The sequence below is a fragment of the Marinomonas sp. ABL3_031 genome, assembly GCF_056161265.1.
Window position 1 is genome coordinate 56,935 of sequence record NZ_JBSWYU010000001.1, and the last position, 228,498, is coordinate 285,432.

The 228,498-nt window shown below is 44.6% G+C and carries 226 protein-coding genes, 1 tRNA gene and 2 pseudogenes (2 of these 229 cut by a window edge); 150 read left to right on the forward strand and 79 right to left on the reverse strand.

From position 1 onward, the window contains the following. Positions 1–560: the 5' portion of an N-acetylmuramidase family protein gene (locus tag ACXAH2_RS00300; protein WP_475075720.1), read on the reverse strand. Its footprint begins 331 nt before the window's first position; only the first 560 of its 891 coding nucleotides appear in the window; the start codon lies at positions 558–560; its stop codon lies off the left edge, out of view. 326 nt (positions 561–886) lie between these two features. Between ACXAH2_RS00300 and ACXAH2_RS00305 the strand changes: the two genes are divergently transcribed. From ACXAH2_RS00305 to ACXAH2_RS00325, 5 genes are all read left to right on the forward strand, one after another. Next, entirely contained in the window at positions 887–1,108 is a 222-nt protein-coding gene (locus tag ACXAH2_RS00305) for a hypothetical protein (protein ID WP_475075721.1), read from the forward strand. Between the two features lie 97 nt (positions 1,109–1,205). Beyond that, positions 1,206–1,883, forward strand: a complete 678-nt coding sequence (locus ACXAH2_RS00310) for a MotA/TolQ/ExbB proton channel family protein (protein WP_475075722.1) — start codon at positions 1,206–1,208, stop codon at positions 1,881–1,883. Beyond that, positions 1,873–2,304, forward strand: coding sequence for an ExbD/TolR family protein (locus ACXAH2_RS00315; RefSeq protein ID WP_475075724.1), 432 nt, complete (start codon positions 1,873–1,875; stop codon positions 2,302–2,304). Before ACXAH2_RS00310 ends, ACXAH2_RS00315 begins: the two co-directional genes overlap by 11 nt. Further along, positions 2,301–2,732, forward strand: a complete 432-nt coding sequence (locus ACXAH2_RS00320; RefSeq protein ID WP_475075725.1) for an ExbD/TolR family protein — start codon at positions 2,301–2,303, stop codon at positions 2,730–2,732. The genes ACXAH2_RS00315 and ACXAH2_RS00320 overlap by 4 nt, the downstream gene beginning before the upstream one ends. Then, positions 2,729–3,802 carry an energy transducer TonB gene (locus ACXAH2_RS00325; RefSeq protein ID WP_475075727.1) on the forward strand — a complete coding sequence of 358 codons (1,074 nt, stop codon included), beginning with the start codon at positions 2,729–2,731 and terminating at the stop codon, positions 3,800–3,802. Before ACXAH2_RS00320 ends, ACXAH2_RS00325 begins: the two co-directional genes overlap by 4 nt. 93 nt (positions 3,803–3,895) lie before the next feature. On the opposite strand, the gene mltA is transcribed toward ACXAH2_RS00325, so the two are convergent. After that, positions 3,896–5,035, reverse strand: coding sequence for a murein transglycosylase A (mltA, locus tag ACXAH2_RS00330; RefSeq protein WP_475075728.1), 1,140 nt, complete (start codon positions 5,033–5,035; stop codon positions 3,896–3,898). 122 nt (positions 5,036–5,157) lie between these two features. Next, positions 5,158–5,748 (reverse strand): DNA-J related domain-containing protein, encoded by a 591-nt coding sequence (locus ACXAH2_RS00335; protein WP_475075729.1) that lies wholly within the window; start codon positions 5,746–5,748, stop codon positions 5,158–5,160. A gap of 105 nt (positions 5,749–5,853) precedes the next feature. On the opposite strand from ACXAH2_RS00335, the gene ACXAH2_RS00340 reads away from it, so the two are divergent. The 3 genes from ACXAH2_RS00340 (at position 5,854) to ACXAH2_RS00350 (ending at position 11,227) form a co-directional block, all read left to right on the forward strand. Continuing rightward, on the forward strand, positions 5,854–6,531 hold the full coding sequence (locus ACXAH2_RS00340; protein WP_475075730.1) for a zinc metallopeptidase: 678 nt from the start codon (positions 5,854–5,856) through the stop codon (positions 6,529–6,531). A gap of 182 nt (positions 6,532–6,713) precedes the next feature. Next, a complete protein-coding gene (locus ACXAH2_RS00345; RefSeq protein ID WP_475075732.1) occupies positions 6,714–8,648 on the forward strand; it encodes a bifunctional 2',3'-cyclic-nucleotide 2'-phosphodiesterase/3'-nucleotidase in 1,935 nt (644 codons plus the stop codon). Between the two features lie 395 nt (positions 8,649–9,043). Further along, positions 9,044–11,227, forward strand: coding sequence for a methyl-accepting chemotaxis protein (locus ACXAH2_RS00350; RefSeq protein ID WP_475075733.1), 2,184 nt, complete (start codon positions 9,044–9,046; stop codon positions 11,225–11,227). A 59-nt stretch (positions 11,228–11,286) separates the two neighbouring features. Here ACXAH2_RS00350 and betA read toward each other — a convergent pair whose 3' ends face one another. The 3 genes from betA to ACXAH2_RS00365 form a co-directional block, all read right to left on the reverse strand. Then, positions 11,287–12,954 (reverse strand): choline dehydrogenase, encoded by a 1,668-nt coding sequence (gene betA, locus ACXAH2_RS00355; RefSeq protein WP_475075735.1) that lies wholly within the window; start codon positions 12,952–12,954, stop codon positions 11,287–11,289. Between the two features lie 27 nt (positions 12,955–12,981). Beyond that, on the reverse strand, positions 12,982–14,439 hold the full coding sequence (betB, locus tag ACXAH2_RS00360) for a betaine-aldehyde dehydrogenase (protein WP_475075737.1): 1,458 nt from the start codon (positions 14,437–14,439) through the stop codon (positions 12,982–12,984). 292 nt (positions 14,440–14,731) lie between these two features. Further along, the gene (locus tag ACXAH2_RS00365; protein WP_475075738.1) at positions 14,732–15,037 is read right to left on the reverse strand and encodes an isoamylase early set domain-containing protein; all 306 of its coding nucleotides are present in this window, start codon (positions 15,035–15,037) and stop codon (positions 14,732–14,734) included. Between the two features lie 400 nt (positions 15,038–15,437). On the opposite strand from ACXAH2_RS00365, the gene ACXAH2_RS00370 reads away from it, so the two are divergent. Then, on the forward strand, positions 15,438–15,569 hold the full coding sequence (locus ACXAH2_RS00370) for a hypothetical protein (protein WP_475075739.1): 132 nt from the start codon (positions 15,438–15,440) through the stop codon (positions 15,567–15,569). 1 nt (position 15,570) lies between these two features. On the opposite strand, the gene olsF is transcribed toward ACXAH2_RS00370, so the two are convergent. The 5 genes from olsF to ACXAH2_RS00395 all read right to left on the reverse strand — a co-directional run bounded on the left by olsF (position 15,571) and on the right by ACXAH2_RS00395 (position 19,459). Next, the gene (gene olsF / locus ACXAH2_RS00375) at positions 15,571–17,283 is read right to left on the reverse strand and encodes a bifunctional ornithine lipid synthase OlsF (RefSeq protein WP_475075741.1); all 1,713 of its coding nucleotides are present in this window, start codon (positions 17,281–17,283) and stop codon (positions 15,571–15,573) included. A gap of 187 nt (positions 17,284–17,470) precedes the next feature. Beyond that, positions 17,471–17,665 (reverse strand): hypothetical protein, encoded by a 195-nt coding sequence (locus ACXAH2_RS00380; protein ID WP_475075742.1) that lies wholly within the window; start codon positions 17,663–17,665, stop codon positions 17,471–17,473. Between the two features lie 150 nt (positions 17,666–17,815). Further along, a complete protein-coding gene (locus ACXAH2_RS00385) occupies positions 17,816–17,998 on the reverse strand; it encodes a hypothetical protein (RefSeq protein WP_475075743.1) in 183 nt (60 codons plus the stop codon). 183 nt (positions 17,999–18,181) lie between these two features. Continuing rightward, positions 18,182–18,877, reverse strand: coding sequence for a ChrR family anti-sigma-E factor (locus ACXAH2_RS00390; protein ID WP_475075745.1), 696 nt, complete (start codon positions 18,875–18,877; stop codon positions 18,182–18,184). A gap of 6 nt (positions 18,878–18,883) precedes the next feature. After that, positions 18,884–19,459 carry a sigma-70 family RNA polymerase sigma factor gene (locus ACXAH2_RS00395; protein ID WP_475075747.1) on the reverse strand — a complete coding sequence of 192 codons (576 nt, stop codon included), beginning with the start codon at positions 19,457–19,459 and terminating at the stop codon, positions 18,884–18,886. Between the two features lie 210 nt (positions 19,460–19,669). Here ACXAH2_RS00395 and ACXAH2_RS00400 point away from each other — a divergent pair, with 210 nt between their 5' ends. The 9 genes from ACXAH2_RS00400 to ACXAH2_RS00440 all read left to right on the forward strand — a co-directional run bounded on the left by ACXAH2_RS00400 (position 19,670) and on the right by ACXAH2_RS00440 (position 28,265). Then, the gene (locus ACXAH2_RS00400; protein WP_475075749.1) at positions 19,670–20,110 is read left to right on the forward strand and encodes a nuclear transport factor 2 family protein; all 441 of its coding nucleotides are present in this window, start codon (positions 19,670–19,672) and stop codon (positions 20,108–20,110) included. 19 nt (positions 20,111–20,129) lie between these two features. Next, complete coding sequence (locus ACXAH2_RS00405; RefSeq protein ID WP_475075750.1) at positions 20,130–20,888, forward strand: SDR family NAD(P)-dependent oxidoreductase; 759 nt, start codon at positions 20,130–20,132, stop codon at positions 20,886–20,888. Positions 20,889–20,953: 65 nt separating this feature from the next. Further along, entirely contained in the window at positions 20,954–22,204 is a 1,251-nt protein-coding gene (locus ACXAH2_RS00410) for an NAD(P)/FAD-dependent oxidoreductase (protein WP_475075752.1), read from the forward strand. Further along, the gene (locus ACXAH2_RS00415; RefSeq protein ID WP_475075754.1) at positions 22,204–22,983 is read left to right on the forward strand and encodes a DUF1365 domain-containing protein; all 780 of its coding nucleotides are present in this window, start codon (positions 22,204–22,206) and stop codon (positions 22,981–22,983) included. The genes ACXAH2_RS00410 and ACXAH2_RS00415 overlap by 1 nt, the downstream gene beginning before the upstream one ends. Before the next feature lie 31 nt (positions 22,984–23,014). Continuing rightward, positions 23,015–24,286: a class I SAM-dependent methyltransferase gene (locus ACXAH2_RS00420; RefSeq protein WP_475075756.1), complete on the forward strand. Its 1,272-nt coding sequence runs from the start codon at positions 23,015–23,017 to the stop codon at positions 24,284–24,286. A 4-nt stretch (positions 24,287–24,290) separates the two neighbouring features. Then, complete coding sequence (locus tag ACXAH2_RS00425; RefSeq protein WP_475075758.1) at positions 24,291–24,812, forward strand: DUF2878 domain-containing protein; 522 nt, start codon at positions 24,291–24,293, stop codon at positions 24,810–24,812. A 1-nt stretch (position 24,813) separates the two neighbouring features. Beyond that, on the forward strand, positions 24,814–25,536 hold the full coding sequence (locus tag ACXAH2_RS00430; protein WP_475075760.1) for a hypothetical protein: 723 nt from the start codon (positions 24,814–24,816) through the stop codon (positions 25,534–25,536). 15 nt (positions 25,537–25,551) lie between these two features. Further along, positions 25,552–26,091: a DUF3833 domain-containing protein gene (locus tag ACXAH2_RS00435; RefSeq protein ID WP_475075761.1), complete on the forward strand. Its 540-nt coding sequence runs from the start codon at positions 25,552–25,554 to the stop codon at positions 26,089–26,091. Between the two features lie 200 nt (positions 26,092–26,291). Further along, positions 26,292–28,265 carry a methyl-accepting chemotaxis protein gene (locus ACXAH2_RS00440; protein WP_475075762.1) on the forward strand — a complete coding sequence of 658 codons (1,974 nt, stop codon included), beginning with the start codon at positions 26,292–26,294 and terminating at the stop codon, positions 28,263–28,265. 137 nt (positions 28,266–28,402) lie between these two features. Here ACXAH2_RS00440 and ACXAH2_RS00445 read toward each other — a convergent pair whose 3' ends face one another. Beyond that, positions 28,403–30,139, reverse strand: coding sequence for a methyl-accepting chemotaxis protein (locus ACXAH2_RS00445; RefSeq protein ID WP_475075764.1), 1,737 nt, complete (start codon positions 30,137–30,139; stop codon positions 28,403–28,405). Positions 30,140–30,513: 374 nt separating this feature from the next. On the opposite strand from ACXAH2_RS00445, the gene ACXAH2_RS00450 reads away from it, so the two are divergent. Then, positions 30,514–32,775: a penicillin acylase family protein gene (locus tag ACXAH2_RS00450; protein WP_475075765.1), complete on the forward strand. Its 2,262-nt coding sequence runs from the start codon at positions 30,514–30,516 to the stop codon at positions 32,773–32,775. Positions 32,776–32,843: 68 nt separating this feature from the next. Here ACXAH2_RS00450 and ACXAH2_RS00455 read toward each other — a convergent pair whose 3' ends face one another. The 4 genes from ACXAH2_RS00455 to ACXAH2_RS00470 form a co-directional block, all read right to left on the reverse strand. After that, positions 32,844–34,115 carry a glycosyltransferase gene (locus ACXAH2_RS00455; RefSeq protein ID WP_475075767.1) on the reverse strand — a complete coding sequence of 424 codons (1,272 nt, stop codon included), beginning with the start codon at positions 34,113–34,115 and terminating at the stop codon, positions 32,844–32,846. Positions 34,116–34,243: 128 nt separating this feature from the next. After that, positions 34,244–34,780: a DUF924 family protein gene (locus tag ACXAH2_RS00460; protein ID WP_475075768.1), complete on the reverse strand. Its 537-nt coding sequence runs from the start codon at positions 34,778–34,780 to the stop codon at positions 34,244–34,246. A 25-nt stretch (positions 34,781–34,805) separates the two neighbouring features. Then, on the reverse strand, positions 34,806–36,131 hold the full coding sequence (locus tag ACXAH2_RS00465) for an aspartate aminotransferase family protein (protein ID WP_475075770.1): 1,326 nt from the start codon (positions 36,129–36,131) through the stop codon (positions 34,806–34,808). Continuing rightward, positions 36,128–37,150: a phosphotransferase enzyme family protein gene (locus ACXAH2_RS00470; RefSeq protein WP_475075772.1), complete on the reverse strand. Its 1,023-nt coding sequence runs from the start codon at positions 37,148–37,150 to the stop codon at positions 36,128–36,130. The genes ACXAH2_RS00465 and ACXAH2_RS00470 overlap by 4 nt, the downstream gene beginning before the upstream one ends. A 154-nt stretch (positions 37,151–37,304) precedes the next feature. Here ACXAH2_RS00470 and fabG point away from each other — a divergent pair, with 154 nt between their 5' ends. Then, complete coding sequence (fabG, locus tag ACXAH2_RS00475; RefSeq protein ID WP_475075774.1) at positions 37,305–38,087, forward strand: 3-oxoacyl-ACP reductase FabG; 783 nt, start codon at positions 37,305–37,307, stop codon at positions 38,085–38,087. A gap of 37 nt (positions 38,088–38,124) precedes the next feature. Here fabG and ACXAH2_RS00480 read toward each other — a convergent pair whose 3' ends face one another. Both ACXAH2_RS00480 and ACXAH2_RS00485 read right to left on the reverse strand, forming a co-directional pair. Continuing rightward, the gene (locus ACXAH2_RS00480) at positions 38,125–38,496 is read right to left on the reverse strand and encodes a VOC family protein (protein WP_475075776.1); all 372 of its coding nucleotides are present in this window, start codon (positions 38,494–38,496) and stop codon (positions 38,125–38,127) included. 82 nt (positions 38,497–38,578) lie between these two features. Next, positions 38,579–38,812 (reverse strand): hypothetical protein, encoded by a 234-nt coding sequence (locus tag ACXAH2_RS00485; RefSeq protein ID WP_475075778.1) that lies wholly within the window; start codon positions 38,810–38,812, stop codon positions 38,579–38,581. Positions 38,813–39,043: 231 nt separating this feature from the next. On the opposite strand from ACXAH2_RS00485, the gene ACXAH2_RS00490 reads away from it, so the two are divergent. The 16 genes from ACXAH2_RS00490 (at position 39,044) to ACXAH2_RS00565 (ending at position 55,666) form a co-directional block, all read left to right on the forward strand. Next, positions 39,044–39,628, forward strand: a complete 585-nt coding sequence (locus ACXAH2_RS00490; protein WP_475075780.1) for a hypothetical protein — start codon at positions 39,044–39,046, stop codon at positions 39,626–39,628. 359 nt (positions 39,629–39,987) lie between these two features. Continuing rightward, entirely contained in the window at positions 39,988–41,271 is a 1,284-nt protein-coding gene (gene urtA / locus ACXAH2_RS00495) for an urea ABC transporter substrate-binding protein (protein WP_475075782.1), read from the forward strand. A gap of 130 nt (positions 41,272–41,401) precedes the next feature. Continuing rightward, positions 41,402–42,958, forward strand: coding sequence for an urea ABC transporter permease subunit UrtB (urtB, locus tag ACXAH2_RS00500; RefSeq protein ID WP_475076371.1), 1,557 nt, complete (start codon positions 41,402–41,404; stop codon positions 42,956–42,958). Further along, positions 42,955–44,088 (forward strand): urea ABC transporter permease subunit UrtC, encoded by a 1,134-nt coding sequence (gene urtC / locus ACXAH2_RS00505; protein ID WP_475075784.1) that lies wholly within the window; start codon positions 42,955–42,957, stop codon positions 44,086–44,088. The genes urtB and urtC overlap by 4 nt, the downstream gene beginning before the upstream one ends. Beyond that, complete coding sequence (urtD, locus tag ACXAH2_RS00510) at positions 44,085–44,942, forward strand: urea ABC transporter ATP-binding protein UrtD (protein WP_475075785.1); 858 nt, start codon at positions 44,085–44,087, stop codon at positions 44,940–44,942. Before urtC ends, urtD begins: the two co-directional genes overlap by 4 nt. Positions 44,943–44,946: 4 nt before the next feature. Further along, entirely contained in the window at positions 44,947–45,636 is a 690-nt protein-coding gene (urtE, locus tag ACXAH2_RS00515; protein WP_475075787.1) for an urea ABC transporter ATP-binding subunit UrtE, read from the forward strand. Then, complete coding sequence (locus ACXAH2_RS00520; protein ID WP_475075788.1) at positions 45,633–46,505, forward strand: urease accessory protein UreD; 873 nt, start codon at positions 45,633–45,635, stop codon at positions 46,503–46,505. Before urtE ends, ACXAH2_RS00520 begins: the two co-directional genes overlap by 4 nt. A gap of 19 nt (positions 46,506–46,524) precedes the next feature. Beyond that, positions 46,525–46,827 (forward strand): urease subunit gamma, encoded by a 303-nt coding sequence (locus ACXAH2_RS00525; protein ID WP_113875317.1) that lies wholly within the window; start codon positions 46,525–46,527, stop codon positions 46,825–46,827. A gap of 15 nt (positions 46,828–46,842) precedes the next feature. After that, a complete protein-coding gene (locus ACXAH2_RS00530) occupies positions 46,843–47,166 on the forward strand; it encodes an urease subunit beta (RefSeq protein WP_475075790.1) in 324 nt (107 codons plus the stop codon). Further along, positions 47,166–48,872: an urease subunit alpha gene (gene ureC, locus ACXAH2_RS00535; protein ID WP_475075792.1), complete on the forward strand. Its 1,707-nt coding sequence runs from the start codon at positions 47,166–47,168 to the stop codon at positions 48,870–48,872. Before ACXAH2_RS00530 ends, ureC begins: the two co-directional genes overlap by 1 nt. Before the next feature lie 20 nt (positions 48,873–48,892). Next, on the forward strand, positions 48,893–49,336 hold the full coding sequence (locus ACXAH2_RS00540) for an urease accessory protein UreE (protein ID WP_475075793.1): 444 nt from the start codon (positions 48,893–48,895) through the stop codon (positions 49,334–49,336). Then, positions 49,317–49,994 (forward strand): urease accessory protein UreF, encoded by a 678-nt coding sequence (locus tag ACXAH2_RS00545; RefSeq protein ID WP_475075795.1) that lies wholly within the window; start codon positions 49,317–49,319, stop codon positions 49,992–49,994. Before ACXAH2_RS00540 ends, ACXAH2_RS00545 begins: the two co-directional genes overlap by 20 nt. Positions 49,995–50,076: 82 nt before the next feature. Next, positions 50,077–50,724 (forward strand): urease accessory protein UreG, encoded by a 648-nt coding sequence (gene ureG / locus ACXAH2_RS00550; RefSeq protein ID WP_475075797.1) that lies wholly within the window; start codon positions 50,077–50,079, stop codon positions 50,722–50,724. Between the two features lie 10 nt (positions 50,725–50,734). Beyond that, a complete protein-coding gene (locus ACXAH2_RS00555; RefSeq protein ID WP_475075799.1) occupies positions 50,735–51,322 on the forward strand; it encodes a HupE/UreJ family protein in 588 nt (195 codons plus the stop codon). A gap of 10 nt (positions 51,323–51,332) precedes the next feature. Continuing rightward, a complete protein-coding gene (locus ACXAH2_RS00560; RefSeq protein WP_475076372.1) occupies positions 51,333–54,740 on the forward strand; it encodes a hybrid sensor histidine kinase/response regulator in 3,408 nt (1,135 codons plus the stop codon). Between the two features lie 11 nt (positions 54,741–54,751). After that, on the forward strand, positions 54,752–55,666 hold the full coding sequence (locus tag ACXAH2_RS00565; protein ID WP_475075802.1) for a response regulator: 915 nt from the start codon (positions 54,752–54,754) through the stop codon (positions 55,664–55,666). A 16-nt stretch (positions 55,667–55,682) separates the two neighbouring features. Here the strand turns inward: ACXAH2_RS00565 and ACXAH2_RS00570 are convergent, their stop codons facing one another. From ACXAH2_RS00570 to ACXAH2_RS00590, 5 genes are all read right to left on the reverse strand, one after another. Then, complete coding sequence (locus ACXAH2_RS00570) at positions 55,683–56,768, reverse strand: PA0069 family radical SAM protein (protein ID WP_475075804.1); 1,086 nt, start codon at positions 56,766–56,768, stop codon at positions 55,683–55,685. A 91-nt stretch (positions 56,769–56,859) separates the two neighbouring features. Further along, complete coding sequence (locus ACXAH2_RS00575) at positions 56,860–57,873, reverse strand: FecCD family ABC transporter permease (protein ID WP_475075805.1); 1,014 nt, start codon at positions 57,871–57,873, stop codon at positions 56,860–56,862. 41 nt (positions 57,874–57,914) lie between these two features. Beyond that, on the reverse strand, positions 57,915–58,895 hold the full coding sequence (locus ACXAH2_RS00580) for an ABC transporter substrate-binding protein (protein ID WP_475075807.1): 981 nt from the start codon (positions 58,893–58,895) through the stop codon (positions 57,915–57,917). After that, on the reverse strand, positions 58,892–59,743 hold the full coding sequence (locus tag ACXAH2_RS00585) for an ABC transporter ATP-binding protein (RefSeq protein ID WP_475075809.1): 852 nt from the start codon (positions 59,741–59,743) through the stop codon (positions 58,892–58,894). The genes ACXAH2_RS00580 and ACXAH2_RS00585 overlap by 4 nt, the downstream gene beginning before the upstream one ends. A 487-nt stretch (positions 59,744–60,230) precedes the next feature. Then, entirely contained in the window at positions 60,231–61,619 is a 1,389-nt protein-coding gene (locus ACXAH2_RS00590) for an SH3 domain-containing protein (RefSeq protein WP_475075811.1), read from the reverse strand. Positions 61,620–62,137: 518 nt separating this feature from the next. On the opposite strand from ACXAH2_RS00590, the gene ACXAH2_RS00595 reads away from it, so the two are divergent. Further along, positions 62,138–63,700, forward strand: a complete 1,563-nt coding sequence (locus ACXAH2_RS00595) for a serine hydrolase (RefSeq protein ID WP_475075813.1) — start codon at positions 62,138–62,140, stop codon at positions 63,698–63,700. Positions 63,701–63,948: 248 nt separating this feature from the next. Beyond that, positions 63,949–64,272: pseudogene (locus tag ACXAH2_RS00600) on the forward strand (transposase); the annotation flags it as partial. Positions 64,273–64,395: 123 nt separating this feature from the next. Here the strand turns inward: ACXAH2_RS00600 and ACXAH2_RS00605 are convergent. The 3 genes from ACXAH2_RS00605 to ACXAH2_RS00615 all read right to left on the reverse strand — a co-directional run bounded on the left by ACXAH2_RS00605 (position 64,396) and on the right by ACXAH2_RS00615 (position 69,215). Next, positions 64,396–66,015 (reverse strand): methyl-accepting chemotaxis protein, encoded by a 1,620-nt coding sequence (locus tag ACXAH2_RS00605; RefSeq protein ID WP_475075815.1) that lies wholly within the window; start codon positions 66,013–66,015, stop codon positions 64,396–64,398. Between the two features lie 640 nt (positions 66,016–66,655). Continuing rightward, a complete protein-coding gene (locus ACXAH2_RS00610) occupies positions 66,656–68,290 on the reverse strand; it encodes a methyl-accepting chemotaxis protein (protein WP_475075817.1) in 1,635 nt (544 codons plus the stop codon). Positions 68,291–68,603: 313 nt separating this feature from the next. Further along, positions 68,604–69,215 carry a glutathione S-transferase family protein gene (locus ACXAH2_RS00615; RefSeq protein ID WP_475075819.1) on the reverse strand — a complete coding sequence of 204 codons (612 nt, stop codon included), beginning with the start codon at positions 69,213–69,215 and terminating at the stop codon, positions 68,604–68,606. A gap of 120 nt (positions 69,216–69,335) precedes the next feature. On the opposite strand from ACXAH2_RS00615, the gene ACXAH2_RS00620 reads away from it, so the two are divergent. Together ACXAH2_RS00620 and ACXAH2_RS00625 are read left to right on the forward strand one after the other, a co-directional pair. Continuing rightward, complete coding sequence (locus ACXAH2_RS00620; RefSeq protein ID WP_475075820.1) at positions 69,336–70,178, forward strand: LysR family transcriptional regulator; 843 nt, start codon at positions 69,336–69,338, stop codon at positions 70,176–70,178. 137 nt (positions 70,179–70,315) lie between these two features. Next, entirely contained in the window at positions 70,316–70,438 is a 123-nt protein-coding gene (locus ACXAH2_RS00625; RefSeq protein ID WP_475075822.1) for a hypothetical protein, read from the forward strand. Positions 70,439–70,500: 62 nt separating this feature from the next. Here ACXAH2_RS00625 and ACXAH2_RS00630 read toward each other — a convergent pair whose 3' ends face one another. Then, on the reverse strand, positions 70,501–70,782 hold the full coding sequence (locus ACXAH2_RS00630) for a putative quinol monooxygenase (RefSeq protein WP_475075824.1): 282 nt from the start codon (positions 70,780–70,782) through the stop codon (positions 70,501–70,503). Positions 70,783–70,887: 105 nt separating this feature from the next. Between ACXAH2_RS00630 and ACXAH2_RS00635 the strand changes: the two genes are divergently transcribed. Then, positions 70,888–71,322 (forward strand): MarR family winged helix-turn-helix transcriptional regulator, encoded by a 435-nt coding sequence (locus ACXAH2_RS00635; RefSeq protein ID WP_475075825.1) that lies wholly within the window; start codon positions 70,888–70,890, stop codon positions 71,320–71,322. Between the two features lie 130 nt (positions 71,323–71,452). Then, positions 71,453–71,875 (forward strand): organic hydroperoxide resistance protein, encoded by a 423-nt coding sequence (locus ACXAH2_RS00640; protein WP_475075826.1) that lies wholly within the window; start codon positions 71,453–71,455, stop codon positions 71,873–71,875. Between the two features lie 68 nt (positions 71,876–71,943). Here the strand turns inward: ACXAH2_RS00640 and ACXAH2_RS00645 are convergent, their stop codons facing one another. Then, on the reverse strand, positions 71,944–72,801 hold the full coding sequence (locus ACXAH2_RS00645; protein WP_475075828.1) for a helix-turn-helix transcriptional regulator: 858 nt from the start codon (positions 72,799–72,801) through the stop codon (positions 71,944–71,946). Positions 72,802–73,011: 210 nt separating this feature from the next. Here ACXAH2_RS00645 and ACXAH2_RS00650 point away from each other — a divergent pair, with 210 nt between their 5' ends. Then, complete coding sequence (locus ACXAH2_RS00650; protein ID WP_475075830.1) at positions 73,012–74,025, forward strand: alpha/beta hydrolase family protein; 1,014 nt, start codon at positions 73,012–73,014, stop codon at positions 74,023–74,025. 17 nt (positions 74,026–74,042) lie between these two features. On the opposite strand, the gene ACXAH2_RS00655 is transcribed toward ACXAH2_RS00650, so the two are convergent. Further along, positions 74,043–75,122: a helix-turn-helix domain-containing protein gene (locus ACXAH2_RS00655; protein ID WP_475075832.1), complete on the reverse strand. Its 1,080-nt coding sequence runs from the start codon at positions 75,120–75,122 to the stop codon at positions 74,043–74,045. Between the two features lie 191 nt (positions 75,123–75,313). Here ACXAH2_RS00655 and ACXAH2_RS00660 point away from each other — a divergent pair, with 191 nt between their 5' ends. Together ACXAH2_RS00660 and ACXAH2_RS00665 are read left to right on the forward strand one after the other, a co-directional pair. Next, positions 75,314–75,679: a DUF805 domain-containing protein gene (locus ACXAH2_RS00660; RefSeq protein ID WP_475075834.1), complete on the forward strand. Its 366-nt coding sequence runs from the start codon at positions 75,314–75,316 to the stop codon at positions 75,677–75,679. Positions 75,680–75,689: 10 nt separating this feature from the next. After that, complete coding sequence (locus tag ACXAH2_RS00665) at positions 75,690–76,238, forward strand: hypothetical protein (RefSeq protein WP_475075835.1); 549 nt, start codon at positions 75,690–75,692, stop codon at positions 76,236–76,238. Between the two features lie 77 nt (positions 76,239–76,315). Here the strand turns inward: ACXAH2_RS00665 and ACXAH2_RS00670 are convergent, their stop codons facing one another. Genes ACXAH2_RS00670 through ACXAH2_RS00685 form a run of 4 tightly spaced genes read right to left on the reverse strand, consistent with a single transcriptional unit; the run spans position 76,316 to position 79,144 of the window. Then, positions 76,316–77,044 (reverse strand): amino acid ABC transporter ATP-binding protein, encoded by a 729-nt coding sequence (locus ACXAH2_RS00670; protein ID WP_475075836.1) that lies wholly within the window; start codon positions 77,042–77,044, stop codon positions 76,316–76,318. After that, positions 77,031–77,681 (reverse strand): amino acid ABC transporter permease, encoded by a 651-nt coding sequence (locus ACXAH2_RS00675; protein WP_475075837.1) that lies wholly within the window; start codon positions 77,679–77,681, stop codon positions 77,031–77,033. The genes ACXAH2_RS00670 and ACXAH2_RS00675 overlap by 14 nt, the downstream gene beginning before the upstream one ends. Next, the gene (locus tag ACXAH2_RS00680) at positions 77,678–78,340 is read right to left on the reverse strand and encodes an amino acid ABC transporter permease (protein WP_475075838.1); all 663 of its coding nucleotides are present in this window, start codon (positions 78,338–78,340) and stop codon (positions 77,678–77,680) included. Before ACXAH2_RS00680 ends, ACXAH2_RS00675 begins: the two co-directional genes overlap by 4 nt. 9 nt (positions 78,341–78,349) lie before the next feature. Beyond that, a complete protein-coding gene (locus tag ACXAH2_RS00685; protein WP_475075840.1) occupies positions 78,350–79,144 on the reverse strand; it encodes a transporter substrate-binding domain-containing protein in 795 nt (264 codons plus the stop codon). A 325-nt stretch (positions 79,145–79,469) separates the two neighbouring features. On the opposite strand from ACXAH2_RS00685, the gene ACXAH2_RS00690 reads away from it, so the two are divergent. From ACXAH2_RS00690 to ACXAH2_RS00720, 7 genes are all read left to right on the forward strand, one after another. Then, the gene (locus ACXAH2_RS00690; RefSeq protein ID WP_475075842.1) at positions 79,470–80,288 is read left to right on the forward strand and encodes a MurR/RpiR family transcriptional regulator; all 819 of its coding nucleotides are present in this window, start codon (positions 79,470–79,472) and stop codon (positions 80,286–80,288) included. Positions 80,289–80,391: 103 nt separating this feature from the next. Further along, positions 80,392–81,591 (forward strand): amidase, encoded by a 1,200-nt coding sequence (locus tag ACXAH2_RS00695; protein ID WP_475075843.1) that lies wholly within the window; start codon positions 80,392–80,394, stop codon positions 81,589–81,591. A 2-nt stretch (positions 81,592–81,593) separates the two neighbouring features. After that, positions 81,594–83,171, forward strand: coding sequence for a gamma-glutamyltransferase family protein (locus tag ACXAH2_RS00700; protein ID WP_475075845.1), 1,578 nt, complete (start codon positions 81,594–81,596; stop codon positions 83,169–83,171). A gap of 30 nt (positions 83,172–83,201) precedes the next feature. Next, a complete protein-coding gene (locus ACXAH2_RS00705) occupies positions 83,202–84,020 on the forward strand; it encodes a sulfite exporter TauE/SafE family protein (RefSeq protein ID WP_475075846.1) in 819 nt (272 codons plus the stop codon). A gap of 9 nt (positions 84,021–84,029) precedes the next feature. Beyond that, complete coding sequence (locus tag ACXAH2_RS00710; RefSeq protein WP_475075847.1) at positions 84,030–85,265, forward strand: pyridoxal-phosphate-dependent aminotransferase family protein; 1,236 nt, start codon at positions 84,030–84,032, stop codon at positions 85,263–85,265. Continuing rightward, on the forward strand, positions 85,262–86,494 hold the full coding sequence (locus tag ACXAH2_RS00715) for an allantoate amidohydrolase (RefSeq protein WP_475075849.1): 1,233 nt from the start codon (positions 85,262–85,264) through the stop codon (positions 86,492–86,494). Before ACXAH2_RS00710 ends, ACXAH2_RS00715 begins: the two co-directional genes overlap by 4 nt. A 25-nt stretch (positions 86,495–86,519) precedes the next feature. Further along, complete coding sequence (locus ACXAH2_RS00720) at positions 86,520–86,888, forward strand: AraC family ligand binding domain-containing protein (protein ID WP_475075850.1); 369 nt, start codon at positions 86,520–86,522, stop codon at positions 86,886–86,888. A 149-nt stretch (positions 86,889–87,037) separates the two neighbouring features. Here ACXAH2_RS00720 and ACXAH2_RS00725 read toward each other — a convergent pair whose 3' ends face one another. The 5 genes from ACXAH2_RS00725 to ACXAH2_RS00745 all read right to left on the reverse strand — a co-directional run bounded on the left by ACXAH2_RS00725 (position 87,038) and on the right by ACXAH2_RS00745 (position 91,690). Continuing rightward, positions 87,038–87,184 carry a hypothetical protein gene (locus ACXAH2_RS00725; RefSeq protein WP_475075852.1) on the reverse strand — a complete coding sequence of 49 codons (147 nt, stop codon included), beginning with the start codon at positions 87,182–87,184 and terminating at the stop codon, positions 87,038–87,040. Between the two features lie 94 nt (positions 87,185–87,278). Next, positions 87,279–88,676 carry an APC family permease gene (locus tag ACXAH2_RS00730; RefSeq protein ID WP_475075853.1) on the reverse strand — a complete coding sequence of 466 codons (1,398 nt, stop codon included), beginning with the start codon at positions 88,674–88,676 and terminating at the stop codon, positions 87,279–87,281. Between the two features lie 52 nt (positions 88,677–88,728). Beyond that, positions 88,729–90,021, reverse strand: a complete 1,293-nt coding sequence (locus ACXAH2_RS00735) for an NAD(P)/FAD-dependent oxidoreductase (protein WP_475075854.1) — start codon at positions 90,019–90,021, stop codon at positions 88,729–88,731. Positions 90,022–90,071: 50 nt separating this feature from the next. Beyond that, positions 90,072–90,488, reverse strand: a complete 417-nt coding sequence (locus ACXAH2_RS00740) for a Rid family hydrolase (RefSeq protein WP_475075856.1) — start codon at positions 90,486–90,488, stop codon at positions 90,072–90,074. A gap of 62 nt (positions 90,489–90,550) precedes the next feature. After that, positions 90,551–91,690, reverse strand: a complete 1,140-nt coding sequence (locus ACXAH2_RS00745) for a tyramine oxidase subunit B (protein WP_475075858.1) — start codon at positions 91,688–91,690, stop codon at positions 90,551–90,553. A gap of 232 nt (positions 91,691–91,922) precedes the next feature. Between ACXAH2_RS00745 and ACXAH2_RS00750 the strand changes: the two genes are divergently transcribed. Further along, positions 91,923–92,756 (forward strand): helix-turn-helix domain-containing protein, encoded by an 834-nt coding sequence (locus tag ACXAH2_RS00750; protein WP_475075860.1) that lies wholly within the window; start codon positions 91,923–91,925, stop codon positions 92,754–92,756. Between the two features lie 91 nt (positions 92,757–92,847). On the opposite strand, the gene puuE is transcribed toward ACXAH2_RS00750, so the two are convergent. The 5 genes from puuE to ACXAH2_RS00775 form a co-directional block, all read right to left on the reverse strand. Beyond that, positions 92,848–93,783: an allantoinase PuuE gene (gene puuE, locus ACXAH2_RS00755; protein ID WP_475075862.1), complete on the reverse strand. Its 936-nt coding sequence runs from the start codon at positions 93,781–93,783 to the stop codon at positions 92,848–92,850. A 165-nt stretch (positions 93,784–93,948) separates the two neighbouring features. After that, complete coding sequence (locus tag ACXAH2_RS00760; RefSeq protein WP_475075864.1) at positions 93,949–94,113, reverse strand: hypothetical protein; 165 nt, start codon at positions 94,111–94,113, stop codon at positions 93,949–93,951. A 2-nt stretch (positions 94,114–94,115) separates the two neighbouring features. Continuing rightward, positions 94,116–95,474 (reverse strand): ammonium transporter, encoded by a 1,359-nt coding sequence (locus ACXAH2_RS00765; RefSeq protein ID WP_475075866.1) that lies wholly within the window; start codon positions 95,472–95,474, stop codon positions 94,116–94,118. 159 nt (positions 95,475–95,633) lie between these two features. After that, positions 95,634–96,488, reverse strand: a complete 855-nt coding sequence (gene eutC, locus ACXAH2_RS00770) for an ethanolamine ammonia-lyase subunit EutC (RefSeq protein WP_475075868.1) — start codon at positions 96,486–96,488, stop codon at positions 95,634–95,636. Next, complete coding sequence (locus ACXAH2_RS00775; protein ID WP_475075869.1) at positions 96,488–97,906, reverse strand: ethanolamine ammonia-lyase subunit EutB; 1,419 nt, start codon at positions 97,904–97,906, stop codon at positions 96,488–96,490. Before ACXAH2_RS00775 ends, eutC begins: the two co-directional genes overlap by 1 nt. A 204-nt stretch (positions 97,907–98,110) precedes the next feature. On the opposite strand from ACXAH2_RS00775, the gene ACXAH2_RS00780 reads away from it, so the two are divergent. From ACXAH2_RS00780 to ACXAH2_RS00820, 9 genes are all read left to right on the forward strand, one after another. Continuing rightward, a complete protein-coding gene (locus tag ACXAH2_RS00780; RefSeq protein ID WP_475075870.1) occupies positions 98,111–99,091 on the forward strand; it encodes a helix-turn-helix domain-containing protein in 981 nt (326 codons plus the stop codon). Between the two features lie 243 nt (positions 99,092–99,334). Continuing rightward, entirely contained in the window at positions 99,335–100,732 is a 1,398-nt protein-coding gene (locus ACXAH2_RS00785; protein WP_475075872.1) for a DUF4856 domain-containing protein, read from the forward strand. A 76-nt stretch (positions 100,733–100,808) separates the two neighbouring features. Further along, on the forward strand, positions 100,809–101,816 hold the full coding sequence (locus ACXAH2_RS00790; protein ID WP_475075874.1) for a sterol desaturase family protein: 1,008 nt from the start codon (positions 100,809–100,811) through the stop codon (positions 101,814–101,816). Between the two features lie 57 nt (positions 101,817–101,873). Continuing rightward, complete coding sequence (locus tag ACXAH2_RS00795; RefSeq protein WP_475075876.1) at positions 101,874–102,773, forward strand: DMT family transporter; 900 nt, start codon at positions 101,874–101,876, stop codon at positions 102,771–102,773. Positions 102,774–102,903: 130 nt separating this feature from the next. Beyond that, a complete protein-coding gene (locus ACXAH2_RS00800; RefSeq protein ID WP_475075878.1) occupies positions 102,904–103,719 on the forward strand; it encodes an arylamine N-acetyltransferase family protein in 816 nt (271 codons plus the stop codon). 53 nt (positions 103,720–103,772) lie between these two features. After that, a complete protein-coding gene (locus ACXAH2_RS00805) occupies positions 103,773–104,708 on the forward strand; it encodes a DMT family transporter (RefSeq protein WP_475075880.1) in 936 nt (311 codons plus the stop codon). A 44-nt stretch (positions 104,709–104,752) separates the two neighbouring features. Further along, entirely contained in the window at positions 104,753–105,352 is a 600-nt protein-coding gene (locus ACXAH2_RS00810; RefSeq protein ID WP_475075881.1) for a Crp/Fnr family transcriptional regulator, read from the forward strand. Positions 105,353–105,644: 292 nt separating this feature from the next. Continuing rightward, complete coding sequence (locus tag ACXAH2_RS00815) at positions 105,645–106,412, forward strand: coniferyl-alcohol dehydrogenase (RefSeq protein ID WP_475075884.1); 768 nt, start codon at positions 105,645–105,647, stop codon at positions 106,410–106,412. 58 nt (positions 106,413–106,470) lie between these two features. Continuing rightward, entirely contained in the window at positions 106,471–107,409 is a 939-nt protein-coding gene (locus ACXAH2_RS00820) for a SphA family protein (RefSeq protein WP_475075885.1), read from the forward strand. A gap of 81 nt (positions 107,410–107,490) precedes the next feature. On the opposite strand, the gene ACXAH2_RS00825 is transcribed toward ACXAH2_RS00820, so the two are convergent. Then, positions 107,491–109,254: a sigma 54-interacting transcriptional regulator gene (locus tag ACXAH2_RS00825; protein ID WP_475075887.1), complete on the reverse strand. Its 1,764-nt coding sequence runs from the start codon at positions 109,252–109,254 to the stop codon at positions 107,491–107,493. Positions 109,255–109,517: 263 nt separating this feature from the next. On the opposite strand from ACXAH2_RS00825, the gene ACXAH2_RS00830 reads away from it, so the two are divergent. Beyond that, positions 109,518–110,978 carry a benzaldehyde dehydrogenase gene (locus ACXAH2_RS00830; protein WP_475075888.1) on the forward strand — a complete coding sequence of 487 codons (1,461 nt, stop codon included), beginning with the start codon at positions 109,518–109,520 and terminating at the stop codon, positions 110,976–110,978. Between the two features lie 71 nt (positions 110,979–111,049). Here ACXAH2_RS00830 and ACXAH2_RS00835 read toward each other — a convergent pair whose 3' ends face one another. The 3 genes from ACXAH2_RS00835 to ACXAH2_RS00845 all read right to left on the reverse strand — a co-directional run bounded on the left by ACXAH2_RS00835 (position 111,050) and on the right by ACXAH2_RS00845 (position 112,958). Further along, positions 111,050–111,703: a DsbA family oxidoreductase gene (locus ACXAH2_RS00835; protein ID WP_475075889.1), complete on the reverse strand. Its 654-nt coding sequence runs from the start codon at positions 111,701–111,703 to the stop codon at positions 111,050–111,052. 161 nt (positions 111,704–111,864) lie between these two features. After that, the gene (locus ACXAH2_RS00840) at positions 111,865–112,707 is read right to left on the reverse strand and encodes a 2OG-Fe(II) oxygenase family protein (protein WP_475075891.1); all 843 of its coding nucleotides are present in this window, start codon (positions 112,705–112,707) and stop codon (positions 111,865–111,867) included. A 95-nt stretch (positions 112,708–112,802) separates the two neighbouring features. After that, a complete protein-coding gene (locus tag ACXAH2_RS00845) occupies positions 112,803–112,958 on the reverse strand; it encodes a hypothetical protein (RefSeq protein ID WP_475075892.1) in 156 nt (51 codons plus the stop codon). A 272-nt stretch (positions 112,959–113,230) separates the two neighbouring features. Here ACXAH2_RS00845 and ACXAH2_RS00850 point away from each other — a divergent pair, with 272 nt between their 5' ends. The 11 genes from ACXAH2_RS00850 (at position 113,231) to ACXAH2_RS00900 (ending at position 121,777) form a co-directional block, all read left to right on the forward strand. After that, entirely contained in the window at positions 113,231–113,794 is a 564-nt protein-coding gene (locus tag ACXAH2_RS00850; protein WP_475075894.1) for a YqgE/AlgH family protein, read from the forward strand. Positions 113,795–113,796: 2 nt separating this feature from the next. Continuing rightward, positions 113,797–114,255 (forward strand): Holliday junction resolvase RuvX, encoded by a 459-nt coding sequence (gene ruvX / locus ACXAH2_RS00855; RefSeq protein ID WP_475075895.1) that lies wholly within the window; start codon positions 113,797–113,799, stop codon positions 114,253–114,255. 70 nt (positions 114,256–114,325) lie between these two features. Next, complete coding sequence (pyrR, locus tag ACXAH2_RS00860; protein WP_475075897.1) at positions 114,326–114,823, forward strand: bifunctional pyr operon transcriptional regulator/uracil phosphoribosyltransferase PyrR; 498 nt, start codon at positions 114,326–114,328, stop codon at positions 114,821–114,823. 226 nt (positions 114,824–115,049) lie between these two features. After that, on the forward strand, positions 115,050–116,057 hold the full coding sequence (locus ACXAH2_RS00865; RefSeq protein WP_475075899.1) for an aspartate carbamoyltransferase catalytic subunit: 1,008 nt from the start codon (positions 115,050–115,052) through the stop codon (positions 116,055–116,057). Between the two features lies 1 nt (position 116,058). After that, on the forward strand, positions 116,059–117,336 hold the full coding sequence (locus ACXAH2_RS00870) for a dihydroorotase (RefSeq protein WP_475075901.1): 1,278 nt from the start codon (positions 116,059–116,061) through the stop codon (positions 117,334–117,336). Between the two features lie 114 nt (positions 117,337–117,450). Beyond that, a complete protein-coding gene (locus tag ACXAH2_RS00875) occupies positions 117,451–118,557 on the forward strand; it encodes a diguanylate cyclase domain-containing protein (RefSeq protein WP_475075902.1) in 1,107 nt (368 codons plus the stop codon). 84 nt (positions 118,558–118,641) lie between these two features. Further along, positions 118,642–119,373 carry a YggS family pyridoxal phosphate-dependent enzyme gene (locus tag ACXAH2_RS00880; RefSeq protein ID WP_475075903.1) on the forward strand — a complete coding sequence of 244 codons (732 nt, stop codon included), beginning with the start codon at positions 118,642–118,644 and terminating at the stop codon, positions 119,371–119,373. Positions 119,374–119,426: 53 nt separating this feature from the next. Beyond that, positions 119,427–120,245, forward strand: a complete 819-nt coding sequence (gene proC / locus ACXAH2_RS00885; RefSeq protein WP_475075905.1) for a pyrroline-5-carboxylate reductase — start codon at positions 119,427–119,429, stop codon at positions 120,243–120,245. Positions 120,246–120,268: 23 nt separating this feature from the next. Continuing rightward, complete coding sequence (locus tag ACXAH2_RS00890) at positions 120,269–120,814, forward strand: YggT family protein (RefSeq protein ID WP_475075907.1); 546 nt, start codon at positions 120,269–120,271, stop codon at positions 120,812–120,814. A 169-nt stretch (positions 120,815–120,983) separates the two neighbouring features. Beyond that, complete coding sequence (gene coaD, locus ACXAH2_RS00895) at positions 120,984–121,469, forward strand: pantetheine-phosphate adenylyltransferase (RefSeq protein ID WP_475075908.1); 486 nt, start codon at positions 120,984–120,986, stop codon at positions 121,467–121,469. Between the two features lie 56 nt (positions 121,470–121,525). Beyond that, positions 121,526–121,777: a YfhL family 4Fe-4S dicluster ferredoxin gene (locus ACXAH2_RS00900; protein ID WP_013797554.1), complete on the forward strand. Its 252-nt coding sequence runs from the start codon at positions 121,526–121,528 to the stop codon at positions 121,775–121,777. A 142-nt stretch (positions 121,778–121,919) separates the two neighbouring features. On the opposite strand, the gene ACXAH2_RS00905 is transcribed toward ACXAH2_RS00900, so the two are convergent. Both ACXAH2_RS00905 and trmL read right to left on the reverse strand, forming a co-directional pair. Beyond that, entirely contained in the window at positions 121,920–123,041 is a 1,122-nt protein-coding gene (locus ACXAH2_RS00905) for an ion channel (protein ID WP_475075910.1), read from the reverse strand. A gap of 7 nt (positions 123,042–123,048) precedes the next feature. Continuing rightward, positions 123,049–123,525: a tRNA (uridine(34)/cytosine(34)/5-carboxymethylaminomethyluridine(34)-2'-O)-methyltransferase TrmL gene (trmL, locus tag ACXAH2_RS00910; RefSeq protein WP_475075911.1), complete on the reverse strand. Its 477-nt coding sequence runs from the start codon at positions 123,523–123,525 to the stop codon at positions 123,049–123,051. 120 nt (positions 123,526–123,645) lie between these two features. Between trmL and ACXAH2_RS00915 the strand changes: the two genes are divergently transcribed. After that, positions 123,646–123,721 (forward strand) — tRNA-Phe (locus tag ACXAH2_RS00915). Between the two features lie 200 nt (positions 123,722–123,921). Here ACXAH2_RS00915 and ACXAH2_RS00920 read toward each other — a convergent pair. After that, the gene (locus ACXAH2_RS00920) at positions 123,922–124,968 is read right to left on the reverse strand and encodes a phage integrase (protein ID WP_475075913.1); all 1,047 of its coding nucleotides are present in this window, start codon (positions 124,966–124,968) and stop codon (positions 123,922–123,924) included. Continuing rightward, the gene (locus ACXAH2_RS00925) at positions 124,955–125,398 is read right to left on the reverse strand and encodes a helix-turn-helix domain-containing protein (RefSeq protein ID WP_475075914.1); all 444 of its coding nucleotides are present in this window, start codon (positions 125,396–125,398) and stop codon (positions 124,955–124,957) included. Before ACXAH2_RS00925 ends, ACXAH2_RS00920 begins: the two co-directional genes overlap by 14 nt. Before the next feature lie 137 nt (positions 125,399–125,535). On the opposite strand from ACXAH2_RS00925, the gene ACXAH2_RS00930 reads away from it, so the two are divergent. The 8 genes from ACXAH2_RS00930 to ACXAH2_RS00965 all read left to right on the forward strand — a co-directional run bounded on the left by ACXAH2_RS00930 (position 125,536) and on the right by ACXAH2_RS00965 (position 131,648). Continuing rightward, positions 125,536–125,826, forward strand: coding sequence for a hypothetical protein (locus ACXAH2_RS00930; RefSeq protein ID WP_353667128.1), 291 nt, complete (start codon positions 125,536–125,538; stop codon positions 125,824–125,826). Positions 125,827–125,838: 12 nt separating this feature from the next. Further along, positions 125,839–128,475, forward strand: coding sequence for a toprim domain-containing protein (locus tag ACXAH2_RS00935; RefSeq protein ID WP_475075916.1), 2,637 nt, complete (start codon positions 125,839–125,841; stop codon positions 128,473–128,475). A 479-nt stretch (positions 128,476–128,954) separates the two neighbouring features. Further along, on the forward strand, positions 128,955–129,161 hold the full coding sequence (locus ACXAH2_RS00940) for a hypothetical protein (RefSeq protein ID WP_475075918.1): 207 nt from the start codon (positions 128,955–128,957) through the stop codon (positions 129,159–129,161). Between the two features lie 134 nt (positions 129,162–129,295). Continuing rightward, positions 129,296–129,559 (forward strand): hypothetical protein, encoded by a 264-nt coding sequence (locus tag ACXAH2_RS00945; protein WP_475075920.1) that lies wholly within the window; start codon positions 129,296–129,298, stop codon positions 129,557–129,559. 92 nt (positions 129,560–129,651) lie between these two features. Beyond that, positions 129,652–129,915, forward strand: a complete 264-nt coding sequence (locus ACXAH2_RS00950; RefSeq protein ID WP_475075921.1) for an AbrB/MazE/SpoVT family DNA-binding domain-containing protein — start codon at positions 129,652–129,654, stop codon at positions 129,913–129,915. A gap of 31 nt (positions 129,916–129,946) precedes the next feature. Next, positions 129,947–130,303: a type II toxin-antitoxin system PemK/MazF family toxin gene (locus tag ACXAH2_RS00955; RefSeq protein ID WP_475075923.1), complete on the forward strand. Its 357-nt coding sequence runs from the start codon at positions 129,947–129,949 to the stop codon at positions 130,301–130,303. A 194-nt stretch (positions 130,304–130,497) separates the two neighbouring features. Then, complete coding sequence (locus ACXAH2_RS00960; protein ID WP_475075925.1) at positions 130,498–131,226, forward strand: 2Fe-2S iron-sulfur cluster-binding protein; 729 nt, start codon at positions 130,498–130,500, stop codon at positions 131,224–131,226. 119 nt (positions 131,227–131,345) lie between these two features. Next, positions 131,346–131,648, forward strand: a complete 303-nt coding sequence (locus tag ACXAH2_RS00965; protein ID WP_475075926.1) for a hypothetical protein — start codon at positions 131,346–131,348, stop codon at positions 131,646–131,648. A gap of 63 nt (positions 131,649–131,711) precedes the next feature. On the opposite strand, the gene ACXAH2_RS00970 is transcribed toward ACXAH2_RS00965, so the two are convergent. Together ACXAH2_RS00970 and ACXAH2_RS00975 are read right to left on the reverse strand one after the other, a co-directional pair. Then, a complete protein-coding gene (locus tag ACXAH2_RS00970) occupies positions 131,712–132,437 on the reverse strand; it encodes a DUF7217 family protein (RefSeq protein ID WP_475075927.1) in 726 nt (241 codons plus the stop codon). Next, positions 132,434–132,724, reverse strand: coding sequence for an Ogr/Delta-like zinc finger protein (locus ACXAH2_RS00975; RefSeq protein WP_475075929.1), 291 nt, complete (start codon positions 132,722–132,724; stop codon positions 132,434–132,436). Before ACXAH2_RS00975 ends, ACXAH2_RS00970 begins: the two co-directional genes overlap by 4 nt. 248 nt (positions 132,725–132,972) lie before the next feature. On the opposite strand from ACXAH2_RS00975, the gene ACXAH2_RS00980 reads away from it, so the two are divergent. From ACXAH2_RS00980 to ACXAH2_RS01085, 22 genes and pseudogenes are all read left to right on the forward strand, one after another. Continuing rightward, the gene (locus ACXAH2_RS00980; protein ID WP_475075930.1) at positions 132,973–133,440 is read left to right on the forward strand and encodes a phage tail protein; all 468 of its coding nucleotides are present in this window, start codon (positions 132,973–132,975) and stop codon (positions 133,438–133,440) included. After that, positions 133,437–134,258 carry a hypothetical protein gene (locus tag ACXAH2_RS00985; protein ID WP_475075932.1) on the forward strand — a complete coding sequence of 274 codons (822 nt, stop codon included), beginning with the start codon at positions 133,437–133,439 and terminating at the stop codon, positions 134,256–134,258. Before ACXAH2_RS00980 ends, ACXAH2_RS00985 begins: the two co-directional genes overlap by 4 nt. Positions 134,259–134,278: 20 nt before the next feature. Next, positions 134,279–135,388 (forward strand): DUF2586 domain-containing protein, encoded by a 1,110-nt coding sequence (locus tag ACXAH2_RS00990; protein ID WP_475075934.1) that lies wholly within the window; start codon positions 134,279–134,281, stop codon positions 135,386–135,388. 1 nt (position 135,389) lies between these two features. Continuing rightward, positions 135,390–135,842 (forward strand): phage protein, encoded by a 453-nt coding sequence (locus tag ACXAH2_RS00995; RefSeq protein ID WP_475075936.1) that lies wholly within the window; start codon positions 135,390–135,392, stop codon positions 135,840–135,842. 20 nt (positions 135,843–135,862) lie between these two features. Further along, positions 135,863–136,402, forward strand: coding sequence for a glycoside hydrolase family 108 protein (locus ACXAH2_RS01000; RefSeq protein WP_475075937.1), 540 nt, complete (start codon positions 135,863–135,865; stop codon positions 136,400–136,402). After that, positions 136,399–136,623 (forward strand): hypothetical protein, encoded by a 225-nt coding sequence (locus tag ACXAH2_RS01005; protein ID WP_475075938.1) that lies wholly within the window; start codon positions 136,399–136,401, stop codon positions 136,621–136,623. The genes ACXAH2_RS01000 and ACXAH2_RS01005 overlap by 4 nt, the downstream gene beginning before the upstream one ends. Positions 136,624–136,634: 11 nt before the next feature. Beyond that, the gene (locus ACXAH2_RS01010; protein WP_113872813.1) at positions 136,635–136,877 is read left to right on the forward strand and encodes a hypothetical protein; all 243 of its coding nucleotides are present in this window, start codon (positions 136,635–136,637) and stop codon (positions 136,875–136,877) included. Between the two features lie 28 nt (positions 136,878–136,905). Continuing rightward, entirely contained in the window at positions 136,906–137,232 is a 327-nt protein-coding gene (locus ACXAH2_RS01015) for a putative phage tail assembly chaperone (protein ID WP_113872812.1), read from the forward strand. 14 nt (positions 137,233–137,246) lie between these two features. Further along, a pseudogene (locus tag ACXAH2_RS01020) lies at positions 137,247–137,372 on the forward strand (DUF6890 family protein); the annotation flags it as partial. A gap of 1 nt (position 137,373) precedes the next feature. Continuing rightward, positions 137,374–138,897 (forward strand): hypothetical protein, encoded by a 1,524-nt coding sequence (locus ACXAH2_RS01025; RefSeq protein WP_475075940.1) that lies wholly within the window; start codon positions 137,374–137,376, stop codon positions 138,895–138,897. Then, the gene (locus tag ACXAH2_RS01030) at positions 138,897–139,208 is read left to right on the forward strand and encodes a DUF2590 family protein (RefSeq protein WP_113872810.1); all 312 of its coding nucleotides are present in this window, start codon (positions 138,897–138,899) and stop codon (positions 139,206–139,208) included. The genes ACXAH2_RS01025 and ACXAH2_RS01030 overlap by 1 nt, the downstream gene beginning before the upstream one ends. Beyond that, on the forward strand, positions 139,205–140,356 hold the full coding sequence (locus ACXAH2_RS01035; RefSeq protein WP_475075941.1) for a baseplate J/gp47 family protein: 1,152 nt from the start codon (positions 139,205–139,207) through the stop codon (positions 140,354–140,356). The genes ACXAH2_RS01030 and ACXAH2_RS01035 overlap by 4 nt, the downstream gene beginning before the upstream one ends. Before the next feature lie 2 nt (positions 140,357–140,358). Beyond that, positions 140,359–140,889 (forward strand): phage tail protein, encoded by a 531-nt coding sequence (locus tag ACXAH2_RS01040; RefSeq protein WP_475075943.1) that lies wholly within the window; start codon positions 140,359–140,361, stop codon positions 140,887–140,889. A gap of 23 nt (positions 140,890–140,912) precedes the next feature. Beyond that, the gene (locus ACXAH2_RS01045) at positions 140,913–142,682 is read left to right on the forward strand and encodes a phage tail-collar fiber domain-containing protein (protein WP_475075944.1); all 1,770 of its coding nucleotides are present in this window, start codon (positions 140,913–140,915) and stop codon (positions 142,680–142,682) included. Between the two features lie 12 nt (positions 142,683–142,694). Next, complete coding sequence (locus ACXAH2_RS01050) at positions 142,695–143,324, forward strand: hypothetical protein (protein ID WP_475075945.1); 630 nt, start codon at positions 142,695–142,697, stop codon at positions 143,322–143,324. Positions 143,325–143,326: 2 nt separating this feature from the next. Next, a complete protein-coding gene (locus ACXAH2_RS01055; RefSeq protein ID WP_475075947.1) occupies positions 143,327–145,066 on the forward strand; it encodes a phage tail-collar fiber domain-containing protein in 1,740 nt (579 codons plus the stop codon). 43 nt (positions 145,067–145,109) lie between these two features. Continuing rightward, a complete protein-coding gene (locus ACXAH2_RS01060) occupies positions 145,110–145,475 on the forward strand; it encodes a hypothetical protein (protein WP_475075948.1) in 366 nt (121 codons plus the stop codon). A 17-nt stretch (positions 145,476–145,492) separates the two neighbouring features. Then, positions 145,493–147,142, forward strand: coding sequence for a phage tail-collar fiber domain-containing protein (locus ACXAH2_RS01065; protein ID WP_475075950.1), 1,650 nt, complete (start codon positions 145,493–145,495; stop codon positions 147,140–147,142). A 69-nt stretch (positions 147,143–147,211) separates the two neighbouring features. Next, entirely contained in the window at positions 147,212–149,122 is a 1,911-nt protein-coding gene (locus ACXAH2_RS01070; RefSeq protein ID WP_475075951.1) for a phage tail-collar fiber domain-containing protein, read from the forward strand. 36 nt (positions 149,123–149,158) lie between these two features. Beyond that, complete coding sequence (locus ACXAH2_RS01075; protein WP_475075953.1) at positions 149,159–149,692, forward strand: baseplate complex protein; 534 nt, start codon at positions 149,159–149,161, stop codon at positions 149,690–149,692. Between the two features lies 1 nt (position 149,693). Further along, the gene (locus ACXAH2_RS01080; RefSeq protein ID WP_475075954.1) at positions 149,694–150,383 is read left to right on the forward strand and encodes a hypothetical protein; all 690 of its coding nucleotides are present in this window, start codon (positions 149,694–149,696) and stop codon (positions 150,381–150,383) included. Between the two features lie 179 nt (positions 150,384–150,562). Further along, on the forward strand, positions 150,563–151,108 hold the full coding sequence (locus ACXAH2_RS01085) for a hypothetical protein (protein ID WP_475075956.1): 546 nt from the start codon (positions 150,563–150,565) through the stop codon (positions 151,106–151,108). A gap of 429 nt (positions 151,109–151,537) precedes the next feature. On the opposite strand, the gene ACXAH2_RS01090 is transcribed toward ACXAH2_RS01085, so the two are convergent. The 3 genes from ACXAH2_RS01090 to ACXAH2_RS01100 are packed head-to-tail and all read right to left on the reverse strand — an operon-like array spanning position 151,538 to position 154,354. Continuing rightward, complete coding sequence (locus ACXAH2_RS01090; RefSeq protein ID WP_475075958.1) at positions 151,538–152,521, reverse strand: TRAP transporter substrate-binding protein; 984 nt, start codon at positions 152,519–152,521, stop codon at positions 151,538–151,540. Between the two features lie 9 nt (positions 152,522–152,530). Further along, entirely contained in the window at positions 152,531–153,058 is a 528-nt protein-coding gene (locus ACXAH2_RS01095; RefSeq protein ID WP_475075959.1) for a TRAP transporter small permease, read from the reverse strand. A 9-nt stretch (positions 153,059–153,067) separates the two neighbouring features. Beyond that, positions 153,068–154,354, reverse strand: coding sequence for a TRAP transporter large permease (locus ACXAH2_RS01100; RefSeq protein ID WP_475075961.1), 1,287 nt, complete (start codon positions 154,352–154,354; stop codon positions 153,068–153,070). 165 nt (positions 154,355–154,519) lie between these two features. Here ACXAH2_RS01100 and ACXAH2_RS01105 point away from each other — a divergent pair, with 165 nt between their 5' ends. The 13 genes from ACXAH2_RS01105 (at position 154,520) to ACXAH2_RS01165 (ending at position 168,904) form a co-directional block, all read left to right on the forward strand. Continuing rightward, positions 154,520–155,254 carry a TetR/AcrR family transcriptional regulator gene (locus tag ACXAH2_RS01105; RefSeq protein WP_475075962.1) on the forward strand — a complete coding sequence of 245 codons (735 nt, stop codon included), beginning with the start codon at positions 154,520–154,522 and terminating at the stop codon, positions 155,252–155,254. Between the two features lie 3 nt (positions 155,255–155,257). Next, entirely contained in the window at positions 155,258–155,605 is a 348-nt protein-coding gene (locus tag ACXAH2_RS01110) for a RidA family protein (RefSeq protein ID WP_475075964.1), read from the forward strand. 24 nt (positions 155,606–155,629) lie between these two features. Next, on the forward strand, positions 155,630–156,874 hold the full coding sequence (locus tag ACXAH2_RS01115) for an NAD(P)/FAD-dependent oxidoreductase (protein ID WP_475075966.1): 1,245 nt from the start codon (positions 155,630–155,632) through the stop codon (positions 156,872–156,874). Between the two features lie 117 nt (positions 156,875–156,991). Continuing rightward, entirely contained in the window at positions 156,992–158,500 is a 1,509-nt protein-coding gene (locus tag ACXAH2_RS01120) for an amidase (RefSeq protein ID WP_475075967.1), read from the forward strand. 94 nt (positions 158,501–158,594) lie between these two features. Next, positions 158,595–161,756: an ATP-binding protein gene (locus ACXAH2_RS01125; RefSeq protein ID WP_475075969.1), complete on the forward strand. Its 3,162-nt coding sequence runs from the start codon at positions 158,595–158,597 to the stop codon at positions 161,754–161,756. A 14-nt stretch (positions 161,757–161,770) separates the two neighbouring features. Further along, positions 161,771–162,118, forward strand: coding sequence for an Hpt domain-containing protein (locus tag ACXAH2_RS01130; RefSeq protein WP_475075971.1), 348 nt, complete (start codon positions 161,771–161,773; stop codon positions 162,116–162,118). Between the two features lie 281 nt (positions 162,119–162,399). Further along, a complete protein-coding gene (gene ugpB / locus ACXAH2_RS01135; RefSeq protein WP_475075972.1) occupies positions 162,400–163,701 on the forward strand; it encodes a sn-glycerol-3-phosphate ABC transporter substrate-binding protein UgpB in 1,302 nt (433 codons plus the stop codon). Between the two features lie 82 nt (positions 163,702–163,783). After that, positions 163,784–164,659 (forward strand): sn-glycerol-3-phosphate ABC transporter permease UgpA, encoded by an 876-nt coding sequence (ugpA, locus tag ACXAH2_RS01140; RefSeq protein WP_475076374.1) that lies wholly within the window; start codon positions 163,784–163,786, stop codon positions 164,657–164,659. Beyond that, positions 164,659–165,507, forward strand: a complete 849-nt coding sequence (gene ugpE / locus ACXAH2_RS01145) for a sn-glycerol-3-phosphate ABC transporter permease UgpE (RefSeq protein WP_475075974.1) — start codon at positions 164,659–164,661, stop codon at positions 165,505–165,507. Before ugpA ends, ugpE begins: the two co-directional genes overlap by 1 nt. A 3-nt stretch (positions 165,508–165,510) precedes the next feature. Next, positions 165,511–166,575 carry a sn-glycerol-3-phosphate ABC transporter ATP-binding protein UgpC gene (ugpC, locus tag ACXAH2_RS01150; protein WP_475075975.1) on the forward strand — a complete coding sequence of 355 codons (1,065 nt, stop codon included), beginning with the start codon at positions 165,511–165,513 and terminating at the stop codon, positions 166,573–166,575. Between the two features lie 7 nt (positions 166,576–166,582). Further along, positions 166,583–167,329 (forward strand): glycerophosphoryl diester phosphodiesterase, encoded by a 747-nt coding sequence (locus ACXAH2_RS01155; RefSeq protein ID WP_475075977.1) that lies wholly within the window; start codon positions 166,583–166,585, stop codon positions 167,327–167,329. Between the two features lie 9 nt (positions 167,330–167,338). After that, positions 167,339–168,097 carry a DeoR/GlpR family DNA-binding transcription regulator gene (locus ACXAH2_RS01160; protein ID WP_475075979.1) on the forward strand — a complete coding sequence of 253 codons (759 nt, stop codon included), beginning with the start codon at positions 167,339–167,341 and terminating at the stop codon, positions 168,095–168,097. Between the two features lie 6 nt (positions 168,098–168,103). Next, positions 168,104–168,904 (forward strand): HAD-IIB family hydrolase, encoded by an 801-nt coding sequence (locus ACXAH2_RS01165; protein ID WP_475075981.1) that lies wholly within the window; start codon positions 168,104–168,106, stop codon positions 168,902–168,904. Between the two features lie 8 nt (positions 168,905–168,912). Here ACXAH2_RS01165 and ACXAH2_RS01170 read toward each other — a convergent pair whose 3' ends face one another. Next, positions 168,913–169,680, reverse strand: coding sequence for an IclR family transcriptional regulator (locus ACXAH2_RS01170; RefSeq protein WP_475075982.1), 768 nt, complete (start codon positions 169,678–169,680; stop codon positions 168,913–168,915). A gap of 125 nt (positions 169,681–169,805) precedes the next feature. Between ACXAH2_RS01170 and ACXAH2_RS01175 the strand changes: the two genes are divergently transcribed. From ACXAH2_RS01175 to ACXAH2_RS01190, 4 genes are all read left to right on the forward strand, one after another. Continuing rightward, on the forward strand, positions 169,806–170,990 hold the full coding sequence (locus ACXAH2_RS01175; protein WP_475075983.1) for a GAK system CofD-like protein: 1,185 nt from the start codon (positions 169,806–169,808) through the stop codon (positions 170,988–170,990). Positions 170,991–171,127: 137 nt separating this feature from the next. Further along, positions 171,128–172,147, forward strand: coding sequence for a response regulator (locus tag ACXAH2_RS01180; protein WP_475075985.1), 1,020 nt, complete (start codon positions 171,128–171,130; stop codon positions 172,145–172,147). Then, positions 172,144–172,602 carry a hypothetical protein gene (locus ACXAH2_RS01185; RefSeq protein WP_475075986.1) on the forward strand — a complete coding sequence of 153 codons (459 nt, stop codon included), beginning with the start codon at positions 172,144–172,146 and terminating at the stop codon, positions 172,600–172,602. The genes ACXAH2_RS01180 and ACXAH2_RS01185 overlap by 4 nt, the downstream gene beginning before the upstream one ends. A gap of 248 nt (positions 172,603–172,850) precedes the next feature. Next, positions 172,851–173,774, forward strand: coding sequence for a D-hexose-6-phosphate mutarotase (locus tag ACXAH2_RS01190; protein ID WP_475075988.1), 924 nt, complete (start codon positions 172,851–172,853; stop codon positions 173,772–173,774). A 97-nt stretch (positions 173,775–173,871) separates the two neighbouring features. Here ACXAH2_RS01190 and ACXAH2_RS01195 read toward each other — a convergent pair whose 3' ends face one another. Further along, entirely contained in the window at positions 173,872–174,648 is a 777-nt protein-coding gene (locus ACXAH2_RS01195; protein WP_475075990.1) for an exodeoxyribonuclease III, read from the reverse strand. Between the two features lie 117 nt (positions 174,649–174,765). Here ACXAH2_RS01195 and pyrE point away from each other — a divergent pair, with 117 nt between their 5' ends. After that, positions 174,766–175,413 carry an orotate phosphoribosyltransferase gene (pyrE, locus tag ACXAH2_RS01200; protein WP_475075991.1) on the forward strand — a complete coding sequence of 216 codons (648 nt, stop codon included), beginning with the start codon at positions 174,766–174,768 and terminating at the stop codon, positions 175,411–175,413. Between the two features lie 32 nt (positions 175,414–175,445). On the opposite strand, the gene slmA is transcribed toward pyrE, so the two are convergent. The 4 genes from slmA to coaBC form a co-directional block, all read right to left on the reverse strand. Further along, on the reverse strand, positions 175,446–176,039 hold the full coding sequence (gene slmA / locus ACXAH2_RS01205; RefSeq protein ID WP_475075992.1) for a nucleoid occlusion factor SlmA: 594 nt from the start codon (positions 176,037–176,039) through the stop codon (positions 175,446–175,448). Between the two features lie 48 nt (positions 176,040–176,087). Further along, on the reverse strand, positions 176,088–176,996 hold the full coding sequence (gene argB, locus ACXAH2_RS01210) for an acetylglutamate kinase (RefSeq protein WP_475075994.1): 909 nt from the start codon (positions 176,994–176,996) through the stop codon (positions 176,088–176,090). Between the two features lie 334 nt (positions 176,997–177,330). Continuing rightward, complete coding sequence (gene dut / locus ACXAH2_RS01215) at positions 177,331–177,789, reverse strand: dUTP diphosphatase (RefSeq protein WP_475075995.1); 459 nt, start codon at positions 177,787–177,789, stop codon at positions 177,331–177,333. Positions 177,790–177,807: 18 nt separating this feature from the next. Next, entirely contained in the window at positions 177,808–179,028 is a 1,221-nt protein-coding gene (coaBC, locus tag ACXAH2_RS01220; RefSeq protein ID WP_475075997.1) for a bifunctional phosphopantothenoylcysteine decarboxylase/phosphopantothenate--cysteine ligase CoaBC, read from the reverse strand. A gap of 93 nt (positions 179,029–179,121) precedes the next feature. Between coaBC and radC the strand changes: the two genes are divergently transcribed. The 9 genes from radC (at position 179,122) to ACXAH2_RS01265 (ending at position 186,811) form a co-directional block, all read left to right on the forward strand. Continuing rightward, positions 179,122–179,796 (forward strand): RadC family protein, encoded by a 675-nt coding sequence (gene radC, locus ACXAH2_RS01225; RefSeq protein ID WP_475075998.1) that lies wholly within the window; start codon positions 179,122–179,124, stop codon positions 179,794–179,796. Between the two features lie 194 nt (positions 179,797–179,990). After that, positions 179,991–180,227 carry a 50S ribosomal protein L28 gene (gene rpmB / locus ACXAH2_RS01230; protein WP_013659714.1) on the forward strand — a complete coding sequence of 79 codons (237 nt, stop codon included), beginning with the start codon at positions 179,991–179,993 and terminating at the stop codon, positions 180,225–180,227. A gap of 11 nt (positions 180,228–180,238) precedes the next feature. Next, positions 180,239–180,409 carry a 50S ribosomal protein L33 gene (gene rpmG / locus ACXAH2_RS01235; RefSeq protein ID WP_011978459.1) on the forward strand — a complete coding sequence of 57 codons (171 nt, stop codon included), beginning with the start codon at positions 180,239–180,241 and terminating at the stop codon, positions 180,407–180,409. 113 nt (positions 180,410–180,522) lie between these two features. After that, entirely contained in the window at positions 180,523–181,341 is an 819-nt protein-coding gene (mutM, locus tag ACXAH2_RS01240; protein WP_475076000.1) for a bifunctional DNA-formamidopyrimidine glycosylase/DNA-(apurinic or apyrimidinic site) lyase, read from the forward strand. A gap of 209 nt (positions 181,342–181,550) precedes the next feature. Next, positions 181,551–182,540, forward strand: coding sequence for a BMP family lipoprotein (locus ACXAH2_RS01245; protein ID WP_475076001.1), 990 nt, complete (start codon positions 181,551–181,553; stop codon positions 182,538–182,540). Positions 182,541–182,759: 219 nt separating this feature from the next. Then, positions 182,760–184,331, forward strand: a complete 1,572-nt coding sequence (locus ACXAH2_RS01250; RefSeq protein WP_475076002.1) for an ABC transporter ATP-binding protein — start codon at positions 182,760–182,762, stop codon at positions 184,329–184,331. Next, positions 184,328–185,425 (forward strand): ABC transporter permease, encoded by a 1,098-nt coding sequence (locus tag ACXAH2_RS01255; RefSeq protein WP_475076003.1) that lies wholly within the window; start codon positions 184,328–184,330, stop codon positions 185,423–185,425. Before ACXAH2_RS01250 ends, ACXAH2_RS01255 begins: the two co-directional genes overlap by 4 nt. Positions 185,426–185,437: 12 nt before the next feature. Then, positions 185,438–186,406: an ABC transporter permease gene (locus ACXAH2_RS01260; protein WP_475076005.1), complete on the forward strand. Its 969-nt coding sequence runs from the start codon at positions 185,438–185,440 to the stop codon at positions 186,404–186,406. Beyond that, positions 186,407–186,811 carry a cytidine deaminase gene (locus ACXAH2_RS01265; RefSeq protein ID WP_475076007.1) on the forward strand — a complete coding sequence of 135 codons (405 nt, stop codon included), beginning with the start codon at positions 186,407–186,409 and terminating at the stop codon, positions 186,809–186,811. Positions 186,812–186,900: 89 nt separating this feature from the next. Here ACXAH2_RS01265 and ppk1 read toward each other — a convergent pair whose 3' ends face one another. From ppk1 to ACXAH2_RS01280, 3 genes are all read right to left on the reverse strand, one after another. Beyond that, positions 186,901–189,132, reverse strand: a complete 2,232-nt coding sequence (gene ppk1 / locus ACXAH2_RS01270; protein WP_475076008.1) for a polyphosphate kinase 1 — start codon at positions 189,130–189,132, stop codon at positions 186,901–186,903. Between the two features lie 142 nt (positions 189,133–189,274). Beyond that, a complete protein-coding gene (gene hemB, locus ACXAH2_RS01275; protein ID WP_475076009.1) occupies positions 189,275–190,264 on the reverse strand; it encodes a porphobilinogen synthase in 990 nt (329 codons plus the stop codon). A 118-nt stretch (positions 190,265–190,382) separates the two neighbouring features. Further along, entirely contained in the window at positions 190,383–192,317 is a 1,935-nt protein-coding gene (locus tag ACXAH2_RS01280) for an ABC-F family ATP-binding cassette domain-containing protein (protein WP_475076011.1), read from the reverse strand. A 200-nt stretch (positions 192,318–192,517) separates the two neighbouring features. Here ACXAH2_RS01280 and hslO point away from each other — a divergent pair, with 200 nt between their 5' ends. Beyond that, positions 192,518–193,393, forward strand: a complete 876-nt coding sequence (hslO, locus tag ACXAH2_RS01285) for an Hsp33 family molecular chaperone HslO (protein WP_475076012.1) — start codon at positions 192,518–192,520, stop codon at positions 193,391–193,393. Between the two features lie 47 nt (positions 193,394–193,440). Here hslO and ACXAH2_RS01290 read toward each other — a convergent pair whose 3' ends face one another. Further along, positions 193,441–193,845, reverse strand: a complete 405-nt coding sequence (locus ACXAH2_RS01290) for a CBS domain-containing protein (RefSeq protein ID WP_475076013.1) — start codon at positions 193,843–193,845, stop codon at positions 193,441–193,443. Between the two features lie 403 nt (positions 193,846–194,248). Here ACXAH2_RS01290 and mqo point away from each other — a divergent pair, with 403 nt between their 5' ends. Together mqo and ACXAH2_RS01300 are read left to right on the forward strand one after the other, a co-directional pair. After that, positions 194,249–195,745: a malate dehydrogenase (quinone) gene (mqo, locus tag ACXAH2_RS01295; protein WP_475076015.1), complete on the forward strand. Its 1,497-nt coding sequence runs from the start codon at positions 194,249–194,251 to the stop codon at positions 195,743–195,745. Positions 195,746–195,818: 73 nt separating this feature from the next. Continuing rightward, positions 195,819–196,082 (forward strand): YfcL family protein, encoded by a 264-nt coding sequence (locus tag ACXAH2_RS01300; protein WP_475076016.1) that lies wholly within the window; start codon positions 195,819–195,821, stop codon positions 196,080–196,082. Between the two features lie 104 nt (positions 196,083–196,186). Here the strand turns inward: ACXAH2_RS01300 and ACXAH2_RS01305 are convergent, their stop codons facing one another. Together ACXAH2_RS01305 and rho are read right to left on the reverse strand one after the other, a co-directional pair. After that, the gene (locus ACXAH2_RS01305; RefSeq protein WP_475076017.1) at positions 196,187–196,918 is read right to left on the reverse strand and encodes an NAD(P)H-flavin reductase; all 732 of its coding nucleotides are present in this window, start codon (positions 196,916–196,918) and stop codon (positions 196,187–196,189) included. Positions 196,919–197,025: 107 nt separating this feature from the next. After that, entirely contained in the window at positions 197,026–198,291 is a 1,266-nt protein-coding gene (gene rho / locus ACXAH2_RS01310; RefSeq protein WP_353667198.1) for a transcription termination factor Rho, read from the reverse strand. A 490-nt stretch (positions 198,292–198,781) separates the two neighbouring features. On the opposite strand from rho, the gene ACXAH2_RS01315 reads away from it, so the two are divergent. Further along, complete coding sequence (locus tag ACXAH2_RS01315; RefSeq protein ID WP_475076019.1) at positions 198,782–200,299, forward strand: Ppx/GppA phosphatase family protein; 1,518 nt, start codon at positions 198,782–198,784, stop codon at positions 200,297–200,299. Between the two features lie 48 nt (positions 200,300–200,347). On the opposite strand, the gene ACXAH2_RS01320 is transcribed toward ACXAH2_RS01315, so the two are convergent. Next, positions 200,348–200,656 carry a hypothetical protein gene (locus ACXAH2_RS01320; protein WP_475076020.1) on the reverse strand — a complete coding sequence of 103 codons (309 nt, stop codon included), beginning with the start codon at positions 200,654–200,656 and terminating at the stop codon, positions 200,348–200,350. Positions 200,657–201,019: 363 nt separating this feature from the next. On the opposite strand from ACXAH2_RS01320, the gene ACXAH2_RS01325 reads away from it, so the two are divergent. Next, positions 201,020–203,050 carry a hypothetical protein gene (locus tag ACXAH2_RS01325; protein ID WP_475076022.1) on the forward strand — a complete coding sequence of 677 codons (2,031 nt, stop codon included), beginning with the start codon at positions 201,020–201,022 and terminating at the stop codon, positions 203,048–203,050. A gap of 307 nt (positions 203,051–203,357) precedes the next feature. Here the strand turns inward: ACXAH2_RS01325 and ACXAH2_RS01330 are convergent, their stop codons facing one another. After that, entirely contained in the window at positions 203,358–204,062 is a 705-nt protein-coding gene (locus tag ACXAH2_RS01330; RefSeq protein WP_475076023.1) for a DUF1223 domain-containing protein, read from the reverse strand. Between the two features lie 261 nt (positions 204,063–204,323). Here ACXAH2_RS01330 and ACXAH2_RS01335 point away from each other — a divergent pair, with 261 nt between their 5' ends. The 8 genes from ACXAH2_RS01335 to ACXAH2_RS01370 all read left to right on the forward strand — a co-directional run bounded on the left by ACXAH2_RS01335 (position 204,324) and on the right by ACXAH2_RS01370 (position 214,120). Further along, positions 204,324–204,563, forward strand: a complete 240-nt coding sequence (locus tag ACXAH2_RS01335; protein WP_475076024.1) for a Trp family transcriptional regulator — start codon at positions 204,324–204,326, stop codon at positions 204,561–204,563. Beyond that, positions 204,550–205,950 carry an anthranilate synthase component I family protein gene (locus tag ACXAH2_RS01340; RefSeq protein ID WP_475076026.1) on the forward strand — a complete coding sequence of 467 codons (1,401 nt, stop codon included), beginning with the start codon at positions 204,550–204,552 and terminating at the stop codon, positions 205,948–205,950. The genes ACXAH2_RS01335 and ACXAH2_RS01340 overlap by 14 nt, the downstream gene beginning before the upstream one ends. Further along, on the forward strand, positions 205,947–206,612 hold the full coding sequence (locus ACXAH2_RS01345) for an anthranilate synthase component II (RefSeq protein ID WP_475076027.1): 666 nt from the start codon (positions 205,947–205,949) through the stop codon (positions 206,610–206,612). The genes ACXAH2_RS01340 and ACXAH2_RS01345 overlap by 4 nt, the downstream gene beginning before the upstream one ends. 341 nt (positions 206,613–206,953) lie before the next feature. Next, a complete protein-coding gene (locus ACXAH2_RS01350) occupies positions 206,954–208,381 on the forward strand; it encodes a methyl-accepting chemotaxis protein (RefSeq protein ID WP_475076028.1) in 1,428 nt (475 codons plus the stop codon). Positions 208,382–208,426: 45 nt separating this feature from the next. Beyond that, positions 208,427–210,100 carry a lipoxygenase family protein gene (locus tag ACXAH2_RS01355; RefSeq protein ID WP_475076030.1) on the forward strand — a complete coding sequence of 558 codons (1,674 nt, stop codon included), beginning with the start codon at positions 208,427–208,429 and terminating at the stop codon, positions 210,098–210,100. 64 nt (positions 210,101–210,164) lie between these two features. Beyond that, complete coding sequence (locus ACXAH2_RS01360; RefSeq protein ID WP_475076032.1) at positions 210,165–212,318, forward strand: di-heme-cytochrome C peroxidase; 2,154 nt, start codon at positions 210,165–210,167, stop codon at positions 212,316–212,318. A gap of 64 nt (positions 212,319–212,382) precedes the next feature. Then, on the forward strand, positions 212,383–213,231 hold the full coding sequence (dapF, locus tag ACXAH2_RS01365) for a diaminopimelate epimerase (protein ID WP_475076034.1): 849 nt from the start codon (positions 212,383–212,385) through the stop codon (positions 213,229–213,231). 31 nt (positions 213,232–213,262) lie between these two features. Beyond that, the gene (locus ACXAH2_RS01370) at positions 213,263–214,120 is read left to right on the forward strand and encodes an AraC family transcriptional regulator (protein ID WP_475076036.1); all 858 of its coding nucleotides are present in this window, start codon (positions 213,263–213,265) and stop codon (positions 214,118–214,120) included. Here ACXAH2_RS01370 and ACXAH2_RS01375 read toward each other — a convergent pair. Continuing rightward, positions 214,088–214,678 (reverse strand): LysE family translocator, encoded by a 591-nt coding sequence (locus tag ACXAH2_RS01375; RefSeq protein WP_475076038.1) that lies wholly within the window; start codon positions 214,676–214,678, stop codon positions 214,088–214,090. The genes ACXAH2_RS01370 and ACXAH2_RS01375 overlap by 33 nt on opposite strands. A 107-nt stretch (positions 214,679–214,785) precedes the next feature. On the opposite strand from ACXAH2_RS01375, the gene ACXAH2_RS01380 reads away from it, so the two are divergent. Both ACXAH2_RS01380 and ACXAH2_RS01385 read left to right on the forward strand, forming a co-directional pair. Beyond that, the gene (locus ACXAH2_RS01380; RefSeq protein ID WP_475076040.1) at positions 214,786–215,196 is read left to right on the forward strand and encodes a hypothetical protein; all 411 of its coding nucleotides are present in this window, start codon (positions 214,786–214,788) and stop codon (positions 215,194–215,196) included. Beyond that, the gene (locus ACXAH2_RS01385) at positions 215,193–215,768 is read left to right on the forward strand and encodes a cysteine hydrolase family protein (protein WP_475076042.1); all 576 of its coding nucleotides are present in this window, start codon (positions 215,193–215,195) and stop codon (positions 215,766–215,768) included. Before ACXAH2_RS01380 ends, ACXAH2_RS01385 begins: the two co-directional genes overlap by 4 nt. A gap of 32 nt (positions 215,769–215,800) precedes the next feature. On the opposite strand, the gene fecE is transcribed toward ACXAH2_RS01385, so the two are convergent. From fecE to ACXAH2_RS01405, 4 genes are all read right to left on the reverse strand, one after another. Next, positions 215,801–216,568, reverse strand: coding sequence for a Fe(3+) dicitrate ABC transporter ATP-binding protein FecE (gene fecE, locus ACXAH2_RS01390; RefSeq protein WP_475076044.1), 768 nt, complete (start codon positions 216,566–216,568; stop codon positions 215,801–215,803). Positions 216,569–216,571: 3 nt separating this feature from the next. Beyond that, positions 216,572–217,531 carry a Fe(3+) dicitrate ABC transporter permease subunit FecD gene (gene fecD, locus ACXAH2_RS01395; protein ID WP_475076046.1) on the reverse strand — a complete coding sequence of 320 codons (960 nt, stop codon included), beginning with the start codon at positions 217,529–217,531 and terminating at the stop codon, positions 216,572–216,574. Continuing rightward, positions 217,528–218,475 carry an iron chelate uptake ABC transporter family permease subunit gene (locus ACXAH2_RS01400; RefSeq protein ID WP_475076048.1) on the reverse strand — a complete coding sequence of 316 codons (948 nt, stop codon included), beginning with the start codon at positions 218,473–218,475 and terminating at the stop codon, positions 217,528–217,530. Before ACXAH2_RS01400 ends, fecD begins: the two co-directional genes overlap by 4 nt. Before the next feature lie 63 nt (positions 218,476–218,538). Then, positions 218,539–219,426: a Fe(3+) dicitrate ABC transporter substrate-binding protein gene (locus tag ACXAH2_RS01405; RefSeq protein ID WP_475076050.1), complete on the reverse strand. Its 888-nt coding sequence runs from the start codon at positions 219,424–219,426 to the stop codon at positions 218,539–218,541. Positions 219,427–219,612: 186 nt separating this feature from the next. Here ACXAH2_RS01405 and ACXAH2_RS01410 point away from each other — a divergent pair, with 186 nt between their 5' ends. Next, complete coding sequence (locus ACXAH2_RS01410; protein ID WP_475076053.1) at positions 219,613–221,478, forward strand: DUF294 nucleotidyltransferase-like domain-containing protein; 1,866 nt, start codon at positions 219,613–219,615, stop codon at positions 221,476–221,478. Further along, the gene (locus tag ACXAH2_RS01415; RefSeq protein ID WP_475076055.1) at positions 221,479–222,141 is read left to right on the forward strand and encodes a 3'-5' exonuclease; all 663 of its coding nucleotides are present in this window, start codon (positions 221,479–221,481) and stop codon (positions 222,139–222,141) included. A 37-nt stretch (positions 222,142–222,178) separates the two neighbouring features. Here the strand turns inward: ACXAH2_RS01415 and ACXAH2_RS01420 are convergent, their stop codons facing one another. The 3 genes from ACXAH2_RS01420 to ACXAH2_RS01430 all read right to left on the reverse strand — a co-directional run bounded on the left by ACXAH2_RS01420 (position 222,179) and on the right by ACXAH2_RS01430 (position 226,294). Beyond that, on the reverse strand, positions 222,179–222,979 hold the full coding sequence (locus ACXAH2_RS01420; RefSeq protein WP_475076056.1) for a UDP-2,3-diacylglucosamine diphosphatase: 801 nt from the start codon (positions 222,977–222,979) through the stop codon (positions 222,179–222,181). A gap of 96 nt (positions 222,980–223,075) precedes the next feature. Beyond that, positions 223,076–224,839: an EAL domain-containing protein gene (locus tag ACXAH2_RS01425; RefSeq protein WP_475076057.1), complete on the reverse strand. Its 1,764-nt coding sequence runs from the start codon at positions 224,837–224,839 to the stop codon at positions 223,076–223,078. Positions 224,840–225,400: 561 nt separating this feature from the next. Next, positions 225,401–226,294 (reverse strand): helix-turn-helix domain-containing protein, encoded by an 894-nt coding sequence (locus ACXAH2_RS01430; protein ID WP_475076059.1) that lies wholly within the window; start codon positions 226,292–226,294, stop codon positions 225,401–225,403. Between the two features lie 527 nt (positions 226,295–226,821). Between ACXAH2_RS01430 and pobA the strand changes: the two genes are divergently transcribed. Further along, positions 226,822–228,018: a 4-hydroxybenzoate 3-monooxygenase gene (pobA, locus tag ACXAH2_RS01435; RefSeq protein WP_475076061.1), complete on the forward strand. Its 1,197-nt coding sequence runs from the start codon at positions 226,822–226,824 to the stop codon at positions 228,016–228,018. A gap of 53 nt (positions 228,019–228,071) precedes the next feature. On the opposite strand, the gene ACXAH2_RS01440 is transcribed toward pobA, so the two are convergent. After that, positions 228,072–228,498, reverse strand: partial view of an LPP20 family lipoprotein gene (locus tag ACXAH2_RS01440; RefSeq protein ID WP_475076062.1) — the final stretch only. 593 nt of this gene lie beyond the right edge of the window; 427 of the gene's 1,020 nt are visible here — the last part of the coding sequence; the start codon falls outside the window, past its right edge; the stop codon is at positions 228,072–228,074.

The window sequence follows — 228,498 nt, forward strand, 5'->3', positions numbered from 1 at the left end:
TCTCCGCCGACATAAAGGGATCTGTCCCACTTGGGGGAGGAAATATCGGGGTCGGACTCATCGAAACGATGATCGCTGTATTTGGAAAATTGATGGGCTTCAAACAGAATGCAGGGGGCATCGTTTTCGAAATAACCACTGCCTGACGACTCCACTTCAGAAACGGCTTTGATGGCGGCAACATCACAACTCAATAATTGTGAGGCTTGTTCAAAATCTTCTTCTTTCAGACCTTCTTCAGGTGTGATCTTAGGCAAAAAGAAACTGAGAGTGGGGGCAGACTCAACTAAGGCTTTTTTTAATGCTTTGTGTGTCATCCCATTGCAACTGATTAAGCCATCAGGGTTTTTAAAACCGACAATTTTACGTTGCATTAAAATGATGGCGAGACAAGTGCTGGACTCACTTTCGTCTGAGTTAATGTGACCGTCTTCTTCTAATGGTGCATCCAGCCCAATTTTATTTTGCAGGGTATTCAAGGCTTTTTGTACCGCCAGTACATCATCTGTTTGGTTGTCTCCACCAATACCAACAGAGGATGATAGATTCAGTTTAGACATGATTTTTCTCCCTATATGAGATGCTGATCGAGGCTAAAATGGTAAAAAAGCTGAGGGTGATTTTATTGGTGTGAGTGATTTATTCTTCGGGCAAATGGATGACAATGCCGATTTAAGCAATACCTCGGCAGAGATTTGTTTAACGCAAATGTGAGGATGGTATTTAAGAGGGTCATACAGAGGATTAGAAAATTACCTTACAGATGCCTATGTTGCTATCTGTATGATGGTTTTTCTGCTTGCCTGCCGCTGTTTTGATGACAAGGTTACCCCTATTATTTAATCACTACCTATTATTTTACGTACCAGATTTGTCGGGGGTTGGTATGGTTATTATTGCGATATTTCAGCATGTATCTGTTTGTTTTCAGCGTTATTATTCTCGTAAAAAATTAGCTTCTTTATCTCAGGCGTTACGAAAAGACATGGGAATTATGCAAGATAGTTTTGAGATGGAAGTGGATAAAGGATCGATTTGTCACCTTCTTAAAGAGCTCGTTCAGCCGCTTTGGTTTCAAGGGAAAAACAAGAAACAAAATAGTCGTTAAATGTAGAGATTACCTGACTTCCACAATTTTACTATTGAAAATAGGGGTGAGAATGAATACCATTTAATTTTGTATTTTTACTCACTTGGAGAGTATTGTGGAAGATTCAATTCAGCAAAAGATCATTGATTTCTTATTGGTCGGTGGACCGGTAGTATGGATTTTGATGGGCTTTTCTGTTGTGGCCTTGACGATCGTCTTGTTGAAATTGTGGCAATTTTCATCTCTGCGTGCCGAAAGTTTGAAAACGACAAATTTAGCGTTAGCGCAATGGCGTCAAAATAATCTAGACGTTGCATTTGAAGTGCTTCAACCCAAACGACCTATCGATGCTCTGGTGGCTTACACAATGCATTCCTTGGTAGCTGGGAAAGTGTCGGCTGAATTGATTCGTGAAGAAGTTGAGCGTCGCGCTATGAATCAACTAAATCAATTACGCTCCTTTCTTAGACCGCTAGAAATTATTGCTACTTTGAGCCCATTGCTGGGATTGTTAGGAACCGTATTGGGCATGATTACGGCTTTCCAACAAATGGAAGGCGCGGGCAACCAAGTGGATCCTTCTGTATTGTCTGGTGGTATTTGGCAAGCTTTGTTGACCACCGCAGTGGGCTTGGCGGTGGCCATTCCTGTGGTGACACTGCAAAGTTGGTTAGAGCGTAAGGTCGAGCGCATCGCTCACAATATGAATGATGCAGTGACGCAAATTTTTACCAGTGATAAAGCCAAAGAGCTTGTTGAAGAGGCAGAGAAAGAGATTTTACATGCCGCTTAAGCTGACCCAGCCGCGACGAAAAAATGCCATCAGTCTGACACCGCTTATCGATGTGGTATTTATTCTCTTATTGTTTTTTATGCTGACGTCGAGTTTTGTGCCTTGGCGAACAGTCGATACTCCTTTATCGGTCGCAGCGGACGCTCCTCAGCCTGAGAGTGAAGTAGATAACCTGATTCTGACCTTGAAGCTCAACGATAATCAGGTGTGGATCGGTGATCAAAAGATAAGCTTGAACGACGATTTGGCGTTTCAGGACTTGGTCACAGAACACAATCAAGGGGTGTTTATCATCAACGCTGAGCAAGGTGTTAGGTTACAGACCTTGATGCAACTCGCTGACCAGCTTAAAGCCAATGGTGCTGATAAGGTCTCCATCGCCAATGCGTTTGCTATGCCTGCTGAGTCGAAAGCGCCATGAAAATAGGTCAAAAGTACGCAGCACGTAAAGCGGCCAACGACGACAACATGGTGCCGCTGATTAACGTGGTTTTCCTTATGTTGGTTTTCTTTATGGTGGCCGGTCAAATTCAAAAAGCCGATCCTATCCCTGTTATGCCACCGGAATCCATTAATGATCATAGAGCTGAAACTGATCCAAGTGTTGCCATTTTTGTTGGTATGAATGGCGAACTGTTTGTAGAAGATCAGCCTTATCAAGTGGAAGAGGTGAAAGCGTATTTAGAGCGCCAGTTTAATTCCGCTGACGATCAACAAGCTTTTTGGGTGCAGATAAAAGCCGATGGTGCGATTCCCCTTGAAGAGCTTAGACCTATCTTCGATCAAATACGACAAGCAGGTCTTACCAAAGTGAGTTTAGCGACCCAACTTGAGCGAGGGCAGCCATGATAGGCCCTCGTCATTGGATTATTGCAGGTGGTTTGGCAGTTTCGGTACACGTTGCTGCTTTCTATTTGGCTTTTTCTGGTGACCAGTCTGAAGGCAGCCAAATGGAGGGCCTTAACGGTATTGAGTTTGACCTTGGCATGATGGGGGATTTAGGTGCCGCTACGCAAACCACTTTGGCACAGGAAGAAGTCCAAGAAGTTGAGGAAGAGATTGAAGAGCCTGTTGAAGAGGTAATAGAGGAAACGCCGCGAGAACCAGAGCCAGTAGTAGAACCAGAGTCTGAACCAGAACCTGTGATCGAACCAGAGCCTGTTGTAGAACCTGTGGTTGAACCTGATCCTGTGATCGAACCAGAGCCTGTTGTAGAACCTGTGGTTGAACCTGATCCTGTGGTGGAGCCAGAGCCTGTTGAAGTGAAACAGGATTCACCAATTGAAGTGGAAAAAGTAGAGCCTCAGCCAGAGCCCAAACCTGAGACCAAACCAGAGCCAAAGCCCAAAACCAAACCTGAGCCTAAGCCAGAACCCAAACCTGAGCCTAAGCCAGAACCCAAACCTGAGCCAAAGCCAGAGCCCAAACCTGAGCCAAAGCCAGAGCCCAAACCTGAGCCCAAACCTGAGCCCAAACCTGAGCCCAAACCTGAGCCCAAACCTGAGCCAAAGCCAGAGCCTGTTGCAAAAGCGGTGGCACAAAAAGTCGCTCCGCCATCTATGGCGAATATGAAGGCAACAACAGGGACGGGCAATGCTGCGACAACGGGCGGTAATACGGGGGCAAAAGCGACTTATTTTACTAAGCTTAAGGCGGTATTGGCGAAGAACAAACGTTACCCTCGTCAATCTCGACGTCGTAACGAAGAGGGTGTGGTGTCCTTGTCCTTTATTGCCTATGCAGATGGTTCGGTATCGGACGTCAAAATCACCAAAAGCTCAGGCTACAAACGCTTGGATAAGGCCGTGTTGAAAATGATTAGAACCGCTACGCCTTTGCCGAAATTTAGTGAGGATATGGAAGAAACTCAGCTAAAAATTAACATTCCGATCTCTTTTAAGTTAAGTGACTATCGCTGATTAAGTAACAGTCTTGGAATAGGAAAGCAGGTCGCAAAAAAGCCGCAACTCAGTCAAACTGTGTTGCGGCTTTTTATCGCGTAATGGATACCGTTACTTGGCGGGCAGCAACAGCCAGACTTTCCCAAAGTGTTTGAGTTGTCCTGCATGAAAGTGCGCTTCTTCCCCAATGCCCTGATACCAGTCAATATGACCTGGGCCTTTAATAGCGCCACCTTTGTCTTGTGCCAACAATAAGCGAAATTCGTGTCCAATCAACTCACCTGTTTGATCCAGCTTAGGCACTTGGGCCAATAAAATAGAACCCAAGGGGATGATGCTAGGGTCTACTGCGGCTGAATATAATGGCGTAAGGGGGACGTTGGCCGCCCCGACGGGCTTTTCTAATCCTTCACTGAAAAACAAATAGCTGGGATTGGTGGAAAGAATCTCACGCATTTTTTGAGGGTGTTCATCTAACCATTGGCGAATGCTCTGGGCAGAGATGTCGGCTTTGTCGATTTCTCCGCGCTCGATCAATTCTTTGCCAATGCTGCGATAAGGATGACCATTCACGCCACCCCAAGATAACAGTTTCTGTTCGCCATCCTCGTATTCGATCACGCCCGATCCTTGTACGTGCAAAAAGAAGTTATCGACCAAGTCAGCACTATAAGCAATCTCTAAACCTTGTCCTGCGAGAGCCTTTTCAAAGTCGATTGCTTCGCGGGACGGATAACGACCTTCGGCATCGGTCTGAGTTGGCTTGCGGTACAAAGGATAGCGAAATGTTTCGTCTGGCAAATGTCGAACGGGCATCACAGGCACATAATAGCCAGTGATCTGCACATTGCCACGCTTATCCTGACCAGCCAGTTGATGAGCCACGAGATGAGGTGTGTATTTTGGGTTGTCTAACCATAATGAAAGTTCGTAGGCCACATGCTTGAGATCGGCCAAATCCACTTGTGTGTCTTGCAGTTGAAATCGTCGTTCTGATAAGCGATTCAAATAGGCTTGTTGCTGCATCAGTCCTTCACGAAAGTTGTCTTCGGGGTAAGGCAAACCCGGTGGTAAACTCTCCTTTAAATACAGCTGATCTCGCTTTAATGCGGTGGTATCTCGGCCATTGTTTTCAAAATCATTAGAGTGATCGATTTCGTTAAAACTGCAAGCGGCGATAAGGGTGATACAGGCAAGACAAACAGGACGTATTACGAGACGAGAGCGGTGTAAAAAGCACGATATAGACATAACATTCAACTTATCATTCGGTGTTAGATGTAGGTCATTCAAAACATAGCGCGAATGACAGCGTTGTTTTATCTTGAATTTTTATGTCTACAAAAGCAATGTTTTAGGGGGCTTTTTACACTTTATGACTGGGCTTGCAGCATCAATTGTTCATACGCTTCTCGAAGACTGATGAAGGTTTCTTGATCACCGCCTCGGTCTGGATGGTATTGTTGAGCAAGTTTACGATATTGTTGTTTAATGCTGTTTTTACTAGGATTGTCTTCTGCTAGCTTCAGGGTTTTGAGTGCCATGCGGCGATCGCCGGAGTGAAAGATGCCCTTATAAAAACTATTGAGTAAACGCGCGACATCTGTTTCGTCAGTTTTTTCGTATTCACTCCAGTCTAGGTAATAAGCGGCAAGTTTGGCTTCGGCGCTATTGTTGATATCGGTATTTTCAGAAGTGGTTGTCTTTCGGGCACTGAGAAGGCGGATGCGTGTTGCTTCTATATTGAGCATCAGATTGTCTTCTTGCCATAGCTGGCTTTGCAATTGATACAAGGCATTCATGATTAAGAAATGCTGACGAAACAATTGTAGATTTGTATCATCTGCTAATTGGCTGAATTCAGGGAACTGACCCTGCAAAGATTTGAGAATATCAAACTCTTTTAGGCCATGAGGTCGCGCCTTCAGCATAGTAAGAATGGGGGCAATTAGCGGGTTTTTCATAATGGTCTCGCGTGTTGCTCGTTATTGGAAGTGTATGCTACGTGAGACAAAAGCGCCAAACCATTTGTGACACGTTGACAGTTTGCAGAGAATAAAGGCATAGGTATGTTGTGGGTTTTACTGATTATATTCGCTTTAATCTTGATCTTTGGCCCCAATATTTGGGTCAAGTATACCTTGAAGCGTTATGCGCAAGAGCGCAGTGACATTCCAGGCACTGGTGGGCAGCTTGCTGAGCATTTAGTAAAGCGTTTTGAGTTGGATCAGGTAGCTGTTGAAACCACCCAGGAAGGCAGTGATCATTTTGATTTTAAGCAACATGCGGTTCGTCTAAGCCCAAGTGTCCTCAATGGCCGTTCATTGACGGCAGTGGCGGTGGCGGCTCATGAAGTGGGTCACGCCATTGCTCATGAAAAGAAACAGCCTATTTCCCACTTGAGTTCCCGTTACCTGCCGCTGGCGCACGGTTTAAATCGTATTGCGGGTGCTTTGTTACTTGGTTGGCCGGTGATTTCCATTTTGTTGCATTTACCTTATGCCGTGCCTTTGCATGCGGCTGTGGTTGGTCTATCAGGTGTATTGGCGGTGTTTGTCCATCTGGCCATGTTGCCAGAAGAGTGGGATGCCAGTTTTAAAAAGGCCTTGCCTATCCTGGCGGAAGGAAATTATGTGCAGGCTGATGACCTGCCCAAGGTAAAACGCATTCTCACCGCTTGCGCCATGACTTACGTGGCGGCCGCTTTAATGCGTATCCTTTTTGTGTGGCGTTGGTTTCGGCGTTAATCTTGCGTGATACCACTTTGTGTAGACATCACTCCTGCTTTTAAGGTTAGCTAACAGAGCCATGAGTTTGTGATGCTTTCCCCTTGTCATAAAAAACTCATGAATTCATCACCTTTTCGTTTTATGATCAAAAAACTGACTATTTGGTAAGTATTGAATTTTTTCTTTGATGGAGTATTAACATGACGTTTGACCTATCTAAGAAGGTGGCTTTTCTGGCTTCTTCCTTAGCCTTTGCTTCCTTAGCGCAGGCTTCTACGATTGATTTACGCGTAATGGAAACCACGGATATTCATATGAATTTAGTGGATTACGATTACTACAGTGATAAACAAAGTGATGCAGTCGGTTTATCCCGTGTGGCTACTCTCATTAAAGCGGCGCGTGCCGAAGTGACGAATTCGGTTTTGGTCGATAATGGAGATTTGCTTCAGGGCACGCCATTGGGGGATTACCTCGCTAAAGGTCGTGTCTTGCGTTTTGGTGAAACACACCCAGCTTTTAAAGCCATGAACTTGTTGGATTACGATGTGGGTAACATAGGTAACCATGAGTTTAACTATGGCTTAGATTTCTTAATGAAGAGCTTGAGTGGTGCCAATTTTCCATACATTAGTGCCAACGTTTACGCAGATGATGGTGATGATGACGCGAGCAATGATCAGCCTTATTTCCAACCTTATTTGATTAAGCAAAAAACCTTAATGGATTCGGATGGCAAATCGCAAACAGTAAACATCGGCTACATAGGGTTTGTGCCGCCACAGATCATGACGTGGGACAAAGACAATCTTACCAACAAGGTCATTGCCAAAGACATTGTTGAGACAGCGAAAAAATACGTTCCAACAATGAAAGCTCAAGGCGCGGATGTCATCATCGCCATTCCGCACAGTGGCATGATGAATTCACCTTATCTGAAAGGGGAAGAACATGCGTCTTATCATTTGGCCAAAGTGGATGGTATTGATGCTATTTTATTTGGTCATTCCCATCGTGTGTTCCCGGGGGATAAAACCATTGCTCAATTTGACGGCGTAGACAATGAAAAAGGCACGGTTTATGGCAAGCCTGCGACCATGCCAGGTTTCTGGGGATCTCATTTAGGTGTGGTGGATTTAGTGCTAGAACCTGCAGGAGACGGTTGGAAAGTGGCCGATGGTAAAGCCGAAGTTCGCGCTATTTCTCGTCGTGAAGGTCGTAAGATTATTCCATTGGTGGAAGCCGATGTTGCCATTAATGATGCAGTAGAAACGGAACATGAAGGAACGTTAGCTTATATGCGCCGTAAAGTGGGTGAGTCTACCTCAGACATCAACAGCTTCTTTGCCTTGGTGCAAGACGATCCTTCTATTCAAATCGTGAATAACGCACAGCTTTGGTATGTAGAAAATATCGTTCGCGGTACCTCTTATGAAGGTTTGCCTATTTTATCTGCAGCCGCCCCTTTTAAAGCTGGCGGTCGTGGCGGTCCAGAATATTATACAGACGTACCAAAAGGTGACATTGCGTTGAAAAACGTGAGTGACTTATACATCTATCCAAATGATTTGAAGGTGGTGAAATTGACTGGTGCACAAGTGGTTGAATGGCTTGAACGCGCTGCAGGGCAATTTAATCAAATTGATGCCAAATCCAATACAGCGCAAGAGTTAGTTAACCAGTCTTTCCCAACTTATAACTTTGATGTCATCGACGGCATTTCATACAGTATTGATGTCACCCAACCGGCTCGTTACGATTCAGAAGGTAAGCTGGCGAATCAAAATGCACATCGTATTGTCAATGTGATGTTCCAAGGTAAGCCAATGGATATGACAACCGACTTCCTTGTTGCAACCAACAACTATCGAGCTGGCGGTGGCGGTAGTTTCCCTAACTTATCCGGTGACACCATAGTGATTGATGCACCCGATAAAAATCGTGATGTGATTGCAAACTATTTGTTAAGTCAGAAAACCATTAACCCAGCAGCCGATGGCAACTGGTCTTTCGCAGATTTTGGTCAGGCAAACGTTCTATTCACTACGGCTGTTAAAGCCAAAGAGGCGGCGGGCAGTAATATGATTTATCAATCCACCAACAAGGATGGTTTTGCGGTATTTGAATTGCAGTAAGTCTTTTCGTTCTGCGTGAAAGACATATCTCTCGAACCCAAAAAGCTTGCTAGTTGATTTAGCAGGCTTTTTTTATACGGTCATGATAGTAAGCATTCACTAATATAGATCATGTATTAATTTACCCGTTTTAATCAGAAAATTACAAATTCAACACAGAATCTCGTCGGCTTTGAGCATTTAATATGTGTGTGTTTAATCACTCACTATGGCATAAGCACATTGAATGAGGCGAGAACCCCTGAAAGGCTGTTGTCATAGTCCGCGAATGAATAGGTTATGTATCGATAAGCTGAACATTCGCAACTCGTACAGATGTAGAGGGCTAACGAATGACATTCAAACGAAAAATAATAATTATATTGATCTTAGTTGGGATACTCCCTGCATTGCTCATGGCGGCAATATCTCTATACGTTTCTTCTGGTGCCTTGAAGGAAACGGCCTACAGCAAGCTATCTTCTTTGCGTGAAGTAAAAAAAGATGCGGTGGAATCTTATCTAACGAAATTGGAAGAGGAAGTGTATTTGCTGTCCATCAGTCCTTTTATAAAAAGGGAAATGCCTTCCATCACGCAAGCCTATCAACAAGCGTTCAGTTCAGCACCAGAAACCATTCCTAGTGTTGATATCATGCGAGATGAACTTGTCAGTTATTATCAAAAGAATTTTGAGCCTGCCTTGGTGGAAGGCAGTAAAAATAGGTCTTTACCAACAATGGCCTCTTTGATCGAGGAAATGTCTGATACAGCAGTATTTTTGCAATACATTTATATCTTAAAAAATCCTCATCCTGTGGGGGAAAAGGATGCTTTGATTAATTCTCTGAATGGATTGAAGTACGACAAAGAGCACCAAGTAGTGCATCAGTATTTGGCGGAAATCCAGAAAACATCGGGTTACTACGATTTGTTTTTGATCGATACCAAAGGTGACATTGTTTACAGTGTCTTTAAAGAAGTGGATTTCGGAACCTCGCTTGAAAATGGCCCCTATAAAGATTCCGGTATTGCTAGGGCTTATCGAGAAGCCATGCAAGCCAAGGAAGGAGCTTATATTTTTAGTGATTTTTCTTTGTACACACCGTCTTTTAATGCGCCAGCGGCTTTCATTGCTTCTCCTGTTTTTGGGGACAATGGAAACCATTTGGGGGTGGTTGTCGCGCAATTTCCAATTGATAAGCTGAATGCCATCATGGGACAGAGAGTTGGCTTGGGAGAAACGGGTGAAACTTATCTGGTGGGTGACGATTTATTGATGCGTTCTGATTCTTATTTAAGCCCGGTCGATTTCTCTGTTCTTGGTTCTTTCCAAGCATTAGGTGATGACGGTAAAGTGGATACAGAGGCAGTACGACGAGCTTTTAATGGCGAAACAGCGACAGACATCATTATTGATTACAATGGCAATCCAGTTCTCTCGGCCTTTACTAAGTTAACGGTAAAGGGGTTGAATTGGGTTTTATTGGCTGAAATTGATGAGGCAGAAGCCTTAGCCAGCTATAAGATGCTCATTAATATAAGTGGCATTTTAATAGCGTCTGTTTTTGTGATTGTTTTGTTTGTTGCTCTGTTTGTTGCTCGTTTGGTATTGCAGCCATTGGGTGCTGAGCCTGTGCTAATGCAAGATATTGCGCGACGTATCGCAAAAGGCGATTTGAGCCTATTTACTGAGCCAGTAGCAGATAAGAAGAGTGTGTATGGTGCAATGGCGATGATGTCACATAATTTACGTCAATTGATCAACCAAATTCATGGTACGGTTTCCGCTCAGGTAACCACGTCCAAAGAACTGGCGAGTGTGGCGCAGACCACAAATGGCAATATTCAAACACAGCACAAAAATACCGCTCAGGTGGCATCGGCTATGCAAGAAATATCCGTTTCTGTTACTCAGGTGGTGGAAAATACTCAAACCGTATCTCAGTTAACGTCAGAAGCTAAAGAGCGTGTGGATTCGAGCGTCACTTCGGTGTCAACGGCCGCTCAAGATATTAATGCTGTGGCGGAACAACTAAAACAATCTCAGAAAACAATGGATGTGTTAAATCAACGTACCGCAGACATATCGGCTGTGGTGGAAACCATCCAAGGTATTTCAGATCAAACCAATTTGTTGGCACTCAATGCTGCGATTGAAGCCGCACGAGCTGGTGAGTCGGGCAGAGGTTTTGCAGTCGTTGCCGATGAAGTACGAACCTTGGCACAAAATACTCAGAATGAGACACAGCAAATAGCCTCCATTGTTGAGGGACTACAACAGGGAGCGAAAGATGCTCAAAATACGTTAGAAAGTAACGTGCATGAAGCAGAGCGTGTATCGTATCAAGCCCAAGGTACGATTCAAAAATTACAAGAAGCTGTTGAGTACGTTGATCGTTTAGATCAAATGACGGTGCAAATTGCCAGTGCTGCTGAGCAACAAGGGCAAGCAGTGAATGAGATAAGCCAAGGTATTGAAGAAGTAAGTCTCCTTTCTCAAGAAAATGAAAAGGCGATTAAAAATGTGTCTGGCTCAAGTGACTTGATTGCCAATCAATCGCTCAAGTTAAATGGCTTGATAGATAATTTCAAGTTATAGGTTTGGCATTAAACTCCATAAAAAAGACCAAGATACTCAGTATCTTGGTCTTTTTTTAACTAACGCTGTTTGGTCTCGTATTCAGGATGTATCCAAACCGCTGCGTCCAAGCTTGGTAATGGTGTTTTGCCGAGGATGATATCCGCGGCTTTTTCTGCCACCATGATGGTGGGAGCGTTCAAGTTACCATTGGTGATGGTTGGAAAAATGGACGAATCTACCACGCGTAAACTCTCCACACCACGAACGCGACAGGCTTCATCCAGTACCGCCATTGGGTCATTGTCTGCCCCCATTTTACAGGTACAGGATGGGTGATAAGCACTCTCGACGTTCTCTTTAACCCACTGATCAATGTCTTCATCGCTTTGTACGTTAAGTCCTGGCTGAATCTCTTCGCCACGGAAATCGTCCAGTGCCGATTGCTGAAGAATTTCACGGCTTAAGCGAATGGTGTCGCGCCAATCCTGTTTATCTTGTTCAGTCGAAATGTAGTTGAACAAGATACGTGGCTTGGCCGCAGGGTCAGCCGATTCAATCCATAATTTACCACGGCTCTCTGGTTTATTCGGGCCAACGTGGACTTGATAGCCGTGACCGTCAAAAGCAGAACGACCATCGTAACGCATCGCCGCCGGTAAGAAGTGGTATTGGATATTCGGCCATTTCAAGCCAGCACGAGAGCGAATGAAGCCACAAGATTCAAAGTGGTTAGTCGCTCCCAAGCCATCTTTGAACAAGATCCAACGAGTACCGATCAAGCCTTTGCTGATTAAGTCCAATTTACCGTTTAGGGTAACGGGCTGATTACAGCGATATTGGAAGTAGACTTCCAAGTGATCTTGCAAGTTTTCCCCCACGCCAGCTAGTTCTTGAACCACAGGAACACCTGCTTTCTCAAGTACGTCTTTAGGGCCCACGCCAGACAATTGCAACAATTGCGGGGAACCAACAGAACCTGCGGATAGGATGACTTCCTTATTGGCTTTTACTTGATGTAGCGTGCCTTTTCTACTGAATTCAATACCAACAGCGCGTTTACCTTCAAACAGGATTTTGTGACTCAGGACACCGGTTTTCAAGGTTAAGTTAGAGCGTTTCATCGCGCGACGCAGATACACATTGGAGGTAGAAGCGCGTACGCCGTTTTTCACCGTCATGTGCATTGGCCCAAAGCCTTCCTGACGAAAGCCATTGTAATCGTCGGTTTTGCCGTAGCCAGCTTGATCACCTGCTTCTATGAAAGCTTGGTAAAGCGGGTTATAGCTCATGTCGTTACCATTGTTAGTGGCTAACGGGCCTTCACCACCGCGGTACAAATCGGTACCGCCTTTCCAGGACTCGGCTTTTTTGAAGTAAGGCAGGCAAGACTGGTAGTTCCAGCCTTTCGCGCCATTTTCTTCCCACTCATCAAAGTCGCATGCGTGGCCACGCACGTACACCATGCCATTAATGGATGAGGAGCCACCTAACACTTTTCCGCGCGGGCAGTGCATTTCACGGCCGTCTAAGCCGGGCTCTTTTTCGGTGTGAAATTGCCAAGCGTATTTTTCTGTATTCATTGGGTAGGACAAAGCCGTCGGCATCTGGATAAAGATGCTTTTATCTGTTCCGCCCATTTCCAGCAGCAAAACCTTATGTTCACCAGTTTCTGTCAAACGGTCTGCCAGTACACAACCTGCTGAGCCAGCACCGACAATCACGTAATCGTAAGTTTCGTTTGCCATACTTTATTCTCTCTTACTCAGTCTCGCTTAATAAGGGTTCTGAATGTCATTCAAATCGACAAAAATACTTTTGTTTTGTGTGTAGTGGTATAAAGTATCTATGCCATTTTCACGACCAATACCGGACTCTTTGTAACCGCCTACTGGCATTTCCGCAGGAGAGGCGCCCCAAGCGTTAATCCAACAAATACCCGCTTGCAATTGATTAATCACACGGTGAGCACGAGCGAAGTCCTTGGTAAAGACACCTGCCGCTAAGCCCAATTTTGTGTCGTTAGCGCGCGCAATGGCGTCGTCTTCGTCTTTAAAACTCAATACGGACATGACTGGGCCAAAGATCTCATCTTTTATTTGTGGCATGTCATCGGTACAGTCGGTGAAGACAGTTGGTGCCACAAACGCACCCTTGTCTAGACCGTTTTCTGTTACTTGGTAACCGCCACATAGTAAGGTCGCTCCTGCGTCTTTTGCCGCTTGGATGTAACCCAAAACCTTCTGCATGTGATTTTTCGAGATCAAAGCGCCAACTTGCGTTGCCATGTCCATTGGGTCTCCGACAACCATGGCTTCGGTGCGTTCTTTTAGCTCTTTGGTGAAGGCTTCTAACATGTCTTCGTGGACAAAGACACGTGTGCCGTTAGTACAAACTTCACCTTGGGTATAGAAGTTGGCCAGCATAGCAGCAGAAACCGCTTGATCGATTGGCATGTCTGGGAAGATGATCATAGGGGACTTGCCACCCAACTCCATGGTCACTTCTTTAAGAGACTGAGCTGACGCCGCCATGACTTTTTTACCTGTACCCACTTCACCCGTGAAGGATACTTTGTCGATATCAGGATGATTGGTGATCATTTGACCAGTACGACCATCACCTTGTACTACGTTGAAAACACCGTCAGGTAAACCGGCTTCGGTAAAGATTTCCGCCAGTTTGAGTGCGGTTAATGGGGTTTCTTCAGAGGGTTTGAAGATCATCGCATTGCCGGCTGCCAGTGCTGGGCCTGATTTCCACATGGCGATCTGAATAGGGTAGTTCCATGCGCCAATACCCGCACAAATCCCTAGCGGCTCACGGCGAGTGTAAAAGAAGTTACCATTGCCCAAATCTTGGTATTCGCCTTGAATTTTATCGGTTAGGCCCGCGTAATATTCGATCACATCGGCACCGGTTTCGATGTCGACACAGATGGCTTCTTGTAGTGGTTTACCTGTGTCTAATACTTCCAGCTTAGCCAATTCTTCGTTACGTTCACGTAGCATGTCTGCGGCTTTTTTAAGAATGCGACCACGTTCTACCGGGCTCATTGCCGCCCAGACTTTTTGACCTTGTTTGGCTGATTCAACTGCAGCATCGAGCTCTGCTTGTCCAGCATGTTCTACCGTTGCGATGACTTTCCCAGTAGCTGGGTTGATGGTTTCGAAATGTTCACCGCTGGTGGATGCATGGTAGCGGCCATGAATGTATTGCTGCTTGTGTGCCATGTTGTTTGCCTCTCTTGATTGGGTTCAATACCCTGTTTTTAGTCGAATCAAGGTATGAATTTTTTATTAAACGCGCATTTAATAAAAAACATTGTAACATTTTTACTTACGAATATCAGCCTGCCGACTAAGGGCGACGCAAAGAGTTCGATTGGGCGTCGTTTCATATGAGTTTAGTGATGTTTTATGACAGGATGAGTAGAAATAAGCAGATGTATGGCTAAGAAAAACGGCACCTCAATTTAGCGGTGATCATGAGGTGCCGTAAAATAGACAAGGGTAGTCGATAGCATTAGAGGTTTAATACACCGTTGTTGTCATGGCTAATTGGGCTTGGCACATAGGCGTCGGCCATATCATCATTAAGCCAATAAACATTGTCAGCGACATAGCGAAATTGGTAAGTGTTATCTACTTCCAAGTTTAACGTTGACGCGTACAAACCGGTTTTTTGTTTCCTGAGCGGATTGGCTTCCGCATCCCAGTTATTAAAATCCCCCACGACAGACACTTTACTGGCGTCACCAATGGCTTCTGCAGGTAAGGAAAACTTTACTTTGCATTCTGGCTTAGTCTTTAGGTAGGTTTTCTCAATCATTTCCAGCTCCATATGATCTAACAAAAGAAACATCAATAAAAAGGCTACTGCAAAAGCCTGAGGACAAACGAGATACATGATTAATCCAAGCTAAAGCAAGGCTTGAGCCAGATTTGGTAACTCATTAACGTCAAAAGAAAACTTGTTTACCAACGGATAAACAAAGGTTTTTCTTATTGCTTAAGACCGATTTTTGCCCCAAATTGGCGCTTTAGGAAAGTACAGATAAGTTTTCCTTTAGTCTTAGTTGGAAGATCAAGCGAGCGTTCTGTGTTGACCTTGATCACACCATTCGCCGTTTTTCTCTTCCTTTCTTATTATAGGATGTAAATTCACATTCTACTTGACTGAATTAAGCTAGACTGAAAAGACACTAACAAAAAGTATAAAGAGGTGTGCAATGGATATTGAATTGATTGTCCTCATGATTTTGAGTGTTCTGTTGGTCGTCAAAATCGCCTACTTGGTGATGGTGAAAAAAATACCAGAAGAGCCCAAAGACTCTTCTCGTCATGACCATCATGGATCTTGAGTTATTGGCCTCGGTAGCGCTTGTTTTTCGCTTCTTTCACTGTGTTAAGGTCGACCAAAACCAAACCGTCTACACAGTAGCCAAAGTCGGCATCTACGCCAAAGTCTAAGAAGCGAACGCCGCCAGGTTCGCATAATTCACTGTACTGTTTGAATAAGGTCGGAACGCTCGCGCCAAAGTGTCCTAGTTGTTCTTTTAGCACTTTAAAGTCTTCTTCATAGTTGTCACCCTTAAACATATTTTGGATGATGTCCTTGTGCTCTGGATTTACCTGATAAGGGGTGAAAGAACGAGCCAAATGTTCTTTGTCGGCAAAATACAGCTGATAAAAAGAGACAATAAAGTCTTTTGCCGCCTGCGGATAACTGTTGCTAAGGCTGACAGGGCCAAACATATAGCGAATCTCAGGATGACGATTCAGATAGGCGCCAATGCCGTACCATAAATAATCTAGGCTGCGTTTGCCCCAGTATTTTGGTTGTACAAAACTGCGACCCAGTTCGATGCCTTGTTCAAAGTAAGACTCCATGTCACAGGAATAGCGAAACAGTTCGGCACTGTAGATACGATTGGATGATTCCTCTTTCATGTAGCGCGCAACTTCGCCAATGCGATAAGCCCCAACAATTTCCAGTTCTTCTTCGTCCCAAAGAATCAGGTGGCGGTAATATTGGTCGAACTTGTCTAGGTCTGAGCGTTCTCCTGTGCCTTCGCCCACTTTGCGAAATGCTACTTCCCGTAAACGACCAATTTCCTTCATGGTGACAGAGGCCGCATCATAGTCGAATAAATAGATTTGTTTATTATCTTTGGTGCTGCCCAAATGTTGTGACTGTTTTAGTTCGTGTTTGATGAGCTGACGATTCTGTGGATGATCTACTGTTTTTTCCGTTTTCAGCAAAGGCTTTTTGCCTTTGGCGATGCGGTACAAATGACGTTTCACCAGTTTGTTTTTTTCTTTGTCACTTAATGGCAATTGAGCCACTTCCTGAATGGGAATGGCTTGTCCCACTTGCATTGGAATCTTGCGATTACGCTGACGAAACATTTCATTGGCAAGTTGAAGGGTGGACAAGGGGCGATACACTAAAGAGCTGGTGTAAAACAGCATGGAATTGCGGCCACCAATATGCACTGGTAATAATGGACTATTGGTTTTTTGCGCCAATTTAAGATAGTTTTGATTCCATTTTTGGTCTTTTACGCCACTGGGTGACATGCGAGAGACTTCACCAGCGGGGAAAATAATAATGGCTTCTTCATTGTGCAGACAGCTCATGATGGCCTTAAGCTGCATTCTGCCCGTTTTTCCGCCCAGGTTATCCACTGGTAATACTAGGTTTTTGAGCCCATCAAATCCCATCAACATATCGTTCGCTATGATTTTGACATCGGGACGAATCTCGCCAACCAAACGTAATAATGCGAGTCCATCCAGTGCGCCTAATGGATGATTGGCAATGATCATGACACGACCCACTGCTGGAATATTGCGCCTATCCATTTGACTGACTTGGTAACCAAAGTTGAAATGATCTAAAACGCGATCAATGAATTCAAACCCAGCGCAACCATCGTTCTGTTCAAGGAACTCGTTCACTTCATTTTCATGAAATAAGCGCTTTAATAGGCTTAAAGTTGGACGAGTAATTAATGGACTTTTGTCGAAAAACTGAGGTGATTTACTGGCAATCATTTGCTCGACTTGTATCACGATGGCGCTCCGCTCTGAATAAACTTTTGATGATTTATCACTCAGAGTAGTGGGAGGATGTGACAAGCGGGTGAAGCTTATGTGTCGAAAAGATGACCAATTTTTAACAGAAAAATGTCAGCCTGTTGTCTGTTCTGTTAAAAGGATATCGAATTATTAAATACAGCAAATAGAAAAGTCTGATTGATCACTCGTCAGTAGACTCTTCTTCAAAGCGATAAAAGAAGTTCCATATGCAATAGATGGTCAGTAATACAGCGAGACTGGCCCACAGTGGTTCATCATAAAGCCATTCGATGGCAGCCCAAATGCCGCAGACTAGGGTGGCGACTACGCGGCGCCAGAAAGGTTGGAAAAATTGGCGATCGGTTTCATTTAACATGTTGTGTACCTACGAAAAGGACAATTATTGTTATTCGAATAATGAAAGCACTATGGCGACGATGCAATGTGTTTTTTGTCTTATTGATGCGAATGGTGAAAAGGGTAGAGTGGGGCAGGCCCAGGTGAAAAACACATGAGCCTGAAAATATTACTGCGCTTTGGTTTTGCTGTTGCCCAAGGATATATGGCGTGACCCAGTCGTTTGCGATTGACCACTGACACCTGAGTCAATTTTGTTAATTTGTCCACCACGTGCAAGAAACTCTTGCATTTGTTTTTCAATGGATTCCGAGGTTTCCGTTGCCGCTGGCTGTTTCTTTTTTGTGGCCATGAGAAGAGTCCTTGTTGTGAATTTGAACAATGACTATATCAGACTTTCACATTTTTTTCTTGTTTAGGTTAAAAAACATTCACTTAGCGAACGGCAGCAAGAGAGAAATTAACGGTGAATAAAAGCTAAACCTGCAAGAAGAGAAAGTGATAAGAGATCTTAATTGTCTCTTATCACTCTGTTCTAAAGGTTGGTGTGCGGGTGGTAACGACGCAAGATAGGGTTAAGTAAACGTGTGAACCATCCAGTGAATTCGATCGGTGCATCCAATACAGTCAAACAAATGCATTCAGCATCTTTGGTGACAATGGGTTTGTGTTTGTGGCGTGCATCACGGCTTATAAAGTCACCTTTGCGGTATATTCCGCTTTCATCAGAAAATGCCCCTTCCAATACCAGCGTAATTTCATCACCTGTGTGCGTGTGCGTGGGCATGTGCGCGCCTGGTTTCACCCGTGTTAAGGCAATTTGCGCACCACCTTCTTCATTGTGCAAAGTGGCGATCTTAAAAGAAGGCGATAAATGCATCCATTGAAGTTCGTTATAGTCATGATGAATGAACTGTCGCAAACTCTGTGGAATCAAGTAACCCTTGCTGTTGTCCCTTTGTGGTAAGGGTTTTTTAACCGTCGTGTCGCTGGGTATCGCTTCTTGCTTTGATAGTTTTGCAAAGAACTGGTCTTTTAAATGTCTGACTGATTGAGTCGGCATGGTATTTTGCTCAAACAGTTCAGCGCCAAGTGCTTCAAGCCTCATTAGTTGCTTTTGACACTCAGGACATTGTTCTAAATGGGTCGACACACACAGAGAATGTGCAAGCGGCAAGGCACCGGCAGCATAGTCAGTTAATGTTTCGATTGATGGATGGTAGTGAGTCATCACATACTACCTCTTAACGTATATGGTCAATTTCTGGAGCGCCAAACGCACCCGAGATTTAATGGTTCCAAGGGGCAGAGATAATTCTTCTGCGGCTTCTTTGTGAGTTTTGCCTTCCAGATAAACTTTTGAAAGTACCTGTTTCTGATCAATTGGCAATTTATCAAGACTTTGTTGAATGCTTTGTTGATCGCGCTTTAGTTGAGCATCTTTAAAAGGATCGGCGCTTTCATCAACAACATTTTGCCAAAGATACTCGGGGTCAATATCTGACTGATAGCGACTGTTTTTACGTAAATAGTCTATCCGAGCGTTTCTTGCCAAGGTAAAAACCCATGTATTGAGTGACGCAGCTTCCGGTTTGTAAGTGTGTGCTTTATTCCATATACGAATCATTACTTCTTGAGCAATGTCGTCTGCCATTAGGTTCGCACCTGGCTGAGCGGCAAGGCAAAAGCTGCGAATTTTAGGCACATAATGGTCAAACAAGCGAGACAAAGCTACTTGATCACGTTGCTCTGCGATAGCAATCATGTCTTGCACTCTCTTTTTGTCTGGTTCTATTTTGTTTGCGCTTTCCATTTAGGGCTCCGAGTGATGGAGTATCGTCAAACTTTCTGACTGCGTTTTTTTCAATATATTTGTTACGCAGCCGCTCGAATTTTGGATCACAGTGCGCTGCTTTACAAATAGAAAAATAATAAATTGATCCATTTTGTCACCTTGTGCGTTTAATGAAACGTTGATTTTTTTAACTCAAATGCAACTACTGAACCAGAAGTGACGTGTATTATGGACTCTCAACTCGCTCCCAATTTACAACTGATAGAAAGTTTTAAAGATTTCTATCGCGATGTTAAACATCCCAAGCTTGGTAAAATTGATCAAGTTTATGCGGACAACATCATCTTTAAAGATCCCATCCATGAGTTGCGAGGGGCAGAAGCGTTACACGCCTATTTGTCTGAGATGAGCGTGAATGTTCAAAGCGGCCATTTCGAATACCTTGATCAGATAGTGTCCGACAACATGGCCTACATTAAGTGGAACATGCATTTTAAACACCCAAAACTTGGTAAGGACACCATATCGGTACGTGGTATGAGTCAAGTCCAGTTCCATGAATGCATTTATTTTCATGAAGACGTATACGACCTGGGGCAGCTTCTCTATGAAAATGTGCCCTTGTTGGGAAGTGTGGTTAAAGGTCTTAAAAGGCGTTTAGCTGTATAGTTTGAGGGAGTTTGCCATTATGAGCCAACACAATACGGTGTGGATTACCGGTGCCAGTTCAGGCATCGGTTTCGCTTTGGTAAAGCGCTACTTGCAAGCAGATTGGCGAGTCATTGCCAGTGCGCGATCAGCAGGGGATTTAAGTGAGTTAACAGCAAAGGACAGCCGTCTAACTTTTGTGCCATTCGATATAGTAGATAAAACAAAAATTGACAGGGTGCGTGACGAGATTGCCAAACAGGTGGATTGTATTGATTGTGCTATTCTTAATGCTGGTACCTGTGAATATTTAGACATAGAAGGCGAAGAAACGGATTGGCCTATGATGGAACGAATTATGTCAGTCAATTTCTTTGGCATGGTTAACAGTGTAGAAATGTGTTTGCCCTTGCTACAAAAATCTTCCCAGCCACATCTAGTAGGTATCAGTTCTCAGGCGGTACAAGCCGCCTTTCCAAGAGCCGAAGCTTATGGTGCCAGCAAAGCGGCAATTCGCTACTTTCTGTCATCATTACGTATGGATCTAAACCCCTTAGGTATTGATGTGACCTGTGTTTTACCCGGTTTTGTGGACACTCCGTTAACACGAAAAAATACTTTTGATATGCCTTTTTTAATGTCCGCTGACGACGCGGCTCAAGGTATCTATCGAGCCATACAAAAACGTCCTTATGAGTATGCTTTCCCTAGAGCTTTATCTGCTTTGCTTTGGTTGGGACGTCATTTCCCAGCATGGTGGTTAAAAAAGTTAGCACCGAAGAAAACAAACCATTTGTAACGAAAATAATAACGACAGGAACTCATATTAAGAGAAGAGACCATCCTGTTATGAGGAGAAAGTGAGTGAAAATCGCCATTATTGGTTCAGGGATTTCAGGATTAACCAGTGCTTATTTATTGCAGCAAAAACATGATGTGACGCTATATGAATCAGCGGAACGCATTGGTGGTCATACGGCGACAGTGGAAGTTCAAGAAGCGGGACGTATCAGAGCCATAGATACGGGTTTTATTGTATTTAATGATTGGACTTATCCAAACTTCATTCGTTTGATGGATGAGATTGGAGTGTCTTCTCGTCCAACGGAAATGAGTTTCAGTGTGAGTTGTCAGCGTACTGGTCTAGAGTATGGCGGAAACAATCTTAATACCCTGTTTGCACAGCGTCGTAACCTGCTTAATTTGCCCTATCTTGGTATGTTGAAAGACATTTTACGTTTTAACAAAGAAGCCATACAAGATTTGGAAAGGGGGCAATTAAAAGATGGCATCAAACTTGGTGAATATTTGGCGGAACGACGTTACGGTAAGCGTTTTGCTGAACATTATTTGATTCCTATGGGCAGTGCCATTTGGTCGTCTACTTTGGAAGAAATGATGGATTTCCCGCTCATCTTTTTTGTCCGCTTTTTTAAAAATCACGGTTTGCTTAGTGTCAATGATCGACCTCAATGGCGTGTCATTGAAGGTGGTTCTTCTGCGTATTTGCAGCCCTTGGTGGAGCGCTTCAAAGATAAGATTGTGTTAAGTGCTGACATTAAACAGGTGCAACGTTTAGACAATAGTGCGGTGTTGGAATTTGCTGACGGTAAGACAGAGATGTTTGATGAAGTGGTGTTTGCCTGTCACAGCGACCAAGCCTTGGCTTTGTTAGCGGATCCTAGTCAACAAGAGCAGGAAATCTTATCAGCCATTCCGTATCGTAATAATGAAGTGGTATTGCATACGGATACGCGTTTATTACCAAGGGCCAAATTGGCGTGGTCAAGTTGGAATTATCATTTGGATGAAGAGCAAAATAAGCCTGCAACCTTAAGTTACAACATGAACATACTTCAGCACTTGGACAGCGATACTACTTATGTGGTGACCTTGAATCAAACGCAAATGATTGATCAAAATAAGATTTTAGGTCGTTTTAATTACGCTCATCCAACTTTTACCATTGAAGGTATTGATGCTCAGGGGCGCTGGTCAGAAATCAATGGTGTTAATCATACTTGGTTCTGTGGTGCCTATTGGCGCAATGGTTTCCATGAAGATGGATGTTGGAGTGGCGTTCGTGTCGCAGAGGGATTGGGAGTAAATTGGTAATGTCGGCTTCTAGGTCACAGCCTACAGAGACGCACAGTGCCATTTATTATGGCACTGTGCGCCATCGTCGTTTTGAACCTCGTCATCATGCCTTTCAATATAAGGTCTTTATGATGTATTTCGATTTGGATGAATTGGATGACATTTTGGCGATGAGCCCTTGGTGGTCAACCCAATTTTGGTCATTGGCGCGCTTTGCTCGCAAAGATTATTTTGGTGATAACTGTCTTCCTATTAAGCAAGCAGTACAGGGAGAAGTCTTTCGTCAGCTTGGTATCGTTTTGAATGGGCCTGTGTGTATGCTCACTAACTGTCGTTACTTTGGTTTTATTATTAACCCTATCACTATTTATTACTGCTTTGATCAGGATAAGCAACTGCAAGCAATGTTGTTGGAGGTAACGAATACTCCGTGGGGAGAAAAGGTGGCTTACGTACTGAGATGTGATCCACAACAAGGTCGTCAGCGTATGCAGTTTGGTAAAGAAATGCACGTGTCCCCATTCCATCCGATGAATCATTATTATGATTGGCGGAGTAATCAGCCAGAGAACAAATTGACCGTGCATATGCAAAACAAAGTCTTAGGGTCCAACGAATGTGTTTTTGATGCCACTTTGGCTTTGTCTAAGTTGCCGATGAACAGTAAGAACCTGCGTAACATCTTGCTTTATTATCCTTTTATGACAGCAAAAGTGGCGTTCGGAATTTATTGGCAAGCAATGAAATTGTGGCTGAAAAGAGTGCCTTTTTATAGCCATCCTAAAACATTAACTTAAGTCGAGTAGCAATATAAGAGGTTCCACTAGTATGAGTTTGGCCAGTGTAGAAAATCATAAGCAAGCTAAGAAATCCTCTTCCTCCCGAATTGATGGCATGGCACGTAAAATGGTGTTTGCCATGTTAAATCGCCTTTCCATAGGCCACCTTACTCTTGAGGAAGAGGGTATGGTTTATTCCTTTGGAGAACCCCTTACCAAGGCTCAATACATAGCGCACATTCGTGTTGAAGATAAAACGGCTTATCGGGATGTTTTTTTCAACAGCAGCATAGGTTCTGGCGAAGCTTTTATGAAAGGTTATTGGTCATCCCCCGATTTAGTGGGGGTTATCCGCTTGATGGTGGCGAACTTAAATCTGATCAATAAGATGGATCAGAAGCGACCCATTTGGTCACGAATCGGCACTAAAATTCTGCACAAGATGAATGCCAATACCAAAAAAGGTTCTCGTGATAATATCTCTGCCCACTACGATTTAGGTAATGATTTTTTCTCGTTATTTCTTGATCCTACCATGATGTATTCCTCTGCCTTCTATCCTGAACAGAAAGCCTCTTTGGAGGAAGCTGCGGTATTTAAGTTGGATCGCGTTTGCCAAAAACTGCAATTGAAAGAAAGCGATCACTTACTTGAAATAGGTACGGGTTGGGGAGGCATGGCGATTCATGCCGCTAAGCATTATGGCTGTAAAGTCACTACAACGACCATTTCTCAAGAGCAATATGACTTTGCCAAGGCGCGTGTACACGCGGAAGGCTTACAAGACCAGGTCACACTTCTGCTTGACGATTATCGGGACTTGCAAGGTCAGTACGACAAACTGGTTTCAATCGAAATGATCGAAGCTGTCGGCCATGAATATTACGATAGCTACTTCAGTAAATGCAGTGAGCTGTTGAAGCCAGAAGGTTTGATGGTAATTCAAGCCATTACCATTGCCGATCAGCGTTATGATTATGCACGTCGTTCAGTTGATTTTATTCAGCGCTATATTTTTCCTGGTGGTTGTCTGCCTTCGAATCAGGTTATTGCTGATAAAATTGCCAAGAAAACTGATATGCAAATCGTTGGCTTAGAGGACATTACAGAACACTATGCGAAAACCTTAGCAGACTGGCGAACACGTTTTCATGGGGCCCGTCAGGAAATTTCTGCTATGGGCTTCGATGATGTGTTTTGTCGTATGTGGGATTTTTATCTCGCCTACTGTGAAGGGGGCTTTAAAGAGCGAGCCATCAGCACAGGGCAATTTATTTTCGCCAAACCTGGTCATCGCTTAACGCTTTCGACAGGACAATAACGCCATGGCAAAGAAGGCCATTTTAAATGGCATCTTATTCCAAATAGTATGGTTTATTTGTCTTTTAAGCGGCTCTTTCTGGGCGGTGCTTGCCACCGCCGTTTACCTTGTTTTGCACCAGTTTTTTTTCATCAAAAATGCCAAAGAATGGCGTCTCATTCTGCTGTTTCTAGGGCTCGGTTTATTGGTGGATGGCAGTTTGTTTCGTTGGTCTGTCTTTACCTCAGAGACAGAGCTTTGGACAGCACAAGGCGTTCCTCCATTGTGGCTATTATGTTTGTGGGTAAGCGTGGCTACCTTATTTGCTCACAGTTTGGTTTTTCTCCAACGAAGGTATTGGTTGGCGGCGGGATTTGGTTTGGTTGGTCCAACCATGAGTTATTTTGCCGGTGCCAATATGGCAGGGGTTTCTTTGGCACAACCTGTTTGGCAAAGCTTGTTGCTGGTGGCGGTTTTATGGGCAATGATTTTGCCTCTTGGCGTTTGGTTGACGCATAAATGGCAACTTACTGAAAAGCGGGATTAATATGTTGTATTCACTAAGGGGTGCTGTCTGTTTAGCCGTAATGGGTATGTTACTAAGCGGTGTGGTTGTGGCTTCACAAAGTTCAACACCTAGCTCTGCTTTTGGTCAGGTTTACAGTTTAGAAAGTGGGGAACTGCTCTACACAGAGCGACATCAGCGATTACCCGATCATCAGCATAGTGTGGTCTATTCTGAGCCGGATGGCCAGGTCTTTGCGCGTAAAAAAATTGACTTCTCTCAATCCTTGATACGTCCCAGTTTTCAACAGTTGAATCAGCGTAATGGCGAAGCCATTCAAGTGACTCAACAGGCTGACAACTTCTTAATACGTTATCGAGAAAGTGCCGACAGTAAAGAAGAGACGGAAGTCATTGGTGACAAAGCCAACATGGTCATAGACGCGGGCTTTGATGCCTTTGTGCGTCAATATTGGCAAACCCTAATGACAGGCAAAGCCATGGATGTTGAGTATCTAGTGCCCACTAAGCAAACGACTTTTTCCTTCCGTTTTCAGCAGGCGTCCTGTTTAGCAGACACGCCAGCGAATGCGGTTTGTTTTACTTTGTCATCGGTTTCTTGGCTAGTTAAATTAGCGGTTGATCCCATCGTTGTTGCTTATGACAAAGAGCTACAGCAACTGTTACGTTTTACTGGCCGTGCCAATATCAGCAATGCCGAAGGCAAATATCAAAGTGTTGATATTCGCTACCAATACGATGAATAACATCAGAGGACAACTATGAGACTCATATCATTGAAACACGGACTGATTATCCTATTTGCCAGCCTATTCTTATCTGCTTGCTCTACCACTGAGGTCTCCATTTACGCCAACAACACGCCGAAATTTGATCTGCAATCCTTTTTCTCTGGTGAGTTGCGGGCTCATGGCATATTGAAAAATCGCAGTGGTGAAGTCATTCGTTACTTCAATGCTACATTGGAGGGCCGTTGGGAAAATGGCGTGGGTACTTTAGCGGAAGTCTTTGTGTTTGATGATGGTGAAATACAAAATCGTACTTGGACTCTAACCCCAAACGCAGAAGGCCAATACATAGCCACCGCCAATGATGTGGTCGGTTCAGGCGAAGTGAAAATAGCTGGCAATGCTTTATTCATGAAATACGTGCTGCAAGTCCCATACGATGGCGACATCATTGAAGTGACAGTGGACGATCGCATGTACATGGTCAAAGACGGGGTGGTAATCAACGAGTCCGTAATGACCAAATTTGGTTTTGAAGTAGGCTATTTGTCTATCGTGATTGAGAAGGTTTAAAAAGAGACTTTTACTGACTCAAGAGGGGCTTATTCAATCACTATTCTGATCTGATTCACAATTTATTACATCAACAACTTGCTGACAGCCGCAATGCCAACTAGGTTTTTAGTTAACATGTTTAACAACCTTTAGGGATGAATTGCTCAATGCGGCCGATATCTTTATTGTCAAATTGGTTCAATCAATTAAGCTTGAAAATGAAGTTGTTGTGCTTGGTTTTTATTTTTATTGGCACATTGACCACGCTCATTCTTTATACAGTCATTTCATTAAATCAACAGTCCAATGATACTTTGGTGGTCAATATTGCTGGCCGTCAACGTATGCTGACGCAAAAAATCACCAAAGAATTTTTATTAGCATTAGAAGTGGCTAAGTTAACTCAGACCAAGCCAAATCTTGAGGCGGTACATAAATCGGAAAGGTTGTTTGATCAATCTCTTGACGCCTTAACCTATGGAGGGGAAACCTTTACGGATTTGGGCATGACTCAAGCGGTTGAACTTCCGCCTCCACCTAATGAAGACATTAAGGCTCAATTGGAAAGGGTTGCCGTGTTATGGAAGGCGCATGAGGAAAATATTGAACATATTGCTGCCGAGGAGTACGACGTTAATGTGTTGCAAATGATCAGTGAAAACAGCGTCAATGTATTGGCCAATATGAACAAGGCTGTGGTGATGTTTAGTCAGGCATCGCAAGCCAAAATTAAGCAAATGGTGAGAAATCAAATAATAGCAGCTGGGCTGACGTTTGTTTTAGTGGTTATTTTTTATGGATTAATTTTGCGCAACATTATGCGTTCTATCAACTTTGTTATCGATACGACACGTCAAATTGCTGATGGTAATTTGCAAAATCAACATAAGGATATAGTGAAGTATCCGAGTAATGAAATGGGCGATTTGATGCGCAATGTTGAGAAAATGCGGCTTTCCTTGCACGAAGTCATCGCATTGGTGCAGAAACACGGTCGACAAATGTCTCATTCAGCGCATCAGGTATCGGATATTTCTCATGAAATTTCGGTAACGGGGAAAGCACAACAGAAAAGCTCTAATGAGGTACATTCAGCCATTTCATCTTTATTGGAGGCGTCTAATGAAGTCAGTGACAATATTACGTTGGCCGCCAACAGCTCCAAAGACACCTTATCTATCTCGGCTGATGGTATTGAGTTGGTAAATAATAATATCCAACAATTTGATAGCGCTGTCAGGACGGTAAACCAAGCGGCACAACAATTGGGAGCACTCAAAGATTTCTCGGTGCAAATCAATGACATTATCGATTCCATCCATGATATTGCCGACCAAACCAATTTGCTGGCTTTGAATGCCGCAATAGAAGCTGCCAGAGCAGGTGAGCAGGGGCGTGGTTTTGCGGTGGTGGCCGATGAAGTTCGAAGTTTGGCAGCTCGTACTTCAAGTTCTAGTAAGGATATTTCCGAGTTGCTTGCTCAATTGATGGGCAAAGTCGACATCACTGTAACCTCGATGAACCAAGTGGTGGACATGGTCAATCAAGCGCAGCAAACGTCGAAGAAAACCATGGCCTCTTTTACTGCCATGTCGGAAGGCATTAGTACTACCTCGGAGAATACGGAAACGATCGCGCAATTGAACCAAAAACAAATGGATCACTTCGAAGTCTTGAGTAGAAAGCTGGATGACTTAGTGAATGGTTTAGATGAAAGTAACAGTAAAGCCAATACCACTGCTATGGTGGCGGATGACCTTTACCATATCTCTGAGAAGCTGGAAACGCATCTACAAGGCTTTATGACCGAAACCCATGAATTTGTGGCGAAAGCGGATAATGAAAAACGTGATGCTCCTCGATCGGAAAATAAAATGCGGTTGTATGTGGAACAAGGCGACATGTCTGGGGAAGGAATGACCAATGACATCAGTATGCAAGGCATTAAATTTCGTTCCAAATTGCAATTGGATCCTCAGTTGCTTGTTAGTTTGCAAATTGTGTTACCAGAAGACATTAAAAGGCATGGCAGCCAAGCACTCTTGTCTTTAAAAGCGAATATTATCCGCACGGAGCAGCATAGTGCTTATTTTATTTATTCTCTCAAATTTGATGATGTGTCTGCGCAACAAGAGCAGGTCTTAAAAGCATTATTTACTTTCTTCAAGGGGCCTCATTCGTTTATGTCGTGAATGGGCTTTTGGATCGACACCCTTTATTGTCGTGGAACAAGGCAAATTGAGGGGCGCTTTACTCTGGTTTTCAAACTGAATCACCTTATTCCCATCATCAAGATATGCGCTCATCTTGATGATGGAAAAACGGCGAATTAATCGTCGTTGTTCATATAGGCAGACAATTGATCTACATGGCTTTTTGTCTCATCAATAAGGGAAGAAATTTCATGGGCGGATTCCGTTGTGCTCTTGGCAAGATTACGTACTTCGTCTGCTACCACGGCAAAACCTCGTCCAGCTTCCCCTGCGCGTGCGGATTCAATGGCGGCATTTAGGGCCAGTAAATTGGTTTGATCAGAAATGCCATTAATGGTCTGAATAATACTACCGATACGCTCTAAAACCTGAGACATAGCGCCGTGCGTTTTCTTGATCACAGCATTTCGTTCTGTGACGTCGGAACCATAAATCAAAATTTTACTGAGATTACCTTCCGCATCGAATACTGGTGTCATGGCAACGGCCAATATGAGTTCATTCATGGTCAATTCGGCATTGATAAATTCACCATTTTGTACCTTGTTCCACTGTTCGGAAGTAATGTAGGTATTGAGGTTTTTGGTATGGCTTTGCAAGGTAGCAAACTCGGTGATAGCAAAACTTTCCATCGCTTTAGGGTTAGCCAATTCCAGCTCTCCATTCGGACTAAACTCCATAACGATATTACTTAAGCTAATGGCCTCTAAGCGAACATCATTTTCTAAGGCTTTGCGTTTTGTTTCGTCAATGTTAGCCTGGATGGAGATGAACTTAATCAACTCACCATTTTTATCGAACACAGGATTAATGGCCAAACTGATCCAATAAGCATCGCCATGTTTATCGTAATTGAGGATTTCATCGTAGAAGGCAACACGATTGCGAAGATTATCAGCTATTCTTTCTACTGTGGCTTTGGATGTGTGTTCTCCTTGCAGAAACGAACCTGGTTTTTTGCCTATCACTTCTTCTAAGTCATAATGCGTCAGTTTGGTGAAGCCTGGATTGACGTATTCGATTAAGCCTTTATCATCAGTAATGACAACAGAATTGGCCGTTTCGTTGGCCACCAATGAAAGTGTGGCGAATTGTTCTTGCTGTAATTTTTGTGCCGTAATGTCTTTTACAAAAGCGGTGTAAAGAATTTTGCCATTTGATTCAATTTTTGACAGTGACAAGTTCGCCCAAATACTTCGGTCGTCGAGAGTTTCGATCTGAATGTCGCGAGAGGTGCCAACAATTTTATCGACGCCAGTCGTTCTGTTGGCATTGACCAGATTATCATGATTGCCCTGAATGGCTTTGGGTACCAACATTTTAACGTTGCTCCCTAATACTTTGTCTCTTGTGGTTCCCCAGAGTTTTTCTGCCGCCTTATTAAAAAAGATCACGTTATTGTTTTCATCAATAGTGATTACGCCATCAATACATTGTTCTAATGTTTGGTCAATTCTATCAATGGCTTCTTTTTGTGAGGAAATGTCTTTAATAAAGGCGGTATAGGTGATTTTACCATTCATTTTGATTCGAGAAAGTGCCAGATTACACCATATATTGGTGCCGTCTTTGCGTGGTACCAAGATGTCTCTGGATTGGCCGACAATTTTATCAATGCCCGTTGTACGGTTAGCGTTGACATAATCATCATGATTGGCTTGGATGGCTTTAGGTACCAACATCTTAACGTTATTGCCTAGCACTTCTGATCGCGTGTAGCCCCACAAATTCTCGGCCGCTTTATTGAAAAATGTGACCTTGTTGTTTTCATCGATACTAACGACCGCATCGATCGCTTGTTCTAGCACTTGTAAGGTACTGTCGGAAGATCCTGTAAACAATCCACGTAACATAATTTTTCCTCTAATGAGATAGATGCGTTTGGCAATAAAGAATTAGCTGGTTTCCTAATGTTGAGATTAGAGGAGATAGGTTTTTTTTCAAGTTAGGTATTTGAGGGCTTTTGTTAAGGTTTGTGTGAATGAAGGTGATTAAGGTGAGCGATTGAGTATTGCTTGTAGGGTAATCGTATAAGAGGGCTAACGATAGAGAAAAGCCAGATGGGAAGAGAAGAGGTTTGCCATCGCATTTAGATTTTTTGCGTCACAAGATGAAGATTGCGAAACTTTTTCTTTTCATCTTACTTTTTAGGTGTAGCATTCATATTATCCCTAAATGGATTAATAATGTATTTAAAACATGGATTTAGTTTGTAAGGAGACATTGCATGACGCAATACAAAGAAATTGGATTTTTCGATAAATGCTGGGGAGTATTGGTTGGCCTAGGGGTGATTGGTAAAGCATTTATCACCAAACCCACCCCTAAAACACTGCAGCAACGTCTGGCTATGTTACCAACGGATAAGCTAACACTGAGTGCTCCCGTTGACATCTATTGGAATCATCATCAGGTTCCTTTTGTGGATGCACAGTCAAAAACCGATCTGGCGCAAACATTAGGCTTAATTCACGGCCATTTAAGATTGGCGCAAATTGAAATCATGCGCTACTTGGGGATGGGGCGAATCTCTGAATTGATTGGTCCAATGGGCGCTGAAATTGACCGTTCTTTACGCTTATTGGATATTGCTAAGGCCGTGCCTGAGATGATAGCGACAATGGATTCAGAGACGCGTGAGTGGACAGAAAATTTTTTAACGGGTCTGAACACAGCGATTCTTCATTGTCCTGAGCTACCACACGAATGCAAAGTGTTGGGCATTCAACCAAAGCCATGGACGATGGAAGATTTGATGACCTTTACGCGCATTAATTCTGCTGATATCAGTTGGTTAGTTTGGTTAAAACTGTTGAAAGCCCGCAGAAGTATGTCGACAAAGGATTGGCAAGCTTTGTGGCCGACTTTGGTAAACGCCGACAGTCCGAGTGCCTATGCTGCACAAGGTCGGTTTAGTGCAGAACATGTACTGGCATTACAAACTCGCAGTGGTAGTAATTCCTCAGGGATTTCCGGCCAGCGTACCGAAAGTGGTTATGCCGCCATTGTCAGCGATCCACATTTGCCGATTGCCGCTCCCAGTCCCTGCCTGTTTATTGGTGCCAAAGCCCCAGGTATGCATTTGGTTGGGGCTATGATGCCGGGTATTCCATTTTTCCTATTGGGCAGAAACCAGCATATTGCTTGGGGGGCGACCAATCTACATGCACAAAGCAGTGATTTGTTCGATGTGTCCGATTTTACCGATGAACAGATAGAAGAAGAATGGCAAACGATTAAACCGCGCTGGAGCCGACCTCGCAAAATCAAACTGCGTCGAACCGCTCTTGGACCAATGGTCTCAGATGGTAAATTGATGCGCTGTGATCAAGCTGTGTCCATGCGCTGGCAAGGACATCAGGCAAGTAATGAAATAGGCGCTTTATTGACTATCTCTACTGCTAAGAGTTGGGAGGCATTTCATGATGCATTGACGTCCTTTGGTGTTGCTGGATTGAATATGGTCGCTGTGGGTGGTGAAGGTCAGCGAGCAGGTCATTGTTTGGCGGGACATTTGCCGAAACGCCCAAATCAGGCACCAGAGGATGTTATTTTACCCATTAGTGCGGCAGAAAATTGGCAAGATATGGCGAACACCAAAGACATGCCTGTTAGAGTGGATACTGCACAAGGCTTTGTGGTGTCAGCCAATCAACGACCAGAAAACAGTGATTTTCCAGTGGGTTACTTCTTTTCGCCCTATGATCGTAGTCAAAGGCTAACGGCGCTTTATCAACAAAATAGTAAGCTAACTTTTGCCGATTTTCGCGCCAGTCAGCTCGACGTGCTTATGCCCAGTGCATTGCCATTATGTCAGTTGTTTTTGCGCAGTATTGATGACAAGCGATACCCAGCTAACTTACAAAGTATGATTTTCTTATTGCAAGAGTGGGATGGTGGTTATCAAGCGGAGCGTGTTGAACCACTGGCGTTTGAACTTTTGCTTTGTGAAGTCGTTAAGCAATTGCAGTTGATGAAAACAGCGAAGCATTATCAGACCATTTGGATGGCCTATTCTCGTTTGCTGGATGATCTTCAAAAGGTGGCAACAGAGCAATTAGCCAATGCGGTTATTAAAGGGCTTAAAAAGCTGCGTAAACAACTTGTTCATCATTCGAACTGGGGAGATATTCACCGTTTACGATTTGACCATATGTTTGCACATCTGCCCTTTATTGGTCGTCGTTATCGCTTCGCTGATGTGCCGGCAAGTGGTGGTGCTAACACGGTAAATAAAACTGGCCATCCATTAGTCAGTAAAAAACACAAAGTCAGTTTTGGTTCTTGTATTCGTCATATCAGTGATATGAGCGATGAAGATAGCAATTATTTTGTCATGATAGGCGGTCAGGATGGCTGGATTGGCAGTGATAATTTTGCTGATCAAGTCGAGTTATGGCAAGCCGGTGAGTATATTCAGTTGCCAATGAAGCTGGAGACCGTGAAGCGTTTGTTTAAACACAAAACGGTCCTGCTTTCATGTGAATAATTTACCAGCTGTATTCATCGTCTAGAAAATGATTAGACGATGAATACAGCCTTGGGTGAATGGTTTGATTAAGGAATATAGCCAAACTCTTTTAAAGCCAGTATCGCATTTTCTACGCCATTCTCAGCGCGAATCTTCTGACCCAATTGGAAAGCATTTTGTTGGATCGCTGCTGAATTCGCATCGTCAATGTAACGCACTAATTGTGTTACCGAAAAGTTTTTTTGGTCCAGTGAGCCAGGAGAAACGTTAAGTCGTTTTAGGCACCAGGCCCAAAAGGGTTGGTCCGCCAAAAAAGGCACGATAATAGAAGGAATACCTGCTCTCGCTGCTGCGGCTGTCGTGCCAGCTCCGCCATGATGTATTGCCATACTAACACGGGGAAACAGCCAATCATGTGGGGCGTTGTCAATGAGACAAATTTGCTTTTCTAAGCCAGATATTTGTTCGCTTGATATGCCCCCCCATCCAGCAGCGAAAATCGCCCTATGGCCACTTAAGCGAATGGCAGCAAGGATTTTTTCCGTTAATTCAGCAGCATTGCCATTAAGCATGCTACCAAATCCTACATAGATGGGTTTAGAACCCTTATTGAGGAAATCTTCTAAATGTTTTGGCGGTTGCCAGCTAGCAGCTTGGTCATAAAACCAGAATCCGGATACGACAATATTTGCTTGCCAATCGTCTGGGTTTGGTAACAGATGCTGACTGTATCCATATATGATGGGTTTGTGTTTTAGCACGGGTAAATAATAAGGGCTGCGCCAAGGATAGGGCTTTAATCCCAATTGCTGACGAAGTTTGGTGTTGATCGCTGGACGTAAAATGTGCCAGCCGATCAAGCGAAAGACATGGTGACTAGCAAGGTTATACCATTCGATCACCTTGTCTTTTGGTAATGGTAATCCCATTGCTGGAATTTTTCGAGTAGGGGTCATAGGTTGAAGGTGTGATAGGGCAAAGGGAATGCCGAGTGATTCTGATAAAGAAGAAACTATGGGAACAGACATGCCATTACCTATCAGTAAATCTGCACCTTTCGCGGCATTGATACCTTGTGAGGCCCATTGATCCGCCATATTGAATAAGCCTCGGCGCGCAACCTTAAATACCGTAACAATACTCTTGCCCTTTTTAAGCTGTTCAGGGTTGGTTGCCATAAGTTCGAGAAAGTCAGCATGGATAGGCGAAAATTCTAATCCTGCGGATTCAACCAGAGGTTGAAATTTGATATTACAAACGAGACGCACCTGATGGTCTAATTTTTTGAGTCCACTGCCGAGCGCAACTAAAGGTCTTACATCTCCTTGTGTACCAATGGAAATAATAACTATTTTCATACTAACCTCCTGTATCGATGTCATAGAAACTGCGCTATCTTCGAATAGCCAACGCTGCTCTACATTCCTGACCTTGGAATATTTTGAGCATAGTGACTATAAATAGTCATACTTAGTAAGACAAGCTTTTAAAAACTGGAATTGGGCTCTTTAAGAAATGTTTTTTCGGCCTCAGTGGATGGACGGCCCAAAATGGCATTACGGTGAGGGTAACGACCAAACCTATCTATGATGGCTTTATGCTGAATCTCGAAGGCTAAATTGTTTTCGTTACCCAGTGATGTAAAAAGGGATAAAGCTTCGATATGAATGAGTTTAGACTCACTGTGCATGAAGGGCATATAAAGGAAAGCACGTTGTTTTTCGGGTAACTCGGAATCAAAGCCTTGTGCAATTGAAAATTGCGCCAAAGCTAAAGCCAATACATCAGAGGCAAAAGCAGCAGGCTCATCTCGATAAATATTGCGAGAGAATTGATCAAGAATGAGGATTTCTGCCAAACTGCCCATGGCGGTATGACGCCATGAAAAGAGTTCTCCGGCTGTGGCTTGGTCGTGTCGTTTCCCAAAACGCTGTTGAATCATAAGATCAAAAGCATGGTCTTTTTGAAACCATTGCTTAGGATCCGCTTCTGAAAACCAAAAATCGATCACATCTTGATACATGTGCCTGCTCTTTTGTTGTCTTGAATTAGTCTAGGACAACTTGTTTAAAACCGTCTATGAAGAATTCGGCTTCCGATTGAGTTAAGCAAAGGGGAGGTCTTAATTTCAAGGTTGCTCCCTGTTTGCCAGCAGCACCTGCCAATATTTTTTGCTCTCGTAAGCGATCTATCACCTGAATTGTGTGTTCGGCATTAGGTGCACCTTGTACTTGGATATCTATGCCGAAAAACAATCCTGAGCCACGTATTTCACCTATCATAGAAGAGTGTTCAGCGATATCGAGCAGACGTGCTTTAATTTGATCTCCCAAAACACGGGCATTCTCTTGTAGGCTTTCGCTTTCTAAAGTGTTTAATACTGCAAGGCCCGCCGCTGCGGCCACTGGGTTGCCACCAAAGGTATTGAAATATCCTACATCCTCACAAAAGGCTTCCAATAAGTGGGGTTTGGTGACCACGCCAGCCATGGGAAAACCGTTCCCCATGGGTTTGCCCATCGTGACCATGTCGGGTATCACACCGTGGGCGGCAAAACCCCAGAAATGAGTGCCAGTACGTGCAAACCCCGGCTGTACTTCATCAGCAATGTATACACCACCGGCACGACGTATGACGGCAACGGCAGATTGCAAAAAACCATTTGGGTGTGTGAATACACCGTCGGAAGAAAAAATAGAATCTAATAATAGCCCTGCCACCTTGATACCGCGTTGTGAAAGTTCATCGACGGCGGCTTGTACCTCATTAGCAAAGCCTTGTTCTATGTCCGCGCCATAGTTTTGCGTTGAAGGAGCGGGAATCGCCACCACATGGTTAGGTAAAGAGTCGTTTTTTAAGCTGGAAGGAGAGACTTGTGTTGCATAGGCCGTATTGCCGTGATAGGCGCATTCCGTGACAATAAAGCCGCTTCCTCCGGTGGATTTACACGCCAACCGCATGGCCAAATCATTGGCTTCGCTGCCCGAGCAAGTCAGCACCACATTAGACAGTGTTGCTGGGAAAGTGGCTTTGAGCTTTTCTATGTACTCGTCAACTACGCTGACCAAATAGCGTGTATTGGTATTGAGTCTGGCCATTTGTTGAGCCACCGCATCAATCACCGCAGGGTGACAGTGCCCAATACAAGGTACATTATTGTAAAAGTCTAAATATTCACTACCATCCGCTGCTGTCATCCATGCGCCTTTTGCAAAGACCATTTCGATTGGCTGGCGATAAAACAGCACAGCAGAAGCACCGACATTACTTAACCTACGTTGCACGGCAGGACTAACCTTAGACTTGGCTTGATCAAAGGCATTCATATCCAAGATTTGGGCAGGCTTGTCAGGCTTTGGATAAGGCTCCGTCATGCTTCTCGTCTCCGGTTTTTTTCCTCAACATTTGCCAGCTTATCCAGATAAGCTTTAGCCAAATTGACGGTGCCTTGAGTGAATTTTCCCAGTCCAACGTCTTTCGCGGTTTGCGTCTCGGAATGACTGGCAACCCAAGCGGTTAACAACATACGACGAAATAGGATAAACGTGGGAATCATGGCCTCGTGCTCTGCGGATAATTCTCGTATCGAACGATAGCCTTTTAACCAAGCCGCTTGCAAATCGGGGATATAGGCCTCTTCCTCATAGAAGGAGATGGCGGCGGCAAAGTCATACATAAACCAGCTAAAACCACAGTCATCAAAATCAATCACAGATAAATGACCGTCATCGACCAACAGATTTGCTAGACGTAAATCCGCATGAATCAGACCAAAACGATCTGTTGCTTGACCATAGTCTGCCAGCTTTTGTTTCAATACGTCACACAACTGCTCCAGTAGCGGTTCTTGCTCTGGGCTCAAATCAATTGCTTGACGCCAGCTTCCCCATAATGGCGTGTCGCCTAAAGCGGTATCATAGGTCCAGCTTTTGCGCACAAAGTGTGCTGGTAAAGTCCAATGTAGCGCATGATTATGCAGTTTTGCTGATATGGCACCAAGCGTTTCGAAACCTGTGATCAGATCGTCATCCGCCTTGGGTTCATCACCAGCTAAAAACTCAAAGGCCACCACATACCTTTGTTGGTCACCGTCCATAAAAGCGCTGATCAGTGAGCCATCGATGCGTTTTATTGGTGCTGGCGCTTTTACTGTGTCACTTTGAGTTAAGGCTTGCAGCCAGTCGAGCTCGGAGCAAATTTCCTCAAATCTGTGGTAATCCGGTCTGTGTACACGAAGAATAATTGGTGCAGATTGATGAGAATCCTGTACCAGAAAGGTGGCGTTTTCCGATAAGGTCAGTAGCTTAATCTCAGCTTTGTCGCTGATTCCCCAGGAAGGAAGTAACCCTTGTAGACCGAGCTTAATACGTTCAATGAAGCCTTCGTTATACACTCTAAGTTCTCCGTATCAACAGATTTATTTATCAATAAAAGCGCTTTTGCTGATGAATTTTATGACATAACTCGCTTGGATCGTTTCTTGCAAAGTTAATTCCAATATATGAATTCAAGATAAATATTCATCAGATAAGTGAGGTTGTTTCTCTATGTTTGCATCTCTTTCGGGAAAAGTGGCGATAGTAACAGGCGGATCAAAAGGCATAGGCAAAGGCATTGCCAAGGTGTTTGCTAGGCAAGGAGTGAAAATCATGATTGCGGCACGTGGTGAGCAAGAGGCAAAGGAGGCAGTGGGTGACATCATCGCCGAAGGTGGGCAAGCGGATTATTGTTTATGTGATGTTTCGAATTGGCAGGATGTGCAAGCTTTATTATCAAAAACAGTTGATAGCTATGGAAAAATTGACATTCTGTGTGCCAATGCAGGGATTTTTCCGCAGCAAAAAATGATCGATATGTCTGCTGATGATTGGGACAAGGTTATGTCGACAAATTTGAAAAGTACTTTTTTGACGGTAAAAGCCTGCTTACCTTATTTTGCCAAAGCTGGGCAGGGCCGTGTCATCGTTACTTCATCCATTACTGGCCCGGTAACTGGCTATCCGGGTTGGTCTCACTATGGTGCATCCAAATCCGGTCAGTTGGGCTTTATTAAGACGGCCGCAATGGAATTGGCCCCTTTTAACACTACGATTAATGCGGTGATGCCAGGTAATATCATGACCGAAGGATTGGCGGATCTGGGGGAAGAGTATTTGAAGTCTATGGCGGCATCTATCCCACTGAAACGACTAGGGTCGGTGGAGGACATTGGTAACGCCGCATTGTTCTTTGCGACTGACGAAGCCAGCTACATTACGGGTCAGCAAATTGTTGTGGATGGTGGTCAAATACTGCCAGAAAGCTTAGATGCCATAAATGAAATGGAGTAAGGCAAGAGTGAGCCTCTGCGCGGTATAGGGAGATCATTCAGTTTGCCAATGGGGAACTAATGTCGATTAAACATCCATTTGGATCTTTAACAAGAAATCGTCTTTGCCCATAGAATTCGTTACGTGGCGTTTGGAGAATGGACACTTTCATGGTTAAAGCCTTGTCATAAATCGCTTCTATGTCTTCAACCACAAAAGTGACATACATGCCTGTGGGTATGACTTGGTATTCTTTGGGAACCAATGCATGATCCCGTTGAATAATACCGTATTCCAAGTCGGAGTTCGTTGGTGAACACAGCTGGATATACCAGCTGCTTTCGTACTTTACCCTAAGGCCAAGTAGAGATACGTAAAAGTCTTTGCTTTTGGGCAGATCATCAGAACATATATTCGTCAGTATTCTCATCGTCTTTCCTTTTGATTGGTAAGCTTGACTTCAACATCATTAGTTTTTGCTACTTTATTGAGTGTCCTCTGCCTCTAGTTTTTTAATTTGTTTGGCCCTCTAGTTTTTTAATTTGTTTGGCATTGTAGATAAGTAGGATTAACGTCATGAAGGATACGCCTGCTTCAACAAAAATAGGCAGAGTACTAACGGCAAACAGTCCAGTATACTTCATGATTGCCATGATTGCCATGATTGCCATGATTGCCGTTAGAGGAACAATAAAATATAAGAGCTTTTGTTGCTTTTTTAAATTTTCCAACTTTTCATTATCCATTGTTTTTCTCCTTCAATATTGTCATTTTAACCGCCACTTTTACCATGACTTTCTTAAATAGGGCTTTAAGGAAGTGGGAATTTAGATCTTATACAGAAGATCGCCACTAATTAGCCACTTTTAACCTATTTTTCCCTGCATTTTGCCGATTATGTCCTATCCTCACTGTATAAAATAGTTGAGTTTACACGCAGTTAATCGTGTCTATCAAAGGACGAAAGGAGGGATAGGGTGGCAAAAAAAGACGAATTCATAGTGAAAGACAGATTTCGTAATTATGGAGAGTACTCAAATTGCTTAAGCTATTGCGTTAATTTAAAGCCCAGAATACGAAATTCATCGGCCATTTTTCATGCTGCTTGTGTCTCCGATGACGTTGGCATTAATGGTGAAACCGATTTTTTCACTATATTAACAAAAGTGCATGAATGCATAGGTAAATGTTGTAAAAGAAAATGGGTGGTGTATGGAAGTAGTCCGAATATTCCTAGCAAATATACGTTAGAAGTGTCTAAAAAAGTGCTGATCGGTGTTGGTCGAGTTCCTCATCCTGAAAACAAAGGCAACCTGCATTTCTACGTAGTCACCCAGATCAACGGTGATGGACAAAGTATCGATGCCGTGACGGATACCATTCAAGCTTGCCAGTTCCATTTTAATAAAGACAAGCATGATTACGAACTTATTCAATACGTTGGTGGTCATCCTGACCATCCGACGCATTATGAATTTCTTGGTTTCTTTACCACCGGAATTTTACCGAGTGAAAGTAAGATTGAAAAAGCGCAATATTATCCCGCTTATCAACTGTCTTAATGATATAAATACATTAAAAACTAATGTTGATTGAGAACTTGAATATTGCAAATACGACGAGACATCGGGCTTAAAAACATGGGGGGCGGTGTTCCCGGAATTTTCTACCCGGTCTTATCTTACCGCGAACATTAAGTGATGATGTGAGATTAGTTCTATACTGCGAGTATACTTTTGACATCATTGTTTTTTCATTGCTCTACGTCATTTAACGTAGGTCCATAGGGTAATTAGCGCATACCCTGTGCGGTGGTTTTTTTGAATACTGAACGGGCTGCTCACTAGGTCATAACCATACGATAAAGCGCCTAAGTGATCAGTTTGAACGCATCAAAAAATCACAATAGGACGACTCAATCATGAAAATTAAGACGCTTGCTTCTGCGATTGCGCTGACCAGTGCGACGCTTATTGCTTTCCCTTCTTTGGCGGCCGACACCATTAAAGTCGGTGTGTTGCATTCTCTTTCAGGCACTATGGCAATCTCAGAAACCACTTTGAAAGACACGGTTCTGATGATGGTTGAAGAACAAAATAAAAAAGGCGGTTTGCTTGGTAAAAAGCTCGAAGCTGTGGTGGTTGACCCTGCTTCAAACTGGCCTTTGTTTGCGGAAAAAGCCCGTGAGTTGTTAACGGAAGATGAAGTGGATGTCATTTTTGGTTGTTGGACGTCCGTATCTCGTAAATCGGTATTGCCAGTTATTGAAGAACTCAACGGTTTAATGTTCTACCCAGTGCAATACGAAGGTGAAGAATCCTCTAAAAATGTTTTCTACACAGGTGCTGCGCCAAACCAACAAGCCATCCCTGCGGTTAACTACTTAAAAGACGAGTTGGGTGTAGAACGTTGGGTATTGGCTGGTACAGACTATGTTTATCCGCGTACTACCAATAAGATCCTAGAAGCTTATCTGAAAGACATGGGTGTCGCGGAAGAAGACATCATGATTAATTACACGCCATTTGGTCATTCTGATTGGCAGTCTATCGTTTCAGACATCAAAAAATTTGGTAGTGCAGGCAAGAAAACCGCGGTGGTATCGACCATCAATGGTGATGCTAACGTACCTTTCTACAAAGAATTGGGTAACCAAGGCATCTCATCTGAAGACATTCCTGTGGTGGCCTTCTCTGTGGGTGAAGAAGAACTTTCTGGCCTAGATACGGCACCACTTGTTGGTCACCTTGCCGCGTGGAACTACTTCCAGAGTGTTGAAAGCGATGAGAACGAAGAGTTTATTACCCAGTGGAAAGCTTACACAGGTAATCCTGATCGTGTCACCAATGATCCAATGGAAGCAACTTATATCGGTTTCAATATGTGGGCCAATGCCGTAACCGAAGCCGGTACAACCGACGTAGACGCGGTTGAACAAGCCATGATAGGTCAAGAAACACCTAACCTAACGGGCGGAATCGCAGTAATGAACAAGAACCACCACTTGAGTAAGCCTGTATTGATTGGCGAGATCCAAGACGATGGCCAGTTTGAAACCGTTTGGGAAACCGATGGTGTGGTTCCAGGTGATGCTTGGTCTGACTTCTTGCCAGGTTCGAAAGACCTGATTGCCGATTGGACTGACCCACTGAAATGCGGTAACTACAATACTGAGACCAAAATGTGTTCTGGGCAAAATTACTAATTTGACTACCCCCCAGGGTTGAAACTTGGCTTCCAGCAAATGTTGGAAGCCTTTTTTGTTACTTTTGTTCGACTGATTCTGGAGATATTTCGTGAAACGTATTTTGCGTCTCTGCCTGATAGGGATTTTTATGGTTTCACCCACTTGGCTGATGGCAGTGGAAACCAAAGACTTGCTGTCTGAGCTTACCCAAACCAAGTTGTCTAAAATGCCCGCTATGTTGGAGCAACTGGAAGCCCAGGGCGATGAGTCCTTATTGCCTGTGTTTAGAGCTTGGTTGGATGGCGATTTATATTACACTCGAGAAGGGCGTCAGCTGGTGGTGAAAACCAAGCTGGATGGCAAAACGGCCTATGTGGATGTGTTTAGTCTTGCGCCTCAAACTGAACTCACCAGTAAAAAAGTGCGCAAAATCAAAGTCAATAATAAGTTACGTGGCATGTTAAGAAGTACCATTGCCGGCTTGCAATTAACCTCAAAAGACCCCGAATTACGTGAAAGTGCGGTGCGTGAATTGTTAGCCGATTTGGATCACGACACCTTTACTACCTTAGAAGAACTTTATCCTCAAGAAACCTATTCTAACGTACAGGAGATGATGCAAACCGCCCTGTCTTTGTACACGGCAAAAGATGTTGAGCAAAGTCAAAGTGTTCGTTTGGCGGCCATTGATTACTTATCTGGCAGCTTAGAAAACGATGTGCGCAATGGCTTAGTGACGTTAAGTCAAGAGGCGAATGATGTGATTGCGTCGGCAGCGACTCAGGCACTTGAAAAGATCAATCAAAGTGTACAGCGTTATGCCTTTGTTGATCAGCTGTTTTTTGGCTTGAGTTTAGGTTCAGTCTTGTTATTGGCGTCAATTGGGTTGGCCATCACCTTTGGGGTGATGGGAGTCATCAATATGGCGCATGGTGAAATGATTATGTTGGGTGCCTATACCACCTATGTGGTGCAATTGATCATGCCCAACTACATAGATTATTCCATTTGGGTGGCGATTCCAGCGGCCTTCTTAGTGTCGGGTTTAATGGGCGTATTGATTGAACGCTTGGTGATTTGTCGTTTGCATGGCCGACCATTAGAAACCTTGTTGGCCACCTTTGGTATCAGTCTGATTTTACAACAGTTGGTACGTACCATTTTCTCTCCTTTGAATCGTCAAGTGTCCACCCCAAGTTGGATGAGTGGTTCATGGGAAATCAACCCCGTCTTATCTTTGACGTTAAATCGTTTGTATATCTTGGCCTTTGCCTTATTAGTGTTTATTGCTTTGGTGCTGATTTTAAAGAAAAGCTCACTGGGCTTGAACGTTCGAGCGGTATCGCAAAATCGCAACATGGCCAAAGCCATGGGCGTGAAAACCGAGTGGGTGGATGCCATGACCTTTGGTTTAGGGTCAGGGATTGCTGGCATCGCCGGCGTGGCGTTATCTCAGCTTACCAATGTAGGGCCAAACTTGGGCCAAGCTTACATCATTGATTCCTTTATGGTGGTGGTGTTTGGCGGTGTGGGGAATTTATTGGGTACCTTAGTGGCCGCCTTCACCTTGGGCATTGCCAATAAGTTCTTAGAGCCAACCACAGGTGCCGTGTTGGCCGCCATTTTTGTGTTGGTATTCATCATTCTCTTTATTCAAAAACGTCCTAAAGGACTTTTCCCACAAAAAGGCAGGGCTGCAGAATGAGTAAGTTATTGCATTGGTTTAGCGCAGGGCGCACGTCTGGCAAATACACCTTGCCCTTTGTGATTTTGTTGTTAGGGGTCACCTTGTTGGCATCGGCTGCCAATTTACTTTTACCAGAAAGCTCGGCCCTACATGTGAGTACCTACAGTATTACCTTGTTGGGTAAGTATTTATGTTACGCCATGTTGGCTTTGGCGGTGGACATCATTTGGGGATATTGCGGTATTTTAAGCTTAGGGCATGGGGCGTTTTTTGCTTTGGGCGGTTATGCCATGGGCATGTATCTCATGCGCCAAATAGGTGACCGTGGTGTTTATGGTCACCCCATTTTACCGGACTTTATGGTGTTCCTTGATTGGCAAGAGTTACCTTGGTTTTGGTTGGGGATGGATCAGTTTTGGTTCGCCATGATGATGGCGGTATTGGTTCCGGGGTTATTGGCTTTTGTGTTTGGTTGGCTAGCTTTTCGTTCCCGTGTGACCGGTGTGTATCTGTCCATCATGACACAAGCTTTAACCTACGCTTTGTTGTTGGCTTTCTTCCGTAATGAAATGGGGTTTGGTGGCAATAACGGTCTCACCGATTTTAAGGAAATTCTAGGCTTTGATTTGCAGTCTGATGCCACAAGAGTGTCGCTGTTTATTATAACGGCGCTGTTACTGGCCTTAGTCTTGTTAGTCAGTCAGCGCATTCTGTCTTCGCGTTTGGGCAAGGTGACTTTGGCTGTTCGAGATGCGGAAGCCCGCACCCGTTTTATTGGTTATCGCACGGAACGCTATAAGGTGTGGTTGTTTGTCTACTCTGCGGTAATCGCTGGGGTGGCGGGCGCCTTGTATGTCCCTCAAGTGGGCATCATTAATCCTGGGGAATTTTCTCCGATTAATTCCATTGAAATCGTTATTTGGGTTGCTGTTGGCGGTCGCGGCACCTTAATTGGCGCCATTATCGGTGCTTTATTAGTGAATTACGCTAAGACTCGTTTTACCGCCATCATGCCGGATGGTTGGTTATTTGCCTTGGGTGCCTTGTTTGTCTTGGTGACTCTGTTCTTACCAAAAGGCTTAATCGGTTTATACGGACAACTTAAATCTAAGCGCCAAAGCCTATCGACACAGGAGGCGTCATCATGAATGCCATCGATCAATCTTTGCAAGGTTTAAGAGACACCTTTCGCCGCGATCAGGTATGGCCATTTTTAGCACCAGAACATGCGACTAAGGTGGATGTCTCCAATCAAATGATTCTTTATGTAGAAGGTCTGAACCTAAGTTTTGATGGTTTCAAAGCGCTAAACGACCTGAATTTGTATGTCAAAGACGGTGAATTGCGTTGCCTCATCGGTGCCAATGGCGCGGGTAAAACCACCTTGATGGATGTGATTACCGGCAAATCCAAACCGGACTCTGGCTCAGTGTTTTTTGGTCAAACTCATAATTTGCTCAGTAAAGACGAAGCGGACATAGCTCAGTTGGGAATTGGCCGTAAGTTCCAGAAGCCCACTGTATTTGAAGAGCAAAGTGTGTTCGACAACTTGGAGTTGTCATTGAAAACCGATAAACGAGTACTGCAAACCCTGTTTTCTCGATTGTCGCCAAGCGAAATAGATCGAATTGATGAGGTGTTAAAAATCATTGGTTTGAGCGATCAGCGTTTTATGCAAGCCGGTGCTTTGTCCCACGGTCAGAAACAATGGCTGGAAGTAGGCATGCTTCTTGTATCCGATCCAAGACTTTTGCTGATTGATGAGCCTGTTGCTGGCATGACGGCACAGGAAACTGAGCGTACCGCCGAGTTGCTGACGTCCTTAGCCGGAGAGCGCACTGTTATTGTGGTGGAGCATGATATGGAATTTGTGCGCAGCATTGCTCGCACTGTGACGGTATTGCATCAAGGTTCCGTGTTAGCGGAAGGCTCCATGGATCAGATTCAGAATAATAAAGATGTCATTGAAGTCTATTTAGGCGAAGAAGCGGTGGAGGCCTAACCCTATGATCAGCATGAAAAAAGTTAGCCAGTTGTATGGTGGAACACAAATTTTATGGGATCTGGATTTGGACATAGTGCCGGGCTCCATCACTTGCATTATGGGCCGCAACGGTGTCGGCAAAACCACTCTGATGAAAGCCATTATGGGCTTGTTGCCCATTCAAAGTGGTGAAATCTTATTGAACCAGCAAGCCTTGCATAAACAAAGTGCCGAACGACGTGCCTACGCAGGCATTGGCTATGTACCGCAAGGTCGCGACATTTTCCCCATGTTAACGGTGGAAGAAAACTTGCGCATTGGCTTGCCGGTACAGAAGAAAAAAGCCATTCCGGAGAAAGTGTTTGAACTTTTTCCTGTATTGAAAGAAATGTTACATCGTCGTGGCGGCGATTTGTCCGGTGGTCAGCAACAACAACTGGCTATTGGGCGGGCTTTGGTATTGGAGCCAAAAGTCTTAATTTTGGACGAACCAAATGAAGGTATCCAACCTAATATTGTCAAGCAGATTGGGGATGTGATTCTCAAGTTAAACGAGGAAGAAGGTCTAACCGTGATTCTAATTGAGCAAAAGCTGGGTTTTGCCCGTCGCGTGGGCAAAGAATTTCGTCTTATGGAAAAGGGTCGCATTGTCGCCGCGGATAAGATGGAAAACCTTAACGACGATCTCATTAAGCAGTATTTAGCCGTATGACCTTGGCTCTGAATCATAGCAGTACAGAGCAAACAGCCAGCCAATGGCAAGCCTATTTACGTTTAGGTTTTGCTCATGGCGCCCGAGGTACAGTGTTAAAAACCTGTGATCACAAAGGGCCTTTGTATGTACAAAAGCCTTTTTACCCTGAAGGCCAAGACACGGCCCATGTGTATTTGCTGCACCCGCCAGGCGGCTTGGTGTCGGGGGATGAGCTGGTCATTGAATCCCGTCAACAGCCATATACTCATGTCTTGATCACCACGCCTGGAGCAGGGCGAGTTTACCGTGCTCGTCCTGACAAATTGTTGCAGCGTCAAACCACTCATTTGCATGTGCCCAATCACGCCATCATGGAGTGGTTGCCACAAGAAACCATACTTTATCCCGATGCCAATACGGCGTTGGTGAATCAGATTCACCTTGTTTCTGGTGCGCGTTTTATCGGTTGGGAAATCACCTGCTTTGGTTTGCCGGCGAATCAATTAGACTTTGCTCAAGGACAAGCTAGCCAGAGCTTTCAGATCAATGTGGATGGCCGTATCAGGCTGCGCGAACGATTACGCATTGATAAAGAGTCGACAGCGGTCATGAATTCGACAGCGGGCTTACAAGGACAAGCGGTGAATGGTTTGTTGGTGGCTGGGCCTTTTACGCATTTATCAGACGATACCTTAGCGGCTTTACGTGATTCTTGTGCGGAGTTTGCTGGTTTGGCGGGGGTGTCTTTAGTGAAAGAATTTATTTTGGTGCGCGCTGTGCATGGTGACAGTGAGCAAATGAAAAAGCTATTCACTCAGTGTTGGCAACAACTGCGACCTGAATTGATACAACGCAATGCCTGTGCGCCACGTATTTGGGCGACCTAATGATTAAGAGGCTTTGACTATGGAATTACTACCAAGAGAAAAAGACAAACTACTGGTGTTTACCGCAGCTTTATTAGCCGAACGTCGCTTAAATCGCGGCCTAAAGCTCAATTATCCTGAGGCCATGGCGTATCTCACGATGGAAATTATCGAAGGCGCTCGAGATGGTAAAAGTGTCGCAGAACTAATGGCTTACGGCAAAACCTTACTGAGTGCCGAGCAGGTTATGGATGGCGTCGTGGAGTTGATTCATGAAGTTCAGGTGGAGGCAACCTTTCCTGACGGAACCAAGCTGGTCACTGTCCACAACCCGATCAATTAACTGGGGAGAAGCAAGATGATTCCAGGAGAAATACAGGTTAGCGAAGGCGATATTGTACTGAATCAAGGACGCAAAACCTTGAAAGTTCGAGTGGAAAATACCGGTGATCGCCCCGTACAAATTGGTTCGCATTACCACTTTTATGAAGTGAATCCTGCGTTAGTGTTCGATCGAGCCGCCACTAAGGGGTATCGCCTTAATATTGCTTCGGGGACGGCGGTACGTTTTGAACCCGGTCAGGGGCGAGAAGTCGAGCTGGTGGAATACGCTGGCAGCAAAAGCATTTATGGCTTTCGTGGTGATGTGATGGGCAAACTGACCACAGAGGAGACAGACTGATGGCAAACATGGACCGACAAAGTTACGCGCAAATGTTTGGCCCAACCACTGGCGACAAAGTGCGTTTAGGGGATACCGACTTGTGGATTCAAGTGGAGCAGGATTTCACTACCTATGGGGATGAAGTGAAATTCGGCGGTGGCAAAGTCATTCGTGATGGAATGGGGCAAAGTCAGTTGACCAATGAGGTCGCCGTCGATTTGGTGATTACCAATGCCTTGGTGTTGGATCATTGGGGGATCGTCAAAGGCGATGTTGGGGTGAAAAACGGTCGCATTTTTAAAGTGGGGAAAGCCGGGAATCCAGATGTACAAGATAATGTAGACATTGTCATTGGCCCCGGTACGGAAGTGATTGCGGGGGAAGGTTCTATTCTGACCGCAGGCGGGATAGATGCGCACATTCATTTTATTTGTCCGCAACAAATTGAAGAAGCCCTTACCTCAGGTGTAACGACCATGATAGGCGGTGGCACGGGGCCGGCCACCGGAACTAATGCCACTACTTGTACGCCGGGGCCTTGGTATTTGGGGAAAATGCTACAAGCTACCGACAGTATGCCAATGAATTTGGGCTTCTTAGGAAAAGGCAATGCCAGCTTACCTGAGGCCCTTGAGGAACAATTGGAAGCTGGCGCTTGCGGCTTGAAATTGCATGAAGATTGGGGCACCACACCAGCGTCTATCGATTGCTGTTTGTCGGTGGCGGAAAAATACGATGTCCAAGTAGCGATTCATACCGATACCTTGAACGAATCTGGCTTTGTCGACAGCACTTTAAATGCCTTCAAAGACAGAGTGATTCACACCTACCATACTGAGGGTGCGGGTGGTGGTCATGCGCCGGACATCATTCGTGCAGCAGGGCACGCCAATGTGCTGCCATCTTCGACCAATCCGACTCGTCCTTACACTCATAATACAGTCGATGAACATCTGGACATGCTGATGGTGTGTCATCATCTAGACAGCAATATCCCTGAAGATGTGGCTTTTGCTGACTCTCGTATTCGCAAAGAAACCATTGCTGCGGAAGACATTTTTCATGATCGTGGTGCCTTCTCTATGATCTCATCCGATTCGCAAGCCATGGGGCGCGTTGGCGAAGTGGTCACTCGTACTTGGCAGACCGCGCACAAAATGAAGCAGCAATTCGGCTTGTTACCAGAAGATGCTGAGCTGGGTGCAGACAATTTCCGCGCCAAACGTTATATCGCCAAATACACCATTAACCCAGCGATTGCGCATGGCGTTAGTCATGAAGTGGGTTCCATTGAGGCGGGCAAATTGGCGGACTTGGTATTGTGGAAGCCGGCGTTTTTTGCGGTTAAGCCTTCTTTGATTATTAAGGGCGGCATGATTGCCAATGCTCCCATGGGCGACCCTAATGCATCGATACCTACGCCGCAGCCTGTGCATTATCGTCCTATGTTTGGCTCCTTTGGCAAGGCCAGTGCGGCCACCTCGGTCACCTTTGTATCGCAGGCGTCATTAGACAATGGCATTAGGCAAAGTTTGGGATTAGAGCGCACCTTAGTTGCCTGTAAAAACACTCGCAATATAGGTAAATCTGACATGGTTCACAATGACTGGATGCCAGAGATTACCGTGGATCCCCAGACTTATGAAGTCAGGGCGGATGGCGAGTTACTGACTTGTGAACCGGCGGAGCGTTTGCCACTGGCACAGTTGTACAACTTGTTTTAATAGGCTGTTAAGGATTCATTATGTTGGATATTTATACGCGTTTAGGCACACATTGCCACGATCCTGTGTATACCAGTGTCACTTTGGATGCTGAGCAACGTGAGCGTGGTCGTTTGAAATTAACGGGTGCCAATGGTGACATTATTCGAGTCTTTTTAGAGCGTGGTAAACCCTTATTAGTAGGGGAATTTCTGCGTTCAGAGTGTGGCAAGGTCATTCAAGTAGAAGGTGCGTTAGAAGCTGTTGCCCATGCCAGTTGCGACCATTGGGCGGTATTTTCCAAAGCCTGTTATCACCTAGGCAATCGTCACACTAAAGTGGAAGTTGGCGAGCGTTGGTTACGCATTAAGCCGGATCATGTATTGGAAGACATGCTGCATTTATTGGGCTTAGTGGTTAGCCATGAAGAAGCGGTGTTTAATCCAGAATCGGGAGCATACAGTCATGGTCATCACCACCACTGATCAGTCTTTACTGCGCTTGCTGCAGCTCAGCAGTGTCAGTTTGCCTGTGGGTGGGTATGCTTTTTCTCAAGGTTTGGAATACGCCATTGAGAAAGGCTGGTTGAGCAAGCAAGCCGATGTGGCAGATTGGACGCAAGTGCAGTTGTTGCAATCTTTTGCTAGGGTCGATTTGCCGATTTTACGTTTGGCCATGGCCGCTTGGTATGAACAAGATGAAGTCAAACTGGTGGCTTTGAACGATTTAGTATTGGCTTGCCGCGAGACCAAAGAGCTAAGATTAAACGATACGGCCATGGGAGAAGCTTTAGCACGCTTGATGCGCAGTTTAGACATGGCGACACCGTTTCAGCGCATTGAAGAAGTTAGCTTTGTCATCTTGTTTGCGGTGGCGGCTTGTCATTGGCAAATCGAGTTTGAAACCGCTGCCTTGGGCTTTACTTGGTCTTGGCTGGAAAACCAGATTGCTGCGGCCACCAAGTTGGTGCCACTTGGGCAAACGCAAGCGCAACAATTATTGGGTGAGTTACAACCCGTGATCTCTGAGGCCATTCAGATAGCAAAACACTTAGAAGAAGATGGCATAGGGGCTGGTTTACCGGCCTTAGCAATCGCTAGTAGCTTGCACGAAACCCAGTATACACGGTTGTTTCGCTCGTAATTGGTGATTTTTTAAGCGTTAAACAAAGGCGACATTCCTATAATAAAGCGCACAGATAAGTACGCAAAAGAGGACGTATTTTATGACAAAACCAAAACAAACTCTGCGGGTGGGCGTGGGTGGTCCTGTTGGATCAGGAAAAACCGCTTTACTGCGTTCTTTGTGTTCTGCCATGCGCGAGCATTACCAGATCGCCGTGGTAACCAATGATATTTATACGCAAGAAGACGCTAAGTTTTTGACGCGCCATGAAGCCTTAGAGGCGGATCGTATCATCGGTGTGGAAACGGGTGGTTGTCCGCACACCGCCATTCGCGAAGATGCTTCTATGAATCTGGCCGCCATTGATGAATTGGTCGAGCGTCACGGAGAGCTGGACGTGGTGTTTGTGGAATCGGGCGGGGACAATTTGAGTGCCACGTTTAGCCCTGAATTATCCGATTTAACCCTTTATGTGATTGATGTCTCAGCGGGAGACAAAATTCCTCGTAAAGGTGGCCCGGGCATTACTAAGTCGGATCTTTTGATCATCAATAAGATAGATTTAGCGCCGTTAGTGGGGGCTTCTTTAGAAGTAATGGACAAAGACGCCAAGGCGCAGCGCGGTGCTCGTCCGTTTGTCTTTTCAAATTTGAAAGCGGCACAAGGTTTGGATGACATCATTCAATTTATCGTCTCAGAAGGCATGTTGGAAACAAAAAGTTTACCGCCAGCCAAAGCGGTTGTGTAATCGGAGAAATATGATGATATATCGAATCTCGAAATCTTGTGTGGCCTTATTGTTGGCCGTGTTTTCCTCTCTTAGCTTAGCGCATCCTGGTCACGGAGAAAGTATGGCTGGGTTGGCAGGTTTTGTTCATCCCTTCACGGGTTTAGATCACTTATTGGCGATGTTTGCTGTCGGCATTTGGGCGGCAAATTTGGGTGGTCGTGCGCTGTGGGCGGTGCCTTTGTCTTTCATGGCAATGATGATGGGCGGTGGTATATTGGCTTTCACGGGCTTGACTGTGCCTTTCATTGAACAAGGCATTCTTATGTCGGTGATGGTATTCGGCGTACTCTTGATGGCGGCGAAACATCTGCCTTTATGGTCGAGTCTCTTGTTGGTGGCTGGCTTTGCAACTTTCCATGGCGCGGCGCATGGTTTGGAAATGCCAGCCGCGGCCTCCGCTTGGTCTTATAGCCTAGGGTTTATTTTGGCAACGGCGAGTATACAAGGCGTGGGTATTCTTACTGGGCAATGGTTTCAGCAACAAGGCATACAGAAGCTTAATCAAGTATTAGGTGGTGTTATTGCGGGAGCCGGTATGGCTTTGGCTAGCCTTTAATACAGCGATTATGGCAGCTACGCAGAAAATCTATAAGGTACGGCGACACTACAATAAGTGGGTCGCTGACCAAACACTGGAAGACTATGCTTTGCGTTATACTGCGAAGCATGGTCATACCATGAGCATCGAAAGGGTGGGGCATACCGCATTGGGAGCCGCCGCCTTTTTGGCGTTAGAGGGATTAGCCGCCGTGATCACCCTAGGCTATGGCTTTACCAATGCGGTAGCGGCCATTTTGGTGGTGCTCGCGGTATTTTTTGTTACCGGTTTTCCGATTGCCTATTATTCGGCAAAACATGGTTTAGACATAGATTTGCTGACGCGCGGAGCCGGCTTTGGTTATCTCGGCTCTACTATCACCTCGCTTATTTATGCCACTTTTACCTTTATTTTCTTTGCGATTGAGGCGGCCATTTTAGCGTCGGCTTTTGAAGTCTTATTAGGAATTCCGCTGGCCTTGGGGTATGCCTTATCTGCTTTGTTTGTGATCCCAATTGTGACTCACGGTATTCGCGCCATCAGCCGTTTTCAGAATGGCACGCAATGGATATGGTTGGTGTTACAGGTCGCTGCCATTGGTGTGGTGGTGAGTCAGGAATATCAGAACTTTTCTGGTTGGACAGAATTTGTTCCACAGCATTTGCCACAAACGACGCAGTTTGATTGGATTTTGTTTGGTGCCGCCGCGTCGGTGTTATTTGCTTTGATGGCGCAAATAGGTGAACAAGTGGACTACCTGCGTTTTTTCCCCAAGAAGGACGCCAGTAATCATCGTCGTTGGTGGTTTTGGCTGATTTTGGCTGGCCCAGGTTGGGTGTTTATTGGCGCCATTAAAATGTTGTTGGGATCCTTTCTTGCGTATTTGGCCATCACAGACGGAGCCAGTGCGGTGCAAGCCACTGATCCAACCTATCTGTATCAGCGCATCTTTTTGTTTCTGACCACCTCGCCGTCTACGGCATTGATTCTCGCCGCTGTGTTTGTGTTTATTTGTCAGATGAAGATCAATTTGACCAACGCTTATGCCGGTTCCATTGCTTGGTCGAATTTCTTTTCACGGTTAACTCATTCACACCCTGGTCGAGTGGTGTGGCTGGTGTTTAATGTGACCATCGCTTTGTTATTAATGGAGCTGGGTATTTATCAAGCGCTTGGGGCCATATTAAGTGTGTTTGCCATCAGCGCGGTGAGTTGGTTGTCGAGTTTGTCGGCGGATTTATTGATTAACAAACCTTTAGGTTTGAGTCCACGTGATGTGGAGTTCAAACGCGCCCATTTGTATGACATCAATCCGGTGGGTACCGGCTCTATGCTGGTGGCAACCAGCTTAGGTTTATTGTGCTATCTCGGTTTGTTTGGTGAGGTGGCGAAGAGCTTGTGTCATTTCATTTCCATTGCGACTTGTTTTGTGTGCGTGCCACTGATTGCGTGGCTGACGAAGGGAAAGTATTACATTGCTCGACAGAGTCCGGAATTGTTGCCCTTGGTGGAAGCGGCAAAACCTCGTCACAGTTTAGTGTGTGGTATCTGTGAAAATACCTTTGAAGTGGAAGACATGAGTTATTGCTCGGCTTATCAGCTGCCGATTTGTTCATTATGTTGCTCGTTGGACTCCAGATGTTTGGACAGTTGTAAGCCGAAAGCGAATATTTCTCAGCAGAGTGATTATTTTCTTAAGCTGTTTTTGCCAAGGCGTATGGCCAAAGCCATCAGCAGTCGTTTGGGACGTTTTGCCTCCTTGCTGATCATGATCAACATCATCAATGGTGCCTTGATGATGTTGATTTATCGTCAAATGTCGCCCACTAATGACAGCGAAGCTCTATTACTACAAGAGACCATGTGGGCGTTGTTTTTCACTCTCTTAATTGTGTCAGGCGTATTGTCCTGGCTGTTTTTGTTGGCACATGAAAGTCGTGTGGTGGCGCAGAAAGAATCCAATCGTCAAACGCGTAAACTGACGCGAGAAATCGAAGCTCACCAAATAACAGACCGGGCGTTACAAGGAGCGAAAGAACAAGCCGAGCAAGCAAACGAGGCCAAAAGTCGTTATTTGAGTGGTATAAGCCACGAATTACGTACGCCGTTGCAGTCCATTATTGGTTATGCTCAATTGTTGTCAGACAAACAAGATACTCCATCTGGGCATCAAAATGGCTTGGACATTATCCAACGAAGTGGTTTGTATCTTGCTGATCTCATTGAAGGTTTGCTGGATATCTCGAAGATAGAAGCAGGCCGCTTTGACTTGTATCGTAATACCGTGAACTTGCCTAAGCTGATTGATGAGCTTAACAGTGTGTTTGCCATGCAGGCGCGAGCCAAAGGCATTCAATTCCAGTCGAAAATTTTGGCCCCCTTGCCCAATCATGTGGTAACGGATGAAAAACGATTACGACAAATATTGATTAATCTGCTCTCCAATGCGGTGAAATATACGCCGCAAGGCAGTGTGCAGTTTAAAGTGAACTATCGTAATCAGGTGGCGGAATTTGTTATTCGTGATACGGGTTTGGGCATCAAGCAAGAGCATCTACAGCGGATTTTTGATCCGTTTGAGCGCGTACGAGATTTGTCTACCGCCAGCTTGCCGGGGACGGGCTTGGGGCTAACCATAGTGAAACTCTTGTCAGAAATCATGGGCGGGGATTTGCAAGCCAAATCGACCCTAGGAGAAGGCAGCGAATTTAAAGTATCCTTGATGTTGCCTTGGGTCAGCGAAGGGGATGTTGGCTTGACGGTTAATCGTCGTATTGTGGGTTATCAGGGCTATCAGCGCAGTATTATGCTGGTAGATGATGATCCTGTGGTACGTGGCTTATTGTCGGATATTTTGTCGCCGTTAGGTTTTCATGTGCAAGAAGCGCCAGACGCAGAAAGCTGTTTGCGTGACTTAGCAAATAGTTCTCCAGACCTGTTTATTTTGGATGTTTCCATGCCTGGGATGGATGGGCTGAGTTTAGCCAAAGTATTGCGCCAGCAAGGTTATTTAGTGCCAATTATTATGTTGTCTGCGGATGTTCAGGAAAGTCAGCGTCAGCCCGATGAACAAAGGGTGTTTAACCAATATTTGGTGAAACCGATTAAAAATACGGATTTACTGGAGGCCATTCAAGATTGGTTAGCCGTTCAGTGGATCTATCAAGATGCCGATCAATTACCCCCATTAACTGATACACTGAGTCAGCAGCACACGATTAAAGTACCCAGTGAAACGCCCATTGATGATCATGAAAGCATTCGTGAACTGATTGCTTTTGCGCAAATGGGTTATAAAAAAGGCGTGCGCGAATGCCTTGATCAAATTACCACAGAGGACAGATTAGACGCCCACCATTTGGCGCAATTGGAGCAGTTATACCAAAGCTTCCAGTTCGATGGCATAGCGCACTATTTACAACAGCGAAGTATATGAGATAACAGCTGATGAAGAGTGACAATCACAATAATGACATAGTGCTGGTCGTAGACGACTCGCCTGATGCATTAAGTTTGATACACGATACGCTCGAACAAGCTCATATGGATGTACTGGTTGCCCTAGAGGGAAAGCAAGCTTTAACAATCGCTAAGCGTATTCGCCCTGACATCATTTTGATGGACGCCATTATGCCTGTGATGGACGGTTTTACCGCCTGTAAAGCACTGAAACAAGATCCAGCGTTGGCGAATATTCCAGTGATCTTCATGACCGGCTTGAATCATACGGATGACATAGTGCGAGGCTTAGAAGCGGGTGGCGTAGATTATCTTACCAAACCCATTCAGCCAAATGAATTGCTGGCGCGTATGAAGGTGCATTTATCGAATGCGCGTTTAAACAATAATGCTCAATTTGCTTTAGATAGCATGGGCCAAAATTTGATGACCTTCGATCGTTCAGGCGGCATTGCATGGGCCACACCACAAACTCACGCTTTGATGGCTAAGGCTCGACTCACGCCAGATTGGCAAGTAGACCAACTGAGTCATCTGGTGAAAGACTGGCTGCTTCACTCACCGCAAGAGGGCAATCGATTGCCTTTGTCCCATCTTGACTATCCTCTGACATTGAAGTTTCTTGGTATGACGGAGCAGGGCGAAGCTCTAGTGAAACTGGAAGATGGGGAGCGTTTATCGGGGGCGGAATTGTTGCGTAACCGTTTGTCGTTAACCGAGCGAGAATCGCAAGTATTGCATTGGATCGCCAACGGCAAAACCAATCGCGAAATCGGCGAGATTCTGGCCATGAGCCCGCGCACAGTAAATAAGCATCTAGAGCAAATTTTTCCTAAGCTTGGGGTGGAGAATCGTACCTCGGCAGCCGGTGTGGCACTACGTATTCAAGCCAATGCAGAATAAGTCGAGCGAAATTGGCTTAAAACAACCCCAGTTGATCGCCAGCTTTGGGTGGCAGGCTGAACTCAGAACAATCTAAATAACCATGGCGCTGATCGCTCAAGCCATGTTTATTACGAGCCATGCGAAAACGCTGATTAATGATGTCAGCAAACAAGCCTTCTCCAGTCATGCGTTTGCCAAAACGACTGTCGTAAAGCTTACCACCGCGCATGTCCATAATGCGTTGTAACACATGGTCCGCTCGTTGTGGAAAATGCTGGTGTAACCATTCTTCAAACAGGGGCGCCACTTCATGAGGCAAACGCAGCATGATGTAATGAATGGATTGTGCGCCAGCCTCCGCACTAGCGGCGACGATGCTTTCCAGCTCATGATCATTAATAAAAGGAATCACCGGCGCGGCCAGTACAGTGACCGGAATGCAAGCGTCGGTGAGCGCCCTAATGACGTCTAAGCGTTTACTGCCAGACGCCGTTCTGGGCTCTAAAATTCGTTTCAACTCCTTATCTAGGGTAGTCACACTGATGGCAACGTGCACCAGTCGCTGCTTTGCCATTTGCGCTAAGATGTCTAAATCGCGAAGAATCAAAGCACTTTTGGTGATTAAGGAAATGGGTTGCTTGTGTGCTAGGGCCACTTCCAATAAAGCACGGGTGATTTTTAGGTCTTTTTCAATTGGTTGATAAGCATCGGTATTGATGCCTAAGGCAATGGGTTCACACTGATAGTTAGGGTGGGCCAACTCTTTTGCGAATAACTCCGCGGCATTGGTTTTTGCCACCAATTTGGTTTCAAAGTCTAACCCGGGCGACAAGTCCAGATAGGCGTGAGTAGGGCGCGCAAAGCAATAAATACAGCCATGCTCGCAACCTTGGTAAGGGTTGATCGAAAGATTAAAAGGCACATCAGGGGATTGGTTGCGACTGATGATGCTTTTGGCTTTGGTGTGATGTACTTGAGTCTGTGGATGCCATGACTCGCGGGCGATCAGAGTGTCCTCATTGATGTCCTGCGTAACCTGCTGTTTGCTAAAGCGTCCTGCCATAAGATTACTGGTGCCGCGACCTTTTAGAGGTGAGTTGAATGGATTTGAATACGACATAATAAAGCCTAAAATACTGTTTATTCATACAGTATTTTAGGCTTTATTCACATCAGTGCAAGCTTATTCGCACTTTCTCTAGGCAAAGACACTATAAGTTGATATGGCGTTTTTGACGCATCAAAATCACAAAAGCAATGCCTCCGACTAAACCTGTTAAAGCGCCTATGGGGATGTCTTCTGGTGGGATGATTGAGCGTGCCGTGGTATCGGCTAGCACTAAAAAAATAGCCCCAACCAAGGCACATAAAGGTAGTAATTTACGATAATCCCCCCCTACAATTAAGCGCACAATATGTGGCACCATTAAGCCAACAAACCCTATCACACCGGCAAAAGCAACAGCGGCTCCTGTTAGTAAGGCGCAGATGATAATAACAGTAAGACGGAAGCGTTGGACTGGTATACCAAGAGTGCTGGCGCTTTCGTCTCCTAACATCATGGCATTTAAGTAGCGAGCGTTATGAATGAGGTAGGCACAGCCTAGTATTAGCGCTGCGAGTGGGAACCAGAGTTGTTGCCACTGAGCTAATCCAAGCCCCCCTAGCATCCAGAAAATAGCAGTATGAGCCGCTCTGTGATCACCTAAAAAAATCAACATGTTGCCCAAAGCGGATAACACAAAAGCGACTGCGACCCCAGATAAAATTAATCTTCCCGCACTGTATGAGGAAGAAAAATTTGCCACACTTAATACCAGAAGTATCCCTAACAAAGCGCCCATAAAAGCAAAAATAGGGACTGTCAGGACGCCTAGAATCATGCCTGTGTGCAGCAAGGCCACAATGGCGCCTAAGGCGGCACCAGAAGACACGCCAAGCAAATGTGGGTCGGCAAGTGGGTTGCGCGTAACAGACTGCAGAGCTGCGCCTACCACGGCAAGAGCGGCACCTACTATGGCTGCCAATAGAGTTCTTGGTAAACGTATCGCCCAAATAATGTTTTCTTTTCCTTTTGACCAATTGGGCGAGATGTCAGCAAGGGACATTTTATAAGCCAGTATTTGCCAGACAGTTGTCTTTGAAATGCTGGCTGAGCCCATACTAACTGCTAAGCCAATAAAAGCGACTAAGAAGATGACCAGAATGCAAATTATCCATGGCATAGACAATGGAAATCTGATTTTGTACGACGAAGTCTCTAAGTTCATTGGGCTGCTCTAAAGGCTTTAGCGAGATGTTTTATCGCTGAGATATTACGTGGACCCGGTGTGGCTTCAACATATTCTAATACCACAAAGTGGTTATTTTTGACGGCAGGAATGTCTTTAAAAGCTGGATTGCTGCGCATAAAGTTAATTTTTTGCTGAGCAGTGACTTTGCCATAATTCACAATGATGACAATTTCTGGCGCACGATCAATGACGGCTTCCCAACCAACTTGAGTCCAGCTTTTGCCAACATCGTCTAGTATATTGATGCCTCCAGCGGCTTCAATTAATGCTGTCGGCATACCAAAACGTCCCGCAGTAAAAGGTTGCTCTTCCCCTGAATCATATACGAACGCTTTGATGGGTTTCTTTAGAACAGGGAGTGTATTTTGAAAATCTTGTAGCTCTTTTTGGTATTCAGCGACAAGTTGTCTTGCTTTATTTTCAACATCAAAAATGCGTCCTAAGTTTAATAAATCTACATACATATCCTTCATGGAGACTTTGTCTTTTTCCATGATATGAATGCAGCTTTCGGTGAGTTCATATACCTTAATACCCAATGGCGCTAAAGTGTCAGGTGTAACGCCACCGCCGACTCGCATGCCATAGTTCCAACCCGCAAAGTAAAAATCGGCATCGGCACTGAGTAAGACTTCCTTGGTGGGATATTTTGCTGATAATTCGGGTAATTCACCAATACCATCGCGCAAGTCTGGAGACAGAGTTTTCCATCCAGATACACCGGTGAAGCCTACCATATGGTCTTGCAGGCCCAAAGCAAGCATCATCTCAGTGAGATTAACATCGTTTGAAACCGCAGCGGTGGGCACACGCTCAAAAGTGACTTGTCGATCACAGCTTTGTACGGTTACTGGATAGTCATGTGAGTGAGCAGATGCGTTGAATGTGCTAGCAGTAAGTGTTACCGCAAGCACAGATTGATAACTAAAGTATTTTACAGCGTTAACTTTCATGATTGTTCCTTATCCGTTTTGAGATGAAATGAATAGCTCGGTCGAGGTATGTTTGGTTGGTTATAGACATTGCTTTCAACATTAAAAACATTGCGGATTTGTTCTTCAGTCAGGGCTTCGAATGGAGGTGCGCAATCGACAATCCGCCCAGATTCCATGATGACGACTCGGTCAGCATAGGTGGCCGCTAGAGGGATATCATGTAAGGAAACAATGACAGTGCAGGGCAACTGGGTAAGCAATTCCAGTACTTCAAGTTGATGACGAATATCGAGGTGGTTAGTGGGTTCATCTAAAATTAATACATCAGGTTGTTGGGCGAGGGCGCGAGCAATCATAACTCGTTGCTTCTCGCCGCCTGATAATGAGTCAAAATGGCGATGTTTTAGCGATAAAACCTGCATGGATGAGAGCGCTTTTTCGACGATATGAATATCATGAGACGAACGTTGCCAATTGAGAGACTTGGGAGTTAAGCCAATTTCTACCATTTCAAAGACTTGTAAGCCTAAGGTCGATCCTGATTCTTGTAAGACAGTAGCAATGCGTTGGGCGCATTGTTTGGCGGATAATGACCAGATGTTTTTACCATCCAGCAAAACCTCACCTTGATCGGGTTGATTCATACGGTACAAACAGCGTAATAAGCTGGTTTTGCCAGAGCCATTTGGCCCCACCAGAGTTAACAACTCGCCTGCTTTTACTTCAAGGTTGATAGCAGATAAAAAAGCCGATTGGGATTTAGGATGTGTCCAACATACATTAGTAAGTTGCATACTTGCAGGACGACATGATTGAAACAAATCCAGTATAGATAAGCTCATGGACGTTAAATGATTTAAAGGCATCTTAGTGGACATTAAGATAATTAGCTCAATAAAAAATGTTATGTTATAACAAAAACAATTGAAAATGGAAAATTATTCAAGATCGAGTCAATGTTTTGAGTGGTGTGCTCAATTTGTTGTGGTCAGCACTATAGGGAGGTGAAACGCATTGAACAAGCTGGAAATCTTTCAGCAAAAGTTGCAGGAAATTGATACTAAGCCAACTGACGTGAGGATATGGTGCGTCAGTTGTCTTGTTGCTAAGCAGAAGTTTAGACAGTAAAGCGCTTAACGAGATTAGACGCATCGTTGGAGTGGTTTAATTAGTGACAGAATCGCTAATACGTTTGGATACGTCTAGAACTTGTTGCGACACATTTGAAAACGCAAATAAGTTTTCATTGATCTCATTGGCTAAGAAGCGCTGTTTTAAACGGTATGGCGAGCGGTACCTTAGAACGATAGCACCGCACACCAGTAATTTTTATCGTATTGCCTTTCGTATGGATTATCTAATACGTTTTATATTGTAGATACTCTCAAGGTAGCTTTTGGTTTCAGACAATTGAAGGGGTAGGATAGGGGTAACGGAAACACCATTAAGTGTGCCACGATAAAAGTCGCCCTTTGTATCGAAATAAGCCAATCCTTTCACATCATGAATGAAGTAGGGTTCCCCCTTTTCTTCCCCTATATACATAAGTACATGGCCGGAAATATAGATTAAATCTCCAACTTGCAACTTGGACAGTGCTTGTAACTTCTCATCTGTGGTGGAGTTTTCATCGAAACGAAAGTTGATACCGTATTCCGATTCACCTTGCGCACCAGAGTTCCTTGGCATCATGATTCCGAAGCTTTGATAAATTTCACCGATAAAGCCGGTACAATCTCGACCATTATAGTCATGTCCCCAACCGTAACGCTCGCCTAAAAATTTAAAGGCTTGTGTAATAATATTTGCAGGTGTGAAAGGTAAATAGCCTAGGTGAACGTCATTACTTCGGGCAATCATGGCTTTAACGATATGCAGAACTCCCGTGTCATCGCGGGTAGGCAAATAAACCACATGTGAATAGAAGGGATTCTGGCCATATAACTGATTGGGGATATTGGCATCGGGTACGATGGGAAGACGTACACCCATATCTAATTGTAATTGAGAAATATCAGGTAATTCAGGCACATAATTGGTAAATATTTTACTGCCAGTAACTAACAGAAAATGTTCGTTATTTACATAGTCTGCCACTTGTTGTTTTTCCCCAATGGCGACCTTATCCGACTTAATCCACGCGAGATAGTTGTATGCTTGGACCAAGAACCATTTTTTATCTTTGCTGGTTAACAAGACAGCCACGGCAGCACCGGTGAAAATTGCACTCTCTTGAAAGCGATCCAGATCGGTATCCATCCCCTGATTAAAGACCCTATCCTCTGTGGGAAACGTCCTGAGAGACGCACGTTTTACCACAAGCCCATAACGCACGGTATTTTTGTCTGAGATTTGAGCTGTATCGACATTGCTGAGATAAGCGTCATAATCTTTTTCGGTGAGTCGTTGGCCGTTGGCATAAAATCTTGGGCTTGAAGGTATATCGCGTATCGATTGCGTCATTGTTAACAATGACTGCTTGCTCAGGGTTTCAGGAACCGAAAGAGGGTTAGTTAAGTGCTGAGATGTTTCGAACAATGCACGATTATAATGACTAATTTCACTTTGGCTTAACAGGGGGGTATGAGCGTTATTGAGTTTTTGTGTCCAATACTCAGGAGCGAGTTGCATTGCATCGACCCAGGGTACATCTGATGACCAAGCCGGTTGAACGGCAAACGTGACGCAGCAAAAAAATAAACTTGCGGCGGTGATTCTTATTCTAAGAAGATTTCTTTTCATTGAATGTTTAAACTCCATTTATTCATGGGAAGAATAGATTTCTTTGTCTTCCGATGTATTGTTACTTGGCGCTATCAAGTCAATGGTATTACCCGACGATAGCCTTTGAGGTTTCAGCCTTGTGCCTGAGAACACAGGTGATCTGTTTGAAACACTAAAATGTGTGTTGGCAGACACAGTAGTGCTTGCGATAGCCGATAGCATTACTGTTTTAATATAAGCATGTCCTTGAGTCCTTTTTCTCCCTGTTTCATATGGTTGAGCAACCTATTGCTGGAATCTCAATAGGGTATTCGAAGTGAGAATCAATTAGAAAGCGAGTCGCCTCTCAATTCAAGGAATTAATAATTACAAATATGTAATTATTAATTACCTGCACAATTAGAATACTCTATGATAGTTTTAGGTTATCACTACGCTAATATATATGTTCAAGCCCTATGTTTAACTTTGCACCATATAGAAAAACTATCACAACGCTTTGTTTGCCTTTTTTATTCTTGCCTATGTTCTGGTCAGTGGGATCAGATGCTGCCACAAAAGACAATAAATTGGATGGGAAGCAGCTAGAGAATGCGGTAAATAGAGCGTTAGCAGAGTTTAATACCCCAGGTATGGCGGTAGGTGTTATACAACAGGGTAAAATAGCGCATCTTACAGGCTTTGGTGAGCGTAACCGCGAGACTCATTCACCTGTCGATGAAAACACCTATTTCAGGTTAGCGTCTACTAGTAAAGCATTTACGGCAGCGAGTTTGGCTATTTTGGTTGATGAAGGCAAGCTGAATTGGGACGACAAGGTTATCGATCACTTACCGGAGTTTAGAATGATGGATCCTTGGGTTACCGCTGAATTTACCATCCGCGATTTGTTAAGTCACCGCAGTGGTCTTGTCGGAGGGGCGGGAGACAGTATGATTTGGCCTGAGCCGTCGGGGTTCTCTCGAAACGAAATGATTCATAATTTACGTTACCTCACACCTGAGTACAGCTTCAGAAGTACCTATGCGTATAACAATGTCTTTTATATTACGGCGGGGGAGATAGTGGCTAAAGTCGCGAATACCCGTTGGGAGGATTTTGTTGATAAACGCATTTTTGCGCCATTAGACATGGCTTGCTTTGCGGGCGATATGCCTCAGTCGACGTTGAGCAATGTGGCAATGGCCTATGGACATAACGAGGAAGTGGGCATTTATCCTATTCCTCGCAACGACATTAAAGGCGACGGTCTGATCTCTGCCGCGGCGGGCGGTATCGTGTGTAATGCCAGTAGCATGCTTAAGTGGTTGAATTTTATATTGACGCTTAATGCCACACAACCTGACCAAGTGCCTATTTTGATAGCGGACGTTAAAAGCACGCCGGTTTTCTCGGCTGAGCGTTTAGTCGACATGTTGTCACCCAATACGATATTGGAAATATCAAAAAATGATAAACAACTCGATAATACGCAATATCACAGTTATGCCATGGGGTGGCGGCTGAGAAATATTCTGGGTTATGAAGCGGTTTACCATACGGGCACATTGTCGGGGTATCAGGCTTATGTAACCTTGCTACCGGAACTTGAGCTAGGGGTAGTACTGCTAAACAATGGATCGAATTCAGGGGCGCGATCGTCGGTTATGCAAACAATATTAAAGGCTTATATTCCGGATGCTGAAACGCAAGATTGGGTAACCTATTATCGCAATGAGCAAACGGAAGCGCTGCAGAAATATGTAAGTAATAAAACTGATCCTGTTGGCTCGGGGGAAGTGTTGCTGCCTATTTCAGCGTATGTAGGACAATATGCCGACAGATGGTTCGGCACAATGAAAATCTCGCAGTCTGGCAACGAATTGCGTATTGAGTCAACGAAAATGGTCACGCTAACCGGTACGCTTGAGCCTTTTGATGCCAATAGTTTTGTTATTCGTTGGGACAATCAGGATGCTGCTCGTGACGCGTTTATTCATTTCGATGTAGACCCTCGGCGTCAAGTTGCAGCATTCGTGCTGCGCCCCTTTTCGGTTAATGTCGATAATAATCATGAATATAGAGATATGTATTTTACAAAAGTGACGGAAGCACAATAAAAACTGGGCATCTCAAAGCCAGCATTGGAGTCAATTTCTCATACTTGTTGCTGGCATTCAGGCCCTAGCTCGTGGCCCATGAATATCCTACAACTTATTGAAATACAATGTGTTTTATAATTTTGGCATTTGCTATCTCACGATTGTTCGCTATTTAACGCTAAAAAGCTGCAGAATGAGAGAATTTTATGAAGCCTCGTCCGACAAAATAGGAACCACAGAAGAGTTTATTCCTATTCCAGTCACAGCTGGTCGATATTATTAACCCCAATCATGCGTTGGTTCGATTAGCGAAGGTGTTCGATTGGGATCGGTTGGATACTGAGCTTGGGATGCATTTTGCGAGGGTTGGTGCCGCTGCACTGCCTACTCGGTTGATGGCGGGGCTATTGTATCTGCAACATCTGCATAACCTGTCAGACGAGATGGTGCTGGAGCAATGGTTGGAATCCATATACTACCAGCATTTCTGTGGGGAAACCTGCTTTCAGTATGATTACCCTTGTCATCCTATCAGTCTAGTGAAGTGGCTTAATTTTGCCCGGATTCAGAATGGTTTTTGTCGTTGGGTGAGGTTATACGGGCTTTGCTGACTCGACAGTACGAAAATGGAATGGCGCTTTAGATTTAAAACGCCATTATTCTGGGACGACTGAGTATCCTGTATGGAGTTCACATCAGTCTTTAGTCGATTTTTATAGGGTAAAGCGCTTCACGCGACTAGACAGCTCGTTGGAATTGGACAAGGTCTCATTGACCGAGTGACTGATACGTCGCGATACTTCCATAACGTCTTTCGACATATCGGATAAGGCTGACAGGTTTTCATTAATTTCATCAGTAACTTTGCTTTGTTGCTCGGTCGCACTGGCGGTCTGAGTGGTAAAGTCATAGATTCGATCGGCAGATTGTTTGACCGTATCGATAGCGGTCATGGTTTGGTGAGATAAACTGGCGCTCGACCCTGCCATTTCAACACTTTCACCTATTACTTTGACGGCATTACTCACCCCCGATTGTAAGTCGCTGATCATGCCTTGAATGTCTTCTGTAGAGGCCTGAGTTTTACTGGCCAATTCACGAACCTCATCGGCTACGACAGCAAAGCCACGTCCTTGTTCTCCTGCTCTGGCGGCTTCAATAGCCGCGTTTAAAGCCAAAAGATTGGTTTGTTCTGAAATGCCTAATATCACATCCAGTACAGAAGCAATGCGATCGGAACGTGTTGACAGTTGATCGATTACAGAGGCTGCGTCTTTGATTTGCTCTGCTAACAAATCTAATTGCTGAATGGCTTGAGTGAGCTGTGAAACACCATGGTCAGCGGAGCGGTTTAATTCTTGTACTTCGGTGACAGTTTGGCTAGCATTTTGTGCCACATCACGAGTGGCCCCCCCCATTTCTTCCACTGCCGTGACGACAAAGTCCAGAGACTGATGTTGACGTTCACTGAGAGCGGCTGATTCGGTTGCCGATTGACCAAGATGAGCCATTTCTTCACGAATGTGCTCACAACCATAGCGAACTTCTCCTATAAGATTGCCAAGTTTGTCGACAAACATATCCAGTTCACGACTCAGCTCACCTGTCTCATCTTTTTTTTTGCTGTTAATACGTCGGGTCAGGTCGCCATCCCCCGCGCTGATTTCATGGACTCCAAAGGTGACTCGTTTGATGGCTCGGGAAATGTTGCGCGGAGCAAACCAAGCTAAACTGATGCTTAGGAAGAGAACAAAGATGGCAAGAATCGCGACAAAAAGTTTAAAATTTTCAACATAGGCGTGAATTTCTTGTTGTTCGACCGCCGAGATAGTGGAAATTAAGCCTTCGGATTCATCATAAAGGTTACGTAATTGAGTGAAGCTTTGTTGATTTTCCCCCGTTAATTTTACGATGGCTGTATCATGCTGATACTGCTTAGTGAGCAGTATGATGAACTCAACTTGTTCAAACCATTGTTGATATAGAGACTCGAAATTTGACAAGAGTTCGTTGACTGCAACAATATCTTTGGTCATGGATTGAAAGTTTTTCATCCTCTCGTAGGCTTGCTGAGCATTTTCCATGACAGCATTTTCTTCTTCAGTGACATCTACATTATGTTTTGCAAAAACCATGGAAGCCAAGGCTAATCTGGATTGATATAGGTCTCGGTCAGCGTTTTGCACGAGAGAAGCACCACTGGCGTATTTGCCCATATTGCTTTGTAGGTAATTCACCAGTCCTTCTGCTGCAATGACGACCACTAAAAAGGTGATAGCCAAGCCTCCAAAAGCACAAGTATAACGTCCACGAATTGTCTGGAATAGCATCATTGAAGAATCCTTTGGTATAAAACTTTGATAAATCAAAAGTGATTAACTTCCCTGCTATACAACTGTCTTCACATCTCAGGGCGAGATGATTAAAAACATTAGCGGATTTTATAAAGGTGGTTGGTGTTTTCTTAATCTGCAAGAAAAAAGATTGTAACTTTTTTTTAACATGAATTTTTATAAAGTGAGTTGATTGCAAAAATTAAAATTAACTCATTGTTTTATCTGTTTTAAATTTAATAATAAATGAATTAAAAAGTTTTTATTTTATAAAAAAATATTTTTTTCACTATCATGAAAATCGGTTTTTTTTGCTCTTATGTTGCGTATAAGTCGATGTATGCGCTGGTATTGTGTAAACCGATGACGGTTTTTTCAGCAAAAAAATCATTGGAAAACAGGAGAATATCCGCAGACTTGATTGATCAATTGGGTGAGGTATATATATTTTCAGTTAAGCAAGGTAGCAATAAGTCCGCTGACTAGGGCTATGTGCTCTTGCGTTGCTCTAATGACCTACGTCCATGTAGGTTTCCTTCGTTTTGTTAGAGAAATGGCTTCTCTGTGTTAAGGGTAATGTTCAGAAGACTGATTCGCACCTTCGTAAACACTGATGTGGGTAATCTAGATGTAGTTGATATCAGTCTTTAGTCGCTACGGTAAAGTGTTTGACGCGATTAGACAGTTCGTTAGATTCGTTTAAGGTCTTAGTGATGGCATTACTAATGCGTTTGGATATGTCTAGAACTTGTTGCGACATATTAGAAAGCGCAAATAAGTTTTCATTGATCTCATGGGTAACTTTATTTTGTTGCTCCGTCGCGTTGGCGGTTTGCGCAGTAAAATCGTAAATCTGATTAGCGGCTAGAGTGACTGTATGTATCTCTTCCATTGATTTTTCAGTCAAATCAACACTCGAATTTGCCATTTCAACACTTTTACTTATGGTTTGTACTGCATTTTGTACACCGGATTGTAAGTCATTAATCATGACATGGATGTCTTCGGTTGATGCTTGAGTTTTGCTGGCCAGAGCACGAACTTCTTCCGCTACGACCGCAAAGCCTCGACCTTGCTCTCCTGCTCTAGCGGCTTCAATAGCAGCATTTAAGGCCAGTAAATTGGTTTGTTCTGAAACTCCCATAATCACATCTAGTACTGAGGTAATTCGCTCAGAATGAGTCGATACCTGATTGATAATGGAAGCCGCTTCTTGGATTTGTTCTTTTAGTAACTGCAATTGTTCAATGGAGTGTGTGAGTTGTTCTGAACCTTGCTTTGCGTTCTGATTCAAATTTTGTACTTCATGTACTGTTTGCGCAGCATTTTGTGCCACTTCTTTGGTTGCTCCTTCCATTTCTTCTACAGCGGTAAGTATAAAGTGGAGCGCTTGGTTTTGATCTTCACTTAATTGAGCCGATTCGGTAGCGGAGCAATCAAGTTCTGTCATCTCTTCTCTAATGTCTTCACATCCAGAGCGAATGTCACTGATTAGAACGGCAAATATGTCGAAAAATTTATCTACTTCTCGACTCAGTTCACCTGTTTCATCCTTTTTAGGGCAATTAATTCGACGAGTTAAATCTCCATCCCCTGTGCTGATTCCATGGACACCTGAAGTGACAAGTTTAATGGCGTGAGAAATATTACGTGGAGCGATCCAGGCAATTAAAACACTGAGTAAGAGTACAATGCTGGCGAAAATTAAGGTGACTAACTGAAAGGTCTTGGTAAAGTCATGAATATCTTGTTGTTCTTTTGAAGAGTATTTATGAATAAGTTCGTCAGACTGGTCGTATAGGGTTCTTAGTTTAATAAAGTCAGTGTCATATTGACCGGACAGTTTCGCGATTGCTAGATCTAACTTATTTTGCTCAACCAGATTAATGATATTCAAGCTTTGTTGATGCCAATTTGTATATTGGCTCTCATAGTTTTTAAGTAAGGTATTAATTTCCTGAATATCTGAGGTGATGCGTTGAAACGCTTTCATTCGGTCATACGCTTGTTGCGCATTTTCTAAAACCGCCGATTTAAGCTCGGTCGGTGATTTGTTCTCGGACAATAAAACAAAAGAAATTAATGAGACACGGGATTGATATAAATCACGATCTGCATTTTCTATTAATGCGATACCGGGTCCATATTTTCCTAAGTTATTTTGTAGATAATTAATCAGTAATTCATTACTTATTATGGAGATGAGAAACGCAATGGTTAACGCGCTAAAGGTAAAGGTATATCGCCCTCGAATAGTCCTAACTAATGACATCATGTAATTCCTTTGTGATTTTTTGTAATTCGCGGGCATTTTATAAATTGCCTTACTTTCATACCAATATTGAATGTGCAATTAAAGTGAAATGAATGAGATATAAGTTTTAGCTGAATATAAAGGCGTATTAGATATACAAAATCTGAATATAAAGAGTCATGAGATATACAGAGATGTTTTTAAGGTGAGAAAATGTGAAGTAAATGATATTCATAAAGAATGAATAAATAATGCTCTCACCTAAGCAAGTAAAAAAGGGGAGAGCAATAAAGCCAGCAGGATGAGTGGCGCACTTATTATCTGAATTGGCGGTTTATCTTTTTGTAATAGGAATAAACCATTCTTGCTTCTGAATCCTTTCTATCCAGCGTTGAACATTTGGGTATTGTGCAAGCTGGTAAGCGCTACCTTCTTCGGCAACATGGCTATAAGCAAACAAACAAATATCCGCCAAGGTGAGTTGATCACCCACCAAGAATGCCTGTTTTGCCAATGTTTCGTCCATTAATTTTAGTGCGGCATTACCTTGTTCAATACGTTCCGGCAAGATGCTTTCTTTCAACTTTGTCATGGCGTTATGGGTTAGCCAAAAACGTACTGAAGCAATATTGGGTTCATGGCTATATTGCTCCCAAAATAGCCATTTATGGACTTCCGCTTTCCGCAATGGGTCTGATGGCAGAAGCTCACTGTGGTGTGTTTCTGCGAGATACAGAAGGATGGCATTACTCTCACTCAAACAATGACCATCATCCAACTCTAAACAAGGGATTTTGCCATTTGGGTTGAGTGCTAAAAATGCTTCAGTACGAGTTTCACCTTTCGTGATGTCGTATTCTTTTAATTGGTAACTGAGCCCCAAATTAGCGCAGGTTAGGCGAATTTTATAACCGTTTCCAGATGGTAAAAAATCGTGCAATATCATAGTAATATTCCCATAAAGCGAAAGGATAAGGTGGGTTTATGATGGCTTGAGCTGAAATGAAAGAAAAGCGAATTTAATTGATGGCACAGTTAAGTCATTTTGATGTGTTAGGGGCAAATAGTGGATACGGAATTACTCAAAACCTTAGTGGCGATTGTTGACCATGGCAGTTTTCAACGTGCAGCAATGCAAACCTTTCGAACGCCTTCTGCCATCAGTATGCAAATGAAGCGCTTGGAAGAGCAAGCTGGCTCCCCTTTGTTTGTTAAACAGGGGCGTGAACAGGTGCTGACGGAAGATGGACAACGTTTAGTGCATTATGCTCGGCGTATTTTGCAGCTGCAGGAACAAGCGTTATTGTCACTCAAAGGTCCGCAACAAGGTGTATTGATCAACCTTGGCTGCCCAAATGATTATGTCTCAAACTTATTACCTTTGATTATGGCGACCATGGAAGACATGGTGCCGAAATTGAGGTTTCGTATTCGTACTGGTACGTCCATTGAACTACGAGAAATGATGGACAAGGGTGAAGTGGATCTGGCGTTGGTGACGCGAACCCCTGGTAGCGATGAAGGCTTATCCTTATATCAAGATGCGGGTGTATGGGTGGCGAAGAAGGGGTTTGATTGGCAAAACCATCTGTCACCATTGCGTTTGGCCATGTATGAACCCGGTTGTAAATTTCACTCAAGTGCCATAGATGGCCTGCAAAAGAAGGGCATCGACTATCATCTGTATTGTGTCACTTCTAATCTGGCGCTAATCGAAAGCTTATTGGTCGCCGAAAAAGCCATTTCTGCGATAGCGAGTGTTAGTGTAAGCGATCAGTTAGACATCATTGAAAGCGACGTATTACCCCATTTACCTGCCATTGAAATTGCGTTCAGTCGATCCGCTTCGGCGCCAGAGTGGCTTACCATGAAATGGATTGAAGAAGTCATCGCGAAGATACAATCCTAGCAAAAATGAGGGGAGAGTGATGAGTTTTAAAGTGGGTATCTATTTGTATGAATGGGCTGAGGTATTAGACTTTTCGGGGCCATTTCAGGTGTTCACCACCGCATCCACAGCTTGAGGTAATCGAAGGCGTGCGTTGGGTGCAGCAGGATAAACAATTAACCTCAGCGGGGATTTCCGCAGGCATCGACATGAGTTTGCAAATGGTTAGCCTGCTACACAGCGAAAGTTTCTACACAGCGAAAGTTTCTACACAGCGATAGTTTGGCCGAAAAAACGGCTCGGCAGATGGAGTTTGATTGGATAAAAAATCCTACCTAATCCATTACTCGCTGTGTGAAACACTGTAAAAACGTTCCACATTACGAGTAATTTCTCCCCAATGTGACTCTTTTACTCTGGCCTGATGAAGGTCAAATGCGGCTTGATCAACGAATTCTTCGTACACCTCATAGCGTAGCGGGTTGTGTAAGTTGGCGGTGACTTTAAAAGTGAGACAACCTGCTTCCTCACGAGTGAGCTTGATGTGTTCTTCTAGGGCTTGTTGTACGTCGGTTAAATCTTGCTGCGGTACTAAGATGTGCCCTGATAATGTAATTTTTGTCATTTTGATACCTATTTATTCTTACTCTTCATTCTAATGCGTCGACATGAAAGTTTCGTTAAACTTAAGATTATTATTGCAATAACTGACGACAAAAATTGAGTATCAATGAAATCAGATAACCCATTACTGCTGGATAATCAGCTGTGCTTCGCTTTGTATTCTACGTCTCTGGCGATGACTCAGTTCTATAAAGAACCTTTGGCCAAGATAGGATTAACCTATCCACAATACACCATAATGCTGATTTTGTGGGAGCAAGACGGTGTGAGCTTGAAACACATTGGGCAAGCATTGGGGCAAAAATCGGGGGCACTAACACCTGTCATAAAACGTATGGAAGCGGATGGCTTGGTAAAACGATTACGTGGTGTGGAAGATGATCGCAGCTTGAGCATTGCACTAACGGATAAAGGCCGTGCCCTACGTGAACAAGGTTTGGAAGTGAATCGATGTGTTGCTGAGGCCTGCGGCATTGAAATGCATGAAGTGATTGCCTTGCGAGAGCAGTTAAATCGATTAAAAGCAAAATTGATGAAATAAAGGTTGTGCAATTATAGTTATCGCGATAACATAATTTCATTGGCTCAATTTAGTGAGCTTTTATTTTAACCTTATAGTTATCGCGATAATTATTATTGAGGTAGCTTTTGAACTATTAAGGAGTTCTTTTATGCAAGCATTATACAAAGCAACAGCAACGACTACTGGTGGCCGTGATGGTCGTTCTATTTCTTCTGACAACCGTCTTGATGTGGCCTTGAGTACCCCAAAAGAACTGGGTGGTGCAGGTGGTGAAGGTACTAACCCTGAGCAATTATTTGCTGCCGGTTATTCCGCTTGTTTCATTGGAGCATTGAAATTGGTCGCTGCTCAGCAAAAGGTGAAATTACCAGCCGACCTAACGGTGACAGCAACGATTGGTATTGGTCCAAATACCAAAGGCGAAGGTTTTAGCATCAGTGTGGATATGGAAGTTAACCTTCCAGGCATTGAAAAAGCGGTTGCTGAGCTATTAGTGGAAACGGCTCATAAGGTATGTCCTTACTCTAACGCAACACGCGGGAATATTGATGTGAACTTTGACATCAAATAAGACTTCGAGGTCTTTAATGTTCCTCCCAAAATCCCCTAAGAACTGAGTATCTTAGGGGATTTTAGCGATCACCTTTGATTTAAAATGGCCTTTAAATCGTCATTGGAAGTAGGAACTAAAGATACTTTGAGCTGGAAAGGTTTAAACATCTTGTTGATGATTTCCGTTGTATAGTTGCCTTTGTCGTTTTCCACTTCCGATAGGGTCTTTCGTGAGACTCCGGTGAGTTCCGTATAGGCTTCTTGTCTTAACCCTAAGACTTTTACCCGTAATTCTTTCAATGCTGTCCCTTGACTGATTTCCCCCATAAGCAAGCGTTTCACCACATCTTGCGTGGCAATGTCTTGTTCTTGCTCGGTGAGTGCAGTCAAATTTTTGGAAGCCCGTTGACGATTAGCATTGTCCGCCAAAGCTTGAATGTCTTCGACGGATGGTTTGCGTCTGGTGGAACGGGTACGTCGACGTGGGCTTTGAGCTGGTTTTGGCTCGACCGTTAATGCTGGTGCTGGTGAAATACTATCTTCGTCTGGCTCAGGTTGAGATTCTGTCTTTTGTTGAGTCATGCTTTCGTTATCAGCAATGGCAACTGGTTGAGCTATCACTGCTGTATCCACTGACGTTTCAACAGAAGAACTTGTTGTCACTGTGTTTTCAATTTCTGAAGGTATCTCAGTCGTGTCGGTTACTTCTGCTTTGAGCGACTTGCTAGTGAGGGCTTTGTTTTTATCGTCTTTTTTGTCTGCTTTTGCGGATTTTTTATTTTTCTTCGTTGCTATAGGAGCCTCTTTTTTAAGAGCCTTTTTGTCTTTTTCTGCTTTCTTGGCCTTCAGCTTAGCTTGTTTCTTTTTCTTTACCTCGGCTTTTTTGTCTTTGGCCTTTGGCTTCTTCATCGGCTGAGGGCTATCGAGTTGATCTTTCATTTTCATACTGGCTGCACTCCATTCAGATGGTTTGATTGCTTTGTAACCAAGGCTAAAAGAATAAGATGACAAATAAGTAACAATACAAAGTATATACTATGAAAAATTTTGTGCTGCATATGTCCTCGATCCTGATTTAGGACGTTAAATAAAGGGTTTTGCATCATATTGCTCCTACTCATAAAGAGTTTGATGGTTTTTTTAAGAGGGCATGTGATGAAAACGATAATCTGTGTATTGGCAATTTTAATGTCGAGTCTGACCATTGCTAATGGTTCATTATCCGTTGGGTTTGATCAGCAAATCTTATTTGCAGACAGTGATCGACCATTGAAGACCAGTTTGTGGTATCCAACTTCCGAGTCCTTTCCCAAAGAGTTGATTGCGGATAATGGGGCGTTTATTGGAACTAGAGTGGTGCGTATTGGTCAGCTTGCAAGTGGAGTCTATCCTTTGGTGGTCATATCACATGGCTATCGAGGAAACTGGCGAAATCAGAACTGGTTGGCCATGAAGTTGGTGCAAGCGGGTTATATTGTTGCGGCGGTAGACCATCCGGGCACGACATCTTTTAATATTGATCCTAATTTGGCTAAACAATGGTGGGCGAGACCTGGTGATATTTCACGTTTGTTGGATTGGTTATTAGAACGGTCTGATTTAAAGCGTCATATTGATGCCCAACGTATTTCAGCGATTGGGCATTCATTGGGCGGTTGGACTGTGATGGCATTAGCGGGAGCTAAAGTAGATATCGAACAACTTGCTGATGCTTGCCGGCTAACGCCAGACTCTCGTGTTTGTGGTTTGCGTGGCGAGTTTGGCATCTTAGAAGCTTCAGAGTCGACTCATGATGACCTGCAAGACTCTCTCATTAAAAAAGTTGTGTCGTTGGATTTGGGATTAGCAAAAAGCTTTTCTGTACAAAGCTTATCCGAGCTAACAAGGCCAACGCTTATTTTGGCCGCGGGTATCGACATAGGGGATTTACCCCAGCAACAAGAATCGGGCTTTCTCGCTGAGCATTTGCCGCCACAAACGACCCAGTATAAGGTGTATTCAAACGCCTCGCACTTTAGTTTTATGCAGTTGTGTAAACCCGGCGCGGTAGAATTACTGGAAGAGGAAGTGCCTGGTGACGGTATTATTTGTTTAAATGGGCCAGATACGTCACGAGAGGCGTTACACGATACAATTTTCCAAGACATATTGACCTTCCTGTCTTCTTGATCCTTGCTTTTACTTGATCAGTTTAGGCTTGCCTCATCATTCAGTGAACGTGAGCGTCGAAAGGCGCTCGGTGTTTGTTGAGTCACCCGAGCAAATTCCCGATTAAAGTTGGATTTGGTTTGAAAGCCAGAATCTAGGTAGATCTGTGTGATGTTTTTATCGCTTTCCAGTAATAATTGCTTGGCCCGTTTAATACGATATTCATTGACCACCTGCGAGACATTGCGGCCATGAATTTGATTGACCGCCATGGAAATCTGACGCGTAGGAATCACCATCTTTCTTGCCAGCCTATCCAATGTTAAATCAGGGTCCAGAAAGCTGTGCTGAGTGTTAAATAAATCATCAAGTTGATTCACTATCTTTTTTGCCTCTGCTGAGGTCAAACTCAACGCGGTTTTTTCTTTCTCATTAGATTTATCTGTTTCCGTGTTGGGTGCTGACTTGGCATCCTGTTCATTTGTATTAGGCACCATGCTGTGACTGAATGAAATTACGCTACAGGCCAAAATAGGCAGCAAGGTAGCGTGACCAATGGAGAGAATCAGAATCGCGTGTTGTCCCTGAAACAAGGCGAAATCCAGAGCCAAGGCGGCATCGATACAGGCCGACATGAGCAACATGATACCGGCCGCACGCTCTGCTCCTATGGCTTTACTCATATCGGAAAAGCGCACTTGTTGCGGGAGGTCATTTGATGTCAACGACCTTCTCAATAAGGCAATGCCATAGACACAATACAAGAAGGTTAGAAACGGGTCGATCGGTACGTGCCAGGCGGGATAACCAAATGACGCTAAGGTGATGAGTAGTGGTGGTATCAGGTGCAGCCATTTGGCAAAACGAAATCGATTATGTCCAAAATGACGAAAACAGAACCAGGCTGTCATGGGAATGCAAGCAGCTAAAATAGGTTGCAGTAGACGGAAAACGGGCCAGTCAAATGTCCAACGTAAGCCAACAATTGTCGTGGTAAAGGCACACAAGCTAACAAAAATAAAAGCGGACGCTGTGGTGTCTTCCCGTCGAATAAACAGCAAGATAGCAAGTATGGTCAGCAAGAGTGCAACCACGAAGGGCAGTGGAATGGCGATCATCTTATGTTCCCTAATGATGTTTGATGCTAGTCATTATGGCCTAAAACCCGATTCAGTACGTCCTAAATCCTGATCTAGGACGCTTAACTTCCTCTATAGCCTTACCTTATTCACTACATCAGCAAGCCCAAACATGCAGTTCACCAAAGGTGTTGTTGATGATTCTATTTTGTTGGTTAAGGAGAAGAAAAATGCTGTCTTATTATATCGATGCTTGGATCAAATATGGTGACTTTTCTGGCAAAGCGTCTCGTCCGGCGTTTTGGTTGTTTGTCTTAGTGAATCTCATAATTTCTGCTGCGATTAGTGTGTTGGAATGGGCTTGGGCAAGCGCTTGGCAGTTGGAAGTGCTTTATGGTTTAGCGGTATTTCTGCCCATGCTGGCGATAACCGTTAGAAGGCTAAGAGATACGCAACGTTCGGTTTGGTGGTTGGCGGTGATCATGATACCTGCATTCGGCATGCTCATATTGTGGATACTTTTGGCCATGCCTAGCAAACCTGACTTAGGTGCGCCTAAGCAAGATGATTTTCCACAAAACTTGCCTGCTCAGTAAGGAGATTAGTATGTTTCATGTTAATAACCGCCCCCACTTATCCACTAGAATATTGCTTCCTGTTGTTACCTTGATGGGACTCACTGCTTGCCAAACAGAGGGTGACACCACATTGGTAGAAAAAACACATCAAAACCCTCAGTTACAGGCAGTGATTCATATTTCATCCCCTAAAATGGGGAGCTTGTTGAACTTGCGAGGTATAGCGGGAAAGGGAGAGTTAATTGCGAGAAACGCTTCTCAAGCATGTGTTGCCATGCCGGTTCGATTTGCCGCTGGGGATTTTGGCGGTAATACTGTTTCCATTGAGCAAGGGCAAGATTTAGCACTGCAGATTTACGACCCAGAACTGGTTGCCGAACTGTTGGCGGGCAATAAAATTACCAGTGAAGATTATCACCTGACAGCAACCGATCCTTACAGCGTACAATCTGGAACAAGTGTAGAGGCGGGCATGAGCAAAGATGTTGGCTTTGTCATCAACCCAGGGAAATGGTCTTGGACAGCTTTGTTTGGCACTAATAAGCGATCAGTGTCTTGTGAAAATTTATGGCTTTAAATCCTTTGATACTGGGATCTGGGAGAAATCGCTGCAATTTGTTATGGCAAATTGACAAATTGCAGCCTGAGGTGATCTTACAAAACCGCTCCAATAAACTGTTTCAGTTCGTCGGTTTGAGGGTCAGATAATAGGGTTTTAGAATCGCCTTGTTCCCAGACTTTGCCTTGATGCATGAACACGACTCGGCTGCCCACATCTCGAGCAAAGTTCATTTCATGAGTGACTAAAATAAGCGTCATGCCTTCTTTTGCTAGTTGTTCTAAAACCTTGAGCACTTCGCCAACCAATTCAGGGTCAAGGGCGGAAGTGATCTCGTCACAAAGTAACACTTTGGGTGACATGGCAAGCGCCCGAGCGATGGCAACACGCTGTTGTTGACCGCCGGACAGTTTCTCTGGATAGCTGTCAAACTTTTCGGCTAACCCCACTTTTTCAAGCATCGCTTTGGCTATTGAAGCGGCTTCAGCCTTACTTTTCTTTAATACAATGGTTGGCGCTAACATGATGTTCTCACCGACTGTCATATGTGGAAAGAGGTTAAAGTTTTGAAAGATCATCCCCACACTTAACGCCAAACGGCGTACTTGGATGTCTTCGGTGGTGACTTCTTTACCATCAAGGGTAATACCGCCTTGTTGGTATTCTTCTAGGCCATTGATACAGCGTAATAAGGTGCTTTTGCCGGAACCACTTTTGCCTATGATGGACACCACTTCACCCGCTTTAATATCAAGGTCAATACCTTTAAGGACGTGATTGTCGCCATAGTATTTATGGACTTGGTGTAGATTAACGAGAGACATGGAATTTTTTCTCCAAATGCTTGCTGTACAGAGAAAGCGGATAGCAAAGCGCAAAATAGATCAGTGCCACAAGCGCAAAGACTTTAAAGGGTTCGAAGGTTGCGTTATTGAGCATGGTGCCTACCTTGGTGAGTTCAACGAAACCGATAATGGACGCCAATGCCGTGCCTTTTACGACTTGTACAGAAAAACCAACGGTCGGCGCTAAAGCCACACGAATGGCTTGGGGTAAAATAATAAAACGTAAGGTTTGTAAAAAACTCAACCCTAAACAGCGACTGGCTTCCCATTGCCCTTTGGGTAAGGTATCGATGCAACCACGCCATATCTCCACCAAAAAGGCGCTGGTGAACAGGGTTAAAGAAAGAATCGCTGCGCTCCAAGCAGAAATTTCGTACCCCAGCATAGACAAGCCGAAGAAGCACAGAAACATCTGCATCAATAGAGGCGTGCCTTGGAATAGCTCGACATACAGATGAACGCATTTTTGTACTAGGGGGTTACGCGTTAAACGTGCGGCGGTTAAGGCAAGTGCCACACTGGTGCCACCGACAAAAGCCGCCAATGACAGCAAGATGGTCCACTGGGTCGCAAACAACAAATTGCTGATGATGTCGTAATTCGAGAACTGAATCATCTCACCTCCCGATACGCAAACAAGCGTTTGCCTATTTGATTGAAAATAAAGCGCAGAACAATGGCCAGCGCCAAATACAAAAGAGCGGTGACCAAATAGCTTTCAAAGGCACGAAAGTTACGAGATTGCACTAAATTGGCTGCGTAGGTTAGATCTTCAACCGAAATTTGCGAAATTACTGCAGAACCTAGCATCACAATAATGCATTGACTGGTCAGAGCGGGGTAAATTTTCTCAAACGCGGGGGTAAAAATAACCCGAGTTAGGGTTTGTCGAAAGTTCATTCCCAAGACTTTGGCGGCTTCAATTTGGCCTTTTGGAATACTACTAAGACCGGCACGAATGATCTCTGTACTGTAAGCACCTAAATTGATCGTTAGCGCGATCATACTGGCTTGCCAGGGTGTCAATTTCAGACCAATGGCAGGCAAACCAAAGAAAATAAAGAAAAGCTGCACAATGAAAGGTGTGTTGCGAATGAGTTCAACATAGACAGCAACCAGACGCTGGCTGACGGTGTGACCGTATTGACGAATCGCCGCACAGCTAGTCCCAAGTGCAATGCCTAAAATGGTGGTGAGTAGGGTAAGTTCAACAGTGGTCAAAAGACCACTGAGGAACACGTCTGTGTATTGCAATAGGTCAGAAAAATGCAACATGTCCGAACCTTAAGCACCAAAACCTTTTGGTAGCGGCGCTTTTAGCCATTTCATGGAGATTTTATTCAATTCACCAGAAGCTAAGGCTTGTTGAATCAGTTCATTCACTTTTGCTTGCAGAGCGGTTTCACCTTCTGCCATGCCAATGTAGCAAGGTGAATCTTTTAACATGAACTTGGCTTCCGGTGCTTTACTTGGTTGACGCTTAGCGATTTCTGTTGCCACCAAGTTGCCCGTTGCGATCAAGCTAACCTGACCAGACAAATAAGCCGTTAGTGTCGTGTTATTGTCTTCGAAACGACGAATGTTGACCGACTTAGGTGCATTTTTTTCTAACTCCAAGTCTTCAACTGAACCGCGTGTAACGCCAACCGTTTTGCCCGCAAGACCTGCCATGTTATCGACCATCACCTTTTTGTCCCCAAAGACTCCTAGGAAGAAAGGCGCATAAGGCGTTGAGAAGTCGATGGCTTTTTCACGCTCAGGATTTTTGCCTAGACTGGAAATCACCAAATCCACTTTTTTCGTTTGTAGGTAAGGAATGCGGTTGGCGCTGGTGACAGGCACAATTTCCAATTTTACATCAAGTTGATCAGCAATGTAGTTTGCCATGTCTACATCGATGCCTTGTGGTTTAAGGTCGGTACCAATGGAGCCAAATGGGGGAAAGTCTTGTGGTACAGCAATACGAATGGTATTGCGTTCTTGAATATCTTGCAGAACATCTGCATTTGCGATAATAGCGCTGCTAAAACAAGCAGTTAGAAAAATAGTTTTGCTAAGTAATTTAACAATACGTTTCATGGGTTAGGGATCCTTATTAGGTTTTGTTTAGGATGATTGAATGCCTGAAACGCTATTTGCAACACTTGTGCCAAAATGAAACAAAAGTTTCTTATGGCTTATTTGATGTAACAAAAACATCATTTTTGTTTTTTCACACAATCAATAAAGTGCGATTTTATGTTCTGAGTTGAAAGGTTAATAGGTGGTTTTTGAGTCTTATTGGTGCGATTGGCCCCAAAATAGTGCGAATTATTTTAAAGCCATGTAAAGTTTGTCTTGTAGTTGGCAGTCAAACGAGAATCGATTAACTTATTGGCAATATTGATAAGATTGAGGTGTCCAAGTGACCACAAAGCAGGATGTATTGTCCCTGATAGAGAAGAATTACCCGACGTTATCGTCGTCGGCACGCGCCATTGCCAATTATCTTCAACAAAATCCATTGGCGATTGTGAGTCAAACCTCTGCGGAGATTGCGGATAATACGAATACCTCAAAAGCCACTGTTAGTCGCTTCTTTCGTCAACTGGGTTACGATTCACACCAAAGTGCGAAACAAGCGCAATTGGCTTTGCGTGAAAGTGGCGTTCCTATTTTTACGCAAGGTGCTTCGTTGGATCAGACAGAACAAGAGCTAAAAAACTTGTCTCTAACCTTTGAAGGGCTGCGCTCGGAAAGTCTCGATGAGATCAGTGAGCGTCTTGCTCGGGCCAGTCGAGTGACCTTAATTGGCTTTCGAAATGCCTATCCGCTGGCACTGCATTTTCGTCAGCAGTTACAACAAGTGCGTCGATCGGTACGCTTATTGCCTCAGCCAGGGCAAACCTTAGGAGAAGATCTGCAAGACATTCTGGAGGACGAAGTCATCGTCTTACTTGGCTTTCGTCGTCGTACTCGGCAGTTCAAACAGATTGTTGACGCTTTAGAAGGCAGAACAACCCTTTTGATTACGGATCCGACGGGGCAAATTTATAATCAGCAAGTGTCTCATGTTTTGGTGTGTCACTTGGGTAATGAGAGCCCGTTTGATAGCTATGCGGCGCCCATGAGTCTGATCTCCATGCTGTGCAATCGAGTGTATGCCAACCTTGGGGATGATGCTCGTAAACAAACCAAAGACATCGCAGCCTTGTATGAAAAGCTGGATGAATTGGAGCCGTAACCCTTTGCTATTGGCAAAGTAAAAAATCTGCGCAAGAGGCTTTCGTTTCAGTTGACAAATCTTTGGAACGATTGTTTCATAGGTTCTATTAAAGGGGAGAACTATGAAACATTTCATTGTACAAAATCCATTTCTAGAATTAGACGAAAACGCGTTTTTCTCTGAGCTAAACACAGAAGAACATAGCGCTTTGTCAGGTCTAAAGCTGGCTGTGAAAGACTTGTTTCATATGCAAGGATTGCCGACCACGGCAGGAAATCCAACTTGGTTGGCAACCCATGCTATTGCCGATAAAACCGCTTCCAGTGTGAGGCAATTATTAGCTCATGGCGCGCAATTTGTCGGCAAAACCATCACAGATGAATTAGCGTACAGTCTCAACGGACAAAATATTCATTATGGTACGCCCGAAAATCCCGTGAGTCCGAATCGCTTGCCCGGAGGGTCTACCTCGGGTTCAGCGGTTGCCGTGAGTCTCGATTTGGCCGATATAGGCTTGGGCACGGATACGGGCGGCTCCATTCGAGTGCCAGCCAGTTATCAAGGTTTGTTCGGTTTACGACCTACCCATGGCGCGATTTCAGCGGACAATATGGTCGCCTTAGCGCCTTCATTTGATACCGTTGGTTGGGTATGCAAGTCATTAAATGTTATGGCAAAAACAGCCCAAGTTTTGTTGCCGAAAAAGGTTCAAACTGTCACGGATAAATCCGCTTTCAAAGGCGTTTTAGTCGCCAATAATTTGCTGCAACAAACCGCCCACCATGATGCTTTGCAGACGTGTCTACAAACTTGGCGCGATGCGGGTAAATTAACCGCCGAACAAAATATTGAAATTGATACACAAGCTTGGCAAACCAGCGCCACCTTTCGAACCTTACAAGGAGCGGAAATTCGACAAGAACACAAGCAATGGATTGACGACGTAAAACCTGTTTTTGCTCCAGATGTGGCGGGGCGATTTGCCTGGTGTAACAGTCTTTCAGAGACAGAGATTAAACAAGCTCAACAGCAACGAGGCGCCTTTTCTGAGTGGCTGAGTAAGCAACTTCAAGACAAGGTGATGCTGATTCCGACAACCCCTGGCTTAGCGCCATTATTTTCCGCTTCTGAACAAGAACTCGCAGAGTACCGTAATCAATTAATGGATCTTACAGCTATTGCAGGGTTAGCCGGTTTGCCGCAATTGCATCTGCCAGTATGTAAACTGGATGGTGCACCCTGTGGCTTGTCCTTGGTTGGCCCTAAAGGCAGCGAGCTTGCTCTTATCGACATGGCGCACTATTTATTGGAGACAGAATAATAATGACAACATCTCAAATCGCCTTTACCGCGCCGCATTTCAAAGCGGCTCAGGCTGGTCAAAATATTCTTCAGCAAGGTGGCACGGCCATCGAAGCCATGGTCGCGGCAGCAGCCACCATCGCTGTGGTCTACCCTCATATGAATGGTTTGGGCGGGGATGGTTTTTGGTTAATTAGTGAGCCAGGAAAAGAACCCATTGCCATTGATGCCGCTGGGGTATCGGCGCAGCTGGCAACCAGAGAGTTTTATCAAGGTGAGAGCCTTATTCCGAGTCGCGGCGGTAAAGCGGCTTTGACGATGGCAGGGGCGGTGGCAGGTTGGCAAGAAGCCTTAACCATCAGTGCCAATTGGCAAGAGAGTTTACTCTTAGAAGATTTGTTGGCGGATGCCATTCATTGGGCTAAAGCGGGCAGTGAGGTCACTGCGAGTTACGTGGCCGCTGCCAATAAAACCTACGCTGATTTATCCCCCTTTGCCGATTTCGCTGCTTTTTTAAAGCAAGGTGAAACGTATCAAGTGGGTGATGTGTTATGTCTGCCAAAGCTGGCTGAAACCTTAGAAATTTTAGCAGAAAAAGGTTTAGGCGATTTTTATCAAGGTGAGATTGCAGCGTCTTTGGCGAACGATCTAGAAGCCGCCGGTTCGCCTATTCGCTTGGCCGATTTTCAACAATACCGCGCTCAGCGCGTGACGCCATTGAGCGTGACGACCAGCCAAGGGAAGTTATACAACTTACCCGCGCCTACCCAAGGCATTGCTTCCTTATTGATTCTGGCCTTGTACGACCGGTTACACGAGCAAGCCAATGACGATGTTGATATGGCGCACTTACTCATTGAAGCCACCAAGCAAGCTTTTATCGCACGCAATAATAATGTTACCGATGTGACACGCGTACCCACTGACCTAGTTTCGTTATTGAGTGATGAGTCGTTAGATAACATGTTGCAGGACATCTCTCTTAACAGAGCTCAAGCTTGGCCGCATCTAGCCAAACCGGGAGATACCATTTGGATGGGCGCGTGTGACAGTGAAGGACGCATGGTGAGTTATATTCAAAGTTTGTACTGGGAATTTGGCAGCGGTGTGGTCAGTCCTGCCACTGGGATTGTCTGGAATAATCGAGGGTCGTCTTTTTCCTTAGAAGTAGATTCTTTGCAAGCACTTGGACCTAATTTGAAACCTTTCCATACCTTGAACCCTGCCTTTGCTGAGTTAAAGGATGGTCGTCGTATCAGTTATGGCACCATGGGAGGAGAGGGACAACCGCAAACCCAAGCCGCTTTGTTCAGTCGTTATGTGTATCATCATTTGCCTTTGGATCAGGCCATCAGCCAAGGTCGCTGGTTGTTAGGTCGAACGTGGGGAGATGAAAGTCATAACCTCAAACTTGAACAAGATTTTGCTGCGCTTGCAGTTGATACCTTAACCACTCGTGGACACGATCTGGTCGAGGTGGAATCTTGTAATGAATTAATGGGTCACGCCGGTGCCGTGGTATTGCACTCAAGTGGTGATGCTGAAGCGGCGACAGACCCAAGAAGTGATGGCCGCGCCATTGTTAGTAATTTAGCTTAGTGATTATTTGATTTAGGAGTAAAGAACAAAATGTCATTCATAATGGAAAACTATTCCATGATTCTCGCCATGATGGCCACTGGTGTAGTGGGCGGAATTTTAGCCGGTCTATTGGGTGTCGGTGGCGGTATTGTCATCGTGCCGGTGTTGTTCTTTCTCTATCAGGGATTAGGTGTCAGTGCGGATACGGCGATGTTGGTCGCGACGGCAACCTCGTTGGCCACGATTATTCCGACTTCCATCAGTTCGATTCGTGCTCATAAAGCAAAAGGCAATGTGGATTTTGATCTACTAAAACGCTGGGGCTTCTTTATTTTTGTCGGTGTCATGGTGGGCAGTTTCTTAGTGACGCGTGTGGAAGGGGAGTGGCTAACACTCTTGTTTGGTGTGATTGCCACCTTGTCGGCCTTGAACATGCTATTGGGCAAAAAAGACAGCTTGTTTCAATCCTTACCAGGTACGCCAGGTCAAAGTATGATGGCGACCTGTGTTGGCTTTTTCAGTTCTATGGTAGGGATTGGCGGCGGTACTTTGACGGTTCCTATGCTGACGTTTTGTAATTACCCTGCGCATCGTGCGGTTGGCACCGCGGCGGCTGTGGGTTTGATTATTTCTTTACCAGCTGCGTTAACCATGTTGATTTTTGGTCAAACGCCTATTGATTCGCCGTTTGGTACCGTGGGCTTGGTCAACCTCATTGGCGCGGCTTGTATCATTCCTCTGACTGTCTTGTTTGCACCGGTAGGTGCTGGTTTAGCTCATCGCTTGGATGCCGCTAAATTGAAGAAGGTTTTCGCCGTCGTGTTGATTTTCACTGGCATTAAGATGCTTTACCAAGTCTTGGTATAGGAGTTTATTATGCAACCTTTGACGCTTCCTCCTAGATTGTTAATGGGCCCTGGGCCAATCAATTGTTATCCGCAAGTTTTGTCGGCCATGTCGACGCAACTGGTTGGTCAATACGACCCGACTATGACCAGCTATATGAATGAAGTCATGTCCTTGTATCGCCAAGTCTTTAATACTCAAAATGAGCAAACTTTTCTCATTGACGGTACATCTCGTGCGGGCATTGAAGCGGCCCTGGTCTCTTGTCTTGAACCGGGTGATAAGGTGCTGATTCCTATTTTTGGTCGTTTTGGGCATTTGTTAGCCGAAATCGCCGAGCGCGCCGATGCGCAAGTGCATACCATTGAAGTGCCGTGGGGTCAGGTATTTGACCCTCAGCAAATTGAAGAGGCAATTAAGCGTGTGAAGCCTAAGGTGTTGGCCATAGTGCAAGGTGATACCTCGACGACCATGTTACAGCCTTTAGAAGAACTGGGGGCAATTTGTCATACTCATGATGTGCTTTTCTACACAGATGCTACGGCGTCTATCGCGGGCAATCCATTTGAAACCGATGCTTGGCAAGTGGATGCGGTCACCGTTGGGTTGCAGAAATGCCTTGGTGGGCCTTCTGGTAGTGCGCCAATTTCTATGAGTGAGCGTTTTGTCGAAGTAGTGCGCAAGCGTCATCATGTGGAAGCGGGCATTCGTGACAGCCATCATCAAGATGCGCAAGGTCAGCGCATTCGATCTAATTACTTTGATCTGTCTATGATCATGGATTATTGGGGCGAAGAACGCCTTAATCATCATACGGAAGCGGCAACCATGCTGTTCGGTTCTCGTCAATGTGCCATCGAGTTACTGCGTGAGGGACAAGACGCGGTATTGAAACGTCATCAGGTGGCAGGCGATGCCATGTTGCAAGGCATTCAAGCCATGGGCTTGAAACCTTATGGGGATTTGCAGCACAAGATGAGTAACGTTGTTGGCGTTCATATTCCTGACAAGGTCGATGGTGAACGTATTCGTCATGACATGTTGCAGATTTTCAACATCGAAATTGGCACCAGCTTTGGCCCATTAAAAGGCAAAGTATGGCGCATTGGCACCATGGGGTACAACGCTCGCCAAGACGCTGTATTACACACTTTGCAATCCTTAGAAACCGTATTGCGTCGCGCCGGTTTTGGCATTACAGCGGGCGCGGGTGTGGATGCTGCTATGGCCGTTTATGCCGCGCAGACGCTTGGAGAAGCGCGATGATGGATTATGCCAAAATCGCTCAGCAAGTGATGTTGCGTTGCGATGAGCTTGGTAAAATCAGTCAATCAGACGAGTATTTGGATCGTCGTTATCTGACCCCCCAGCATCAGCAGGCGAATGATTTGGTGGCGAGCTGGATGCAACAAGCTGGCATGAGTACTTGGCAAGATGCGGCGGGTAATCTATGCGGGCGACTTGAATCGAAACAGCCTAATGCGCCTACTTATTTGCTAGGCAGTCATTTGGATACCGTACCCAATGGGGGTAAATACGATGGCATGTTGGGAGTGTTAGCGCCACTTTGTTTGATTCAGGCTTGGCAGCAAGCCGGTGTGGAGCTACCTTTTCATCTGGATTTGGTGGGTTTTGGTGACGAAGAGGGGACGCGTTTTCGTTCTACCTTGTTGGGCAGTCGCGCTTTAACCGGTCAATGGCCCGAGAGTTGGGCCGAATTAACCGATCAAGATGGCATTAGCTTGCGTCAAGCTATGCAAGCGTTTGGCTTAGCGTTTGACCAAGTGCATCAAGCCAAGATCGACACAGCTTCTTTGCTGGGGTATTTGGAACTGCACATCGAACAAGGGCCAGTCTTAGAAGACAAAAATCTGCCTGTTGGAGTGGTAACCGCCATTGCGGGAGCCAAACGCTATGCGCTAACGGTCACGGGCATGGCGGGTCATGCCGGCACTGTTCCTATGGACTTGCGTCAAGATGCGCTATGTGCGGTCAGCGAAATGGTGTTGACAGTGGAAAAGGTGGCACAGCAGCATGGCATAGTGGCGACGGTCGGACAAATTAACAATCGTCCCAACGGAGTCAATGTGATATCCGGTTCGACGCAATTTTCTCTCGATATTCGCAGTGAATTTGATGATAAGCGTGATGCCGCTCTACAGCAGATCATGACCGAAATGGCAGCCATTGCGGCACGACGTAATGTGCAATTGAGTATGGAACAAACTCATGCGGCCGATGCGGTGCAATGTGACCCTAGGTTACAAAATATTCTGTCGAATGCCATTCAAGCAAGGGGTTACGAGCCACTGGCGTTGCCTTCTGGGGCCGGTCATGATGCCATGGCCATTGCGGACATTTGTCCTGTCGCCATGTTGTTCATGCGTTGCGACAAAGGCATCAGTCATCATCCTGCGGAAGCTATTCTAGAAGAGGATGTGGCGGTGACGCTTGCTGTATTAGATAACGCCATCCAACACTTGCCCACGGAGTAAGTGGTTTTTTTAGATAGGAATTGTTATGAAGATCACGCGAATTTTTCATCAAGACGATGGCAAAAGTGAGTTTGCCGAATTGGACATTGGGTTAAAAGATGGCGGCCCAATCGGCTTCCTATCTGAGCGCTTCTCTGCAGGGGAAATTATGTTTCGAGAAACGCCCAGTGATTATGATTTTAAATGGCACCCCGCACCGCAAAGGCAATTACTTTTTATCATCAAGGGGCGTTGTGAATTCATGGTGTCATCCGGTGAAACTCGCCAATTTGGCGCAGGCGATGTGTTACTGTTAGAAGATACGCAAGGTGAAGGTCACTGTAGCAAAGCCTTGAATAATGAGATTCGTCATTCCATCTTCGTGACCTTGCCGGACAATATTGAATTGGCTTGAGTAACAGAATTGATTCACCAAAAGAGCGCTAAGTCATCACTTAACGCTCTGTTTTGATGCTAATTAATTTTGTAGGTCAGTCACTTTTTGGTGGATGATGCTCGATCCAATGGTTAGCAATGTCGCAACGGCGAGTAATCCAGACGTGGTTATGGGACTGAACATAATCGAGGAATTTTTTGGCGACTAAGTTCTTCCTTAAGCGCGTTCAATTGAATTTCCAATTGGTATTTTTCAGATTCGGATTTGGCTAAGGCTTGTTCTAATTCGAGCCGCTTTTTCTTTTCAAATATCATAGGGACAGCACCTCCTTTTCATGGATGGAGAAAAGAGTAGAAAAGTGAAACAGCACCTACTATGAGGTGCTGTTATCTTGTTGAAATACTAGAGTTAGCTCATATCTGCTTCGAACAGACCACGTTTCATAAAGAACTTCACCCAAATAGCGCCAATAATGGCCAAAACAAGCAAGATGCCTCCGGTAATGCTGTACACCATTTGTGTCATTTCAGGGGTTGGTGAATTATTCAATGCGATATAAAGCATGCCGAATAAACCAAGTACTTGTGGAAAAGGGTAGAAAGGCGTGCGGTAAGGACGAGCATGCTTCGGTAGACGTTTACGCATCACCATCACATTGATGTGCGCCACACAGTAAGCGAGAAGCCAGCTGGTGGTAGCCGCGATGACTAAAACAATCAGAGAGTCGATGCCAAACGCAAAGAAAGGAATGCTCGCACCAATGGCAAGCATTAAAATAGCAACCCAAGGAACGTCAAATTTATTCGTTGTTTTAAGCTGAGGAAATGCTTGGCCTTGCTCGGCCATACCTTGGAGCATGCGCGGTACCGCAGCGAGCACTGTGTTCATCGTACTGCAAGTGGCGGCCAGTGCCATAATGGTTGCGATGATTAGTCCGGCCTTACCAAATACCGCATTGGCATAGTCAAGATAAGGTAGCGGCGATTCTAAAAGGCTCGGAATATCAAGATATAAACTTGCGCCATAGGTAAAGGCGAGGAAGATGAAAAAAATCATAAACAAGGATAGATGCATAGCGCGCGGGATATTTTTGTTCGGGTTTTTAACGTCATTTACCAGTGGGCAAATAAACTCTACGCCTACCATTGTCCATAGCGCTAAGCCAACCAAACCAATAAAACTGCCATCTAATACACCGCCAAAACTCCAGTCGACACTTGGGCCTGCTAGGGGCGGATGAGGTTCTCCTGCGCCTGTAATGGCAACTAATCCAATTAAAATCAGCGCACTGATTAGCACGAAAGCGAGTAAATTTTGGACCTTTGCGAAGACATCTGTGCCAATCAAATTAGTAATGGTAAACAAACCTAAAATCAGCAAAGGAGCTACTTTTTCAGGCAGTAAACCGGGCAATAATTGACCTAACATGGCATCGACCAGAAACATTTCGACGGGTAGAGCTAAAATGGCAACGACGACGTAACCTGCAAATACAGACACTATTGCAGGAAAATGGCCGATGGCTTTTTGGGTGTAGGTGGCTAGTGTGCCTTTTTCTGGAAACATTAAGGACAGTTCGGCAAAGCTCATGGCGTTAAATTGTGCCAGCACCAATGCCGTGATCATGGCCGCAATAAAGGCCATACCACCGATTCCGATACCTTGTAAGGCTGAGATCATAGCACCTTGTACTATGACCAAACCGACACAAATGGCCATCATGGTGGGTAAACCGAGCTTTTTGCTTGAGTGGGTAGCGGCCGAGGCCGCGTTACTAACCGTTTTGGGTTGAGTTAAATCTGACATTTTTTGCTCCTCTTGTCGTTTAGCGTTTAGACGCTTTTTTTAGAAGTTATGATTAGAGTCGATCAAATCGATAGGGGGTTGTGTCTATCAATGGCGTAGCTTGGGTAACTAAATCTGCAGCCACTTGACCAGCCGCTGGTCCAGTACCAAACCCATGGCCGGAAAAGCCAGTGGCAACCGTTAACCCCGGAAGAGCATCAATACGATCAATCACTGGATTCGAGTCTGGAGTGACGTCAATGAGTCCTGCCCACGCTTCTTCAACTTGTGCTTCGGCAAACGCGGGCCAGGCTTGTGTTAAGTTGTTTAAAGCATCTTGGTTGAGTTTGGGATTGAACTTTGGATCACGAGTACGAATTTTCTCAAAAGGCGAAACTTGATGAGCCTTCCAGCGTCTGGGGAGCGTTAAGTCGTGGAAAAAATCCTTGCCAAATGTCACATTTAAAAAATCGCCTTGGGCTTTTAGTTGTGGCAAATACTGGCGACCAATGAGTAAGTGATCGAGTGTGATTGGCGCATCTAATTTGCCACGTTGGGTAATGATAAAGCCGCCATCTTGGTGTTTGCGAAAGGAAAAATCTGGGCCACCCACTGCGATATCGGTTGGCCCTTCCATTGGCTTAGTACGAAATACAGAACAGATTAACGGTAAAGTGGGTAAGGAAATATTATGATTCCCAAGCAAACGTCGTGACCAAGCACCACCTGTTAGTAGCACTTGCTCGCATTGTATTTCCCCGTGTTCTGTCATAACGCCACTTACTTTGCCCGCGCTGGTGATCAAGCTGCGAACGGCGCATTGTTGGATTATCGTTGCACCTTTATCCATAGCGGCTTTAGCCATTGCCGTTGTGGCAATGGCGGGTTCTGCACAACCGTCTGATGGGGTAAACACGCCGCCTTTCCAATCGCCTTGTCCGCCAGGAACATGCTGATCTATCTCTTTTGTGCTGAGCATCTTTGAATCAAGGTCAAGATCTTCAACTGACTTGAGCCAAGCCTCGTGCATGGCAACTTGTTCATCCGTTCTGGCTAGAAACATAATGCCTGACTGTTTATAACCTACTTGCTGCCCAAGGCGCTTTGGCATTTCCGCCCAGAGCTTATCGGCGGCTTGAGCAAGTGGCACATCCGCCGCATGACGGCTCGTTTTTCGAATCCAGCCTAAATTTCGAGATGATTGCTCTCCAGCAATGTGACCTTTCTCAAGCAGCACAACAGGAATATTGCGTTCTGCGAATGTTAGAGCCGCACTGATACCCACTATACCGCCACCGATAATTACTACTGAGGTTGATTGGGGGAGCTTGTTTTCGGTGACAAGAGTATTGAGAAGTTTTGTCATATACGTGTACCTATAAATGGCGGGCCTGTCAGTAAATCGCTCATCATCGATTAAAGAGTAATTCTTTGTGTTGGCGCTTGATCGGCACCGCGATAAGCCGTTACTTCTAATTCAACCTTGTATTGTGTTGAGCCAAGAGGTGGGCAAGTTACTGTTGTGGCAGGGTCTATATCTTGAAATTTAGAGCCTATGAACGCCATGACTTTGTGAGTGTCGGCTGGATCTTGAATAAAAACACGCGACATGACGACGTCAGCAAGACAAGAATCAACCGCTTCGAGTGCCGTTTCTATGTTGTTAAATACTTGCTCAGCTTGTTCTAATACGTCGACCGGAATTTCTTTGGTAATGGGGTTTCTTCCAGCGGAATTAGAGACAAATATCCAATTGTCGACGGCGACAACACGGGAATAACTGCCGATTTCTTCGAACTTGGAACCCGTCTTTAGCTTGATGATGTTGGTCATTATATTGCCTCAATATCGAAAAAAGTGCTTCCTTGGTATGGGATGGCCAAGGAAGCGAGGTGTTATCTCAGTACAGGGGTATCCCAAAGATTGAGTTTGACGCCAATGCCTTTTTCTAAGGCATTACGGTAGATTTTGGTTGCCCAAGCGACGTCTTCTACAGGCATGCCGCCGACAGAAAGAATGATGATTTCTTCATCGTTTCGGCGGCCTTGAGTGTCCCCTGCGACAATGGCTCCAAGGTCTTCAAGATCGTTTTTGGTAATTAAGCCTTGCTCAACCATGTCCATAAAACGCACACCCGGTAGAGGAATGTGGTTATGGGCAGGTTTGGGAACTTCTTCGAACCAGGCTTCATAAAGGCCGGTATTGTCTAGTACTTTGCGCACGTCTTTACGTTCCATGTCTTCATCCAGACTGCAATAAGCGGGCATGGCTAAATAGGCACCGGGTTTAACCCACTCGCGCTTAACAAGCGGGTATTTCGATGGATCACCAGTTTCACCTGAGTTACAGTAAGTGACGATGTCGGAATCGCGTACCACTTCTTCTATGGTGTCTACCACTTCAATCTTGGTGACTTGGGGGTAGTTTTCTTGTGTCCAAGCAATAAAGTCGTCAATGCTTTTCTGGCTGCGACCTTTTACTTTGATGGTGTCAATAAAAGGGCAAGCAGCGATGAAGGCCGCTACGGATGTTTTACCCATCACACCAGGCCCGAGAAGACCAATCACTTTGGAATCTTTGCGCGCCAAGTGACGAGCCCCTACTCCTGGAATGGCACCAGTCCGGTAAGCGGAAAGCAAGTTGGCTGACATGTAGGCAAGAGGTGCTCCGGTATCAATATCGTTCAAAATCATCATTAGAATTGAGCGTGGTAGTCCTTTTTCACGGTTGGCAATATTGGAGCCGTACCATTTGACACCACAGGTTTGAAAATCCCCACCTAGATAAGCTGGCATTGCCATTAAGCGGCGGTCAGCAGTGGGTTTAGGCATACGTGGAAAAGGAGATTCTTCTGGAAAGGTGATCATGGCACCGTGAGAGTCACTGTTTGGGCCAGCCATGCGGTAATCACCAGAGTGTAACAGTGCAAACATTTCTTCCATGGTGTCGACGCATTTTGGCATGTCTGTTACGCCTGCTTTTATCATGTCTTGTTCAGAGAGGTAGATAAAATCGATCTTAGTGTTGTCTGACATAGCAAAGTCTCAGCTTAAAATATGAAATAAACCGTTTGTGGCTGCCAAACAGGTGATGCACTTATTTGATCAGCTTAATAAAGATTACAAACAGCGGGTATGAAGAAATCCTAGAGACTTGCTTTGTGTTCGTATTGAACTTTTGCGACATAACACTTTTACTAGAAAAGCGGATCTTGGCGTTCTTTTTGCAGATATTGGTGAATTATCTTGTTTTATCTGGGGATAAATCATGCCGCCAATATCCGTCATTGATCGAGTATCTTGTATTCATTCTAAGCAGCCTTGGTTTGTATTAAGTGCGGCTAATGATTTTTCTGTCAGTCCCTCTATGAGTCATGAAATTTCTCATTATTATAGTTTTGAGGCGGATAAATCAGCGGAAACCGCTTTTGCTATTCCTGATGGTTGTGTGGATATCGTATTTGATTGTGATGAATCGCATCCGGTGGCGAATGTGTGTGGCACGGCACTGGAAGCTATGAATCCGCAATTCATTCATAAGCATAAATATTTTGGTGTGCGTTTTGCCACTGGGGTGATTTCAGAGTTGTTCGATGTGTGTGCCGAGGACTTGGTTGAGCACCAATACAACCTATTGGATATGGCACCTAAAGCAAAACAAATGTTTGAGCAAGTGGTTGATACTAAATCTTTTTCTCAGCAAGTATCGATTGCTGAACAATTTTTTATTCAACAAGATGTTCGTCAGTTTTCCTATATTACTGCCATGGTGGTGAAGTATATATGTGAGCATAAAGGCAACATTAGAATGAGGGAATTGGAAAGTCTTACCGGTTATACCATTCGCACAATTCAACGTTTATTCCGTGATGAAGTTGGCATGTCACCTAAAATGTTTTGTCGTATAGTTCGTTGCCAATCTGCGATTTATGACATTAACCATAATGATGAGATTGCCTTTTCAGAGTTGGCTTGTGACCTTGGTTTCAGTGATCAATCTCATTTCCTAAGAGAGTTTAAAAAACTGGTAACGGCAACGCCTTTACATTACCAACACCAAGTCAAAAGTGAGTCTTACCAAAGTCGCATTCGTTATTATTAATATTGTTATTTGTAAACTAAAAGTGTTTTGAACTAAAAGAGCGCTCAGTCATTACTTAACGCTCTGTTTTGATGCTAATTAATTTTGTAGGTCAGTCACTTTTGGGTGGATGATGCTCGATCCAATGGTTAGCAATGTCGCAACGGCGAGTAATCCAGACGTGGTTATGGGACTGAACATAATCGAGGAATTTTTTTAGTGCCATGAAGCGGCTAGGCTTGCCAAGTGTACGACAGTGCATGCCAATGGACATCATTTTGGGGCGAGTTTGGCCTTCTTCATACAGGCAATCAAAGTTGTCTTTTAGGTACTGGAAAAACTCGTCACCGTGACTGAAACCATAAGGTGATGAAAAGCGCATGTCATTGCAATCCAAGGTATAAGGCACGATTAAATGTGGCTTGGTTTGATTCGCCTCTTCATGATGCGGCACTTTCACCCAATAGGGCAGATCGTCACCATAGTTGTCAGAATCGTATTTGAGTTGGGTATGTTCTGCCACCAGCGCGCGAGTATTTGGCGAATCTCGACCTGTATACCAACCCATGGGTTTGACGCCAGTGAGGTTTTCGATCAGCGCCAAGGCTTCTTGCATATGGCGTCTTTCTTCTTCGATAGGCATTTCTTGATAATGAATCCATTTTAAACCATGGCAGACGATTTCATGGTCAGCGTCCACAATGGCTTTGGCCACTTCTGGGTTACGTTGTAAGGCGGTGGAAACAGCAAAAATGGTTAAGGGAAGATCACGACGTTGAAATTCATTTAGTATGCGCCAAACGCCGGAGCGTGAACCATACTCGTACAAAGACTCCATGCTCATGTGACGATCTGGATACGCTTGCGCGCCAAACATTTCGGATAAGAAGGTTTCAGAATGCTCGTCACCATGCGCCACACAGTTTTCACCACCTTCTTCAAAATTCAACACAAACTGAACGGCAATACGAGCGTCATTTGGCCAATTGACCTTGGGTAACTGATCGCGACCATAACCTGTAAAATCTCTTTCTAAATAATGTTTCATGTGTTGTGAGCTACCTAAATGAATCAGTTAATAATGGATACTTCGATTGTATGCAAAAACTTTGCTAATTTTGACCTTTCGGTTGAACTTTTTAATAGACAAATAAAAACGCCCCCATGACATTCGTCATGGGGGCGTTTACTTGCTTAAGCTAATCAGTAAATGTTACTTGTGATTATCAAAGGCTTCTGTTTCATGTTTCATAATGAAACGAATAAGACCAACAACAATACCCGCCACACCTAGGCTGAATAGCATTAATAAAATTGGGCTATCAGCAAAAGTAAAGTAAGCTGATACGTTTTCCCATGATGTAATTGATGTACCCATAATTAAGCTCCTTTCGCTTCTAGATCACCCGTTTCAGTAGTGTTGCCTTTAGCAGGTACGCTTTCTGGGTAAGGGTGAGCTAAGATTTCAACTTCGTCTAGACCCAATACTTCTACATTTTCTGGTACACGTAGTACGTTGAGTTTCTTCAAGATGTAAGACACAACATAACCTGGAACAAAGCCAAGTACCGCCATGACAATGGCACATACAGTTTGGCCGTATAGGCTAATGGCTGGGTTGCCACCAACGTTTGGCGTGCCGCCTGCAAATACACCCACTAGGATGACCGCAACCACACCTGTTACACCGTGAACGGAAACGGCACCAACAGCATCATCAACACCTTTCTTCTCAAGGAATTTCGCTGCACCAACTGCAATGAAGCTTACGCAAGTTGCGATGATGAAAGCCAAACCTGGATCGTATAGATCAAGACCTGCCGCAACAGAGATGATACCAACCAGACCACCAGACATGGTCCAGAAAGGATCGCGAGTTGCAATGTAACAACCGATTACACCACCTGCAAAGCCCATTAAAGTATTGAAAGCAAAAGCAGACAAGTTAGTTGGGTTGTTGTAGATAGTTGTCCAGCCAGTGTCGCCACCGTTGAAGATGATACAACCGCCTAGGAAACCGAAGAAACCAAAGATGATCATCATCAAACCGATCAAGGTCATTGGTAGGTTATGAGCACGGATTTGTTGTGGTACACCATTGATGAACTTGCCTACGCGTGGCCCTAGATTGATCAGCACACCCAAAGTGAAGAAACCAGCAATAGCGTGTACAACACCAGATGCACCAACGTCATGGTAACCCATTTCTGTTAGCATCCAGCCGTCTGGGTGCCAGCCCCAAGCACCAGCAAGAATCCACACAGCGCTACCAAGGATAACGGTTAGGATAAGGAAAGCACTAACGCGAATACGCTCGATTACCGCACCAGACATGATGGAACCAGTCGTTGCACCAAATAGTGCGAAGGCTGCCCAGAAGATACCTGTGCCCATATCTTGAACGTCAGGTCCCATGCTTTGTGACCAAGGCAGAGCCCCAGACGCTTCTGCTGGAATGATACCACCAGGGAAAGCATTGTAGATCCACCAGCCAAATAGGTAGAAAGTTGGGATGATAACGGCCAATGCTAAGATGTTTTTGACACCAGCTGCAAGGGCGTTTTTACTACGAGACGCACCCATTTCGTAGGCTAGGAAGCCTGCGTGAATCATTACCATGATAGCGGTACACCACCAGTAGAAAACTTCTACATTCATGGCTTGGTGCATGTTAAATATCGCTTGCTGAGCATCGAGAGACGCTTGCAAGGACTCCAGAGTTGGGGTTTCTGTTGCCATAGTTTTTTCCTTTTAGTGGGAGTAGTTAGCTTTTATGTGACCGAAGTCATTATGAATACAACGTCTTAGTGCGCTGCTTTTTATAGATCAATCCATGATATTGAGGTTTGTCTAAGACAAACGTCTACTGTCTTACCAGTAAAATCCCTAGACGTTTCTTTATGAAACTAGAAAGTTCTCCGTTGATTGGGCGTCATGCTCAAGTAAATCGTCATCCGATCTGTCTTTTAGTTTGACGCCGGATAATTTTAGTGTTCGTGCTTCGTTTAACAGATAAAAAGCTTTCCGTGCTGCTTCTGCATAAATCAGGCCAGCTGGACGAATATTAGAAATACAGTTGCGGTAAGCGTCTGTGTAGCCCACTTTTCCACCCCAGGTTAAATACAGTCCTAAACTGTCTGGAGAGCTTAACCCCGGGCGTTCACCAATGAGTACGATGACGCATTTGGCATTCAGCCTTTCGCATATATCATCGCCGATGGCCACACGGCCTTGTTCGACAAAACAAAGGGGAGCAATTGACCAGTCTTGCTGATTAATTGGATTTTGAGATGATAAATAACCAAATAATGCCTCTAAAAAGGGCATGGTATTTTGTTCGACTGCTAAAGATGACAATCCATCCACGACAGCAATCGCCAAATCGTATTCTGTTTTTTCTGTTTTAAAGTGATGATCCAAGCGATCTGCAGATGCCTGATCTAAGCGCCGACCAAAATCGGGTCGCTGTAAATAAGTGGCGCGATCCATCGCGCGACTGTGCAAGAATAGGGGGGCACAGTTTGGGGCCCAATCCTGAGCCATGATTTGTTGCGCCAGCTGTTGTGCATTGAGTTGGGTATGTACTGCATCAATAGCTTGCGCATGAGCAAGTTGAAAAGCCAATAAGTGTTGGGTAGGTGTACTGACGCCTGAGCGGCCAAGGCCAACACGTGCGTCGGTAAAGGCTTTAAGCTTTTGCCAGCTGTTTTCAGTAACAGCACTTTCTTGTTGAGGTTGTTTGCCTTGAGCCATTACAGACCTCCAATTAAGCGTTGTAGAGAAGGCTGGAATGCTGATGGCAAAGTGGAATTCAAAGTAAACTGATCGTTATTCTTGAAGATTTCCATCTTCGCTAGCCAAGCATCGAACTCAGGTGCGGGCTTAAGTCCAAGTGCGCGTCTGGCATATAAGGCATCATGGAAAGAGGTGGTTTGATAATTAAGCATGATGTCGTCAGAGCCGGGAATACCCATAATGAAAGTGCAGCCTGCAACGCCTAACAAGGTCAGCAAGTTGTCCATGTCATTCTGGTCGGCTTCGGCATGGTTGGTATAGCAAACATCGCAGCCCATTGGTAAACCAAGTAATTTTCCACAAAAATGGTCTTCTAGACCGGCACGAGTAATCTCTTTACCATCGTATAAATATTCTGGGCCGATAAAGCCAACCACTGTATTAACTAATAATGGATCAAATTTACGTGCCACAGCGTAAGCTCGGACTTCGCAGGTTTGTTGATCTAAGCCGTGATTAGCGTTAGCGGATAAAGCACTGCCTTGACCGGTTTCAAAATACATCACATTGTTGCCAACTGTGCCTCGCTTCAAAGATAATGCGGCGTCTTGAGCTTCGGCTAAGGTAGCGAGATTGAAACCAAAACTGTCATTAGTGGCTTGTGTACCGCCAATGGATTGAAACACCAAATCCACAGGTGCACCTTGTTCAATGCACTCAATAGTGTTGGTAACATGAGTTAGTACACAGGATTGTGTTGGAATTTCGTAATGCTGGATAACTTCATCCATCATCTTGATGAGCCGTGTGGCTTGCTGAACATTGTCTGTCGCTGGATTTATCCCTATTACAGCATCACCGTTAGCGTATAGCAAACCGTCTAACATACTCGCAGCAATGCCAGTTAAATCGTCAGTAGGATGGTTCGGTTGTAAGCGCGTGGACAAATGGCCGGGTAACCCTATGGTATTACGAAATGCCGTACGAATATGGCACTTCTTCGCCACCAAAATGAGATCTTGGTTGCGCATGATTTTACTTACCGCCGCCGCCATTTCTGGCGTTACGCCAGCACGAATGGATTTCAGTATTTCTGGGCTGGCCAAGTCGCTTAATAGCCAATCACGAAATCCACCCACGGTAAGATGGGAGATAGGAGCAAAAGCTGTTTTGTCGTGCTCGTCTATTATTAAGCGGGTTATTTCATCGTCTTCGTAGGGTACCAGTGGCTGCTCAAGAAACAATTTTAATGGCACATCGGCCAAGGTCATTTGTGCCACGGCGCGTTGTTCAGCGGTTTCAGCTGCCACACCAGCTAAACGATCACCAGAACGCGCAGGAGTTGCTTTGGCCATAAGATCTGCAAGGTCTGCGAAAGTAAAGGTTCGCTCTCCTAGCATATGACGAAATTGCGGCGTTTTGAGGTTTTGGCTCATGTATCGGCTCTTTAAACGGATTTACTCTGCTGATGAAAAACATAACACTGCTTTATTACGATGATGTGTAGAAAAGGCACAGGTTTTGCTCCTATCTACTTTAAGAAAATTGCCGAAAAGGCGTTATCAAATAATGGCAAAATTTAAAAATTATTAAAAATCAAATGGTTATTGATTTTTCTGGGTAGGGAAGATGAGGTTGATATGTTAAGCACAAACCTATTCGCACCAATTTGGGGCGAAGAAGTCCGGTTTTCTGAAGCGTATGATGCCGATTTGCATGCCAGAAACCTGACTAATTGGCAGCAAGAATACGACCAGACCAGTCGTGGTAACTTCTATGGCAGTATTGTCGAATTGTCTTTTGATGGTTTGCAGATATTTCATGAGCACACTAGTCAAGCATTACAGCAAAAATGTGTTGTCTGGCCAGACTCTGTTTGGTTAGGTATTCCCCTTCAAGCTGAAAAGCTCAGCCGCATCAATGGGTTAACCATTCATCCCGATACTATTATGTGTCGACCTGGTGACCGTGAGTTCCAGCTTTCGACGCCAGAAGAATATGATTTGTTTGGTTTGGTCGTGGATCAAGATATTTTAATCAAAGTCGCAGGCATTCATGGTCTGGACTTGAATTGGAAGGAACTTACCGAACATGGTCGTCTTGGTGTGCCAAACAAAACCTTAGAAGAAGTTCGTTTTTTAATGCAACGCTTGTTGTCGGTGGAACAAAATGAAACCCCATCACGTCTGCAAAAAGATGTCGTCTTAATGGCATTGCTGGAAGTGCTAAAGGTCGAGACCCCGCAACCTGCGCGAACACAAAGTTATCATAATCGTAAAAAAGTTGTGGATTGTGCCCGTAGTTTTTTGGATCAGCATATGGATGCACCGGTTACTGTTACTCAACTTTGCGAGGTAGCAAATGTAAGCCGTCGTACTTTGCAATACAGTTTTGAGAGCATTCTTGGAGTGAGTCCAATTCAATATCTACGTCTATCACGCTTAAATGGTGTGCGTCGCGACCTTGTGAAAAGCAGTTTGACGAGCACAGCAGCAAGGGTAAATATTAGTCAGGTAGCTGCTCAATGGGGATTTTGGCATCTTAGTCAATTTGCTAAAGACTACAAGCAACTGTTTGGAGAGCAGCCTTCCCAAACACTGAATTGGCGGCATATAAGCTAATCAGATTGGTTCTGCCAAAACCACAGTTGCCTATTCAATTGGCACTTTCCTTAGGCTTATCGAGTCTCTTTCTTCATTTTATTTAAATTTTTATATATGAGTTATAAGCAAAAATTATCGCGCTATAGTTTTTTTTTATTAAGTAAAAATAAGAATCAATAGTATCTTTGTTGTCTCTTTGCGATTTTTTTGCATTTTCTATAATAAAAAAATACTCAGCGCGAGTATGACTAGAGGTTCAATATGAAAAATAAATGGGTTTCATCTTTGCTGATGTTAAGTATGGCAGGAGCCACACAGGCAGCAGAACCAACCTATGAATTTGGCATTACTTTAAAGGACTATCAGGGCGATAAAACAAGCTCAGTGTCATATGGTGGACAAATTGCGCGTCACGCATTGCATAACTCAATCAAGGTCTTGGGTAAGCAAGGCAATGGGAAAGATAATCAAGCCTTGCTTGATAAGTTGAACCTGTACTTTTCAGGAACAGCGGCAGGTCGTGACATTATCGATCCTGTTTCTAAGGAAGGCTTTGCGATTAAACAAAGTAAAATTGATGACTTGTCATCTGGCAAAGACTTAGCAACCAGCGCTTATAAGGGTGTGGTAACTGGTTGGCCAGGTAACATGACGGCGGCGGAAGTACTGAACAGCATGATAGTACAAGCGGCGAAAACCAAAGGAGGCTTTGATCCAGTGAATGGCTATGACTACATTCAGTTGATCTCAAAATTCTCCATGGGCGCTGTTTTCTATAATAAAGCGGTTAATCATTATTTGGATGAAAAATTAGGTGCGGATGTCCACCCTAATGATCAAGCGTACAAAGATGGTGTTGCTTACACGGGTAAAGAGCATGTTTGGGATGAAGCCTTTGGTTACTTCGGAGCACCCATTGATGCTTTGAATTTAACACCGCAAGACGTTGTCGATATCACAAAAATGAAGCCAGAAGTATTTGCTAAGGCGGATTACAACAAAGATGGTGTGGTTGATCTTAAATCTGAGATGGCATTTGCCCATGCCTATTATGCAGCGAGTGTGGATGCGTCAGGTGGTACTCAATACTTTCATACCATCATGAAAGCTTTCTATGATGGTCGTAAGCTGATACAAGACGCACAAGGTGAGAAGCTCTCTACTGCTGAGCGCCAACAGTTGCAAGCATACGCTAAAGTCATTGCAGATAACTGGCAGAAAGTGATTGCAGAAGCGGCGTTTAAATACGCGGGCAGTGTCTACAAAGACATTGAAACACTGCAAAAAGCTGAAAAATCCAATGGTGATATCGCCAAGCCTTACCGTAATTATGTGAAACATTGGGGTGAATTGAAGGGTTTTACCTTGTCATTACAAGCGGCTGGTCGTGAATTGGGTGAAACGCAAGTTCAGCTGAATCGTTTGACTGGATTCAGTCCTGTATTGTTTGGTGATTCACAAGTGGTTGCTGTAGGCGCTGATGGTGCATTCATTCAGGCGAAGAGCATTTCTATGAATGAGTACAAGTTGAATATGTTGAAGCTGCAAGTGCATTTGGCTGAGAAATTTGCACTGAAAGCCAAGCTGAGTGACCGTACAGCAGGTATTTCGGATCTAATGGAAAACCTGAATACCGGCGTGAGTGCCGAAAACGACTAATGTTTGATCATACGATAAGAGAAGGCACTATGCTTTTTCTTATCGTAATCTTTCATTCCCTTTCTTAAATGTTGTTATGACCTATCTTGATTGGTTGTTGAGTGTGTTGCTGCAGACGTTTGCTGATTTGCAAAGCGTGCAGAAGCGAGTGTCTATTTGGTATTTGATGTCCGCTTTTATGGTGACAATGGTGTTTTTTGGGTGGCGTTATCCCGGCCAAGTAAAAACACGTCTACAACAATTCCTTTCGCCTACTATTTGGTGGCATAAATCCGCGCAAACGGACTACTTAGTGTTTTTGATTAATCGCTTTGTAATGGCTCTGCTAACACCTAGATTACCATCAAGTGTGTTATTAACGACTTGGGTCTACTATCAATGTCAATCATTTATGCTAGAGATGTCTCCAATCAGGCTGTCAACCAGTCTTGTGGTGGCGTTATTTACGGTGAGTTATTTTTTGCTAGACGACTTTAGTCGTTTTTATCTCCACCGCCTATTGCATAAATGGCCTATTCTTTGGAATTTTCATCGAGTTCACCATAGTGCTAAAGTACTCACTCCGATGACGGTGTTTCGTACGCACCCAGTAGAAGGCATTTTGTTTTTTTTACGCGCTTCTTTGGTTCAAGCGGTTTGTATTGGTGTCTTTGTTGTTCTCTTTCCTGATCAGGTTTCCCTTTATACTGTTTGGGGAGTATCTATTTTTACCTTTTTATTCAATGTTTTTGGGGCTAACTTGAGACATTCGCATGTGGTATTCAGTTATGGGAAGTTGGAAAAATGGCTGATTTCTCCCGCTCAGCATCAGCGTCATCATTCTTCCAGTATTGAAGACTATGACTGTAACTTTGGCGTGGTTTTAGCGGTTTGGGACAGGATGTTTGGTTCTTGGAAGCAGGCCAGTAGTGATCAGACATTGTCCTTTGGGACCAATACCGCATTCGATCACCATCATCTTATTGGCTTATACCTTATACCTTGTTATCAGGTTTTGATGAGTCTTATGGTAACAGGTAAAAGGATTGTACATCGCTTTCTTTGGGTTATATTGTCAGTTGCATCGTTTTTATACGCCGCTTAAATGAGCTATAGGGTTTTGCATGCTCTGTATGTTTTAAGCTAATAAGGAACCGGTTTTATGCAATTGCTTGCCATATCAAGAACACAATTTGCGTCGGCTGTTGTGTTCATCGCAGCCTCTTTTTGGGGAATTTACTGGATGCCATTGAGATATTTAGAATCTCGAGGGGTCGATGGTATGACGGCTGTCGCTTTGTTAAATATCCCCGCTATTTTGCCATTGCTGCTGTTAGTTGGGTTGACTTGGCGGCAATACCGACCCTATTGGCGTCAAGCTCTGTTGGTAGGCTTTTGTACCGGAATGGGAATTGCCCTGTATTCATCAGGTGTCGTTTATTCCTCAGTTGTTCGAGCCACTTTGCTATTTTATCTAACCCCTGTTTGGTCCACTTTAATTGAAATTGTGTGGTTAAAAGAGCGGGTCGGATGGTCTCGTTGGCTGGCGGTCTTTATCGGCCTTTCTGGTATGGTCTTGTTGCTTTCCGAAGGCGATGTTGGTTCACAGGGGATAGGTGATTTACTGGCGTTTTTGTCTGGTATTTTTTGGGCATTAGGTGCCTCAATGGTTCGACGTTATGACCAGATACCGATAGCCGGTATGGCGTTAGGACAATTTTCCATCACTGCATTAGGGGCATTGGTCATTGGGTATCTGTTTGCCCCGGTTGCTTTTGTCTATTTCGAACTTACAGCCTCCATTGTTGTTGTGACTTGTCTGGTTTCCCTGTTGATTTTTATGCCGGTCGTCATTGCTATTTTTTGGGGACAGAAGTTAATTAATCCGGGTCGGGCGGGGTTGCTCATGATGTCGGAAGTGGTGGTGGCGGTGATTTCCGCGAGCATCATTTTACCTGAAGAGCGTATGGGGGTAATTGAATATATGGGGGCTCTCTTTATCATTAGTGCCTGTGTTATAGAGGTTTTTTTGGCGATTCAGCCTAAGCCTCGTCTTGTATAATAAGGGAAGGTTTGAATAATTCTGCTGTTTTGCCTTTGCAGAAGAGTTTAGGCCTTCTTAACCTAGGTTAATTCTTCTAATTTTCTTTCTCTGTATGATCTACTTTATTGCGAAATAAAAGGAGATCATCATGTCTGATTTACAGGCTTATTTAACCGATTTACAACTTACTGTTCCGACCAGTCAATCTTTGGACTTTGTTCGCTCTTTACAATCTCGTCATATTTCACGCTACAGCTTTAATAGTTTGGCCGTGTTATTAGGTGAAGACATTTCTTTAAATCTCTCCAATATTCTCGACAAGATAGTTTCCCAGGGATTTGGTGGCTATTGTTTTGAACACAATAAATTGGCTTTTGAATTGTTGTTCCATCTTAGTTATGACGTGCGATTGGTGATGGCGCGGGTATTAAATGGTCAATTATTAGATCGCCCGCGTACTCACAGAATTACTCTAGTCAGCATACAAGATGATGTGTATTTAGTAGACGTGGGGTTTGGTGCCGATTGTCCAACACAACCATTGCGTTTAGAGCCAGGGTTAGAACAAACCATTGCAACGGATACCTATCGTATTGTGAAGAACGCGAAAGGGGAATTCGATTTGCAAATTTGGAAGTCGCAATCTAAGCAATTTTATACCCTGTATCGCTTTGATTTGGCTCATTACACGGATGAAGATTGTGTATTGGGTCATTTTTATTCTTCGAAACATCATAAAGCCGTTTTTGTGAATAATCTGGTTGTCAGTATTAAGGATACAACCCGCACGGCGGGAATTCGTAATCATCTGTTTTTTAGTCGTCAACAAGGTATCGAAAAAGAAACATTGATCGATTCAGCTTTAACGTTACATACCTTGTTAGCTGAGGTCTTTAATCTGCATATTGAAGTTGTCATCGCTCAGCATATATTTGACCGTTTTATTGCCCCTAAATTGGCATAACTGTCGTCCTGTGATCTTGCTAGCTTGCCATAATTGAGACAAGGACTCTTGTTATGAATCCTCTTATTACATTACTGGTGTGGGCCTTGTTAATGGCGTCGTCGTTTGTGGTGTCAGGCAATATGGTGTTATATGCCAGTCCCATTGCCACGGCATTTTTTCGTTTTGTATTGGCTTTGGTGCTGATGACAGGCATTCTACTTAGCAAAGAGTACTTGAAAAGAGCAACCAATAAACAAACAGTATTCGCGCAGCTTAGGACACTTTTTTCTCGCCAAAAAATCTGGCAATACGCTGTGATTAGTGGGGCTTTGGTTGGCTTTTTTATTGGTATGTTTGTTGCGTTGCAATCGACTACAGCATTGCATACGTCTGTGCTTTATACTCTAGTGCCGCTGATGGGTGTGTTGATCGCTAAGTGCTGGTTAGATGAAGCAATGTCACCCGTCAAGGTATTTGGTTTTGTGTTGGGCTCTTTGGGGGCTATTTTGGTGTTGCTGGCGACACAAGGAAACGGACCGTTTGTTTGGCACAAAGGTGACTATATCTTTCTTGGCGCGTCTATATTGTTAGCCTTTCATGTGGTGTCTGTTCAAAAATGGGGACAGGCAATAGGGGCTTTTGAGGGTGCTTTTTTGATTATGTTGTTTGGCTCTTTGTGGTTACTGCCCATCGCTTTGATATGGGGAGAATTATCCGAAGTGGCCTGGGGCAACTTGTCATTTTGGTTGAACGGTTTGTATTTGACTGTATTCACGACACTTTTTACCTTTATGTTGCAACAAGTTTTAGTGCGCAGCGTTGGGGCGAATCGAATACTGGCGGCTTCTTATACTATCCCAGTGTGGGTCGCAGTGTATTTAGTGTTGGTGACTTGGAACTGGTCTTTGCTACTGAGTATGGGATTTGCATTGGGGCTGCTATGTTTGCTGGTGGCTTTGTTTTTGATTGACCAACAAACTAAAATCAAACCTATAACAGAAGGGTAAATTTCTATCTAATGATATTGAGTTAGAAACACAGTGGAAATGGTATGGATAAGACGCAACTAGAAATCGAATTTCAACATCATTTTGCTGAGCAGGGGTATCAGATTGATTGGCAAAAACTGACTTTGCCGATGCGTTTTCATGCGGTGGCAAAAGGGGATTTTTTATTCCGCCAAGGAGAATATGCTCAGCGACTCTTCTTTTTGCATAAGGGTCTGGTGCGTTATGTGAAGATTTCCAAAGAGGGCAAAGAATTCACTAAGGCCTTTGTGAGAGCACCTAATATTATTGGTTCCACTCGAGCAATGGTTGAAAATTCGGAGACCTTATTTGGCATACAGGCATTACAGGATTGTGTGATCAGCTCTTATGATTGGCAAGAGTTTTATACTCAGATGCATCAAGACTTAGGTTTTATGACCTATTACAGTCATTTTATGGAACAAATTTTTCTCACCAAAGACACGCGAGAAAGTGCTTTTGTTGAGCACTCAGCAGAACGTCGTTATTTGGATTTTTGTGTTGATTATCCGGATTTAAAAGACAGCCTACCCCAACAACAAATTGCTTCTTATTTAGGCATTACGCCTGTGGCGCTAAGTCGAATTCGGCAGCGACTGAAGTTGCAGACACAAAATCAATGATTAAGACTTAACGTCATTATTATCTTTTTAAATGATGAAGGTCTACTGGCTACCGTTTAATGATTTTCATCATATCATTAATTTTTATTGAGCATGAGCTTTCGTTATTCCGTGATAAATCTTTTTAATTGCTTGAATAAAACCAACTAAATCAAAAAGATATGATTTTTATTCATGTCTAACTCACCATTTTTAGTCTTGTGGGCATGGTCCGTGCAGTTCCTTATTGGTTGTGAAGGCCTTAGGCCTCATTGATTTACGATTTGAACAATAAAAATAAGGAGAAATCTATATGTCATTAGCCAACAAAACTGTTGTGATTACTGGTGTGTCTTCAGGTATCGGCGCTGATGTTGCCAAGTTTGCTCGTCATCAAGGGGCGAGAGTCATTGGCATGGATAGAAACCCTGCTAGTTTGTCTTTGGATGGTTTCATTCAGGTTGATCTGGGCGACATTGCCGCTATTGATAAAGCCATTGCACAGTTGCCTGAACAAATTGACGCTTTGTGTAATATTGCTGGTGTGCCGGGTACGGCAGAAGCAGAACTGGTAGGAAGAGTTAATTATCTTGGCTTACGTTATTTGACTGAATCCCTATTACCGCGTTTTAGCCAAGGAGCCAGTATCGTAAACGTGGCGTCTATTTTAGGGGCTGAATGGCCAGAGCGTTTAACAGAGCATAAAGCCTTGGCGTCAACAAAAGATTATCATGCGGGCGCGAAATGGTTGGCGCAGCATCCTGTAGAGCAAGACACTTGCTATCAATATTTTAAAGAAGCGCTTATTGTTTGGACCACACAACAAGCTCTGCCTTGGTTTAGAGATCACGGCGTGCGAATGAATTGTGTGGCGCCAGGCCCTGTTATGACTCCCATTTTAGGGGATTTTGTCAGTATGTTAGGGGAAGAAAGGGTGCAAGCCGATGCCGATCGAATGTTACGTCCTGCTTTTTCCGATGAGGTTGCGGATGTGATTACCTTCTTATGTTCGGAGCAAGCCCGATGGATTTGTGGTGCGAATATTCCTGTTGATGGAGGCTTGGCGTCTACCTATATCTAACTCTAAGCAGCGTTATAAAGCAAAGAATCAAAAACAAAAATAAAAAGGTCTTTATACTATGAAAATCAAACAAGTCTGCTGTGCAGTAGCATTAACATTACCATTTTCGGCAATGGCATACGATTTACCAGGGATAAATTTAGGAGGCACTAGCTTTTATGATGGTGCCCCTGGGCCGCAAGGGCCGGGATGGTATCTGATAGAATATCTTCAGTCATTGAATACAGATACATTGAATGATAAAGATGGTAAGGCTTTGTCGCTTCCTAAACAGGACTTGGATATGTTTGTGCCTTTGACTCAGATAGTGTATCTGCCTGAGGAAAAGATACAGTCCAATATGACATTGGGATATACCGCTCTTTTACCCTGGGTCGCTCAAGCGGACGTAGACGATGGTTCGAATAATCAGGTTCTTAGTGCGCAAACAGGGGTGGGTGATCTTATTTTGGGGGCATTTTTACAATTTGACCCCGTGATGGGGGAGAATGGTCCTAAATACGCACAGCGTATTGAGTTGGATATAAGCCTCCCTACTGGTGATTATGACCCTAATAAATCGATCAACCCGGGTAGTAATGCTATCAATATAAATCCTTACTATGCGATTACCTATTGGCTTACCCCTAGATGGACCTTCTCGTCACGTATAGCTTATCTATGGAATGGCAAAAATGATGATCCTTTAAAGAGCTTTAGTGCCCAGCGAGATACTCAAGCAGGGCAAGCTTTCCATGTAAATTTTGCCAGTGCTTATGCAGTGTCAGAAAAGTTGAGTGTGGGTCTCAATGGATATTGGTTAAAGCAAATTACGGACACAAAAGTGGATGGTGAAGACGTGTCTGGTCGTAAGGAAAAAGTGTGGGCTGTGGGGCCCGGATTGTTCTACCAATTGGGTAAAGATGATTCATTAATGGCCAACTATTATGTTGAGCAAGATGCAGAAAATAGAGCTGAGGGAAGCCGCTTTGTGTTGCGCTTCAACCACCATTTTTAATGCATAATGTTTGATTCCCTTTTGTGTCTTAGCCCGTATAGCTTTATGTTGTACGGGCTTTTTAAAAGACTTTAGAAATGGTCAGATGGAATTTTTCTTCAAACGATAGGCCAGTTGCGGTCTAGTCAGGCCCACCTTTCGTGCCGCTTCAGATAAGTTGCCTTGCGCCAATTCCACTGCCGTCTGCAGCAAATGATTTTCCAACTCTTCTATTGCTAGGCTACTTTGCCCGTCCGCAAATTGCTTAATCCGTTCTCCCAAATCGTCATTGGATAAAGGTTTATTCGTTTGGCTCAGATTGCCTTTTTGATTGATCGAATAAATAACTTCCTCTGGTATGCTCTCATTGCGAAATACATGATGAAGCTCGATTAGCTCATTTTCTTCTGCGGCAATGACACCTCGTTCGATAAGGTTTTGCAATTCACGAATGTTCCCCGGGAAGTCATAGTTGAATAAGCCACGTCGTGCATTTTGAGTGAAGCCCGTGGGGGATTTGTTATGTTGTTGGCAAAAGTAGCGATAAAAATGGTTTACCAATAATGGGATGTCTGCTTTGCGTTCTCGTAATGGTGGCAAATGGATAGGGAAGACATTTAGGCGAAAGAATAAGTCTTCCCGAAATTCTCCACGTTTGACCGCTTCTCGTAGATCGACATTGGTGGCCGCCACAACACGAACATTAACTTTTATGGGGGCTATGCCGCCCACGCGTTCAATTTCTTTTTCTTGTAAAGCGCGTAGTAATTTACTCTGCCCCGCAAGATTTAAGGTGCCGATTTCATCGAGAAATAATGTGCCATTGTTGGCTCTTTCGAAGCGTCCTGGGCGGCTGTGCGAAGCTCCGGTATAAGCGCCTTTTTCTACACCAAATAGCTCGGATTCTAATAAGTTTTCAGGTAGCGCCGCGCAGTTAAAGGCAACAAAGGGGCCTTCTCTTTTGCTGAATTTATGCAGCATACTGGCGAACAGTTCTTTACCGACGCCTGATTCCCCAGTTAATAACACAGTGGCATTGGTGGGAGCCACTTTTTGTAAGGCATGATTGGCTGCAGTGAAGGTGGCTGATACGCCTATCATTGACGTTGCTTGACTTTCTTCTAGGTTGTCATCTGCAGAAGAGGTAGTGTCAGAAGATTCAGGGCGTTTGTTTGTCGTTGCTGTTGTGTTGAGAAAGCGGATGTCTTCATCAACACTGTCCCATAGTTCAACGGATTTTCCAACAACGCGACATACAGAATGTCCCATACACTGGCATTCTACCTCACGAAAGACAACCAGTGAGCCGACTAAGCCAGATACATATCCAATAGCGTAACCAAGTTCCATCCAGCATACAGGTGAACTGCCAAAGCCATATGAGGCAATGTGCTCTTCTACTTCTGCACTGTGATGCCAGATAAATTCCCCATCGTATAAACCTTTTTCCGTGTCGAATTCAAAATGTAGGGTTTCTACTTTCACCAATCCTTCTAAGCCATGAAGGTGAGTGCCTGCTTCAAAGATGGCAGCCGCTTGTGCATCTGGCCAACGCTGGCGGATTAATTCAGCATCTCTAATACCAGAAAGGTAGCCTGTTCTCGTTAAAATATCGCGAGACTTGTCTAAGCCAAGAGAATCGATCAATTCTTGGCGCAACAGGCCAAATGAAGAGGTATGTAGTAGCATCATACGTTCTTCTTCTAGCCATATTCGTCCATCTCCAGGGGAAAAATACAGACATTCTGTTAGATCATCTATAGAAGGATAATGATGCGAATCCAATTCCTTAGAACTGCCTTTGAGTAAAACTGTATCGTCGTTTTTTGCCATGTCGGCCAGTGAAATTCGAGGAGGACGCGTCATAATAGGTAGTCTCAGTTTGCCCCTAATGAAATAGTTAATTTTTTCTCTTAGTCTGAATGGTTTTTCATCATATGGTCAACTGCTTGCTTCATCCAATTTTTGCGACATCTTATTCAATTTTTGATTTTTTAAGAGAAAAAACATTGAAAATCAGCTAATTATATAAACAGCAATCACAGAAATGATTAAGCGGCATGAGGATTGCTCTGTCAGGCTAATCCATTTACTGGAGATCAAATAAAAATAAGATAGGAGAACATTTTATGTCTAACTCTGTAATAACATCACAAAAATGGTCAGGTCACTTTTTTAATGGTGATTGGGTAGCGGCGAAACAATCACAAGATGTCATTGAGCCTGCCACGGGTGAGGCAATGAGCCAAGTTGGTATGGCAACGGCAGACGATATTTATTTAGCTTGCCAGCAAGCCAGCAAGGCCCAAAAAGAATGGCTATCTGTACCTCCAAGAGATAAGTCGGCAATGTTTCACAAGGCTGCGCAATTCCTACAGGAAAATTTTGATGATTTAGCCTTATACATTGCCCGTGAAACGGGTGGTATTGTTCCTAAAGGTATGCATGAAGTGAAAGAAGCTATTGTCATTCTTCAGCTTGCTGCCAACATGACGTTAGAGCCAAATGGTCTTACATTACCTTCGACACCAGAACGTCAATCCTATGCGAAACGCCAACCCCTAGGTGTAGTGGGTGTTATTTCCCCTTTTAACTTTCCGCTCATATTGTCTATTCGTTCTATCGCACCCGCGTTAGCGACGGGTAATGCTGTGGTTACTAAGCCGGACCCACAAACGCCAGCAACAGGTGGATTTATACTAGCAATGGCATTGGAAGCAGCCGGCTTTCCTAAAGGATTATTGCAAGTGTTGCCAGGCGGTGTGGAAGCAGGTGAAGCACTTTGTGCCGCTCCTGAAGTGCAAATGGTTGCCTTTACAGGTTCCACAGCAGCAGGCCGCAAAGTGGGTGAAGCTTGTGGTCGTAATCTGAAAAAAGTTTCTTTAGAGCTGGGCGGTAAAAGCTCGCTAATTGTGTTGGAAGATGCGGATCTTGATGTGGCTGCTAGTAATATTGCGTGGGGCGCTTATTTCCATCAGGGTCAAATTTGTATGGCATCTGGACGCATTCTTGTTCAGCAAAGTGTGGCGGAAGCTTTGACAGCAAAAATTGTTGAGAAAGCCAAGCATTTACCAGTAGGAAACCCTGCCACCGATGAAGTAGCTATTGGGCCTCTCATCAACCTTCGTCAGTTAGAGAAGGTGCATGCCATAGTGCAAGACACAGTAGCAGCAGGCGCTAAGCTAGAAGCTGGCGGTACACACCAAGGCCCATTTTATCAGCCAACTGTTCTGAGTGGTGTGAAACCTGGTATGCGTTCTTTTGATGAGGAAATTTTTGGCCCAGTTGTGAATATAGTCACTTTTGATGAAGATGCAGAAGCAGTTGAGTTGGCAAATAATACGGAATACGGCTTAGCAGGCGCGGTCATTTCAAACAATCTGTCTCGTGCACAAGCCATTGCTGGTCAATTGCACGTTGGCCTGTTGCATATTAACGATCAAACAGTGAACGATGAGTGTATTAACCCATTTGGTGGCTGTGGTGCTTCGGGTAATGGTAATGCAGTATGTGGTCCTGCTGATTGGGATTTGTATACTCATTGGCAATGGATGACGGTTAAAGCCAGCGCGACGCCTTATCCATTCTAGATCGATACTGAGTTGATCTGTTAGCTCTTATAATAAAATGCCCCGCATGCGGGGTATTTTATTATTGCTCATTATTCCGTCTCTTTGGCCAAGATTTCCTCTAATGCGCTTTTAAATACTTCGCTAGGTTGTCCGCCTGAGATCGCGTATTTATTATTGATGATTACGGTTGGAACAGATTGAATGCCATTTTGTTGCCAGAAGGCTTCTTGTTCACGCACTTCACTGTCATACAACTGGCCTTCCAATACGGTTTTGGCTTCTGTTAGATCTAAATCCACACTGGCAGCAAGATTGGCTAATACTGTGTAGTTACTGACATCTTGATTATGAGTGAAGTGTGCCTTAAATAACGTTGCTTTTAGTTCTGCTTGCTTACCTTGAATGCCAGCCCAATGTAGTAGACGATGTGCATCAAATGAATTATGCATGCGACTGTCATTGGTGAAATTGAAATCAAAGTTCACCTCTTGGCCTCGGGCTTTGATCATGGCACGGTTTTGAGCGGATTCTTGTTCAGTGATGCCATATTTTTCAATAATATGCTCTTGGATATTTTGTCCTTCCGGTGGCATATTGGGATTCAATTCAAATGGCTGGAAGGACATATCTACTGTTACGGAATCACCAAGCTGTGTTAGAGCTTTGTTTAAATTTCCTAATCCGATCACGCACCAAGGACACATGATGTCTGAGACAAATTGGATATTAAGATTGTTGCTCATAATTTGCTACCTAAAAATAAATATTAAGAATGTGTTATGGGCATTCTTAATAAATTAAAGGTAAGTCGCCTAAAGAAGGGATAATATGCGCAGAATTTGCACCTTGTTTGAAAAGGGAAAAGGGCTTGCTAACTGCCTGTTATGGAACAAGCCCTAATAATTTAAATGACACCCAGTTCAACAAGGCGTTCATGTAAGTAGCTTTGTGCCGTATAGCGATTGGACAAGACGACTTCCGGCTTCGGGTGCAGGAATAGAGGCAAAGAAATACGTGATTTGGTTTTATCTGCCCCTTCTGGATTGATTACTCGATGTGATGTAGAAGGAAAGTAACCGCCTGAGGCTTCTTGCAACATATCGCCTATATTTATGATCAGAGTACCAAAATCACAAGGCACGTCCATCCAAGAGCCATCTTTGGCTTTAACTTGAAGACCTGGTTCATTTGCAGATGGCAGAATGGTCAATAAGTTGATGTCTTCGTGGGCGCCGGCACGAATGGCACCGAGCTCTTCATCACCTTTTAAAGGTGGATAATGTAAGACACGTAGCAGGGTCTGATCACTGTTTTCGACCATGCTGGAAAGAGATTGAGTGTAGTTTTTCGCTACATCAGAAGGTGTGTGAGTTTCCACCCAAGCTAGCAGTTCTGCTGCTAAGTTATTGGCTTCGCTGTAATATTGCGCCAGTAATGCCTTTTTATCCGCTGGGCATTGACCCCAAGGGTAATAATGGAAGTATTCCTTGATGTCTTTTTTGGTATGTCCTTTGGCCGTTTCAGAAACGTCGGAAGGAAAAAAACCGTCTTGTGTGCCTTTGTTGTAGACGAAGTTTTGTTTGTCTCCACTGTCAAAGAAATCTTGCCATTCTTGATAAATCGCGCTGACAAGGGATTGTTTGATTGGGTGGTTTTTCAGTACGCCAAAACCTGTTTCGCGCAAAGATGATACGAAGTCTTGTTGTGCAGTGGGACTAGTGTAGTCGATAGCTTTTAATGTCGTCATTGTGTTCTTTCACCATAAGTATTGAGTTGTTTGTTATTTTAGGCTGACACCAAAGTGGGGCAGCGTTGAACAAATAAGTCGTAATATGGCAGGGACTAGGAAGACCAACCACTATGGAAAAAGTAGCGTAAATCGACGGTTTCCGCTTGATAATGTTGTGACCAGTTCATCAAACTTGCCGTTCTAAAACAGGCAAACGTCGGCGCATGAGCCGCGTTATCGTGTTGAAAATGAGTGAATGGCAATGACATGTATTGTGAACCTATTAAGTAAAAATCAAGTGCGAACTTGATGATAACTGAAGTAACTAGTTTACTAACTGATCGGACAGTTTTGAAGGGATTTGGTAACAAAATGTGATTAACGCTAGGTAAATTGGAACTTTGACCTATACTGTCTGCAAGCAGCGACTGAACTTTGCCCGTTTTCTTTGCTCTTCTGTTTGTGTTCTTTTGCCAGGCTGGCGCAGGTTTTTTTTCATTCATACATTGCGATTTCATTCCAGTTATAGAGGGCTATTGTTATGACTTTATTCGATTCATTTAAAAATCACTTTTTGATCTCAATGCCGCATCTCGATGACCCGCATTTTGAACATACCGTTGTATACCTTTGTGAACATACGCCAGTGGGTGCCATGGGGATTATCATAAATCGACCTTCGCACATTGAATTTCGGGAATTGGCAAAGCATTTAGACATGACAATAGAGGATCCCAAGTTAATTACTGAGCCGGTTTACACTGGTGGGCCAGTGGAAGCCGAGCGTGGTTTCATTTTGCACACAGCGGATAAAGAATGGGGTAATACGCTTAAGGTAACATCACAAGTGTCTTTATCGGCTTCTTTGAAAGCTTTAGAAGACATTGCCAAAGGTAAAGGTCCAAATGCCTTTTTGGTGACCTTAGGGTGTGCTGGCTGGGATACGGGACAGTTAGAGACTGAAATTGCAAATAATGATTGGCTGGTATGTGAGGCGGATTTAGACGTATTATTTAACACTCCAAGCGAGTTGCAGTTTAGCGCCGCAACTAAAGTATTGGGTATTGATATGACAAAGCTTTCACCAGATATAGGGCACAGTTAATAATGGCACAGCAGGCGTCATCAAGAGACACAGTAAAGCCCAATACGACACAGTCTGTATTGGGCTTTGATTTTGGTACCACACGAATTGGTGTGGCAATTGGGCAAAGCCTAACTGGTACTGCTCGGCCATTGTCACCAGTTAAAGCGCAAGACGGTATTCCAAATTGGCAAGCGCTTGAAAAAATTTTTACAGAATGGCAGCCAGATGCTGTTGTGGTTGGTTTGCCACTCGATATGGATGGCACGGAAAATGAAATGTGTTTAAGAGCGCGTAAATTTGCCAGACGACTTCATGGTCGCTTTAATTTGCCTTACCACATGATGGATGAAAGATTGTCTTCTTATGAAGCGAAAGGTCAGGTTATTGCGGGCGGTGGCAATCGTAATTTTAAAGAGAACTCTGTGGACGGCTTAGCTGCTAAGATGATTTTGGAAACCTGGTTTGCTGAGCAGTATTAACCTCTGTCAGACAGAGGTATGATGAGCTCAGGCATGTAATTCAGGTAAATTTAAACAGGTTAAAAAAGCAATGAAATTAGAGTTAGAGTCGTCACTTGCTGCAATGAGAACGCAGTTGGAGCGTTATTGTCAGGAGAAAAACATAAAGGATGCTATTGTGGTGGGTATTCACACAGGTGGCGTATGGGTTGCAGAGCAAATTATGTCTGCTGTCTCGACCAAAGAGCCTCTGGCTACATTAGACATTACTTTCTACCGAGACGATTTTACACGCGCAGGTCTTAATCCCAAGGTGAATCAAACATCCTTGCCTGCTATTGAAGACCGCCATGTGATTTTAGTGGACGATGTGCTGATGTCAGGGCGTACGATTCGTGCAGCCATGAATGAAATATTTGACTTTGGTCGTCCAGCTAGTATCAGCTTGGCCATCCTGTATGATCTTGGTCAACATGAGTTACCGATTGCGGCGGATATTGTAGGAGAAACCTTGACGCTTAATCCTGATCAAAGGGTCAAGTTGATTGGTCCGAAACCGCTTGCAGTTTCTGTGATTAAGACGGATTAATCTACTTTCAAGGCTTTATTTTTTGGTGAACAAATACGACAATTAGTTTATGGATAAGTTTTATGAAAAAGTAACCAGTTGTATCTTGTGTCACCGAATCACAGGTGGTCTTGTTATTTGATTTTATTAATGCCCGGTCACAGTCATTGTACCGGGCATTTTCTTATCAACTTAATTGATTCAAAGAGAAAGACATAAGGTCTTTGTAGCTTAAGGAAAGCAAACCATGATGCGATCCGAACCACGGGCATTACAATTAAATGATGACGGTCAGCTAAAGCATTTTCTAACACTAGACGGTCTCGATAAAACCATTCTTACGGAAATTCTTGACCGCGCCGACTCCTTTTTGACCATGGGTGAACAGTCCGTCAAAAAAGTACCTCTATTGCGAGGACGTACTGTGGTCAATCTGTTCTTCGAAAATTCTACTCGAACACGTACTACTTTTGAGCTTGCCGCCAAGCGTTTGTCGGCAGATGTGATTAACCTCAACATTGAAACGTCAGCAACCTCAAAAGGTGAATCTCTTCTGGATACCTTACAGAACCTAGAAGCCATGCAGAGTGATATGTTTGTGGTGCGTCATTCCGATAGCGGTGCTGCACATTTTATTGCCGAGCATTGTACGCCTAATGTGGCCATTATTAATGCGGGTGATGGCCGTCATGCTCACCCGACACAAGCCATGTTGGATATGTTGACCATACGTCGTCACAAAGGCCAATTTGCAGGTTTAAAGGTGGCCATTGTTGGCGATATTCTGCATTCTCGTGTCGCACGTTCTCAATTACAAGCCTTAACTACCCTAGGTGTGGAGGAAGTGCGTTTGGTTGGACCTAAGACCTTGGTACCAGAGTTCTTTGCAGAGATGGGGGCGCAGATTTGTCATGATTTAGAAGCCGGCTTGCAAGACGTGGATGTGGTCATCATGCTACGTCTGCAAAAAGAGCGTATGAAAGGTGCTTTATTGCCCAGTGAGAGTGAATTTTATCGCTTGTATGGTCTTACCGAAGAATCACTGTCATGGGCAAAGCCAGATGCCATCGTGATGCACCCAGGCCCCATTAATCGAGGCGTTGAAATTTCTTCAGAAGTGGCTGATGGGGAACGCTCGGTGATATTGAATCAGGTGACGAATGGCATTGCTGTGCGTATGGCTGTGATGTCAATGGCCATGAGCGGTCAGTTGCAACAGGTGGACTCGGCACAAGCAGGTGAGGGTGAGGCATAAGATGAAGTTGATAGTACAAAATGGACGTTTGATTGATCCAAGCCAAAATCTAGATGCTACGCTGGATCTGTTTGTTGAGAACCAAAAAATTGTTGCTATAGGTGAAGCTCCAGTAGGTTTCGAAGATGCCGAACTGGTAGATGCTAGCGGTAAATGGGTATTGCCTGGTCTAGTGGATTTAGCGGTTGCTTTACGCGAACCTGGACAAACACAAAAAGGCAGCATTGCTTCTGAAGGTCGTGCCGCAGTGGCCGGAGGCGTGACTACCCTAGTATGTCCTCCTGACACTAGTCCTATCGTGGATACCCCAGCTGTAGCGGCGTTAATTCAGGATAAAGCTGACGATGCGGGTATGGCTAATGTGTTCCCGATTGGTGCTTTAACGCAAGGCTTGGCCGGTGAGCAATTGAGTAATATGGTGGCGTTGACGGAAGCTGGCTGCGTGGCCGTGTCCAATGGACGTTATGACATGAAGAACAATAAAGTCCTATCTCGGGCTTTGGAATACGCGGCAACTCATGATTTATTGGTGGTTTTTCACCCTGAAGATAGCAGTTTAGCAGATGGTGGTTGTGCTCATGAGGGGTTGTATTCCACTATGCATGGTTTGACTGGTATTCCAGATACAGCGGAAACCGTTGCTTTGATGCGGGATCTATTGTTGGTTGAGAAAACGGGCGTGCGAGCACATTTTGCGCGCTTATCTTGCGCTAAATCGGTTGAAATGATCGCCGATGCAAAGGCCTCCGGTTTAGATGTGACAGCGGATGTGGCCTTGCACAATATCTTGTTGAGTGATGACATTCTCAATCAGTTTGATGGTCGTTTTCATGTTCGACCCCCATTACGCGGTGAAGGCGATCGTTTGACCTTGATCGAAGGCCTTAAGCAGGGGGTGATTTCAGCCATTTGTTCTGATCATCAGCCCCATGAAAAAATGGCTAAGGTAGCGCCATTTGCTGCTACAGAGCCAGGAATGGCGAACGTAGAAGTATTGTTACCGCTGGCGATGACGTTATTGGACGAAGGCGATTTGGATTTTGCCACTTTATTGTCTTGTTTAACGTCTGGTCCTGCGGCGTGTTTTGGGTTACAAGCGGGCTCTCTGGCTGTGGGCAGTTTTGCTGACTTTATTGTCTTCGACAGTACTGCACGATGGTATTGGGATAGCTCAAAACGCAAAACTAAAGGCCATAATTCGCCCTATTTTGGTGATGAATTCATTGGTCAAGTAACTGCTACATACATATCAGGACAGCGTATTTACCAGTTATCCTAGTTAATTAGTATGATAAGTTGGTTTTTTTCCCAACTTATCTATACAAATTCTTTACTTTTTTTGTTTGGTGGTTAATCTAGCTAAACAAGGATTTGCTACTGGTTGTGTTGTTATATGTCTATTGAATCTACAAAATCCCTGCTGGATGAGCAGCAAATGTTGAGATCTCGTGTCTCTTTTCTTGAAAAAGAGCGCGATTTCATCAAAAGCTTATACAGTGATATGGCGCAGATGATGCAGGTCATTTCTAAAGGTGCGCCGCTCAGTTCTTTATTAACGCTTTTTCGTGAGAAAATAAAATCTCAATTAGCGCAGTCATATTGTTTGTTTCTTGAATGTGACAAAGATTGTCTGCAGTGGCGTTTGCAATACTCGGATCTTATTAATGAATCCTTGTTGAATGATAAAGGCTTACTAACGAACGTTCCTCAGTCTTTGATTGCGTTTGCAGCGGCGCCTTCTGCTCAAAAACGTCATGAATCTGAAATTCAAGACGCTGTAAATTGGCTGACGTGGCAACGCTTTTTGGTCACCAATAATTTTTCCGATGTGTCTATGGTCAGTAATTCTGATGAACATGGCACGATTTTCATTATGCTTGTTTTCCAAAAACGTCATCAGCTTTTGGAAAGTGAGTTGATGGAAGTGGCTTTGGATACTTATCATTCTTGGTTGGATGCATTGTTTTTACGTGAAAAAGCGGATTATCAATTATTAGAAGATAATCACCGTGAGCCACTTACAGGATTATTGCGACGTTTTAGTTTCGAAAATAGCTTCGGCATAGTGCTGAAGGACTCTCGTCGCCACTTTCAGCGGGCCGCTTTGTTTTCCATTCAGTTATTATCAAAAGACAACATTGCTGAACCCGAACTCAAGGTGTTCGCTGAATTATTATGTGATACGGTGCGTGAAAACGATTTGGTGGCACATTATGATGAGCGTGAGTTGGTAATGGGCATTCGTATTCAAAACCTGTCTGATGCAGAAGTCGTTGCCAACAAATTGTTGGAGTCCATTCAGCACGAATCTTATGCTAATAATCAGTTAATCAGTGCTGGTGTGTCTATTGGTATTGCATTTTATCCGGAGCATTCTACCTTAGATGCTTTATATCAAGCAGCGCATTTTGCCGCCAATTCTTTGAAAAACACCTCTGGTTATCAGATTGAGTTCCATGGTGCTCTGTACGATACCAGCAGTGAGTTTTATTCTTTATAAGTGACTTTCTATTAGTGCTATTATGTACCTCACATAGTGAATGGGCTTGGACCCGTTCGCTTAATGTACAGAACAGAGGCACATATGACACATGACGCGAATCGCACACATGCCGAACAGGTAAAACACAAGCTCCAACAAGTTAGGCAACAAATACAGTCTTACATTAACGACACTCAACGAAAAACGAACAGTGTGAGTTTGTTGGCAGTCAGTAAAACCAAGCCGATCGAAGCGATCCAAGCCGCTTATCAGGCAGGGCAAAGAATGTTCGGTGAAAATTACGTACAAGAAGCGGTTGATAAGCAGCAAGCATTAAAAGAACTTAGCGAAATCGAATGGCATTTTATTGGGCCATTGCAATCCAACAAATCCCGTCAAATTGCTCAAACCATGGCGTGGGTTCATTCTGTCGATCGTGAAAAGATTGCGCGTCGATTGAGTGAACAGCGACCGGACAATATGCCGCCATTGCAAGTCTGTATTCAAGTAAACATCAGTGGTGAAGAAAGTAAGTCAGGCATTGCTCTTAGCGCTCTTCCCGCTATGGTGGAATTGATTAAAGGTCTGCCAAATTTACAACTTCGGGGCCTGATGGCGATTCCTGCGCCACAGCAAAGCTTTGAGCAACAGTGCCAGGTTTATAAGCCATTGCAAACTGCTTTTCTTGAATTATCAAAAACTGACAGCATGATAGACACATTATCCATTGGCATGTCTGGTGATTTGGCCGCGGCGATTGCCTCTGGCAGCACCATGGTACGAGTTGGTACCGCTATTTTTGGTGCACGTGATTACTCAATGGCTGGTGAATGATCACTGGCAGGGATAGCTAAACTGAAATAAACAACGAATTTATGGGATACAAAATGACACCAAGTATCGCCTTTATTGGCGTAGGAAATATGGCAAGATCCATTTTCAGTGGTTTGCTGACCAGCGGATACCCAGCTGACAAGATTCTAGGTACTTCGCGAACGGCTGAAAAACGCGAATTTTATGAAGCTGAATACGGCATTAAAATGTTGGCGGATAACCTGCAAGCAGTGCAACAAGCGGATGTGATTGTGCTCTGTGTGAAGCCAGCACAAATGCAAGCTGTGGTTGAGGAGTTTGCTGACCAAGTGCGTGCTGATCAATTGTTTATTTCCGTTGCCGCTGGTGTGGAGTTAGGCGCTTTATCTCATTGGCTAAATGCCCCAGTCGCTGTCGTTCGCAGTATGCCAAACACGCCGTCACAGATTGGTGCTGGGATATCAGGTTTGATTGCCAATGAGCAGACGACAGAAGAGCAAAAATCTTGGGTAAGTGAATTGTTTGCCAATGTAGGTGACTCTGTGTGGATAGATGACGAAGCGCAAATGCACACGGTCACGGCTTTGTCTGGCAGTGCACCAGCGTACTTCTATCGTTTTGTTGAGGCCATGATAAAAGAAGGTTTAGAGCAAGGGCTGGATGAGAAAAGTTGCCGAAAATTAGCCAGTCAAGCCATGCTAGGGGCCGCTCGTATGATAGTGGAAGTGGATGAGCCGATTGCGCAATTGCGAAAAAATATTACGTCGCCGAATGGCACAACAGAACAGGCCTTACTATCTTTTGAAGCATCGCAGATTGATCAAATTGTTGCTCAAGCAATGATGGCCTGTATGGAACGTTCAAAAGTCATGGCGCAAGAGTTTTCTGTTTAGCAAAATGAATTGAGGAAGAGTTGATGTATTCAAACCCATTTGTGATGTTGGTTCAGGTATTAGGTAACCTGTACTTATTTATTGTGTTGTTGCGTTTGGTGTTGCAACTGACACGGGCGGATTTTTATAACCCCATTAGCCAAGCGGTGGTGAAGGCAACTAGCCCATTTGTTATTCCACTAAGAAAAGTCATTCCAGCAATAGGCCGTTTAGATACCTCTTCATTGGTATTGGCTTTAGTGGTGCAGTTCCTAACCCTGTTTTTGATCAACCTGATTCAAGGTGCTAGCGCCCAACCTCTGCAATATATTGTGGCGAGTGTGGTTGGGGTCTTGTACCACTTGTTGGATTTGTATTTTTGGGCCATGTTAATTTCAGTGATTTTAAGCTGGGTGGCACCAGGGGCGAGCCATCCTGGTGCTATGTTAATTGGACAGATTACCGCACCATTATATCAGGCTTGTCAGCGAGTCATTCCGCCCTTGGGCGGCTTAGATTTGTCGCCTATTTTTATTTTCTTAGCGATTTCCTTTTTAAAACAAGCACTGGCCTTTTATGGTTTAGGATAGACAATATTGATATGGGGCATCACGCTTATAAATAGTGAAGGTAAGCGAGTGAATTGAGAAGATTGATATATTCCTATATGATGCGACCCCTAAATGAGAGTGAATATAGGCGAAACGTATTAATTTTGTCTTAGCTCCTTCTCCCTTGTTAATTTTTTGGATGAAAGCTATGAGTACGATTGCGGTTTATCCGGGGACTTTTGATCCTATCACAAACGGCCATACAGATTTGGTTGATCGCGCCTCAAAACTATTCCCGAAGGTAATAGTGGCGGTGGCGGCGAGTCCAAAGAAGCGTCCGGCATTGTCCCATGAAATGCGTATTTCATTGGCGAAAAAAGTATTGGCGCATTTACCAAATGTGGAAGTATTGGGTTTTGATAATTTGCTAACGGAATTTACGCGTTCGGTAAATGGTAAAGTAGTCATTCGTGGTTTACGTGCAGTATCGGATTTTGAGTATGAATTCCAGTTGGCAAACATGAATCGTGTTATCGCGCCAGACGTAGAAAGTATTTTCTTAACGCCATCTGAGAAGTACTCTTATATTTCGTCCACCTTGGTTCGAGAGATTGCTTCTTTGGATGGTGATTTTGGGCAGTTTGTAAATCCAGAGGTCGAAAAAGTACTTCGTGAGCATTATCAAACTCGATAAGCTGATGTTGGTTTTGGCCAGTGCTTTGTTAATGATAGTGATTTTGGAGAGAGTGAATGTCTCTGATTATTACCGATGATTGTATAAATTGTGATGTATGTGAGCCGGAATGTCCGAATGAAGCGATTTTCCAAGGCGAAGAAATTTACGTGATTGAACCATCAAAATGCACTGAATGTGTTGGTCACTTTGATGAACCGCAATGCCAGCAAGTGTGTCCTGTTGACTGTATTCCATTGGATCCAAATCATAAGGAAACGGAAGAACAGTTAATGGAGAAATACCTCACCCTGACAGGGCAACTATAAATCTTAGGGCTTTGTTCACTGCAATACAAAGGAATGAGCTTTTTTAGCGGGCACCTTGTTGTTAACCAACATAGTGCCCGTTTTTATTTAATAGTGTTTTCTTATACGCCAAGACAAAACACTGAAATCACTCTGCTCTCATTCAAGTGATAGAATTGAATTTGGTTGAGAAGAGTTGACGTATCCTACTGCTCCCTGGAATCACTTGATTGTCGTTTATCAGAATGATTAAGCCTTTTGCGTGAATTGCTTCTTTCGCCTTAGGGTGGGTCACAATCTCATTGCTTTGGGTGATGTAACCTAATGCAGTCCCCACGTCTTGCTGAATTAAGGTGGTCACTATGTCAGCCCAGACTAAATTTTCCAATTCAACGTTCAATCTGATGGTATGGTCACCTTGATGACGAAATAAGTCTTCCAGCACTTGCTCAGTTCCTGGAGCGATAAGCGAACGTACCAGCATTTCAGGATACGCTCGAACAGGGCGAATCACAGCGTGTGCACCGGCGGATTTAAAACGTAGGCGATTATTGTCGTTTATGGCTTCGGCTAGGATAAAAGCGTTGCTGCCGATTTGTTTAATACGATGTAATAAATCAAAAATCAAGCTGTCGCCGTGCGTATTACGACTGTCGGGGGTTAATGCAATGATGTACTTAGCCTTTTGAACCCCTGCCGATTCCAACATGCCGTCTTCTAAAGCGTCTCCTGTGTGATGCACCACCCCCTGAGAACGTAAGTTGCTTGGTAAGCCTTCTGGAAAAGCTGTGGTTAAAATCTGAATGGGGGTGTCGGTTAATTCTGGCGTTTGGTTTATTTGATTAATTAGGCGCTCAAGATAGCGTTCAGTATCGTATTTTGGCGTATTTATAATAAGAATATGATCTTGCATTTGATCCCACCTCATGCGGCCTTTGATGCGCATCTCTTTGCGCATTAATCTAAGTTCAACATAATCACTGGCAATTTGTGCTAATAAAGTAATGCCCATGCCATAAATCAGTACAATGGTGCTGAATTGTCCCCAAAAGCTGGCTGCTGATAAGTCACCATAACCTGTGGTACTGGCCGACGTCATAGTTAGCCAAAAAGCTTGCCACCAATTTAAGTCTTCAAAAAACACCATAGCAAGGCTATGCAAAGCGATCACACCTGCTAACAAAAGTAAGCGTTTCTTTAAATCGTGAGTTTCATGCAGATGTACTTGCTGGCGAAAACGACGGCGACTGTTTTTGCGTTTTAATAAAAGTCCGAGAGAATTCATCTAATGCCTATTCACTCACTTGATCTGACATGACATAACCAAGTTGACGCCATGATTCGTACACCATAACAGCGACTGTGTTTGATAAGTTCAAACTGCGTGAATTAGCTTGCATAGGTAGGCGCAAACGTTGTGCTGGTGGTAAAGCCTCGATAAATTCAATCGGTAGGCCTCGAGTTTCTGGGCCAAACACTAAGACATCATTTGCTGCAAACTCAGCTTCACTGTGAGTATGACTTCCTCGGGTCGTCAGCGCGTAGACGGTGGCTGTCTTATTTTGGACCAAAAAGGATTGAAAATCAGGATAGCGTTTTAGACGAGTAAACTCATGATAATCCAAACCAGCACGACGCAATTTTTTATCTTCTAACTCAAAACCAAGTGGCTCAATAAGGTGAAGTTGATAACCCGTATTGGCACAAAGACGGATGACATTGCCTGTATTGGGTGGGATTTCTGGTTGGTAAAGTACAATGTGTAACATGAATTTATCTCCTTGATATTTAGAGATAATACCAGACAATCACCTAAAACTAAGTTTTTATCGTATTTTTCAAAAAAAGTATTGACCATCAAAAAGGTTTCTCTATAATACGCCCCACTTGCCCAGATAGCTCAGTCGGTAGAGCAGAGGATTGAAAATCCTCGTGTCGGTGGTTCGATTCCGCCTCTGGGCACCATGATTAAGAAAGCCCGCTAGTTTACTAGCGGGCTTTTTTTATGTCTTTTTTTTGAGGTTTTTGTTTTTAAGTTATTGATTATGTTGATTTATTTCATTTTTCTTTTCTTCTCTGCTTTTCCTTTTCGTATTTTTTCGACTGTTTTTTAAGTTTTTGTCTTAGGTGATGTTTTGTTTGGCTCTTGGTAGGTGAACAAAAGTTTAACTATTTTTATTGTGTTGTATTTGTGCAATTGGATTTTTGACTTTGGCGTCGGCTAGGTAGTCGGGGTGAAACTGTGCGTAGCGCAGTGTCATGGCGAGGGTTTTGTGCCCGAGGATTTTTTGTAGGTCGAGGATGCTGCCTTTGGCGCGCATGAAGTGTACGGAGAAGGAGTGGCGCATGATGTGCGTGGCTTGGCCCTTAGGAAGGTCGATGTAGGCCTTGTTGCAAGCGGTTTTGAAGGCTTTGGTGATGCTCGCACCAAACAGTTTTCCGCGGCGAGGGCGGCCTTGTTTGATAAGTTGGTCGAGTTCTTGGCTGATGGGAACCGCACGGGATTCGGAGTTTTTGGTACGGGCAAATTGAATGACGCCACCTTTGACTTGGCTGTTTTTGAGGGTTTGTGCTTCGTTGATGCGACAGCCGGTTTCCAGACAAATACGACTGACGATGTAGGCATCGCGACTGGTACTTTGTTGTAATTCGCTGAGAAAGCGATGGATTTCGCTCAGTTCCAGGTAGCGTATTTCCGATTGTTCTAGGGTGAAGAGTTCCACTTCTTTGAGCGGGTTGTCATTGAGTTCTTTGAGTTTCACCAGCTTGTTGAACATGGCTTTGAGGTAGGCCAGGTCGTGGTTGACGGTATTGAGGCTCAAGCCGTTATCGAGGCGGCGTTGGCGAAATTCCATAAAGCTGCGTGCGCTGATGTTGTGGTATTCTGGATTGCCCCATTCTTGGCACAGAAAACGCAGTTTTGAGGTGCGTTTGACGCCGTCTTTGAGTTCTCTAGCAAACAGCATTTCCCAGGTGTCGATAAGGCTGGAGAGGGTGCGTTTGTCACGTTTTTTGTGTGGGTTGAAGTCTGCATCCGCGGCTTTTTTGGCAAACAGGCCGTCACGATAGATTTTGGCGGCTCTTAGGGTGTCGTGCACTTTGCGATGCAGTTTGCCATAACCGCCATCCAGTCTAAGCTCGACCAGATAGCGGTTGTCTTCCAGACGCCAGATGTGGTTGTCGGCTTTGGCGTTTTTTTTAGGGTATGCCATGTCGGTTTAGGCTCTCCTTAGCGGCGTTGGTGATGTCTTCCAAGACTTTTTGGGCGATGCCAAAGTCAGCCGGTTGGTGACTTTGGTAGTTGTCCAGTTGTTGTTTGACTTCTTCATCCGTCACTTCTTGGTACTTGTTGAAATTCGGATTGCTTTTTTTCAATTCTTGCTTGATGTCTAGCATGATGTCTGGGCTGATCTGGCCAATACTAGGATAGCTATTGCCTTGGAAAAACCACATCAGGTAGCGGGCGAAGCGGGGTTGTTGGAATATCTTGTGCAATTGCGCGAAAGACACGGTGCCGTTTTGTTCAACATTTCGACAGGTGCCAACAGGGATGTCTACTAGGTTCGCGAATTCATCTTGGGTCAGTCCTTCGGTTTTTCTCATCCATTTCAGTCGTTCTCTAACGAGGTCGTTTGAAGTCATGAATCACCATTTTTGGTCAATTTAATAAAATTACTTGTTTTTGGCTAATTTTATGGGTTAGGGTTTAAAAATATCTAGATCTGGCTAGATATTATATCACTATCCTAAACTGGTCAATTAATCGTAAGGAGATGACGATGACTGATAAACTTTTGGTGAATGAATCCAAGGCCACAGTAACCCTACCGATTGAGGCATATAACGCTATGGTGCAAAGCCGAGAAGTGTCGATCCCTCTGGTCACTTTGGAGAAGTTTAGTGATTTAACCGGGCTGACTAACCGTGGCCGCGAGGGCTCTAAACATCAATATGGGGTGGTCGAGGGCTTACGCCGCAATGGCTATTTGCCGACCATTAAGTTGGGCCGTCATGTGATGGTGAATTTGTTCGCACTGCAAGAAGAGCTTTCGGAAAAAGATCGACTTTAAGAAGGCTCTGTTATGTCTGAACAACAATTGATTGATGATATTCATGGACGCTTGGCGTCTGAATTTGGTTTTAAAGTGTCTGGGCAGCATGTGCGAGGACGTTGTCCAAGTTGTGGTGAAAAAGAGGCGTGGACCAGTGTGGCGGCGCCTTGGGTGATTTTTTGTGGACGGGCTAACAAGTGCGGTGAAACCCATACGGCAAGAGCCTTGTTTGGTGATTTATTTGAGCATTTTTCAGCGCGTTTCCCCACTACGCCAGATGACCCTAATGCCACCGCAAGGGCGTATTTGACCCAAGAACGTCGCTTTGATTTGGCGGTGATTAAAGACGCCTGGCAACAAGGTTATTTGCCCTTAAAAGACGGTTCCTTGACGCCGACCGTGCGTTTTCCATTGTGGGGGAATGCCTATTGGGAGCGGGTAATTGATCGTTCGGCCATGAGTTTGTTACCCGCCAGTTGTCAGGGCAAAACCCATTTTAGTGCCGGCACACGGTATCGTGGCAAAGGTTGGGCGGTGCCTGGGCAAGTATTGGAAAAGGGCGATCAGGTGCTGATTGTAGAAGGGATCTTTCATGCGATTGCTTTGGCTATGGTGGGGGTAAAGGCGATTGCGGCGTTTTCCTGTCAAAACTTCCCCAGTGAATGGGTGGAGCAATATTCGCATTTGAATCTCACTTGGGTGCTCGCTTATGACCATGATGAGGCGGGCATTAAGGCGATTAAAAAGTGGCGACAAGTGTTGCAAGAACAAGGCTTGAAAACCAAGGTGATGCTCACCCCCAGTAAGCATCTGGATTGGGACGACTGTTTGCGTAATCAGGCGTTTAAACAGGAAAAGTTTTGGTTGGATTGTGAATACCGTGGGCATTTGGCGGTGGCGGAAACGGCGATGGATTATGCTTTTCATCGTTATCGCAGGGGCCGTCAGAATTATCTGTTGTTTGCTTTTGAGCAAGCTTATTGGGTGTGTTATGCCGATGAGGTGCAAAAGGCGTTAGGAGAAACGGACATCCACAGTGCCAGTGGTCAAAGGGTGTTTGTGCAGGCTGCCAATGTGAAGAAGGTGTCCAATTGTTTGCCGCAGTTTCTGTATCAAGAAAGAGACGATGTGATGGGCGATAAGTGGTATGTCTTTAAGGTGTCGTATCAGAACAATCACGCGGATGAGCTGATCAGTTTAGAAGGTTCAAATCTCGAAAGCCCGTCGGCCTTTAATAAGAGTTTGTTGAATAAGGCCGCCGGTGGGGTGTTTAACGGCAGTAAAGCGGAGATGGACATCTTGCTAGACCGTTGGTTTAAGCAAATTAAGACCATTCATTCCATGCCGTATGTGGGCTATAACGCCGACTTTTCTGTGTATGTGTATCAGTCGTTTGCGATTCATAAAGGACGGGAGATTCCGCTCAATTCAGAAGGCTATTTTGACCTGGGTTCCTTGGGGGTAAAAACCTCGATGAAGTCGCCTGCGATTGTGTATGGCGACCCTTTTAATGGAGATTGGTTCGCCGATTTGCAAACGGCATTTGGGGAAAATGGTTTGGTGGTGTTGGGGTTTTGGACGGCCACCTTGTTTGTGCAGCAGATTCGTAAGCAGCATAAGTCCTTCCCTTTTTTGGAGATGACGGGGGAACCCGGCGCGGGCAAATCGACCTTGATTGAAACCCTGTGGCATTTAGTAGGGCGAGATTATGAAGGCTTTGATCCGCAAAAAGCCACCAAAGCAGGGATTCGACGGGCCTTTAATCAGGTGTCGAACTTGCCTGTGGTGTTGATTGAAGGGGATCACATGGCACAGGTGGATCATAAACAGCGGGGCTTTACCTTTGATTCCATTAAGCCCTTGTACGATGGCCGAGGCACGGGCACCTTGGGCATTGCTAAGCGTGGTAACGACACGGATGAACCCATGTTTAATGGCGCGCTGGTGATTGCACAGAACGCCTCTGTTACGGGGGAAGAAGCCTTGATGGAACGTATCGTACACCTGTTTTTCCGCACCGCGCCCTTGTCCACTCGCGCACACGCCATGCGCTTGCGTAATGCGTCTTTGAGGGAAATGGCGGGGTATTTGCCGCATGTGTTGAAGCAAGAGCAGGCGTATTTGGCGGCCTTTTTTGCTTTTACCGAGCGCTATGATGCGGCGTTTCGTGCTGAAGAGGGGGTGGATCAAATTAAACAGCGTTTGATCTTTAATCACGCCCAGGTGATGGCGTCGGTGGCGGCGCTGGGGTTGTTTTTTCCGCAGTTAGAAGCGGCCTTAACTCAGGTGTATGACTTGTTGTTGTCGCGTTTGCGTCAACGTCATCAACGGCTCGCCGGAGACAGTGCCTTATTGGAGCAGTTTTGGGAGATATTTCATTACATTGATGAAGGCGTTGCCACAGCGGGCAGTTGCTTTGTTGCTGAACAGGCGACGCGGCTCAATCATCATCGTCAGCCAGAGCAGTATATTGCCATTAATTTGAATGACTTTTATGAGCAGTGTCGCAAGCACAATCAGCCTTTGCTGGAATTGCAGGAGTTAAAGCGTCAATTGCCCAGCTCACGGACCTATAAGTTTATCGAGCGCAAAAAGTACCGTTCAGCCTTAACGGAAAAGGTATCAAATTGTTGGTTATTTGCACGGCAAATCTCGTCATCTGGGTGAGCTATCGATGGGATTTGGTGGTTAACTTCGGCTTAGGGTAACTAGGGTAACATGATAATAGCTTATTGATTTTCATAGATTTTATGGGTGGAAAAAATGGCAACATACGGGTAACCCTGTTACTCCCAAAACAGGGAAAATGTTACCCCTTGTTACCTAGATGTTACTCAATATTTTGTGCCCGTTACAAGCTAGGTGATTGATAAATATATATTTTTCTCTTTGTTTCTGCGGTTACCCTCGACGAAGATAGGCGTGACGTTTTATAGATGAAATTGAAATTTAATGAGGATTTTTAGAAAACTAAATTGTCATAATGCTTTCGATTTTTCATAAAAAATCATTATTATCAATTGGTTATATTTTAATTAGAGATATTTCATAAATAATAATTATGAATGGAATGATAATACCTATTGCAAGTTTATTTAAACGAACCAATAATCTAAATACTGAACAAAAGTAGTAAGGAAGTAGGCATGGATATGATTGATATTAAAGATAAAATTTCGGTGGCAGACGATCAATTGGCATTTTTAACAAAAGCCTTTAGCTACGGCATTGAGGTAAGTGAAAATGAAAGCCGTGGAGTGAGTCATTTTCTGAACTCAGTGCGTGATGCGTTACCGAAACAAGAATCTGCAGACGTTTTTCACCTGGAGACATCGACGGCTTATTCTTCTTAGAAGATACCCTGATAAAGGGGAAAGCCATTCTTTTTTATCCCATTGCAAATCAGTTAGCGCCATGATGTGTCTAACTGATTTTTAATTTTCTTATAGGCTTGTCGTAGAATCTGGCATTTATGTGAGTATTTGCTATGAAACAGTCCGCTTCAGAATCTGGTAATCTACTAACCCATAACACGACAAAGGCTTTTCAAATACAAGACGTTAATGCCCATTTAACCTCGGTAGCGGCCGCGTATGACATGCTGAGCTTTTTGCGCTCCAGTACACATGAATTGTCCTATCAAAGAGAAGATCACACTGCTTCTTTTTATCGTGGTTTGAGTCTGTGTATTGAAGTCGTGCAGAACCAATTGGGTCAAGGCTTAGCGCCGTCTGAGGAGAATCAAGAATGAGCGCCGTCTGAGGAGAAATAAGGCTAAGCATTTTGCAATATGTATATCCAATGTATATACTAAACTGATATTGTTAACAGTGAGGTGAAGGTATGAACATTGATGCTGAAGTAAAAAAATGGGGTAACAGCCTAGCATTGCGCATCAATGCGGTCACGGCGGAAGCACTGAACCTACATCAAGGCAGTAAAGTGACCTATGAAATTTTGCCAGATGGTTTGTTGATCAAGCCGGTGGTAAACGCAAGCGTCAGCACATGGCCTTATTCTGAGTCACAATTATTGGCTGGCATAGACAAAAGTAATGCTCACACGGATGAATTGGCAGCCCTTGATGACAGTGAATGGCTTGATTAGTCCTATGAAGAAATAAAAGGAAATTAGCGCGATGCAGAGCCATTATGTACCGGATAGAAAGGACATTATTTGGTTGGACTTTGATCCTAAAAAAGGTCGGGAGATAGGGAAACTTCGTCCGGCCTTGGTGCTGTCTTCACAGACGTTAAATCAACAGACAGGGATGATTATCTGTTTGCCGATCAGCACCAGTATTCGCGGTGGTATGTTGGAAGTGCCGCTTGGCGATGCCTTGAATAAACCCTCTGTGGTGGTTTCAAATGGTGTGCAAACCTTGGATTGGAAACAACGTAAAGCCCAGTTTATTACTAAGGCAAAGGACAGTGTCTATAAGGAAGCGGTATTAAAATTGGCCACTTTGATGGGCGTAGATCAGCTGTTAAGCTAATCCTATTGACTAAAAAACCGCTGTTTGAGTGGCAGAAAAGCTTTCTCAAACAGCGGTTTTTTTTACAGTTTAATCTTAATTAAACTGATATTCGTTTTTTCAGCAAAGGTAGGAATATTTCACTCTCTATAGGTCTGTAAAGTAATGAAGAGGATGGTTACTCTGATTTATCTTTACTTTAAATGGGGGTGATAATGTCTACCTATGAAATAACCGTGACTAACGGTCGTAATTTTGATTGTAGTGATCGAGATTACCTAATTGATGCAGCAGAAGAGAGCGGCATTGAACTAAAGAGCTCATGTCGAGCGGGCGCGTGTTCTTCGTGTTTGTGTTTTACACGAGATAAAGGCATGTACGACGATTCAGATCAAAGTTTCTTATCCAGTGAGTGGCGTGAAGTTGGCTTTTTTCTGAGTTGTGTGACACGTCCTAAAGGAAATATGAGCTTTGTTGAGTGTGATGAAGATTTATTTTATATGCTAGAGCCGCCAAGTATTTTTAATTTTGACACCAGTGACGGCAATGCCTTATGGCATTATTTCTTTGGCTATGGTGTGCCAATGAACCTAGGTTATAATATAAAAATGGCTTTGCAGTTTAGTGCTCGTCAGCTGCTTGCTGAAGAAAGGATTATGTCTGGGGTAACGGATTTGTCTGGTAATTATTCTGTTGATCTTACGTTTACCGCATTTGGTTTTAGTGTGGGAGAAACGGGTGTTCATTATAGAACAAAGTGCCAAGATGGGTTTTGTAGAACGACATTTACTGGATTTGTAAGAGCCAGAGAATCCCAAATATTAGGGCCTGATTTTTATGATCAGCCTTTATCCTATTTAGGAATAACCTTTGAACTGGGCGGTACACCTTATCCTTATATGCCACATGTATGGACGATAGAATTCCCTGACCCGGGGTATTGATAAATGATTTATCAGCTAATAAATGATATGCATAAGTACAGTTTCATTGCATCATTGACTGTCTGTTTTGTATTTTGCTTTTATTATTTTAAGGTTGTGAGGTTGCCTCGCAAAGCAATGTGCTTCGTATTTTGCTTTTTATTTCCTTTGTCCTCTTTTACCTTCCTATTTATGGTATTGAAAAGTATTTTGAATGGAAACTCGATACATTTGACTTAAATGGCGATGGCATCTTTTCAGACAGCGAATCGATAGATGAACAGTATTTTTATCAGAGAGTTTATCTTGATGAATTGGGAAGAACGACAGATAGGATCAGTTATTTTATTTCTTCTGTTGTCGTTTCATTGCTTGCTCTTGCAGTATATCTGTTACTGAAAAAAGGGCTTGCTTGGATAAAAAAGACTGTTTTAAGAAGCTAATTCTATTGACGAAAAAAACCGCTGTTTGAGAGGCAGAAAAGCTTTCTCAAACAGCGGTTTTTTTTATTTCTCTAAAGCGGTTTTCAACTCGTCGGAAGCCAGTTGGTTAATAAAGCTGGATAGACTTTCATCATTCACTAGAAGTTGAGCGCTAATGGCTTTGGAAAGCTGTTTGTAGTCGCTGTACATTGTATTTAGCGCGCTAATTTCTTGAGCGATAAGTGAGGTGATTTGATCGGCATAATGCCGCAGTTCATCGAGTGCTTGTTGCAGCAGCAAATCAAATTCTGTCAATGTGAGCAAGGTCACCTCTGAGACATCCAGGCTTTCCACCACAGACGTCATTTCTTCAACGAATGCGAGGCAGTCAGCCAAGGTTGGTTGGGCGTCACCCAGGGTACTGCCGGAAATTTTATGCAAGGTCGCTGGGATGTCCTGATAAGCATTTAATGTACGGATTGCCGACGCCACACTGAACTCTTCAAACAGCTTGTCGAGTCGGTCTGTCACATGGCTTTGTAGCGAATTCAGTGCCTGTATCATGGCGTCAACCTTTGCCGTAGCTGTGTTCAGCAGCTTCTCACTCAGTGCTTTTTGTGCGGTTTCTAACTCGGTCAACACTTGAGTTTCATCGAGAATCTCTGGCGCTAGTGCCGTTCCCACAGTGATAAATAATTGATCCAACTGATTAAGCTTGGTCTCTAGAGATGGAATGTGCCGTAAGGCCGAGCTTTCAAGGCCGCTTCCTGCGGCAAAAATCGCAAATAATGCTTCATTTGCTGAACTCATAAGGGGTCTCCTAAAGGTAAGTTTTGCTGCTGTTCTTGTTTCAGCAATTGTTTGGCCATGTCTAACACATGACGACGAGGGGGTTGTACATAATGACTGTGTGACACCCTAACCACCGAGGTGGCAAGGCAATCCGGGTGGCGACATTGGCAATATAAGTCTTTGGCAAAAATGCCGTCCATGTCTCTGGTGATTTCGTTGCTGTACAGAATAACGGTAGGGGTATTGCAGTTTGGGCAGTGAACACGAAAGGCCATAGTTTGCTGATCCTGTGAATAAGTTGGCATTTATACATACTTTATCAACAATTAAGCACATGTGCTTAATTTTTTACTTTAGCAAAGTCTATTTTTGTTGTCACACCTTAAGATCCATTCCTACTAGCAGCCAGATGAATACGGATCTCTTCTGTTCAGAAAAATGCCGATTTTCTTCAAATCAGGCGTGGTCAAAATCGCCTCGCTTGTTCCTTGTTTGGCCCCAGCTTATTGTCAAATCATCAACACCAAAATGCATTGTTAAGAGCGACATCAAGATGGAAAAAATGACACAGCTAGCAGACTACCTAGCGTCACAAGACTTGTTCACATCCAGACAACTCAGCAGTTGGGTGGAAGAAGTGAATTTGAAAGTGGGGACGAAAGATGAAGGTGAGCGCGTGTTACTGCACCGTTCACAATATCGCGCTGTGCTCTTGGTGGAAAACTACAACTACTCAGCAAACTCGATTGACACCTTTACTGCACATGTGTCGATTTGGCTGGCTGAAAACGATGAACGCTCTGATTTGAACAACCCTCATCCGAGTATTGCAGTGGATGTTTTAAGTAGTCGTTATGCGGATTTAGAGCTGTCTTTGGAATTTGAAGAAGCGGTATACATCAGTCGGGCTACCCGTGGCAGTTTGACCTATCAAGGAGAGTCGTGGCGTTTGGAAAAAGCGGATCATTTAGAGGCCGAGTCGGCTTCGGTTGACGTCAATTTGGCGCTTGAGAATGCATGATGAGTGAAGCGCTGTCAGCCTATTGGGGAGCACAAAGTGCTCGCACTATTGATCTTCACATGATGGGACTGACACCAGCTCGACATCGCCGCGCCATGAAACAACTGAGCCGAGAAATGGCTCGGTTGGCCGCAAAAGGCAGCTTTTCATATCGCTTTAATATTGGCCTGGACTTGCACCAAGCGCGTCATCAAAGAGTACGACAACGCAAGATTCGAGCCGGCTATTTGCCGTACCGCAATGATGTTTCGCGCAACAATCGACAAGCGATTTTCGCCAACCTGGGCAACAACGAGCTGGATCAATTAGCAACGGGTAACTGGGTGAGCGGTGATGGCGACCGTTATTTACAGGACGATATTCAGGAATATTGGCAGCGTCATCAACGGCAATGGTTATGGCAGCGAACCGGCTGGTTGAGCAACCCTCAAGCATCCTGGTTGGAAAATTTTTATGTGCTATCCAATGACATGGTCAGTACCTCGACAAGCAACAATCAACAGCGCTTAGTCGGGCTGCAAGCGTCCATAGCGCAACAAAAACAATGGGCAATGCGTCCCAGTAAACGCATACAAGCTCGGGTTATGCAGCAGTTAGCGCTGAGACGTGACCCAAGGACACAAGACAAACGACCTGTTAGTCAAACATGGATCAGGCAACACATTAGTCAATTGCATGGCTTAAGCCTCTTGCTGGCACTGAATGACAGGGATAACGGAGCGCAAAGCGTGCTAACCAATGGGTTACAGCGGGAGCGCTTTACCAATGATCCGCAATGGGTGCGGGCAATAGCGGCAGCAGCAGTTGCCATTAATTAACAAACTAAGGCAGGTAAAACATGGCATTAGGTACAGTAAGCGTCAGCAGCCTTGATACTGGAAGTGGTGATTTTTCGACGCCTGAGCGTCAGTTTCTCTTCATCGGGTATGCAGGCAAAAACTCAGGCAGCACTTTGTACATTGACCAATCTTCGGATTTGGACGAGGTATTAGGTGTTAACAACAGCAAAATGAAAACGGCGATTGCCGCCGCACGCAGTAATGCGGGAAGCAACTGGACATGTGTGGCGATGCCGCGTGGTGCAGCGGGTGAATGGCAAACTGCGTTTGAAGAAGCCATGAACAACAATGTGTTGTGTGAAGCCGTGGTGATCACTGACGCCGTGGCCGAACAGGCGGAATTGGACGCCATGACAGCTGCGGCCAAAGACGTGGAAAACGAATACGGTCGTGCGGTGTTCTTCATGGCCGCATCGGAAGTGATGGATGGTTCCGCCACGTGGGCGACCTTCATCTCAGAATTCGATTCCCTACAAGACGGCGTGGCAGCCGAAAATGTCATGCTGGTGCCAGAAGTCTTCGCCGGCTGGTTAGGCACACTGTGTGGTCGTTTGTGTAATGAAGACGTATCCATCGCGGATACGCCAATGCGTGTCAAAACTGGCGCTTTGGTTGGTATTTCATCGTTACCTTCTGATCAAGATGACGTGCAATTCAACATGAGCCACGCTAAAGCGTTAAACGATGCGCGCGGCACAGTGCCACAAGTGTACCCAGATTATGACGGTATCTACTGTTCAGATGGTATGACCTTGGCAGCCGAAGGCAGTGATTATGCGGTGATTGAAAACCTACGTGTGGTTAATCGTGTGAAGCGCGAAGTGCGTTTATTGGCGATCAAACAAGTGGGTAACCGTGAAATGAACAGCACGCCGGCATCGATTGCTGCCAACCAAACCTACTTCATGCGTCCCATGATCGACATGAGCAAAAGCGTGGTGTCTAACGGCATTTACATGCCAGGTGACGTGAAACGTCCAGAAGAAGGCGATGTGACCATTTCATGGGCATCTCGCACCAGCGTAACGATTGCGCTTTTGGTACGTCCTTACAACAGTCCAAAGGCGATTCAAGCCTACATCGGACTTAACTTGAGCAGCGAGGTATAGCATGCAGCACATTACAGGACCTGACGTTGATGTCATGTTTGGCACAACACTGATCAACGTAAAGCAATTTACGGTCAACATTGAAGACGGCTCTCAGCCAGCTTCGACTCGCGGTGTGACTCATGGTTGGGTGCGCGGCGCGGTAACCGCCAGCGGCGAACTGACGTTGGACACAGAAAACTTCAATCTGATTTTGGAAGCCGCGCGCGCTGCGGGTTCTTTCCAAGCCTTGCAAACCACTGACATTGTCGGCATGGGTCGTACGGCGAATCAGGAATTCAAAGTGGCTGTTTACGGCTGCAAATTGCGCATTAACAAGGTATTGGAAGCCGGCGGAGAAGGCGGTGAAAAACTGGAGCACACCATTCCATTTGACGTAACGGATTCCCGTTTCGTGGAAATCAATGGCGTGCCATACCTTGATCAAGATCACGTCGAAAAACTCGGCGTGTAACCCCGATGAGAGGAGCCACCATGGACCACTTTAATGCGGCACTGGCGGATGTACTAAAACACGAAGGCGGCTATGTCGATCACAAAGCGGACCTTGGTGGCGCCACTCACTTTGGCATTTCGTTACGCTTTATCAAGCAGTTACCCGCGTTAGCGGGGGACATAAATGGCGATGGTCACATCAATGTGCTGGACATTCAACAGCTGAGCAAAGCCGATGCGGCACAGATTTATCATCAATATTTTTGGCGGCATTATCGCTTGGAGCAAGTGCAGAGCGAAAAAATTGCCATCAAGTTAATGAATTTATTCGTCAACATGCGTGGTAAAACCGCCGCGTTAATTGTGCAGCGAGCCGTGAACGACTTGTTGACTGAATCTCATCTGGTGGAAGACGGGATCTTAGGCAATCAGAGCATGGCTGCACTGAATCAAGTGTCGTCAGACGCCTTATACGCTTGTTTGCAATACCAAGCTTGGCAGATTTATCGGGCGATTGTGGAACATAACCCCAGTCAAGGTGTGTTTCTTAATGGTTGGCAAAGAAGGGCCTTTTCATGAACAGCATCATACTCGGTATTTTGAGCAATCTCGGCGCGAGTTTATTGACCAAGACCTTTGGTATTTGGCTCGCTAAATTGGCGGCAAAAGCCACCAATACCATGGTGGATGACAACCTAGTATTGCTGCTTGAAGGCGGTCTGGAAAACGACGCGCAAAAAATAGAACAAGCGGCCAAAGACATTCTCAACGAAGTGTCTGGACACTTTACGCAAGATTAATAGGAGAGGAAATGGAATTGTCGCAAGCGACCATGACTGTCGTCATGTTTTTGTTGTCCTCGGTGACGGCTGGGTTGGCTACCTTTTTGACCTTCCTCTTTAAACGTACCGCGGCGAATGAGCGCGCCTTGATGCAGCACAAATTGGATGCGGCAGAAAAATACGCTCACAAAAATGAAATCAATGATCTTGGATTGCGCTTAGAAAGCAAAATCGAAGAACTATTTAAAAAAGTCTACGAATCAAAACACTGAATAAACAGCTTCCTTAAGGAGATAAGACATGGCGCAAGTGATCGCATTGGGTGTGGGTACTGAAGCATTTGAATTCAAAGTCACCAATGGTGAATACAACAAGTTTGTTGACCGTATGGCCAGCGGTAAGAGCGTACAAAGTGCGTTCAACCTGCTAACGGCAACCGTCGACATTAAGCAACGTGCGACCTTAAAAGACCTTTTGGTGGATGAAGAAAATCAACCGCAAGCCAAGTTGGTAATGGACCTAGTAGGAGAGTTAACCGAAGCCTTCACCAGTGATTTGCCTGAAGTGGTAAAGTTGCAAACGAGCAACTCGAATTCTGCCGACGCAATGGCTACGAGCAACTCGTAACACTCCGCCAACGCTGGTTGCCCTTCGCGGACGACCAGCCAGAACACCTCGGCCGCGCCCTTTGGTTAGAAGAGCGCGAGCTGGAACGTACCAGTGCCGCGATTGCGCGTGGCATCGCCAAAGCCTTGACGGGTAAATAATATGAACTCACTGGAAGAACTAGAGCAAACCTTGGCGCTGTTGCAGCGCATTCAAGGCGTGACCAGCGCGTTACAGAAGCGCGTCCAAGCGGTGTCTTCACTTGCCCGTGGGGCATTGGATTCCGTACAAATTCAAAGTCAGTCATTGTCTGTATTAATGGACGAGTTGCTGGCCAAATTAAAGAGCGAGGTGCAAGTCACCTGGCAGATCTTGGTTCAGCCCACATGGCAGCCTTTGCCAAAGATGGCGGTGAGTCCGCAACTTGACGTGACGCCGACGTTAAACATCGCGCCAAAACTGAATATCAAGCCAGAGCTGAATATTGTTCCAAAGCTGAACATCAAGCCTGAGCTGAATATCGTTCCAAAACTGAACATCAAGCCTGAGCTAAATATTGCTCCAAAACTGAACATCAAGCCTGAGCTAAATATTGCTCCAAAACTGAACATCAAGCCAGAGCTGAATATCGTTCCAAAACTGAACATCAAGCCAGAGCTGAATATCGTTCCAAAAATGAACATCAAGCCAGAGCTGAATATTGTTCCAAAACTGAATATCAAGCCAGAGTTGAATATCGTGCCTAAGGTGAATGTGAAGCCTGAGCTGAACTTCCATCCTACATTCAATTTTAAACCGACCCTCAACATCGAACCTAAGATTCAGATTAAGCCACAAGTCTCGGGTATGGATTCTATGCTGGATGGCCTGAAAAAAGCCTTTAACGGATTGTTTGCTGTATTACGCGCCAGTGTGGTGAGCTTTTTTGGCCTGTTACGTGTCGCTGTGATGTCGACCTTACCGGCCTTGTTTGCCTTCAGTGCGGCCTTGCTGGCCAACCCGATAACCTGGGTGGTCGTGGGCATAGTGGCCTTAGGTGCGGCGATTGTCGGTTTGATTGTCTATTGGGATCAAGTCACCGCGGCGGTTGGACGCTTTTTTGATGGTCTGATGAGTTTCGCCAGCGCCAACATCTTTGAGCCCATCCGCACCTGGTGGGCGGAGTTCAGCGAATGGTTGTCAGGTCTCAATCCTTTCTCTGCCATTGCGTCTGCGTGGCAATGGATCAAAGCGCTCTTTGCGGAAAACAGCTTCTTACAAAGCGCGTTTTTCCCGCTTTATGCCGTCATTCAAGTGGTCGATGGCCTGTTGTCTGTGTTCGATAAGATTCCGCAATGGTGGCAAGACTTTAAGGCCTGGTTGATGTCGCTTAACCCGTTTGACTCCATCAGCAAAGGCATCAAAAAGTTTGCCGGTATTTTTGGCTTCTCATTTGGTGATGAGGACGAGTCGAAAGAAGCCATCGAGAAATCGGTAATCGAACAGCAAGCCATGAATCAGCAAGTGGCTTTGCCGGGCAACGACACCTTAACGGCGTCCAGTCAGGACAATGTGATGCAGAGCATCAGTCAGCAATTCGGTGGTCAGCAGAAGTCCACCCAAGTCGACAAGATTGAAGTGCACAACCACAGCAATGGCGTGCGCGGTGAAGACCTAATGTATGAAATTGAGATGGTGGCAGGCTAATGGCAAGTATCGATCTATTAATCCAAAACGATGACCTGGTGTTGTCTGGCTTAGGGGAACCGGAATTGGTGTCTTTGTCAGACTGCGTTGCGCAGGACTTACGCCACATGATGCGTGAAAAAGGGTACGCCATCTTAATGGTGGGCGAGCGTAACCGAGTGTCTTTGACGGCGGCTGCCAAGGTCATTGAATTAGAAATTGAAAACGATTCCCGTATTTATCCTGGCACCGCCAGTGTGGAATTAAACGACGACGTGCTGACCTGTGTCGCACAAACCATTGACGGTGAATACATAGAGGTTTCCCTATGAGTGATTTTAAACAAGTACTGATTGACGCCGGTGTGCCAACGACGGAAGACGAGTTGACCAGCGAATTTACCGATACGGTCACCGAATCCGGCTCAACCATTTATAACAACTCCATTTACAGCCCGTTTTGGCGCGTGATCAGCAGCATTGCCACCAAACCGGTGAATTGGTTGGTGGACGCCTTGGCGAACTATGTGATGCCACAATTCTTCTTATCCACGGTCAGCGAGGCTTTTATTGAGTTATGGGGCGATCGTTACAACTGCACGCGTAAAGAAGCGCAATTCCTCAAGGGCCGCGTGGTGTTTAGTCGTGCCGCGCTTGACGGCGACATTATGATTCCAGCCGGCACCGTGGTGTACACGGATTTGATCAACAACACTGTGTATCGCCTGGTCACTGATGCCGATGCCGTGATCGAAGCAGACGAATCTGGCGTTATCGTCGCGGTGACGTCAGAACAAGCGGCCACGGCCTATAACCTAGAAAAAAATTACTATAACCATTGCGACCTAGAGGGCGTGACGGTCACCAATCCGGAAAACTGGATTGATCAAGTGGGTGCGGATCTGGAAGACGTGGAATCCTATCGTCTGCGCATTCGTAACTCGTTTAACACCCTAAGCCATTACCACACAGACGGTGTGTACAAGTATTTGATTTCTTCTTGGGCGGGGGTGAAAACCGACCAAATCTGGCTGGAACACAATGCACCACGTGGCCCAGGAACGGCCAATGCCTTTATCTTGTTTGACCTAAATGCACCGGCCGAAAGTTACTTGGAAACCATTAATCGTCAGTTATCAGAAGAAGGCTATCACGGCCACGGTGACGACATTGTGGCGTACGCCATGCCGGAAACCAAACACGACGTGACGGCCACCTTGTATTTCTCCGATACCTTGTTGGACGTGGAAAAAGAAACCATCAAAAAAGGCGTTTACAACGCAATTTATGCGGCGTTTCGTGGTAATTCCGCCTACGACATGACCAAGACACAGCCTTATTCGCGCTTCTCTTTTACTCAGTTGGCGGGGGAAATTTTTGACCTGTTTGATGGCTTAGAAGACGTGCAATTTAACCTTAATAGCATTGTCTCGGAGTTGTCCATACCGACCCTGAACAGCATCACCATAGTGGAGGGCTAAACATGGCACCAAGGTATCAATTACCCGTCTGGATTCGCCGTGGTGAACAAGCACAGAAGCTGCAAAATGCCTTTGCAGCTTGGTGGAACAAGGCGGAAGGCTGGATCAAAACACCACTGGATCAAATGAATCCTGAAACCTGTAGCCCTTTATTGCTCAAGTACTACGCCTACCAAGCGGACATTGATCGCTTTACCGATGAACCAGACGACATGTTTCGTCGGCGCGTTATGTACGCCGAGAAAAACGCCATGGAAGCGGGCTCCACCACGGGCTTGGTGGACGTGTTTGATCGTCTCGGCATTGGTGAAATGGAAGTGGTGGAACGCGAAGACGAGGTCAATTGGGATGCCATTGCCTTGTTGCTCACCGACTCGCAAATCGCCAGTAACACCGACCTACTTAACTACATAATTCAAACCTATGGCCGCACCTGTCGCCGTTACCAATTGACCGTGGTGAATGACATAGAGATCGACATTCACCTAGGGGAATTTGGTTGTCAATGGGCGCTGGATGTGGCCAGTGCTTAGGCTGCAATAAAGGAAGTATTCGAATGTCATTTTTAACCCGCGCCGGTGAAGCGCAAATTGCCAACAAACAAGCCAATCAAGGCCGCGTTAATATTAGCCACTTTGTGTTCGCTTATTTGCCCGAACTCGGTGAAGAGCCAGAAGACAGGGTAGAAGAGTTGCCTGCGTCTGAATTTATAGTGGATACCCAGCCGTATTTGAAAGTGGCTTATGTGAATGATAACCAGGTGGTCTATTCCGTGGTATTGGATTCCACCATTGGGGATTATCGGTTTAACTGGATTGGTCTGGTAGACGAGGAAGAGGTGTTAATCGCCACCGCCTACATTACCCCCATTGAAAAGCGTAAGACCAAAGGCAATAAACGCGGCAACACCATTTCCCGTAACTTCTTATTAAAGTACACCGGCATTCAAAAAGTGACGGCGGCGAGCGTACCAGCGGAAACCTGGCAGTTAGATTTTACTGAACGCTTTTGGGGCGTGGATGAGCGGGAGCGTCTGTCCAACCTTGACCTGTATGCCCATGCCAGCTTCCTCGGTGAGGCTTGGTCCGTGATCGACGCGGATGGTCAATACCAGGTCGCAGCGGGCACAGGTTACGTGGGCGGGATTCGCGTACAAAACTCTGAAATTGAACCTCTATCCGTGGACAGCTTACCGACCAGTGTTTGGTTAGAGGCCAGTCTGCAAGGCAACATCGCGGATAGAAAGCCAGTGACATCCTTGCTGGTGCAAACGGATGCGCCAGTCCCTGAATCACAAGATGCCAATGGCGTGACTTACTATCGCACCAAGTTGGCCGACATCTCAGCAGATGGCGCCATCACAGACGCTCGGACTGTCTATGAAAACGTGGCTCAACATGAGGCCAAAGCTGACCCGCATCCACAATACAAAGCCTACACCGACAGCAAAACCGCAGCGGCACTCACTTCAGCTAAAAGCGACGCTACCCGTAAAAGCAACGCGGCATTAGCGTCGGCGAAAGACTATACCGACAGCAAAACGGTAGCGGCATTAACCAGTGCCAAAAGCGATGCAACACAAAAAAGCAATACAGCATTGGCGTCGGCGAAAGACTATACCGATAGCAAAACGGCAGCGGCATTAACCAGTGCCAAAAGCGATGCAACACAAAAAAGCAATACAGCATTGGCGTCTGCGAAAGACTATACCGATAGCAAGACGGCAGCGACATTAACCAGCGCCAAGAGCGATGCGACACAAAAAAGTAATGCGGCACTGGCCTCAGCAAGACAATACGCTGATCAGCAAGCCGATGCGGCGTTAGCACAAGCCAAAGAATTTGTCGGCGACTTTATAGGCAGTATCCATTTTTTCGCTTCTTCATCTGCGCCAGTGGGCTTCTTGAAGGCCAATGGCGCGGCCATTTCTCGTACTACGTATGCGGCCTTGTTTAGCAAGATAGGCACGCAGTATGGCGCAGGTAATGGTTCGACCACTTTTAACGTACCGGATTTACGCGGTGAATTTATCCGTGGTTGGGATGAAGGGCGAGGTGTGGATTCTGGTCGAGGATTGGGGAGCAAACAAGGTGATGCTATTAGAAATATAAGTGGCTCGGTATCGTCTGATGTTTCTGGGGCTCGAGGTGTATTTAAAGGTAGTAGCGGTGTGTTCAGTGTTAGTAACTATAGAACGGGCGTGGCAAATGCTAGAAGTGATTATGATGCATACAGAACAGCAAATTTTGATGCTTCTAAACAAGTCCCTACAGCATCGGAAAATAGGCCTCGTAACGTCGCTCTTGCAGCTTACATCAAATACTAAAGGATGGACTCCATGACAGAACAAATGACAGACAAAGTGGCTTATGCCTATGATCAAACAACGGGTGAATACCTTGGCGAAGTCTATGCGGACCCAGATCCCTTAACCCCAGACCATTGGTTGTTACCCGCCCATGCCACTTTTGACGCGCCCATCGGCGTGGACGAAGACCAGGTGGCGGTATGGCGACAAGAGGAACAAGAAGGAGCTTGGCAAGCCTATGTGGATTTGCGCGGCACCGCTTATTGGGACGAGGAAGGAAGCGCCTACGAAATCAAGGAGATAGGTGAAAACCTACCGGATTGGGCCTTATTAACTGAGCCAGAAGCACCAGTGACCTTAGAAACTCAAACCGCACTCGCCAACGACGAATGCACAGCACGCATCGAGCAGGAGTGGAACCGCGTCGGGCAACTGAATGTGTCATTGGGTTTGTACACAGCAGAAGAGCAGCTCGCCTGTAAACAATGGATTGCCGCGCATTTGGCCGCATTAGAAACCTTATTGGCTCGTGAAGATGTGCTGGACATTGATGTCACGGATGACGCCTATTGGCAATTGGATTTAGAAGCCTATTCTGATACGGCAGAAACAGCAGAAACGGCAGAAGCAGATGAAGCGGACGAAGAGGCGGCATCCTAATTATGTCTTTTCTCACGCAAGCCGGCGAAGCGCAAATTGCGAATAAACAAGGCAACGCCAGCCGCATGACGATCAGTCATTTCGTGCTGGCCAATGTGCCGAATTTGGGCGCGGAACCCAGTGATCGCGTGGCCGAGTTGCCCAGCGACGAGCAAATCGTACAGACCTTGCCTTATAGCAAACACAGCTATGTGAACCCTAACCAAGTGGTCTATTCCCTCATTATGGATTCCACCATAGGGGACTTCACTTTTAACTGGATCGGCTTGGTGGATGAGGAAGAGGTGCTGATCGCGGTGGCGCACATTACCCCGATTGAAAAGCGCAAAAGCGCCGAAGGGGTGGAAGGCAACACCATTGCCCGTAACTTTTTATTAAAGTACTCCGGTATTCAAAACGTCACCGGCGCCAACGTGCCCGCAGAAACTTGGCAATTGGACTTTTCCACTCGTTTCAATGGCATGGACGAGCGGGAACGCTTGTCCAATCTAGACTTGTACGGACAAGCCAGCTTTTTAGACAGTGCTTATCACGTTATCAAAGAAAACAACCAATACCAGCTGCAAGCGGGTGTGGGTTATGTGGGCGGTATTCGCACTCAATTGACGGAAGAGGACACCCTATCCGTTAGCGATTTACCTTGCTCTGTCTGGCTTGATGTTAGCTTACAAGGAGACATGTCGGACAAAGCCACGGTGACTGAGCTACTGATTCAATCAGCCGGGCTGACAGATTATGTCGACAGCAATGGCATCGCCCATTATGTCTCCAAGTTGGCGGACATAGACGCCAACGGTGACATCACTGACCACAGGGTCATTTACGACAATGTCGCCAAGCACGAAGCCAAAGCCAACCCGCATCCGCAGTATTTTGAGTACACCGATGAGCAATGCGCGGCGACCTTGGTCTTTGCGCAAGACGCATTGAGCGAACACCAAGCCAAGGCGGATCCGCATCCGCAATACCAAAGCAAACAAAGCTTTAGTGTCAGTGGTTCAGCCAATGAGATTGTATTGACCAGTGTGGCGGGCACCAACCCTGTCTCTCGTTTAGCCGATCATCAGTGCTTTTCCTTTGTCTTGTCGGCGACCAACACCGCCGCTGTGACGATTAAAATAGACGATTTGGATGCCTTGAATCTGGTGGGAGTCAGCGCCGCTAATCAGTTGTTGGCGGGAGCTTGTGTGACCCTGCGTTATCTGGCGGGAGCCTTTTACTTAGAGTCGCAAATCAACCCGAAAACCGGTAATGCCATCACGGACATCGGCAAGTTGTGGATCGACACCTTGGACATACTTCGCCCCGGCGAATATGCGCTGGATGGCTCAATAATTAACAGCAAAAACCACCCTATTGCGGTGGCCTTGATTCGTGCCTCGTCCAACTGTATCGCTCAGTCAACCAAACACGCCAACATTCAGTCTTATGCGGGCTTTTATGGTTATACAGACGAAAGCGACGGTTCCACCAGTATTTCTTTACCCATAGTGGGTGGTGAATTTATCCGCATGCACGACGGTGGTCGTGGAGTGGATACAGGGCGTGGATTTGCGAGCTGGCAGGGGGATGAGTTTAGGAGTCATAGTCACTCGTACAGTAGAATTATCAGAGGGGTTAATGGTGGTGGTTATGGCTGGACCGATAACGATAACCCGTTTAGAAACTATGAAACTAGCTCTGTTGGCGGTAATGAAACCCGCCCCCGCAACCTCGCTTATTACGGCAAAACTCGCCTTTAAAAAACCGTCTTCATTAGACAAGAGCCATTAAACAGGAGTCATGATGCAATTACACAAATTTCAATTGGGAGCAGAATTCCCACTTTATCAAGGGGACATAGAAGCGCGCCAAGACCCAGTCACAGGCGACTATCTGGTGCCAGCGTTTGCCACCGACGTGGCATTGATCAAGGAAAAAGCTGGTTGTCAGCGTTTTTTCAAAGAAGGCCAGTGGCATTACGTCATCGATAAGATCGGCACCCAGTATTGGTTGGCCGACGGCAGTCAGCACACCATTGAATCATTAGGGGAAGATCTGCCAACAGACGCTTTGTTGGAAGCCCCTGTTTTAGAAGATGAGCCCACGCCGACCAAATCCCAAAAAGTGCTGGGGCAGCTGAAAAAAATAGTCAGTCGAAAAACCGTATAACGCATTAGGAAGATAGCATGTCTTTTCTCACCACCGCAGGCGAAGCCCAAATAGCCAACAAACAAGGCAACGCCAGTCGCATGACGATTAGCCATTTCGTGCTGGCTCATGTGCCGGATCTGGGCGCGGAACCCAGTGATCGCGTGGCCGAATTGCCCAGCGACGAGCAGATAGTACAGACCTTGCCTTATAAAAAACACAGCTATGTGAACCCCAACCAAGTGGTCTATTCCTTGATCATGGACTCGACCATAGGGGACTTCACCTTCAATTGGATTGGCTTGGTGGACGAGGAAGAGGTGCTGATCGCCGTGGCGCACATCACGCCCATTGAAAAGCGCAAAAGCGCCGAAGGGGTGGAAGGCAACACCATTGCCCGTAACTTTTTATTAAAGTACTCCGGCATTCAAAACGTCACTGGCGCCAATGTGCCCGCAGAAACTTGGCAGTTGGATTTTTCCACTCGTTTCAATGGCATGGACGAGCGAGAACGCTTGTCCAATCTAGACTTGTACGGACAAGCCAGCTTTTTAGACAGTGCTTATCACGTTATCAAAGAAAACAACCAATACCAGCTGCAAGCGGGCGTGGGTTATGTGGGTGGCATCCGTACTCAATTGACGGAAGAGAAAACCCTATCCGTCAGCGACTTGCCTTGCTCCGTCTGGCTTGATGTTAGCTTACAAGGAGACGTGTCGGACAAAGCCACGGTGACTGAGCTACTGGTGAAATCAACTGGACTTACAAATTATGTGGATAGCAATGGCATCGCCCATTATGTCAGCAAGCTTGCCTCCATAGATGCGAATGGCAAGGTCACCGATTACAGAGTCCTTTACGACAATGTCGCTAAACATGAAGCCAAAGCCAACCCGCATCCGCAATATCAATTAAAGCGAAATTTCACGGTGTCGGGAACGGACAATGCCATTGTGCTGACCAGTCTAGACAGTCGCAATACTATAACGGCTCTAAGCCAGTACGATGAATTTACCTTTGAAGTGGCGCATACCAACAGTGGCGCAATGACCATTCAAATCGATGGTTTAGCGCCCTTGCCATTACGGGGGGTCACCACAGGGAAACAAGTTTTTGTCTCGGCGTTACTGACGGTACGTTTTTTTAACGACGGCTTTTACATTGCCAAACAGGTTAATCCTTTAACCGGCAATGACGTGCTGGACATCACCAAACTGTGGATCGATACCGTGGACGTGTTGCGCCCTGGTGAATACGCCTTGGACGGCTCGACCTTGAGTCGCACCAGCCATCCGATTGCCTTTGCCATTGCCCAAGCCTCGTCCAACTTCATTGCTCAAGCAACAAAAGACGCAGACCCTGTGACCTACGGCGGCTATTACGGCGATGGGGATGGCTCAACCACCTTCACCTTGCCCATGGTGGGCGGCGAATTCATTCGTATGCACGATGATGGGCGTGGGGTGGATGCAGGGCGTGGGTTTGCGAGTTGGCAGGGGGATGAGCTTCGATCCCACCGTCACTTACATTCAATGCCATCAACTTGGTCTGTGAGTGGTGCTGGGCCGGTTACTTTTACATCTGGAGCAAGTGTAAGCAGTTCAGGAGTATCCGATTACACCAATTATACCGGCGGCAACGAAACTCGCCCCCGCAACCTCGCTTACTACGGCAAAACCCGACTTTAATCCCTTTGGTAATGAGGTTTTTACAAGGTCCATGTATGTCATTACCGCTTAACACATTAGGAAGATAACATGTCTTTTCTCACCACTTCAGGCGAAGCACAAATCGCCCACAAACAAGGTAATGCCAGTCGCATGACGATTAGCCATTTCGTGCTGGCTCATGTGCCGAATTTGGGCGCGGAACCCAGTGATCGCGTGGCCGAGTTGCCCAGCGACGAGCAAATCGTACAGACCTTGCCTTATAGCAAACACAGCTATGTGAACCCCAATCAAGTGGTGTATTCCTTGATCATGGACTCCACCATAGGGGACTTCACTTTTAACTGGATTGGCTTGGTGGACGAGGAAGGCGTGCTGATCGCCGTGGCGCACATCACGCCCATCGACAAACGCAAAAGCGCCGAAGGGGTGGAAGGCAACACCATAGCCCGTAACTTCTTATTAAAGTACTCCGGCATTCAAAACGTCACCGGCACCAATGTGCCCGCAGAGACTTGGCAATTGGACTTTTCCACTCGTTTCAACGGCATGGACGAGCGGGAACGCTTGTCCAACTTGGATTTGTACGGACAAGCCAGCTTTTTAGACAGGGCTTACCAAGTCATCAAAGAAAATAACCAATACCAGCTGCAAGCGGGCGTGGGTTATGTAGGCGGTATTCGTAGTCAATTGACGGAAGAGGAAACCCTATCCGTCAACGACTTGCCTTGCTCCGTTTGGCTCGATGTTAGCTTACAAGGAGACATGTCGGACAAAACCACGGTGACTGAGATAATGTTGGAATCTGCTGGCCTGACTGATTATGTGGACAGCAATGGCATCGCCCATTATTTCAGCAAGCTTGCATCCATTGATGCGAACGGCAAGGTCATCGACCACAGGGTCCTTTACGATAATGTCGCCAAGCACGAAGCCAAAGCCAACCCGCATCCGCAGTATTTTGAGTACACCGATGAGCAATGTGCGGCGACCTTGGCCTTTGCCAAAGACGATGCGCGTCAGAAAGCCGCACAACATGAAGCCAAGAGCAATCCGCATCCTCAGTATTATCACTATAGTGACGCTCAAGACGCGGCCATTTTGGCGCAAGCCATTGCCAACACCGAGGAACGACTAGAGCAGCATGACGCCAAGTCCAACCCCCATGCACAATATTATCAAAGGCAAACCTTTACCCTAGGTGGTGATGAAAACCATCTCATCTTAAGCAGCCAAAACAGTGACGGAGCCATTACCCAACTCAAGGATTGGGACGAATTTCGTTTTCAGGTAGCGGCCACCAACACCGCCGCCATGACCATTCAAATGGATGACCTAGCGCCGTTACCTCTGCGTGGCGTTGCCGCTCATCAGGTGTTTGCGTCGGCCTTCCTGACGGTGCGCTATTTCAATGAAGGCTTTTACATCGCCAAACAAGTCAACCCTTTAACTGGCAATGACGTGCTGGACATCACCAAACTCTGGATCGATACCGTGGACGTATTGCGCCCCGGTGAATACGCCTTGGACGGCTCGACCCTAAGTCGCACTAGCCATCCGATTGCCTTTGCCATTGCTCAAGCTTCGTCCAACTTCATTGCTCAAGCAACAAAGGACGCGGACCCTGTGACCTACGGCGGCTATTACGGCGATGGGGATGGCTCGACCACCTTCACCTTGCCCATACTGGGTGGCGAGTTTATCCGTATGCACGACGGCGGTCGTGGGGTGGATACAGATCGTGGATTTGCGAGTTGGCAGGAATCAGAAAATAAATCACATGGACATTATGTGGGGCAGGAAAGTTCGGGATATGGGATCGTCTTTGCAAGACAAAATGTAAATTCGGGGGGCAATAATGGTGTTTATTCTCATTATAGATATGGTAGGGGAGATACTTATAGTTATTATGAAGACTCGGATACATTACGAGCGATTAACAATGGTGGTAATGAATCTCGCCCCCGCAACCTCGCTTACTACGGCAAAACCCGGCTCTAAAAACGATTGAATAGGACAAAGCAAAGAGGAATTTTTATGATTGCACTCATTCTCAACGACACCACCATCACAGGTTATGGCCTCAAGGTTGCCTGTGAACTGGCATTACCCGAAGACGACCTGTCGGGACAAAGCTCGTCAACGGCGACCGCCGAAAAAGGCTTCAAGCCAAAACGCCTCAAGGTGTCATTAAACATCAAATACGAAGACGCCGATGTGCTGTCGACCATACTCTTACTCAGCAGCGCCACGGACACTGAGACCAAAAAACGTACCGTGTACAACATAGACAACCAAACCGCCAGCGCCTTTGGCGTGCGACAAGTGCGCTTTACCGATCGCGTTGCCGCTCAAGAGATGGAGGGCAGCCACGCTTGGAGTGTGAATTTCACCTTGCTTGAACACCTTTCCACCTCGGAAAAAATCGAAAGCCAACGTCTTGAGCAAAGCGACAGCAACTTGGCCGCCGCCGATCAAGCCGCCGCCGATGAATCGCAAGACAACACAACTTGGCTGGATAAACTGCTTAGCCATTTGGATGGCAGCCTAGCCAACGAAAACGGATCATAATATGAAATACGACTTTCAATTGACCATCAATGGTGAGCGTGTGCCGCTGGTTTCGCACGACATTTGTCTCGATGATTCGCGCCCCGGTCGTGCCAGTTTCGTGGTACAAAGCGACACGGCATTAAGTGGTATAGTGTACTTTTCCTTTTCCATTAATGGTAAACAGCAGCACGGTCACTTCTATGGCTACGTAGAAAACTCCGTGGCCGCCAGCCAAAGTACCCAAACCTTATTTTGTCGGGAAAAATCCAACTTGTTGGAAATGTCCGTGCCCATGGCCTTACGCCATGCCACCTTGGGTGACGTGCTAAACGCGGTGAAAGAGCAAACGGGCCTAGACTTTACCTGGGCAGAACAAGCCTCCTACAGCCAACAACAAGTGGCCCATTTCGTTAATACGGGAAGTGGCTTTCATTTATTGAATAGTCTGGCAAAGGTGTTTGCTATCCCTGACTTCACCTGGATGCAAAAGCGCGATGGTTCGGTGTTTGTGGGGGCCTGGCAAGACGGACACTGGTCCAATAGCCCGATCAGCGTACCGGACGACATTCTGGACAAACAGCTTGCGACCAAAAGTGCCGAACTGCTCGCCATCCCAGGCTTAAGAGCGGGCTACCAAATTAATGGCAAGCGTCTTTATCAAGTACGCTTGATTGACTCAAAAATGGTGATCTCATGGAAAAAACCCTAACCCGTATACTGCAAAGGAAATACCCGGAACTGGCCAGTGGTTGGCATCTCCCCATCTGGGCCAGCGTAACCGACATCGGCACTCCGTTGGCGGGCGAAACCGTCAGCGAAGACACACCGGTTTACGCCGTCTCGGTACAAGTCCTCAAACACAACGGCGAACCCGACAAGGACATTCCCGTGATTAACGATGTGCTCTTGCCGGTGCCAGCAGGCGGCATGCAACGTGGCTTGTGGGCCAAACCCAGTGTTGGCACCTTGGTCGAACTGGCATTCGCCTATGGCTCGCCTGCGCACCCCTTTATTCGCACCATCTTACCGCATGGCCTGACCTTGCCCAACATGGCGGAAACCGACCAGCGCTGGCAACAATCCGAAGACGCCTACCTGCAAGTGGATCAAAACAACGACTGGCAAAGCAAAGGACAAAACGTCTCGGCTGACATCGCCGAAAACCTGACTCAGCGCATAGGCAAACTAAGAGAAATCATTGCCCAAAAACACCACGTGGGAGACGAATCCACCAACATCTACCAACTCCTGCTGGACCTGATGAATACCGTCTATGAACTGGCCAACGTCGCCTCAGCGCATACTCACAACTACACTTGGACTGACCCAGGTGGCGCCAGCGTCACGACCCCCCCTTTGCAAGCGTCTAACTACACCCAAAGCGCCACCAAGGCCCAAGAACAAGCCAACAGCCTACAGCCGTTACTCAAATAAAAGCGCTAAAAAAGTGAACAAGAAATTGAACGAAGTGAACAAAAGGTTAACAAAAAACTATCCACAACTGCTCACTATAAAAAGATGTATCCGGGATTTAATTCAATAAAATGAGCACTTTTAATTACTGGTAAAACTGTTCAATAATTGAAAATCCTCGTGTCGGTGGTTCGATTCCGCCTCTGGGCACCATGATTAAGAAAGCCCGCTAGTTGAACTGACCTCATATCTTTATGGCTAATTTTTGGTATTAATCTTTCGATAAAGTAAATCTTTCAGTGTCTTGGCTAGTAATATTGAAGAATGCCCATTTGTATCTAACCGCTCTTGTTAATATTGTAATTAGCTAAGATTAAATAATAAAAAACGCTATTTGAGTCGCCGTTTGGCGCATTCGAATAGCGTTTTAGTGTTACCTGATCTTTGAGATCAATTTAAGCGGTAAGCAGCAATGTTTGTTTGAATGGCTTTAATTTGTTCAGCTGAAACACCTTTTACTGTGTCTCCCATGCCAGCCGTAGCTTGCTTGAAAGAGCTAAGATCCTCAGGAGTAGGTTGATAGACCTCAATGCCAGCTTTTTCTAAATCGGCCTGATGTTGTGCTTCTGACGCTTTCACCCACTGAAAGACTTCTTCTTGCGCTTTTAATGAAGCCATTTGGAACGCTTTTTGTTCAGCAGGACTTAAACTATCCCACCAGTATTGAGAGGCGAGAACTAAACGCGCTGACATGATGATCTTAGCGTCAGTGAAGTATTTTAGAAGGTCTGTTTGACCAAACATGAGTGGTACTGAAGAGGCATTAATATAACCATCGGCGATACCGGTTTGAAGCGCATTTGGCACTTCAGAAAAGGGAATGACAACGCCACTTGCTCCCATCATTTCAAACATTTTCAGTTGGTTAGGATCCAGAGCACGCATGCGAATACCGGACATGTCGTTGGCATTATGTACGGGCTTTTCATCATTAAATATCCCTAAAAAGCCGCCTGTTGGGATGACTGCTAATACACGCATGCCTTCTGCGTCTAGTTGCTTGTTGATCTTGTCTAAATAATCACTTTTAGAGAAAAAATTGAATTGATGATCTGAGTTGTCAAAGCTGTAAGGTAGTTGTAAAACTTGCATCTCAGGAACAAATTGTGTGGCGGCAGAATATTTTGAAAGCGACAGGTCCAATATGCCTGAGCGGATTTGATCCAGTCTTTCGTCTTCACCACCGATAGTGTCACGTGCAAAAGTGTCCGTATCCCAACCTTCTTTAGAAAGTATGTTGAACAAGTTATCAACGTATCGATACGTGCCAGACATCTCACGATCAGGGTTGGTGTCTAAGGCTATATTGACCGATGCTGCCTGAAGTGTCATCGAGCTAAAAATGAGTGATGAGATTGCAATGAGCTTTTTCATAAACTTTTCCTAACTGTTTTCAGATTGTTGAGAGAGTGAAACTTCACTTTGGTATATTCGCTTTGAGCAAAGGGCCCCAACGCCAGCTAAGCCATGTAGCAAAATAAGAATGATGGCGACAGGTAAGGCTGCAGCCATCCAAACGGTGGAAACATGTAAACCTTCTGACATTCTGTTCACTTGTCTTTCTAAGTAAGGCAAGGTGTACCAGAGTACGGGAGCAAAAAAGCCCCATGAAGCGACAAAACGAGCAATGGCTTGAGCTTTTTGGCGCAATACTGAGTTTTCAGGTGGGTGAACCATTGCAGGATCTGCGTGAGTATGAAAAGCACAGGATGCACCCAATAAGCCCCCCCAAACCATTAACCAGCGGGCGAGTTCTTCTGTCCAGAAAGGCGGAGAGTCAAATAAATAGCGTGCTAGTACTTGCAGCATCATCACCAGTAACATGGCGAAAATACATAAGGCCGCTAAACGTAATGCAAGACGATTGAGTAAGATAGATAACGAATAAAGCCGCTCAAATAACCAAATCATATTTTTCTCCTAATCGGCAAAACCAGTGACGCGTGGTAGAAACATGGTGATCTCAGGTACAAAGGTCAGCAGCATCAGGACGACGACTTGAATAATAAGGAAGGGGAGAGCTGCTTTGGCTATTCCCCAGTATGGCGCTTTAGATACGGCGGATACGACTAATAAGGCTGCACCAAAAGGAGGAGTGACAATGCCAAGCATTAAGTTAACTACGATGACTATGCCCAAATGAATTGGGTCTGCCCCCATGGCGATACCTGGTGGCACGAGAAGTGGTACTAACAGTGCTAGAGCGATCGGTACTTCTAAGAACATGCCTGCAATTAAGAAGATTAGGTTTAATAAAAGTAAATATTTCCAGCCAGTGAATCCCAGCCCCATCAAGGTTTCTGCCAGTAGGGTGGGAAGTTTTTCCAAACCGGCTAAATAGCCAAAAATAGCCACGGCTGCCAATAGAATAAAAATGGAGCCAGATATAATTGCCGTTCGTTCTAAGCTCCTGATTAGCTTTTCAACCGTCATTTGTCGATAGATGATGCCAGCCAATATTGCACAAACCACTGCAACCCCAGCCGCTTCGGTAGGTGTCATGATGCCGAATACTATGCCTGACATAATGACGACAGGGATCACCAAGGCTGGTAGGGCTCGAATGGCTCTTTTGCTAACTTCTTGAAATGCCACTTTTTCGCCTGTGGGGTGGTTGTGTTTGTGTGCTAAGAATGCGTTTGTCGCAAACAAGGCAATGGCCATAATCACGCCTGGAATAACCCCTGCAATGAAAAGTGCGGATACTGAGGTGTTCATCAGAGCACCGTAGAAAATCATAATGATTGAAGGTGGAATAATGGGGCCAATGACGGATGAGGCAGCGGTAATCGCCCCCGCATATTCTACTGAGTAACCATTCTTGTGCATGGCGGGCACAATGGTATTGGAGACGGATGCTGCATCAGCCATAGCGGATCCAGAAATGCCTGCAAAGAAAACAGAAGTCAAAATGTTTACGTGTCCAAGACCGCCTTTTAAGCGCGCCATTAAAGCAGTAGCGAGATCAAGTAATGCTTTGGTGACCCCTGAGCGATTCATAATCTCTCCCGTTAGTATAAATAACGGCATAGACATGATTGAGAACAAATCTAGGTGAGCAATGATGCGCTGGGGTGCTGCTGCCAGAAAACGTGCTCGGTCTGCAGCAATAAAGGATAGTACTGATGAAGCACCGATTAGATGGGCGAGGACGCCTCCACCAATTAATAGCAGACCTGAAAATAGGAGGATAAGAACAGCAGCCAACGTAGATACTCCTTTAAAAATTTAAATGGTTATTTTTGGGGCGTAGGCACTATTTTGTAGCATAAAAAACTTATTTGTTACTAATAGAACACTGTGCTATAAAATATTTAACAAGTACAGCAAAAATGATGCCCGTTTTTGTTGGAAGGTGAACTCGAGGTAAAAGTGACAAGCGATAAAAAAATAGTAAAAGGTAGAGCGGCTTCCATTGGTCTTAACAAAGATCAGGTGATTACTGCTGCCTTGAAGCAGATTGATGAAGTGGGCTTGTCTGGTTTCTCAATTCGCAAATTAGCCAATGCTTTGCGTGTCTCGACGGCGGTTATTTATTGGCATGTGGGGGGGAAGCAAGATGACTTGTTTGCCGAGATATCCGCACGCATTACCAATGCTTTGGCTGATGGGTTAGATCCAAATGCCGACTGGCAAAGTCGTTTGCGAGGTGTGTTTCGACGCTATCGAAAATTGGTTCACCAGCATCCTAATGTGGCGCCTCTATTAGGCGCGCAGATGAAGTCGAATGGGGTGGCTAACTTGATTTGGGTGGAAACGGTGCTATCGGCTTTGCATGATGCAGGTTTTGAGGGGGAGTTATTAAAAAGTGCTTTTAATGCCTTGGTAGGAGGCTTATCCGGATTTGTAACGATGGAGTTGGCACCTTCTCCTACAGAGCAAGCCGATGAATGGCGACAGATTTTTGCCGCTCGCGTGAACGATATTGATGCTCAGAAATACCCACATACTCACGCTGTTTTACCTTTAATTAGTAATCAAATTTTTGTATTACGATGGCAAAACGGAGTGGATGTTTCCTATGACTCTAGCTTCGAGTTGCTACTGGATTTATTAATCGATGGCCTTTCTGTTAGGGCCGAAAAACTTACATTAGAACAGGAGTAATTTATGTCTACCATTCCTTCTTTACCCTTCGCCAAAGTTCGTCGTATTGGCAGCACAGTGTATTTAGCGGGTGAAATTGGCTTTAATTCTGATGGTTCAATTCCATCAGGAATCGAAGCGCAAACACGTAATTGTATGTCGCGTATTGAGGCAACGTTGCAAGCAGAAGGTTTAAATTTAAAGAATGCCATATCGCTAACTTGCTATCTGACGGATGTTGAGGACTTTGCTGAGTTTAACAAGATTTATGCTGAATATTTCAATGGCGACCTATTGCCTGTGCGCACCACGGTACGCAGTGACCTAATGATAGATGCAAAGCTTGAAATCACGGTAATCGCTGAAGCTTAATTAGGCATTTTAGGGGGCAGGTGTATGGCGGATGTGCTTGTATTGGGCGCAGGAATGGTTGGTGTTTCTACCGCGCTAGCGTTACAGGAAAAAGGCTATGATGTTGTCTTGCTGGATAAATCAGAACCAGGACAAGAAGCAAGTTACGGTAACGCTGGTATTATTCAGGCAGAAGCCGCAGAGCCTTACGCGCTGCCTCGTGATTTAGAGACCTTATTTTCCTATGCGCTTGAGCGCAGTAACGACCTTATTTGGAAAATAGATGCGGCCTTGCATATGCGCAAGGCTTTATGGCGTTATTTTGCCTATTCAAACGAGCAGCTTCATCAAGGTATCGCAGCGACCTATTCGCAACTTACGGCATCTTCCACCAAGGATCATTGGCCATTAGTTCAAGCATCAGAAGCAGAACACCTGATAACGAAAAGCGGTTTGTTTATGCTTTATCGGAGTCAGGAAGTATTTAAAAAAGCAGTCGTAAAGGCTGAGGCTTTGAGGGAAAAATATCATCTAAAAGTTCGTGTCTTGACCGGAGACGCTTGCCGATTAGAGGAGCCTGTAATACAGCAAACACCAGCCGGAATGATTCATTGGCAAGACAGTTGGAGTTGTTCTGATCCTGGTGCCTTGGTGAAACATTATGCTGAACTATTTGCTCGACGAGGTGGCAGATTCTTTAAAGGAGATGCTTTTAGCCTGCAACGCAAAGAGGGTATGTGGTCGTGTTTAACCTTAGAGGGTAAAAGTTTGCAGGCTAAGCAATGTGTGATTTGTCTTGGTCACAGTTCTGTTGCTTTATTGGAGAAATTTCAATACCAGATCCCCATGATATATAAACGTGGCTATCACGGCCATTATGAATGTGACCAGCGGCCAAAGGTCCCGTTTCTTGATGTTGAAAATGGTATTTTAGCGTCCTCTATGACAAAAGGCGTGCGTCTCACAAGTGGAGTGGCTTTGGTTGATCCTGAGTCCGCTATTGAGCCTTTGCAGTTAAAGCGTGGTTATCAAAAGATGAAAGAGCTTTTGCCTCTTAAGCAGCAAGTGATAGAGCCGCAATGGTTTGGAACACGCCCTTGTTTGCCTGATATGTTGCCGTTGGTCGGTGAATCGCTTAATCATGACGGGATGTGGTGGCATTTTGGTCATGGCCATCAAGGGTTTACATTAGGTCCAACCACTTCCAGATTGTTAGTAGAGCAAATGCAGGGAGTTGTCTCACCTCTGTCTGCGCACTTGATTCCCAGAAAGAGAGCTTGGTTAGTCTAACGTTTGGAAAAGGTAATTTATTTATTTTAAATAGTTCATTGTTCTATTAAGGCCCTAAAACCTCTTTTAGAGCCAGTGTTTTATGAGCTTCAATTGATTCGGTAAGAGGCATGATTAATGGTAAGTAAAATCCCTTCTCAGGCAGCTGATTTGAGTGCCAAACAAGCATTGGAATTGATGAACAGTGGGGCACTTTCAGCAAGAGAGCTGGCGGAATCTTGTATCGAACGGGTAGAGCAAGTTAATCCAGCGGTCAATGCATTGGTCGCCTATGATTTTGATGCCGTGCGTAAGTCTGCTGAAGAGGCTGATCAGCTTCAGGCTAAAGGTGAGGCGCTAAAACCATTGCACGGTTTGCCTTTTGGCGTGAAAGATATGATAGATGTTAATGGTTTACCGACGACATTTGGGTCTGAGCTTTTTAAACACAATATTGCCACTAAAGACGATGCCATTGTTGCCGCCATGAAAGCCGCTGGCGCTATTGCTTTAGGGAAAACGAACAACCCTGAATGGAGTGCTGGCGGAAATACTCGCAATCGCGTTTATGGTGTGACAGCAAACCCATATGACTTATCACGAAACTGTGGTGGCTCGTCAGGAGGTTCTGCCGTCGCCCTTGCCTGTGGTTTTAGTCCGCTTGCGACTGGCTCAGATACGGGGGGCTCATTAAGAACACCCGCGGCTTATTGTGGTGTGGTTGGCTTTCGACCAAGTCCTGGGGTGGTGCCGGGAGACACTCGTGCTATTGGTTTAATTCCTATGTCGACATCTGGTCCAATGGCAAGAAATGTAGAAGATTGTGGCTTGATGTTGTCTGTGCTTGCAAGAGCGGATCAAAAAGACCCCTTTACTCACGTTATGTCACAACGTACTTTGTGGGATCCTTTATCATTCACAGCATTGTTAGATGGTAAATTGGCTAACTCAAAATGGGCTTTTTCTGAAGATCTAGGGTTTGCGCCGGTTGAAAAAGCAGTGCGTACGCAATTTCAGTATGTAATGAAACAGTTGCAGGACTTTCTGCCAAGATTGGATGAAAAGGCTCCAGATTGTCAGGATGCAGATCGCATTTTTTCTGTGTTACGTGGTGTGCTTTTTCTGGGCATGCATCCAAAATTTGTTGATGAATCTCCTGAATTGGTCGGCCCTAATGTGACCGATAATGTGATCGAGGGAAGAGCTTATAGTGCTGAGGATGTGGCGAAGGCGATGACAGCTCAAGGGGCGTATTATCAAAGATGGCAGTCATTTTTCTCACAACATGATTATCTTATTACGCCATCGGTGACTATTAATAGTCGCGACTGGCATGAGCTTTACCCCAAAAGTATTGATGGGAAAGAGACCAAAAATTATTACCATTGGTTAGCAATGGCTTATGCATCGACAATCGCAGGCCACCCATCCATTACTATTCCATGTGGAAAAGATAGTAATGGTCTACCTTTTGCTATCCAGATAATAGGAAAACGGCATGATGATTATGGTGTCTTGTGCGTCGCCAATGAATTAGAGCAAATGATTGCTTCTGTTCAATCGCTCTCGCCTTTTCGACCAGATATAGACTCATTAAAAAAGGCTCCCAACATCTTACATGTTAAAGGTTTTCTTGATTTTGAGTGATCTACTACAAGCCATTACACAATAGAAACAATATCTCACCTAATGTCTTACTGATTTAGTCTATGCTGTAGTGATCAACAAATGGGAACGGACTATGTTGAAAAGTGCAAAGGTAATCGTGCTGGTGGGGTTAGGGTATGCTCTGCTTAGTGCTATAGGGCTTACCGTGGCGGTCTCTCCGGGTTATTCTACGATTATTTGGCCAGCGTCTGGTTTGGCTCTGATCGCTGTTGTCTTCTTTCCAAAATCAGCCTCCATAGGTGTTTTTTTAGGTGCTCTTGTCACTAATTTGCTGGTTACTTGGTTGAATGACAATGCCCTTGGTTTTGCTTTGTCAGTTTGCATTGCGTTGGGTTCCACCTTGCAATCCCTTGTTGGTGCTTGGTTGATTCATCGTTATGTAACCATTTCCCGTTTATTTCATCGTAGCCGAGAAACTCTTCGTTTTGTGTGTCTAGGTGGCATGGTATCGACCCTTATCGGGGCCAGCGTTGGAACTTTTTCATTGTGGTTATTCGATGCCATACAATTGGCTGATTTTGCGGTTAATTGGTTGGTGAGATGGGGGGGGAATGTCATAGGCGTCATATTTATGGTGCCTTGGATGGCGCTTTTCCTGCCTAAGTTATTGGCGCAGCATTTTGAAAGTCGGACGCGATTGTGGTTGGGTTTGGGGTCGGCATTACTAATGATAGCAACATTTTCGTGGGCAGGAAGTTATGCCGAATGGCAACGTCAGGCGAAGGAGTTTCGGGCCAATGCTGAGCTGTTGGAAATTTCCCTGTCTAATCGGATAAAAAACACGGTAGACATGCTGCATAGTCTGGTGGCTTTTATTGATAACAGCGAAGAAGTCACTGCTCAGGAATTTAAGTTTTTTGCGGATCGAGTCATGCAAAGAGACAAGTCGATTGTGGGAGTGTCGCTAAACTTTGCATTGGTAGGTGAGGAGATTCAGGCCTTCGAGCAGCAAATGCAGTCCTATTATCCCAACCGGACTTTTCAGGTTCGTGAACGCTCAGACGATGGAAAATTGGTGCCCGTTCAGCCAAGGGATAGGCACATAGTGGTGACTTACATTGAACCTTTAGAGCGAAACGCTGCAGCACTTGGTTATGATGTTTACTCTCAGGAAGATCGTCAGTTTGCGTTAGATAAAGCCATTGAAATGAATAGGGTTTACCCAACTGCGCCCTTAAGTTTGGTGCAGAATACACAAGGTGTGTTGCTGTTTTTACCTTTTTTTGATGTCAAGACAACACTATTCTCCGGTGTGGCCACCGCGGTGATTTCACTCTCCACCTTAACCGACGCCATAGTCGCGAGAGGACGTCTATCCAATACCGATTTGTATTTGGTGGATGAGCAGGGTGATGATGGTAAACCTGTGGTTGTGGCGAAAAATATGGAAGCAAATATGTCGGTGAATCAGCTATTTGAACGTCTAAAAGAAAAGGATTTTTACCACCTTGAACGCATTAATATTGGTGTTGGTGCGAAAAATTGGCAGCTTTATCAGGTCAGCGACAGTTATTTTTTTCAACAACCTTGGATAGTGCAATTCATTTTGGCATCGGGATTATTGATGGCTGGTTTGTTTAGTTGGTTTTTTCTTATGGTGCACAGTCAGGCGTCTGAAGTTGAGCTTAAAGTGCGTATGCGAACCAAAGACTTGAAACAGGCCAATGACAATTTGGTGTTGTCTGAAATGAAGCAAAGTATAGCAAAAGAGGAAGCAGAACAGGCGAACCGGACTAAAAGTGAGTTTTTGGCCAATATGAGCCATGAAATTCGTACGCCATTGAATGGTGTGATTGGTAGCCTAACATTGCTAGAAGCCAGTGGTTTGAGTTCGGAGCAGGGGCGATTGACCAAGTTGTCAAAACAGAGTGCTGAGTCCTTATTGGATATTATCAACGACATATTGGATTTGTCTAAAATAGAAGCAGGCGAGTTGCTAATTGAAAAGGCGCCTTTTTCATTGACTGAATTTGTCGAAGAAATCGCTAATATTGTGGTATTTAAAGCAGAAGAAAAAGGCATTGCTTTTAATGTGCCTGCTGTGCCAGTGCCGAATGTCATCATCAATTCAGATAAGCTGCGTCTTAAACAGGTGGTGACGAATCTACTTAGTAACGCGGTGAAGTTTACCCAATGTGGTGAAGTGAACTTACGCAGCTTCCTTCGGTCTGATGTTGATGGAAAGCCTATTTTGTCAATACAACTACAGGATACGGGAATAGGTATCTCGTCGCAGCAAAAAACTCAGTTATTTGATCGCTTTAAGCAAGCGGATGGTTCGACGACTCGACGTTTTGGTGGGACTGGATTGGGGTTGGCGATCAGTAAGGACATAGTGACGGCGATGGGCGGAGAAATCTCAGTACAGTCTGAGCTTGGAGTGGGTTCGACTTTTCATGTGCAGCTGCCAATCGAAGTGAACGCTGTTAACGATACCCCTACTTTGAGCTATAAACCGAAAGTCATGCTGATTTATAAGAATGACACTGGGCGAGAATATCTTGCCAAATTGCTTGCTTCAATCGGCGTGGAATGCCAAGAATACGACGGTATCCGTCGTGTTATACTGGATCAACCTGGGGTTGTTGATGTGATTTTGCTTGACTCTGATAGCTTGACGAATGCGGATTCTATTCATGTGGAAGCGCTTGATAGACTATGTCAAGAGCAGGCTATTAAACAAGTTATGCTGCAGCCACGTTCAGCCTTTGAGTACGGCGATAAATTAAGCAACATGGTGGTGAATAAACCTGTTGTGCTCGAAGAATTATTCAATGTATTAGAGACTTTAAAGTCATCTACATCAGGAGAAGTTATGGTTGTAAGTGGTCAGAATTCAGAATCAGTAAGTCGTCCTGTTTTTAATGTGAAAGTATTATTGGCAGAGGACAATCTGACCAATCAGATTGTGGCGCGAGGATTGCTGAACCTTTATGGCGTGGACGTGACCATTGCGGAGAACGGTGAACGCGCTGTTGAGCTTGCGAAAACAACAGCGTTTGACCTAGTGTTGATGGATTGCCAGATGCCAGTCATGGACGGTTATCAGGCAACACAAGAAATTCGCCAATTTACACAAGCGGCAACGGCGGCAGATGTACCCATTTTGGCATTAAGTGCGAACGCGATGAAAGGGGACGAAGAGGAGTGTTTTGCTGCCGGTATGAATGATCATATTGCCAAGCCGGTATCACAAGATAAATTGCTCGCAGCCCTTACGAAATGGCTAAACTAGACGGAAGTGGGATTATGTTGGAAGCTGTGGTTTTTGATAATTTGGACTTTGAAAGTCGTCTTGCTTGTAATGAAGAGCTCATGAAGCTTGTGGCGGCCGAATTTCTAAAAGAAGCAACAGGCTTGCTCAATTTGCTAGAAATTCATGTAATAGAACAAGATTGGGTGAATCTTGCTATTACGACCAATCGCCTAAAAGGGGCTGCTCTGGAAGTGTCCGGCGACCAATTTTGTGAGCATTTAAACGCAATGGAGTCTCTAATTGCTGAACAGAATGCTGCTTTGCTTAGATCTGTTTTACAGAATTTATTCGATGAGTTTGATCGCCTTTCTTTGGCATTGAAGCATGATATCCTAGAATAAATGTGTCTAATGCGACACTTTTGATCAGGCAATTGATTCCCTTTGCCGTTTTTCTTTGTTCTTATTGCTAATTTTTTGCATTGTTTCTTTAAAAAATTGACCTATCCAAAATAAACCTATCGTTTTGTTAATTCATTATTTTCGTGCTTTTTTGCGGGTCTAATGTTTCATTTGAATTATTTTATATTTCAAATGAAATCTAACCATCATGAAACTGCAATATTTAGTTTCTATATTCGTTCCTTCTTTTCTAAAAACAACTCATTGTGAGGAACACGGAAATGCATAAATTGAAATTGGCGTCAGTGGTAATGGGTTTGTCTATTGCAAGCTCTGGTTTTGCGGCAACAGACATTGAGTGGTGGCACGCAATGGGCGGTGCCAACGGTGAAAAAGTGAATGAAATCGCCAAAGCCTTTAACGATTCTCAAGATGCCTACACAGTTAAACCTGTTTATAAGGGTAACTATACGGAAACCATGACGTCAGCCATTGCTGCATTCCGCGCTAAGAAACAACCCCATATCGTGCAAGTCTTTGAGGTGGGTACGGCCAGCATGATGGCGGCGAAAGGCGCTATTTATCCTGTTTATAAATTAATGCGCGAGTCCGGTGAGTCTTTTGATCAAACTGGCTTTTTGAGTGCGGTAACGGGTTACTACACGGATAAAGACGGCAATATGTTGTCTATGCCATTCAACAGTTCTACTCCTGTCTTGTATTACAACAAAGACCTATTCGCTAAAGTGGGCATTCAGAACCCACCTAAAACCTGGGAAGAAATGGAAACCGTTTCTAAGAAACTGCTAGCTAATGGTGTGAAGTGTGGTTTCACTACGGCGTGGCAATCTTGGGTTCAACTAGAGAACTTCAGCGCTCGTCATAATGTGCCTTTTGCCAGTGAAGCCAATGGTTTTGGTGGTTTGGATACGAAATTAGAGTTCAATGGCCCATTGCAAGTGGCACACATTGCGAAAATGGGTGAGTGGCAGCAAAATGGTATTTTCAGCTACGGCGGTCGTCGCAGTGATTCGGCTCCTAAGTTCTACAGCGAAGAATGTGCCATGTTCATGAACTCTTCAGCAGGTTATGCGGGCATTAAGAAAAACGCTAAGTTTGACTTTGGTGTGTCGCAATTACCTTATCAAGCAAGCGCTATTTCAACACCAAAAAACACCATCATAGGTGGGGCGTCACTTTGGGTGTTGCAAGGTCATAAAAAACAAGAATATCAAGGTGTGGCTTCTTTCTTAAGCTTCCTTTCTCGTGCTGAAGTACAAGCGGATTGGCACCAATTCTCTGGTTATCTACCTATTACTCATGCGGCATACGACCTCACCAAAGGTCAAGGTTTCTACGCCAAAAATGTTGGTACAGAAACGGGTGTGTTGCAAATGACGTCAGGTACGCCAACAGAAAACTCAAAAGGTCTTCGTTTGGGTAACTTTGTGCAGATTCGTGACATTATTAACGAAGAGTTAGAGTCTGTTTGGAGTGGTGAAAAGTCTGCTCAAGCCGCGCTAGATGAAGCCGTTAAGCGTGGTAATGTGTTATTGCGTAAGTTTGAACGTGCTAACAAGTAATTCATTTTAGTTGTTTGGTGTGTTGCCCTCGCTCATAGGAGCGAGGGCTTTGTGTTTTAACTTATGGCAAGGCACTGTTTCTATGTCTGTGTATTTTCCCCATAAAAAATTGCCGTATCTGTTGGTGATGCCGCAGCTCGTCATTACCTTTATTTTCTTTTTATGGCCAGCAGAACAAGCCTTCGAACAAGCCTTTTATCAAGAAGATGCGTTTGGCTTGAGTCGAGAGTTTGTTGGCTTAGATAATTTTTTATATTTATTTAATGACCCTCAGTACTATAAATCCATTTGGGTAACCTTAGTTTTTAGTTTTTCGGTTGCTTTTTCCGGCTTGGCGATTGCCCTGTGGTTGGCGGTGATGGCAGATAGGGTCATTCGTGGCAAGCTGACCTATCAAACCCTATTGATCTGGCCCTATGCGGTTGCGCCCGCTTTGGCGGGTGTGCTTTGGTGGTTATTGTTTGACCCCAGCATGGGGCCGGTTGCCCTGTGGTTGCAGTACTTTGGTGTGGATTGGAACCATTTTTTAAATGGTGATCAAGCCATGACTTTGGTGGTCATTTCTGCCACTTGGAAGCAAATCAGTTACAATTTTTTATTCTTTTTAGCCGGTTTGCAAGCGGTGCCTCGTTCCTTGATTGAAGCGGCATCCATTGATGGTGCCAGTCCCTTTAAGCGCTTCTGGACCATAGTGTTTCCATTACTGTCCCCGACCACCTTTTTCTTGTTGGTGATCAATCTTGTGTATGCCTTTTTTGATACCTTTGGCGTCATTGATGCCACTACACAAGGCGGTCCAGGAGTCAGTACCGCGACCATGGTGTACAAGGTATTTAACGATGGCTTTATTGGCCTAGACATGGGCAGTTCAGCGGCTCAGTCTGTGATCTTAATGTTTTTGGTTGGCATTATGACGGTCATTCAATTCCGCTACATTGAGCGTAAGGTGGAATACTAATGATAGAAAATCGTCCTTGGCTTACTTTTGTAAGTCACTTTTCTTTATTGCTTGGTATTGGCGTAGTGGTTTTGCCCGTTTGGGTTGCTTTAGTGGCGTCGACGCATCTAAGTTCCGCTTTCGGCGCTGGTGAAATCCCCTTATGGTTTGGTGATCAGGCATTGGAAAATTGGCGCTCTGTATTCTTAGGGGAAGCCAGTTCTGGTGTTGATGTACCTGTCTGGCGAATGATGATCAACTCCTTTGTAATGGCGCTAGGCATCACCATAGGTAAGTTGTTTATCTCTTTACTTTCGGCTTATGCCATCGTCTTTTTCCGCTTTCCTTTCAGAGGGTTATGCTTTTGGGTGATCTTTATCACCTTGATGTTACCGGTGGAGGTTCGAATTGTGCCGACCTACGAAGTGGTGGCGAATTTGAACATGTTGAACAGTTACTCAGGTTTGATTTTACCCCTAATTGCCAGTGCTACGGCGACCTTTTTATTCCGTCAGTGTTTTATGACCATGCCGGGAGAATTGATCGAAGCGGCGCGTATTGATGGGGCGGGACCAGTACGATTCTTCTTTGATATATTGCTACCTATGTCGCGCACTAATATCGCGGCATTATTCGTGATTATGTTTATTTATGGTTGGAATCAGTATTTGTGGCCCGTCATTATCACCACGGACGATGCATATTACACCTTGGTTATGAGTATCAAGCGTATGTTAGCGGTAGATCAGGGAGACATTGAATGGAATCACGTTATGGTCACCACCTTGTTGGCCATGTTGCCGCCAGTTGCTGTGGTAATTGGTATGCAGAAGTTGTTTGTGAAGGGCTTAGTGGACGCGGAGAAATAATAAATGTCGGACCTTGTATTAAAAAATATTGGCAAGCTTTATCCAAATGGTTATCACGCGATCCCCAGCATTGATCTGACCATTGAAGAAGGCGAATTTATCGTTTTGGTTGGGCCATCTGGTTGTGGTAAATCGACCTTGTTACGTATGGTGGCAGGTTTAGAAAGCATCACTCAAGGCGATCTCATGATCAAAGGTGCTAAGGTGAATGATAAGGAGCCTGCAGATCGTGATATTGCCATGGTGTTTCAAAACTACGCGCTTTACCCTCATATGTCAGTCTATGCCAATATGGCTTATGGTCTTAAAAACCGCGGTACCAGCAAAGAGGTGATTGCCAAAAAAGTTCAGGCGGTTGCCAATATGTTGGGTTTGGAAGACTTGTTGGAACGTAAGCCTAAGCAATTGTCGGGTGGTCAGCGACAACGGGTGGCAATGGGACGTGCCATGGTGCGTGATCCCAAAGTGTTTTTGTTCGATGAGCCTTTATCGAATTTGGATGCCAAGTTACGAGTACAAATGCGTGTAGAGATTCGCCAATTACAGCGCAAATTGGGGACCACCACCTTGTATGTTACCCATGATCAGGTAGAAGCCATGACCCTAGCTGATCGGCTGGTGGTATTGAACAAAGGCAAAGCAGAGCAAATTGGCACGCCGATGGACTTGTATAATAAACCAGCAACCCCTTTTGTGGCCGCCTTTATCGGTTCGCCTTCAATGAATTTGATTGCTGCCAATTTGGACGAGCAAGGTATTCGTTTTTCACCCGACCTGAGTTTACCTTTAGTACATGACTATAGAGGTAGCGTGATATGGGGGGTACGACCTGAGCATTTGGAAGTCGTGGATGAGCAAAATGCGGATATCGCTTTGCGCATTCAAGCGGTAGAATCTCTTGGCGCGGAAACCCTAGTGCATGGCACTTTGGATTTGGGTGTAAAACAAGAGTCAATGGTGGTGCGCTTGTCAGGTCCTCATTGGCCAGAAATAAATTCGTTATTGTGGTTGAAAGCACCAATGGAACATTGGCATGTTTTTGATGCAGTAACTCAACAACGTTTGTGAGAAATATATGACGACCAATACCGTCTTAGACACCAAAGTTATGGGGCATCGTGGCGCTGCTTTATTGGCTCCAGAGAATACTTTATCTTCTATCCGCGCAGCGGCAAAAGCAGGGGCAACTTGGGTAGAGATAGACGTGTACTTAATCGCCGAAGGCGGTTTGGTGATTTTTCATGATGATACCTTAGAGCGATGCACTAATGGCGCGGGTGAAACCCGTTTGGCTTTGCCTGCCGAGGTGGCAAAACTGGATGCGGGCGGGTATTTTTCAGCGGAGTTTGCTGGCGAAAAAGTCCCAACCTTACTGGAAGCATTGGAATGTATTCAGTGTTTGGGCCTTGGTTTGAATTTGGAAATCAAACACGATGGAGCAGACGTAGAAAATATTGTTCCTGCTGTTATGGCGGCTCTGCGCGAGCATTGGCAAGACAATGATAAGCTTATCATTTCAAGCTTTAATCATTCGGCCTTGTTGCTGTGTTATGAGATTGCTGACGGTCGTCATCTGGCGCAATTGTACGAAGCCATTCCTGAAAATTGGCGAACAGAGCTTGCCAATATTGACGCCTATAGTTTGAACTGTGATTACTCTTTATTAACCAAAGAGCAGGCGCAAGCAGTGAAAGCAGCGGGCTACAAGCTGTTGTGCTATACCGCGAACGATGCCGATTCTGTTGCTGATCATTGGGATTGGGGAATGGATGCGGTGATCACAGATGATCCTCATAAATTTGCCGCCATGATGGTTAGCTAAGGCTTGATTGTGGCTTTAAGCGATCGTCAAAATCAGATTCTTAACTGGGTTCAGCAAGAAGATGCTTTGTTGGTGGAAGACATGGTGGCGCATTTTAATGTGTCATCACAGACTATTCGTAAGGACATCAACTTACTGGCGGAACGACATTTAGTGCGTCGTACCCATGGTGGTATCGCACCTTTATCCAGTTCAGAGAATTTGCCATTTGATCATCGTCAACTGCTAAACGGTGATGCTAAGGGCAAGATAGCCGCGGTAGTGGCTGACGTTGTTCCAGATGGTGCTTCGGTGTTCTTAGGCATAGGAACAACCGTGGAGTATGTGGCGAAAGCGCTCTCTCATCATCAGCACCTACAGGTATTTACCAATAACCTAACGGTCGCCAGTATTTTTGGTGGGCAGCCAAATATTCGTGTGCGTGTGTTAGCCGGGAAATTACGTCATCAACATTATGATCTGGTGGGGGAAGAAACCCTTGCAGGCTTAAAACAATACTATTTTGATTATGGCGTACTGGGTTGCGGTGGTTTAGACGAAGCGCAAGGCATATTGGATTTTGACCCAGAAGAAGCTGCTGTGAGTCGTGTGCTAGTGGAGCAAAGTCGACACAGTTTATTGGTGGTGGATAAACACAAGTGGGGACGCAAGGCGTCAGCGAGAGTGCACAAATTCTCCTCGATCGATCAAATTTATACAGATGAACTGACAGAAAAACAAAGTCAATTACTCACGCTCCACGGCGTAAAGATAACCCTTTGTGATTAGGAGATTATGTCTATTACTTCTCTTTCAGCGCTGACAAAGCAGGATTGTCAGCAGGTGCGTTTCATTTTAACCGATTTTGACGACACTCTGACCTGGCAAGGGCAGTTGCCTGTTGCAACCTTACAAGCCTTATCAGAACTGACTCAGCAAGGCATAAAGGTGATACCGGTTACCGGAGGCTGTGCTGGTTGGTCAGACATGATTGCCCGCGCTTTGCCTGTGGAAGGTGTGATTACTGAGGGGGGGGCTTGTTTTATTGGTCGTGATGATAATCACGTTTTAAGCTACCAATTTTGGCGTGATGAAGCGCTCATGAAGGCCAATAAAGAAGAGATTTTACAGCAGGTCGAAGAGCTACTGATAGGCTTCCCAAGTTTGCGCTTGGCGCGGGATCAGGCGTATCGTTTAACCGATGTGGCGATTGATTATGCGCAAGATGTACAGCCGCCAGCGCTAGCAGAAAAAGAGGCATGTCTTACCAAATTGCTTGAGCTTGGCTTAAACGCTCGGGCCAGTTCTATACATATCAATGTGTGTTCTCCTGGCTATGATAAGTTTTCGATGGCACAACGTGTGCTCAGTGATATTTATGGTTTGAGTCCATCAGAATTGCAACAGCAAGTATTGTATGTGGGTGACGCACCTAATGATGAAAGCATGTTTGCACGATTTCCATTGAGCGTGGGAGTGGCAAATATTGCACAGCATCTTGCGCAAATGACACATCATCCTAGGTATCAAACGAGCCAACCCGGAGGCTTAGGTTTTGCCGAATTAGCGACAAGGATTTTAGTCTCTCGGCACTAGTAACTGTATTAATCGCAAGCACCTAAACGCTTTGAAATGTCATCGGCAGCACTTTTAACTAACGCTTTCATCGTCTCATAGCTTGTATCGTCGGTGCGAAAAGCTGGTGCGGTAACGCTGATGGCAGCAACGACTTCATGTTGAGCGTTGAATATGGGCGCGGCAGCACATTTAATGCCAATCTCATGCTCTTCAAGATCCAGCGAAATGCCAGTGTCTTTTATGAGCTGTAAATTGTCTCTCAGGGCCTGTGGTGTTGTCAGTGTGTGCTCGGTATGACGAATAAAACTTTGCTGATGAATAATATCTTGTTGTTTTGCTTCCGGTAGATAGGCCAAAATGGCTTTGCCAACACCAGTGCAATAGACGGGGCCTTTTTTACCAACGGCGGAATACAGGCGCAGACTCTTAGGGCTTTCTAGTTTGTCTATGTAGATGACTTCGGCATCGTCCAGAACCGCCAAATGAATGGTTTCTTGCGTGCTGACCCAGAGGTCTCGCATTGGGGCAGCAGCTATGTCACGAATGTCTAAGTTGGCCCAAGTGCGATGAGCAAGCGCCAGTAATCCATAACCTGGGTAATAGGCTTGCTTGTGTTCATCAAATCGCACTAGACCATGTTCAAGTAGGGTATTCAGTTGTCGATGAGCCGTGGCTTTTGGTAATTCGGATAGATCGACAAGCTCTGCAAAGCGAAGTGGGACAGGCGAAGTGCAAACATGATTCAACATGGTTAATGCCTTACTTAGGGAAGAGCCAGCTGGTTTTTTATCCATCATCATTCCTGTCTGTAAACGTGCTATTGTAGGTATGGTGTTATGTTAACTTAACACCGTCGGATGAGAGAAGGTATTTTAAAACGCGGGTGCGTTTCTTGGGGTAATTGAACGGAGTGGTTAATATGGCAGATGTTTTACGTGTCTGGCGACGCATGGTGATGCCAGACTTGGTGCGTGTACATCGTTATAAAAGCTTGCCTGAGCAAGGTCCTAAAGTACTGTTTTTTAGTGGCGGTTCGGCGCTCAATAAAATCAGTCGAGTGTTTAAAGAATACACTCACCATTCTATCCATTTGGTAACACCATTTGATTCAGGCGGCAGCTCTGCTCGCCTTCGGGATGCGTTTGACATCCCCGCCGTTGGGGATTTGCGCAGTCGTTTGATGGCGCTGGCGGATGAAACCGTACTTGGGCAACCGGAAGTTTATGCCTTGTTTACGCATCGTTTGAGCAGTGCGCAAAGCCCTGCGGAATTAAAAATGCAGTTAAAATCCTTGGTTGAAGGACAGCACGAGCTCATCGCTTGTATCCCTAACCCGATGAAGGCATTAATTCAAACTCAGTTGGCGGTGACCCAGCAGAGTATTGATGCAAATTTTGATCTTCGTGGAGCCAGTATTGGTAATTTGATCATGGCAGGTGGTTACCTCAATAACCACCATCAGCTGGATCCAATCGTGTTTTTGTTTTCTCGGCTTGTTAAAGCATTAGGTGAGGTAAAAACCACCATAGACGCCGATCTTCATTTGGGTGTGGAACTAGAAGATGGCGACATTGTCTTAGGACAGCATAATATAACGGGCAAAGAAACCTCGGCGCTGACTAGTCCAATTAAACGTATGTGGTTGAATAAAGGCCTACTTAAAGCCTCTCCGACCCATTGCCAAATCGCAGACGACCGTAAAGATGCGATAGAAACGGCGGATTTAATTTGTTATCCACCGGGTAGTTATTACAGCAGCTTGTTGGCAAATCTTATGCCGCAAAGGGTGGGGCAAGCGATTTGTCAAAATCCTAATCCGAAAGTGTATCTGCCCAATTTAGGAACCGATCCTGAACAGTATGGTTTATCGTTAACTGAACGGGTAGAGCGACTGATAGCCACTGTGCTAAAAGATGTTCCTGACATGGCCAGTTATCCTGCCTTGGATTACTTGTTGCTGGACGATCACTATGACTATGGAGAGGTAGATTCTGATAAATTAGCACGTTTAAATATTGCCGTCATAAAAACGTCTTTAATCACTCATAAACCTGAGAAATATGACGAAAGATTGGTTACAAAAGCCTTGTTATCCTTAGTGTGAAACAGATGTTTTGAATAAGGTGTGCTACTTTCTTTAGGGAAAGGGATAAAAAAAATTACGTGGCGTAACACTTTTGTGTTACTCGAAACATCACTTTAGCTGTCATAGTAGAGATACTTGATAATAAGAGAGCTGTCATGAGTACAAAAGTACTGATATGTGATGATTCAAAAATTGCAAGGAAGCAGCTGGCAAAGGTATTGCCAAAAGACTGGAACGTCGAATTTGAATTCGCAGAAAATGGACAAGACGCGTTGCAACAGATAGCAGCGGCGTCTTTTGATCTATTGTTTTTAGATTTAAATATGCCGGTGAAAGACGGCTATGAAACCCTCGAAGCGTTGCAAAGTGTGGCCGATGCGCCAGTGGTCATTGTGGTGTCTGGTGATGTTCAGCCAAAAGCCATTGAGCGAGTCAAAACAATGGGGGCCGCTGCTTTTCATAAAAAACCTGCATCTTCTGAGGATATTCGTGAGTTGCTTTTAGATCTGGGTTTGCTAACGGAGCAAAACCAACGTAAGCAAACCACATTGCGTTCTCATGAAACGGCAGCGGAAAGCTTTAGTCTACAAGACACCCTACAAGAAGTATCTAATATCGCTATGGGACGTGCTGCCAGTGTTTTGGCTGAAATGCTCAATGTGTTTATTAAATTGCCTGTGCCGAAGGTTAATATTTTAGAGGTGGGCGAGTTGCAGATGGCACTGGAATACAGTGTTAAAGAAGGCAGCTGCTCAGCGGTATCCCAAGGTTTTGTGGGTTCGGGTATCGCCTTTGAAGCTTTACTCATTTTTAATGACTCTAGTTTCCCCGATATGGCTCAGTTGCTTGGTATGTCTCAAGACTATAGGTGTGAGTTTGAGACAGAACTGCTAATGGATGTGGCATCGGTATTGGTCGGGCCATTTATGTCGGCGGTTGGTAAACAGCTTAATATCGATTTTAGTCATGGTCATCCTACTTTGTTGGGACAGCATGTCAAAATCTCTGATCTAATTAACGTGAAAAAAGCCACCTGGAAACGTACTCTAGCGGTGGAAATTGTCTATGAGGTGGAGAATTATCAGATTAACTGTGATTTGATGTTGCTGTTCACTGAAGACTCTGTGCCAACTCTAGAGCATTTGTTGTCATTTTTGGCTGAGGATGAGGAATGAGTAATCAAGCCGATGGATTAGCCGACTTTCATTGGATGTTTGATCTCTTGCATCATATCGATGTGGGGCTGGTGGTGTTGGATCAAGAATACAAGGTGCAATTGTGGAACAGTTTTATGGAGAATCACAGTGGTGTGAGTTCTTCTATTGCGAAACAACAGTCTATTTTCAGCATTTTTCCAGACATAGAAGCAGACTGGTTAAAACAAAAATTAGACAATGTATTTGGTCTAAAAACGCCTATCTATATTTCTTGGGAACAACGACCTTACTTGTTTGAGTTTAAGTGTTATCGCCCCTTAACGAGTATTGCTGACAACATGTATCAAAATGTGGCGATTCGACCTATTTCTGGACCAGACGGCAGTATCAAACAGGTTTGCTTAGTGGTCTATGATGTCACTGATGTGGCCACCAATAAAATGGCCTTTGATGCGGTGCAACAACAGTCTTAGTCATTACTCTTTATGAGCTTGTTATAAAACTGTCTGGTTTTTAAGTGGGCTTTCTGAAGAGTGATTTTAGTCTAAAGGCTTTGATATGACTGTGAATCTTTTGCTGGTTTAGGTATTTTGTGTTGACTATGCTTTTTCACTTTAGCTATAAACTTTTTTCTCCGAATTTTCGACATAAGCATAAACTATTGTAATCGTCATTTGTGGGGTTACTATGTGCGTATAAGAAATAGCATCTGGAGTGATAAATGAACAGCCAACTGATGAATGAGTTGGAAGAATTGGGGGGAGAGATACGCCCCGCAAGCTTAAAAAAATGCGATGAAATTATCGTGGATCAACCTGGTTTTACTGCTGTTATCGCCTTATGGGGTGGTCATCTTGTTAGCTTTATTCCCTCTGGGCAGCCCGATCTTTTGTTTCAATCAGACAATCAAGGTGGAGAAGGTCGATTTGGACGTCGTCATTTTGGTGTGCCAGTTTGTTGGCCATGGTTTGGCGCAAATGAAGGTGAGGAAGATTATCCTACACACGGCTTAGCACGATATTTTCGCTGGGAGTTTATTGAGGCTGGGCGTTTCAAAAATGGCGATGTGAAAATCGTCATTCGTTTGGCGTCGGAAGATCATCCTTTGATCGAAGAAATGTGGCCGCAGTCGTTTGAATTGCGTCAGATATTTCGTTTTTCCAGTAAAGGCTTTCGTATCAACTTTACTGCTGCAAACCTATCTGATAAGCCTATGCCAGTAAGTGAAGCCTTACACACTTATTTTCATGTGGGTAATAATAAAACGGCGCAGGTGCATGGTTTAGACCAAGTTACTTATGTGGATAAGTTTAATAATGGTCAAAAATTGGTACAACAAGGTGCTGTTTCACCTTGTCATTATATGGATCGAGTCTATTTGGATGCGCCACAGGAATGTGAAATTCATGATTTGGATTTAGGTCGACGGTTAAAAATTCAAACCGAAGGCAGTGCCAGCACCATCTTGTGGAACCCTGGTGATGTATTGGCTAGGCAACGCAGTGACATGGAAGATGCGGATTACCAGCGTTTTGTTTGTGTGGAAGCGGGCAATGCCTTGGACAATGCTTACAAAATCGCACCGGGTGAAATCCACCAATTAAAACTCAAGGTAAAACACAAGCCGCTGAAAGAAGAGGATTAGTCACAAGACTTTTTGCTTCTTTATCCCCTGTTACAAGCAATAAAAAAATCGCTGTCAGTGCTATGCTGACAGCGATTTTTTTCCATCGATAATTTTCTCAGTCGATGTTGTATTCCATTATCAAAGGTGCGTGATCCGAGAAGCGTTGACCTTTGTAAATGGTACCGCCTTGAATTAGATTCTTAAGACCCGGTGTGGCGATTTGGTAGTCCAAACGTCCGCCTTCGTCCAATTTCCAAGCGCGCTCGTAATCTGGCCACCAAGTGTATTGCTTATCTTGTTTGTTGACCTGACGGAAAGCATCAATGTATTCCAATTCATTGAAAATTTCGTTAATCCATTTACGTTCTTCTGGTAGAAACCCAGAATTACGTTGATTAACGAACCAGCTGCTCACATCAATCGGCGAGCGAGCCACATTAGCGGTGCCACAAAAGATGAATTCACGACGTTTACGGCGCGTTTTTATTAAGTGATTTTTGAAGCCTTCCATGAAGCGATATTTGTGATCTTGCAGTACTTCTTCATGATTTGAGCCGTGTGGTGTTAAGAAAGCGCCTATGCTGACTTTATCAAAATCAGCTTGGATAAAGCGGCCTTCAAAATCGCATTCAGGAAAGCCCATACCTGTCATAATGGCCTTTGGCATGCTTTTACAGTAGATGGCTACGCCTGCTTGATCAGGTGTTTCCATTGAGTCAAAAAAATAGGTGTTGTACTCGGGTGGAAAGAAAACACTGTCGTTTAGACTGCGTTCATCCGCCTGTATATCTTGCAGACATACGACATCTGGGTTCTGACGAACCATCCACTCAAAAAAGCCGCGATCGGCTGCTTGCTTTATACCGTTTACATTAAGGCTGATGACCTTCATTTCTGGTCCCTACAATTCCTAGCCGTGTGTTATATTAGCGCCTATCCTAAGTTAGCATGGCTTTTAAAACCACCTTGGTGACGCTATGTTGTGAATTTTTATCTTTCTGGAGTCGGCATGAAACCTTACCAAAGAGACTTTATTGAATTCGCCATCGAACAAAATGTATTGCGTTTTGGCGAATTTACACTTAAATCAGGCCGCGTAAGCCCTTACTTTTTTAATGCTGGCTTATTCAGTTCTGGCCAAGCATTGGCCAAATTGGGCCGTTTTTACGCTGCCTCTCTCATGGAAGCAAATGTTCCATTCGATGTTTTGTTTGGCCCTGCATATAAGGGCATTCCATTGGTGACCACGACCGCTGTTGCACTCTATGATCACCATAATCTAGATACACCATACGTATTCAACCGCAAAGAAGCAAAAACTCACGGTGAAGGCGGTTCTCTAGTGGGTGCCGCATTGCAAGGTAACGTCATGATCATTGACGACGTTATTACAGCCGGCACAGCCATTCGAGAAGTTATGGCCATTATCCAGCAAGCCAACGCAGCGCCTGCTGGGGTGCTGATCGCCTTGGATCGTCAAGAACGAGGCCAAGGCGAATTATCGGCGATCCAAGAAGTCGAACGTGACTTTGGAATGCCTGTTATCAGCATTGTTTCTTTAAATGACATCATGACCTACTTGGCTGAGCAAGATTCTCCTGAATTTGCCCAGCACTTGGACGCGGTGAAAGCCTATCGCGACCAGTACGGTATTTAATCACTTGGCTAAGGTTCGCAGTTCGCCGAGCCTTAGCGATTTTCCATCAAGTTCTGTGCCAACAATGGCCATTGCTCTTGCCAAGCTTCCATTGGCTTGGTCTTAAATTCGCTGCGCACATAATGACGGATTTTTCCTTCAATCACGGCGATTAAAAAATCCGCGCTTGCTGCCACACCTATTTTACTGCGCAAGCCTTGTTTTAAATCTGCTTCGCGAATCACTTGTTTAAGTTGGGTTTCTACGCGATCGAATAGTTGTGCAATGCGCACGCGTAAGCGTTCGGTTTCGCCTGACAATGCATCTGCGGTCAACAGGCGACACATACCTGGATTTTGCTGGGCAAAGTGCAATATCAAGGTCATGATCATTTCAATACGCACCACCACATCGGATTCGTCTTGAACAATGCGATTAATGCGGGAAAATAGGGTTTCCTCAATAAATTCAATCAAACCTTCAAACATTTTGGCTTTACTTGGGAAGTGGCGATACAAAGCCGCTTCCGAAACACCCACTTGCTTTGCCAGTGCTGACGTTGTAATACGGGCGCCTGGGCTGCTTTCCAACATTAGTGCCAGTGCCTGTAAAATTTGTGTGCGGCGATCGATTTTTTTATTGCTCATGGTCTTTTACCCATTTATAAGCTGATATCTTATAGGCAGCGAGAGAGACTAATCATTCGCCTTATTATTGGTAATTAAAGTACCTACGCCCGTGTCGGTAAAGATTTCCAATAGGGTCGCATGTGGGACTCGACCATCAATGATGTGTGCGCTAGTGACACCGGCATTGACCGCGGACAAGGCACAACTGATTTTCGGTAGCATGCCGCCATAGATGGTGCCATCGGCAATCAGTGCATCAACCTGGGTGGTGCTGAGGCCAGTTAACACCTTACCTTCTTTGTCTTGTACACCTGAAATATTGGTTAGCAACATGAGCTTTTCAGCCCCTACGGCTTCGGCAACCTTACCTGCCACTAAATCGGCATTGATGTTGTAAGCGTTACCTTCGTCATCGACACCAATCGGTGCGATAACTGGAATCAGATCACTGCTTTCGAACAGTTTAAGGAAATTAGTATCCACGTTCGCTACCTCGCCAACATGACCAATATCGACTTGTTCTGGTGTACTTGCGCCTTCTGATTGTTGTTTCACAAAGAGTTTTTTTGCTTTGATAAAGCGGCTGTCTTTACCTGTTACCCCAATGGCACGACCGCCAGCTTCACAAATTAGGTTGACGATTTCTTTGTTAACCTGACCTCCAAGGATCATTTCCACCACGTCCATGGTCGCAGTGTCGGTAACGCGCATGCCATTAAGGAATTTTGATTCGATGTTCAACTTACTCAACATATCGGCAATTTGTGGGCCACCACCGTGCACCACAATTGGATTGATACCTATGGCTTTCATTAATACTATATCGCGCGCGAATCCAGCCTGCAGGGTTTCATCTGTCATGGCGTTACCACCATATTTGATGACTAGTGTTTTGCCGGCAAAGCGTTGAATGTAGGGGAGAGACTCACTCAGTACCTTGGCAACGTCTAAAGCAGACTCACGGGAAAAAGCCACGTTTTTATTACTCCTGTAAAACTCATTAAAAGGTATGTCTTAGACTCTGGCTTAGGCTGAGCAAACACTGTGTAATCAGTGTGCGTTGCGCTTTGTAGACGAAGGCTCGTGTGATTAAGCTAATGACACACAAGGCAGCCAACGAGTGTAAGCAACCACTTAGGGTTGAAATGATAACGTGATCTTAGCGGATTAACTACAGAAAAATGTATGAAAATTACGAACTTCTGACTTATGAAAGTAAAATTACAGGCGGGAGTGGATAATAGTTGAGCTAGGCTGATTAGCAAAGGAGAAAGGGTGAAATTAACTCACCCTTTTTAAGAGCCGCGTATTATTTTGTGCCAGTGTGGCCGAAACCGCCAGCGCCACGTTCGGTTTCTTCAAACTCGTTCACAATGTCGAACTCAGCTTGTATTACTGGCAGTAATACAAGCTGTGCAACACGTTCCCCAGGTTCGATCACAAAACTGGTATTGCCACGGTTCCAGCAAGATACCATTAATTCACCTTGGTAGTCTGAATCGATGAGTCCAACCAGATTGCCTAAGACAATACCGTGTTTATGGCCTAAGCCAGAGCGTGGTAAAATGGTCGCAGCGAGATTGGGATCTTGAATGTATATCGCCAAGCCCGTTGGTAATAGAGTGGTTTCACCCGGCGCTAGTTCGATGGCTTTATCAAGGCAGGCGCGCAAGTCTAAACCTGCCGAACCCTCTGTTGCGTAGGTTGGAAGGGGAATCTCCTTGCCAATTTTGTCGTTGACGATTTTTAGTTGAATAGCTTGTTTCATGCGTGTCTCTTAATCTGCTTAAAAGGATTGAGTATATTGATAAATGTGTTCCACCAGTTGCGCAGACAATTGCTGTTTGTTGGCTTTTTCGGGGGACCAAGTTTGAGCTTTGCTAATGACGGTGACCTGATTTTCTTCTTGGTTAAAGCCAATGTCACTGCGTGATACGTCATTTGCAATGATGATGTCTAAACCTTTGCGTTCTAGTTTACTCTTTGCATATGCGATCACGTCTTGCGTTTCTGCGGCAAAGCCCACCATGCAATGTGCGCCTTGCTGTTTCGCGATAGTGGCAATAATGTCAGGGTTTTTCACTAGCGTCAGCTGCAGTTCATCGCTGTCGGTTTGTTTCTTCATTTTCTGATCGCTCTGGGATTTCATTTTGAAATCCGCTACCGCAGCGGCACCGATAAAGACATCGGCTTTTTGTATCATGGCTTGTTGACAAGCTAACAGCATATCATCCGCACTTTTAACTTTTACCAATGTCACGTCTTGCGGTGCTGGGATGATGACAGGTCCTGAGATCAAGGTCACTTTAGCACCGCGTTGTTGTGCTGCTTGCGCGAGTGCGTAGCCCATTTTGCCTGAGCTGTGGTTGCTGATATAGCGAACCGGATCGATGGCTTCCATGGTTGGGCCAGCGGTAATGACCCAGTGTTGACCGATTAAATCTTGTGGTTTGGGGTCGGTCGTCAGATAGTTGTTCAAAAAGGAAAAGATATCCACGGGTTCGCTCATACGACCGGGGCCAATGTCGCCACAGGCTTGTGATCCATCGGCTGGTCCTACGCTCAATACACCACGCTCGGTAAGTAATTTGGCATTGGCTTGCGTGGCAGGGTGTCGCCACATGGCTTGGTTCATTGCTGGGGTAAGTATGACAGCTGCTTCGGTTGCCAAACAGAGTGTGGTTAATAAATCGTTAGCCATACCTTGCGCATAGCGTGCCATAAAGTCAGCGGAGGCTGGTGCAATGACGATCATATCGGCCCATTTAGCGAGCTCAATGTGGCCCATACCGGCTTCGGCTGATGGATCGAGTAAGGTGCTTCTCACTGGATGGCCCGATACCGCTTGCAATGTCATTTCCGTAACAAAGGCTTTGGCGCCCTCGGTCAGGACAACTTGAACGTCCGCTCCGGCTTTAGTCAGCAAACGAATTAACTCAATACTTTTATAAGCAGCGATGCCGCCGGTAATGCCTAATAAAATGCGTTTGCTCGCTAGGGTCGACATAAATAACTTCTCAAGTCTTGCTCTGGTCTATATGGTTATATGTTGGCAGGAAGCCAAATTCAACTAAGATTATCATGGATCAAGGAGGAGATCATGAGTATTAAGCATTGGCCAGAACAGGATAGGCCACGAGAAAAGTTGATACAGCAAGGTGCAGCGGCATTATCGGACTCTGAATTACTGGCGATTTTTTTGCGTACAGGGTGTCATGGCCTGAGTGCGGTAGAATTGGCCCGACAGGTGTTACAGCATTTTGGTGGCTTGCGGGCCTTGTTGTCAGCTAGTCGAGAGGAGTTTTGCCAAGGTTTTGGTTTGGGGGATGCGAAATACACCCAGTTACAAGCGGTGTTGGAAATGTCCAAACGTCATTTGCAGGAACATCTCACACGCGAAACGATGTTTAGCAGCGCTGACCAGGTGCGTACTTACCTATCCTCACAATTACGTCATGTTCAAAGGGAAGTGTTTGCTGTTTTATTTTTGGATTCCCAGCACAGATTGATTCGCTACCAAGAGCTTTTCTTAGGCACCATAGATGCCGCTGCCGTTTATCCACGAGAAGTAGTAAAAGCGGCGCTGCAGTTTAATGCGGCAGCGGTGATTATCGCTCACAATCATCCCAGTGGTGTGGCGGAACCCAGTCAGGCGGATATTTCCATTACAGCGCGCATTAAGTCCGCTCTGGACCTAATCGATGTACGATTGCTGGATCATTTTGTCGTAGGAGATGGTTTGCCTGTGTCCTTGGCGGAACGTGGTTTTGTGTAAGAAGTGAGGTGGTGGATTGCTTGCGTCATGTTGATCATTTTTTAACAAAAGGTTTGCTCTACGGGCTTGGTTATGGGAAAATACGCGCCGCTATTCTTCGGTATGGGATTTTTTTGAATCATTCGGATTCATGCTCCGCCTGAGGAAGTGAAACGCACTTCCAACAATTTCTGGATAGCAAAAAGGTATTTAATATGTCTCGCGTATGTCAAGTTACTGGGAAACGTCCTGTTACAGGTAACAACGTTTCTCACTCAAAGCGTCGCACTAAGCGCCGTTTTCTTCCTAACCTTCACTGGCACCGTTTTTGGGTTGACAGCGAAAACCGTTACGTTCGTATTCGTGTGTCTTCTAAAGGTATGCGTATTATCGATAAAAAAGGCATCGATGCAGTTCTTGCTGACATGCGTGCTAACGGCGAAAAAGTATAAGGAACTGAATCATGGCTTCTAAAGGCGCTCGCGATCTAATTCGCATGGTATCTTCTGCTGGTACTGGTCATTTTTACACAACTGACAAGAACAAGCGAAATACTCCAGACAAACTTGAAATGAAAAAGTTTGATCCTGTTGTACGTAAGCACGTTATGTACAAAGAAGCGAAAATTAAATAATTTTCGTTTCTTGCAAAAGAAAACCGACTCACAGAGTCGGTTTTTTTGTATCTAGTAGATATACTTTGTTCATTTGGTCAGCATTTTGTCTGTCCTGGTTTATGAGGTGATGCATGCCCGAATTACCAGAAGTAGAAACGACGATGCGTGGTATTGAGTCCCATCTGGTGGGGCAAAAATTCGCGCACATAGACATTCGCCAGCCACAATTACGTTGGTTAATTCCGACTGAATTAAGTCAACAGCTCGTTGGGCAGGAGATTACGCACTTATCGCGTCGTGGCAAATACATAGGTGTACATACGGCCAAAGGCACCATGATTATTCATTTGGGAATGTCGGGCAGTTTGTACTTTGTTCCAGTGGATACGCCGCCATTGTTTCATGATCATGTGGATTTTCGCATCGCTGGTGCGGATCATTGGTTACGTTATACAGACCCGCGTCGTTTCGGTGCTATCTTGTGGACAACGGCAGACTGGCAAACACATGATTTGTTAAGTCATCTTGGGCCGGAGCCTCTGTCCGATGACTTTAATCTGGATTACTTTTACGCCAAAGCCAAAGGTCGCAAAGTACCCATCAAAACCTTTGTAATGGACAGTAAAATAGTGGTGGGTGTTGGTAATATTTATGCCAATGAGGCGCTGTTTATGGCGGGCATTCGTCCAACCCGAATGGCAGGAAATATTTCCAAAGTTAGAATGCGTAAATTGCTAGAGTGCATTAAAATAGTGCTTGAAAATGCCATCAAGCAAGGCGGCACTACACTAAAAGATTTTGTCGGTGGTGACGGTAAACCAGGGTATTTTAAGCAGGAGCTAGCCGTATACGGACGCGCAGGTAAGCCTTGCGTCACGTGTCAGAAGGTCTTGACGGAAGTGCGCCAAGCGCAACGAAGTACGGTTTACTGTACCCAATGCCAAACTTGACCTATTGTTCAATTTAGGCACAAGAATTGCTGTAAATTTAGTTTGATTTAGTCAATCAAGTGAAAGTTATTCGGGTGCCATTCGATCTTTGCGCAAAAACCTTGGTTAAAATGTGCATATTTCGTTGCGGTATTGTTTGAATGGGTTTATTTTGACCAGTTAGGCAAGTTTATATTGCCTAGATTAATTACATAAAAAGAGGAATAGGAATGAAAGGTGTCTTTATTGCGTCAGTCACGGCGTTGGCCATCTCTGCAAGCATGGCTCAAGCAGCTGATCCAGCTGTGGTGTATGACCAAGCGGGTAAATTCGATAAGTCTTTTAATGAAGGCGTATACAATGGCGTGAAAAAGTACACGTCTGAATCTGGTGTACAAGTTCGTGAATTTGAACCGAAGAACGAAGCTCAGGTTGAACAGGGCCTTCGTCGTTTAGCAAAACGTGGTTATTCTCCTATTGTTGCGGTTGGTTTTAACATGTCATCTGCCGTAGAAAAAGTGGCTAAAGACTTCCCGAACATTCAATTCAGCATCATTGACAGTGTCATCGACCTGCCAAACGTTCAGTCTATCGTTTTCAAAGAACACGAAGGTTCGTTCCTTGTGGGTGCTTTGGCTGCCATGGCGTCTAAGACTGATGCAGTTGGTTTCGTAGGTGGTATGGATATTCCTCTTATCCGTAAGTTTGGCTGTGGTTACGAGCAAGGTGTAAAATACGTTGCTGCTGACGCGACAGTTCTACAGAACATGACAGGTTCGACTGGTGCGGCGTTTAACGACCCAACGAAAGGATCTGAGCTTGCTAAGAGCCAGTTCTCTAAAGGTGCCGATGTTGTCTTTGCGGCGGCGGGCGGCACAGGTATCGGTGTTTACCAAGCGGCGAAAGACGAAGGCAAATTGGCGATCGGTGTAGACTCAAACCAAAATCACTTGCAACCAGGAACCATGCTAACTTCTATGGTTAAGCGTGTTGACCTAGCGGCATACAACACATACAAGAGTGCGGCAGACGGTTCTTGGAAGCCAGGCGTTGTAGTGCTTGGTTTGGCAGAGGGTGGTGTTGACTGGGCGCTTGATGATAACAACGCTAGTTTAGTGACTGCCGACATGAAGTCTCAAATCCAAGATATTCGTAGCAAAATCATCAGCGGTGATATCAAGGTTCATGACTACATGTCTGATAATACTTGTAACTACTAAGTTATAAGAAAAAACAGTTGTCCGCCGTGGTGGGCAACTGTTTTTTTTATGTAAAGTACAGCATTCATAATGCCTTAGCAGGTGAGTGTGTAATCAGCAAAGCTCTGCTCAGTGTTTTGCTGACTATTCAGAGAGACGAATTAAAAGCGCCATCAGGTGCTCTCGCTTTAGAGTCTTGCTCTAAGCGTTCCAATTTAAGCAGACGAATAACTTTTAGATATGACGAATAATACAGTGCCATTCGCAATCGAATTGCGAGATATCAGCAAACGCTTTGGTGCCGTGCAGGCCAATAAAGACATTTGCTTACAAGTTCCAGCTGGTACCATTCACGGCATTATCGGCGAAAACGGCGCCGGTAAATCCACTTTGATGAGTATCATTTATGGCTTTTATGAAGCGGATACTGGCTTTATTGAAGTTGGCGGTAAACGAGTAGATATTCGAAGTTCACAAGATGCGATTGACGCTGGCATCGGCATGGTGCACCAACACTTTATGCTGGTGGAAAACTTCAGTGTATTGGAAAACGTCGTGTTAGGTGCAGAAGGCGGCGCTTTATTAAAAGGCGGTTTGGCGGCTGCTAGAATTGAGTTACAGCGTCTTGCCAAAGAGTACAGCTTAGACATTGATGTTGATGCCATTGTAGAAGACCTGCCGGTTGGTTTACAGCAACGTGTAGAGATTCTAAAAGCACTCTATCGTGGAGCACGTATTCTTATTTTGGATGAGCCAACGGGTGTGTTAACGCCACAAGAAGCGGATCATTTATTCCGTATTCTGAAATCGTTAAAAGAGCAGGGTGTAACGGTTCTGCTTATTACTCACAAATTACGTGAAATTATGGCTTCTACGGATAATGTATCAGTGATGCGTCAAGGCGAAATGGTGGCCCATCGTGCAACCGCCCAGACCAATACGGAAGCATTGGCTGAGCTGATGGTGGGTAAAAAAGTCCGTCTAAAAGTGAATAAAGACGAGGCAAAAGTTGGCGATGTTTTCTTGTCGGCAAAAAACTTAACTCAGTTCGATAGCCAAGGCGTGAAGCGTCTAAAAGAAGTGAGTTTGGAACTGCGTGCGGGTGAAATCCTTGGTATCGCTGGTGTGTCTGGCAATGGCCAAAGTGAATTGCTAAATGTGCTGTCAGGTATTACGCCAATGGATGATGGTGAAATTCAGTTTGCCGGTCAGCACATTACTGCAAAAGCACCTAAAGATGCTGCACAAATGCGTGATTTAAAAATGGCTCATGTACCAGAAGATCGCCATAAAATGGGGCTGGTAACGGGTTTTGAAGCCTATGAAGCGGCGGTATTAGGATACCATAACTCTTCTTCATATAATGGCAAAATCTTAATGGATCGCAAAGCCATGCTAGAAGAATGTCATGTTCGTATGGCCGATTGGGATGTGCGTCCACCTAACCCTCATTTAAAAACGGCCAACTTCTCTGGCGGTAATCAGCAAAAAATCGTAATCGCTCGTGAAGTAGAACAAAACCCAGATGTCTTGTTGATTGGTCAACCGACTCGTGGTGTCGATATCGGCGCGATCGAAAATATACATGAACAGATAGTGAAACTGAGGGACTCAGGCAAAGCCGTTTTGCTTGTGTCAGTAGAATTGGATGAAATTATGGCGTTGAGTGATCGCATCATAGTGATGTTTGATGGTGCGGTGGTCGGTGAGCTTGAGGCCAAAGACGCTGACGAACGCACTTTGGGTCTGATGATGGCTAATGCCCACCACAAAGAACATGAAGGCGAAGAAAAAGAAGGAGTATCAGTATGAGCGAAGCGAAAGTGCCTGCTTGGGTAAACATTGCACTGATCCCTTTAATGAATATTGTGCTGGCGTTTATTGTTTCTGGTTTGGTGATTTTAGCGATTGGTGAAAACCCAATCGAAGCAGCGGGGTATTTGATTTATGGTGCCTTTGGTTATAACGAAGGCATAGGTTACACCCTTTATTACGCAACCAATTTAATCTTTACTGGCCTCGCTGTTTCGGTCGCCTTTAAAGGTGGCTTATTCAACATTGGTGGCGAAGGTCAGGCTTACATTGGTGGTTTAGGAGTTGGCTTAGTATGTCTTGCATTGGATCACACTATGCCGCTTTATATTATTGCGCCATTGGCAATTATTGGTGCTGCGGTGTTTGGTGCGGCTTGGGCTTATATTCCGGCTTACCTGCAAGCGCGTCGTGGCAGTCACATCGTTATCACGACCATTATGTTTAACTTTATCGCCTCTTCTTTGATGGTTTATTTGATTGTGAACTGGCTAAAAGAAGACGGACGTATGGCACCAAATAGTCGTACTTTTGAAGAGAATGCCTGGCTACCTTATCTGCATGAACTGCTATCTCCTTTGGGAATCGATATTGGCGATTCGCCATTAAACTTGGCCTTTATTGTTGCTTTGATCTGTTGCGTATTTGTATGGGGATTAATTTGGCATACACGTTGGGGTTACCAATTACGTACCTTGGGTACCAACCCAACGGCAGCGCGTTACGCTGGCATTGATACGGCTAAGGTGACCATTTGGGCAATGTTGATTTCAGGTGGTTTAGCAGGTTTTGTTGGCGTCAATGAAATCATGGGTGTGAACCATAACTTATTACTGAACTTCACTGCCGGTTATGGTTTTGCTGGTATTGCTGTGTCTTTGATGGGACGCAATCATCCTATCGGTATTGTACTTGCGGCGATTCTGTTCGGTGCCTTATATCAAGGTGGCGCGGAATTGGCGTTCGAAATTCCAACCATCACCCCAGAAATTGTAGTCGTGATCCAAGGTTTGGTTATTTTGTTCTCCGGTGCGCTTGAGCATATGTTCAAAGATCGTATCGAAGGTTTCTTTATTCGCAGAGCGGTAGCCTAGGAGACTCATAATATGTTTGAAACATTAATTCTTATGTTAGACGCTACCATGCGAGTGTCTACGCCCCTAATCTTTGCCGCTTTGGCTGGTTTGTATTCGGAGCGAGCTGGTATTGTTGATATCGGTCTGGAAGGGAAAATTTTAGGCAGTGCTTTTGCGGCGGCGGCAGGCGCGGCTGTCTTTGGTTCTGCTTGGATTGGTTTGTGCTTTGGTATTATCGCATCTGTGTCCTTGGCAATGATTCACGGTTTTGCATGTATTACACACCGTGGTGATCACATCGTATCGGGTGTGGCAATCAACACCATAGTCGCAGGTTTAACCGTTACCTTGTCGATGGACTGGTTCGGTATGGGTGGCCAGACGCCGACCTTGTCTGGTGACGCTCGTTTCCTATCCATTACCTTACCTTTTGCCGACGCCATCGCGGATGTGCCTGTGATTGGTCTGATTTATTCCGAGTTGCTTAGTGGCCATAATATCCTAGTGTATCTGGCGTTCGCTATGGTGCCAGCGACTTTCTGGGTGGTGTATAAAACACGTTTTGGTTTGCGTTTACGAGCTGTGGGTGAAAACCCTCATGCGGTGGACACGGCAGGTATTTCCGTTGCCTTCATTCGTTACCGAGCTTTGATTGTTTGTGGCATCTTGTGTGGTTTGGCGGGTGCTTACTTGTCGACTGCGCACAATGCAGGATTCTTGAAAGACATGAGTGCTGGTAAAGGCTACATGGCGCTTGCTGCCTTGATCTTTGGTAAATGGCGTCCCGTTCCAGTGTTGTTCGCTTGTTTGCTGTTCGGTTTCCTAGATGCGGTTGCTGTGCGCATGCAAGGAGTAGTGTTGCCAGGTATTGGTGAAGTGCCAGTACAGGCGATTGAAGTGCTTCCTTATGTATTGACCGTGCTCTTGTTAGCTGGCTTCATTGGTAAAGCTGTAGGGCCAAAAGCCGTTGGTCGACCCTATGTTAAAGAGCGTGCCTAAATGTCAGATGTAAAGCAAGGTGAGTTGATTGCACTGGCAAAAGAGGCGATGAGTAAGGCCTATGTGCCTTATTCTCATTTCACGGTAGGCGCCGCCATTCTTACCGCGTCAGGTAAGCAATATTCGGGTTGTAATGTGGAGAATGCCTCATACCCAGAAGGAACCTGTGCGGAAGCTGGCGCCATTGCTGCTATGGTGCGTGATGGTCAAACGCAGATTCGTGACATCTATGTCATGGGCAAAGGAGAAGAATTGGTCACCCCATGTGGTGGTTGTCGTCAGCGAATTCGTGAGTTTTCTTCTGCAGAGACCATGATTCATATCTGTGGTCCAGAAGGCATTCGTAAATCTTTATCGATGAACGAATTATTACCTTTTTCATTCGGTCCTGAGAACTTGGCGTAATTCTTATGCAGTACAATTGATCGCAATCAGAAAAGACAAAACCAGTTCAATGTGTGAACTGGTTTTTTTATGTCCGGATAAAGTTGGTTTTAGCTTTCTCTAGTATTGTCCGCCAGTTCGCTTAGCAAAGCTCTCTGCGCACTTCGGTATTCGCCCTTACGAGGCTTGGATAATTGGTAGGAGCCATCGCTTTGTAGAATCCAGCTTTGCGTATTATCGGTAAGGTAATACTCCAGTTCCTTCTTCACGCGGCGTGTTTGCTTGTAATCTTGCAGAGGGAAAGCCACTTCAATACGGTTATTCAAGTTACGATCCATACCGTCCGCACTCGATAAATAGACTTCTGGGTTGCGATTGTTATAGAAGTAATACACACGTGTATGTTCAAGGAAACGACCAATCACGCTGCGTACACGTATATTGGAGGAGATGCCTTTGATGCCGGGTCTGAGTGTACAGATACCGCGCACAATCAGATCAATTTTTACGCCAGCCTGAGAAGCTTTGTACAAAGCCTGTACCAGTTTTTGCTCCGTTAAAGAGTTGACCTTGATAATAATACGAGAGGGTTCACCTTTCTTGGCGTTTTGTGATTCTCTGTCGATCATTTCCAGTAATCGATCTCGAAGAGTGAAGGGTGCGTGCAGAAGTTTCTTCACTTTTAGCTCTTTACTCATACCAGTCAATTGCTGGAAAACGCGATGGACATCGTCACCAATGTCTTTATTGCAGGTCATGTAACTGTAGTCTGTATAAAGACGCGCATTACCTGCGTGATAGTTACCTGTACCTAAGTGAACGTAGCGCGTGAGATTATTGCCTTCGCGACGGACTATCAAAATCATCTTAGCATGGGTTTTATGGCGCACGACACCGTAAACCACAATGGCACCAGCGTCTTGTAAACGACTTGCTAACGCCAAGTTTTCGGCCTCATCAAAGCGCGCTCTTAACTCAATGACCACAGTCACTTCTTTTCCATTACGAGCCGCTTCTACTAAAGCGTTGGCGATAGGCGAACGCGCTCCGGTACGATATAAGGTTTGGCGAATTGCTACCACGTTCGGGTCTTTGGCCGCTTCACTGAGCAGGTCAATGACCGGCGAAAAACTCTCGAACGGATGCATTAATAAGTAGTCGCGCTGACGAATTGCTTCAAATAGTCCACCGGCACTGGCCAGTTTTCTTGGTAAGCCTGGCGAGAATGGGGAATACATTAGATCAGGGCGATCCACTAACTCTAATACGGCCATAAGTCGACTTAGGTTCACAGGACCGTCAATGCGATATAAATCTTGTTGTTCCAAGTCGAACTGTTTAAGCAAGGAATCAACGATGTGATCAGGGCAATTGTCGGCAATCTCCAGTCGTACAGAGCTACCGTAATGGCGACTTTGCAATTCAGTACGCAGAGCACCAGCAAGGTCGACACCGATATCGTCTGAATCCACTTCTAAGTCGGCGTTTCGCGTCAAACGGAATTGATAACAGCCTTTGACCGTCATGCCAGGGAACAATTGATCCGCGTGAGCGTGGATAATGGAAGACAGAAAGACCATGTTGTCGCCGCCTTCACAGACGTCGTCCGGCAACTTCACTAAACGTGGTAATGAACTTGGTGCGGGTACTATGGCGAGGCCATTTTCACGACCAAAGGCATCACGTCCTTCTAATTCCACCACAAAGTTAAAGGTTTTATTGGCCAATCTTGGGAAGGGGTGAGCCGGATCTAATCCTACCGGGCTGATAATGGGTAATACGTTGTCACGGAAATAGCGACGTACCCAGTTAGATTGCTTGTCTGTCCATAGAGAGCGGCGAATGAAATGTACGTTTTCGTTCGCAAGCTTAGGGAAAATAATGTCATTCAGAATACGATATTGTCGGCGTACTAATTTGTGTGCGTGCTCACTGATTAGGCCAAGTACTTTTTTCGGGTGCATACCATCTGGGCCATTTTTTTCACGGCTGTATTCCAGCTGGCTTTTTAAACCTGCGACACGAATTTCGAAAAATTCATCCATATTTGAGCTGAAAATGCACAAGAACATCAAACGGTTAAGGATGGGATGGTTTTCATCCATAGCCTGTTCAAGCACTCGCGCATTGAATTGCAAATGGCTCAGTTCTCGGTTGAAGTAGAGTTCAGGATCGGCTAAGTCAATTTCTTCGGGCAGGCGTTCTTCGATCGCTATTTTGGTTGGATCTTGTGGCTGCTCAGGGATAGGCTCTAGCACTAGCTCCGCATCAATCTCAGTATGCATTTCAGCTGGTGGCGCGATTTCTTTCTTTTCTACTTCAATAACAGGCTGCTCAGACATTTGCTTCTATTCTCTCCAAATACCGTTTATTTGTGGTTGGTATCCTTATTAATGCTACTTTTATGCAGATAAAAGCAACCTTTAACAAATTACACCAATGCAGCCTGCTGGTCACCAGATTATCTGGCTTTATTTCATTTAATTAAGCTTTAAGCAGGCGTGCTGCGTCTTTTGCGAAATAGGTTAAGATGCCGTCTGCACCAGCGCGTTTGAACGCCAACAGCGATTCCATCATGACACTATTTTTATCTAACCAACCTTTTTCAAAGGCGGCCATGTGCATGGCATACTCACCGCTTACTTGATAAGCAAAAGTGGGTACTTCCAATTCTGATTTCACGCGGCGCACTATATCTAAATAAGGCATGCCAGGTTTCACCATGACCATATCAGCACCTTCATCTAAATCCAGCATGACCTCACGGATGGCTTCATTGGAGTTTGCTGGATCAATCTGATAAGTGAATTTATTGCCCTTGCCTAGATTTCCGCTTGAACCAATCGCATCACGGAAAGGCCCGTAATAGGCGGACGCGTATTTGGCAGCGTACGCCATGATTAGCGTATTAATAAAGCCTTCGGCTTCCAATTCATCACGAATTTCACCAATACGACCATCCATCATGTCTGATGGTGCGACTACATCGGCTCCCGCTTGTGCATGAGACAAAGCCTGCTTGACCAAGGTATCCACGGTAACGTCGTTTAATACGTAGCCTTCATTATCAATGATGCCGTCTTGACCGTGAGTGGTATAAGGATCCAACGCCACATCGGTTAGTACACCAAGCTCGGGAAACTCTGCTTTCAATGCACGAACGGCTCTTTGCACCAAACCGTCTGGGTTGTATGCCTCTTCAGCCAATAAAGATTTTTGATTAGCTTCGATCACGGGGAAAAGAGCGACGGTAGGAATACCAAGTTCAACCAATTCTTTGGCTTCTTCTAATAAAACATCGATGGAGACTCGTTCAATGTTCGGCATAGAAGGCACGGATTGGCGTACTTGAGACCCTTCTAGAATGAACATTGGATAAATTAAATCGTCTGCAGTGAGATGATGTTCGCGCATTAGGCGACGAGAAAAATCGTGTTTACGCATGCGGCGCATACGAGTGTATGGAAAGGTCATCCACATATCTCCTTTTCGCAGTGTAGGAATGTACGTTAGTAATGTGACAATAATAAGTCAGTCACCTGAGAAATGCCTTGCGTTAAAGCAATTCTCAGTACTTTGTCCCATTTATTACTCAGTTAGAGGTTTCGATCAGCTCTGCTTCGGCTTCTTCTAGGGCTTCCTGTGCCATAAACCAAGCTTCTTCACTCTCTTCTAAAGACTTTTTCCATTTTGCTTCATCGTTAAGTAATGCTTGTAGCTGATCTTTCTTTTCAGCTTCATAAAGGCTGGTGTCGGCCATTTGATCGGAGATTTTATCCAGCTCCGTTTGCGCTTTATTTACGGCTTTTTCGTGTTGTTCGATCTGTTTGCGCAAAGGACGCAGTTTTTCACGTAACTCAGCGGCTTTACGACGCTCTTCTTTACGATCCACTTTAACTGGGTTGGAAGTATCTTGTGTTTTGTCTTTGCGATTGACTTGCAGTTGACGTTCCTGTAGCCAGCTATGGTAGGTCGTTAAATCCCCATCAAACGCTTTAATCTGTTGATCGGCTACTAAGAAAAACTCATCGACCGTACTATTGAGTAAGTGACGATCATGCGACACCAATAAAATAGCGCCAGGAAAAGCTTGTAAGGCTTCCGTTAAAGCTTGACGCATTTCCAAATCCAAGTGGTTGGTCGGCTCGTCCAGTACCAATAAGTTGGGTTTGGTCCAAGTGATTAAGGCTAAAGCCAGACGGGCTTTTTCACCACCAGAAAAGCCTTTTACGGGGCGTAAGGCATCATCGCCAATAAAACCAAAACCACCAAGATAACGGCGTATATCGCTTTCCAGTGCTGTTGGGGTCAGGCGTTGAATATGGAGTACTGGTGAGGCTTCCAAATCCAAAGCACTAAGTTGATGTTGGGAGAAGTAACCTACGGCAAGGTTTTCACCGCGCACTTTTTCCCCATTTAACAAAGGGATCTCACCGACAATGGATTTGATAAGAGTCGATTTACCCGCACCGTTAGGGCCCAATAGACCAAGACGCTGACCATCGCGAATGGAAAAATTAGTGTTGGCTAATTGTACTGAAGCGCTGTTGCTTTGTGTTTGATAACCCAAGTCGGCCTGAATCAAATTAACCAATTGAGCCGAGGTTTTGTCCGCTACTGGGATGCTGAATTCGAACTGTGAATCAATGTGTGCAGGACCAATTAGCTCCATTTTTTCCAGCATTTTTAAACGACTTTGCGCTTGTTTGGCTTTATCCGCTTTATAACGGAAACGATCAACGTATTGCTGTAAATGAGCACGCTTTTGTTGCTGCTTTTCGTAATTGGCTTGCTGCTGAGCCAAATGTTCTGCACGCTGACGTTCGTAATCCGAATAGTTTCCTTTATAAAGTGTTAGTTTCTTTTGATACAAATGCACTATGTGAGTACAGATGCCATCGATGAAATCCCTATCATGGGAAATCAATAATAGTGTTCCAGGGTATTGTCGTAGCCAGTTTTCCAACCAAAGTATGGCGTCTAAATCCAAGTGGTTGGTTGGCTCGTCCAATAGCAGAACATCGGAAGGGCACATTAAAGCTCTGGCTAAGTTAAGGCGAATGCGCCAACCACCGGAAAAATCTGAGACGGCTTTTTGCATGTCCGCCATTTTAAAACCTAAACCTTGTAGTAAGGTTTCAGCACGGGATTGAGCACTATAGCCCTGCGCGTTATCGTACTCAACCAGCCAATTCGCATGGGCATTGTCATCGCCAGCCGCTTGAGCTGCGGCAATGTTGGCTTCGATCTTGCGCAGCTGGTCGTCACCATCCAGACAATAGTCTAAAGCCGAACGCTGGCTCTCTTCCACTTCTTGCGCCATAAAAGCGATGCGACGTTGTCCCGGTAAGATGATTTCTCCCGTATCGGCTTGTAGGTCACCCCGGATCATGGCGAATAAGGAGGACTTGCCCGCGCCGTTGGCACCAATAAGACCGACTTTTTGGCCTTCAAAGATAGTGAGGTCGGCTTCTTCTAATAAAAATTGTGTGCCACGTTGTAAACTGACTTCGGTGAACTGGATCATAAAACTGGTTTATCTCTTACCCCAAATTGAGGGTCGCAGTGGATGTGGGACTATTTTAGAGCGGCCTAATAAGAAACGAAATAGCAAAGCGCGTTGTTACAGAGTTTTGCAGTGGATGATTATACAATGCAAGGGTAAAATGGCGCGCATCTGTATTAAGAGTTTATTGACTCAGCTTAGGGCTGAGAAGGTGCTATTTAGTGAATAATGTATCGGTTAATGAAATCCAGCGATTTTCTTTTGATCACACCAATGTGCGCGGTGAACGCGTACTGTTGAGCAGTGCTTATCAAGAGATTATTCGTCGTAAAGATTACCCTCTAGCGTTAGAGAAATTATTAGGGGAGTTTGTCGCGGCCATTGCGCTATTGCGTGACATCATCAAAATTGATGGTGTGTTATCTATGCAGGCAAAGGGTAATGGCTTTTTGTCGACCTTGATGACGGAATGCGACGAATTTCAAAACTTGCGTGGCATCATTCAATGGGATGAGTCGCAGACAGTTCCAGAAGATATTTCACTCAAAGAAGTTCTGGCAGATGGCTATCTGGTGATTACTATTCAGCCAAGAAATGGTCAGCGTTACCAAGGCATTGTGGAAGTGGTTGGCGATACCTTAGCGGAATGTTTAGAACAATACTTCTTGCAGTCAGAGCAGTTGCCAAGCCGTGTTTGGTTGGCGGCAAATGGATCACAGTGTGGTGGTTTGTTTTTACAGCGTTTGCCTCAGGAACAGGCAAAGGCGGGTGATGAAGACGCTTGGGATCGCTTTACACACCTTGCGTCTACCGTAACAAATGACGAGTTGTTGGGATTGGAAACGCAAACCCTATTGCATCGTCTTTATCATGAAGAAGAACTGCGCCTGTACGATTCTAAACAAATGCAATTTGGTTGTTCTTGTTCTCGTCAACGTATGATGGATGCAGTGATGTCATTGGGAGCGGAGGAAATTCGTGAGCTCTTGATAGAGCAGGGGAGCATCAAGGTGGATTGTCAGTTCTGTGCTGAACAGTATACATTTAATGATGCTGATCTTAACGATATGTTAGGCGACCAAGCGCAAACGCACTAAGCTTGTCTTTTTTCTAAGTGGGTTGGTCGTGTATTCATTTAGACTGTTCATGAAAACTTGGCGTGATTGATGAGATCACGCCAAGTGATGATGCCAATCACATAATCTTCATCGTCTACAACAGGTAAGCAGGAAATATCCACCTTTCTTAACCATTCTAGAATGTCATTAATCGGTGTGTCTGCTTTCACTCGAATGGGTTGGCGTGTCATGATTTGGTGAGCAGCGCGATTCAGAGTATCTAAATCTCTTGCTTGTTCGGTCACACTGTCTATGAAAGGACTGACTAAGCGTAAAATATCTCTGTCTGAGATGATACCGACCAACTTATCTTGATTTGTTACTGGCAGATGGTGAAATTTATGTTGTTGGAGCAGTGATATGATGTGCGGCACTCTTTCATCCATGTCGACACAAATGACAGATTTTACCATGATATCTTGTGCTTTCATTATTTGAGTCTCCATGCCTTTTGTCATGATTTATCTAGCGTGATGATGAATATAACCAATTACAAATAGTCGCTAAATCAAAGCAAGTTTTTTGTTAATGCTGTAAACATCGTCGTTAATGTTACTAAAGTCAATAATTTTGCAGGGAACGGGTTTTGTAAATTGTGAATATATCAACAAACTTATACTAAGGTCTCAAGACATTGCCGACAAAATCCGTATAATTATCGTCAATCTGCTTAGAATCAACGATAGCTTGTAGGTTATTTGATCAGTTCTCCTTAGTAAGAGCATGAGTATTCTAAGAAACCGAGAAGAAAGTTATGCAGTACCTCCTCAAATAAGAATTAACTGCTGGCCAAAAGCCCTCTTTCTAACATCAGTCTCAACTTTACAATTGGGTATGACACGGCGAAATTTTATGAACTCAAATTCTGTAGACGTTTTACTCGTCGGCGGCGGTGCCATGAGCACTACATTAGGCGTATTGTTAAAACAACTTGATCCACAAATGTCCATTATGATGGTGGAGCGTTTAGACAGTGTTGCAAAAGAAAGTACGGATGGCTGGAATAATGCGGGCACGGGCCACGCAGCGTATTGTGAGCTAAACTACACGTCACAAAATGAAGACGGTACAGTCAATATAGACAAGGCTGTAAACATAAACGCCGCTTTTGAGGTGAGTCTACAGTTTTGGTCTTACCTAGTTGAACAAGGATTAATGCCGGCTCCTCAAGAGTTTATTAACCGTGTGCCGCATCAGAGTTTTGTGTGGGGTGAGCGTAACGTGAAAAATTTGAAAGCACGTTATGAAGCCATGAGTGCGCACCCTGCTTTTAAAGAGATGCAGTACACAGAAGACCGAGAACAAATGGCGCAATGGATGCCTTTGATCATGCAAAATCGTACTGCTGATGAGCCATTAGCAGCAACTCGCATTGAACATGGCTCGGATGTTAACTTCGGTGCCATCGCGCGCAACATGAGCAAACTGTTAGAAAGCTCGGAAAACTTTGAGTTAAGTCTGAAGAGTGAAGTGACCGAGTTAGAAAAAAACTCTGACGGTGACTGGAAAGTGACCTTGGATGTGAATGGCAAAGAGCGTGTAGTGGATGCTAAATTTGTTTTCTTAGGCGCAGGCGGAGGTGCTTTGCCCTTGTTACAGAAGTCTGGCATTAAAGAGAGTGACGGCTACGGCGGTTTTCCTGTTAGCGGTCAATGGCTAGTATGTGAAAAAACTGAATTGGTTGAGCAGCACTTTGCAAAAGTTTACGGTGCGGCGCCAATTGGGGCGCCACCTATGTCAGTACCGCATCTGGATACGCGTATTATTGATGGCAAAAAAGCTATTTTGTTTGGCCCGTTTGCTGGTTTCACAACCAAGTTCCTTAAAACCGGCTCTTTCTTAGATTTACCAAAAAGTGTTCGTTTTAATAACATCAAGCCTATGTTGAGTGTGGGCAAAAACAACATGGACTTGACGCGTTATTTGATTAGTGAAGTGATGCAATCACACAAAGATCGTTGTGACTCTTTGCGTCAGTTTTTTCCTGATGCGAAAGATGAAGATTGGACTCTGGCGTACGCGGGGCAGCGTGTTCAGATTATCAAGAAGGACGAAAATGGCTCAGGTAAGCTGGAGTTTGGTACCGAAGCGATTACCTCTGAGGACGGATCCTTAGCGGCTTTGCTGGGGGCATCTCCGGGGGCATCCACAACAGTAAACACCATGATTGGTATTCTTGAGCGTTGTTTTCCAGAACGCTTAAATGAAGGTGATTGGCAAGTTAAAATGAAAGAGATGGTTCCATCCTACGGTGAGTCTTTGACTGAAAATACCGATTTATTGTTGTCTATTCGCCAACGCACTTTGGATACCTTAAAACTCAAACCATAAGGTATGTGTTGTTTTGAAAAAAGCTGGGCCTTTTGTCCAGCTTTTTTATACCAGTCAAATTAAGAGATGAATTATGCCAATGACATTTGCAGAACGTGCGGACCAGCTGTGTGATAAATTGCGCGACTTAGAGCACCAAGCTCAAGAAGGTGATGAGCTATTCTTTTGTGCTTATTTACTGGGACTGCTTGGTTTGCACAGTAGTGCTGAAGGGGAAGGGGCGGACAACTTTGATCATGCATTCCATGGCACTTTGCTTGATACCTTAGAAGCAGAAGGTATGACAGAGGAAGACCAGCAGCAGATTATTGCTCTTTGGCAATCCATCACTCAGTAAAAAGCGTTAATGCTGAGAATGTGTTTGTTGAGAATAAGTGTGCTGTGATTAAAAAAAGAGAAGTCAAATGCTTCTCTTTTTTATGCAATTTTTTTGCTGGCGATTTACAGGCTAGGTTTCTCAGGTCTTGGTGCGTAAGCAAATACATCAGAGAAACAGTTAGACTCTTGTAAGCCTTGGCTTTCCAGTTGCTCAAGGGTGCCATAAACCATGCCGACCGAACCACTGATAAAAGCATAAGCGTCACTTAGGTCAGCATGATCGGCCAAAATCGCTTGGTATAACCAGCCAGTGCGGCCTTGCCATTGCTCGGAGTCCTCATTGACTACCACATTAACCGTAAAGTTAGTGTTTTTTTGTGCTTCTTCAAGCCAAGCTTGTGCAAAGTTGTCTTGTGCTGTGCGAACACCCCAATAAAAGGACACCTTACCTTTAAATTTACGCGCCACTAAATCGTCAAACAAGCTTTTAACTTGGGCAAACCCTGTCCCGCCAGCTATTAGCAAAATATGCTCTGAAGACAGAGGCAGTATGCCATTTTCTAAATGGCAATCACCACCAGGGGCTTTCAATGTGACATCACTAGACTGAGTTAGGTGTTGAATCACTTTGCCTGCTAAAGAATCAGGGTCAGAAACTAAGATATATAGGGTGAGTTTAGGCAGCTCATGAGGAGCACTACCAATGGAGTAGGGTACTTGCTCACCAGTAGGTAGTTTAATCATTACATACTGACCAGCGATAAAACGAAAGTTGTCGAGCTCTAAGTTAACTTGATAAACGTCTTTGTTAATAAGTTCTACAGCTTTCACCTTAGCGGTTACTTCATTCATCATATATCTCCATAGCACATTGGCATTATTCAGTCGCCAATGCCTTTCAGGCTGAGTTCAATGTAAAAAAAACCACTTATAAAAAGTGGTTTTTAATTCAATTTTTGGGCTTACTTATTCTTGCCCTTCATGGATTCAAAGAACTCATCGTTCGTCTTAGTCACACGCAGTCGATCAATGAGAAATTCAGTCGCGGCGATGTCTTCCATTGGGTTCAACAGCTTACGTAAGATCCACATGCGTTGTAGTTCGTCTTCTGAGGTCAGTAAGTCTTCGCGCCGTGTGCCAGAGCGACGAATATTAATTGCAGGGAAGGTGCGTTTTTCAGCAATCTTACGATCAAGATGAAGTTCTGAGTTACCTGTACCTTTAAATTCTTCGAAAATAACTTCGTCCATTTTCGAACCTGTGTCGACCAATGCCGTTGCAATAATGGTTAAGCTACCACCTTCTTCAACGTTACGTGCCGCACCAAAGAAACGCTTTGGACGCTCGAGTGCGTTGGCGTCCACACCACCTGTCAGTACTTTACCAGAGGAAGGGATGACAGTGTTGTAGGCTCGTGCAAGACGAGTAATGGAGTCTAGCAAGATAACCACATCTTTTTTGTGTTCAACCAAGCGTTTGGCTTTTTCAATGACCATTTCGGCAACCTGAACGTGGCGTGCTGGTGGCTCGTCAAAGGTCGATGCGACAACTTCACCGCGCACGGTGCGCGACATTTCGGTTACTTCCTCAGGACGTTCATCAATTAGTAACACAATCAAATGACATTCAGGGTTGTTGCGGGTAATGGAATTGGCAATATTTTGCAGCATGAAGGTTTTACCAGCTTTTGGTGGCGATACCACCAAGGCACGCTGACCTTTACCCATAGGGGCAACTAAATCAATGATGCGGGACGTAACGTCTTCTGTAGAACCATTGCCGGCTTCCATGATCAAACGTTCGTCGGCAAATAATGGTGTTAAATTTTCAAATAAGATCTTGTTACGAACACTGTCAGGCTTATCGAAGTTGATTTCATTCACTTTTAGTAGGGCAAAATAGCGCTCACCGTCTTTGGGAGGGCGGATTTTACCTGCAATAGTGTCACCAGTTCGCAGGTTAAAGCGACGGATTTGACTGGGTGATACGTAAATATCATCAGGTCCTGCTAAATAAGAGGAATCTGGTGAACGTAAAAAGCCGAAGCCGTCTTGTAATATTTCTAGAATACCATCGCCATAGATGTCTTCACCGCTCTTAGCATGACGCTTAAGAATCGAGAAGATAACATCTTGTTTGCGAGAACGAGCCATATTGTCTAGGCCCATTTCTGAAGCGATTTCTAAAAGTTCGTGTACTGATTTCTGTTTTAATTCGGTAAGGTTCATAAACGGGTTTGTATAAGCTCATTTGAGGAAAATTGACAGGATTAAGTGGCTCCACCTTATTTGGACCAGTTAATCTGTGTCTGGAAGTATCTAACAATGTATCAGCTACTCGGCACCGAAGAAATGAGCAAATAATAACAAAGCATGCTCTATTTATAAGGGCCCAGAAAGGGCAAAGCCAATACAGCGCGAAACAATTTGATTGGAATTTTAAAGTGAATCAACATCTAAGCTTCACTCTAAAACCAACCATACTATAGATCGACTTGGCGATGAGGTCTATAGAGAAAAACAGTAAAAAAGCAATTTTTGGTAATTTTTTGATCAAAATCTATTGTTTCGTCTGTTTGACGCAAAAAATAATGCGTCAGTTTTCTATCGACGGCCAATTGAATGGAGATAATATGCTGATACTTGTTCGTACCTTTCTACTTAACTTAGGTGATATACTCTAGCGACTTTTTGATGTCAGCAGGATAAGGTTTTCTGAATGCAGTCACTCTTTTTGCAACAAACTCATGATTTTCCGTTTGAAAAAATTGCTGCCATTGATCTTGGCTCCAACAGTTTTCATATGGTGGTTGCGCAGGTGACTCATGGACAGTTGCGGATCACCAGTGAATTTGGTGAAAAAGTACAGCTAGCAGCCGGTTTAGTAAAGGGGCACTTGGATGATGAGTCGCAACAGCGAGGTTTGGAGTGTTTAGCGCAATTCGCTCAAGTCATTGAGGATATGCCACCTGGTTCTGTACGTGTGGTAGGCACCAATGCCTTACGTGTCGCGAAAAATCGTTATGACTTTATTGGTAATGCCATGGATATTATCAGCCATCCGGTGGAAATTATTGCCGGACGTGAAGAGGCGCGACTCATTTATGTGGGTGTATCTAATACCATGGATCACGGTGAAGCTAAGCGGTTGGTTGTGGACATTGGCGGCGGTAGTACGGAGTTCATCATAGGTAAGCAATTGGAGCCCATTCTTACCGAAAGTCTGCATATGGGGTGTGTGAGTTTTACTAAGCGTTTCTTTGACAATGGCATTATTACCAAATCCAATTTCCAAAAAGCGGTCACGGCCGCTCGTCTTGAGCTATTAAGTATCCAAGATGATTACCTTGATGAAGCATGGGATATCTCGATTGGTTCATCTGGTACCATTAAAGCGGCTTTTAATATTGTCAAAGAAAATAATTGGAGCAAAAAAGGCATTACGCCTAAAACCATTAAACAAATTCAAAAAGCCTTGTTTCAAGCAGGTCATGCTGACGACATTGATTTGATGGGGTTAAAGCCAGAACGTAAGCCGACTTTTGCCGCTGGTATGGCGATTTTGACGGCGGTATTCGAATGCTTTGATATTAAGCAAATGGACTTTTCAACGGGTGCCCTAAGAGAAGGGGTGTTGTACGACATTATGGGACGATACGCCGAAACGGACATCCGTGAACGTACCGTCAACTATATGTTGAATCAGTACCATATTGATACAGAGCAAGCCAAGCTAGTGACCAAAACGGCGCTATCTGCGTTAGAGCAGGTCAAGGAAGCTTGGGGGTTAAGCAATATTTCCAGTGAAGACTTGCTACGCTGGGCGGGCTTATTACATGAAGTGGGTGTCGGAATCTCCCATAGTCGTTATCACAAACATGGCGCCTATATTATCAGTGAGTCGGATATGCCGGGTTTTTCTCAACAAGAACAACAGGCTTTAGCTAATCTGATTCTGCGTCATCGAAGAAAATTTAGTCAGTCATTGGGTTTTCGTTTTACCAAAAGTGATCAGCAAGACCTAGATCGTTTGTCCATTTTGCTACGTCTATCCATTTTATTGCATCATGATAGAAAAGAAGGAGATATGCCTATTTTTACGTTAAAAGCTGACGGTAAGAATTTGCATGCGGAATTTTTAGCGGGCTTGTTGGATAGTCGCCCTTTGACTTTGGCAAACCTACAAAGAGAAGCCGAAATGTTGGTCTCTAGTGGCTATGATTTCACTTTCGAGTAGTATTGAATTCACTAATATTGCTAAAGGTTAGGGAGTTAATGTCTCTGTTTAGCTGAGCTTTTCAATGGTACGGTAAAGCTCAGCGACTTCGTCACGCTGCAATCCGCTTACTCTTTTCATGCGACCAATGCTTGACGAGACTTGAATAGATTCATTGCCTTCTTCCTCTTTACTCTCTTTGTCTTCTTGGAGCTTAGATAATTGAGATTGAGAGGAAGATAGCAATTGCCTAGCTTGTTCGGACAAATCAACACTTGGCTCATTGTTTTGCCTAGATTGAGACTGCGAGCGGGCCTCTACCGTTGGCTGAATTGTCGGTATAGTTAATCGATTTAGCGGTATAGATGAAATAGACATAGTAGTACCTCGCAAGACACAACTTTGCTATAAGAGTAGTACAAAAGTTAACTTTCTGCCGAAAATGTTGTAACTTTTTGTTATTAGACTGTAATTGCTAATTTTCTTTAAGTCAAAATTTAATCATGTGCTCTCTTGATGGGATAAGCCGGGTTAGAGGAAAGATTGATGAAAACTAATAATTATTTTGCAATCTTACTCATCATATTAGTGCCTTTGTTATATAAGGATGATATTGTTTGAGTATAGATATTGAAAAAACCGTGCATTTAACAGAGCAAAACGTCTGCTTTCTTAATGCCTTGATTGCACTGAATAAGCAGATCGCCTGTTGTAAGTAAATTGCTTGAAAAAGGATGCCACATGAGTCAAGACAACCTACCAATTGAACACCTCTATTTTACAGAGTCGAATTTGGAGCAAATCCTAGAAAACTTGGATGTTGTAAGAAATCACATTCATCCACAGGTACTAACAGAAGGTGCGCCTAATGTTGAACAAATTTTTCCGTCTGTTTGTCTTATTGGTTTAGGTCGTTGTGGCTCTAATATTGCGTTAGATGTGGCATCTTTAGTATACGATGCACGTGCCAATTATATGCGTGAAGTTGAGAATCAAGAGTTACTGGATTCAGAGCGAGAATTTCGTCCAATGCGCTGGATTCGTAAGCATCTGCCCATTGAAGGCAAAGACGGTTTCAAACCCGTATTTTTAATTGAGCCGATTGTGCTGCTGGGTGATTTGGATAAAGACATAGAGGGTCGTATACGTTTCTCTAATCAGGAAGGACGTGAGCAGTTTCTGGAAGAGTATAAAAAATTGCAAATCATGGACTTGTCTGAAGTTCATGCTGGTGGCGCTGGTAACGCGCCAATTTTGGGTCAATATCTTGCCAAAATTATCCTTAACAAAGATACCTCAACTTTCCGCAATGAGAACTGGAAGCACATGCATTCCTACCTAGTGGATTCTTGTGGTATTAAAGCCAATCAATCACGTCTGTACTTCTACATTTTCAGTGCTGGCGGTGGTACGGGTTCAGGGATGGCCTCTGAATTTGGCTTGGCGCAACAATTTTCTTACTTAAGTAAAACCTTTGATTATCGTTCTGATCAATCGCAATTGGTCGATAAGCGTCACAGTTTTGTCTTTGAGCCTATCTTTACTTCTGGCATCTGTATTCTGCCAAACATCTCAGGTAAGAATGTTGAAATCTCGGAAGCGTTGCACATTAACGCAGGTCGTTTGTTGACCAAATACATTTCTGAAGAGTGGAACTTCTCTTATAACGAAGAGCGTGAGGACGACGAAGTACCTGCGGATGTCATGGAGCGCATTCGTCCTTGGAATTCCATGATGTTGATTTCCAATGACATCATGCGTTATGCCGAAGAAGAAGACGGTGGTGATGCGGATAGCATTGATGTGAATACCATGGAGAAATATGCGAACCAATATATTTCTCAACAGATTTTCAACATACTGACTGCTCAGGCGGTGACGACTGATTACGATGAAGAGTATTTCCGTCGTGCGGGTATCGATATTTCTGAAACCATTCGCCTTGATGCAAATGATTTGTTTATGAGTTTGGCGGGTCCTGTTGCTGTCGCTTATGCGGAGAGTGTGGTGGGACCTGGTGTTCATCAAGATATGGTTGATATTGATGACTTGTTCTGTCGTTCTATTGAATTGCCTCACTTTAATGAAGATACCTCAGCCATTGAGGGTGTGAGTGTGTTGCCAGTAGAATCTGATCGTTATCGTCAAGCAATAAAAGATTTTCGTAAGAGTGGCTACGATGTGAGTAAGTTGAGTGACTTACACTTCTTCAAAAACTGTTCTTCAATCGTGTCCATTATTTCTTTGCCACGAGACTTTAAACTGTCTTTCACTGCGTTGAATCGTTTGAAAATGCATTTGAATCGTTTGTGTCCAAATACCACATTGAAGCGTTACGCTTTGGTAATAGGTGCATCGGCTAACTTGTCTTTAACCACCTTGATTGCGAAGAGTCCGTGTTTGAGCGATGACTTTTTGACCTTGATGGTTGCTTATATGAAGCGCTGTTTTGCCAAAGACGATTATCGTTATACGGATGAAGTGGATCATGCCATCATTGATATGATTCAAACCGATGAATTTGATGAGAGCTTAATCGAAAAATATTTCATGACGCATGAAAACCCAGCGAAAATTTTGGATACCAACTGGTATGCGATTAAGCCAATGTATGAGAAGAAATACCGTGAATTAATCGATGATACTCAACAGTTTGTCTCCATTAATGATATTCGTTTGGACATCAGTAATGTGAAAAACGCGATTAAGTATCTGCGCGAAATTTACCGTCATCGTATCAGTAAGACTAACGTACTGTCTCTTAACCTTTGAGTTGGATAATAATGTTAAAAAAACGCCTGTGGGGGTTTCCTTACAGGCGTTTTTTTGTGACTTCAATTTCATTTTGCAGATGGTAATTCGAAGTTAAGTAGATGAGTAATGAGAGGTAATATATTTTTACAACATACGTTGTAATGTTTTTGAATCGAAAGTCTCAGTTCAATATGGCTATCTCGGATAAAGGCTTAAATGAACAAATATCATTTATCTCTCTGGTAAACCCGCTATTTCAAATTAGGAGCGAATCTATTCGAACTAACATTTCATACAGGCATCACAACGAATGCCTCTATCATTGTTACTCAATATAGCCGCCAATTGCCTGAATGGCTTGCTGCGAGTCTCTTGGTGATACCCAAACCGCTAACGCGGTTTGTTCTTGCCCATTGTTAGGTATATCTGGCATGGCAATCTGCCAAGCACCTTTTCCGGGAAGCGAAAAGTAATTCAGCACGACGAAATCGTGTGTCAGCTTCTTGCCTCGATTTTCACCAGCGCTTATGCGGCTCTCGATGCCCATACCCAGGTAAGCAACATTCAATAAGTGAGGTTGCTTTGAATCAAATTGAGCATCGAGGATTCCTTGGTCTAAAGTCACAGATAGCTCTCCGACTTTCTGATCAATATGTGGAATATCTCGCGCACCCCGAAACCAGATTCGCCACTCTTTGCTGTCCACTAAAATACCGGGTGTGTAGACCTGACTCAGCAAACCTTCTTGTCGATACTGGCGTTGTCGGTCACTGAACTCCGCTGTGGAAAACCGATCCTTCCAACCTAAGTAGTCCCAATAATCCACATGGAAGGCCACAGGTACAAAATCTTTAAACAGCCTTTTCTTATTCTTTAACGAGGTCAGCCAGCGGTCTGCTGGTGGGCAACTGTTGCACCCTTCCGAAGTGAATAACTCCACTAATTGTGTTTTCGATTCACCACTACGCCATTCCTGCGCAAATGTATCAAAAGTAAGGGCAGTAAGAACCACTAACCAAAGCATTTTCATAGGAAACCTCCAAGCCGTTATAAAGATTGGAGACGTTACTTGTGAAAAGGTTCCTTAAGAAAGTGGTTGGTGTTTGTGTCGCCGATAATCTTGCAACCCAGATAAAGCTTTAATGGAACCAAAGCGTAGATAGGGTCAGGCTCGAAGAGGTGCCACCTAACATTTATTGATAATCCCACTTTTTTGTATTGCTTTCAGCATCAATATAAAATATCGTACTAGTACGCTGATACATTGCTAACGAGATAAGCACCGTTTCAAATGCAAAAACTAATTCAATATTTACGCGACGTGGAAGACGATGCGCAGATGGAGCGTAAGCTCAATGCGCTTTTGACTCCGAATGAAGTAAGCGAAATGCAGCATAGGTTGCAGATTTTTGAGCTGCTTTCACAAGGTATTCCACAACGAGAAATTGCTAAACAATTGGGTGTCGGCATTGCCACTGTCACCCGTGGCTCCAGAGCCTTTAAGGAACTACAAGATAATGACTTCGTTTAATAAAGTGCCTCCGCGCATTGAGCTACCACGTAAACCAAAATACGTGACCATCAGCTCTAACTGTGACTTTTTTGGGCTTTTTAAGAAAGTTGAAAAACGTTTTGATAATTGCTTTATGTTGGAATCCTTGGGAGAGGAGAGTTACATCTCTCGTCACTCTATTATTGGATTTGACCCTGAAAAGCTGCTTTGGGCGGAGAAGAATCAGTTATTTATTCAAGACAGGGAAGGCAATACTGAGGCTTATGAGTCCGAGAACCCTTACTATTTGCTGCGCAGTATTGTTCCACAAAATATTATTTCTCGTGGTTACGCGGGTGGCCTAACTGGTTACATTGGCTACGACAGTATGAACTACTTTGAGCCAACTTTAGACCTACAAGCGTCTGAGATGTTCGATGCGTTTCGTTTCGGTCTTTATACTGACGGTTTGATTCTCGATAAGATGACTGGTGAAGTTTTCTATTTCTACTACGAAAACAACCGCCTTGATCTGGTTCAGGAAATGTTGGATGCACCCACACCTGAAAACGGCGAACTGACGATTACGCCAACGGGAGATTCGATGAGTCGTGAAGATCATGCGGATGCCGTTGCTAAGGTTAAGCAGGACATTATCGACGGTAAGATTTTTCAAGTCGAAGTGGGCTTCAAAAAATGGTTCGAGCTGGATGGCGACACGATCGGTATTTATGAACAGCTGCGCGAGGTGAACCCATCACCACAAATGTATTACGTTAAGTTTGGCGAGCAAAAAGTCATTGGTGCAAGCCCTGAATTATTGTTCCGTTTGCGCCAAGATGAGATGGAAACCTTCCCACTTGCTGGTACGGCAAAACGCGGTGTGGATGAAAAAGAAGATCGAGATCTAGCACGTGCTCTGTTGAATGACCCGAAAGAGATCGCTGAACACAATATGATTGTCGATCTACATCGTAATGATATTGGCCGTGTGGCGCGATTCGGTACGGTGAAAGTACGTTCATTAATGGACATTAAACGCTTTAGTCACGTACAGCATATTTCCAGTGAAATCGTCGGCATTATGGCCGAAGAGCATGACATGTTTTCTGCCTTAGCCAGTAACTTTCCTGCCGGAACTTTGACTGGCGCGCCTAAAATCGAAGCAATGAAGATCATTGATGATCTTGAAAACGATGGTCGTGGTCCATACGGTGGCGCGGTTGGTCAGTTCTCCTTTAATGGCGACTGTATGTTCGCCATTCCGATTCGTACCGTGTTTGCTAATGGCAATAAAGCCTATGTGCAAACCTGTGGTGGTAATGTGTACGATTCAAATGCCGAAGATGAGTACGAAGAAATTCAACGTAAGTTTGCGGGAACCAAGCGGGTATTAGACAGTTTCAGTGAAGGAGCGAAAGGATGAAAATTTACATCATAGATAATTACGATTCCTTCACTTACAACCTGTACCAGTTTATTGGTGAAGTGTTGCAGACAGAACAAAGTCAGGGGCGTATCGAGCAATTTGAGGTTATTGTAAAGCGCAACGATGAAGTGACGCTGGAAGACATTCGACAAGCGGCACCAGATCGTATCATCATTTCACCTGGGCCTGGTTCACCAGACGATAAAGCCTATTTTGGTGTGTGTGCTGAAGTTATCTTAGCGTTTGGCAAAACCACTCCTTTGATGGGGGTTTGTTTAGGGATGCAAGGGATTTGTCATGTGTTTGGTGGCAAGGTGGTCAAAGCGCCATTGCCTATGCATGGTAAAACCAGCCCAATTCAACATAATGGCGAAGGCATTTTTCATGATATTCCAGATCAATTGGAAGTCATGCGTTATCACTCGCTGATTGCACAGGCCGAAAGTTTTCCTGAGGTGTTGGAAGTGACCGCCGCAGTGGGCAGTTTGAGTGCTGAGGCGTTTGCCAATCTTAATGGTATCCGTCAAGGTGGCGAATTTGAGATCATGGGCGTGCGTCATAAAGAGTATCCCATTCAAGGCATCCAATTCCACCCTGAGTCCTTTGCGACAGAAGGCGGGAAGGATTTGATTAAAAACTTTTTATTCGATGTTGCGTAAAAATCAACGCAGTATTGATCTTCGGAAATGGGGTGGACTCTCCCTTTAGATTAGTGGTTTTAAAAACTAATCTTGGCACATAGATGCCTATGCTGGGGAGTCCATCCCATTTCCTTAATAGAGTCATTTCATTTTTTAAGTTGATATTTATCCTAGGGTGGAAATAAAATAGGGGAAAAGCTTTTAAATTCCTTTCAAATTATCTATAAAGTACTGATTAGAAATAAAAAAGACCTGCGAGAAGAAGAGTGATGAAGGATCTACCACTTAAGAAAAAACTGCTTGTTGTTATAATTGCTACTGTTGTTGCTTTGTTCATAGCAATATATGGTATCAGGTTGATGGGAAAGGTAATTGATTTTGCTTATCTAGAGCGTGAGCATATTCTAGCGGTTACTAGTGCTGAATACGATTTAATGCAGCCGAATCCTAAGATTGAACCCTTACTAAATCATCTTAAATACGCTAAAGAGCAAGCGATAGCGGTTGGCGAATCCATTTTTGTAGTCGAAAAATTATTATTTCGCCTGTTAGGTCATGGAGTCTTGCTGGATCTTGCTATTGAAGACGTTAAGCGTATTGATTTGATTTTAGCGGAATTGCAAAACATAAACTCTGATTCTTTGTCAGCAGAACAGGTAAATAAAATAAACAAACTAATGGAGTGGTCGGTTACCAATTCAGCTGTATTTGGTTCTGGTTTAAGGGATGTAGGGAAGTTAGTAACCTTTCTTGTATATGCCTTAGTGATTATAGTAATTGGCTTTATTATTGCCCTGTTACGTTTCATCATAGTGACCTCTATTCCACCACTTGAGAAAACAACGGAAGTGACTAAAGAAATTGCTAAAGGCAATCTGAATATTAATTTAAATGCTAAGCATATTGAAAGCTCTACATCCGAAATGGTTGAAGGTCTTCGTGATATGATTCTCGCTATAAAAGCCGTTATGTTGGAGTTATCGGAAGCGGCTACTTCTAACGGTGTTATTTCAGAACAAACCTTACAAGGTGTTAATCGACAGCACGATGAAGTCCGTCGATTGGTTGAATCAATGCAAGAAATGAATTTGACGATTCAAGCCGTTGCTGATTCAGCTGAGAATGCGAGTGAAGCGACCAAAGAGGGACATCAAGATTCGTCTGAGAGCGTGGGCGTTGTTAATGAGGCAGTTTCTTCTATTATTCAACTTGCGGATGAAGTGCGAAATTCCACGACAGCAATTAAGAAAATTGAGTCTGATAGTCAGAGTATACTGTCTATTGTCAGTATGATAAATGAGTTAACAGAGCAGACCAATCTACTGGCATTGAATGCGGCAATTGAAGCGGCCCGTGCTGGTGAAGCTGGAAGAGGTTTTGCTGTGGTTGCTGACGAAGTACGTTCATTAGCACAAAAAACACAAGACTCAACGGGCCAAATTCAAGGCACCATTGATCAATTAAAAAGCAGCACACTGGGTGCAGTTAATATTATGGATAAGTGCTGTGATATCGCTGAAGAATCCGTTAATAAAGCGAATGCTGCAGGGGATGTTATTCAAGATATAGCGGAAAAAATGTCGCATATATTGTCTCTAAACCAGCAAATCTCCAGTAAGACAAAAGAACAAGAGTCAGTCACTCAAAAAATTACCAGTAGTTCTGAAGCTATTAACTCTGTTGCTGATGATGCCGCAAGTGGTGCGAAGCAGACATCTAAGTCGAGCTCTCATTTGCTAGAGTTAGTGAATCAGATGGATAAGGTGGTCAGTAAATTTAGTGTTTAAGCTATTTATTCTTGAACTGTGAAGTTCATTGCTAGGGAGAGGAATATGAAACACGTTTTAGCGTTGCCGCAAGTTGACGTTCAAAATTCGCAATCTAGGAAAGACTATTTACAGAAAATGCAAAAGCTCTATGCTTTTACTTTGACGTATGATGGACAAATTGCAACCATCAATAGTCTGCCAGATCGAGAAAAGACGACTTTCTATTATAAGCTGAAATCCATACTCAATTTGGCGGGTTTACTGCCGAGCCTTCCCTCGTTTGTGATGAACCGCATTAAGTTTAAATATCTTAAGCGTCCCTTCACGCGTTTCGATGATTACTTTTTTTATTCAAAATCACCATTTCCTAATACTGAGATGCGTGAACATTTTTTAGATAATAAGTATTTAGGTTACCAACGAGTAGCGGGTATGAATCCCGTTGTTTTAGAAGGGGTTAATAAAGAAAATTCGTTACCTGAGTGCTTTAAAATAAGCGCTGAACACTTGGGTATGACTCAGCAAGCATTTGATGATTGTTTTGAGGATGGACGCTTCTACATGACAAATTATGCCATGTTGAAGCCTTTGTTTGAGAATCCAGGGTTTGTTGACAATGTGCGTAAATACATAATGCCTGCGATTGCTTTATACACACTTAATCAAGACGGCACGTTAAAAATTGAAGCCATTCAATTGGATGCAACTAAAGATACGGATGAAGAGTTCAACCCTATTATTACGCCTGACGATGACCGCTGGAATATGGCGCGAACTTATATTCAAGCGGCCGATGGAACGCATCAAGAGTTGTGGACACATGCCACAAGAATTCATTATGTACTTGAATCTGTCATTATGGTTAGTTGGCGGCAATTGGCGGATAATCACCCTTTGCTTGCTTTGTTACGCCCTCACCTTAAATTTACATTAAGTGTCAATGTAAATCCCCTGTTTCAGAAAGAGCCTGATGGAACAATCCCTTCGTTTGGAAAGATGTTTGGTTGTGATAATGAAACCTTAGTGGCTTTCATGGGGGAGGGGATGAACCGCTATAGTTTTAAAGACTTTTTGTTGCCAAATGACTTAGCGCGACGACATGTTAATGATCCTAGATTGCTTTATCCGTATCGTGATGACGGAATACTGCTTTGGAATGAAACACTTCGATACGTTACTGAGTATCTGGATGTCTGGTATGAGAATGATCAGATGGTGGTGGACGATTTTGAACTGCAAAACTGGGCGAAAGAGCTTGGTGGTGATAAAAAACAAAATAATTGTGGTCTGACGGATTTTCCCACATTTTTTGCTGATAAAGAGTCACTTATTAAGATAGTAGCGCATATTATTTTTATTGCGACAGCACATCATTCGTCCGTGCATTATCCTCAATATGAGTGCGCAGGTTATGCCCCTAATTTGCCTTTTTCTGCCTATCAACCACCATTAACCCCAGCTGAAAACTATCAGTCTGAAAAAGGTTTGGTGTCGTTTTTCCCACCTTATGATCAGGCCTTAGAGCAAAGTTTTATTTTTTATCTAACAAATTTCAAAGTAAATCGTATGGGGCAATTTGATGATAGTTTTATGGATTCTAAGATTCGCCCCATTATTCGTAAGCATCAATTGAATTTAGAGAAAATTCATCAAGAGATAGAAGCGCGTAATGCGACTCGCATTTATCCCTATAGGTATATGGATCCCAAAAATATTCCTAATAGCGTGACGGTGTAAGGACGTAAATGTCTGCTGTTGTATAGGAATTTTAGAGTAGAAATCAGTAAAGCAGGAGAAGCTTATGCTGTATTTTAGATTTTTTCGTCAGCACAAAAAGAAAGTAATAGCCATTCTATTATTACTTATTCTAATTATTATCATCATTCGAAGTGACAAGGTTCAAGCTATTATTGGGCAGTTAACGCCGCAATCCATGCCGGAATTAATTGTTAAGCAAAATGGCAAATGGATCCCACAAGTTTGGTTAGAGCAAAATTGGGATAATAAGCTAGATGACCCTAGCGCACATACTAAGAAGTATCACCATATCAGTCAGGGTACCAGAACCATTCCGTTACCTTATGAATGGTTTGTTAATATTGAACAGCCAAGTTCATCATTGTGGTTAATGCCTTTTAGCTCTAAAGGTAAATTTATATCAAATGATTATTTATTACGTATTGGCTTTATTCGCAGTAAAGAAGATCAACTATTAAACCCCGATGGCTTGCCAATTGGTTTTGCGCGAACCTTTTCACAGAATATGACAGGTATAAATGGCCAGACCGAAACGGTAGGTTTTACTTGTGCAGCCTGTCATACCAGCCATTTTGTCTATGACAATGGGGTGACGGGACCACGTGAATACATAATAGAGGGTGGTCCTGCAACCACCGATTTTGGCTTATTACAGAGTAATTTAACTGCTGCAATAGGGCAGTTAGTTATTTCCGCAAAGGTGCCCTTGCTAGGAGGGCGTTTTGATCGTTTTGCCCGTAATGTATTAGGGAATGAGTATGGCCCAAGTACTAAGGAAGCTTTGTCAGATGATTTGGTGACGTTTGCCAAATCTCAGTTAGCTGGGGGAGATCAAATACAAGTGACAGAAGGCTTTACCCGTTTGGATGCACTTAATCGTATTGGTAATGCGGTTTTTTCAGAAAATATTGGTCGCCCGGAAAACAAAACTGCCATCGATGCGCCAGTGAATTATCCACACCTTTGGACAACTTCTTGGTTTGATTGGGTGCAGTATGATGCGTCTGTAATGGGGCCATTGATTCGAAATGTTGGTGAAGCTTTGGGGGTAAAAGCTTTTCAAGATGTCGTTTCTCCGATGAAGGATAATCGTTTTAGCTCCTCTATTCCGATTGGTAATTTGGTCTGGGTTGAGCGCTTTTTAGGTGGGCCGCAACCTACTAAGGAAAAAGGCTTTCAAGGCTTACAGGCGCCTAAATGGAATATGACCAAAATAGATCAAAGTCTTGTGGATAAAGGTCGTGTTTTATATCAAAAGAACTGTCAGGGGTGCCATTTGCCGCCCATAGACAGTGAAGAAATTTGGGATAAGGACAAGGGGTATATTGGTCCTATTGTTTGGTATGCCAATGGTGTAAAAAGAGAAACCAAAGACGTTTTAAAATTAAAAATTTTACCATTGGAACGTATTGGAACCGACCGTAGTCAAGCAAAAGTTATGTTGAATCGCACCATGAACACCAGTGGTAACGCAAACGGTTCCATTATTGATCAAGAGTCAGGTATGCAGATTGATAGTAATATTTGCGCGCGGGATTTTAACGTTGCGACAGCCACAGAAATTGCGTACATGGATTCAACGTTAGGAGATCAATCCAGTTTGTTTGAGTCTAATGATTTTGTGCCTTTGACTGAGCGTTGGGTGACGGATGGGGCAAATGTCAGCTTTGGCTTCGCATTAGCTGCGACAGTCGAACAAACGATAAATGCTTGGTTTAATGACAATGGTTTGAGTAATCCTAGGTTACAAGAAGAACTGAAAGAAGGGCGTCCGAATTGTATTCAAGCTGGAATGGGCTATAAAGCGAGACCATTGAATGGTGTTTGGGCAACGCCACCCTTCTTACATAATGGTTCAGTCGCTACTATCCGTGATTTATTGTGTCCAGCTGAGGGTAAACGTCTTGAGTATATTCAGCTAGGCAATATTCGCTACGATACTGATAATCTCGGTGTTCTTCAGCCTGATGGTTATGTAGCGGAAGCGAGAAAACTGATTAAAAAAGGCATGAACTATGATTCAGATGGCTTTTTTATTCTTGATACCAATATGGAAGGGAATCGTAATACGGGGCATCATTTTAGCGATAAGTATGATTCTAATAAATTAATAAATCAGCAGTTACCGGGGGTAATTGGTCCGAAACTTTCTCCCGCTCAGTGTGATGCCCTGATTGAGTATTTGAAAGTGCTTTAACAGGGACAAAATCGCTCTGTAAAAGCATTTTTTTATGTGAATGAGTAATGTTTCGAGGTTGTTTATGAAATTCCGCAAGTATCATGCGTTAGGAAATGTTTATTTGCTAATTCCTCCAGCGGAATTTCCTGATGAATCTCCGGCAATGAAGATTAAGAATATCTGCCATCCTCACTATGGTGTGTCTTCAGATGGCTTGCTAGTTGGGCCTTTTGAGTCCGAGGTAGCAGATTTTGGTTTGCGTATTTATAACCCTGATGCCAGTGAAGCCGAAAAAAGTGGCAATGGGCTGCGCATATTTTGTCGTGCTTTATGGGACATGGGCTTGGTGAAAGACAAGACTTTTACCATAGAAACCTTAGGTGGTGTGGTCTCGGCGCAAGTACAGGATGTCGGATCGCGTGTGGACGTAGAGATGGGGAGGGTGTCTTTTAATAGTCAAGATATTCCTATTTTAGGTGAACCAAGGGAAGTCTTACTAGAAGAGATCAATGTCATGGATAGTAAGCTTGTTTACAGTGGTGCGACCATTGGCAATCCTCATTGTGTGATATTGACTGAAGAAGCCACAGAAACCCAAGCTAAAGAATTTGGCCCTTTACTTGAGCACCATCCGAATTTTCCCAATCGAACCAATGTGCAGTTTTTGCAGGTGATTGATCGCGGTCGTATCACGATTCAAATCTGGGAGCGCGGTGCTGGTTATACCTTGGCATCGGGCAGTAGCAGTTGTGCTGCCGCCGCGGTGGCCTATAAGTTAGGTTTATGTGATGCCAATATAGAAGTCATGATGCCGGGCGGACAGATCAATATCCACATCAGTGAGGATTATCGAGTGAGCATGAGTGGGCCTGTAACCTTTGTGTGTCAAGGTGAGATAGCGCAAGAGTGTTTGTCTCAAGTATTTCACTAACCTGATATGGTGATTTGCGAGGAGGCTTGATATGAAACCAATGACACATCCCTTGTTCTGGCGTGATGAGCGGTTACCCTTTGTGGAATTGCGTCAGGTGTTGGATGGTCGTCTTGTCAGTTACGCTCCTCATTCCCATGAAACTTGGTCCATCGGAGCTATTTTGAATGGTCAGAGCGAATTTGTTTGTGCTGATCGATTGCATGCTGTTGAACAAGGTCATTTGGTGGTGATGAATCCTCAGGTGGTACACGCTTGTAACCCTAAACAATATTCACCTTGGGCCTATTATATGATGCACATCGATAAAGATTGGCTCGCAGCTCAATTGTTTTCTGATGGTCTAATTGCCAACCCTGAGTGGCAAGACAGTCAAGCAGATACCTTGTTTACCCCTGAGTATTTTGCAAGTTTTGTCGAGCTTTGTCGGCAGCTCATGTCAGATAGGCTTAATGTGACAGAGAAACGTCATATGACACGTTCAACCTTATTAAGGATTTGGCCAGAATTACAGGTGATAAAGACGGCGAGTTGCTCAACGCAACTGAAAGCAAATCCACTATATGATGTCGCCGATTATCTAAATCGTAACTGTTTCGATGATGCGCCAATCGCTCAGATCAGCGCACAATTTGGCTACAGTACTGGGTATTTAATGCGGGCTTTTAGGCGTCATTTTAATATGACACCTCATGCTTATCGAATTAATCGTCGTATTCAGCTAGGGCAAACGGCATTGAAAGCGGGTCGAAGTATCGTGGAAGTGGCCCATGAGGTAGGTTTTAATGATCAGGCGCATTTCCAGCGTAGCTTTAAGCAAAGAGTGGCAGCCACGCCTGATCAATACCGTCGTGTATTAAAACCATATAGCCAGACTACTGGCAGCTAATAAACCGCTCAGTGTACGATTAAGCAAACGCATCTTGGACGGGCTTTGAAAATACTGACCAAGTAACATTCCAATAACCACCCACACCCCTAAAGACAGCCAGCAAATTGGTAAATACAGTCCTGCGAAAATGAGCAACTGCTCAAACTCCCCATTAGGTATGTAAACAGCGATACCAGAAACCGAGGCCAGCCAAGCTTTCGGGTTGAGCCATTGAATCACTGCACCCATGATGAAATTCGGCGTCGACTCATCGTCTGTTACTTTTAGTTCACCATTGTCGCGGCATAATTGCCAGCTTAAATAGAGCAAAAAGGTGGTTCCTAACCCTCTTAATAGTAAGGTTAAATGCGGTAATAATGAGAGAGTTTGTTGTAGTGCTAAGCCGATGAGCAGAAACAGCAAGATAAAACCCAGTGTCGCGCCAGTTATGTAGTTAATTCCCGCTTTTGCACCAAAACGTGCGCTGCAACTGAGCGATACTAGGTTCACAGGGCCCGGAGAAAGGGACGCCACTAAGGCAAACAGCGACATGGAGACAAGTAAAGAGAGCGTCATGAGGACATTCCGTTATCAAACCAATGGAATCGCCATTATTGATATTACTGTGGATGACGTATTGCACAAAATTCACCTCTTAGTTTTCAATTTTCATTGAGCAAGGTATGCTCAAAGTACATTGTGCAATTTGTGCTCTAGACAACGGAGCGGAAGACCTCTGGAACCCAGTTATGTTGAAACGGATAGTAGTAATCTCGCTGGTGGCTTTGTCAGGAAGCTTAATGGCAAAAGCCACTCTTGCAGAGCAACAGGTAGCAACAAGTGAACAAAAGAAATTAACAGAGTTCAAGCAAGATGTGTTTGAACTAGAACGTAGTGTGGCTATCTTGCAACTGGCAAAAGCGTCAACAGAAGAGGTGAGCCATCTTCAACAAAAGCTTGCTGCTCAACAAGAACAGCAAGAGATTCTAATGAATGTGATGTTTTTATTGGTGGTGAGTCTTAGCTTGATGGCGTGGAAGTTGCGTGCGCTCACCAAGCAACAAGCCTTGTTAGGAAAAGAGGTGAAATCATGAATCACATCGCTCTGATGATTATCGATATGCAGCGAGGCATGTCTTGGCCTCAAGCAGGAGAGCGCAATAACCCACAGGCAGAACATAATATTGCTGAACTTTTGGCGCATTGGCGTGCTTACCAAGCGCCTGTTATTCATGTTCGTCACCTATCAACAGAGCCGGATTCTTTGTTTTGGCCGGAGCAAGAAGGTGTTTTATTTCAAGAAGCTTTCGAACCTCGTAACGATGAAAAAGTGGTTGAGAAAAGTGTGCCAGATGCTTTTGTTCATTCTGATCTGATCGACTGGTTGGCAGAGCAGCGTATAGACTCTTTGGTGATAGTCGGCGTAAGTACCAACAATTCGGTGGAATCCTGTGTGCGCTCAGCGGGCAATTTGGGCTTAAGGGTATATGTGGTGGACAAGGCCTGTTTTACATTTAATAAAGAAGATTTTTATGGTGTGTTACGCAGTGCTGATGAAGTACATGCCATGTCATTAGCAAACCTGCATGGTGAGTACGCCACTGTGATTGGCCAAGATGATGCTTTCACTTTATTGCCAAAAGACAAAGCAGAGTTAGGTGGTTGATCCTTGTTAGTTGTTTGATAATTGCTAGCCCACTACTCCACAACACACATGGGGGTTTTCGCAATCGGGTCTTGATGGATTTGTGCTTTAAGTGAGAACACCGATTTCAGCAGCTCCTTTGTTAGCACTTGCTCTGGTATGCCTTGTGTAACCACTTGCCCTTGCTTCATTACAATCAAATGATCACAGTAGCGAGCGGCTTGATTGATATCATGTAGCACCGTCACTATGGTTTTTCCTTGTTGATTTAGTTGTCGCAGTAAGTGCATGAGTTCTACTTGGTGATTGAGGTCCATATAAGTGGTTGGTTCATCAAGTAATAGATATGGAGTGTCTTGAGCGAGGGTCATGGCGAGCCAAACACGTTGGCGCTGACCACCAGACAGTTCACTGACCAATTGCTCGGCTAACTCACTGATCCCAGTTTCTTGCATCACACGTGCGATGATGGCTTTATCATCATGGCCAATTCGCCCCCAAAAACCACTGTATGGGCTGCGGCCATAAGCGACTAAATCTTTCACCAAAATGCCTTCAGGAATAGGTTGAGTTTGTGGTAACAAGGCCAATTGTTGGGCAAGCTGTTTAGAGGGAATTTGATGAATGGCTTTGCCCTGCCAAGTTACTTGTCCTTGCATGATAGGTAGCAAGCGCGCAAAGGCTTTTAATAAGGTCGATTTGCCACAACCATTGGGCCCTAATAGAGCCGTGATTTTGCCTTCGGGTAAGTTCAGATCAACGGATTTCACAATGGCTTGTTGATGATAGCCAACAGATAATTGGTGTGCGCATAAGGTCATAGCTTATCGAGTCCTGAGTAAAAGCCATAAGAAATAGGGAGCACCGATGATTGCGGTCATGATACCCGCAGGCAGTTCAATCGGAGGGTCTATGGTACGAGCCACTAAATCGGCTGTAAGGAGTAAGATAGCACCAATTAACATAGTGGCTGGCAAGAGTATTTGGTGTCGTCCGCCGATCAATTTACGCGTCAAATGCGGGGCTACCAAGCCCAAAAATCCAATTGGGCCACAAATGGCCACACAAGCTGCTGTGAGTGAAACCGCTAATGTTAACGTGGCTAATCGTATAAGCTGAGTTTGAGTGCCTAGACTGGTGGCCTGTTCATCACCCAATTGTATAAGATTCAAAGGCTTGGCAAGCCACAGCATAGGAAGCAATAAAACAAGCCAAGGCAATAATATGGCTAATTGAGTCCAGCCTCGTCCCCATAGACTGCCCGTTAGCCATAAGAGCGCATTGTTGATTTCAAGTGGTTTGACCAACATAAGGAAATCGATACAACTGGCATAAAACGCGGCCAAAGCCACGCCAGTAATGGCTAATTTAATGGTGCTGGTGCGCTGACCGCATAGCAACCATAGAATCAGAGCCGCACCAAAGCTGCCAAATAAGGCCACAAAGGGAAGCCAGCTGATGCTGGCTGCTGGAAAGAAGGTCATATAAATCACCGCCGCTAAGCCAGCGCCATGGTTTACCCCAAGAATATCCGGTGACGCCAAAGGGTTACGAATGACACCTTGAACCAGTGCACCAGCAAGGGCCATCAGCGCGCCGACCAGAAGAGCTAACATAATGCGCGGTAAGCGGTATTCATGAATCGTAAAATAATCGTTACTGCCAGGATCAAAAGCCGGGATAATGTTTTCTATTGGCACGGTAACCGCACCTAGGACTAAGCTGGCGGTCATTAACAGCAAGGTGATGAAAATCAGCAGGCTAAAGGTGATGGTCAGTCTCATAGGGTTTTCTTCCTTACCAAATAGATAAAGAAGGGTGCACCGATTAAGGCCAGAATCGCGCCAGCGGGTGTTTCCATAGGAAAAATAATAGTTCGGCTTAATACGTCTGATAACGCGACTAAACACGCCCCTAGCAGCATGGCGATAGGCAAAAAGCGGCGATGATCTTGGCCGCATAACAGCTTAGCCATGTGCGGTACCAACAATCCAACAAAACTAATTGTGCCCACCGCACTGAGTGACGCACCAACGAGCAACAAGACTAGGAAACTACCAGACAGTTTGACAATGGCTAGAGAGACCCCCAGATTACGAGCATTGTCGTCGCCCAACTGTAATAGATTTAAACTTGGCGAAAGGGCCATTGCGCCAAATAGAGCGCAACAGGCTATGGGCCAAAGTGTATCGAAAGTTTGCCATCTGGCATCGGTCAAGCTGCCGGCAAGCCAAGTCAGTACCGCTGCGGCTTGGTCTTCCTCTATGATGACTAATGCTTTGGTCAGCGCTGCACAAAGGGCGGAAATAGCCACACCCGCTAAGACTAATCGCCCTGCATCATTACCAGTGCGCCAAGCATTTCCCAGTAGCATGACTAAACTCCAGGCGACGCCACCGCCAATCATAGCGGCTACCGTGGTACCGAATAAGCCAAACCAAGGTGTGATAGTGGATACCAGTGCCATACCCAAAGCAGCCCCAGCATTGATTCCGAGTACCGAGGGAGAGGCAAGCGGGTTAAGGGTTACACCTTGCATAATGACGCCCGCCGCGGCAAGGCAAGCGCCCACTAATAATGCCACTAACACTCTGGGTAAACGTAAGTCGCGCACTATGTGTTGTGCAATGCTGTCTTGATCCAGATGGTATAGAGCTTGTAAGGCATCGCTTGGCGAAATGGGAATGATGGACCAACTAAACAAACTGATCCAAATAGTGCCTAACATGAATAGGCCTAATATAGCGCATTGGCCCGCATACTGGAGAGTATGAGTAACTGCTTTATTCATTTAGGGCGTAAGAATGTCGATCAAATCCAAACCCATGCGCTCGGCTGCCATGATGCCGCGACAACGTGACCAAGTGTTTGGGTTAACTTGGTAGATGTGTTGATTGCGGCTGGCTTGTAACACCTTGAATAAAGGTTCACTTCGCCATTTGTCTATGATGCTAGGTGTTACATAGTTCCCTATCACCAAATATTCTGGATTAATGGCAACCAGTTGTTCTAAGCCAGTTTGACGATAGGCAGAATCATCGCGTCCTGTCTCTGCATTAGACAATCCCAGTGCACGAATGACGCCGCCAGCATACGAGTCTTTGGTGTGAAGGAAAAGCGCATCATCGCGGGCAACGCCGAATTGAACTTCGATATTTTTTGGTAATTGAGCGGAAAATTGCGCCATGATTTGTTTGTGTTTTTGCAGACGGGCTTGCATTTCTTTGTCTTTACCAATGACTTTACCAATGATGCCAGCGGCTTTTAAATTGTCACGGTAAGTCTCGCGACGAGATGGCAAAATCAGGGTAGGGGCAATCTTTTGCAGATCGTCATAAACGGCTTCATGACGATTAATGTCGGCTATGATGAGATCAGGCTTTAACGAGGAAATCACTTCCATACTGGGTTGTGAACGTGTGCCTACCGAAGTCCAATCGCCGATAACAGCGCGCACATCAGCCAGCACTCTATCTTTGTCTTTATCATCGGCGATACCAACTGGGCTAACATTCACTGCCGCTAAGGCATCTGCAAAGGAAAATTCCAACACCACAATGCGTTTCGGCTGATAATCTAAACTGAATTCACCTTTGCTGTCTTCAACGGTAACAGCATGAGTCGCAAAAGAAACACAGCAAAACAATAGGGTGAATACAAAGGAAAAGAAGCATTTCATTGTAAGGCCTTGGAGGATGGAAAATCATGATAATAATAACACTTCTCAATAATATTTAAAGTGATAGGCGTGTTTGTTTAGTTGGGTGTTTGGCTTAGACATTGGTCTAAACAGAGTGTCCCTCTGCTAAGGAAAGGCGCACAATAAAATTAAGCAATTAAGTCACATAATAAGAAGACAAAGATTATGGCTGCTATTGATATCCCTGAAGTGCATAAATTCATTGATGTGACACCACCTTTTGCCAATTTATCTGCAGCTGAACGGAAGCAAATATTGGTGGGAGTGGCCATGGTGTACGTTCGTCAAGGGCAAACTATGTTACTTGATGGAGACAGTGCCACCGTGCATTTGATTCGTCGAGGAGCCTGTGAAATTCGTACGCCAAAAGGCGGCTTAGTTGATCAAATCGCTGACGGTGAGTGCTTTGGTGTGTCCAGTGTTATGGCACAAAATCCAGATGGTTTGCAGGTCGTCGCGATGGAAGATAGCCTAGTGTATCGTTTCGATAAAGCTAGTTTTAAAGACATGCTCTCTCGAAATGAAGCCTTTGGGCTTTTCTTTGAACATACCCAACATCACAGAAGACGTAAATTATCTCGTAGTCAGGACAAAGAGTTGGCTTCACCGGCGTTGCAATTGTCCACCTCGGTTGAACATATTATGACGCGTCAATTGATCACCGCCCAAGCCAGTGAGACAGTACAAATCATTGCCATGCGTATGACTGAAGCTCGAGTCAGTTCTATTTTGGTGGTAGAACACGATAAACTCATTGGTATCGTCACTGATCGCGATTTGCGTTCACGTATTTTAGCCTTAGGGGGGGCAGCTCAGAGTCTTGTTGCGGAGGTGATGACGACCACTCCTATCACTTTGGCCCCGTCAGCACTGGTTATGCAAGCACAAACCTTGATGAGTGAAAGTAATATACATCATTTGCCCATTGTGGAGACGGACAACAAGGTAATTGGCATGTTAACTGCAGCCGATTTGTTGCGTCATCAAGAGTTAAGTCCACTGTTATTCATTAATCAGATTCATCGCCAAACCTCGGTGGAAAGTCTGGTCAGGATTTGTCAGCAATGGCCGACTTTGATCATTAACTTGATTGTGACAGACATGAAGCCTGCTGATATTGGCAAGGTGCTAGCGACCGTCAGTGATAATTTGACCAAACGCTTGATTGAGTTAGCCTTAGTTGAGTTAGGAGAAGCGCCTATGGCGTTTCAGTTCTTAGTATTTGGATCGCAAGCGCGACGAGATCAGTCTCTTGGCAGTGATCAGGATAATGGCTTGATGTTGGCGAGAGAACCCAATGCTGAGGAGGCGGAATACTTTGCGCATCTGGCAGATTTTGTCTGCCAAGGCCTAGCGCAGTGTGGTATTCGCTTATGTCCTGGCAATATTATGGCGAGTAATGTGCAGTGGCGTAAAACGCGTCACGATTGGCAACAAGTGTTTGAAAAGTGGATTAAAAGTGCGGCTCCTAGTGCGTTATTGAATGCCAGTATATTCTTTGATTTGCGTTGTGTGTATGGCGATGATCAGTCGGTGCAAATCTTGATTGAAAATATGCAAAAAGAGGTGGCGAAAAACAGCATGTTTTTGGCAACTCTGACACGTACTGCCATTGCGAATAAACCGCCTTTGGGTTTTTTTCGCTCTTTTTTGTTGGAGTCGTCCGGTGAACACAAACATCAACTGGACTTGAAGCATCAGGGGTTGGCATTGATTAATGATCTGGCGCGTCTATATGGTTTGTCTTGCAAGGAATACCGAGAAGGTACAGTAGAACGTTTGGAGCAAGCCATTCGTGAACACTTGATCAGTGTGGATACCGCCCGTAATTTGATGGATGCTTGGGACCACTTAAACGGTCTGCGTTTGGAAGCGCAAAGTCATCATTGGCAAGCTTCGGGCACCGCCAGCGCTTACTTAGATCCGAAAAAGCTTAGCTCATTAGAAAGAAAGCATTTAAAAACCACCTTTGGCATCATTAGCGATGTGCAAGAAGTGGCTCAGCAACGCTTTATGCGAGGCTACAGTTAAATGTGGTGTCGCATACTAGAAAGTCTCAAATATTGGCGACAACAACGACACTCCATTCGTCGAACTTGGTTTGATTGGGAATATTTGGTTTTGGATATCGAAACTTCTGGCCTAAACCCTAAGCAAGATCATATTGTGAGTATTGGTTGGGTGTGCATAAAACAAGGAGCAATAGATTTGGACAGTGCACGCCATATTATTCTAGAAGAGGCACAAGTTGGAGAAAATGTAGGAATTCATATGATTACGGATTCAGACATTCAGCAATACGGAAAAAAACAAGAAAGCGCGCTACGCTTTTTGCGACACTTTTTACGAGGGCGGATTCTGGTTATGCATCATGCGCCCTTGGAAATTGGTTTTTTGAAAGCCGCTTGGAAACAGCATTTATTACCCAATTTTGGGCTCACTTGGTTGGATACCTTGATGTTAGAAAAAGCCAAGGCTGAGCGCGCCCAACAACCGATTCAAGAAGGTGGTTTTCGGTTAAATCAGTGCCGAGAACGGTATCATCTTCCTGATTATCAAGGTCATGATGCACTTACCGATGCGCTTGCTACAGCGGAGCTGTTATTGGCGCAAATTGCTTATCAAGGGAAGGGGTGTCGGCTATACGATTTGAGTGTCATGGCAGGCGGCAAAAGTCGGTTGGCCCCACGCTGATACCAACCGTGTTTCTTGTTTTTTTTGTTGAACCAGTTTATCGAGAATAGCTTGGTTCTAGTTCCCATTCTTCTGGCTTAGGTTCTGTGGCCAATACTTTTGGATTTTCTGACCAATGCAATAAACTCAACTCGCCGCTCGCGGATTCCGTGAGAGCGGTGCAGTGTTCTACCCAGTCGCCATCGTTACAATAGAGTGTTTGATCTTTGAGTTGAAAAGAAGCGAAATGAATATGGCCGCAAATATAGCCATCTAGCTTGTGACTTTTGGCGGATTTGAGTGCCGCGGTCTCAAAGCGCGCAATAAAGTCTTTGGCTTTACCAATATGACTTTTTACATAGCCTGCCAGTGACCAATAAGGTAAGCCTAAAAAGCGTCTTGCACCATTAATCCATTGATTGAGCGACAGCATTAAGCTGTGTGCTTTATCACCAATTGCCAGCATCAAAGGACTAATTTTTACCATCTGATCAAACTCGTCACCATGGCTGACGTAAAAGTGGCGGCCATCAGAGGTTTGATGTCGCGCATGCAGTTCAATTTTTACACCGGATAAGGTTTGTCCAGCAAATTGACGAAAAAAGGCGTCGTGGTTACCTGGAATGTAAGTTACCTTAGTGCCGGACTTCGCCATGGCTAAAATTTGTTCTACGACTGCATGGTGTGTGTCAATAAAATAAGCTTTATTTCGCATGGCTTGCAAGTCAATGATATCTCCCACCAGATACAAATGCTCCGTTTCAATATGCTGTAAAAAGTCGAGCAAATGCTTGGCCTGACAAGCTTTGGTGCCTAGATGCACATCGGAAATGAATACGGATCGATATCGGCTTTGCATAGCGCCTCCTCAAATGGAAATAGCCCTTTCATTCCATACCAGATTAGAGAGGCAATGTGACAGACTTGTGAGGACTTTATGACAGTTAGATCACAATTAGCCGATCATTTCTTGGCGTTCTTCCTGAGGGTTTGGTTGAAAGTAGATATGATTGCCACCGGTTTCTTTGGCGTGTTTTTTGGCTTGTGCAGCCAGTTCAGCCACTTGATGATGATTACGGCACTGGTAAGGATGAACAACGCCAATGGCCAGACTTAAGATAGGATGGAAGTGATGCTCACCATGGCGGTTTTTGGTCCAGACGCCGCCTTCTGATAGGGTATCAGTAGGGTAAAAATCGCGTACTTTAAGAGCAAATTCATCGAGTATGTTTTGGCATTGTTGTTGCCAGTTTTCATCGCCAAAAATGACCACAAAATCATCACCACCAATGTGACCAATAAAATTGTTATGACCGATCAAATCTTTGATTAAAGAACCGACCAATTGTATTACCGCGTCGCCTTTGGAATAACCGAAAAAGTCATTAAAGGGTTTGAAGTCGTTTAAATCAAAATAGGCAACATGAAATTCTTCACCTGATTCTAAACGTCGGCTGACTTCACGATGAATGGGAACATTACCTGGTAGCATAGTCAGTGGATTGGAGTAAGTGGCGTTTTGAATTTTGAGCTCAGTAATACGTTTTAGAAGATCTCTTAGATGCCCCGTTCCTATGTATTTGCCTTCACGGGTGACAATGATTTCATTGTTCAGTGTGTCAGCTTCTTGATTGGTCATCATATTGGAAACACGCGATAAACTGACATTACTTTCCACCATCAAAACGTCTTCAGACAATAGGTTTGTGACCGGTTTGTGCTCGTATAAAGCTCGACCATAGGGGGTAGAGAAGAGTTCATGCAACTGATGTCGACGAATAATGCCAATAGGAGTGTCTTGTTCATCTAATATGGGTAAGGCAACCAAATCTGTGTGCTTTTTAAAGGTCAAAGAAGCTTCGTCCAATAAGCAACTTGCCCCTAAACTGGGTGTTGGGCGACATAAGGTTTGTACCGTCTCGGCGTGGTCTATTTGAAACTGAGAGCGGCGTTGTGCTTGCTTAACTAAATAAGGATGGGTACTAAAGGCCGGTGTTTCGGTTGGGCGGCCTAAAAAGTAGCCTTGTCCATAATCAAGGCCTATTTCAATCACCTGATCAAGTTCTTGTTGTGTTTCAATACCCTCTGCAATAAGAATGCAATTAAGTCGTCGTGCTATGGTTAAGATAGAGCGCACAAACTCCCGTTTTATTTCGTCTTTATCGATACCTTGAATGAAATGTTTATCCACTTTGACAATGTCAGGTTGCAGTTCTGACCAAAGTCGTAATCCTGAATAGCCAACCCCCAAATCATCGATGGCTACTTGAAAGCCCATTTTACGGTAATGTTCAACACTGCTTCTGGGCAAACCATTGTGGTCGTATGGATGTTGTTCCGAAAGTTCTATGACAATATCTTGTTGATCAAGTCCGAGCTCTTTCAAAATGGCTAATGTCATGCCTGATTGATGTTCGGGTGAGCCTAGTAGAGAAGCACTAACATTGAGAAATAAGTGCCCTGATAAATCAAGTTTGGCAAATTTTGAAATTGCCTTTTCACGGCATAGTAACTCCAGCTTGTGAAGAAGTTCTTCGTTTTGCGCCAAGGTAAAAAGCGCATCTGGAGAAAATAGGCTGGAGTTTTTTGGTCCCCGAGATAAAGCTTCATGCCCGTAAATTTCACCACTGTTTAAATCATAGATAGGCTGAAAGTAAGGTGTGACCAAACCTTTGTTGAGTATCTTATGGAATAGCGTGGTGTCATCAAGCTGAATCATAATCTCTAATTACATCTTAGTTAAGAAAATGAGCAAGATTTTATGTCATATTTGTGACGCTTTAATGACGTTCAATTGACGATAAACAGAGGTTTTATCCTTATTTAGAGGATAATAATGGAGAAATTTAATTTAAGGATTGATCAAGGGAAAGGTAAGCAAAAGTTGGGAAAACTGCCTGTTACCGGATCGGTTTTTTATTTTAGCCTTTCGATCATCGGAAACCTCAGGCTCATCCTTGCTAAATAAATGACTATTTACTGTTACAAAGTATTAGTGCTGAGAGGCAGACTTCACGGAATGGTTGTGAATTAGGCTTGTAAAAAAAGCTTTTATACGTGCTTTGGTACTCTTAATAGCGAGAGCATAATAAGCACGACGTAATTCATATGCTTTTTCGACGTAGAAATCTGTGTCTAAGTTGCCAAAATGGTCGTAATGATAATCGTTTTTCATCATCTATCTCCTAAAAAATTGAATTCGTTTGATAGTATGAATAATAAAATCTGTTCAATTATTCGGCAAACGATCAAATTTCAGCAGATAGGTTAGAAAAATTCATCAAAGCGAACTTTGATTACTCAACAGGCGAAATTTCCCCGGTGGTATGCCTGTTGAACGCTTAAAAAACCGTGAAAAATAGCCTGGATCTTTGAAGCCAAGATCGTAACTGATTTCATCCACCGAACGTGCTGTGTAGATCAAACTGCGTTTGGCCTCAATAAGCAGTCTATCGTGAACCAATTCCAGCACACTTTTGTGAAAGGCCGCTTTACTGAGACGGTTCAAACGACTGGTTGAAGAACTGAGCGCCGCCGCGTAATCTTGTGTCGTCCAATGTTCTCGATAGTGCTTTTCGATCAGTTCTTTGAGCAATTGAAGGCGACTGCTTTCAGTGATGTCATTGTTATCGGCCACACCGTTTAACTGTTGCTGGCGATGTAATATTAACAATACGGCCTTGATTAAATACTCGCTCATTAAGCCTCTGTCCTCACGAATGTAGGATGACTCACTTTCTAATTGTTGCAGTAATGGCCAGAGCTCAGAGAAATGATTACGGTGACCATTGAAATTAATTTGGCTGGCTTGGCTGAGGAGTGGCTTGATAAATTTGGCGGCTTTTTCTTGATAAGCATCCTCTAGCAAAGGCTCGGCAATGCTAATAACACGTCCATCCGTATCGGGTGCGAAATGAAAACTGTGAACCACACCGGCGGGGACTATGATGGCCCAAGCGCCTAGTAGATTTTGCTGTTGCTCATCCAGTTGCACTTTTGCTTGACCAGATTTCAATATGAGAATTTGAAATAGCTGAGCATGACGATGTGGACTGATTTTCCAACCTAAATTGCTGCTTCGATCTTCAATGTCCTCAATATGAAAAAACTCTGGGTCATTGATCCAGCTGGATTCACCATAAAGGCCAAAATGCGGTATTTGATCTGCTTTCATAAGATGATTTTTTACATTTTTAATTGTTGTTTTTATTGGACTAAAATCTCTAAAACCCTCGTAATGGCAAGAAAAATAAGGTCCTCTAGTAAGAATGATGATTTTTAACTTTATCCATAAATGATCAAAAAGTACAATTTTTTGATCATTTTTCACCTAAACAAGTAAGCTCACGACTCCTATGATGGACGCATAGTAAGACATGACCTATTGGTCACATCTGATGAAGGTGTGAATAAGTCCACTGACTTTAGCGTGAGGATAACTTTCTCTTATTTGAGGTAAGTTTCGCAGACCAATATTGAACATATTGGCAACAAACTTAACAAAGAATAAAGAAAGCTTGGCCCTTGCCCTTCGGGTCTGTCAGAGATACGGCCTTTCCGTATTAAGAGTGCTTTAAGGTATTAACGTCCTGCTCACTCTTGTCTTGATAGGACATTTCTCTGATAAGACTGACGTTCAGAAGACGTACTCATACTTTCCTTCAATCAACTGACAAAAAAAATAAAGTAAGGTGAGAGAATATGAAAACACAAGTTGCGATTATTGGAGCGGGCCCATCGGGTTTGTTACTTGGTCAATTGTTATCTAAGCAAGGCATTGATAACGTCATTATCGAACGTGCATCGGGTGAATACATTCTTGGCCGCATTCGTGCTGGCGTATTAGAACAGGGTATGACGGACTTGCTGCGTGAAGCCGGTGTGGGTGAGCGCATGGACCGTGAAGGTCAGGTGCACACTGGTGTGGAATTGGCTTTTAATAATAAGCGAGTGCAAATTGAGTTGGAAGAACTCACTGGCGGCAGCACAGTTATGGTATATGGTCAAACAGAAGTGACCCGCGATCTTATGGATGCTCGTGCTGCAGCGGGGTTAACCACTTATTATGAATCCAGTAATGTAGAATTGCATGATGTAAAATCTGCGTCTCCATACGTTACTTTTGAGCAAAATGGTCAGCAACATCGTTTGGACTGTGACTATATTGCTGGTTGTGATGGCTTCCACGGCGTATCTCGTCAAACCATTCCGCAATCGTCGCGTAAAGAATTTGAGCGAGTTTTTCCTTTTGGTTGGCTGGGTATTTTGTCTGATACACCACCGGTGAACGAAGAATTAATTTATTGTAAAACCGACCGCGGTTTTGCCATGACCAGTATGCGCTCTGCCACACGTTCACGCTATTACATCCAAGTGCCTTTGACGGATAAAGTCGAAAACTGGAGTGATGATGATTTCTGGGCTGAATTAAAACGTCGTTTGCCTGATGATGTGGCTGAGAAATTGGTTACCGGGCCAAGCATTGAAAAGAGCATTGCGCCATTGCGTTCGTTTGTTTGCGAACCTATGCAATATGGCAATCTTTTCTTAGTCGGAGACGCCGCGCATATTGTTCCTCCTACAGGAGCGAAAGGTTTGAACTTAGCTGCATCTGACGTGGCCACCTTGTATAAAATTATGACACGTGTGTACAAAGATGGTGATAAAGAGTGCATTAATCAGTATTCGGATATTTGTTTACGCCGAGTCTGGAACGGTGAGCGTTTCTCTTGGTGGATGACCAATATGTTGCACGACTTTGGTGATGAGGCCGGAGAAGACAATGAGACTCATGATCGTTTTATGAGTTCGGAGTTGAATTTCTATACCGATAACGAAGCAGGGCGTCGTGTAATAGCCATGCAATATGTAGGTCTACCTTACGAAGATTTGCAGTAATCTGAAAAAACGACCTCAGAGTCTCTCTATGGAGACTATTCTGAGGTCGTTTTTTATTCGATACGTGTTAGCCAAGTAAACATGGCGTTGATGGCTTGTTTTGCCCAGTTGCTGGTGGCCAACTCTGTGGCTCTTTGCTGGTCTTTAGCAATGCCACGGGCACTGACTGTCCAAGATGCCAAAGGTGAATTGTTTGGACCATATAAGGCGAGAGTGCCTTCCTCGAACACATAGGATCGCCCAGACTGAGTTTCACTGTGTTGAGAGGTTTGGCTACTAAGACGAAACACTGCTGGGGACTTGGCGGTAAAACCATACTCGGATAAGGCACTGGCCAAAGCATTGGCCTGATTGGTTTGGGACGCATCCATACCATACTCTTGTAACGCCTGACTTAACTGTATTTCAATTTGTTCAACCTGATCTCTGGCACGGCCCGCAAGATGGCGTTCGGTCGAGTAGAGCTGTAATTCTTCCACG

What these genes read in the sequence shown, in the direction of transcription:
- ACXAH2_RS00785 (WP_475075872.1), top strand. Translation starts at nt 99,335, where the DNA reads ATGAAAAATAAATGGGTTTCATCTTTGCTGATGTTAAGTATGGCAGGA.
- ACXAH2_RS00745 (WP_475075858.1), bottom strand. Translation starts at nt 91,690, where the DNA reads ATGTCAGACAACACTAAGATCGATTTTATCTACCTCTCTGAACAAGAC.
- ACXAH2_RS01155 (WP_475075977.1), top strand. Translation starts at nt 166,583, where the DNA reads ATGACGACCAATACCGTCTTAGACACCAAAGTTATGGGGCATCGTGGC.
- ruvX (WP_475075895.1), top strand. Translation starts at nt 113,797, where the DNA reads ATGGCACAGCAGGCGTCATCAAGAGACACAGTAAAGCCCAATACGACA.
- ACXAH2_RS00680 (WP_475075838.1), bottom strand. Translation starts at nt 78,340, where the DNA reads ATGTTGCATTTTTCTGACCTATTGCAATACACAGACGTGTTCCTCAGT.
- ACXAH2_RS00775 (WP_475075869.1), bottom strand. Translation starts at nt 97,906, where the DNA reads ATGAGCCAAAACCTCAAAACGCCGCAATTTCGTCATATGCTAGGAGAG.
- ACXAH2_RS00420 (WP_475075756.1), top strand. Translation starts at nt 23,015, where the DNA reads ATGAGTTTGGCCAGTGTAGAAAATCATAAGCAAGCTAAGAAATCCTCT.
- ACXAH2_RS00305 (WP_475075721.1), top strand. Translation starts at nt 887, where the DNA reads ATGGTTATTATTGCGATATTTCAGCATGTATCTGTTTGTTTTCAGCGT.
- ACXAH2_RS00810 (WP_475075881.1), top strand. Translation starts at nt 104,753, where the DNA reads ATGGATAAGACGCAACTAGAAATCGAATTTCAACATCATTTTGCTGAG.
- ugpB (WP_475075972.1), top strand. Translation starts at nt 162,400, where the DNA reads ATGCATAAATTGAAATTGGCGTCAGTGGTAATGGGTTTGTCTATTGCA.
- ureC (WP_475075792.1), top strand. Translation starts at nt 47,166, where the DNA reads ATGGCAAACATGGACCGACAAAGTTACGCGCAAATGTTTGGCCCAACC.
- ACXAH2_RS00585 (WP_475075809.1), bottom strand. Translation starts at nt 59,743, where the DNA reads ATGCCTTTAAATCATTTAACGTCCATGAGCTTATCTATACTGGATTTG.
- ACXAH2_RS00440 (WP_475075762.1), top strand. Translation starts at nt 26,292, where the DNA reads ATGAAGTTGTTGTGCTTGGTTTTTATTTTTATTGGCACATTGACCACG.
- ACXAH2_RS00485 (WP_475075778.1), bottom strand. Translation starts at nt 38,812, where the DNA reads ATGGATAATGAAAAGTTGGAAAATTTAAAAAAGCAACAAAAGCTCTTA.
- ACXAH2_RS00575 (WP_475075805.1), bottom strand. Translation starts at nt 57,873, where the DNA reads ATGCCATGGATAATTTGCATTCTGGTCATCTTCTTAGTCGCTTTTATT.
- ACXAH2_RS01060 (WP_475075948.1), top strand. Translation starts at nt 145,110, where the DNA reads ATGCAATTACACAAATTTCAATTGGGAGCAGAATTCCCACTTTATCAA.
- ACXAH2_RS00925 (WP_475075914.1), bottom strand. Translation starts at nt 125,398, where the DNA reads ATGACTTCAAACGACCTCGTTAGAGAACGACTGAAATGGATGAGAAAA.
- ACXAH2_RS01035 (WP_475075941.1), top strand. Translation starts at nt 139,205, where the DNA reads ATGAGTGATTTTAAACAAGTACTGATTGACGCCGGTGTGCCAACGACG.
- rpmB (WP_013659714.1), top strand. Translation starts at nt 179,991, where the DNA reads ATGTCTCGCGTATGTCAAGTTACTGGGAAACGTCCTGTTACAGGTAAC.
- ACXAH2_RS00530 (WP_475075790.1), top strand. Translation starts at nt 46,843, where the DNA reads ATGATTCCAGGAGAAATACAGGTTAGCGAAGGCGATATTGTACTGAAT.
- betB (WP_475075737.1), bottom strand. Translation starts at nt 14,439, where the DNA reads ATGGCACACAAGCAGCAATACATTCATGGCCGCTACCATGCATCCACC.
- ACXAH2_RS01165 (WP_475075981.1), top strand. Translation starts at nt 168,104, where the DNA reads ATGTCTATTACTTCTCTTTCAGCGCTGACAAAGCAGGATTGTCAGCAG.
- ACXAH2_RS00930 (WP_353667128.1), top strand. Translation starts at nt 125,536, where the DNA reads ATGACTGATAAACTTTTGGTGAATGAATCCAAGGCCACAGTAACCCTA.
- ACXAH2_RS00920 (WP_475075913.1), bottom strand. Translation starts at nt 124,968, where the DNA reads ATGGCATACCCTAAAAAAAACGCCAAAGCCGACAACCACATCTGGCGT.
- ACXAH2_RS00825 (WP_475075887.1), bottom strand. Translation starts at nt 109,254, where the DNA reads ATGACGCGTCCTCCTCGAATTTCACTGGCCGACATGGCAAAAAACGAC.
- ACXAH2_RS00630 (WP_475075824.1), bottom strand. Translation starts at nt 70,782, where the DNA reads ATGACAAAAATTACATTATCAGGGCACATCTTAGTACCGCAGCAAGAT.
- fecD (WP_475076046.1), bottom strand. Translation starts at nt 217,531, where the DNA reads ATGAGACTGACCATCACCTTTAGCCTGCTGATTTTCATCACCTTGCTG.
- ACXAH2_RS00315 (WP_475075724.1), top strand. Translation starts at nt 1,873, where the DNA reads ATGCCGCTTAAGCTGACCCAGCCGCGACGAAAAAATGCCATCAGTCTG.
- ACXAH2_RS00840 (WP_475075891.1), bottom strand. Translation starts at nt 112,707, where the DNA reads ATGACGACATTAAAAGCTATCGACTACACTAGTCCCACTGCACAACAA.
- ACXAH2_RS00950 (WP_475075921.1), top strand. Translation starts at nt 129,652, where the DNA reads ATGAACATTGATGCTGAAGTAAAAAAATGGGGTAACAGCCTAGCATTG.
- ACXAH2_RS01370 (WP_475076036.1), top strand. Translation starts at nt 213,263, where the DNA reads ATGAAACCAATGACACATCCCTTGTTCTGGCGTGATGAGCGGTTACCC.
- ACXAH2_RS00460 (WP_475075768.1), bottom strand. Translation starts at nt 34,780, where the DNA reads ATGTATCAAGATGTGATCGATTTTTGGTTTTCAGAAGCGGATCCTAAG.
- ACXAH2_RS01280 (WP_475076011.1), bottom strand. Translation starts at nt 192,317, where the DNA reads ATGATCCAGTTCACCGAAGTCAGTTTACAACGTGGCACACAATTTTTA.
- urtE (WP_475075787.1), top strand. Translation starts at nt 44,947, where the DNA reads ATGATCAGCATGAAAAAAGTTAGCCAGTTGTATGGTGGAACACAAATT.
- proC (WP_475075905.1), top strand. Translation starts at nt 119,427, where the DNA reads ATGACACCAAGTATCGCCTTTATTGGCGTAGGAAATATGGCAAGATCC.
- ACXAH2_RS00665 (WP_475075835.1), top strand. Translation starts at nt 75,690, where the DNA reads ATGTTTCATGTTAATAACCGCCCCCACTTATCCACTAGAATATTGCTT.
- ACXAH2_RS00430 (WP_475075760.1), top strand. Translation starts at nt 24,814, where the DNA reads ATGTTGTATTCACTAAGGGGTGCTGTCTGTTTAGCCGTAATGGGTATG.
- ACXAH2_RS00565 (WP_475075802.1), top strand. Translation starts at nt 54,752, where the DNA reads ATGAAGAGTGACAATCACAATAATGACATAGTGCTGGTCGTAGACGAC.
- ACXAH2_RS00725 (WP_475075852.1), bottom strand. Translation starts at nt 87,184, where the DNA reads ATGATATTTGAAAAGAAAAAGCGGCTCGAATTAGAACAAGCCTTAGCC.
- ACXAH2_RS00805 (WP_475075880.1), top strand. Translation starts at nt 103,773, where the DNA reads ATGAATCCTCTTATTACATTACTGGTGTGGGCCTTGTTAATGGCGTCG.
- ACXAH2_RS01375 (WP_475076038.1), bottom strand. Translation starts at nt 214,678, where the DNA reads ATGACGCTCTCTTTACTTGTCTCCATGTCGCTGTTTGCCTTAGTGGCG.
- ACXAH2_RS00590 (WP_475075811.1), bottom strand. Translation starts at nt 61,619, where the DNA reads ATGAAAAGAAATCTTCTTAGAATAAGAATCACCGCCGCAAGTTTATTT.
- rho (WP_353667198.1), bottom strand. Translation starts at nt 198,291, where the DNA reads ATGAACCTTACCGAATTAAAACAGAAATCAGTACACGAACTTTTAGAA.
- ACXAH2_RS01255 (WP_475076003.1), top strand. Translation starts at nt 184,328, where the DNA reads ATGAGCGAAGCGAAAGTGCCTGCTTGGGTAAACATTGCACTGATCCCT.
- ACXAH2_RS00870 (WP_475075901.1), top strand. Translation starts at nt 116,059, where the DNA reads ATGAAGTTGATAGTACAAAATGGACGTTTGATTGATCCAAGCCAAAAT.
- ACXAH2_RS01345 (WP_475076027.1), top strand. Translation starts at nt 205,947, where the DNA reads ATGAAAATTTACATCATAGATAATTACGATTCCTTCACTTACAACCTG.
- ACXAH2_RS01115 (WP_475075966.1), top strand. Translation starts at nt 155,630, where the DNA reads ATGGCGGATGTGCTTGTATTGGGCGCAGGAATGGTTGGTGTTTCTACC.
- eutC (WP_475075868.1), bottom strand. Translation starts at nt 96,488, where the DNA reads ATGGCTCAAGGCAAACAACCTCAACAAGAAAGTGCTGTTACTGAAAAC.
- ACXAH2_RS00710 (WP_475075847.1), top strand. Translation starts at nt 84,030, where the DNA reads ATGCAACCTTTGACGCTTCCTCCTAGATTGTTAATGGGCCCTGGGCCA.
- betA (WP_475075735.1), bottom strand. Translation starts at nt 12,954, where the DNA reads ATGGCAAACGAAACTTACGATTACGTGATTGTCGGTGCTGGCTCAGCA.
- ACXAH2_RS00615 (WP_475075819.1), bottom strand. Translation starts at nt 69,215, where the DNA reads ATGATATTGCACGATTTTTTACCATCTGGAAACGGTTATAAAATTCGC.
- ACXAH2_RS01245 (WP_475076001.1), top strand. Translation starts at nt 181,551, where the DNA reads ATGAAAGGTGTCTTTATTGCGTCAGTCACGGCGTTGGCCATCTCTGCA.
- mutM (WP_475076000.1), top strand. Translation starts at nt 180,523, where the DNA reads ATGCCCGAATTACCAGAAGTAGAAACGACGATGCGTGGTATTGAGTCC.
- ACXAH2_RS00445 (WP_475075764.1), bottom strand. Translation starts at nt 30,139, where the DNA reads ATGTTACGTGGATTGTTTACAGGATCTTCCGACAGTACCTTACAAGTG.
- ACXAH2_RS00705 (WP_475075846.1), top strand. Translation starts at nt 83,202, where the DNA reads ATGTCATTCATAATGGAAAACTATTCCATGATTCTCGCCATGATGGCC.
- ACXAH2_RS01315 (WP_475076019.1), top strand. Translation starts at nt 198,782, where the DNA reads ATGCAGTCACTCTTTTTGCAACAAACTCATGATTTTCCGTTTGAAAAA.
- ACXAH2_RS00970 (WP_475075927.1), bottom strand. Translation starts at nt 132,437, where the DNA reads ATGAGTTCAGCAAATGAAGCATTATTTGCGATTTTTGCCGCAGGAAGC.
- ACXAH2_RS00480 (WP_475075776.1), bottom strand. Translation starts at nt 38,496, where the DNA reads ATGAGAATACTGACGAATATATGTTCTGATGATCTGCCCAAAAGCAAA.
- ACXAH2_RS00365 (WP_475075738.1), bottom strand. Translation starts at nt 15,037, where the DNA reads ATGATTGAGAAAACCTACCTAAAGACTAAGCCAGAATGCAAAGTAAAG.
- ACXAH2_RS01180 (WP_475075985.1), top strand. Translation starts at nt 171,128, where the DNA reads ATGAGTACAAAAGTACTGATATGTGATGATTCAAAAATTGCAAGGAAG.
- ACXAH2_RS00450 (WP_475075765.1), top strand. Translation starts at nt 30,514, where the DNA reads ATGACGCAATACAAAGAAATTGGATTTTTCGATAAATGCTGGGGAGTA.
- ACXAH2_RS00540 (WP_475075793.1), top strand. Translation starts at nt 48,893, where the DNA reads ATGTTGGATATTTATACGCGTTTAGGCACACATTGCCACGATCCTGTG.
- ACXAH2_RS00875 (WP_475075902.1), top strand. Translation starts at nt 117,451, where the DNA reads ATGTCTATTGAATCTACAAAATCCCTGCTGGATGAGCAGCAAATGTTG.
- urtA (WP_475075782.1), top strand. Translation starts at nt 39,988, where the DNA reads ATGAAAATTAAGACGCTTGCTTCTGCGATTGCGCTGACCAGTGCGACG.
- coaD (WP_475075908.1), top strand. Translation starts at nt 120,984, where the DNA reads ATGAGTACGATTGCGGTTTATCCGGGGACTTTTGATCCTATCACAAAC.
- ACXAH2_RS01070 (WP_475075951.1), top strand. Translation starts at nt 147,212, where the DNA reads ATGTCTTTTCTCACCACTTCAGGCGAAGCACAAATCGCCCACAAACAA.
- ACXAH2_RS00740 (WP_475075856.1), bottom strand. Translation starts at nt 90,488, where the DNA reads ATGACCAACATCATCAAGCTAAAGACGGGTTCCAAGTTCGAAGAAATC.
- ACXAH2_RS00525 (WP_113875317.1), top strand. Translation starts at nt 46,525, where the DNA reads ATGGAATTACTACCAAGAGAAAAAGACAAACTACTGGTGTTTACCGCA.
- rpmG (WP_011978459.1), top strand. Translation starts at nt 180,239, where the DNA reads ATGGCTTCTAAAGGCGCTCGCGATCTAATTCGCATGGTATCTTCTGCT.
- ACXAH2_RS01410 (WP_475076053.1), top strand. Translation starts at nt 219,613, where the DNA reads ATGGCTGCTATTGATATCCCTGAAGTGCATAAATTCATTGATGTGACA.
- slmA (WP_475075992.1), bottom strand. Translation starts at nt 176,039, where the DNA reads ATGAGCAATAAAAAAATCGATCGCCGCACACAAATTTTACAGGCACTG.
- ACXAH2_RS01030 (WP_113872810.1), top strand. Translation starts at nt 138,897, where the DNA reads ATGGCAAGTATCGATCTATTAATCCAAAACGATGACCTGGTGTTGTCT.
- ACXAH2_RS01125 (WP_475075969.1), top strand. Translation starts at nt 158,595, where the DNA reads ATGTTGAAAAGTGCAAAGGTAATCGTGCTGGTGGGGTTAGGGTATGCT.
- ACXAH2_RS00795 (WP_475075876.1), top strand. Translation starts at nt 101,874, where the DNA reads ATGCAATTGCTTGCCATATCAAGAACACAATTTGCGTCGGCTGTTGTG.
- ACXAH2_RS00320 (WP_475075725.1), top strand. Translation starts at nt 2,301, where the DNA reads ATGAAAATAGGTCAAAAGTACGCAGCACGTAAAGCGGCCAACGACGAC.
- mqo (WP_475076015.1), top strand. Translation starts at nt 194,249, where the DNA reads ATGACACGGCGAAATTTTATGAACTCAAATTCTGTAGACGTTTTACTC.
- puuE (WP_475075862.1), bottom strand. Translation starts at nt 93,783, where the DNA reads ATGAAACATTATTTAGAAAGAGATTTTACAGGTTATGGTCGCGATCAG.
- ugpE (WP_475075974.1), top strand. Translation starts at nt 164,659, where the DNA reads ATGATAGAAAATCGTCCTTGGCTTACTTTTGTAAGTCACTTTTCTTTA.
- ACXAH2_RS00580 (WP_475075807.1), bottom strand. Translation starts at nt 58,895, where the DNA reads ATGAAAGTTAACGCTGTAAAATACTTTAGTTATCAATCTGTGCTTGCG.
- ACXAH2_RS01195 (WP_475075990.1), bottom strand. Translation starts at nt 174,648, where the DNA reads ATGAAGGTCATCAGCCTTAATGTAAACGGTATAAAGCAAGCAGCCGAT.
- ACXAH2_RS01300 (WP_475076016.1), top strand. Translation starts at nt 195,819, where the DNA reads ATGCCAATGACATTTGCAGAACGTGCGGACCAGCTGTGTGATAAATTG.
- ACXAH2_RS00935 (WP_475075916.1), top strand. Translation starts at nt 125,839, where the DNA reads ATGTCTGAACAACAATTGATTGATGATATTCATGGACGCTTGGCGTCT.
- ACXAH2_RS01265 (WP_475076007.1), top strand. Translation starts at nt 186,407, where the DNA reads ATGTCAGATGTAAAGCAAGGTGAGTTGATTGCACTGGCAAAAGAGGCG.
- ACXAH2_RS01000 (WP_475075937.1), top strand. Translation starts at nt 135,863, where the DNA reads ATGGACCACTTTAATGCGGCACTGGCGGATGTACTAAAACACGAAGGC.
- ACXAH2_RS00945 (WP_475075920.1), top strand. Translation starts at nt 129,296, where the DNA reads ATGAAACAGTCCGCTTCAGAATCTGGTAATCTACTAACCCATAACACG.
- ACXAH2_RS00350 (WP_475075733.1), top strand. Translation starts at nt 9,044, where the DNA reads ATGGCGGCAATATCTCTATACGTTTCTTCTGGTGCCTTGAAGGAAACG.
- ACXAH2_RS00400 (WP_475075749.1), top strand. Translation starts at nt 19,670, where the DNA reads ATGGACTCTCAACTCGCTCCCAATTTACAACTGATAGAAAGTTTTAAA.
- ACXAH2_RS01090 (WP_475075958.1), bottom strand. Translation starts at nt 152,521, where the DNA reads ATGAAAAAGCTCATTGCAATCTCATCACTCATTTTTAGCTCGATGACA.
- ACXAH2_RS00560 (WP_475076372.1), top strand. Translation starts at nt 51,333, where the DNA reads ATGGCAGCTACGCAGAAAATCTATAAGGTACGGCGACACTACAATAAG.
- ACXAH2_RS01040 (WP_475075943.1), top strand. Translation starts at nt 140,359, where the DNA reads ATGGCACCAAGGTATCAATTACCCGTCTGGATTCGCCGTGGTGAACAA.
- ACXAH2_RS00650 (WP_475075830.1), top strand. Translation starts at nt 73,012, where the DNA reads ATGAAAACGATAATCTGTGTATTGGCAATTTTAATGTCGAGTCTGACC.
- urtC (WP_475075784.1), top strand. Translation starts at nt 42,955, where the DNA reads ATGAGTAAGTTATTGCATTGGTTTAGCGCAGGGCGCACGTCTGGCAAA.
- ACXAH2_RS01130 (WP_475075971.1), top strand. Translation starts at nt 161,771, where the DNA reads ATGTTGGAAGCTGTGGTTTTTGATAATTTGGACTTTGAAAGTCGTCTT.
- ACXAH2_RS00555 (WP_475075799.1), top strand. Translation starts at nt 50,735, where the DNA reads ATGATGATATATCGAATCTCGAAATCTTGTGTGGCCTTATTGTTGGCC.
- ACXAH2_RS00435 (WP_475075761.1), top strand. Translation starts at nt 25,552, where the DNA reads ATGAGACTCATATCATTGAAACACGGACTGATTATCCTATTTGCCAGC.
- ACXAH2_RS00370 (WP_475075739.1), top strand. Translation starts at nt 15,438, where the DNA reads ATGGATATTGAATTGATTGTCCTCATGATTTTGAGTGTTCTGTTGGTC.
- ACXAH2_RS01325 (WP_475076022.1), top strand. Translation starts at nt 201,020, where the DNA reads ATGAGTCAAGACAACCTACCAATTGAACACCTCTATTTTACAGAGTCG.
- ACXAH2_RS01380 (WP_475076040.1), top strand. Translation starts at nt 214,786, where the DNA reads ATGCTCAAAGTACATTGTGCAATTTGTGCTCTAGACAACGGAGCGGAA.
- ACXAH2_RS01330 (WP_475076023.1), bottom strand. Translation starts at nt 204,062, where the DNA reads ATGAAAATGCTTTGGTTAGTGGTTCTTACTGCCCTTACTTTTGATACA.
- ACXAH2_RS00395 (WP_475075747.1), bottom strand. Translation starts at nt 19,459, where the DNA reads ATGGAAAGCGCAAACAAAATAGAACCAGACAAAAAGAGAGTGCAAGAC.
- ACXAH2_RS01400 (WP_475076048.1), bottom strand. Translation starts at nt 218,475, where the DNA reads ATGTTAGGCACTATTTGGATCAGTTTGTTTAGTTGGTCCATCATTCCC.
- ACXAH2_RS00800 (WP_475075878.1), top strand. Translation starts at nt 102,904, where the DNA reads ATGTCTGATTTACAGGCTTATTTAACCGATTTACAACTTACTGTTCCG.
- ACXAH2_RS01025 (WP_475075940.1), top strand. Translation starts at nt 137,374, where the DNA reads ATGAACTCACTGGAAGAACTAGAGCAAACCTTGGCGCTGTTGCAGCGC.
- urtD (WP_475075785.1), top strand. Translation starts at nt 44,085, where the DNA reads ATGAATGCCATCGATCAATCTTTGCAAGGTTTAAGAGACACCTTTCGC.
- ACXAH2_RS01260 (WP_475076005.1), top strand. Translation starts at nt 185,438, where the DNA reads ATGTTTGAAACATTAATTCTTATGTTAGACGCTACCATGCGAGTGTCT.
- ACXAH2_RS01250 (WP_475076002.1), top strand. Translation starts at nt 182,760, where the DNA reads ATGACGAATAATACAGTGCCATTCGCAATCGAATTGCGAGATATCAGC.
- ACXAH2_RS00905 (WP_475075910.1), bottom strand. Translation starts at nt 123,041, where the DNA reads ATGAATTCTCTCGGACTTTTATTAAAACGCAAAAACAGTCGCCGTCGT.
- ureG (WP_475075797.1), top strand. Translation starts at nt 50,077, where the DNA reads ATGACAAAACCAAAACAAACTCTGCGGGTGGGCGTGGGTGGTCCTGTT.
- ACXAH2_RS00390 (WP_475075745.1), bottom strand. Translation starts at nt 18,877, where the DNA reads ATGACTCACTACCATCCATCAATCGAAACATTAACTGACTATGCTGCC.
- ACXAH2_RS01415 (WP_475076055.1), top strand. Translation starts at nt 221,479, where the DNA reads ATGTGGTGTCGCATACTAGAAAGTCTCAAATATTGGCGACAACAACGA.
- ACXAH2_RS00345 (WP_475075732.1), top strand. Translation starts at nt 6,714, where the DNA reads ATGACGTTTGACCTATCTAAGAAGGTGGCTTTTCTGGCTTCTTCCTTA.
- ACXAH2_RS01015 (WP_113872812.1), top strand. Translation starts at nt 136,906, where the DNA reads ATGGCGCAAGTGATCGCATTGGGTGTGGGTACTGAAGCATTTGAATTC.
- ACXAH2_RS00820 (WP_475075885.1), top strand. Translation starts at nt 106,471, where the DNA reads ATGAAAATCAAACAAGTCTGCTGTGCAGTAGCATTAACATTACCATTT.
- ACXAH2_RS01120 (WP_475075967.1), top strand. Translation starts at nt 156,992, where the DNA reads ATGGTAAGTAAAATCCCTTCTCAGGCAGCTGATTTGAGTGCCAAACAA.
- ACXAH2_RS00750 (WP_475075860.1), top strand. Translation starts at nt 91,923, where the DNA reads ATGCCGCCAATATCCGTCATTGATCGAGTATCTTGTATTCATTCTAAG.
- ACXAH2_RS00415 (WP_475075754.1), top strand. Translation starts at nt 22,204, where the DNA reads ATGTCGGCTTCTAGGTCACAGCCTACAGAGACGCACAGTGCCATTTAT.
- ACXAH2_RS00645 (WP_475075828.1), bottom strand. Translation starts at nt 72,801, where the DNA reads ATGAAAATGAAAGATCAACTCGATAGCCCTCAGCCGATGAAGAAGCCA.
- radC (WP_475075998.1), top strand. Translation starts at nt 179,122, where the DNA reads ATGAGTATTAAGCATTGGCCAGAACAGGATAGGCCACGAGAAAAGTTG.
- ACXAH2_RS00880 (WP_475075903.1), top strand. Translation starts at nt 118,642, where the DNA reads ATGACACATGACGCGAATCGCACACATGCCGAACAGGTAAAACACAAG.
- mltA (WP_475075728.1), bottom strand. Translation starts at nt 5,035, where the DNA reads ATGTCTATATCGTGCTTTTTACACCGCTCTCGTCTCGTAATACGTCCT.
- ACXAH2_RS01360 (WP_475076032.1), top strand. Translation starts at nt 210,165, where the DNA reads ATGCTGTATTTTAGATTTTTTCGTCAGCACAAAAAGAAAGTAATAGCC.
- ACXAH2_RS00960 (WP_475075925.1), top strand. Translation starts at nt 130,498, where the DNA reads ATGTCTACCTATGAAATAACCGTGACTAACGGTCGTAATTTTGATTGT.
- ACXAH2_RS01065 (WP_475075950.1), top strand. Translation starts at nt 145,493, where the DNA reads ATGTCTTTTCTCACCACCGCAGGCGAAGCCCAAATAGCCAACAAACAA.
- ACXAH2_RS00570 (WP_475075804.1), bottom strand. Translation starts at nt 56,768, where the DNA reads ATGTCGTATTCAAATCCATTCAACTCACCTCTAAAAGGTCGCGGCACC.
- ACXAH2_RS00735 (WP_475075854.1), bottom strand. Translation starts at nt 90,021, where the DNA reads ATGACAAAACTTCTCAATACTCTTGTCACCGAAAACAAGCTCCCCCAA.
- ACXAH2_RS01305 (WP_475076017.1), bottom strand. Translation starts at nt 196,918, where the DNA reads ATGATGAATGAAGTAACCGCTAAGGTGAAAGCTGTAGAACTTATTAAC.
- ACXAH2_RS01420 (WP_475076056.1), bottom strand. Translation starts at nt 222,979, where the DNA reads ATGCAAAGCCGATATCGATCCGTATTCATTTCCGATGTGCATCTAGGC.
- ACXAH2_RS00340 (WP_475075730.1), top strand. Translation starts at nt 5,854, where the DNA reads ATGTTGTGGGTTTTACTGATTATATTCGCTTTAATCTTGATCTTTGGC.
- ACXAH2_RS00605 (WP_475075815.1), bottom strand. Translation starts at nt 66,015, where the DNA reads ATGATGCTATTCCAGACAATTCGTGGACGTTATACTTGTGCTTTTGGA.
- ACXAH2_RS00975 (WP_475075929.1), bottom strand. Translation starts at nt 132,724, where the DNA reads ATGCCAACTTATTCACAGGATCAGCAAACTATGGCCTTTCGTGTTCAC.
- ACXAH2_RS00685 (WP_475075840.1), bottom strand. Translation starts at nt 79,144, where the DNA reads ATGAAACGTATTGTTAAATTACTTAGCAAAACTATTTTTCTAACTGCT.
- ACXAH2_RS01320 (WP_475076020.1), bottom strand. Translation starts at nt 200,656, where the DNA reads ATGTCTATTTCATCTATACCGCTAAATCGATTAACTATACCGACAATT.
- ACXAH2_RS01005 (WP_475075938.1), top strand. Translation starts at nt 136,399, where the DNA reads ATGAACAGCATCATACTCGGTATTTTGAGCAATCTCGGCGCGAGTTTA.
- ACXAH2_RS00955 (WP_475075923.1), top strand. Translation starts at nt 129,947, where the DNA reads ATGCAGAGCCATTATGTACCGGATAGAAAGGACATTATTTGGTTGGAC.
- fabG (WP_475075774.1), top strand. Translation starts at nt 37,305, where the DNA reads ATGTTTGCATCTCTTTCGGGAAAAGTGGCGATAGTAACAGGCGGATCA.
- ugpA (WP_475076374.1), top strand. Translation starts at nt 163,784, where the DNA reads ATGTCTGTGTATTTTCCCCATAAAAAATTGCCGTATCTGTTGGTGATG.
- ACXAH2_RS00465 (WP_475075770.1), bottom strand. Translation starts at nt 36,131, where the DNA reads ATGACGGAGCCTTATCCAAAGCCTGACAAGCCTGCCCAAATCTTGGAT.
- ACXAH2_RS00995 (WP_475075936.1), top strand. Translation starts at nt 135,390, where the DNA reads ATGCAGCACATTACAGGACCTGACGTTGATGTCATGTTTGGCACAACA.
- ACXAH2_RS00610 (WP_475075817.1), bottom strand. Translation starts at nt 68,290, where the DNA reads ATGATGTCATTAGTTAGGACTATTCGAGGGCGATATACCTTTACCTTT.
- ppk1 (WP_475076008.1), bottom strand. Translation starts at nt 189,132, where the DNA reads ATGTCTGAGCAGCCTGTTATTGAAGTAGAAAAGAAAGAAATCGCGCCA.
- ACXAH2_RS01045 (WP_475075944.1), top strand. Translation starts at nt 140,913, where the DNA reads ATGTCATTTTTAACCCGCGCCGGTGAAGCGCAAATTGCCAACAAACAA.
- ACXAH2_RS00990 (WP_475075934.1), top strand. Translation starts at nt 134,279, where the DNA reads ATGGCATTAGGTACAGTAAGCGTCAGCAGCCTTGATACTGGAAGTGGT.
- ACXAH2_RS00890 (WP_475075907.1), top strand. Translation starts at nt 120,269, where the DNA reads ATGTATTCAAACCCATTTGTGATGTTGGTTCAGGTATTAGGTAACCTG.
- ACXAH2_RS01185 (WP_475075986.1), top strand. Translation starts at nt 172,144, where the DNA reads ATGAGTAATCAAGCCGATGGATTAGCCGACTTTCATTGGATGTTTGAT.
- ACXAH2_RS01110 (WP_475075964.1), top strand. Translation starts at nt 155,258, where the DNA reads ATGTCTACCATTCCTTCTTTACCCTTCGCCAAAGTTCGTCGTATTGGC.
- ACXAH2_RS01425 (WP_475076057.1), bottom strand. Translation starts at nt 224,839, where the DNA reads ATGATTCAGCTTGATGACACCACGCTATTCCATAAGATACTCAACAAA.
- ACXAH2_RS00780 (WP_475075870.1), top strand. Translation starts at nt 98,111, where the DNA reads ATGTTAAGCACAAACCTATTCGCACCAATTTGGGGCGAAGAAGTCCGG.
- ACXAH2_RS01010 (WP_113872813.1), top strand. Translation starts at nt 136,635, where the DNA reads ATGGAATTGTCGCAAGCGACCATGACTGTCGTCATGTTTTTGTTGTCC.
- ACXAH2_RS00655 (WP_475075832.1), bottom strand. Translation starts at nt 75,122, where the DNA reads ATGATCGCCATTCCACTGCCCTTCGTGGTTGCACTCTTGCTGACCATA.
- ACXAH2_RS00830 (WP_475075888.1), top strand. Translation starts at nt 109,518, where the DNA reads ATGTCTAACTCTGTAATAACATCACAAAAATGGTCAGGTCACTTTTTT.
- ACXAH2_RS01350 (WP_475076028.1), top strand. Translation starts at nt 206,954, where the DNA reads ATGGGAAAGGTAATTGATTTTGCTTATCTAGAGCGTGAGCATATTCTA.
- pobA (WP_475076061.1), top strand. Translation starts at nt 226,822, where the DNA reads ATGAAAACACAAGTTGCGATTATTGGAGCGGGCCCATCGGGTTTGTTA.
- ACXAH2_RS00640 (WP_475075826.1), top strand. Translation starts at nt 71,453, where the DNA reads ATGCAAGCATTATACAAAGCAACAGCAACGACTACTGGTGGCCGTGAT.
- dapF (WP_475076034.1), top strand. Translation starts at nt 212,383, where the DNA reads ATGAAATTCCGCAAGTATCATGCGTTAGGAAATGTTTATTTGCTAATT.
- ACXAH2_RS01405 (WP_475076050.1), bottom strand. Translation starts at nt 219,426, where the DNA reads ATGAAATGCTTCTTTTCCTTTGTATTCACCCTATTGTTTTGCTGTGTT.
- ACXAH2_RS00545 (WP_475075795.1), top strand. Translation starts at nt 49,317, where the DNA reads ATGGTCATCACCACCACTGATCAGTCTTTACTGCGCTTGCTGCAGCTC.
- coaBC (WP_475075997.1), bottom strand. Translation starts at nt 179,028, where the DNA reads ATGTCGACCCTAGCGAGCAAACGCATTTTATTAGGCATTACCGGCGGC.
- trmL (WP_475075911.1), bottom strand. Translation starts at nt 123,525, where the DNA reads ATGTTACACATTGTACTTTACCAACCAGAAATCCCACCCAATACAGGC.
- pyrE (WP_475075991.1), top strand. Translation starts at nt 174,766, where the DNA reads ATGAAACCTTACCAAAGAGACTTTATTGAATTCGCCATCGAACAAAAT.
- ACXAH2_RS00720 (WP_475075850.1), top strand. Translation starts at nt 86,520, where the DNA reads ATGAAGATCACGCGAATTTTTCATCAAGACGATGGCAAAAGTGAGTTT.
- ACXAH2_RS01095 (WP_475075959.1), bottom strand. Translation starts at nt 153,058, where the DNA reads ATGATTTGGTTATTTGAGCGGCTTTATTCGTTATCTATCTTACTCAAT.
- ACXAH2_RS00985 (WP_475075932.1), top strand. Translation starts at nt 133,437, where the DNA reads ATGATGAGTGAAGCGCTGTCAGCCTATTGGGGAGCACAAAGTGCTCGC.
- ACXAH2_RS00850 (WP_475075894.1), top strand. Translation starts at nt 113,231, where the DNA reads ATGACTTTATTCGATTCATTTAAAAATCACTTTTTGATCTCAATGCCG.
- dut (WP_475075995.1), bottom strand. Translation starts at nt 177,789, where the DNA reads ATGAAACAAGCTATTCAACTAAAAATCGTCAACGACAAAATTGGCAAG.
- ACXAH2_RS00695 (WP_475075843.1), top strand. Translation starts at nt 80,392, where the DNA reads ATGAAACATTTCATTGTACAAAATCCATTTCTAGAATTAGACGAAAAC.
- ACXAH2_RS00760 (WP_475075864.1), bottom strand. Translation starts at nt 94,113, where the DNA reads ATGGGTACATCAATTACATCATGGGAAAACGTATCAGCTTACTTTACT.
- ACXAH2_RS00980 (WP_475075930.1), top strand. Translation starts at nt 132,973, where the DNA reads ATGGAAAAAATGACACAGCTAGCAGACTACCTAGCGTCACAAGACTTG.
- ACXAH2_RS00455 (WP_475075767.1), bottom strand. Translation starts at nt 34,115, where the DNA reads ATGAAAATAGTTATTATTTCCATTGGTACACAAGGAGATGTAAGACCT.
- ACXAH2_RS00940 (WP_475075918.1), top strand. Translation starts at nt 128,955, where the DNA reads ATGGATATGATTGATATTAAAGATAAAATTTCGGTGGCAGACGATCAA.
- ACXAH2_RS01080 (WP_475075954.1), top strand. Translation starts at nt 149,694, where the DNA reads ATGAAATACGACTTTCAATTGACCATCAATGGTGAGCGTGTGCCGCTG.
- ACXAH2_RS01190 (WP_475075988.1), top strand. Translation starts at nt 172,851, where the DNA reads ATGAACAGCCAACTGATGAATGAGTTGGAAGAATTGGGGGGAGAGATA.
- ACXAH2_RS01335 (WP_475076024.1), top strand. Translation starts at nt 204,324, where the DNA reads ATGCAAAAACTAATTCAATATTTACGCGACGTGGAAGACGATGCGCAG.
- ACXAH2_RS01340 (WP_475076026.1), top strand. Translation starts at nt 204,550, where the DNA reads ATGACTTCGTTTAATAAAGTGCCTCCGCGCATTGAGCTACCACGTAAA.
- ugpC (WP_475075975.1), top strand. Translation starts at nt 165,511, where the DNA reads ATGTCGGACCTTGTATTAAAAAATATTGGCAAGCTTTATCCAAATGGT.
- ACXAH2_RS00715 (WP_475075849.1), top strand. Translation starts at nt 85,262, where the DNA reads ATGATGGATTATGCCAAAATCGCTCAGCAAGTGATGTTGCGTTGCGAT.
- ACXAH2_RS00385 (WP_475075743.1), bottom strand. Translation starts at nt 17,998, where the DNA reads ATGGCCACAAAAAAGAAACAGCCAGCGGCAACGGAAACCTCGGAATCC.
- ACXAH2_RS00790 (WP_475075874.1), top strand. Translation starts at nt 100,809, where the DNA reads ATGACCTATCTTGATTGGTTGTTGAGTGTGTTGCTGCAGACGTTTGCT.
- ACXAH2_RS01075 (WP_475075953.1), top strand. Translation starts at nt 149,159, where the DNA reads ATGATTGCACTCATTCTCAACGACACCACCATCACAGGTTATGGCCTC.
- ACXAH2_RS01050 (WP_475075945.1), top strand. Translation starts at nt 142,695, where the DNA reads ATGACAGAACAAATGACAGACAAAGTGGCTTATGCCTATGATCAAACA.
- ACXAH2_RS01170 (WP_475075982.1), bottom strand. Translation starts at nt 169,680, where the DNA reads ATGGATAAAAAACCAGCTGGCTCTTCCCTAAGTAAGGCATTAACCATG.
- ACXAH2_RS01355 (WP_475076030.1), top strand. Translation starts at nt 208,427, where the DNA reads ATGAAACACGTTTTAGCGTTGCCGCAAGTTGACGTTCAAAATTCGCAA.
- ACXAH2_RS01430 (WP_475076059.1), bottom strand. Translation starts at nt 226,294, where the DNA reads ATGAAAGCAGATCAAATACCGCATTTTGGCCTTTATGGTGAATCCAGC.
- ACXAH2_RS00865 (WP_475075899.1), top strand. Translation starts at nt 115,050, where the DNA reads ATGATGCGATCCGAACCACGGGCATTACAATTAAATGATGACGGTCAG.
- ACXAH2_RS00425 (WP_475075758.1), top strand. Translation starts at nt 24,291, where the DNA reads ATGGCAAAGAAGGCCATTTTAAATGGCATCTTATTCCAAATAGTATGG.
- ACXAH2_RS00405 (WP_475075750.1), top strand. Translation starts at nt 20,130, where the DNA reads ATGAGCCAACACAATACGGTGTGGATTACCGGTGCCAGTTCAGGCATC.
- ACXAH2_RS00900 (WP_013797554.1), top strand. Translation starts at nt 121,526, where the DNA reads ATGTCTCTGATTATTACCGATGATTGTATAAATTGTGATGTATGTGAG.
- urtB (WP_475076371.1), top strand. Translation starts at nt 41,402, where the DNA reads ATGGTTTCACCCACTTGGCTGATGGCAGTGGAAACCAAAGACTTGCTG.
- ACXAH2_RS00700 (WP_475075845.1), top strand. Translation starts at nt 81,594, where the DNA reads ATGACAACATCTCAAATCGCCTTTACCGCGCCGCATTTCAAAGCGGCT.
- ACXAH2_RS00325 (WP_475075727.1), top strand. Translation starts at nt 2,729, where the DNA reads ATGATAGGCCCTCGTCATTGGATTATTGCAGGTGGTTTGGCAGTTTCG.
- ACXAH2_RS00835 (WP_475075889.1), bottom strand. Translation starts at nt 111,703, where the DNA reads ATGAGCAACAATCTTAATATCCAATTTGTCTCAGACATCATGTGTCCT.
- fecE (WP_475076044.1), bottom strand. Translation starts at nt 216,568, where the DNA reads ATGACCTTATGCGCACACCAATTATCTGTTGGCTATCATCAACAAGCC.
- ACXAH2_RS01385 (WP_475076042.1), top strand. Translation starts at nt 215,193, where the DNA reads ATGAATCACATCGCTCTGATGATTATCGATATGCAGCGAGGCATGTCT.
- ACXAH2_RS00730 (WP_475075853.1), bottom strand. Translation starts at nt 88,676, where the DNA reads ATGTCAGATTTAACTCAACCCAAAACGGTTAGTAACGCGGCCTCGGCC.
- ACXAH2_RS00765 (WP_475075866.1), bottom strand. Translation starts at nt 95,474, where the DNA reads ATGGCAACAGAAACCCCAACTCTGGAGTCCTTGCAAGCGTCTCTCGAT.
- ACXAH2_RS00675 (WP_475075837.1), bottom strand. Translation starts at nt 77,681, where the DNA reads ATGATTCAGTTCTCGAATTACGACATCATCAGCAATTTGTTGTTTGCG.
- ACXAH2_RS00520 (WP_475075788.1), top strand. Translation starts at nt 45,633, where the DNA reads ATGACCTTGGCTCTGAATCATAGCAGTACAGAGCAAACAGCCAGCCAA.
- pyrR (WP_475075897.1), top strand. Translation starts at nt 114,326, where the DNA reads ATGAAATTAGAGTTAGAGTCGTCACTTGCTGCAATGAGAACGCAGTTG.
- ACXAH2_RS01290 (WP_475076013.1), bottom strand. Translation starts at nt 193,845, where the DNA reads ATGAAAGCACAAGATATCATGGTAAAATCTGTCATTTGTGTCGACATG.
- ACXAH2_RS00845 (WP_475075892.1), bottom strand. Translation starts at nt 112,958, where the DNA reads ATGTCATTGCCATTCACTCATTTTCAACACGATAACGCGGCTCATGCG.
- ACXAH2_RS00635 (WP_475075825.1), top strand. Translation starts at nt 70,888, where the DNA reads ATGAAATCAGATAACCCATTACTGCTGGATAATCAGCTGTGCTTCGCT.
- hemB (WP_475076009.1), bottom strand. Translation starts at nt 190,264, where the DNA reads ATGACCTTTCCATACACTCGTATGCGCCGCATGCGTAAACACGATTTT.
- ACXAH2_RS00660 (WP_475075834.1), top strand. Translation starts at nt 75,314, where the DNA reads ATGCTGTCTTATTATATCGATGCTTGGATCAAATATGGTGACTTTTCT.
- ACXAH2_RS00815 (WP_475075884.1), top strand. Translation starts at nt 105,645, where the DNA reads ATGTCATTAGCCAACAAAACTGTTGTGATTACTGGTGTGTCTTCAGGT.
- ACXAH2_RS00670 (WP_475075836.1), bottom strand. Translation starts at nt 77,044, where the DNA reads ATGTCTCTCGTTAATCTACACCAAGTCCATAAATACTATGGCGACAAT.
- ACXAH2_RS00380 (WP_475075742.1), bottom strand. Translation starts at nt 17,665, where the DNA reads ATGTTAAATGAAACCGATCGCCAATTTTTCCAACCTTTCTGGCGCCGC.
- ACXAH2_RS00335 (WP_475075729.1), bottom strand. Translation starts at nt 5,748, where the DNA reads ATGAAAAACCCGCTAATTGCCCCCATTCTTACTATGCTGAAGGCGCGA.
- ACXAH2_RS01055 (WP_475075947.1), top strand. Translation starts at nt 143,327, where the DNA reads ATGTCTTTTCTCACGCAAGCCGGCGAAGCGCAAATTGCGAATAAACAA.
- ACXAH2_RS01175 (WP_475075983.1), top strand. Translation starts at nt 169,806, where the DNA reads ATGGCAGATGTTTTACGTGTCTGGCGACGCATGGTGATGCCAGACTTG.